The sequence below is a fragment of the Ruminococcus sp. AM43-6 genome (genome assembly GCF_003461785.1).
Classification (GTDB): Bacteria; Bacillota; Clostridia; order Oscillospirales; family Ruminococcaceae; genus Hominimerdicola; species Hominimerdicola aceti.
This window is the reverse complement of sequence record NZ_QTXU01000001.1, coordinates 57,672-288,357: the sequence shown is the minus strand read 5'-3', so window position 1 is coordinate 288,357 and position 230,686 is coordinate 57,672. Positions and strand designations below refer to the sequence as shown.

Sequence of the window (230,686 nt, the reverse complement as noted above, 5' to 3'; positions counted from 1 at the left end):
TATTATTGAGAACAGAAGAATCAAACATACGAACGTAAGTATCATAATCAAATACCTTAAGTCCCTTAAAGCTATAGTTACAAGCACTAGAGCCTGAATGCTGTGACTTGCCTGTTACTGAGTCGATACCATTAAGTGTAATAGCACTGCCTGAGTCTGAAACAAAATAGCAGTTGTATTTTCTGTCACCTGTAGTCGTATCAATTATAGTTGAACGATTTCTAACAACTATTACAGGTGACCATTCTGCTCCAAGATTAAGACCATTCTGAAGTCTTATAACGATATCACCCGAAGAATCAGAAACATCAACGAGGATCCTTGAACCATTGCCATAATCTTTGAACGAAAGATCTTTTGCCCATGTACAGCTTGATGTTATTCTCAATTTGTAGCGGCTTGTAACTGGAGTCTTAGCTCCTGTTCCTGTAAGGTCTATTAGCTCAGTAAGCGTGTAGTCAACATTATTCCAATAGCTTGGATCGCTTGCAAAGGTATTGAAAGTTTTAGTGTTTTTGCCATTATAGAAATCCTGATATTGATCAGAGATCGTTGTCACATTAGTATCATTGCTCATGAAGAAATCTTCCGGATAATATACATAGGCATCAGCAGATACAGGTATCTGTGGCTTTGCGTCACGACCTGCTTTGCTAAGAACAGCTCCTTCATGAATATTTGAAGCCTGGCAGACAATCTTATCTTTACCCGTGATAGTGCCGGTAACATAAACAGAGCCTGTTACCTTAAGTGACTTTGTGACATTAAGATCACCCTCGACATAGAGAGAGCCATTGATCGTCTGACCATTTGCACCAAATGTTGCATCGCCATTATAAGCACCTGCGCCCTTATAAACGTAGAAGTTACCATACTGTGTATAGTCATTTCCGCCAATGTTAGCTTCACAACAGAACAAATCGACATCAAAACCTGAAGAACCAACGTCCATATGGTTTGAAGTAGAGAGCTTCTGACCGATATTAACATAGTTATATCCGTCTGCTCTTGCCATTGTGGAGTTAATGTGGAATTCATTTGAAACATCAAGGTTTTCAGAAATTGTAACAGTTGAACCCTGCTTTTCATCTACAAGACTAGGCTTGAGCATGATAAGAGGCTGAGTTGAAACCTCCAAAGAACCATACATAAGATAAGAACCATAGATACTGGTATTGTTTGTAAATCTATAAATCTTACCAGTGGTATTATTGATACCAGCCATATCACCGATAACGTTAAGGTTATCGTAACCTGCGCCGCCGTTACCAACAAGCTCGATAGTATTTGTATACTCGGCAGGCTTTGGAACTGGGTGCGTGGAAATATGAGCTGCTACCTTCTCAGTTTTTCCCAGATAAGTAGTTTCACAGGTAACAACGATATTTGCAACACTTGTACCCTCCTGTGCTACAGTTATCTTTGTGGTACCGATATTATCGCTTTTACCGTCACCGCCGTTGTAACTTACAGTAGTAGTAGTACCCTTACCGCTGTTAGCGCTTGCAAGTTTTTTAAGGTTATCCATAACCTGTTTCTGCTGAGCCTTTGCAGTAGGGTCATTGGTAGGAGCAGTATCAGTTTGTATCTGATTAATAAAGCTTTCAAGAGTAGATGAAGCTGTCAGATAAGCCTGTTTACTCTTATAGTTATCATTTGTTTTTGTCCTGTTTACCGAAACAAAAGAAACAGTTGCAGTCAAAAGTATTGACAGCATGAGCATGACAGCAACCGCTGTGAAAAGCACGACTCCGGGTTTGTTTCTTTGTTTCCTCTTCGGAGTATTCTTCATATTAACCACCTTTCTTAGTTTTATTATCACTTATGCTATACTTTTTTTTCATTTTACACAGGTTGATTACTTATATAAAATTTTTAATCATTATATAGCACTAATTGGCAGGATAAGAAATATTCCTTATCCTACCAAATAGTTTTCTCTTAGCTGGCAGAAGGATCAGCAAGCTTCTTCAGAACGTACATATTCAGTGTCATAGAGCCTGAGATCTCGCTCTCATTGACATTCTCAATGTTAACATTCTCGATCACCATGCTCTTTTCATTGTTTGTCGTCAGGTTATCAGCAAAATTCTTGAAACCTGAAAGTGAGCTTTTGAACTGAATGTTAAGGCTATAGTAACCTATTGTCTGTCCAGCAGCTGCATTAGGATCTTCTGCAGCTGCATTTGCATCTGCATTAGCGTCTGCGGCTGATGAATCAGTTGTGCTTGCATTATTGTATTCATCTACCTTAGTGTCAAAATCAGTAGCTGTTGCTGTTGACTCATAAGCAAAAGGTGAAAGAACTGTGCTGCCGTATGATGAAATAGTCATATTGGAGTTTTTGATCTTTACATCATCAACATTAAAAAGCTCACGAACCTTATCAGTAGCCTTGTATGCTACCTGATAATCATAGAAGTTAGCTGCGACCTGTGACGTGCTTGTATAAAGTGTCTGAATCTCAGCGGCAAGGTTCTTATCCTTGTCTACCTGATCTTCAAGCTCGCTGAGCTGTACCTTTGCTGATTCCAGATCACTGCTTGCCTGACTGCACTCATCAATGGCAGGCTTAATAAAAAGCATAAAACCTGCAACAATTATAAGCAGTACGAATACTACTATCAAAATCATTTTATCACGATAATTCAACTTCATAATTATTCACCCTCGCCCTCTTCTTTAAGATAAAGTGTCAGCGAATCAAGCGTTACGCCTGAGCTGCCTTCTTCACCGATCGAATATCCGTTGTATCCTACATCTTCCTGGAAGAGTCCTGTACCTACAAGGGCATCGATTGCTGTTTTTACATCTGACTGATCATCAAGCTCAACCTTAGTAAGTGTTACTGTACCAGCTTCAAGGTTATATGTAAAGCCTTCATACTTGAAAGAACCAAGAGCTTCCTTGATATCGTCAAACATCTCACTTGACACGACCGGAAGTGTTTCAAGAGCTGCATTTGCTGATGTAACATAGTTTGAATAATCCTGCATGATCTTCATCTTATTGTGAAGTATCTGGTTCTGGGCGATCTTCTCATTGCAAACAGCTATCTTATCATTAGTCTTGTCTATATCTTTCTCGATAGAACTCTTCCTGAGATTAATAACAAGTGTTGCACCTGCGATAAGCACTGCAGCTGCCGCAGCGAAGATACCGCCTGTCATGAGCAGCGAACCCATTCCGCTGTTGCCGCCCTTACCTGTGGACTGATCGACTTCGAGGAGGTTGATCTTCTCTGTTGCCTTGTTTCTCTTATAGAGAGCACCGATAGCATTAGCGAATACTGTAAACTCGAAGTTCTCGAAACCTGTGATCTGAGCAGGCACACCGAGAACGGAAGCCTTTATATCAAGACCGTCAAGAGCGTCAACGAGTTTGATGTAGTCCTCGATAAAGCCATAGAGGATAACATTTTCAAGTCCTGAACCGCCTCTTGCCTTATTGAACTGCTCCATTCTGAAGATGTTCTCGTTAAGAGCTTCAGTGATATAATCGTCAGAATCATAATCATCTTCTGAGATAGGAACGTATCTGGCGAATGCCATCTGTCCATTCTCAAAAAGTGTAAGACCAAGGAAGTTCTTATCGATCTGGCAAACCAACAGTGGCATTTTCTCCATGTTGGACTTGTCAGCAAGAACGATTCTTGCGATAGAGTTACATCCGATGTTAACAGATCTGAGGTTCATGCCCATAATGTTATAAAGCTTTCTGTAGCTTTCAACTATCGTACTAGGGCAAGCTGTTGCAAGTACCTTCACTGCGCCAGGATTATCCTCGCCTGCTTCACCTACTACTGTATATGAGATAGAATACTCATCTGTGATACCCATTTCCTGGCTCATATGGTTCTGTACCATAAGCAGGAACTCATTACCCTTTGCCTTTGGAACTACAAGCTCCTTGAATACGATGTTGCTCGATGAAAAAGTAACGATAGCGTCCTTATCCATCATATCCTCAGCCTTGAGCTGAGTGAGCAGTAACTCAGACAGACCTGAAAGGTTGATGACCTCACCATTAAGGATCATATCCTCAGGAACGTCTACCTGCAAAGATCTCTCGATCCTTATCTTGTTAGAGGAGTTATCACCTTTAACAATGTTGATTTGTCTATCAGAAATATCAAATGATAGCATTTATTCCTTCACCTCTTAAATTATTTTTCAAAACAAATATCTTCCCTCTCCATTTTAAAGAAGAGGAGATATTTAAAATTAACGAACATAAAATGCAGACCCTTAGTTTTCCAGACCTGACAATGAACCGTAGAGCAGTGGGAAGATACCCGCAAGGCAAAGACCGATCGCAACACCCATGAATACGATGAGCAATGGTTCCATAAGTCCTACAAGTCTTGTAACGGCTGCGTCTGCTTCTTCCTCATAGTAGTCAGCAGTTTTCTCAAGGATCTCATCGAGAGCACCTGATTCCTCACCGACATAGATGATGGAAGTAAACATTCCTTCAAATATCTCTGTTTTTGCAAGTGACGCTGAAAGCGGTGCGCCCTGCTTAACTTCATCAACTACCTGAATGAACATCTTATCAACATAAGCGTTTCCAAGTATTCTTGACGAACGTTCAAGACACTCTACCATTGGGATACCGCTTGAATAAAGTGATGAAAGAGTTCTTGCGAAACGACCCTCATAGATCTTTACCATAAGCTTTCCGGCGGCAGGCATTTTTATCTTGATATAGTCAAATTTAAGTCTGACTGACGGTACTTTCAAGGCGTATATCCAACCGAATATCAAAACAACGACCACGATAAGAATGATATACCATTTTGCCTTGAAAAAGTCACTGAATGAGAAAAGAGCCTTAGAAAGTGCAGGCATCTGATCCTCTGACATAAGACCTGCAAATATAGGCATGATGAACGTAAACATACCGATTACCATGACGATACAAAGAACGCCAAGTATGATAGGATAAGTCATCGCACTCTTTACCTTATTGTTCAACTTGTTTGAGTTTGCATAATAATCGCTCAGACGCTGCATTGTCATATCAAGCGTACCTGAGGTCTCACCTGCGTCTACCATTGAAATGAAAAAGTCCGGAAAGCTTCCTCTTCTTGTATCGAGGGCCTCGGTAAAGCTCTGACCTTTCTGAACATCGTCATAAACGCTTCTCCAAACATCCTTTGCACCCTTATTCTCCTCTTCTTTATAGAGAATGTCGAGCGCTTTAACAATGGTAAGACCCGATGTCATCATTGCCGCAAGCTGACGGCAGCAGAAAGCAAGTTCCTTAGTATTGAACTTGTGCACAGATTGTTTGCCTGCACCGCCCAATGCTTCTGTATAACTTATACAGAAAAGACCTTGTTCGTGGATCTTGTCCAGTACTTCCTGTGCATCCTCAGCCTCATAGATACCCTTTATGGTTTTTCCCGAGGTATCCTTAGCAACATAGGAAAATTTCTTCATAATATGTAGATACACCTCCACTTATTTATACATTTTGTGCATTCATAACAAAAAACTTTAAAAATACACAAAACGCATTTTTATAATTATAACATTATTTTCATCTTTTCGCAAGTGATTGAGTGCTTTTTAAGCGTTAATTTATTTACAAAATAATCTTCACAAATTTATCGAATTTGTACAAATAGAATAATTAAACTAACATTTTAAATAATATTTAACATTCAAAGCGAGTTCATACAGATTTCTGATAGTAAATACTCTTATTTATGTTCAAATAATACAAACTTATACTTTATTATCCGTCTTGCCCGTACTAAAAGATTTCATACTTTTGAGAATGACAGGATGCTTATGAACATACACTTTATAGGCTATCAGATAGAAACAATAGGACGCTGCAAGAAGAAGTCCTATGCCGATTATCACGCTTACAAGGTAGTTCATGCCCACGCCTTCATTCAGCCATATACACGGATAATAAAGCACCTTATAGAAGATATCTCCCTTGCCCTCCTGACTGAATGAATCCCTGAATATTGCAGGAATAAAATACACTAGAAGCATAAGAAGATACACTATTGTAATATTGACCCAGCTCCAATTTTCATATGCGGCATGGCGTTTGCCGTCGTCATAAAAAAGTCTTAGGAAAAATATAAGCATGACCGCAAAGCCTATAAATGAGTCTACATTACTATTTGTCATAAAGCTCTTGAAAGCAGATGTGCTTGACGGAAAGACCGTAACCAGAGCCGGTATCAGCACAATGCCTGCAAAGGCTGAAAACAGTGTAAGAACGATCATTATCCCAATTCTCGACAAAATGTACTTTAAAAATTTTATTGGTTCCATAACTACCTCCGTTTTATTCTTTCGCTTTATAAAGTCTTTATGCTTTACATCTCATCTTACACGATAAAGTTTTCAGACTTTACATCTTTCAATTATCTGACATAGTTTTATCAAAGAGTTTATCCACAAGCTCTCTTAGATATATATTTTCTGTACGCTCAAGTTTAGGGTCTGCGTTTCTGATAAGCTGTGCGGCTTCCTGTGCTTTTCTTAGTATATCCATATCCTGTGACATATCCGCTATCTTCAATGCAGGTAGGCCATGCTGTCTGCTTCCGAAAAAGTCACCGGGACCTCTGAGTTTAAGATCTTCCTCAGATATCTTAAAGCCGTCGTTAGTCTTGCCCAAAATTTTAAGCCTTTTCACGCTTTCCTCATTCACGTTGTCTGTAATGAGGATACAACTTGATTTATATTTACCTCTTCCCACACGACCACGAAGTTGGTGAAGCTGAGAAAGACCAAATCTGTCAGCATTTTCTATTACCATTATTGCCGCATTAGGCACGTCAACTCCTACCTCCACAACTGTTGTGGAAACGAGCAGGTCTATTTTATGCTCCTTGAAGTCGTTCATGACCTGTTCTTTCTGAGCGCCGCTCATTCTGCCATGAAGAAGTCCCACAGTGTAATCTTTAAACGTATCCTGAGAAAGCTTTTTAGCATAGGTCTTAACGTCCTGCAAGTCCATATCACTTTCCTCTATCATTGGACAGACTATATAACCCTGTCTGCCCTCGTCAAGATATTTTTTCACATAGTTAAAAGCACGCTCGCGAAGTTTTCCTGTAACGGCATAAGTTTCAACAGGCTGTCTGCCCTTAGGAAGCTCTTTCAGTACAGAAATATCAAGGTCGCCGTATATCATAAGGGCAAGAGTTCTAGGGATAGGCGTGGCTGACATAACAAGCTTATGGGGATTTTCACCCTTTGAAGCAAGTGCCGCACGCTGTTCAACGCCAAAGCGGTGCTGCTCGTCTGTTATGACAAGGGCAAGCTTTTTGAACTTCGTTGTCTGCTGAACAAGAGCGTGTGTTCCCACTGCAACAGCGTATTCACCGTTTTCAAGCCCCTCTTTCACAAGCTTTTTCTGTTTTGCGGTCATAGAGCCTGTGAGCAGTGCCACCTTTACGCCAAGCGGTTCGAGAAAGCCTTTGAGTGTCTCGTAATGCTGTTCTGCAAGTATCTCAGTAGGCGCCATAAGTGCGGTCTGACAGCCATTTTTATACACAAAATATGCCGCTCCTGCCGCAACTGCGGTCTTACCCGAGCCAACGTCGCCCTGAACAAGTCTGTTCATAGGCTGTTCTTTCTGCATATCTCTGATACAATCCTCTATGGCGGTTTGCTGGCTGTTTGTAAGGATAAAAGGCAGAGCGTTATAAAAGCTGTCCATATCCTGCGTTTTCAGCACAAAGCCGCTTTTTTCACGGCTTCGGCTTTTCATAAGCTGCATACCGAGCTGCAAAACAAGAAGCTCGTCAAAGACAAGGCGATTTTTCGCAAGCTCACAGGTGTGCATATCTTTTGGAAAATGTATATTCTCCAAAGCATATTCAAGAGAACAGAAATTATACCTTTGCATTATGCTTTTTGGCAGAGGCTCATAGATATTCTTATTAAAAACATTCAGGGCGAGCCTTACTGTTTTTCTGAGCATTTGCTGACTAAGACCCTCTGTGAGGTGATAGACAGGCTGAACTTTATCTTCAGTATCGGCAGAAAGTATCACAGGAGAATTTATCTCTTTTCGCACAAGGTTTCCTGTTATCCTGCCGCAGAGGTAATACTCTTTATCAACTTCAAGCTGTTTATACATATACTCGCTGTTATAGATAACTATTACAAGGTCGGTGACGTCGTCGGTAAAAATGACTTTGTACACTGACAGACCCTTTCTGATACGGGCTTCAGGGAGCTTTTTAACTACTCTGCCCTTTACTATGCAAGGCTCGTTAGTTGGTGCGTCGGCTATGGGGACAGGCGAGGTATAGTCGATATAACTTCTCGGATAATGACAAAGCAGGTCATAGACTGTTTTCACGCCTAATTTCTCATAACATTCGGCACGCTTTTCCCCAACGCCTTTTAGATACTCTATTGGTTTCTCAAGATCTTTTAACAAACCCTCACCACCTATCAGTTTTTACTCTACTTAATACGATTATATCATACATCACATAAAAGGTCAATGACTTTTATTCAAATCATACATATTTACGCCATTTTTCCTGCACGTTTTGCATTTTTGCACAAAAAAAGAACAGATGAAAAAATCATCTGTCCTTGATAAAAACTATATGTTATTATATTTTCTCTCCAAACTCAGAATACTCGATAGAAGCTCTGATGAAATCTCTGAACAGAGGGTGCGCTCTGTTTGGTCTTGACTTGAACTCTGGGTGGAACTGAACACCAACGAACCATGGGTGTACATTCTTCGGAAGCTCTACTATTTCAACAAGCTTTTCGTCAGGTGAAAGGCCTGCAAGCATAAGACCCTTATCTTCAAGAAGCTTTCTGTATTCATTATTGAATTCCCAGCGGTGACGATGACGCTCACGGATAAGATTCTGTGGTGCTGAATAGATCTCAGCACATCTTGAATTGTCTGCAAGCTTGCATGGATAAAGGCCAAGTCGCATCGTGCCGCCCTTATCTGTGATATCCTTCTGTGAATCCATGATATCTATAACAGGATATGGAGTGTCACCAAACTCGGAAGAATTTGCCCCTTCCAGTCCTGCAACGTGTCTTGCGAACTCAACAACAGACATCTGCATACCGAGGCAGATACCGAACATTGGTATCTTATGTTCTCTTGCATATTTGATAGCTTCGATCATACCCTCGATTCCTCTGTCACCAAAGCCGCCCGGTACGATTATGCCGTCGCAGCCGTGGAGCATTTCAGCTACAGTGTTCTCATTGAGATTTTCAGACTGTATCCACTTGATATCAACTTCTGCGCTGTTCTCAAAACCGCCATGACGGAGAGCTTCTGCTACGGAAAGATAAGCGTCCTCAAGCTCAACATACTTGCCAACAAGACCGATAGTTACTTTCTTGTTGCAGCTATGAACTCTGCCTATCATTTCCTGCCACTCTTTAAGGTCTGGCTGTCTGCACTCAAGCTTAAGATGATGACAAACAACATCTGCAAGGCCCTCTTTTTCAAGCCAGAGAGGCACTTCATAAAGTGATGGTGCTGTAAGATTCTGTATAACGTCCTCTGCTCTTACGTTGCAGAAAAGACCTATCTTCTGCTTCATATCCTCAGGTATCTCCATTTCAGAACGAAGAACAAGGATATTAGGCTGGATACCGATAGAAAGCAATTCCTTTACGGAATGCTGTGTAGGCTTTGATTTAAGCTCCTTTGAGCCTGAGATATAAGGCAGCAGACACACATGGATAAACACGGAATTTTCTCTTCCAAGCTCGATAGAAGCCTGTCTGATAGCCTCGAGGAATGGTGTGGACTCGATATCGCCAACTGTTCCGCCGATCTCTGTGATAACTATATCTGTGTCAGTTGATTTGCCTACTCTGTAAAGACGATCCTTTATCTCGTTGGTGATATGAGGAACGACCTGAACTGTGCCGCCAAGATAATCTCCTCTTCTCTCCTTATTAAGAACTGTCCAGTATATCTTACCTGTGGTAACATTTGAATTGATAGAAAGATTTTCGTCGATAAATCTCTCATAGTGACCAAGATCAAGGTCAGTTTCCGCACCATCGTCAGTTACGAAAACCTCACCATGCTGATAAGGTGACATTGTGCCTGGATCGACATTTATATACGGGTCAAATTTCTGAATGGTAACGCTGTAGCCCCTTGCTTTTAACAATCTTCCCAGTGACGCAGCGGTTATGCCCTTTCCAAGACCTGATACTACACCGCCTGTTACAAAGACATATTTTGTAGGCATATCATTTTTCCTCCATATATCAAAAATAAAACACAAAAAAATCAGGTGAGATCATGTGGACACAACTCACCTTTTCGCTCTTACTAATATCATAACAAATTTTTATACAAAAGGCAAGTGTTTTTTCTATTTTTCTCTGAATTTTTTATAAATTATCAAATAGCTGCAATAATCTCTTGTAAAATTGTTGTAAATTAAAGCGGTTTTATTTGATTTTATAAAAATTGATGTAATTTTAAAGTCAAATTCGTACGAAATTTATGTTGTAATTTGAGGTAAAATAGTATATACTATTATTGTATTATGCTTAAACGAGCTATAGACTTCCGGCTTGCTGACTTTAATCGGAAACGAGGTTTATTTTATGGACAACGACAACAAGAACACCTCCAACACTCAGGGAGATAAGGATTTACAGTCGCTAATATCCAATGCAATAGAAAACAGAAAGATACTTGATGCTTCAAACTCAAACGGACCTACGGGGGTCATACCTATCCCCTCAAAGGAACAGCAGAAAGCTGACCCGATACATGAGTCTGATCCAAAGCAGGATAAGACGCCAAAAATGAAAAAAGGCTGGAGCAAGAAGAAAAAGACGGGTATTGCTCTTGGAATAATATTTGTAGTATTCATTATTATAATTGCCATTATCGTAGGTTTGTTTTTCCACTACACAGGAATGCTTGACAGAACTAAAGACACTAAGATAAATTCAGGCAAAGCGCCTATAAATTCCAGCGAGCTTACAAGTGAGGCGGATACATTTGACGCAAAGGAAAAAGAGGACGAGCTTAAGGCTCAGCTACAAAAGCAATCCTCCAAGATATCCAGCGAGGACGTAACGAACATTCTGCTCATTGGCGAGGATATCCGTGATACAGAAGAGGAGAGCCGTGGAAATACTGATGTTATGATGATAATTTCCATAAACACCAAAAACAAGACTATTACAATGACCTCCCTTATGCGTGATATGTACATTTACATGGCGCAGTTTGACGAGGGCAACAGGCTCAACAGCGCTTACTGGCACGGTGGATGTGAGTATCTTGAACAGTGTATTGAGGATTATTTCGGCATCCAGATAGACAGATACGCAAGAGTGAATTTCTACTCATTTATAGATATAGTTGAGACTGTAGGTGGTATCGATATGGAAGTGTCAAAGGCTGAAGCCGAGGGCATGAAGAAGCCGATGGCCGAACAGAACAAATACCTTAAAAATAAGAAAGGCACTGACTATATAAGCGACGACATATTTGCGGGCAAGAGTGATGAGGATAAGGTAAAGCTTCATCTTAACGGAAATCAGGCACTTGCGTTTGCAAGGCTTAGATATGTAGGAAATTCCGACTATGAGCGTACCGAACGTCAAAGACGTGTTATCTCAGAGATCATAACCGAATCCAAGAAGCTCAGTCTTGTTCAGCTTGACAAGCTTCTGAACAAAGTCCTTCCTGAGATAAACACAGACCTTACTGATGGTGAGATCGCAAATCTGCTCCTCAATGCTTTTGACTATATGAAATATGATATCCAGCAGCTTAGAATACCTGCTGACGGCTATTTCACAAACGAAGTCATCTACAGCATGGACGTGCTTAATCCTGACTTTGCCGCAAACTCTGCGTTCATTCAGTATATAGTTTACGGCAGTTGCAAGAACATTGACGAAGCTATCAAACAGTATCAGGAAGAAAATGCTTACAACTACAGCTATGACACTGGGTATTACGGCTACTAACTGAATAATTGATATCCGCTTTCCTTTGGGGAGGGCGGATATTTTTTTGCTTCGTGCAAAAAAATATAAAAAAAATGGTTGACAAATACCCGTAAGGGGTATATAATATATATGCAGCAAAAATACCCCGTAAGGGTATTTGATATAGTAAGGAGGCAAAAAAACATGGGCAACAGAGATGATAAAGAACTGTCATGCGGCTGCTGTGATACTTGCAGGCACAAGCACACTCCCCGTGATGATAAGGAAATAAAACAGCTAAAGAATAGGCTAAGAAGAGTTTCGGGACAAATAAGCGGCATTATCAAAATGCTTGACGATAACCGCTACTGCGGAGATATACTCATTCAGGTTGCAGCGGTTGAAAGTGCAATGCAAAGCTTCGGCTATCTTATTTTGCAGGAACATATGAAGACCTGTATGACAGAGGAGATACAAAGTGGCAACACTGAAGTTGTCGATGAAGTATTAGAGCTTATGAAAAAGCTTAAATAGAAAGGCAAATATCTATGAAAAAGTTAAAATTCAATGTAACTGGCATGAGTTGTGCGGCGTGTCAGGCTCATGTGGAAAAGGCTGTGAGTAAGGTAGAGGGCGTAACGGACGTAAACGTGAACTTGCTTGCAAACAAAATGACGGTGGATCTTGACGAGGGCGTAACTAACGCTCAGGCGGTCATAAATGCTGTTGAAAGTGCAGGATATGGAGCAAGCGAGATAGGCGACAAAGAAAACAAAACTGCATCACCTGTTGCGGCGGCTCAGGACGAAAGTAAAAAGATGAAGAAACGTCTGTGGTGGTCTGTGGGATTTTTGATACCGCTGTTCTATATTTGCATGGGACACATGGCGAACATACCTATACCTCCTATTTTTGCAGGGCACAAAAACATGATGATATACGCACTCACTCAGCTTTTGCTCACAGTGCCTATCATTGCAATAAACTTTCACTATTTTTCAAACGGCTTCAAAAATCTTATCCGCCGCTCTCCTAACATGGACAGCCTTATAGCTCTTGGTGCGGCGGCTTCATTCATATACAGTGTTTACGGCACTTACAGAATGGCTTACTTTATTGGCAGGGGCGACCTTGGCTCGGCACATGAGTATATGATGAATCTATATTACGAGTCATGCGGCATGATACTCACACTTATCACTGTGGGAAAATATCTTGAGGCTCGCTCAAAAAACAAGACGGCTGACGCTGTGAACAAGCTTGTGCGCCTTGCGCCTAAGACGGCAGTTGTTATCCGTGACAGCGAGGAGGTTGAAGTTCCTGCGGAAAACGTAATGGTGGGAGATGTATTCCTGCTCAAAGCTGGCTGGTCTGTGCCATGTGACGGAGTTCTTATTGATGGAAACTGCACTGTTGACCAATCTGCACTTACAGGCGAGAGCATACCTGTAGACAAGGCAGTGGGTGACAGAGTTATGAGTGCAAGCGTATCGGCTGGCGGTTTTGCTAAGGTAAGATGTGAGAAGCAAGCTAAAGACTCAACACTTTCACAGATAATCGCACTCGTTGAGGACGCTTCTGCTTCAAAAGCGCCTGTAGCAAGGCTTGCAGACAAGATAAGCGCTGTGTTCGTGCCTATAGTTATAACGATAGCTCTTATTTCACTGATAGTATGGCTGCTGCTTGGCTATAGCTTCGCATTTGCTCTTAACATGGCAATATCAGTGCTTGTTATATCCTGCCCATGCTCATTGGGACTTGCAACGCCCACTGCAATAATGGTAGGAACGGGTAAAGCGGCACAGTTCGGTATCCTAATAAAATCCGCTGAAAGCCTTGAAACTGCTCACAGCATTGACACTGTTGTTCTTGACAAAACAGGAACTTGCACAGAGGGCAAGCCTGAACTTATTTCAGCGCAAGCGTTTGGTGATTTTGATGTTTCAGAGCTTAAAAAGCTTTGTGGCTCGGCAGAAAGCGGTTCATCACACCCACTTGCAAAGGCTGTTACAGGCCACTGCAAGACAAATGGCATTGAACTCTCCCCTGCTGAAAGCTACACAGAAACAGCAGGCGGTGGTATATCGGCTGTAGTTGAGGGCAGAAATGTTCTTATCGGTAACAAGCGGCTTATGGATAACAGTGGAGTTGACATATCGATGGTTGAGGAGACGTCTCATGCTCACGCTGACAATGGTGAGATACCACTTTATGTAGCGATCGACAACAATCTTGCAGGCATTCTGTTCATTGCAGACAAGATAAAAGAGACAAGTGCAGAAGCTATAGAGGGCTTCAAAAAGGCAGGCATTGAAACTGTAATGCTCACAGGTGACAACGAGAAAACAGCTAGAGCAATACAGAAAAAGCTTGGCATTTCACAGGTAAGATCACAGCTTATGCCTGAGGACAAGGCTACGATAATCAAAGAATTGCAGGAGCAGGGCAAAAAGATAGCCATGATAGGCGACGGAATAAACGACGCACCTGCCCTTACAACGGCAGATGTTGGAATAGCTATTGGTGCAGGACAGGATATTGCTATCGAGTCGGCTGATATCGTGCTAATGAAAAGCGATCTGAATGATGCTGTTACGGCTGTCAAGCTCAGCAGGAGCGTTATGAAGAACATCAAGGAAAATCTTTTCTGGGCGCTTATTTACAACTCGCTTGGTATTCCGCTGGCGGCAGGAGTATTCTACGGCTTGCTTGGCTGGAAGCTCAATCCTATGTTCGGTGCAGCGGCAATGAGTTTAAGCTCAGTTTGCGTTGTGACCAATGCGTTAAGGCTCAATCTTTTTAAAAGTGGCAGAGAAAACAAAGCCGCAAAGGCTGAAATAAATACTAAAACGGAGGACGGAAAAATGAAAAAGGTAATGAAGATCGACGGCATGATGTGTTCACACTGCACAGGCACAGTAACGAAGGTGCTTAATGCGATAGACGGCGTTACAGCAGATGTTTCCCTTGAGGACAAGTGCGCTTACATCACACTTGACAAGGACGTGGCTGACGAGGTGCTTTCTAAGGCGGTGACGGACGCAGGGTATAAGGTAAAGGGGATAAAGTAACGCAGATATTTTATCTCACGCATAGTAATTGCGTATATGTAAAAACGGTGGAGAGTGTTTGTCATTCTCCACCGTTTTATTATTTACGCTATTCCGTTTTGTCATCGGTTTTCTCTGCCGTATCCTCCTGAATTATCGGCATTTCTACTATCGCCTTGAACATATCTCCGTCTATTTCGATATTGAAGATACCACCGCAGGCTTCCGTGAAGCTCTTTGATATGGATAATCCCAAACCGCTTCCGCCGTCTGTTCGTGACTTATCCCCTCGCACAAATCTTTCAAGTATCTCTTCTTCCGTGAAGTTTATCGGCGTTGCCGAAATGTTCTTCTCGGCAAATACTATTCTGTCCGCTTTTTTGTACACATCAAGGAATATCCTTGTGCCGTCCATAGAGTAATTCAGAGCGTTGTCAACAATGTTTTGGAACACTCTGTAAAGCTTGTCGCCGTCGCCCATTACCATTGCGCTGTCGGCATTTATGTTTATCTTTACTATCTTGCCACTGTCAGCTATCTTGTCCTCTGCATCTGCGATGCACTGATTTAACAGCATCACAAAATCAAGCTTTGTTAGGTTTACATCAACGCCGCTTGTGGCTTTTGCTATGCTGAAAACGTCAGACACAATGCCTTTGAGCTTCTGCGCCTTTTTATCAAGTATCTTCACATAGCTCGAAGCTTCATCGTCAAGATCCATTTTCTTAAGCAGGTCGATATAGCTGATAATGGAAGTCAGCGGTGTTTTCAGGTCGTGTGAAACGTTTGTCACAAGCTCTATTTTCAAACGCTCAGACTGTATCTGCTGCTCCACCGACTCTCTCACCTTATCCTGAACTGAGTTGAGTTTTTCAGATTCAGCATAAACCGGCGAAGTTTTTCTTATCTTGCCCTCATAAGGCTTTTCTTCTCCAAGGCTGTCTATCTGTTTGCTGAGCTTTGAAAGCTGTGAGAAGTCACGGAGCATTGATATACACAGAACAATTTCTACCGCCAACAAAATTAACATCGTCAATCCACTAGACATCACAACAAAAATTCCAACGAATATAAGTATGAACTTCCAAGTAAGCTTTATTCCAAGCGGAAGTCCATGAAAATAGTGATACAGTGATGTTTCCTTATACTTGCGCCATAGGAACTTACATAATCTGCAAATAAGGCTTTCTTTGAATATGCTTCTTGTCTTTATCTTGCCAACAAACTCCATAAGCGAGCCGAAGCCTGCAAAATATGCCAATGCAAACAACGCTACAGCAAGTATATTTCTGAAAACGGAATTAGCCAAAGCATTGTCAAAAATATTTTTTGTGATGCTCACATAATAATTCCAGCAGGCGCCAAATACAAAAGCAAATGTAATAGCCAGTACCATTAGGATAAGGTAAACTTCCGTAGGCACTTTTTTTAGAAAATTGCCTTGCTTCCAGCGTTCAACGCTCTCAGGCTCTGCATTATATGCACAGATCAGGAGCAGATAACACACAAGCATAAATTCAATAACGCCAAGAACGAATACCAGAAGCTTTGCACGGTACATATCGTTCAAAGCCTCGGTGTACTCCTTTTCCATTGCCGTAAGCTTTTCAGCTTTCGGTGCAAAGAAAACTGTTATGCCTGAATCATCATTGTCTGTCGCTTTGTAGTCAGGCAGATCATAGAGATTTTCACAGTTTTCCCATGCGTTTCCGTAATCGTCCACAAAGTAATATACGCCGTTGTCAATGTCCTCGTCATCAACTCTGTCGGAATATTTCATTCCATTTCTAAGGTCAAGACCCTTTCTTGCATTGTATGATGAGTCAACATTATAAAAAACTATCGGGTCATAATTGCAGTAATTGTAGAAATATCTGCCGTAGTTATCATAATAGCTTCCGCCCACAGGCACAAGGTTGTCGGCATAAAATTCTTCTGTCACAACGTCAAGATACTCAGCAGTATTGTAATAGTAGTCAACTATTTGCCCTGATGAAGTTCTGTCGCTCATTATCTCGTTGTCACGGCGAAGTATATAGTTCTTGTGCGATGATTTAAAAGCTTTTATCTTATCCGTTTCACTGTCATAATTTTCTATATCTTTTATATTTGACAGATATCTTGTTTCGCCATTTTGAGTAATTCCCACATAGTAATCAAACTGACTGTCAACAAGCCGTATACCGTCTTCTGTCTTTTTGTATTTATAGCGGTTGTAATCAAGATAATTCAGATAGTCATTGAGCAAGTGTCTAGACTGGGTGTAATTCCGATCCTCATCAACATATCTGAGATAAGCCGAAGCTGTAACGCACAGTTCCTCATACATTTCATTGGAAGCCAGCTTATAGCTTTCTGATTTAAGATAAGACTTACTGCTGCTGTCAGCATGGCTGTTAGCATACAACACAAAAGACAAGCAAAAGCCGCCTGCAATAACACAGGCAACGATAAATGCAATAATTCTCGTCTTTTTTGCTGAGAATATCTTAAACCATTCTGCCTTCTCAAATTTTCTCGATTTTATAGCCAATTCCCCACACCACCTTCAAGTATTTCGGCTCTCTAGGGTTTATCTCAATTTTCTCTCTGATGTGACGAATATGTACCATTACCGTGTTTTCAACGGCATAAGCGTCCTCGTTCCACACTTTAGAATAGATCTCCTCGGCAGAAAATATCCTGCCTGCGTTTTTCATAAGAAGCTCAAGAATTTTAAGCTCCGTGGCGGTGAGCTTGACAGGTTCTCCGTCAACCTTTAAGCTTTTTGCCTTAGTGTCAAGCTCCAGACCGCCTATTTCTATAATATCCGTTTTGTTTGCCGTGTCGATAGCGCCAAGCTGCATATATCTTCTCAGGTTGCTTCTTACCCTTGCCACAAGCTCCATAGGGTTATAAGGCTTTGTTATGTAATCGTCAGCACCCATTGAAAGCCCAAGCACCTTATCTGTATCCTCAGATTTTGCAGAAAGCACAAGTATAGGGATATTCTCCGTTGCCCTTATTTTCATCATTGTAGAAAGTCCGTCCAGCTTAGGCATCATGACGTCAATGAGTATAAGCTGTATGCTGTTCTCAGTGAGCTTCTCCAAAGCCTCAAGACCGTCATAGGCTTTTATTACCTTATAGCCCTCCATTTCAAGCAGCTTTGCGATAGCTCCCACTATATCTTTATCATCATCTACAACAAGGATTACAGGCTCCTTTATCTCCATATCGGCACGATCCTTTCTTTTACGTTTATTATTATAAGCCACATTCTTTAAAAACAGCTCAACATAATTCTTAATTAAATCTTAATGTACTCTATGATTATATCACATTTTTTCTGACATTACAACAAAAAGACGGGCGAAATAAATTCCGTCCGTCTTTATATGGCAAGTTATATTACTTATTCTTTTCCAAATATGCGTGATACTGCTCGTTGAGAGTTTTAAGTTCTGAATCAACAGTACCCTTATACTGCTCTTTGAGCTGTGTCCATGTATACTGTGAGCCGTTCTCGTCTGTCTTCATAACTGAAGTATACAGATAAGGAATAACAGCTTCCTTAGTATCATTTGTTGCAGCGTCATTATCTGACAGAGTTGTGGAGATACCATAACCAGGGTCAAATATCTTAGTGAACTTGTCTGTAACAAGGTCAACGTAAGCTACGTTATACATATCTTCTGTCCAGTTAGGATTGTTTACAAAGAACTTCTCCTTCTCGATATCCTTATATGTATCCTGAGTATAAACTATCTTTGCACACTCAAGCCAGCACTTCATAGCGTCATTCTTTGTCGAACCCTTTACCCACATATACGCATTCATGTCGATAGTTGTATAAAGCGTATCAGAGTTAGGATCCTTTGGCATTGGAACTACGCCCCAATTGTCGCCGTCCTTTGGTGAATGTGTACCGGTAGAAGCCCATGGACCCATTGCATAGAAGAGGATATTCTTCTTGAATGCGTCGCCTGCCTGTCCTACCCAATCAGGATAGTACATACCATTCTTTGCGATATCATAGAGCAGGTCAGACGCTCTTACAAAGTCAGCGTCGTTAAGATTTGAAACATACTCGTCCTTATCAGCGTCATATGTGATAAGAGTCTTACCTGTTGACTGGAAGATAAATGGTGCGAACCAACCGTTTACGCCGTATCTTTCCTCGTCAGCAGCAGCGCCCTCAACATATTCTGACATCATGTCATACCATGCGTTCCAATCCCACTCGCCGTTCTGATAAAGCTCGTATGGATCATCAAGACCAGCAGCGTCTATCATAGACTTATCATATGTGATAACAGAACCTGGCAGGAAGTTGATAGGTGCAACAAAGTGCTTGCCGTTGAGAGTGAACTGCTCTGCAACGTCCTTGACATCGCTCCACATAGCACTGTCGAAATCAACGATATCATCAACAGGCTGGAACATTTCCTTGATACAGTTTGCAGGGAATGTCATAGACTGCTCATACCAGAACATATCCGGTGGATCGTTAGACATAAGTCTTGCTGCGAGCTTATCATACTTGTTCATTGATGATGTCTGAGAATACTTGATCTTACCGCCCTTTTCCTCAAAAAGAGTAAGGTCGGTTCTCTTTTCCGGCTCTTTCTTAGTTGGGTTTATGTCAAAATAAGAAAGCCACTCCAACTCCTTTTCCGAACCATCAGGGATAGTAGCAATATCGTCGGTGCTTGCTACCTTTACCTTATCAACATAAGAGCTGCTTGAATCGCCGCCTGATGAGCTGCCGCATGAAGCTACGCTCACTGCTGACAAGAGAGCCATTGCACCGGCAATAACACGCTTGGAATTTTTCATTATATATAACCTCCGTAACAGATCGTTTTCATTAGAAAACGTTTCCTTGATTCTTACAAAGCTATTATATCACTGAATGTAATCGTTGTCAATAAAGTTACAATCACTGTTACATTCTTTTAAATACTTTTGGTGATTTCAACAAATAACCATTCATTTTTTTGGTGATTAAGCCTACAGCATAAAAAAAGCGGAAACAACATTCAGCCGTTTCCGCTTCATATAAAATACGATATCTACGCTCTTACCAGCTTATTGATTCGTTTTGCTCTGGAATACTTCGCCACATAACGCCTTGTATCCTTACTGATAACACCGCTGAGAGCAAGCAACGCTATAAGGTTTGGCAGTGCCATAAGTCCATTGAAGATATCAGCGATCGTCCAAACGGCAGAAACCGTCATATATGGTCCGATAAATACAGCGAGGATATAGAGATATCTGTAGACCATGACCACCTTCATGTTGCTGTTAAAAAGATATTCCATACACCTTTCACCGTAATAGTTCCAGCCAAGGATAGTTGTGAAAGCAAAGAACACAAGACAGACCATAAGAATAAATGCAGGTATCATTGACGGCAGGAACGAGAAGCCGTTCTGGAAAGCGTGATTTGTGACCTCAACGCCCTCAAAAGGCTTGCCTGTTACTGGGTTGATAGCCTCGTAGCTTCCCATCATTACGATAGCAAGACCTGTCATAGTACATACAATGATAGTGTCGATAAATGTGCCACACATAGAAACAAGACCTTGTCTTACCGGCTCTTTTGTCTGAGCGGCTGCGGCTGCGATAGGTGCCGAACCAAGACCTGACTCATTTGAGAAAATTCCTCTGGCAACACCCTTTTGTATAGCAATGAACATTGTAGGAAGAGATCCGCCTGCGACAGCCTTGAAGCTGAATGCCTGTTCAAAAATAAGGGCAACAGCGTGAGGGAGCCTCTGAATGTTTATAACAATAAGTGAAAGACAAGCAACTATATAAACGACCGCCATAAAAGGCACAACTACCTGAGAAACACTTGAGATCCTCTTTATGCCTCCGATAATAACAAGTGCAGCAAAAATAGTTATCAAAAGTCCAGAGATTATAACAGCCCATGTATAGTCAGCGCCAAAAATATTCACTGTATGTTCCTTTTTAGGATCAAAAAAAGCCTGAACTGCCGATGAGATACCATTCACCTGAGAGAAAGTACCGATACCAAAAAGACCAACGCAAGCGCCAAAGAACGCAAATACCTTTGCAAGCCACTTCCACTTCTTACCCATGCCGTATTCTATGTAATAGAATGGTCCGCCGCAAACGTGTCCGTCAGCGTCCATACGTCGGTATTTGATAGCAAGAAAGCCCTCGGAAAATTTTGTTGCCATACCAAGGAGAGCAGCTATCCACATCCAGAGGAGCGCTCCAGGTCCGCCTGAAAGCACACCAATGGCTGTTGCAACACCGACGATATTTCCTGTACCTATGGTTGCGGAAAGTGCGGTGCATAGTGCTGCAAAGCTCGATATCTCGCCTTTGCCACCATTTTCGTTCTGAAACATAAATTTCAAAGCCTTTGGCAGGTGGAATATCTGAAGAAGCCTTAGCCTAAAGGTGAGGAATATTCCCACAGCCATAATGAGTACGATAAGCGGTATGCCCCAGACATAGCCATCTATCGTTTCAAGTATTTTTGTAAATTTCTCCATGCCCTAAAAAATCCTTTCTTACAGAAAATAGGCAGTTTCCACGGAAAAACTGCCTTATTTCTCCCCTATCTATTTTTACGAAAGTAATTAGTCGCCTGTGGACTCTCTTAAAATTATCCTGTGGTCAACAGTATAATAATGATTATCCTTAGTAGTCTTATTCATGTTTTCAATAAGCTTTGCCACAACAAGCTCGCCCATTTTTGAGCAAGGCTGTTCAACCGTTGAAAGTGTAGGGATTATCCACTCACACATGGATATATTGTCAAATCCCATTATGGCGACATCTTTGCCCACATCAATGCCCATATCTATTGCCTTGTGCATTGCAGAGATAGCAAGCAAGTCTGACACAGCGAAAATCGCCGTAGGCTTCTCAGCAAGTGCATTGAAATATTCAAACGCTCTGCCTCCGCAGTCATAGTCATAAGACTCTTTATAGATATATTCATTCTTTATCTCTATGCCATATTCTTTTAATGCTCTTATATAGCCGTTCTCTCTTGCAGTGGAGGAGATAGCCGCAGAGTTCGTTCCGATAAAGCCTATCCTTTTATGACCCTTTTTGATAAGAGCTGCGACAGCGTCAAACGCAGCCTGTTCATCGTCAACAGCGACAGTAAGCACATTTGCGCCCTCCACGCCCTCACAGCACAGAGCAACGTTATAATTCTCTGCGAGCTTATTAAGCGAAGCTGCGTCATACTGAGTGCCAAGAAGGATAACACCGTCAACAGTTCTGTTAAAAAGCATATTCATCTGCCTTGTTTCAGCGGTCGAGGTTGAATAGGAAACTGCTGTTATGATATCGTATCCGACTTTTCCTGCATATTCCTGCATACCCATGACTATCTTTGAATAAAGGGAATGTTCAGAGGTCGGCATAATTACAAGAATGACATTCGTTTCGCACTTTCTAAGATTTCTTCCCAGAAAATTCGGAGAATAGTTGAGCCTTGCAATAGTTTCATTGACTTTTTTTGTTGACTCATCTGATACGTTACAGCTTCCGTTGAGAACCCTTGACACTGTCGCCACTGAAACACCGGCTTCCTTGGCAACATCTTTTATTGTAATGCTCATAGATCTTATCCTTTCTGCGACAGCATACCGCTGAAATAGTCATACCATTATTAATTATAGCATATTTTGAACAATTCTCCAATATACATTCCTAACAAAATTGTAAACGTTTTTTAGGTTAATTTAATTAAGAAGCAGACTAAATGCTTGAAAAAGGAACAGTGATATGCTATAATATCTTAAACGAATGATTTTTGAAAGGAAAATACGCAATGCTCCACGGTTATTTTGATATACCCACATTTCACTATTTTGAAGAAAAAAACACCTGGTCTGGCAGCAATTACACCAATTTCAGCTACCGCATAGATCCTATCCTCGGCGATGAAAAAGAGCTTTATGTCAGAGTATGGTACGGCACAAAGTGCGTCACGGAGGTAACAGACTTTGTGGCAGAATATCACGAAGAATACTCTGAAAAGGGTCTTGAAAACGTTCTGGCAGACCTGACGAAAGAATTTGAGAAATTCAAACTCATCAGAAAAGAGCTTTAGCAACAAAAAGGCGAACACGGTTTCTCTGCATTAGCAGAAACGAACTGTGTTCGCTTTTATTTTTTGTTATCAATACCACTCGTTTTCCTGAGTATTATAAATGTCAGCAGAAGAGTCCGTCTGCATCGGCTGTGTCATAGCGTCAACCGCAGAAGAAGAATCCTTATTGTTCACAGGCTTCTCAGGTGAGATAAGCTGCTCAGACATAAGTCTTTTGCCACTTTCATCAACAAGACCAACATCAACAGCTGTCTGAACTATACCGTCAGCAATAGCTTGTCCATACTCGGTAAGGTGTTCGTCAAAAAGCTTATTGTCGACATCCTCGGTTATAAATCCAAGCTCCACAAGACAGCTTGGCATAACAGTGTCGGCATTTATGTAGTAGTTTACACCGGAATTGCCAACGTAGCCATACTGTACTCCTCTATTTTCAGATATACCTACCTTTTCAAGACCATCAAGTATATTCTGTGCAAGCTTTGTATCATATTCAGGCTCAGAATTGTTCACCCAAACCTCAACGCCCGAAATATCACCGTCATAGCTGTTTCGGTGAAGTGAAACATACATATCAGCCTTGGCGTTATTTGCCTTTGCACATCTTTCGTCAAGCTCAAGGAAAGAGTCATCATCTCTTATCATCACCACATTGACGCCGTATTTTTCAAGATATTTCCGCACCTCAAGTGCGACCTTTAAGTTATCGTCTTTTTCATATCTTTTTCCTGAGGCGTCAGTTGTGCCGCCGTCATAATCACCATGACCTGCGTCAACACACACTGTAAAGTCCATATTAGAATACTTCGCAGGCTCGTCTTTTTTATCCTCAGCAGAAGAAGCGTCCTCCTTCACAGCGACAGAAGATGTATTATTCAATACCTTGTTTGTTTTTTGCGTATCGTCTCCTTTGATCTTTGATACTACCAAGGCTGTCAGCTTTACCAGACCAGTCACAATGCCGATAAGTATTATCAAAGCAATAATAATTCTGTTCCAGTATATTTTTTTCTTTTTCACCCTTCTGACAGGCTTTCGTCCGTAGATCTGTTCAAACTCCTCATCTGAAAGTGTATTCATTAGATCAAAGCTCCTGTAAAAAATTTATCCATTCTAATTATACCACACGCTCAACGTTAATTCAAGACTGTTTGTTACCATGTTGTAAGAATTTCGTTACTTTTAACGATTTTGCATATCACAAGGCTATTAATATACGCTATCTGCACAATAAAAAAGGGCAAGCAAAGACTGACACACAGCCTTTGTTTACCCCATTAAGCTCTTATTTTATTCCACCAATGTTCTCTCGTCACAATATTCGCAAACAAGCGTCGTGCCGTCGCCTTTGAACCAATGTGGCAGATACTTTTCGTGGTGAGTGATACAGTTAGGATTTGAACAATCAATGTGCTTATGCACTCTGCCCTTCATAAGCGGCTGCGAAGCACCATCGCCGTTTATAACTGTAAGTATGAGTGCCATTCTGATATACATACCGTATTTTGCCTGCTTGAAATACATTGCTCTCGGGTCGTCGTCCACCTCGATAGCTATCTCGTCCACTCTTGGCAGAGGGTGAAGCACGATAAGGTCAGGCTTTCCCATTGAAAGCTTTCTTGTATCGAGTATGTAATTTCCGCTCTGAGCCAGATACTCCTCCTCAGAAGCAAAACGTTCTTTCTGTATTCTTGTCATATAAAGCACGTCAAGCTCACCGATAACCTCTTCAAGGTCGGTGACTTCTTTGTACTCCATACCTGCTGCCTCAAGGATATCCTTTACATACACAGGCAAAGCAAGCTCAGAAGTTGAAACTAATATGAACTTATTGTTTGGAAAACATACCATTGCTTTAATAAGGGAATGGACTGTTCTGCCGTTTTTAAGGTCACCGCAGAAGCCTATGGTCAGGTTATCAAGTCTGCCCTTTTCTTCTCTAAGTGTAAGCAGGTCTGTAAGTGTCTGTGTTGGGTGGAGGTGTCCACCGTCGCCTGCGTTGATAACAGGGCAATCAGCAGTGAGTGCCGCAGCCTTTACCGATCCAGCGGTAGGGTGACGCATTACCATGATATCGGCATAGCCGGAAACTATCTTTGTGGTATCCTTGATATTCTCTCCCTTTGCAACGGAAGAAGTGGCAGGATTGTCAAAGCCTATTATCGTTCCCCCAAGACGGAGCATAGCGGTCTGGAAAGACATCTGCGTTCTTGTTGACGGCTCATAGAAAAGAGTACCCATTATCTTGCCCTTGCAAGCCTCGCTGTAGTCGGCAGGATCCTGAACTATCTTATGACCGAGGTCAAGAAGTTTCAGCCACCAAGATACGGGATAGTCATTAAGATCAATAAGATCAAGTCTGTTTTTTTGCTCACTCACATCAAACACCCTCTCAAATATTCAGACATACATTATGCCGCACATTCCTTGTACGGCATTTTCTTTATTATATCACACCTGCTCCATTTTTTCAAGTACATAACCCATATTATTTGAGCAGGTCAAAATTTGTTTCATCTGCAAACTGGTCGCAGTCATACATAAATAATATCTGGTCATATGCACCCGTATCTGCCACGTCAGAAAGGGTCTTGCCCTCCTCTTTGAGCTTGTCAGGGTCTACCAAGGTTATCTCGCTGTAGTGTGGGGTAAGAAACGGCACAAGGGTATTGGCATAGCTTCCTTTGATGATAAGAAGCTTTGGTGCGTCCTCTGCAGTTGTCTTGACCGTTGCCTTAGTAAAGTTGTCACCTTGCAGGAAGATAGCCGTTTTATCTGCTGTTTTCAGTGCAGATCTAAAATAAACAGATTTTGAGGTAAGCACCTGATCTCCTCTGTAAAGCTCCACAGAATCCACAGTGGTCTTATACTTTGAACGGAAGATGTTCACTCTGTCTGCGCCTATGCTGTTATAGCAAAGTTCACTGTAAAGTCCCCCATAATAAGAATTTGAGGTATATTCTTGATCGTAATTGGACAGAACGACCGGCTCAAAGCCCAGCTCTTTTATGCCGTCTGCATAGGCAAAATACGCCCCGAAGGAAGTCCACTTTCTATCTGTACGATAGTAAACGTAATTATTTCTTGCAGAATACATAGGAAAAAACGTATCTATGGTGTCTATCCTGCTGTCTAAGTCATAATAGATATTATCTATCATTTCACGCTGGTCTGTGTTTGAAGTATAAGCAGGCAGCTTAGCAGAATAGATACCTGCGGCAGTCGGAGCTAACATAACATATACAGGTGTATCTGTGTTTTCTGAAAAATCATTTATCTGCGAGATATTTTTATCAAGCCTGTCCTTATCAAAATCTGTGATCTCTACAAGACGATCTTTAAGGATATAGATATTATCAAAATTTTTCTTACCAGTCATCACAAACATGGTCGTTCTGAGCGACTTCCAATTTGAGCTTAGAGGAAAATTACTGCTAACATAGGTCTGAACGTTATGTCTTATATCTGAACTGTCTGCCTTTTCACTTTCAGATCCATGTCTGCCCATCACGAGAGTATATGCCGCAAACATTATGACTATTACAAAAAATGCGCTTACTGCGATATAATCAGCAGCCTTTTTCATTAATGTTCACTCCTCCCATTTTATCTCACAAACAAATTCATAGACGAATTACCTCCGCCCACAAGAAACGCTGTACTGATAAGCAGAAATCCTATAGTGAGCATTGGCTCGATTATGTAAACTATATTAGTATTGAGCTGCATTATCCTGCGTTTGAGATATCTGCCGATACCTGTTGCAAAAAAGCCGCAGATTAGATACATCACAACTCTTGTTTTTATCACATACGATGCAAGAACATCTCCTGCAAAGCTTCCCCCGCCGAGCATTGCGGCAACATATCCGCAGGCTGAAGGAAGGCTGTCTATCGCAAGAAACGGCAGACCTATAAGAAACAGAACATTCATCACCGCACATCTTACCCCTGTCGGCACAGCCGCAAGAATATTTTTCAGGAGATATTCTATTCCAAGCATAACACAAATAAACGCTGCCCACAGCATTGTGTGTCTGCCGTAGCCATACCAAACCGAGCCTGCAAGCACAGACAGTATCAATGCCCAAAGGCAAACGCTGTCTTTATTTCTACATATAGGTCTGTAGAAATAATCTCTCACCCAACTATAAAAGGTGCAGGCAAATCTTTTTATAAGCTCATTAAAGCCTGCTGACATAAACGGCAGATCAAAGTTATCAGGAAGTTCAAAGCCGAGCATTGAACCAATACCCTGTGCAATATGCGAATAAGCTCTAAGCTCATAGTAGAACGCAAAGGAGAAAGCTATTATCCCAAGCCATGCACAAGCGGCGGAGAGCGAATCTGTACTTACTCCCCTTATGTGCTGCCACATCTCGTACATAGGATCCGACAGAAAAAGCTTCTCCGCAAAGCCTATAAGCATAAGCTTTATGCCCTCTGCAAGCTTTCCGGAGGTTATGACAGGTTTTCTAAGCTGTTCGCTCATATCCGAAAATCTGAGTATCGGTCCACAGCTAAAGCATGGGAAAAAGCATATATATTGAGATACCAAAAGAAAATTCTTCTCAGGCTCTATTTCTTTCCTATAGATATCCATGCAGTAGGAGATGCCATGGAGAGTGAAAACGCCCGCTCCCCACACAGGGAAAAGCTTTAGCATTGCGCCTTTGCCTGTGAATATAGACGTCACGTCATAGCTGCTGTGACCGCTTCTTATGAATACAAGAAGCACTGCCATATTTACTACCACCGATAATATGAGCCATAGCCTTTTAAGTCCTTTTTTGTCTGCAAAGCGGTGGATAAGCCTGCCGCAAAAGTATGATACGACAGCACTAACCGCCATTGGTATTATCCCCCATGTGGACACCCACAGACACAGCACAACTGTTCCAAGCAGGAACACGGCTTTTCTGAAACGCACCCCTGACAAAGCGTATACTCCCATAAAAACAGGAAGAAAGAAATATAAAAATTCAAGACTAATCAACGCTATTCTCCTTGTCTTTATTGTTTTCTGAGGTCAATTCCTCTATGAGTGCTTGCAAGCTTTCTTTATCGAGCATTGTGTTCACCACTTCAAGCAGTGCGTTTGCAGTGAGCTTTTTGGGCAGCGACAATTTTTCGCACACAAGCTGTCTGAGCCTGCTGCTATCGGGTCTGCCGCTTAGACCTAACTCGTAAAAGTCAAGCTTGGTCATGAGTTCTCTGTCTGCGACCTTTTCGCCTATAATGCCTGCTTTTTCAAAGGCTTCCCTGATAATATCCGCAGGAACGCCCTCGACCCCTAACAAGCCCTCTTTTGACGGCTCTGTCTTGCGCTTTTCTTTGCCGAATATCTCAGGAACATACACGTTCACGATATCGCCTTTGGGGACGATACCCTTTATATGCCCTCTTATGCGAAAGCCTGCTGTGTCAGAATCGGTAAGAATTGCTATTCCGCCATGCTGAGCATAGTATCTTATAAGCGCTGCCTTGTCAGGGTCTTTATAGATACGAAAGCCGTTAGTGACGATTATAACGCCGTCAACTATGGACGAAAGCTTTATCTTATCATATTTTCCCTCAACGATTATCGCCCTTGATATTTTAAGTTTCTCCATTTACTAACACCTTAACGCCATTGACCTTGCAAGCCCCTGCTCGAGAGTGAGCATATCTCCGTCTTTTCCCCGTGACCTTGTTTTGAGCATAAGGTCGGTTTCAGAAAGTATCTCAAGCGTTTTTCTTATACGCTCCGCAGAGATATTTCCGCACTCGGAATAGGCGTTTTTTACTGCAAACTCTCTGTTTTTCGCATAGGAAAAATCTTTAGCCACGTCTGCAACGCTCCTGCCAGAGGAACGTGCAAGCTTAGCCCTGTAGATATCCGCAAGGGAAAAGCCGATTATTCCTATGATAGCATACGGCTCATAATTCTGCACATCGAGTTCACGCAAACGTGTGAAGACCATTGCCGCATTGCCTCTGAGGATATTTATTGCAAGAGAATATCCGTCCGACTCGATACGTCTGATACAAAGCAAGTCGATATCCTCTCTTGTTACCTCCCTGCCCTCTGCATAAGCCGAAAGCTTTTCAAGCTCCTTGCTGATAAATGCAGTGTCGCACAAGCAGAGGTTTGCAAGATACTCTGCATTGCTTTTTGTTATGGTACAGCCGCTTTTTGCAAGATAGGTGGATATAGACTTTCCAAGGTCGGAAGCCCTTTTGTATTCAAAGTTGCAGACAGTGCCGTGCTTTTCGCAGAAATCTGCAAAGCGCTTGTTTTTGTCTGTAAGATACTTTTTGTTCTTGAAAAGGTCAACTCCTGTGGCATAGATTATCACTGTGGTGGTTTCGCCAAGAGAGCCTAGGATCTTTTTCAGGTCGTCCAGATCGTCCTTAGTCACTGCGTCTATATTAAGGTCGTTTATAGTCACCACCACACGTTCAGCCATAAAAGGCAGGGCATCGCAAGCGTCTGTAAGCATTGGAAAATCAAGATTTTTGCCGTCAAGCTTATGAAAGTTCATGACCTGGGCGTCAGCAGGGCAAAGCTTGTTCACAAGCCTTTTTGTAAAGCTTTCAAGTGCCGCTGTATCATGTCCGTAAAAATAATAAAGGCTGTCGATATCATTCTCTCTTATCGTTTTACCAAGAGCCGAAGCCGTAAGCAAAGCCATAGTCCGTCCTCCTTATCTGCGAATTTTTCATATCTATCATCAATGGGTATTCTTCATCTGTTGTGTCAAGGTTTCTGCCGTTTATGGTGACAGAACCTTTTTCTATAGTGACCACACTGCCCTCGGTGGTAATTTTATAGCCGTCCTCCAGTGCTTCTATCTTAACACCGTTCCAATCAAGCTGTGCGCCTGTCATGAACGGCAGTTCGCTGTCATTATCAGGCTCACCATTTATATAAAATCTGTCAGGTCGTATAGTCATCTGCTCGTTATATTTCGTTATAGTGTAATACTGTTCGCTTTCTATAAATGCGCCTTTTAGCTCTTTTATGCCGTAAAGCTCCAAAAAGCTTTCCAAACCGCTGTTGAGCTTACCATTACTGCCGATATCGAAAACCATACCTTTTGTTTTATCATACAGCACAGCCTGCACAGCATTTCCTTTTGGCATTACAACTATCTTTACCGAGCCTCCAAAAGCAAGAGAAAAATTATACACCGCTGTCCAACATACAAGCATTAGAGCAGTGCAAAAAGCCCCAAGCTTTACTGACTTTCTCAGAAACATGACCGCCACAGGCACAAGGCAGGTGACTAGCATTACAAGACCAAGTGGTCTTACTCCACGAGGAAGATAGGCAAAGCTGAATTTTGAAAACAGCCCAGCTAGAAACAGAACGACTTTCAGAAGATACTTTACCACCGTCAGCACAGGATAGGCTATTATTGACGCACCGCCTGTTACCGCAGTTATTACCGTCAGACCCAGAGCAAGGGTACAGACAGGCACCAGCAGGATATTTGATAGTGGTGCAACAAGAGATATCTCACTGAAAAACATTAGCTGAACAGGCATTGTACAAAGAAGTATCGTCACCGCTGTGACTATTTCACGCTCAATGTTGCCAAGAATATCCCTGCGCTTTACCATTGTCACCGCTTTCGGGCATACAACGCTTATAACAAACGCTGCTGTGAATGACAACAGAAACGAGCTGTCCGCCGCCGCATAGGGCGAAAGAGTGAGTATAACAACAGCGCAAAGGCAGAGAGTATTTGCTGGGTCTGGTCTGCGATAAAGGAGCGGTGCGGCAGTGACCAAGGTCAGCATAACAGCCGCCCTCACAACGGATACTGAAAATCCTGCAAAAACCGCAAACGCCCACACTGCAACAGTTTGGACGGCAAATATCACACGCTTATCCTTGCTTAGTTTCTGCATGAGCCAGCCTATCATGGCACTTATTATGACCACATGAGTTCCCGACACGGAAAATATATGACCTATGCCACTGCGATAGACCGTGAGCTTCGTTTGCTTTGAAAGCTCAGTTTTATCGCCACAAAGCATTGCAGCAGCAAAACCGCCCTCATCTCCGCCTATGATATCGTTTATCAACATGAACATCTTGTCACGATAGTGCATTATACTGCGTAAAATGGTGTTTCCACCGCCTGTGACTTCTATGCTTTCAGCGGTCGAGCCTTGGAGAAAAATGCCCTTAGGTCGGTTATACTGCTCCGACCTAAAATTGATGCTGTCTTTTATCCTGCTGACCTTTACTGTCGCCACGATATTGTCATAGTAATCATAGTCAAGGTCATCTGCATAAAATGTCAGCCTGCCTTTTACTCCCCCAACAGTACCATTGACACTTAGTCGACAGGTGTCAGAGCCTATATAGCTTATGTCGGTTATCTCGCCTTTAACTGTGACGGTCTTTCCGTCTAAAGCTGTCAGTTTATCATAGAAAATGTGAGTATAAGCGGTATTGACTCCCACCGCTATCAGGAACGAAACAAAGCAGAGAGCTATATGCTTTCGGTATCTCTTAAAAAGCGCAAAGGCTGTAATGGCTACACACGCTGACGCAAGTGCAAAAACTGCGTTGTTCCTGCCCCAGCCAATGGTACAGAGAAAAAGTCCTGCAAAATACGAAAAGCCGATATAACAGCTTTTTCTCACCATTGCCGCCGTCCCCCTTAAAACTAAGGGCGGATAAGAAATTTACCCGCCCGTTTTATTTCTTTAACCGGCTGGCCAAGCAAGTGGTCTGCCTGCAAGAAGATGAAAATGAATGTGGAAAACACTCTGTCCTGCCTGCTCGCCGCAGTTGGAAACAACTCTGAAACCGTCCTTAAGGTCGAGTTCTTTGGCAAGCTTTGCGATAACTTCATAGATATGTGCGATAACTGCACTGTTCTCAGGGGTTATCTCGTCAAGCTTTGAAATATGCTGCTTAGGGATAACAAGATAATGAATCGGAGCTGTAGGAGCAATGTCCTCAAAAACGTATGTCAGCTCGTCCTCGTATATTTTCTTTGAGGGTATTTCCCCGGAAATAATTTTACAAAAAAGACAATCTTCCATTTATCTCTCCGCCTTTCAAAAAGGGGTAGGCTGCACAGCATTTTGCACAGCCTTTGCCCATATTATTTTACAAATTCGCCAACTATTTCGTTTACCTTGTCAAGTGCCTCGTCGATCTTGAATCTGTCGCCGATACCAGCCATAGCAGAGTCAGGACGTCCGCCGCCCTTGCCGCCTGTGAGTGCTGCTACCTTGCCTGCTATCTTGCCTGCGTGTGCGCCCTTTGCAACTGCATTCTTGCCGCAAACTACAACAAGATTTGCCTTTTCACCGTCAACGCCTGCAACAACTGCAACTGCGTCAGCTTCTCTTGCTTTAAGCTCGTCACCCATTTTTCTGAGCATATCAGGTCTTGTGTTGGTGAGCATTGCAGTGACTACCTTAACACCGTTGACCTCATACGGATTATCGAACAGCGACTTTGTTTTGAGATTTGTTATCTCTGCCTGCAAAGCGTCTCTTTCCTTTTCAAGATCCTTGACTTCCTGCATGATAGTGTGGCATCTCTTTACGATGTCCAGTGGATTTGCAAGCTTAAGGCTTTCAGCCGCCTGCTGGATAGTTGCGGCTCTTTCCTCAACAAGCTCCAGAACGCCTCTGCCTGTTACGGCTTCGATACGTCTTACGCCTGAAGCTACAGAGCTTTCGGAGATTATCTTGAACAGACCTATTCTTGAAGTATTGTCAAGATGTGTACCGCCACAGAACTCGATAGAAGCTGTTTCGTCACCGTCACCCATTGTTACAACTCTTACAGTTTCACCGTATTTCTCACCGAACAGAGCCATAGCGCCAAGCTTCTGAGCTTCTGCGATAGGCATTTCTTCCATTTTTATATCAAGAGCTTCAAGAATATACTTGTTTACAAGTGCTTCGACCTTGAGCTTCTCCTCTGCTGTCATTGCGTTGAAGTGAGAGAAGTCAAATCTAAGTCTGTGAGCGTCAACGAGCTGACCTGCCTGATGAACGTGTTCACCGAGAACTTTTCTCAGTGCAGCCTGAAGCAGATGTGCACAGCTATGGTTTCTCATAACAGCATAACGTGTCTTTCTGTCAACAGTGAAGTGAGCCTTCTGACCTACAGCTATCTCGCCCTCTTCAACAACTGCCTTATGAGCGAACTTGCCTGCAACGACCTTCTGTGTGTCAACGACTCTGCACTTACCGCTTTCTGTAACGATAGTACCGATATCGCCCACCTGTCCGCCGCTCTCTGCATAGAATGGTGTCTGTGAAGATACGATATATACTTCATCGCCAGCCTTTGCGTTTTCGATAAGCTCATCATCGGTTGTGATGAATGATATCTCGCTGTCGCCCTCGAGCTTGTCATAGCCGATGAACTCTGTGTGGAAATCCTTGTCTATCTTATGGAATACAGTTTCATCAGCACCCATATACTTTGTTGCAGCATGAGCGTTCTTGGCTGTTTCTCTCTGCTTTGCATAGCACTCAGCAAAGCCCTCTTCATCACAGGTCATGCCCTTTTCTTCAAGGATCTCTCTTGTAAGGTCGATAGGGAAACCGTATGTGTCGGAAAGCTTGAAGCAGCTCTCACCGTCAAGCTCCGTCTTGCCGTCTTTCTGCATCTGTGCGATAAGATCGTCAAGTATCTTCATACCTCTGTCGATAGTGGCATTGAAGTTCTGCTCCTCAGTTGTGAGCACCTTTACGATATAGTCATACTTTTCTTCAAGCTCGTTATACTCACACTTGTTGCAGTCAACAACAGTTTTTACAAGGTCTTTGAGGAAAAGTCCGTTTATGCCGAGAAGCTTTCCGTGACGAACTGCTCTTCTGAGCAAACGTCTCATAACGTATCCTCTGCCCTCATTTGACGGCAAAATTCCGTCTGACGCCATGAATGTTACAGAACGGATATGGTCTGTGATAACTCTGATAGAAACGTCCTTTTTGTACTCCTTGCCGTACTCACAGCCTGCTATCTTACAAACATGATCTCTGATAGCCTTTACTGTATCAACGTCAAAGATAGAGTCAACGTCCTGCATGATAGAAGCAAGTCTTTCAAGACCCATACCTGTGTCGATATTTTTCTGCTTAAGCGGAGTATAAGTGCCGTCCTCATGTCTTTCAAACTGTGTGAACACAAGGTTCCAGAACTCCATGTATCTGTCGCAGTCGCAGCCGACCTTGCAATCAGGCTTGCCACAGCCATACTTTTCTCCTCTGTCGAAATAGATCTCTGAACATGGACCGCAAGGGCCGTCTGTTCCAGCCTCCCAGAAGTTGTCTTCCTTGCCCATTCTTACGATATGATCCATTGGAACGCCGGCGTCCTCATGCCATATCTTTTCAGCCTCGTCATCGTCCTCATAAACAGAGATATAAAGTCTGTCCTTAGGCAGTTTGAGTACCTGTGTAACATACTCCCAAGCCCATGCAATGGCTTCCTTCTTGAAGTAATCGCCGAATGAGAAGTTACCAAGCATTTCAAAATATGTGCCATGTCTTGCCGTCTTACCAACGTTTTCGATATCGCCAGTTCTGATACACTTCTGACAAGTTGTCATTCTTGTTCTCGGAGGTGTTTCCTGACCTGTGAAGTAAGGCTTCAGAGGTGCCATACCTGCAACGATAAGCAGCAGGCTGTTATCGTTCTGAGGTACGAGAGGATAGCTCTTGTGTCTTAAGCAGCCCTTGCTCTCAAAAAATTTCAGATAAGATTCACGCAGTTCATTAAGTCCTGTCCATTCCATAAATTCAGATCCTTCCAAATGAAATTATTCGCAAAATAAAAAAACGGCTCGTCCCTAAACATGGGACGAAACCGACAGTTCCGTGTTACCACCCAAATTGCCGAACTCATCGCCCGACCACTCGAAGCCCTTTAACGCAGAGCATACGTTGCTGTTTTCAGCACCGCTCAGGTTAGCCACCGAACTTGCCGCAAAGGCTTTCACCCACCGCCTTTTCTCTTTACCGACACTGTTTCGGATAATTCCGTCACCGCATTTTGCATATATTGATATTATAAAGCATAACCCGACGATTGTCAAGCACTTTTTTATTAATAAAATATCCATTGCTAAAAGCAGAGGGAAATGCTATAATGTTCAGGGTGATTTATATGTATGTTTGTCCGATATGCAAAAAACGGCTCAGAAAGCTTGACAACGTATGGCACTGTCAGAACGGTCACAGCTTTGATATTGCGAGAAAAGGATATGTAAATCTGCTTACCACAAAGGGCAGAAACCCTAAGAACGCAGGGGATAATGCGGAAATGGTAAAGGCGAGAACGGATTTCCTTGACCGTGACTATTATCTGCCGCTTGCGAAGAAAACGGCTGAGGTAATGGGCGGTCTGCTTGAAAATGTGAAACAGCCTTATATTATCGACAGTGGCTGCGGTGAGGGTTTTTACACTGTGAACTATGCCAAGGCACTGCCAAAGGCGAAGTTTTACGGCATTGACATATCAAAGGCGGCAGTTGCCCACTGCATGACGAGGATACATTGCGAAAATATCACAAATTGCGAATTTGCAGTGGCATCGTCATTTCAGCTTCCGTTTATAGACAAATTTGCAGACCTTATCGTATGCACATTTGCACCTGTTTCAAACGACGAATACGCAAGGGTGCTGAAAGACGGCGGAAAGCTTGTGGTAGTTTCTCCGTCCCCAAGACATCTGTTTGAGCTTAAAGAAGTGCTTTATGAGAAGCCTTACGAAAACAAGCCCAATGTATATGGACTTAATAAATTTGACGAGTCAGAGGAGATGATTTTTGAATACCCTGTGGTGCTTGAAAGTCATGAGGATATTTTCAATCTTTTTACAATGACTCCGTATTACTACAAAACATCTGCCGAAGCGGTGGAGAAGCTTAAAAAGGTGAACAGACTTGAGCTTACCTGTGGCTTTTCTATCAGGACATTTACGAAAAAGAGAGGTTTTTGATACATGAATAAAGATATTTTCTGCAAAGGATATACTTGGGGATTTTTCTCCAAGAGAGGTGATTTTCAAACGGAAGCGGCAGAAAAGTCAATGGAAAGGCTTGCTTCAAACGGCTTGAACTGGATATGTATCCCTGTAAACGCATTGCAGGAGAGCTTTGCAAGCACAAGAGTTTTCAGTGATTATGAGAGAACACAATCTGACGAGGATATTGCCTTTGCTATAAAAAAAGCAAAGTCACTGGGACTTAAAGTCTGCCTTAAACCTATGGTGGACTGCCTTGACCATTCATGGCGTGCAAGGATAGACTTTCCGCCTGAGAACCCTGAATATTGGGACAAGTGGTTCAAGTCATACACAGCTTTTATGCTCCACTATGCAAAGCTTGCAGAAAAGCTCGGCTGTGAAATGCTCTGCACAGGCTGTGAAATGGCAGGAATGGACAAGCAGTCCGACAGATGCAGAAAGCTTATCGCACAGGTGAGAGAGATCTACAGCGGTATCGTTATGCACAACATCAATCACGGCGACGAACAGCGTTTCGATTGGCTCAGCGACGTGGATATCATTGGCATCTCAGGCTACTACCCTGTTACAGACGGTGTGAACAGAAGCAAGAAACATATGCTCAGTCGCTGGAACGAAGTTGTCGGCTCTCTTGAAAAGGCTCACAAGCATTTCAACAAGCCTATAATGTTCGCTGAAATAGGCGTGCGAAACGAGGAGGGCTGCACACAGTACCCTTGGGATTTCCATGACAGACTCGACAAACCACTTGACGAGCAAGAGCAGGCAGATTTCTACGACACTGCAATGGAAGCAACTTGGGATCTGGATTGGTTCTGCGGCTATTTCTGGTGGGATTGGAAAGCTATCCTGCCGCCAATAGAGAAAGCCAAAGAGAACCGTGACTTCACAGTTTATGGCAAGCTTGGCGAAGAAGTGCTGAAAAAGTGGTACACAAAAGATTGATATGTACAAAAATACGGACTGTTTATCTCTGAGATAGACAGTCCGTTTATTTTTATATGCGTTCGCACGTTAATTATATTTTTTCATAATAAACAGTACAAATAATCGTACTTTTATCCAACCGCCGCAGGTATTTTTTCTTTTCCTCGTTTAACAATGACAGGGTATTCCTTAAAAATATGTCTGCGTATAAAATTATCCGCAAGCACACCAATGTAGGATAACCCAAACCACACAAAAGCAAATGGCAGGCATATCTGTCCGTCAAAATTCAGCGGCACTTCCTCATAGCTCCATATGCCCATGCCGAGATAGCGGTTGAGATACTCCCCTGCAAGAAATTCTATGGCAGTGATAAATACTGCCGACACTGCAAGCACAGACAGCAGGCTCACTCCTCGCCTGCGCTCGCCATTCATGATATGGATAACCAGCATTGAAGTTCCCCCAAGCACCCCCATTGTGATATGAGAATATCCCCTGTTAAGTATTTCCATAAAGCCATAGCATATTGCGCCCACTGAAAAAAGCGTAAGTATCTTATACATCTTTGCCGCCACATTCTCACCGCCCTGTTTTTTATCGCCCTAATATTAAAATGTACAGAAATCAGTGATTTAAAACCTTGAAGACAAAATAAATTTATGGCAATTTCAAGTTACAAAAAAACGGACAACCCACGCTGTCCGTTTTTTTGTACTAATATGATATTTTATACCTGCCAGCTGTTAAGATATTTCTCCTGCTCAGGTGTAAGCTTATCTATCTCAAGCTCCCAGAATTTAAGCTTTCTGTTTGCAACTTCCTTGTCTATTTCATCAGGAACATAAACTATCTTGTCTGTAAGCTCGTCTTTGTTTTTAACAAGATAAGCCGCAGAAAGGGCTTGGATAGCAAAGGACATATCCATTATCTCGGCAGGGTGACCGTCGCCTGCCGCAAGGTTTACAAGTCTGCCCTCGCCGATAACATAAAGCCAATTGCCGTTCGGAAGCTTATAACCGTCAATATTGTTTCTTGCAAGCTTGCTTTCAACAGACAGCTTTTTAAGTCCAGCCACGTCTACCTCGCAATCAAAGTGACCTGCGTTACAGAGTATAGCACCATCTTTCATGTTCATGAAAGCATTCTCAGTAATAACGTCCTTACAGCCTGTTACAGTAACAAAGAAGTCTCCCACCTTGGCGGCGTCAACCATTTTCATTACCTTGAAGCCGTCCATAACAGCCTCCATAGCCTTTATTGGGTCGACTTCGCAGACGATAACGCTTGCACCAAGACCCTTTGCTCTCATTGCAACGCCCTTGCCGCACCAGCCGTAGCCTGCAACAACAACGTTCTTGCCTGCAACGATAAGGTTAGTTGTTCTGTTTATTCCGTCCCATACAGACTGACCTGTGCCGTATCTGTTATCAAAAAGATACTTACACTTTGCGTTGTTTACAAGCATCATAGGGAATTTGAGCTGACCGTCCTTGTTCATTGCAATAAGACGGATAATGCCCGTAGTAGTTTCCTCGCAACCGCCGATAACGTTCGGTATCAGCTCCGGGTATTCATTGTGGATAAGGTTTACAAGGTCACCGCCGTCGTCGATAATGATGTTTGGACCTACCTTGACTACCTCGGATATATGTCTGTGATACTCCTCGTCAGTTGCACCGTGCCATGCAAAAACATTCAAGCCGTCATGCACAAGACCTGCGGCAACATCGTCCTGAGTAGACAGCGGATTGCTTCCTGTGATGTACATTTCAGCACCGCCTGCTGCAAGGACTTTGCAAAGATAAGCGGTCTTAGCTTCAAGGTGGATAGAAAGTGCAACTTTCAGCCCCTTAAAAGGCTGATCTCTCTTGAAATCTTCCTCGACGCTTCTGAGCAATGACATATTCTGTCTTACCCATTCTATCTTTCTTTTACCGCTTTCCCACAAGCTTTCATCTCTTATTTCGCTCATTTTATCAATTCCTTTCGGTTTATTATTCGATCCATATAATAATTATACCCTATTTCTCCCCATTTGGCAAGAGGTCAAAAGCAATTCATTATACTTCGCAAATTTACAGCACGTTCATAAAATTAAATTAAACAATTTCTTGACAAAAAAACAAGGTAAGCGTATAATAATATTATGTGTGCGAATAGTAAAAACGTGCATAAATCATGATTTTTAAGGAGTGTGTACAAATGGACGACGCCAGTCAGAATACGATCGCCCCTCGATTGCAGTGCGGCTCGCCCGTTTGTGGCAGCCTTTTTGTGATCTAAATATCAATTATAATTGAATAGGACGATCTGTGTTTTGGTAGATCCTTATATTTGTACAGAGTTGGTATAAGTACGATTATTTGTACTGCTGTGCTTATTACCGCTGCTGTTAGGGGGAAACATTATGTTTAACACAGTATTGGAGTTGCTCAAAAGCAGAAACTACAAGGCTATCCGTGAAATATTTATGGATATGAACGAAGCCGACGTGGCTGCTCTTTTGCAACAGTTTTATGACGATCACGAGGTCGAGAAATACGAGCTTCCGTTGCTGTTCCGTCTTTTGAACAAGGACGTTGCGGCTGACGTTTTCGCTTATATGGACAGCGATACACAAATGATGCTTATCAATGCCTTTACGGATAAGGAGCTTCAGGAGATCGTTGACGACCTTTATCTTGATGATACGGTAGATATTATCGAGGAAATGCCTGCAAATGTTGTTGCAAGGATAGTCAAGTCTGCTGACGCTGAAACGAGAAAGCAGATAAATCAGATACTCAAATATCCTAAAGACAGTGCAGGCTCTATTATGACCACCGAGTACGTTTATCTTCACAGAAGCTACACCGCCAAGGAAGCACTGGATTGGATAAGACACGTTGGTATGGTCAAGGAAACTGTAAATACACTTTATGTCACTGAGAACAGAAAGCTCGTGGGCGTACTTTCACTGCTTGATATCGTAACTGCTGATGATAACGATAAAATAGAGGACATAATGGAGGACAACGTTATTTCCGTTGATACTCTTGAGGATAAAGAGTATGTTGCTTCCATGTTCTCAAAATATGACTTTCTTTCTCTGCCTGTTGTTGACAGAGAAAACCGCATGGTTGGTATCGTCACATTCGACGACGCTATGGACGTTATCGAGGAGGAGACCACTGAGGACTTCTCGAAAATGGCTGCCGTTGCGCCAAGTGACGATTCCTATTTCAAGACATCTGTTTTCACTCATGCGAAAAACAGAATAGCATGGCTTTTGATACTTATGCTGTCGGCTACCCTTACGGGTGCTATCGTAAACAAATATCAGTCTGCTTTTGCGGCTGTGCCTGTTTTGGTATCGTTCCTGTCAATGCTTAGTGGCACAGGCGGAAACTGCGGTTCTCAGACCTCGACCCTTGTTATAAGAGGCATGGCACTTGGTGAGATAAGAATGAAAGACTTTTTCAAGGTCATGTGGAAAGAGTTCAGAGTCGCGCTTCTTTGCAGCGTTATCCTCGCTATAGTCAATGCTATAAGAATAGTTCTGGTGTATCACGGTGACACATCTGTGGATTGCTACAAGCTTGCGTTCACAGTAAGTATGGCTATCATGGCAACTGTTGTGCTTTCAAAGCTCATCGCCTGTATGCTCCCAATGGCTGCCAAGAAGCTTCATCTTGACCCTGCTATCATGGCTGCCCCGCTTATCACCACTATCGTTGACACTTGCTCGACGCTGATATTCTTCACATTGGCTACTATCGTATTTGATATAAAATAGAAAAAAAATATGGCGGTTATCTCCTTTCAGGCTATCTTCTGCAAAGGTGCGGCCGCCCGTTTTATGGATAAAAACAAATTGATTTTGATTTGAAAGGAAATAGTTATGGCTCAGAATTATGACGTAGTTGTTGTCGGTGCAGGTGCAGCCGGCGTATTCATGGCATACGAATTTGTCAAGCTTGACAAAAACATAAAAGTTTGCATTATTGATCAGGGCGGACCTGTCAGCAAGCGTAAGTGTCCTATAGATGGCAAAAAAGTTAAGTCCTGCATTCACTGCAAGGTATGTTCTATCATGCACGGCTTCGGCGGTGCAGGCGGAATGTCGGACGGCAAATATAACATCACAAATAATTTCGGCGGTGACCTTTACACATTTACCGGCAAGGAAAAGGCTATCGAGCTTATGCAGTATGTTGACAAGATAAACCTTGAAATGGGCGGTCAGGACGCTAAGCTTTACTCCACAACTTCTTCCGACATCAAGGCAATGGCTCTGAAATATGACCTCCACCTCCTTGACGCTCAGGTAAGGCACCTTGGCACTGACAGAAATATGCAGATACTTCAGAACATCTATGACTTTGTTAAAGACAAGATAGACATAAAATTTTATGAAAGTGTTCAGGGTATAACAGGCAAGGAGAACGACTTCACTGTTATCACAGACAAGGACGAGTATCACTGCTCAAACGCTGTTGTTGCGGCAGGCAGAAGCGGTTCAAAATGGATATCTGAGATATGCGACAACTTTGGTATCAAAAGGCGTTCAAACAGAGTTGATATCGGCGTTCGTGTTGAGATACCTGCGGCTGTTTTTGAGCATATCACAAGCAAGGTATACGAAAGCAAGATAGTTTACCGCACAAAGAAATACGGCGACCTTGTAAGAACATTCTGCATGAACCCATATGGTGAGGTAGTTACCGAGAATACAAACGGCATCATCACAGTAAACGGACACAGCTATGCTGACCCTGCGCTGAGAACTGAGAACACAAACTTCGCTCTGCTGGTATCCAACACATTCTCTGAGCCTTTCAAGGACTCAAACGCATACGGCGAGTCTATCGCAAGGCTGTCTAATATGCTTGGCGGTGGAGTGCTTGTTCAGCGTTTCGGCGACCTCGTTGCAGGCAGACGTACAAATGAACACCGCTTTGGTCAGACGTTCCTGAACCCTACTCTCAAAGCTACTCCGGGCGACCTGAGCCTTGTTATCCCAAAGCGACAGCTTGACGATATTATCGAAATGATATACGCTCTGGATAAGATAGCACCCGGTATGGCGAATATCGACACGCTTCTTTACGGCGTTGAGGTCAAGTTCTACAATTCAAGAGTTGACGTTGACGAGAACCTTGAAACTGCTGTCAAAGGTCTTTACGTCCTTGGCGACGGCTCAGGCGTTACGCACTCTCTGTCGCAGGCTTCTGCATCAGGAGTATTTGCCGCAAGGACTATTTCAGAAAAATTCAACTGATTTCATATATCACAAAAGCCGCACTGCCAAAAAAAGCAATGCGGCTTTATTTTTTTATGCCTTACTCTTCAAGAAGCTTTATATATCCCTCAATGATATCAACGCACTTGTCATAGCTCATGTCGCTGGTATCAAGACACAGATTGTAGTTTTTCGCATTTGTCCAATCCCTGCCTGTGTAGTAACGATAATAATCGCTTCTCTCCTTGTCTGTCTTTTCGATTATCTTGACAGCCTCTTTTTCAGAAACACCATACAGATCGACGATATTCTTGACCGCAGTTTCCATATCAGAATATATGAAAACCTTAAGTACGTCTTTTCTGTCACGGAGGATATAGTCAGCACATCTGCCAACTATTACCGCAGGCTCTCTGTCTGCAAGCTGCTTTATTATCTTAGCCTGATAATTGAAAAGATTTCTGTCAGAAGTAAAGTCGTGATCATCAGGGTCAAGAAGCTCACCCTTGTAAACTCCGCCCTTTCTCAGAAAAGAACCTTTCAGTTTTTCATCAACAAGCCCGAAAAAGCGTTCATTTATGCCGCTTTCGTCGCTTGCAAGCTTTATAAGCTCCTTATCATAATATTTTATACCCATATCCTCTGACAGCATTTTTCCTACAGTTCTTCCGCCACTGCCGATGCCCCTTGCAATGGTTATGATCCTTGCCATAAAGCTCAACTCCTATTCACCTAAATATGCTTTCTTGACCGACTCATCATTGATAAGATCAGACGCCTTGCCTGACAGAACTATCTTGCCCGTTTCAAGAACATAAGCTCTGTCTGAGATAGCAAGGGCTTTCTTTGCGTTCTGCTCAACAAGCAATACAGTTGTTCCGCTCTTTCTTATGTCCTCGATTATCTTAAATATGGTTGACACAAGGATCGGTGACAGACCCATTGACGGCTCGTCCATTACAACTATCTTAGGTCTTGACATAAGCGCCCTGCCCATTGCCAGCATCTGCTGCTCACCGCCTGAAAGAGTACCTGCTATCTGATTTTTTCTTTCTGCAAGTCTAGGGAAACGCTCGTATATATCCTGAATATCCTTCGGTATATTCTCCTTGTCCTTTCTTGTAAATGCTCCAAGTTTAAGGTTATCAAGCACTGTGAGGTTTTGGAATATTCTTCTTCCCTCAGGAACGTGTGCTATACCCATTTCCACGATCTTGTGGGCAGGAGTTTTTGTAAGCTCCACGCCGTTGAATTTGATAGAACCCGATTTTGCAGAGATAAGACCTGTAAGGGTGTGCAGAGTGGTGGTCTTTCCTGCTCCGTTTGCGCCGATAAGGGAAATGACCTCGCCCTCGTTTACCTCAAAGGAGATACCTTTCAAAGCGGCTATCATGCCATAATTGACGTGCAGATCATTGATTTCCAACATTGCCATTTTACTTACCCCCTTATTCGCCAAGATATGCGGTGATAACTTCAGGATTTTTAAGCACTTCCGCTGTCTTGCCCTCGCAGAGGAGCTGACCGAAGTTCAGCACTGACAGCTTTTCGCAGATACCTGAAACAAGGCTCATATCATGCTCGATAAGCAGCACCGTCATATCAAAATTATCTCTTACAAAGCGGATAGTATCCATAAGCTCCGCTGTTTCGTTTGGATTCATGCCGGCAGCAGGCTCGTCAAGAAGCAGCAGCTTCGGCTGTGTTGCAAGAGCTCTTGCGATCTCAAGCTTTCTCTGATCGCCGTATGGAAGTCCCGAAGCAAGCAGGCTCGCCTTATCATCAAGCTCGAAAACCTTCAGAAGCTCCATCGCCTTTGCGTCCATTGCCTTTTCAAGCTTGAAATATCTTGGAAGTCTGAACACGCCTTCAAGGGTGCTGTATTTATAATGATTATGAAGAGCGACCTTTACGTTATCAAGCACTGACATCTCTTTGAAAAGCCTGATATTTTGGAAGGTACGGGCAATGCCTTCACGGTTTATCTCAATAGTGCTTTTGCCTGTGATGTTCTTTCCGTCAAGAACGATTGTGCCGTCTGTTGGCTTATAAACGCCTGTGAGCATATTGAAGATAGTGGTCTTTCCTGCTCCGTTCGGCCCAATAAGACCATAGAGCTGACCTTTTTCTATTGTTATGCTGAATTCGTCAACTGCACGGAGTCCGCCGAATGAGATGCCGAGATTTTTTACTTCAAGAAGTGCCATATCACTCAGCCTCCTTTACTTTTTCACGCTTTAACAAAGCCTTGAACTTAGCAGTATTTGCACTGATAAAAGTCTTTGTTTTTTCATTTGAAGTTATTATCATCATAACGATAAGAACGATAGAATAGATAAGCATTCTGTAGCTGTTTATGCTTCTTAGCATTTCTGGAAGCAGAACAAGCACGATAGCTGCGATAACACTTCCTCTGATACTGCCTATACCACCCAGAACGACGAATACCAAGATAAGGATAGACAGGTTATAGTCGAACTTAGAAGCCTGGAGCGTATAGAAGTTATGAGAATAAAGCGCACCTGCACAGCCTGCAAGGAATGCAGTCAATGCAAAAGTAACAAGCTTATACTTTGTTATGTTAAGACCTACAGACTCGGCTGCGATAACATTATCTCTGATTGCCATTACTGCTCTTCCCGTTCTTGAATATACAAAGTTATAGGCAATGATAAGAGTGATAAGCAACATAACAGCGCCGATAATGAATGTAGAATCGTTAGGTGTGCCGCTGATACCCTGAGGGCCGTTCAGTATAAGCTTTCCGTCAGGCTCAAGGTTAAGATTTGAGAGACTTTTGAGAGAAACGTGAACGCCCTTTGAATCATAGCCAAGGTAAAGTGCTGCGAAAACGTTCTTTATGATCTCACCGAAAGCAAGTGTAACGATGGCGAGATAGTCGCCTTTAAGTCTGAGAACAGGTATTCCTATAAGTATGCCGAACACTGCGGCAATTATTCCGCCTATAAGTATAGCCAAAGGAAATCTGATCCACACATTTTCAATAGTTTCAGAAGTAACGATAGAGAATATCGCACTTGTATATGCGCCAACGCACATAAAGCCTGCCTGACCCAAGCTAAGCTCGCCAAGTATACCAACTGTCAGGTTAAGGGATACTGCAAGTATAGAGTATACACACAGAGGAACAAGAAGTCCTGTGAGCATACTTGAAATATATCCGCCGCTGCTGAGTATCTGCATTACCACAAAGGCAACTATTACCATTGCGTATGTGATAAAGCTTTTTCTGGTCTGCGGCTTAAAAAACTTTGTTTTTGCGCTAGCCCCTTCTTTTTTCACAAAAAACCAATCCTTTCAGATAAAACAGAACTGCAAAGCAAGTCTGCTCGAAAATTTTAAGTTGACTTTTATACCTTTTCGCTGATCTTCTTGCCGAGGATACCTGTAGGCTTGATGATAAGCACAAGTATAAGAACAGCAAAAACGATAGCGTCGGCAAGCTGCGGTGAGATATAGGCACGTCCAAGTATCTCGATAACACCGATAAGGATACCGCCGATCATAGCGCCCGGTATTGAGCCGATACCGCCAAATACCGCCGCAACGAACGCTTTGATACCAGGCATTGCGCCTGTGGTGTTCTGAAGCGTAGGATAAGCTGAGCAAAGCAGTGCGCCTGCAATTGCGGCAAGACCTGAGCCGATAGCGAATGTAAGAGAGATAGTGCGGTTGATGTTTACGCCCATGAGCTGAGCCGCACCTCTGTCCTCAGATACTGCAAGCATTGCACGTCCGCTCTTGGTTTTGTTGATGAACAATGAAAGACCAACTACAATGAGTATAGATACGATTATTGCAACTGATGTTTCTCCGGAAATAACTATCTGTCCGTCAAAAAGCTTGATGCTCGGCACGTTTACAACTGATGTAAAGTTTACAGGCTTTTCACCGAATATAAGCAGTGCGGTGTTCTGCAAAAAGTAGCTGACGCCTATGGCAGTGATAAGCACCGCAAGCGAAGTAGCTTGTCTGAGCGGCTTATACGCCACCTTTTCGATGACTATACCGAGAAGTGTGCAGGCAATAACTGCAAGAACTATGGATAGCCAAGAGTTCAGTCCCCATGTGGTCATGCAGGTGAATATAACATATCCGCCCACCATAATAACATCGCCGTGTGCGAAGTTAAGCATTTTGGCAATACCGTATACAAGCGTATAGCCCAAAGCTATAACTGCGTATATACTGCCGAGGCTTATTCCGTTGATGAGGTTATTAAGAAAACCCATATACAAACATTCCTTCCTTTTGGAATAGACAAAACACAAGATGTAATCACATATATTACATCTGTCCTTGTCATAAACACAATATACAATAAATTATAACATAACCCCGTAGTTTTTGCAACACATTTTAATGAAATAAATCAAAAAAAACCGACAATTTTTCGCAATTGCCGGTTTTTTCATATTAAGCGTACTTTTTGTACGCACTTCATTTCAGCTATTACTGAGCAGTAGAAGCGGCAATGTCATCAGCTGTCAGTGCAGAATATGCGCCGTTCTTGATGATAACAGCCTTAGGGTCCTTAGATACGGCACCGTCTTCGCCCCACTTCATGCCTGTACCTGTAAGTCCGTCATATGAGAAGTCCTTATCAGTGATAGCCTTTTTGAGCTTATCGCAGATATCAGAAGCAGACATATCAGCTGTGATGCCTTCCTTCTTCATGAGTTCTGCAAGTACCATTACACCGTCATAAGCGTCTGCAGCGAACTGGTTAGGTGTTTCGCCCTTGTAAGCGTCCTTATACTTCTTAACGAAGTTCTGAGTTGCCTGATCCTGAGCGTCGGCAGCAAATGGTGTAAGGAGCATTACGCCCTCGCAAAGTGAAGTATCAAAGTTCTTGATAGAAAGAAGTCCGTCAAGACCGTCGCAACCGAAGAATGTTGGGTTGTAGTTAGCTGACTTGCACTGTGTAAGGATAAGTGAAGCCTGCTGATAGTAGATAGGCAGGAACACGAGGTCTGCGCCTGCATTCTTAGCTGCGCTTATCTGAGCTGAGAAGTCAGTCTTGCTGTCCTTTGTGAATGACTGCTCTGCAACGATATCAAGACCCTTAGCCTCAGCCTCGGATTTGAATGTGTTGAAGATACCTGATGAATAAGCGTCAGAGCTGTCGTAAATTACAGCTATCTTTGTAGCAAGCTTATTTTCTGCGATATAGTCGGCAGAACCTTTACCTTGGTTAGGGTCTGTGAAGCAAACCTGGAAACAGTTATCGTTCTTGATAACGTCCTGAGCAGATGCAGAAGGTGTAAGCTGGAAGATGTTATCCTGCTTTGTCTTTTCAATAACTGCGAGGCAAGAACCTGTTGTTACTGTTCCGACCATTACCTGCATACCATTGTCTTTCAGTGCGTTATAAGCATTTACAGCCTTATCGCCTGAGTCAGCCTCATCGTCCTCGAAAACGTATGAGAGTTTTGTTCCGTTTATTCCGCCTGCGTCATTTACGTCCTTGACAGCAAGCTCGATAGCATTCTTAACAGCAACGCCGTACTGTGCAGCGTCACCTGTGAGCGGACCGCTGCAGCCGATAACGATAGTATCGCTGTTCTTCTTTGCACCGTTTCCGCAACCTGCAAAGCAAGAAACTGCAAGGGCAGCCGAAACTGTTAATGCAAGAATTCTCTTGACATTTTTCATAATAATCTCTCCTCTGATCACATATGTCACTGCATATGCTTTTTTTTAATAGTATTAATATAACACGCAGAAGCCCGATTTGTCAATATTAAATCTTACAAATTTAGCGTTATTTACAGTATGTTTATTGTTACAAAAAATATTAGCGTTCACAGAAAATTAATTTTGTGTATTTTCAATGAACGATTTGCAAGTTTTTTGATAATATCCTGCATACATACACCACTGACTTATAAGCTGCATATGATAAAACAGCCACACGAAACCTGTGGTATATGAGATTCAGACAACATAAGGAGTGAACTTATTTGGATATGTTTGACAGTTTGTCGTTAGGCAGGATACTTGCTGACGACACAGAGGATAACACACCTGCCTGCCCTTTTCCGAAAGGAAGATTTCCTGAGGACACGCCGCTGGCAATGGCATATGTGCCTTTTCAGATGTGGGAGAAGCCTTATGAGGCAGATGTAGGACTTTCAAGAGGAACTATCTTCCCGTCCATAGACAAACCTTTTATAGGAGAGGAGGCTGTAAAGAATGCCCATACTAAGTGAAAAGGAGAGGCTTCTTAGAAAGATACAGGCGTGCAGCTTTGCCCTTGTAGAGGCTAATCTTTACCTCGACAGCCACCCTACCTGCAGAGATGGTCTGGCATATTTTGCACGACACAAGGCAGAAAAAGAGAAGCTTATTGCTCAATACAATGAGAAATACGGACCATTGACGATCACGCAGAACAATTCGTCCAAGAAATGGGAATGGGTAACATCACCTTTTCCGTGGGAAAGGAGTGTTGACTAATGTGGCAATATGAAAAAAAGCTGCAATACCCCGTTAAGATCGCTAATCCTAATCCTGCTTTGGCTAAGGTCATTATCTCGCAGCTTGGTGGGGCGGACTTTAAAAAGTTGTATAATCATTTTTATCCAAAGACATGATTTCTCCAATAAAATTATCGTCACTTACGACATCATCTAGCTCTTGTTCGGTTCTATATAACATATACACAGCTTGATTTTTGTTTTCGTCATCATCAAACAGTATTTTTACTTCTTCATTATCCATTGGCTCAAATCCTTTTATCTTTAGTTTATCATGAATTCTAATGTAATATACTGTTATATCCTGACCGAATATTGTTAGTTCCAATTTTCCATTAAGACAGAAGGCGAATAGTTGTCCTTTACTTTCCTCTTTAATGAGGTCTCTATTATCAGACTTGGTAGCCACTATATTATTTATTGCAGCTTTTTCAATAAATGGTTTCTTTTCAACAAGAGAAGAATATAGCCAATTTACATAATATAATTCTTCCACTTCCGTCTCGATTGAAGGAATAAACTGAACACTTAACGCTTCTTCTAAAATTTCTAATTTTTTGTATAAATCTAGCCCTAATTGAACACCTTTAAACTTATCTTCATCAACACCGTTTGTGTAAATAAAAGGTTTACCATTGATAAGAAGGCGATTATTTATTAGAGCTTCATACAGCTTATAAGCGTTAACTACCTCTTTGACACTTTTTGCTTTCTTAATGCCAATGTATATATGAAGGGAAATATTGTACAACTCAACATTTGCATATTCTGTATCTATTTCCATATTAACGCACATTACCTCATTCTTATCAGAATTAGAATAAGTGCAACGTTCAACGTTATCACAACGTTGCATTTGCAAATGAACGTCAGCAGAAATGCTTTCATCTTGACTGTCCGACAACTTCAAGCATATTTCAGGCAAACTTTTAGGTTCGAGAACTCCTATTGGTTTTACAATATTATCGTTACAGATATTTCTAAATATATATTTTAAATCTATTTCTTTATCTTTGTATACTGTTTTAGTGTTTTGAACATTAAGCGGGGTTTGGGTCATACGGGCAATTTTTAAAATATCTTCTCCGTTCTTGAAATATTTATTATATTTGTCAAAGAAAGCACGGTTCTCATTTTGAAAAATTGTTATAGTATTCTCTGTCTTACAAAAATCAATAGCTAAGTGTTCTGAATCGATAGCCCTATACCCTATTCCCTTGGGCAACTCATCGTTGAAAACCTCTAATAATTCTTTCGGAATTACGCTCTCCGCCGTTCCTTTTTCTATACTATCCTTGAGTTGTTTTATAAGCATATTAAGCATCCTCCTCTATCGTATCAAGCACTCTGATTTTTGAAACGAGATCTATACAATCTTCATCAGAACAATTTTCATCATTTTTTAATTGCATAATCCATTTTATGAATTCAGTACGATTTTTTTCTCTATCAATTATCAAATACTTAATATCTGAATATTCAAATTTAAAACATATATTATGTGTATCTTTGGTGCCGTTGCCAGTTTCTGCTTCTGCTAATTTTTCAATAGCCTTATTATATTTATAAAGAGTTTCTTTACAAGACAAAATTCCTTTATTAATCAAGAATGATGGCATATCACTTTGACTAAGATCTGGTACAAAACGCCACTCTTGTTCGTCGTGAAAATTTTTTATTTCTGCATTTTGGGTTCCTGCCAAGGGCTTCATATACATAATGTTTTTTACAAACTGGTCCAAAATGATTTCCAAATCTGTATCTTGTTGCTTAATGTAGTCAAGTGCTGTATTTAATGCATTAGAAAATGAATTGAAGAAATCGGAATTCTCGTTTATATAGTGTACAGGCTGTACAGATTGTCTTAAGCAAAATTCTTTAGAAAATGCTATTGCAAAGCACCCATAACCATTAAACTTTCCGTAGCCTCTAGCGTGAGGCGAAATTTTATGAAGATTTATGTCGCAAAAACAAATCATTGGCGTCTCAAAAGATTGCAAATTAGGAACCTTCAAATACTGAGCATCCTCAGAAACATATCTTGGAACAATTCTTTTTTCTTTAAGTTTTTTATATAAGTATTCAATTTTTGGCATAAAATTAAATAAAGTATTTGCGCTCTGCATATACTTTACACCATTTTTCTTTCGTTCGTCTATGTCTAAATTTTCCTTAATAATATCTTCTTCCATATTAACACCGCCTGCATTTTTTATCATATTATAACACTATATGTCTATATTTGCAAGTGGTTAAACACAAAGACAGCCGACAAGGAATAATCCCTGTCGGCTGTTTTACTACCTATTTGATTTTTATCTTCTGCCCCACATAAATGAGGTTAGCGTTCTTGATACCATTGTCCTTGACAAGCTTCGCCACAGTGGTCTTGTAACGCTGTGCGATAGTAGAGAGCGTATTGCCACGCTTCACAGTATAAGTCACTGTCTTCTTGGTGGAGCTTGCAGACGGCTTGCTAGTCGGGCTGACAGCCTGCTTTCTAAAGCCGTTCAGCCCTGCCGCCTTGATCTTCGCAGGATAGTCCACATAGCAGATATCCATATCAACATTGCCGCTGATACCGCTGACTCTACCAGTAGAACTGTACTGCCACATACCATAAGTGCCGCTAAAGTTGCAGCGTGAACCGTACTCAGCGACCCAAAGAGCATATCTCTTAGCGACGTAGGCAGATATGTACTGCTGTAAAGGCGAACGGCTGATATACAGTCCTGCCCAATACCCTGCGTGTTCAAGTGCGTTGCAGAATGTCTTGACAAGACTGTCGCAAAATGCTCTGCCTTTTCTGAACTGACTCGACTCCTCAAGGTCGAAGTATATCGGGTACTCAAACTGCTTGCCCTTGATAATGCTCAGACAAGTTTCTGCCTCTTCCTTGGCGTCTGCCTCTGACATTGCATAAGAGTACCAGTATACACCGACCTTTAGCCCTGCCGCCTTTGCACGCTTGTAGTTCTGCTCAAAAAATGGGTCTTTCTGATGTGCATACCAGCCGAAGCCTGCACGAATGATAACAAACTCAACTCCGCTTTTTTTGACTTTGCCAAAGTCAATGTTCCCCTGGAACTGTGAAACGTCAATGCCCTTAAATGTTTTTCCCATATTATTTCTCCTCCTTAGCCTTTAAAACATCTATTGCCTTTATGAGTACCTGCGGTATCGGTACGCCCATAAGCCCTGCATTTTCGATTATGGACAGCGTTTCGTTCACAACGAACGCTATGCACACGCAGTCTTTTATGTACCCTGTGCCGAGCATAAGGTCGAGCCGACACGCCACAAGCAGTATGAGCAGTATCATACCCTTGCGGCACAGCCCTTTGAAGCCCGCCCTGCTTTCAAGTGCTCCGCTTTTAGACTTGCCTGAGCGGTGGAATACGCCTGCCACTATTATGCCTGTTGCATAGTCTATCACCATAAAAATGATAAGCGTAGTCATGGCGCTTGTCCACCCTCCAAAAAGAGCGGCAATACCGCCCCCGATAGTTCCGATAGCGGCTAAGACCGCTGTTTTTATGTTTGTCATATCTTACTCCTTTATCTCAAATGCAAATCTGCTTAACAGATATTTCTTATTATTGAGCAGTATAGTTTGCGTAGGTACAGCATAGTCACTGTTATTATAGCTATCTGATATACCCTGTATATGAGAAAGTATATGATACACATTTGTAAAACCTTTGTTTAAATCAGTAGAAACTACAGGAGCAAGTGAAGTCACCGATTTCTGCTGACAAAAATATCTATAAGGAGTAGATTTAATAGTAGCCCCATCAGTGAATACTGTATATAAGCGAATATTATTATCAGCACAACTTGTGGCCATTCCTATTTCGGTTTCTCCTGTTTCATAGTTAGTTACTTCACCAATTATTATATTTATACCAGGTCTACTAGTGGTATTACTGTCTATACCCATAGCAACTAGGTCATTTTGTTTGTAAATGACCCAACGTCTAGGATCTCCAGTACGAGGTGCAGTACTTACACAAGGACAAGTTAATGCTTGTGTCCTCAAGTCACACCAGCCAAAGTTACTATTTGTATCAGAAAATTGCCCTCTTAAAAACAGCTCATCTGTTACCCAAAGCTGAAAGGTGGCATTTTGTGTATCAATACTCGCATTATCGCCCTCGAACACAACTTTCTTAAAGTCATAGACCTCGATAAGCTTCTTGACTAATCCTCTTAGTCCGTCTGTTCCCTCATATATTTTCATCTTCGACCGCCTCCGCTATGCCTGTTATACCTATGTTTCCGTATGCTTCTCCCACTGACACTCCCACAAGGCTCTGTCCGCTCACCATATCGGGTATAGTGTCGATAATATCCATATTGCCGTTGAAGTCCTCGATGCTGAACCTGTCCGACCTGTCGGGCTTTTTAAGTCCGAGATTTTCCGTGAAACTAGCCAACTATACTTCCCCCTTCCGCATTTTTGCCGACTATGAGATAGTATACCTTGAAAGCGTATGTGCCGCCCTGGTCAGAGTTGTGTTCAAGGTATGCCTCCCAGTCGATGTCCCTGCCGTTGCTTGCGACTTTGTATTGAAAGCTCTGCGACTTGAAGTGCTTTTTGTTCCAGTCGCACACCATAAACACCGCAGGGTTCGTGACCCCCGAGGGTATCATTCCTGTGCGTGTATTGTATGACCACTGGGAACCGTTGTCGGCGTTGACCTTCATATTCACCGTGAAAGACCCCCACCGCATATACAGTGGGTAGAGCCTGTTCACAAGGCTTACTATCTGTGCCGCTGTCTTTGCACGAAACACCGCTGTACCGCCGTCTAAAAGCTCGTCCGTCTGCTCTCCTGAGTATCTCAGCTCGTATTCGTCCTCGCCGACTATTTCTTCAAGTGCTGCCACCCTCGCCGTAAGCTGCTGGATAAGCTCCTCAGTGGTGGGCGTTGTCTGATCTGTGTCTGCTGTATCGGCAGTATTCTCCGCCTGCGTATCAGCCACAGTTGTTATCTCATTTTCGTTCATTATCTCGCCTCCTAAAGCTGTTCTTCCACCGACAGACCCACCGCAGAAATATCGGCTGAAAGTCCGCCGTCAAAATTGAATCCTATGTTAGTTATTGGTATATCATAGCTTTCGCCGCTTTCGCTGACGTATGTTATCACGTCACCAACGTCAAATCGTGGGTCGCCAAGGCGGTGAAAAAGCTCCGTTGTATACCACGAAAAGCCGCCTATCCTATGCCACAATGACCGCAGCAGCGACATTGTCATATATGGATTTTCAAACTCCAGCACACGCCCTGCCGAGCCTGTGGTATTGCCCAGCCGCAAAGTTTCGCTGTCGCTGACCTTGCAGACAATGCCTGCGAGGATATTCGGACGTTCTCCCAGTGTTGGCAGGTCGATAGTGTTGTTGTCCAGTATCTTCACGCTCGAGCCGTACCATTTGCGGACGTATCTGCCGTATCGGTCAACAAAACCGAACTCGCCTTGTGCCGAAGCTATGTAACTGAGCATCTGCCGCATTGTGGTGTCTTTTGGTATGCTCGATATTTTGAAGTCGAAGTTTGCGGTCTTTAATCTGATATGACCCTTGCCGTAGAGCCTTGCACCGCCCTTTACACGGAGCTTTGCAGGGATGGTGTAGTCGTTGCCGTTTTGAAGTCCCAACTGCTTGCAAATATCGTCCTCGATAGCTTTGCTCCATGCAGGCAGGGTGACAGTGGGCTTGTAGACCTTGTCAGAAAAATACAACCTATCTGCAAAAGTAACCTCAGTATTTCCGCCCGACTTTTTCGACTTCACGCAGGTGAACCGCCCCAGGGGGATTCTTTCGCCGTCAAGCACCTCTCCAAGCTTGCTCACCTGCTCCACTGTCAGCTTTGAGAGTTCAGCGTAGGTGTAGGCTTCTAGGGTGGAGTAGGTGGTTTCGCTGGTAAAGTCCGCAAGGTACAAGGAAAGGTCATACTCGCTGCCGAGAAAACGTGTTTCAGCATCGTTTATCTGTAACGTCCAAGACTGCGAACATACTGCGCCCAGCTCGATGTCGTCTGAAAGTGATGTTGCCTGCATGGAGCTGTCAGCTGACATAATGCTGTCACCTGATATAACGCCCTCTGCATTCTCTATCCACAGCCGCCAAGTACGGCAATAACTCTCAATACGCTGTGCCACAAGCTCACTTGTTTGGTACAATTCGACTGCCTCCTTTACTGCATTATCAAGTCCACCGCAACGCCTTTGCAGAACTGCTTGTTCTCGTCCCAGCCGAAAACTTCATAAGTTGGGTCGCCTGCGTAAACGTCAAAGGTGCTTTCCTGAAATGTTTCATCAAGGAGCGTGATACTGAAAAACGGACTGTCAACGTTGGAGATATACTCATTGAGCTTTGCCGTCTCCTCGCCTGTGAGATGATACCATTTCAGCGTGACAGTTTTCTTTATGGCTCTTATATCGCCCACCATTCTGCAGTTAGCCGTTCGCCCTGCATTGTTCGACCATATCTTGTTATTTGTAAAACTGACTTCCGCAGGTGTGGCGACCCTTTCGCTACCGAATATAAGTCCTCTGCTTTTCATTTTCTGCACCTCCTATGCCCTTATTGGTGACCTGCCGTTGCGCTTGATATAGTCGTTGATATCATCAATAACTATCTGTGTGATAGTCCTGCCATTGAGCGTAAGCGGTATGGTAACGCTTATCTTCTGGTTTCCGCCTGCTCCGCCGTAAGACACAAGAGCCTGCAAAACAGCCTGTGTGATAGTATCCAGCGGTGCCTCGATATTCGTGCCACGCTTCTGATCGCCCAGAACTGCAAGGAATTCAGAGTTCGGCGGTATTACTGCACCTTGGGCAAGTTTGGGTATTTCGGGGATAGTTATAGGGTCATATCCCCACATCTCATCAAAAGGCGTAAAACCAGCAATCTCAATATCACGAATGTCATTTAAAATGCCATTCAGAAATTCCAACGGAGCAGCAATGACCTTATTGATTCCCCCTATAAGACCATTAACTACTGTTGTGAAAACTCCTGCTATTCCCTCTTTTATTCCGTCAAATATTTTTCCACCTGTGCTAAATACATCTTTGACAGCCTGCCAAGCTTTAGAGAATATATCCTTAAACCAATCAGCAACCTTTTTGAATGGTGCTTTTATGGCTACCCATAAATTTCTGAAAAACTCTGCCGTAGTAGCAAATGCTTTCCTAATTCCGTCATAAGCTGACGAAAAAATATTTCCAAACCACGACCCGACTGACGAAAATACAGCTCTTATGCCCTGCCACACATCTGAAAACCAGTTTACTGTACCTGACCATACTGAAACTATGCCATTCCACGCACTTTCAAAGATATTAGTAAACCATTCAGTGACAGAGCTGAATATATCTTTTATCCCCTGCCATATGTCAGAGAAAAATGTGGCATAGCCGAGAAAAGTTTCTTTTATACTTTCACAAAACGACGGTATTGTTTCTGTGAAGAAGTTTGTTATTGAGTTCCAAACCGAAACAACAGCGTCAAAGATAGGAAAGAAAAAATCATCAAGATTTTCTTGACCTATGGCGTCACGGATCATTGTTCCTATTTCCCATCCTGCGACAGCTGCACCGACAACTGACATAAATTTTGTTGCGAATGTAGTGCCTCCCTCTGCCGCCGAAGCTGTTATAGGTTTATCCAAAGCTTTCAGCTTGTCTTGAAAAACAGTACCAAGCCCAGATAATGATTTGCCCCATTTTTCTATCAGATCTTTTCCTTTAGCCGCAAGATAAATAGCGGTCATCGCCTTTGCTAAGTCAACAAGAACCTCGATACTCTTTTCATCTACGCTTTCACATATAGTTCTGAAAGCCTTGCCTAAACCCTTGAGAATGGTAAGCGAAGCACCTGCCGACCATTTTGCTATTGGCTGCAAAAATTCGTCCCATAGCTTTTCTTTAAGCACGGGAGCTGCCGTCTCCCAAACGTTTCTTAACCCCTCTAAAACATCAGCTAGAGTAGTTAAAAATGTAGGTATAGCGTCCTCAATGGTCCAGCTCGCCATAGGGAGCAAAACATTATCAAAGAGCCATGACAGACCACTTCCTATATCATCATTGATTGGAGCAATGGCTTTTGTTAATTCATTAAAGCCCGTAAGAATAGGTGTAAAATCCACCTCATCAGCCCATTCTGATATCTTTTTGCTTATATCGTTGGTGTGCCTGAACATAGCCTCGTAGGCATTGGCTATGTTTTGAACTATGCTTGTGCCAATGTTATTTTCATTCCAGGCTGCACGCAGATTTTTAGCAATACTTCCTATCGTATTATTTATGTTTGTCCATATTTCCAACAAGTCCTCGCTTATTCGCTGACCTGTTCCATTAGACCACACCTCGGCAAATGATTTTCCGACATCAGATAACAAACCGCCTATCTCTGTCCATTTGGACTTCATTGATTTAACAAGCTCATTGCCGCATTTATCCCAAGCTTTTTGCAATGGCTCAAACATAGTTTCAAATTTCTTTTTAAGACTGTCCGTCAAAGCAGATACATCACTTTCTGCCTTTCCCGTATCCACCTCAACGCTAGTCCCGGAAGGCTGCATTATCTCCCCAGCTCCGCTGATCCCAGTGCTGTCTGACTTGCTCTCATCATTCAGCTTGTTCATTTGGTCAAAGCTTGCAAGAGATCCTTCCTGTGCCTCTTGAGTCTGTTGTGCATTGTCGGCTATATCGCTGTAATTATCCGCCGCCTGAGAGGTGCTTTTCACTATGCTTTGAGCCTCGTCTGCACTGTTGCTTAGTTCAAAACCGAACGCCTCTGAGAGCGCCTGCGCCGCACCCTGTGCCAAAGATATGAGCTGTGAAAGCAGACTGTTTATCGCCTTGACAGCAGGCAGAAGAACGTTCATCAGCACAGTGCCGATAGTTGCTCCGAACTCTTTCCATTGCTCAGAGAGTATTCTAGTTTGGTTTGCCCAGCTGTCAGACGTCTTTGCAAAGTCGCCCTGCGCAAGAGCCGTCTGTGACATAACGTAGTTGTATCTCAGCTGGACTTTTTCAGCCTGCGACATATCGGCAGTTGACTTCGTTATACCCTTTGAAAGCGCGTACGCCTGCAAGTTGGCGTCCGTCATAACGATACCGAACTGTTTGAGGGTCTCAGTTTCGCCTGTAAAAATTGATTTCAGAGCCGTGCTTGCCACGTCCTGACCAACGTTATAAAACGAAGCCATATCCGCCGACAGCCCTGTAAGAGCCACAGCCATATCGCTTGCACTGTCATTGGCAAGCCCCATTCCTGCCGCCATTGCCATGAAGTTTGAACCTGTTTGTTTGGCAGTAAGCTTTGAAATGCCATAGGTCTTAACAGCCGTGTCAGCGAAGTCCTCCATTTTCTGCTTGGACTCTCCGAAAGCCGTATCAACAACATTTTGCACTTCCGCAAGGTCTGAGGCTGTTTCTATGGATTGCCTGCCGAAGTCCACAAGCTTCTTGACGGAGAATGCTGCCGTCACAGCCATTGCAAGGCTTTTAAGCTTTGGCTTGATATCCCCCACCATATCGGAAAGGCTTTTCAAGCCCTTTTCAAAGCCCTCGCTGTTTATGTTGGTGTCAAAATTCAAGCACCCGTCAGCCATTGTCATTCACCTCCCGTCAGTTGTTTCAGAAACTCTTTGTCCTCGTTTTCAGCCCTCTGCTCTTCTGCTGAGAGCTTTCGTTTAAGGTCTATCATATTGCGGTGGTTTCTGTAAAACTCCTGCTCGTATTTTTCAAGCTTTTTGCCCTTGTTAAGCTTTTGCCGTATGCCTATAACAGACGAAAAAAGCCCCTCGCCTATCTCGTTGAAATAGCCAAGAAAAGTCCACCAATGAAGATATTTTACCGTCCTCGTTTCAAAACCTGCCGCCTTGTTCACCGCAGGAAAAATAATGCTCTCGTCCTGCTCCCAATCAATAGTCTTTGCAGGCTGAACGCTTTCCTGCGGAACATCTCCGCCGCCTACAAACCAATAAGCCTTGTTGACAGCTTCCTGCAAATGCTCTCGTGGGATATCCTCAGCGTAAAGGCATTTAAGGCACACATAGCACTTTTCACGCTCGTCAAGTTCAGGGTCTGCAAAGGCTGAATAGATCCGCAGGATTACCCGAAAATCTGAGCGTATGGCATATTCTCTGCCGTCTATTTCAAGGGCTGTTGGCAAACTGCCTATCATTTCAGCAGCTCCCTGAGCAGAGCCTTTTTGTCCTCGTCAGAAAGCTCCGCCACGTTGACCGCAGGCTGAGCAACAACGGGAGCTATGTACTTCTCCGCCTTTTCTTCGAGCTTTATCTGAGTTGCCGTCTGTGCTGACTTTATCTCCTGCACCACCACCGCAAGAAGTGCTTCAAGGAAGTTCACAAGCACAGGCTTGCCGTTTGAAGCCATAGAGAACACGTTCACGCTTCCGAGCGCCGCCGTACACACATCGCTTCCAAATATGTCATTGACCATTTCTCTTGCACGCTGGTCATACTCTTTGAGGAGCTGAGTTCTGTCCTCGTTCTTCTCACGTTCTGACACTTCTTCTGCGATATTGTCAGCCTTGCTCATAGCGTCCTGTATCCTAGTGATGATACCAACGTCTGACACGTTTATCCTTATAACTCTGTTCTCGTCGCCGTTTATAGCGTACTCTTTGTAATTGCCGCTGTTAAAATCTATTGACTGCATTGACATTTTTATCATCCTTTCTGTATTATGGCAAACAAAAAGCACTCCGCTCTTGACGAAGTGCTTTCATATGTTTGTCATATAGTTTATTCTTCCGTAGCCTTTGCAAACGTTGGCACGCCTGCCGCAAAGGTGACAGAGCCTTTCACTCTGTTTCCTGCAAAGGTGCAGTTGAACGGGATATTTACGCCACCCTGCGGTCCGCCATAAGACTGCGGCTTGACTATGACATCTTCCGTCCATGCGTCATACGCACCTGTGGTCTTGTCAACGATGACTTCAAGCACGCTTGTCTTGCAGGCGTCGCCCGTAAGACGATTCATCATGATATCCTTGAGCTTTTCGTAAAGTGCGTCACCGGGCTTTGCATAGAATGTGTCAAGGTCGAACTCAGGCTCATAGCCGTTGTCCTCAACTGTGGTTTCATCAAGGATATTCTTCTTTGTGGAAGTGTCAGGGTTGAGTGCCACACTTGCGTCCTCAACGTCCTTGCCGAGAAGATACCAGCTTGGTGATGAGGCGACCGCTGCGAATGTAGTGTCAAGATAATGCAGAAGATGACTTCTGTTGAGCTTTCCGCTCTTGTATGAATAATCAGGCATATGTTTTCCTCCTTTTATATCTGATACTGTGCCGCTATCTGTAACTGATACTGCACAGTATCGTTTGTGTTTTCATTTGGTATTGCGTATATCATTCCGTTTGCACAGGTGAGCTTTTCAAGAACGCCTGTCCTTTCCTCGTCCTCTGTCGTGGTAGTGAACGTGGTATCTCGGTGCTTGTCTGCATAGCTTTCAAGCCACATCTGCAATTCAAGCAGTACGCCGCTGTTTGACATTCTGTCAAAGTCGTTCATAGACTGATACACAGCATAGAGAATGAAGTTATGATGTCTTGTCTGACCGCCCAAAATATCAGAACTTATAAGGCTGTCGCCTGTCGAGGACAAGCCGTAATTTGTTGGCGTATCGTCGGTAAAGTCGATATGGATATCGTTGCAGACCTCCGATATTTTCGGAAACTGCTGCAAAATATCTTTCACAAGCTTGATTATGTTCATTTCACTTTGCCTCCCATTATCGCCGCCGCTCCTCTGAGTATCTGCTTTTTCTTGTCGGCTTTCATTCGCTCAAACCAAAGCTTGCCTGCAAGTGGCTCTTTAAAAGTGCTGTAAACAAGGTCTTTGTCCGTCAGCACTTTCTTTTCTCCATGCCGGGCGTAAGACGAGCCTGTAACAGAGGATACCATAAGCTTGCCGTAATACTGATAGCGTGCGTAAGGTGCAAGATACTGTATCTTGCCGCTGCCTATTTTTGTGCCTCTCGTGGCAGACTTTCTCAGATTAGTGCTGAGGGTAGGTGTATACTTCACCATATGCCTTATGCACTCGGCGTCAATGAACTTTTGAGCCTTATCAAAACGTTCTGAATACTTGCCTGCAAAGGATTTATCCCAAGTGATAGCCCTGCTGTCCATAGGCTGACCTATCTTCATTTCACGCTCACCTCCATATGTGGCAGACCGCCGAACATATAATCATCAATGCTCATTACCGTAACAAAGTCATACTTTGCACGGAACATTTTCATGCTCTCAGATATGCTCTGCGGCGTTTGATTATCGAACTCAAACTCGCATTTTCCTCTCACAAGCATATCCTTTGCAGGGGTTTTCGGCACATTATCGTCATAGAAATACACCCTTGTGCTGTCTGAGGTCTGCATACCGCTTTTCACGATGCTTCCCGACTTATTCTCACACCAGTAAACTTTCTCTGCATACTTCCGCACAAATCCCTCTGTCTGTTTATCAAAAAGATACACCGTGCAATCGCTGTTCGCAAGCATTTACCTCACCCCTCTGTAAAGCAGCCCTGTTCCGCTGAGCCATTTGTACACGATATCGTGAACGGCTCTGTCAGCGTTCTGCCTGCGGATATCTGAGCTTTCATATGACTTTGACCAGCCCCCAACGCTTTCGGAAGATACCCCCTGAGTGCCGCCCTCCTGCTCTGCCTTGAAAATATTCTCGGCAAGTTCACAGCAGCACATTTTCACTTCTTCGGGGATATCGTTCTCGTCAACGTTGTCAAGGGTATATTGCTTCATAAGACTTGTGGCTTGCATTGCATAGAAGTTAAAAGCGGCAGATATGTCAGGCTCTCTGCCGCAAAGATAAACGCCTATATAATAGCTCTCGCTTGCATATGCTTTCATACTGCCGCACCTCTTTACTTCTTGAATCTTGCAAGCACTACCTTTGACTGATCTGAGATAGCCACAGTGTAATGCTTGTCAGCAGATATAACTGTGCAGCGCTTTGTGCTTCTTCTCTCTGGTTCAACGTTGGTGTCACGCTTGAGGTAGATAGTCAGAGCTGATGTTTCGTCATCTGTTTCAGTATCAGCGTTGAGCTTGATGATAGGACATATGTAGAAAGTGCCAGCCTTAACAGCGGCGTTCTTTACAACATAGTCACCCACCTTTGGAGTGTAGCCATCTGCACAAGGCGTTACTGAGCCGAGCTTTATCTGTGATGCAGTCGGTGAAGCTGTGCTGTCCGCAACGACTTCCTTTGCACCCTCTGCATCGCTGTCAACTCTCACATACTGTTCCGGGATAGCCTCGTTAAGTGAAACTTTCTTTGACGGAACGATACGGCAGTTCGCTATTTTGCCTATCTCGCCTGTCATTACCACATTGCCGTCATACTTATCTGCTGAAATGAAGTTCGGATCCTTTCTAAGCTGTGAGTTCTGATGAGGGTTAATAAACATAGCCTTTTCGGTGTTCAGCTCCTCATTGAACTTGTCAACAGCGTCAACAATGCCGCTGTAAGAGATAACAGAAGCCGAGCCGTCATAGATGAGCTGGGCTTTCATGAGTGCGTCCATGCTGTCTGCGTCCACCTTAGAAGCGATAGACATTGCAAGCTGTGAAGTCGCCTGACCTACAGGGTTGCCATAGCCGCTGAGAACCGCTTCATCAGTTATCTCCACCGCTTTCATGGCTTTCTTCACCTTAGCCTGAGTGGAGTCTGTTTCAAGCTTGACAGTTTCGGCTTCAACGCCCTCTGCAACATCAACTGCGTCGCCGATATACTTATACTGCGGCACTGTGATAGTGTCGCCAGGCACGCCAACGAGCGTTCTGTCTATCTTCGCAAAGGGAGATACAGTTATCTTAGACTCTATCTTTGCGTCGATCATATCACTCATTACCTCAGGATCGATAAGGTCGGTGATCTTTGTCTGCTCTGCGAAATACTGCATAGAAATTCTAATGCCATTTGTCATTTTCATAATATCCTATCCTTTCAACTGTTCGTATTTTTCGGGGTCTGTTCGTTTAAGTTCCAGCCTCTGCATATACCCCATTTTTGCAAAGGTTTCCTTGCTTACTTCACCTGCGGCAGGCGTCCCTGTGGGAGCAACCGGGTTCTTGATAGGCTCGGAGCTTTCAAAAAGATAATCGTTATCTTTCTTCACGTTCTCGATAGCCGTCTTGATATCCTCAGCCTGATTTTTGGAAGCTTTGAGAGTTTCCACATCAAGCAAAGCTTTAAGAGCCTTGACGTTTCTTGCCTTGCTTGCCGAGATAGCGTTATCAAGGGTAGCGTCAAACTCCATATCAGATATCTTCGCCTGATACTCGGTATCTTTCTTAGCAAGGTCAGCAGTGAGCTGTGCGACTTTGCCGTTTAGCTCCTTGACGTCCACGCCCTCAAATTCTTTGAGAGAGTTCTGTGCGGTATCAAGGCTGTCCTTATAGTTATCACGCTCCACCTCAAGGCGGCTTTTCACCTTTTCAAACTCAGCCACAGTCTTATAATTCTCTGCCACCTGTTTTGTGATGTCCTGTTTCTTGTCCTCAGGGATAACGATACCCAGAGCGGCAAGGATCTCAAAAATGTTTTTCATATGTTTGTCCTTTCTACATAGCTTATATACCGCTCTGTCTGCGGTGTGAAAGTCTGACAGTTTAACGTCATATCAAGGACGAAATGGTATGAAAAAAGCACCCGTTAAGGTGCTTAGTTCCGATATTTGGGTATAAAAATACCGCCCGACATTAGTCAAGCGGTAAAATTATCATTTGAAATACTCTGTAAGTTCAACTTCTGAATCAATGTACACAGCGTCAATATAATAACTGTTGTGTACGATTATCTTCTTTCCATTTAATGTGTATATCTGCGTTTGTGAGCCGTCAACATCTGTCAGCATATCGGACCGTTCAATGCCTGGGATATGCTTTTCCAATGCTGCACATTGCTTATCAAAAATTTCTTTGTCCGCAGCCGTGCAAATATTGTATTCATATTTTTTCATTGCTTATCATCCAATCCATACCTTTTATCTACTGATCTTCGTGTTTTTACAGCGGTCTTCAAAGTGTCTGCTACAGCTTCTTCTCTGCTCATGTTTTTTCGTGCCATTTTATCTGACACCAAGTCTTCAAAAGAAATGATAGGGTCGGTCTGGTCAAGGGTTTTACGAGCTTTTTGATCTTTCATTAACTCTCTTGCCTGAAAGCGATACTTGTTACGCAGTTCACAAGCTTGCCTTGCCTGTTCTTCAATAGATTTGCTTTTGTCGATAAGCTGAGGGATATTTTTGTTATGGTGTCTGTACCACTTTCGCACGTCTATATCCGACATCTTACCTTTCATATCAATTATATCACTATAATCTTTTTGCGTCAAGTCTATCTTGGTTTTTCCCACCCCCATATTCCCCAGTCCGTCGGCGTTCACACGCTCTCTCTGCTGAGGCAGACCCATTGCCTTTGAAAACCTTGTATACTCCTGGGAAGTGCCACGATATCGGCAGCGTGCGTTGATGATATCTTCCTCATCAGCACCTGCCTCTTCAAGAAGATGTATTTTCTGCCGCTGGGCTCTCATTGCAGTTTCAAGCTTTCTTTGTCGCTGTAAAGCCTCATACTTTGTGTACTCTTTATCACCGTATTTAACAGGCTTGTTCTCCTCTGCGTTCATCTGTGCAAGTTCCTCGTCTGTGTAGGAACGCTCAGATATGCCGGGGATAAAGGGGTAATAATCGTGATAGCAATTCGCTCCGCACAGACCTGTCACAGTACCAAGACCGCAGATAGTTTCAAGCTCTTTTTTGCTGTAGACCTTGCCCTGCCATTCTTGATGAGAAGGTCTTGCCCCGCTGTGCCAAGTGACTTCAAAATAGTCTGTGCCAAGCTCTTTGGCGTTGTCCTCATTCATTTTTGCGGTTAGTTGTGAAAGCCCTGTCATCACCGAACGCCTTGCGGCTACGTCTGCCCTGTTGCTCCAGCCTGTGGCATAGTCCACAGTACGCAGACCTGAGTTCGTCATATCCGAAATGACTTTCTTTATGACCGTGTTATAATCGAACGCTCCGCTTGCTATGCCCATTATGGCGTTGTCAAGGCTCTGTTGATAGAAGTCAGCCGCCTGCGTGAATTTAAGCTTGCCGTCAGGCTGTTTTACTGCAAATCCGAGTGACTGAGATATGTTTTTAAGCTCCCCCGAAGTCTGCTCCGATACAGCCGACAGCATCCTTTGCAAGCCCTCATTTTCTTCAAGAGGTATCCGTGCCTTGCCTTTGGTCTTGTATATGCTATCGTCCCATTCATAGCCTTTTTGCAGGATATCATTGTACAGCTCTTTTATCTCAGCTTTGGAGAGGTCAAGGTTATCGGCTATGGCTTTCTTTATCTCACGCTTGCTCATTCCAAGCTCGTGAAGCCTGTATATCTGCCAATCCGCCGAACGTGTTATCTCGCCGTTTATCTTTATCCTGCGGACGATGTCCTCCATTATCTGCATTTCAAGGTCACGCAGGGGGTTGTCAAGAGCCATTGAAACTCGCTCTATCTCGCTTGCTTTGAGCATTATTCTATCACCTCTGCGGTGCTGTCGGAGGTCATTTTCTTAGCCGTTTCCTCGTCCTCGCCATACCATTTCATTCGGTATTCCCACAGTGGCATAATGCCCATAGAAACGTCCTGACGGTCGCTTGCACGCTTTGTTTCATCATCAGCAAGGATACTGTCCTCAAAGTTCACAGACAGCTCATAACCGCTTTGAGTAAGCCTATTATAGAACGCCAGCGAATAGCACAGGTCTTCAAGGCAGACACGAAGGTTATTCTGTATCGCCGTGACAGTATCGAACTTTCTCTGCTTTGAGGACTTTATCTCCGTTGCCGTCTTGTCAACTGTCTGAGGGTTTGAGATATCCCCATAGGACAGCCCCACAGCAAACTCTATCTCACGCTTGTATTCTTCAAGTCCTGCAATAAAATCAGCCTGTCTTAACTGCGGTGAGAACTCGTGATAAAAGTCACCGCTCGTGCCAGCCGACACATTTACCCCTCTGAAAAGCCGTTCATTGAGCTTAGGCATTTCTGCACGCTTCTTACCTGTGAACGGGTCTGTCACAGGTCTTAGCACAGCCTCGTCAACGTCTATTGCACGCTCTCCTGATTCAAACTCCCAATCGAGCCTGCCGAATTGGATATCAGCTTTTCTTATGACTTTTTCTGCCCCTGCGAACACTGATACGCCTGAATGTGAACCATCAACTGTATTGTCGATAGGGTTGACATAATAACCGAAAGAGGGTCGCAGCATAAGGGGATAGGCTATCTGAGGGATAAGCTCTGCCCACTCTGATACAGCCGTGAGAGGTATCTCAGCACCAAGAGTCACGCCGTCATTGGAGCGAAAAGCCCTGTTTGTGATAGTCAGCCCTTTTTCATAGTCCAGAGCGTGATATTCAAGCCTTATGCGGTAATCATTATCGCCCATGCGTTTTATCTCAGGGAAAATGACCTTTATAAGTCTGCCGTTCACGTCATACTCCACAGGAATGAACTGCGACTGCGGAACATACTGCACCTTATCAGCACCCAGCGGCTTTATTATCATTGCTCCTGTTGCAAGACCTCTTTGCAGATTTTTATTGAGGTTTTCAAGGGCGTTTTTCATTATGGCATCAAGCTTATCGTTGGAAACTTTCAGGGTCATTTCATTGATAGCCGTGTTTGCAAACTCCCTCACAACAGCGTGTTCAAGCCGCAGAGAGTGAACTCCCTTGGGTGCTGCATTACCTGCATACATTCTATCCCACTTGTCGATAGCTCTTATCATACTGTCCGTCACGGCGATATCAATACCGTAAACGTCCTTTATATCTGACTTTGAAAGCATTCTGCTTATCCACTCCCTTATTTTTGAAATAATGCCCATAGCTTACTGACCCCGCCTTTTCCATACTCTTTCCATTGCATACCGAACGGCGTCGATAACGTGGTCATTGCCGTCGGGATATCCGCTTATAACGTTGCCCTCTTTATCTCTGTCATATTCGCAGTTGATGAACTCCTCGCAAGCCACAGGACAACGCTTGTTATCTATAACAATACTTCGCAGAGATTGCAGCCACTTATATGAATACTCCCTGCTGTTAGGACCTTTCTCTGCGCCTCTCGCAAGCAAGCCGTATGCTCTGTAATCCTCAACAGACTTATTCTCTGCACTATCACAGGTGATAAGGTCGTTTGCTGTGATACCAAGCTCAAGCAAATGTTTTGCGGTATCAATATTCTTTGTTTTGTTACAGGTGTACTCCTGCCATATGAACAGCGTGTGCTGAGCAGGGGCATAATGTACTCTGACAAAAGCGTAAAGGTCGGGATACCAGCCCCAGTCAACGCCGTTATAGATGTTATCGAACTGTGCTATCTCGCTGTCGGTTATCTCTCTTATGAGGACGTTATCGAAAACATTGCCACCAGTACCATTTGCAACGCCCATATACTCGTTCTCATAGGCAGTGGGATTGGTTTCTTTGAGAAATTCGGCATCATCAAGAAAAGGCTTGCCAAGCCACTTTTTCGGCACAGTTAGATAGGTGCTTTCGGTAACGAGTCTGTCCGTTCTCGGCACTTTGATGTACTTGTTCGCCCAGTTCTGAGCCGACTTTGGAGGGTTGAAAGACTTGAACTTATATGCTCTCTCGCCACCTCTTATAACAGACTGTTCTATCGTTCGCACAGCTTCTTCACCGCCGAACTGGTCAAGCTCCTCAAACCACACGATGCCGATATAGCCAAAAGGTGGCTTGATAGACTTTATCTTGTGCGGGTCATCAGCACCACGAAAGTATATTTTCTGCCCTGTTGAAATGCGTGTGATCTCAAGGGGCGACTTTGTGCAGGCAAACTCATCATCAAGACCAAGTGCAGATATTGCCCAAAGTATCTGAGAATAAACGCTGTCTTTAAGAGTATTCGCCACAGCACGCAGAACACAGACGTGCATATTCTCGTTCTTCATCAGCAGGTCGATAACGTTCAGACCGCAGAATGAAGATTTAGTCGAACCACGTCCGCCGGGGAAAACATACTCGGAATGTTCCTGCTCTGCAATATCGAACAGGACAGGCGAGAACGCAGGAGCGACAAGGCTCGCAGGGATACCGCTGTACACCTTATCGGGCATAGAAACAGGCTCAAGCTTTTGTTTTTCAAGCCTGAGCCTTGCGTTATCGTATTTTATCTTATGTTTGAGCATATCGTCATCACGGATAATGTCACGCAGCTCTTTCACCGCCGCAACGTCCCCTTGCTTAGCCCTTGCCATAAGAGCCGCATTCACAAGAAGCATATTATTTATGAAGTCAGGGTCAAGGCTGTTAAGGTCAATGCCCTGCTCAACGAGAAACTCATAGTCCGCTCTGGTATTGGCAGGCTGTTCAAGCAGAAAGTCCATTACCTGCTTCATAGTCTTTTTACGCCTGCGGACTTCGCCTGATTTTTTACCGCCTTTTGCACCGTTTTTTCGAGCTTCACTCGAGCTTGGAACTATTAAATTCTGTTCATTCGGCATTCACCTCACCTCGGTTTTTTTGTTCTTTAGGGTATGAAAAAAGCCCCGACAAGCGGAGCTTTAAGTTATTTTACAAGCATAAAAATAGCCAATCTCTATTCTTTGACATTAACAAAAAAATGTCGTTCGCAAATCAAATTATCAGGAGTTAATTCAACATCATCTGTATCTGACTCAGACTCTTTTGCAAAAGCTAATATTCCATATTCGCCACTCTTGTTTATTGTTTTGTAGTCCATTCTTACTTTTGTATGACCAAAAATAATTTGTCCCTTACCAAAAGACCATTCATTCGACACTCTTTTTTGGCTAGCTTTTCGTGACTCAAGAAATTCTTTGGATGGAGGGATTATAAAACTATCAATGTGAAGAGCCTCAATGCCTTCGCTGACTTTTCTTACTAAAACATATCTAATATCGTATTTCTTATTTACAACGGCACTCGTAATAAAGTCAATGTAAAATTCACCAACAGCACCTTTTTTTATCATTATCTCATCAAATTGATTGGTAATATTATATCTATCGCCAGAAATATCTGCAGCTATAATTGGTACAATATTAATTCTCTCATTAATCATCGCCATCACCCTTGTTGTTTATCTCAAATGTCAAAGCCTTTGAAATCTTATCCAAATCAGTTTTATTACGAACATCATCTTGTGATTGTATCTTTATAGAGTTATTGCTAAGACCATATTTGACTAGTTGCTCCTTAGTTTCTGCTGTATTATTCAATATTTTGTTCATAAGTATTTGATTTTGAGTATCCAACTCATTTTGTTTATCAAAGTTATAAAAACTTAACCCAAGTGAAAAAACAGTAGCAACAAGAGCAACTAATCCAAGTATAATTCCAACCCAACTATTTATAATTGATAATTCTATATTTTTATCATAAATTAAACTAAAAGCTACCAACAATATAAGTGAAGTGGTTATTGCATATATAAACCATGACCAAAAATGTTTTCTAACATATACAATCAGCTTTTCAAGACCTGTTGCTTTTTTTACTCTTTCTTCATCCAATGATACTCACCCCCCACAAAATATAGGATAACAAATTAATTATATATCCTTGCAAATAACTTGTCAAGTTAATATTTAATTACAAAATTGATTACTCTATTGTAATATATGTATTAATCACAACGCAAAAGACGCCCCGATAAAGGACGTCCTGCGGAAAATCAATTAAGGAGTATCTAAAATGGTGGAGCAGACTTCGAGCGGCTAACTCTCGGTCTGCAAATCGAAAGCCGCAGTATGGGGAATACGGCTTTCAGACCCTGCCCGAACGCCCACCCTTACGAGCAGGCATTGGCAATGTAAAATTCAAGGAGTGCCTTTATTTTCTGTCGGAAGCACGCCGACTTGGTGCAGACTTCAAGTATATCCCTCTGGGTCTGCATTCGCCGTTTTTCCTCTTATGGTAGATGAAAAACTTGGCATCAAAAAACGAAACCTCGGCTATTCTACCCGATGACGCACAGCCAAAGTGTGCAGGTTTTTAAGTTATACGCCACCGATGTTTTACGTCCTCGGTCTACGGACTGTATAACAGGCTTGGTGTTCCGTGTGGGGTTTGCACCCACTCTGACTTTGCGGAACATACGGAGCTTTCGCCCCGTCGGACTTTTTTATGGAGGTCCGCAAAGAAACTTTTGCCGTTATGGCATATTATCATTATACTCTCTTGACAGGGGTGATACAAGGGCTTTTTCGGGTGTCTGATAAAATTTCTTGAACATTTTTATCGCATTTGGACCAAGCACCTTGCGAGTATAATTTGCCTCACGGTCAAGAGCCTCAGCTGTTCGTTCCCATGACATTCCGTTTATGTATTTGTTGATTATCAACGCCGCAAGTCTGCTGTCAGGCATACTGTCCGTGATACACAATACATTGTATGACATCTGTTCGTAACTTTTGCAAAGCTTTTCAAGCTCCGTCTTATAATCCGCTATCATCACAACGCTGTCTTCTATCTTTCTTGACGTGCCGCCTGTAAAGCTGGGCGGTATATCGGAGCTTTGCGGCGATGTACTCTCAGCCCTTGCATAGCATTTTTCTATGGCACGCCTTATCGCCGATATACGCTTGTCTATATCCACCAGCTTGTTCAAATATTCTTCTGCTGTCAACCTTTATCCCTCCTCGATCATTCTTCCGCAAACAGGACAGAACTCAAAACGGATTTCCTTGCCGTCTGCACCAAGCTTTTCGCTCCACTCTGTCACTCCATTGCAGTATTCACAGCCTGCATATTCAGGTAAGTTTACGCCGTTATGTTTCGCAAACCCCTCGTCGCAGAGTATAAGCTCCAGTGCCTGCAATGCGTATTCAAGCTTTTCGGCAGGGTCGCTTGCCTTGTTTATCTTCCAGACCGTTGTCTGCCCTCTGCGGATATTCTCCTGCATTATGCAGGCTTGTCTGAAGAACCTGCCGTTTCGCTCTTTGCTGTGAAGATACTCCCGCTTGTATTCTGCCTGCTTGTCCTCGCATATCTCTTTCGACCACCCCTCGTGCCTGTTCTTGTAGCCAAGTCTTGATAACTGCGAGAAATACTTATATTCCTCAGCAGGATACTCGTCATAGATGAGCCTGCCGTCTATCGCCATGTCTTCATATCTTGCGAACTCTTCTTGTGACATTCTTTTGAAATCTATTTTAATGATTATCCCCCCTCTGTGAAGGGTTGTGAAGGGTTTGCACCCTTTTTTAAGAACTCTTTCTTTATATATATTCTTTTTATTTTCTAATACGAAAGGTTAGAAAAGCCCTTCAACCCTACACAACCCTACACACTTACAATTACTTACACATTATCAAGTGACAGTCCATTGAAGTATATACCGCCCCTTGTTCTTACTTTCTCAAAGCGTTTTGCAAGCTCCATACCGAACTTTGTTGAACTCATACGATATTCATTGTTCTGCTCAGCCCAGTTAAGATATGCCGCAAAAAGCTGACTTGACTTAACGCTCAGACCCTTGCCCACAGTACACTTATCCTCAACAAATGCAGAGATAACGTCCATTTCACGGCGGTACTCCCTCACTTCTTCAAGGACGGCACGAGGCATTTTAAGTCCCTCTTTCTGCCATAGCAGACAGCCCTCGACTGCCCAGCGGAATATGCCCGTAAGCTCCGCCGACAGCTTGTATTTCAGCCTGCGGTCTATCTTTTCTTCGGGTATCTGCACGGTGAAGGGTATCATATGTATCCTTCGCCATATGCCCGTATCCGTTCCTCTGATGACAGGCTTATGATTTGTCGCCATCCAAAGCTTGAACTCAGGCTTGAACTCGAACTCGTCGCCGTAAAGCTTTCTTGCCGTAACAGTATCATCGCCTGTAAGCTGTTTGAGCAGACCCTCGTTGATACGAACACCCTCGTTAGGCTCAACGCTTGTCACGAGCCTTGCACCTTTGAGCCTTGCGATATCGCTGTTTATGGCGGTGCTCTGATTACTGCGCACCATAATAGTTTCAGGCTGGATATTTGCCGCATAGTCCCCGAAAATATCCCTTATGATATCAATGAAAGTTGACTTGCCGTTTCGTCCTGTTCCATAAAGAAAGAACGCACATTGCTCGGTGGTCGAGCCAGTCAGGGAATATCCCACAGCTTTCTGAACGTATCTGATAAGGTCTTTATCCTTTCTAAAAATATCATCAAGAAAGGCAAGCCAGCGAGGACAATCGGCATTCTCTGAATACTCAACGGCTGTCATTTTCGTCAGATATGTCATAGGGTCGTGAGGAGATATACCGCCGCTTCGCAGGTCGATAACTCCACCCGGGGTATTGAGAACAGTTTTAAATCTGTCCATCTGAGCCGGCAGAACAGGAACATGGTGCATGACCTCGCTTAGCATTGCGTTCTTTGATTTGTTAGAACGGCAGGACTTCATATGCTTTTCAAAGGCTTTCGCCATATCCGTTCCCTCGTCTGCGTCAAGCTGAGCGTACACCTTTGCCTCTGCCGCCATACAAGCCACAGCCTTATCAGCAAGGCGTTTTACTGTACCTGTCATATCGGTACACCACTTTCTGCCGTCATACCAAAGCCAGCGTTTATCTGTATAACAGTATCTTACCTGCTCGCCAAAAAGGTCAACAAAGCGTTCTGCGTTGCCTGTATCGTCAAATGAATAAAGTCTTGGCTTTGCTTCTTCCTGCTCCACAGCGCCCACAGAAACAGGCTCAGAGGGTGACTTGAAATTAAGAGAAAATCCCCCTGCGAACTTTGGCGAATAGGTCTTGTCGCAATCTGCAATGGCTTTCTGAATGGTGAGTGCTCCGTAGGTCGAACCGCTTTGCGCCCTGTCCCACTTTTCCCTCATAAGACCTGAGGAGCGGAATATCATATCCATCTTCTCTGCGTCACAGCCTGTCCAGAAGGCAAGCATTGAGCAGAACGCCATATCAGCTTCACTCTGCGAGGTATATCCTGCGGTTCTTCCGCTGTAGAGGGAAACAAACTTTCCGCCGTTTTTTGCACCTGCCGCCGCTTTGATTATCTGGTCTGCGGTGTCAAGTCTGACAGCAGGAACAGCCTTTGCCACAGGCTCGTGACCGCCGCCTATATACTTTTCGTGCAATGGCTTTATGCTGTCGGAACACTCTGCGATGCCATCATATTCTGAGCAGGAGTTGCCTGTCATAACGAAAAATCTGCCGTCCTCATACATCTCAACTGAGCCTTTACGTCTGCCACGCTTCGGGAGCTTTCCTCTGCATATGATATGTATGCCCTTGCCTGATTGAGATATCTCAGTATAGCTTTGCAGGGTGGAGATAAATTCAGATATGATGTTGCCGTTCTCTCCCCTTTGGTATGCCTCAAGCTCCTCCTCTTTGCCGTCAATGTCAACACCGAAATATGGACAGCCACCGAACATAAATCCTATGCCCGAATGTTTTTCTGAGGCTCTCACAGCCGTATCGAAATCGCACCAAGTAGAGGGGTTATTTGACATAGCCCCTCCGCCTGTAAGTGCGTTTATTGGCACTTTCTTTATCTTCCCTCTCTTTTCATCAGGCACAGCGTCCCAGCATATCCAGTTTGGCAGGGCTTTAAGCTCCTGCGGTATTTGTTCGTACATATATCCAACTCCTAACGTAAATTTTGAAAAGTCAAAGCCTTTCACTTATCCCCGAAAAACGTTCAAAAAGTTGCATTAAAAATGCAACAATTGCAGAAATGTTGCCAAATTAAAATATAAATCATTTGTTTGTACAAAATATTATCTGCGTTTTTATGCAAAAGCACTACGACTTTTCGCTTTTCTCAGAAATCAGAACGGCACGCCGTCATCTGTAAGCACGTCTTCAAAATCTTCAAGCGAACCTATGGCGCTGTCAGCCTGCGTATTTGTCTTAGGCGTTGCAAAGCCCGTCTGCTTAGTCGCAAAGCTGTCCGCCGTTGGCGCAGAGGATTTAAACTTATGCTTGCACTCAGGATACTTTGTAGGGTTGACAAAATTAATGCGTTCCTGCTCCTTGCCGTTCCATTCCTCGTGCGTGAGATCTACCCTTATGCACTTGTTCAGCAGGTCGGTGCAGTATGCTTTAAGGCTGTCATACTCCTTGCCGTCAGGAAGCTTAGCCGCCTTGCCCATTGCCATAAGCTGAGCAAAGTTGTAGCCCTCCACCTGCATATCGTTCTCGTTAGGCTCGTGCTTTTTCCATATGGTGTGAAACAGGCAGGAGTTGCCGTATTTCTGTCCCTGCACGTCATTTCTGATGACGAGAGTGAAGTTAAGACCCACCGAGCCTTTCTTTGTCGTGCGTTCCTCGATAGCGGTTATGATGCACTCGTAATCGCCCTCAGGCTTTAATCCGTTCTGAAATGCCTCTGATTGATTTGACTTAAATCCCATTTTTTATTCCTCCGTTAGTAAATTTACTGCGTCCTCTGCTGATCGGCATATGCCTGCCAATGCTCCGCACTCACGCATTTTTGTTATGAAATTCTTCTGCTCAGGACGAACTCGTCCTGACTTTGTTTTGACTTCGATAAAGACAGCTCTGCCGTCCTTATGCCTTACGCCGAACAGGTCTGAAAAACCTTTCGGCACACCTGTAGTGAAATATCTGCCGTCAACAGTTTTCCCCTCGCCTACGTTCACACGAAAGACAGTGCAGTAGGGCGACACCGCACAGCGTATCTCGTTTTGTATCCTGTGTTCTTCCGTCAACCTATAAGCCCCCTTTGCCTTGCCTGATAATATGCCCAGCCTGATTTGTAGCCGTGACTTTTCGCATACTGCAAAAGTTCGGGATAGGTATGACAATCGGCAGGACTTGAAAAGTCAAGCTTAAATCCCTCCACCTTTATAAGACCCACGCTGCTGTCAGTTTCAAGCTTTCTCTCGGCCGCAGGAAATACATATCCGCAATGAGGACAGCATACTTTCACCCCCGCAGGAGGAGCAGAGAAAGTATAGAAACATTCGGGGCATTGTTTCACCTTGTCGCTCTGCTCCTGCTTTTTATGCTGAGCTTTTGGCTTTTTCTCCAAGCTCCACTCCCTGTCATCGTCAGGCATACCAAACCTTGCATAGTTGCCAACGTGGTCGATTATGACGGCTCTTTTATCGGGACGATAACGCATACATCTCATAGCCTGCTGAATGTAAAGAGTAAGGCTCTTGGTGGGTCGCAGGAGTATGGCACACTCGCAGTCAGGAACGTCAAAGCCCTCGGAGATAAGGTCGACGTTGCACAGCACAGTTATATCTCCCCTGCGGAAAGCTGAGATAATGCTGTCACGCTCTGCCTTTGGGGTCGAGCCGTCAATGTGTGCCGCCTTTATGCCGTTGTCATTAAATACCTCTGCCGTTCGCTGAGAATGTCTGACGGAAGCACAGTAGCAGACTGCTTTTTTGCCATTTGCTAACTGTTTGTAATACTTTATGACATCACCGAAAACAGTATTTTTTACCATAGCTTTCTCTATCTCCGCCGCCATATATTCACCGTGAGAAACGTGAAGCCCTGTAAGGTCGGCAACGTCAGGAGCATAGTAGTCATAAGGTGCAAGACAGTTGTTATCAATAAGCCATTTTGCGGATACCCCTATGATAAGCTTGTCGTTCACGTCACCAAGCCCGTCACCATTAAGGCGAACAGGGGTCGCTGTAACGCCCACTCTCGGCACGTCCGAAAAGTATTCGTATATGCGTTTGTAGGACTGAGCAAGGCTGTGGTGATTTTCGTCAGTTATGATAAGTGCAGGTCTGGCAAGCTTTTTAAGCCGTCTTGTAATAGTCTGCACCATGCCAACCTCGCAAAGTTTCATATCAACGCCCCAGCGAATAAACGTCTTTTTTATCTGCTCCACAAGCTCACGTCTATGGACGAGAAAAAGCACACGCTTGCCGTTAAAGGTCGTTCGCCTTGCCATTTCAGCCACAATGCAGGACTTTCCTCCGCCGCAGGGCAGGACTATGCAGGGTGCTTTATACCCTGCTCTCCACGCCTTTCTTACCTGCTCCACCAGCTCATTCTGATACGTTCGCAGTTTCATTGGACTTCGCCGCCTTTACCCTTTTCAGAACGCATTTCATGCAAAGCTGTTTGCCGTAATTCTTCATCGAGCCGTCTATTATCTGCTGAACAGTACGCCTGCCGTCTGACATTATCGTCTTTCCGCACTCTGAGCAGATATGTTCGTCTGCAAGGTGATAGTATGTCCTCAGCGCTTCATCAACAAGTTTCAGATCGTTGCTTATGTACATACTGTCGAACAGCCCAATAGGACTTTTGCAGGTGTCAGTGCCGTCCGTCTGAGTGGCGAAAAGATACTTGCCGTCAACCACAACAGTTTTAAGCACAGTTGTGAACATACCCTCGACAGTTATCTTCTCATCAAGCAGCTTGCCGATAGTTTTAGCTTTCTGTCTGCCGTCCTCGCCTGTATCAAGGTGATTTAGAAAATACACGATAACATCTTCGGGAAGCATTTCAACGCTTCTCACAAGCTCCCAAAAATTCTTTGCAATGTCGGTGAACTTCTGATAGCCCGTTTCCTTTGCACGGCGCATAAACTCGTTCACCATAAGATACTGACTATCGTCAACGGCTATTGACTTTGTCGTCTGAGCTTTCATAAAGCGTTCTATCTCGCCGTAATTGTCGGTATGTATCGTTGACTTAAACTGCGTGCGGAACGGAAGCTGTTTTCCGTTCACGTTCACAAGAGCAAGTTCGTCCTCTTTGAAATTTCTCAGGGAAGCAGATTTGCCGCTTCCCGAAAAGCCTAATACAAGTATCGCAAGTCCCATTCTCTTTTCCTCCTTATCTTATGGTCAGTCCCGGTCTGCGGACAACTGCCGCATATGGTATCTTCCTGCCTGCCTCGATAGCCACCTTGACAGCCGTCTTGCTTATGTCAGGATCTTTGTATTTCAGCAGGCTGTCATCATTGACCTTTGCCCACTCCACAAAGGCTTTAGGGTCTGTTATCTCTGTGCTTTCCCTGCCCTTTGTAATGCTTATCTTAGCCATAACGCCCTCTATTTTGTTAAGGTTGACCCTCTGCATACTGTTCATAAGATAAGCTTTAAGGCTCTCTGCCTGCTTGACCTTCTGCTCACGTCTTGCTTTGAGGGCTTTCTCCTCTGCTTCAAGCATTTTCGCCTCGCTGTTCAGCACCTTAACATAAGCCGCAACGTTCTCTGCCTTGTCTGTAAATTCAGCCTCAACGCATTCAAGGGTATCAAACCACACCTTTTCAGCCTCAGCCTTTTCCTCTGCCGTAAGCTCGGCATTTTCCGTCATATCCTCAAGGCTGTCAAAAAGCCTCTGAAAATCGTTTGTAAGCTCATAAAGTTTCATTTTTATACCTCCAGTTTTGAATTGATTATATCCGCAAGCTGTCTTGCTTTCTGTGTGAAAAGTCCGTAATTGTCGCTGTCATTATGCTCGTTCACAAAGCCCACGAGCCTTGTTACGCTGTCAACAGCGGTGGAAAGATAAGCCTTGAATATGGCTTTATCGTCCTGCGTTGACGTGATCTCTGTCTTCCCCGCAAGCTTTTTCTCATACTCCGCCTTAGTTCTGTCAAGCTCCTCACGAAGCTGTGAAAGCTTTTCCTGCTTGTCCTTTTCAGCCTGCTCAGCTTTTTGCAAAAGCTCTCTGCGGTCTTTCAGGCTGTCTTCTTCAAGCTTTGAATATTTTTCCGACCAGTCAAGGTCAACACGCCGCATAGCGTCTTTAAGGTTTGCCACCTCTTTGCTGTCCGTTTCCACAGCCACCTCGATAGGACGGCTCTCAAGGTCCTTTATCTCGGCTTCAAGCTCAGCAATTCTATCCTTGAATTTCTGTGACTTCGTTTCGTGTTCTTCCTCACGGTATCTCATTTCTTCGTGAAGTGCGTCATTTTGCTTTTTCACGCTGTCGATTTTCGCTTTAAGCTCCTTGACAGTTGTATTCTCTATATCTGTGGTTTCGGTAATGGTTTCTCTTTGCTCATCAGACAGGGTTGAAAGAAGTGTCAGCTTTTTTATTCCAATTTGTCCACTCGAGTGGACAAAATCTTCTGGAAGATTTTCAGCAACAGATATGTAATTATACACATTCGTTCTTTTAAACCCTGTTTCCTGCTCGCAATACTCTCCAAAATCTGAGTACCCAAGCTCCTTGTAAAGCCTGCTGTCTCTCATTTCCTTAAAGCCCATACACATATCGTAAAGGCTCTGCTGTGCAAGCTGAGCTGAGGTCTTTATCCTGCGGTCAAGCTCAACCGCCTTGATATATTCTGCCGATAGTTCGTTCATGCTGTTTTACGCTCCTTTCGTTTCTCAGCGAACACCCTGTCAAGATACCGCTGATACTTCTGTTCAAAGTCCTTTATCTCCTGCGGTTTGTCCTCACCGCCGTTTTGTACCACGTTGTTTCTATATCCTCTGCACTGCACGATACCGCCATATTGGCTAACCTCCACAGTATAGTAAGGCTTGTCAGGCTCAGAAACTTTTCTCAGAAACATTATGCTGAGTTTCCCCATAGCATGGCGTTCTGCATATCCACCCACACAATGGGAAAGTATCCTGCCCTCATCCTCTATTTCCTGCAAGCTATGTGGCTGTCTGATAAGCAAACCGTCTCCCGAAAATTCAAGGCAGACACGCTCTGCAAGCCTTTTTGTGAAGTTCTGCAAAACAAGCTCGTCATGCTCATAGTTGATGATCTGAGTGAGCCTGTTGTGCATTGTCCAGAAATCGTGTGGCAATGCTATCATTGTATCGTGAATGTTATACTCCAGTGTTTCGCACTGCTCCAGATAGTCGCTGTAATCAAGAGGTGTCATTTTCTGCTCGTGTATGTATCGTGCCACCCTTTGCGGTGTAAGACCTGTTATCCTCACAAGACGTTCAAGAGTGCCGTGTTCGTTCTTAAAGACCTTTGCTATATTCAGTAAATCTTCCGGTCTGAGTTTTGGATATTCCTCACGATAGTCAAGATACTGCTCCCACAGCTGTTCGCTGCCTTTGAGTGTCTTGAACTCCGTCTTGTTCAGTCCGAGCATTTTCAGCAGGTCATTACTTTTCCAGTTCACACGCTGAGAGAGCAGGAACTTTTCCTGATATCCCCACCAACCTGTGTATCTCACGCTTGTTACGTCATAGTCTTGCTTCATAAGATACTCAAGATTAGGGTGCTTGCAATATGCGTGAAGATAGCTCATCAGCATATTACCGTGATAATGCTGATACTGACTGTACCGCATATCCGATTTGTCTATGGCTTTGACGTTCAGCACCGAATAGGAATTATCGTAGTTATATCCCATACAGCACTTGCAAAAGACAGGCTCACGGAAGTCATTACGCACAGACCAGTTTATGCCGTTATCACTGCCGTATCTCACCGATCCGTCACGGGCAAACACATACCGCTGTCTTTCCACAAGGTCACCCTTTGAGTATCTGTGAAAGCAACGTGCGAAAAGCTCAGCACCCCTTGTGAGGAACACCACATAATTCTTAGCACCCTTGCCTTTCATCTCATCCATAAGCTCTTTATCCACCGCAGGAAAGCAGTAGATAAGAGCCTCTTTTCTTGTCTTTTTCATACTGTCACCTTAGAAATCAAGCAAGCCGTCAAGTGACAGGCTGACAGGCGGTTTTGCTGTTTCTTCGCTGTCCGAGCCGTCGCCCAGGTCGATAGTCATATTGAAATGAACGTCCGCACCCTTAAAGTAAAATCTTACAGCTCTGCGGTAGATCTCGATATCCGAAATACTTCCCCCTGCACCCTTGACAGCGTTTTCCGCACACTCAGCGAAAGTCCTGTCCGTCTGCAGAACCGCCTGAGCGAATTCCTCGTTCTGCTCACAGAAAGTGCTGAGAGCCTCAAGAGTAGGCTTTGCAACCGCCTGTGCATACTTGCCAAGCTTAGCGACAGACAGCTCCTGCGACAGCTTGTCCTGAGCTTTCTTTGCGTTAATGTTCATTGCCGTCACCGCCTTTTCGCACGCTACTCATCAACGCACTGGCACAGCAGATGTCCTTGTATGTCTCGCCAAGGTCAAAAGCCTTCTTCTCATGTGGCTCCATTTCCTGACGCAGTGCCAAAAGGGTCGACATAGCACTTGCGAGCACTTGACATATATCCGATTTTGTGCTATCATCAATTTGAAAAGTGTTTTCTTTTTTTCGTTGAGCTTGTGCCTGTTGCCGCAGGTGCAGGCTCGTTTCTTATGTACTCTGTAAAATATGCACCACACACCAAATCTTTTCCATTAAGCGGACAACCTTTGCAACTAACAGTAAATTCTGTACAGTAGTTTACCGCCTTTTCAAACTCCTCTTTCGTTATCATCGGTATCCTCCTCTTTCTCAAAACGTTTCTCCCAGTGCCTATCCACCACGCTCAGCACAAGATACATCACTACATCTATCCCTGCAAGCACAGCTACTGTTATTAGCAGTATTCCTACAATGTCATTACCACTTTCCTTTCATTTCAACTTCGACCTTGACTATGGGTCTGCCTGCTTCTCTCACCGCACGCTCCAGTTCCTCACGAACTGTGTCTTCGGCGGTTTCTTTTATGTTTCGATACAGCCCATAGATCACCAGTGCAACCAGTGACACACACAGTGCTACGGCTGACACATATCTGATGATCTCTAACGTTGCTATCAGGTTGTTCATTTTCTCACGTCCTTTCATTTTTACGTCCTGTGTTTTAAGCTATCCACTCAGGGTGTTCAGTCCTCGCCGTTTCACAAAGCTTATCCCAGAGCGACGGGTCACGCCCGACCATATCCTGCAGCGCTCCTGCAAGCTTGCGACCTATACTGTCCGCAGCCGCCTGTCGCTCCTGCTCCGTGCAATCGTCCCAAAGCTTGTAACTCTTGCCGCCGTCGAACGAAACGTGCCTTATGACCTTTAAAGGCGGATATTTCGGCATTTTTATCACCTCCTACTCAATTCTATTGGATATCGGGGTTGTACTATGCTAGACAAGCTCCTCGATAACGGCGATATTCTCGCCCTCTGAGCGGTCAACAAGGTCCATAGCCTCGCCTGCCGTCTTTGCCGTGACTGTTACCAGCCTTACGCCGCTGAACTTGTCTGTCAGCTTAATTTTGTAGTGTTTCATTTTTGTACCTACTTGAAAAATCTAACTTCTTGTGGTATAATGTAGAAAATAAAATAAAAGGAGCTGACCATAAATGATAAAAGTCATTCGAAGCAAGCAAATCGAATATCCTAGTGTCAACTTAAATTTTAAAGTTGATATGCCAAGAAATTGTCCTCATTGTGGTGTTGTTTTAGAGCCTAAAGCTCTATCAAGCCATTTTGTTGAAATGGCAGACTTGGATGACCACCATTATAAAATATATGTCCATTGGCTATGCCCAAGTTGTGCAAAAGCATTTTGCTCAGAATATGAATACATTGGTCCTCAATATCGCACTGAATGTGATGAAGCTACACTTATTCAAACTGATCCTAAGTTCTGCTCATCTCCAACATTTGACGCCGAGATTGAAAAAGTTTCTGAGGATTTTGTTAAAATATACACACAGTCGCATAAGGCGGAGCAACTTGGTTTCGATAAAATATGTGGAATGGGTTATCGAAAAGCGTTAGAATTCCTAGTAAAAGATTTTGCGATTAATCTTCACCCAAAAGAAGTAGAAAAAATCAAAAAGCAAACGTTAGCTCAATGTATCGAAAACTTCATAGACAGTCCAAAGATAAAAACCCTTTCAAAAGCTTCTGCTTGGATCGGTAATGACGAAACCCATTATTGCCGCCAACACGAAGATTACAATATAGAGCATTTAAAAGCTTTTATCAATGCCATTGTTTCATACATAAACTCAGAGCTTGAACTAAAAAAAGCTGAACAACTTGTAAGAAAATCTGATTAACCCTTTTCGCAGAGCAATTTTCCGTCAAGAGTCCAATACTGAATGACCTCTCTACAGGGGTCATTTTCTGTTCCTGCGCCTTTCAAGGCTCTTGTTACGATCACCTGCTCAACCCTGGCACTGTCACATCCTCTTGGAGTAGCAGTAATTTTCTTTTCCACGTTCCTCTCACCCCCTCTTTAATCACTTGTTGCATTATGCAACTCACTGAGTAAAAAAATATTTGCCGAACTCTCCAGCATCAATGTGGAGCAAGTGTGACAGTTTCTCAGCCTCGTCCAAGTCAAACGGACGAACATTGTTTATTTTCTGATTAGCTGTAGGTTGAGCTATGTTTAAACAATGTGCAACGTCAGCTTGGGTCAGTTCAAGCTCCTTCATTCTACCCTTGATCTTGTTCGTGTTTACCATATGCCAGCCTCCTTTCTTGTTGCATTATGCAACTTACTGCATTATCATAATAGCACATAACTTTTCACTTGTCAATAGCATTTTGCAACATTTTTTTATTTTTTCAAAAAAGCTATTGCATTATGCAATTTAATGTGATATAATCATTATAACGAAAGCAGGTGAGCAAGATTTGAATACCATAGAAATTGGAAATAGAATAAAAGCTGCAAGAGAAAAAAAAGGACTTACACAAGAAGAACTTGGTATCCGTCTTGGATTGAATAAATCAACTATCCAAAGATATGAGGCAGGAAAAATTCTCAGAATAAAATTACCTGTTCTTGAATCAATCGCTATTGAGTTGAATGTTAATCCTGAATATCTTGCATTAAAAACTGATGATCCTAGCCCTAAACATTCTTCTCATATTATAGACTCCAACGCAACCATACTCCCGCAAGACAACGTACATATAATACCTATATATGAGAGCGTGTCGGCTGGGTTTGGTGCTTATGCTGACGATTATGTTGTAGGCTATATGCCGCTTTATATCGTCAGCGAGGAAGAAGCTAAGAATACAATGTGCATTGTCGTTTCGGGGGACAGTATGTATCCGAAGATAGAGAACGGCGACAAGATACAAGTATTAAGGCAGGATTGGGCTGAGGACGGACAGGTAGTTGTTGCCCTTATCGACGGCGAAAACGGCGTTGTGAAGAAAATCAAGTATTCTGATGACAAGATAACCCTTGTATCATTCAATCCCGAATATCAGCCGAGAGAGTTTGTCGGTGCAGAAAGAGACCGCATAAGAATACTCGGCATTGTAAAAACAGTTATAAAATCCTTATAATAAAAAAATCCCCGCCAGCACCGCAAATACTGACAGGGATAGCACACAGAATTTTCTCCTGCATGATTACAAATACATTATATCACCAATTTAAGACAATGTAAATGATTTCATAAATTGTTTACAAATGTCGATTTATAGGGAGGAAAAAAAAATGACTTGTCCAAATTGTAAAGGCGAAAACGCACCAGGCGTAGCAGTATGTGAATATTGCGGTCACGAACTGCCGCAGCCGCAGAAAATTGATAACCACGTTGAGCATAACAGCAATATCGTTCAGCACATCACATACGTTACAAACGTCCAGCAGGTCGCACCGCAAGCTCCTGTTGAGCAGATAAGCCCTAAGAGTAAAAGCACAGCTGAAATACTTTGCCTGCTGACCTTTTTAGGCTTGGGCGGTTTGAACAGATTTTATGTAGGCAAAGCTGGCACAGGTTTGCTGTACTTCTTTACTTTCGGAGGTTTCTTTATTGGAGCACTAGTTGATATGATAAATTTGTTTCAGGGAAACTTCACTGACGCTCAGGGCAGAGTGTTAAAATAAAATCCCCTGCAAGTATTGTAAATACTGACATGACAAAAAACTCGCCCCCAAGTGCTACCAACACTCAGAGGCGAGCAGAGCGGATACTACCAATATCAGCTCGATCCAAATTCACACCAATAGACCAATAAAGGGCGAATTCTGCCCTTTTATTATACTGCATATTATTAAATATGTCAAGAAAATAGGAGGAAAAATCAATGAAGATCGCAGCGGCTTACGTTCGTGTTTCCACCGAAGAACAGACCGAGCTGTCCCCTGACAGCCAGGTCAAGCTCATTCGTGAATACGCCAAGAAAAACGGCTATATCGTGCCGAAAGAATTTATCTTCCACGATGACGGCATTTCGGGACGTTCCACTGCCAAGCGGCAGGGCTTTAATCAGATGATCGGCACAGCCAAACTCAAGCCGAAGCCATTTGACGCTATCCTGCTGTGGAAATTCAGCCGTTTCGCCCGTAATCGTGAGGACAGTATCGTCTATAAATCAATGCTCCGCAAACTTGGTATCGACGTCATTTCTATCTCCGAGAATGTAGGTGACGACAAAATGTCCGTGCTTATCGAGGCTATGATAGAGGCAATGGACGAGTATTACAGCATTAACCTTGCCGAAGAAGTCAAGCGTGGTATGACGGAAAAGTTCGGGCGAGGTCTGAAAGTTTCGGGACCACCGCTGGGCTATGATATGAAGAACGGCGAATTTGTGGTCAACGAGCAGGGGGCTGAGATAGTCCGCCGCATATTTGATATGTACGTCAACCAAGATATGGGCTACCTCAATATCGCCCGTGAGCTGAACGCTGAGGGCATACGCACCCTGCATGGCAATGATTTTGAGACCCGCACTATCGCTTACATCATCAGAAATCCCGTCTATATCGGTATGCAGCGTTGGACGCCCGGCGGAGGTGGCTCAAAGGGTCACTACCGCTCTGCTGTAGCCGAGAATGTTGTTATTACTCAAGCTCACCACCCTGCCATTATCGACAAGGAGATTTTTGAAAAGGCTCAGCAGAAAGCCGCAAAGGCTCGCAGACCATACGAACGCAGTGGATCCACCAAGCACGAGTATATGCTCAGAGGCTTGCTGAAATGCAGTTCCTGCGGCTCAAACCTCACAATGGGGTCGGTCAAGAGCAGCACTCTGCAATGCTATCAGTACGCTCACGGGCGGTGTAAGGAGTCCCATGCTATTACTATCGGTAAGATAGACAAGGCGGTCATAGAGGACATACAGGGGCTTGTGGACGGCACAGCGACCGATTACAAGCTTGTTGACCAGTCCCCTGCCAAGCCGAAGAAAGAAACGTCCAAGTTTGAGACACAGCTTGAACGAGAGCGAATGAAGCTCGAACGAGTGAAGGCGGCATATGCAGACGGCATTGACACGCTGGAGGAATACAAACGCAATAAGTCGGAAGTCCTCGCCAACATTGCAGAGCTGGAAAGCAAGCTCCGCCAAGCCCAGCCGTCCAAGCCACAGCCCACCGCCGACCGCCTGCCTGATCTGAAAGTCAGAGCACAGGAAGTTCTCAAGGTCATAACCTCGCCTAATGCCACACCTATGGAAAAGAACAACGCTTTACGGAGTATTGTTGACAAAGTTGTCTTTGACCGCAAAACGTCTAGCATTGAAATGTATTACCTGTGCTGAAACGGCATATTTAGGTGGTTTTAGAGTTGGTATAACTTTTTGAAGTCTGGTGGCCCTGACGGCGAACTTGGTGCAGCGCTTCGCTATCTCAATCAGCGTTACTCAGCCCCCTGTCGTGAGGTGCAGGCGATACTCAACGATATCGGCACAGAAGAACTTGCCCACATCGAAATGATCGGCACTATTATCTATCAGCTGACCCGTGACCTCTCCCTCAAGGAGATAAAAGACAGTGGCTTTGACACCTATTTTGTTGACCACACTACAGGCGTTTACCCTATAGCCGCCTCTGGTGTACCATTTTCTGCGGAAATCTTCCAAAGTACAGGTGACGCTATAGCTGATATACACGAAGACCTTGCTGCTGAGCAAAAAGCCCGCCTGACCTACGACAACATTCTCAGGCTTGCTGACGATCCCGATGTCCGTGACCCTATCAAGTTTCTTCGTGAACGTGAGATAGTCCACTACCAGCGCTTCGGCGAAGGACTAAGACTTATTCAGGATATGCTTGACAGCAAAAATTTCTACGCTTTCAATCCTAGCTTTGACAAATAATAAAAAAAGCGGGCTGTTGTTATCAGTCCGCTTTTTTGTACATATATCAAAAATCTTCCTTGTCCATCTGCTTGCCGCTCCTGCTGACCTTTTTATTAAGTATCAGCGAAAAAGCCAGCGTTGCGGCTATGAGTGCTATCATCACAAGCACTGATTTTATTGTCAAATGCTTCAACTGTGCTCCAATATATGTCTGCACAAGCATTTCAGGCATCACTCCCATTATCGAGCCAAGAAGATATGGTCTGTAAGGCATTCGCAGTGCGCCGTGTATCATTGAAACAAGGTCGCCCGGCACAACTACCACTGCCCTTGAAATGTAGGAGGCGAACAGATTATTGTCATGCCCATAATTTACAAGCTTTCGTGCCTTAGGATATTTCATCTCAATAACACGCATGATATCGCCACCCGATATCCTTCCCACAAGATAAGGAACAGTAAAACAAACCGATAGTCCTATTACGTTCAACAAAATGCCCACCCAGAACGGATATATTGCACCCACGCACACAAAAATAGCCGCAAGCGGGAATACCACCGACAAGGACTTCAATCCATAAAACCCCAGAATAACAAATGCGGCAAGCCACAAATTGTCCGGGCAATAACTGAGTATCTCAGAAAACTCATGGTCTTTCAGAAAAAGAGCACAGCAAATTATTATGATAATAGTTAAAGCAAAGGGTACATATCTTCCATATTTTCGCACAAACCTATCCATAACTCCTCGCTCCTCCCCGATTCTTTAGGGTATTATACCATATTTGAATGTTCAATTAATTATCAATCAATGAAAACTGTGTTACAACTTTCGCTGTCAAAACAAATTTATACTTTATCGTTCGTCAAATTGACCAACCATTCTCATTTTTGCACAATATCCCACTATCACTATAATTTTTATAAGTAGAATTATGTCGTCTTATGTCGTCTTATGTCGTGAAGTGTTCTTAAACAAGTCGATTTCTGTTTTAATTTATGTATATCTGATTAATAGGTTAAATTTGTACAATATTGCTATTGACCAACGTACCAATTAATGTTATAATTAATTATAAGAATTATTTGGGAGGTATTTTTATGAGATACACAGTATACAACAAAGCAATGAAACGTCCAGTTTTTCAAACAAATGACCTTGAAGAAGCCATTGACTATACACGCCGCCACCCAAGAAAGTCAAGACGACACTGCATATATGATGACAAACTAAAAACTTTTGATATAAAAAAAATAAGACTTGCCGCAGGAATATAAAACGCACAGGGTGTAGAACTCTGTGCGTTTTTAATGTATTTATGAATAAACAAGTCTTACAGTCACTCTGCTGTAACCGCTCCATGTGCAGGTGAACAGGGTCAGATCCCAGTCGCTGCCACCACCTTTTATGAGCGATGGCGAATCCCAGCCGCTCAGCAGTTCGCTGTTTGTGACAGTATAGTTAAATTCTCTGCCGTAAACATCGGTGAAAATGACCTCATCACCTGAGCTGAGCTTATCCAGCTTATCAAAAAAGCCTGTGTAATTGTGAGCGCAGATTATAAGATCATTGTCTACACGTCTGCCGCTGTACTGACAAGCTGCAGTATTCATTGCAGCATAGCTCCAGCCACGAGTCACAGGAAACTCCTGCCCCAGTGTCGGGAATGAAATCAAGCCTATATATGAGTTGCCGTCAAGCACGATATCCTTATCCGGGTCATCTATCTCGCTGTCCGTGGATCGACTATCGTCAAAAATGTCAAAGGGTGAACTGCTGTCGCTATCCTCTGCACTGTCTGAGATCTGCGTTTTCAGGTCACTCAGCACAGCCTCCATCCTTTTATTACTTTGCTTTTCATGAAAATAGTTGTAATAATTAAGGGATAATGCCGCCGCTATCAGCATTATCCCCATTATTATCAACAAAAGTCCTAGCTTTTTTTTAGTCACTATTTTTCTCCTGTTGTAAAGGCGAGCCTATGTGGTTTCGCCTTTATTTCTCTTTTCTGCTTACTCTCCAGCCTGCTGCGATAAGGATAACTCCACCGCCTATAAGTACAGGCACCGGCCAGTTGAGCGAACCAGTCTGTGGTATATTGTCAGGCGTTGAGCTTGATGAATCAGAGCCTGACGAGCTGCTGTCAGGTGTGCTTGAACTACTATCTGTATTACTCGAACTGTCTGACTTATATGTGTTCTCTATAAGAAACAGCTTGTCATTGTTTTTGGTAACAACTGTGTAGTTGGCAGGAATATCTATCTCCTTAACTGACCACTCAGCTGCAGTATCGTCTTTCCAGAAATACTCCCAATTGTTGTCAGCACTAAGAGTAACAGTATCAAAAAGTTTGCCATCACGATAGATCTCCACCTTGATATTATCAGGTATGAGCTTTTTCTGACCATCAGGAACTATCCACGACTTCCTTACACCATAATCACTGTCCCCTGCCGGGATCTCTTCGTATGTGAACTTGGTGTAAACTGTTATCTGACCCTCAGCAACGATATCCTTATCTATCTCGATAAGTGACGGGGAAGGTGTAAACTTAGCTGTTGTGTTTTCAAAACTCTTGCCTGAAACAAGATACAGACCCACAGAATCAGCAGAAAGCTTTACTTCACCGTTTGCGTCCGTCTTGCCTGTTGAAACAGGTGTAATGTTATCCGTTTTTGCGTAGTTGTCGAGCGTATCAGCGACAGCCTGCATTTTTGAAGCGTCAGTAAAATCAGACATATCTATAGGATAATCGCTGAACTCACCGGTAAGGACAAAGTCAGCTTCCTTACGCTCACCGACCTTATATATACTCCACTCGGCATTACTAACAGTCGTTGTATCATTTTTGCACACTATATCCACATTGATATTATCTGCTGCAGAAGCTGAGATCGTCATGCTTCCCAAGGCTGAAACAGCCATTGCCGCTGTACACAAAACAGCCTTTGCAAGCTGAGAAAATTTAAGTTTCATCTTTGCTACTCTCCTTATCAGGTAGATTTTCAACATTATCGTCACTCTCTGGCTTATCTAGCATTGCCACAAGCTCATCATGAGAGATTTTTTTGCGTTTTGAATCCACAAACCACCACACAAGCAGTACCACAAACAATGGTATTGCTACAAAAGGCACGACCACAAGAGAATCGAGCTGAACAGCGTCTGCCGTTATTTTTGAAACACTCTTTGTATCGTCCGCAGTTTCAACTCTCTTTGCACGAACAAGAAGCCTGTGAGAATTGACTCCGTATGGTGTACAGGTAGTCAACGTAACATGATCCTCACCCGGAATAATGTTCAGCTTATCCATTTCATTAGGCAGAACTATATAAACAGCCTCGACCTCATATGTATAGACCTCTTTCAACACTGTTATAGTGAACTCATCGCCCTCCGCAAGCTTATCAAGGTCGCTGAAAAGCTTTGCTGACGGCAGACCTCTATGTGCTGAAATGACCGAATGAGTGTCCGCTCCGCCAACAGGCAGGCTCGAACCTTGCAGATGTCCCACAGCGACATTTAACACGCCGTCACTTGTGCCATGATAAATAGGCAGCTCCACCCTTATAGTAGGAATGGAAATATAGCCCATAACACCCGTCCCCGTGATATCTAGGATATCCTCATAGCCCTTGACCTGATCATAATCCACAAAAGGTCGGGCAAGTTTTGCTATCTCTTCATTATATTTTCTGGCACGGCTGAGTATCTCTTCATTCTCCTTGTCAGAAAGGTCATTTGCCGCTTTCTGATAAGTCGCCACCGCACGGCTTTGCGTTTTGGAGTTCCACCAATCGCTTATTGTTGGATATAACATCACGGAGAGCCCCACAAGCAATAACAAGACCAATAAAATTGTAGTTGATTTACCGCTTTTCTTCCTCATGGAGTCCTCCCTGATGCCTGCCGACCGAGATCGGCAGGACAAAGGTAAAAATAAATTCAAAAATTAGTCGTTCTTAGCTCTCTTCTTAGCAATGAGAAGCACACCTGCGCCCAGTACGATAGCTCCGCCTACACCGTAGAAGATCTGAGTACCGATACCGCCGGTTGTTGGAAGTGAGCCGCCCTTCTGGTTTATGATCTTAACTGTTGAACCGCTTGTGCCTGAATCAGTGCCGTCGAGCATACGAATGGACTGAAGCGTATTAGCAGGATCATATGTTGTGTCAAACTTGAACTCATATGGATCAGCTCTGTTATACTGAGCAGGAGCTTCTATCTCAACAAGCTTGTAAGTTGTCTGATCATCAATGCCCTTGATAGTAAACTTACCTGTTGCGTCTGTTTCGATATAATCAACAGAGCCTGCCTCACTGCCGATCTCAAGTCTGTAAACATTGTCAGCTATCTTGACAAGTCTGATAGCATCGCCATGAACATTTCTAAGCTGGAACTTAGCACCTGCAAGAGGCGCGCCCTTTTCGTCTACCTTGTTACCAACAAGTGAGAATGTCCAGTCATAAACTGTGACCTTAGGTGTTTCACCGTTCTCCTTACCTGTTTTGTCCTGAGGGTTATTTGAATATGTCAGGTAAGCTGTGTTAGGGTTATTGTTCACGCTGTCAGGAGCAGTAACTGCTACCTTAGCTTTTTCATTGAGCTTAGCAGAATAATAAGTCTCGATCTTTGCAACTGTAGGATAGTTCTTTACAAGCTCCTTAATATCGAAAGTAACATAGAAAGACTCCTTATAGTCGGTCGTACTGCTGTCGTCGCCAACTGTTGTGTTAGGGCCTACTGTAACAGAAGTGATCTCCTGACCGTCAGCGTCATAATACTTGTATGTAAGATTATCATTGAATGTAAAGCCCTCGCTGAGCTGGTCACGAACAGTATAAGTATACTTGTCATAAGCTGATACATCTTTTGGTATAGTTGTTGTGATCTTGAATTCTACATCGTCACCAATTGCGTTGTCGCCAACATCGCCCCATGAGTCATTCTCATTATGCTTGATCTGCTTTGTAAGTGTTGGCTTTGTCCTCTTTGGAGTAACGTCTGTTGTGCCTGAAACGTTAAGGATAAGAGCTGAGTTAGCCTTATCAACACCATTATTTTCTGTTGCATCGACAACGAGATAATAGCCAGCACTTGGAACATTGATAGTGTACTCACCGTTAGCTTCATGAGCAGTTACAGACTTACTGTCGATGATGCAGCCAGAAGCGGCTTTTGCAAACTTGGCAGTATCTTCCTTTGTCCAATGATCTGCGTCTGAGATTATCTTTGCAACGTCTACCGCACTCTCGGCACTGTCAAACTGTGACATATAAGTGCTAAGACCAGGAGTTTTCAGGCTGGTAAGCAGAGCATCGCCATTAATGCCTTTGCCCCACTTGATAGTATTTGTTGCAGATGCCTGGTCAAAGATCTGATAAGCCTTATATACTCTGTTTGTATCAGAATCCTTGATAACAATGTTATTAACGCCAGCATCAGTAGTAGCAAATACCCCGAATGCTGATGTTGCAGCAATAGCTGAAACTGACATAACGGTTGCAGCAGCAAGAGCTGCGAATTTCTTCATCTTCATAATTAATTATCCTTTCATATTTGTTTATTTACAGCGTTTTTTTTGCGACGCTTTGTAACTAAAAGTATTGCTGCGGCAACAGTGACTGTTCCGCCTGCTGCCACGAATGGGATAACACCCATGCCGCCTGTTTCAGGAAGCTCTCCTAAGGTTTCCTCAGAGTTGTTATAGACCTGAACATACTGATCACCGTTCTTTGTCATATCAATACAATTCTCATTTTCTGAGCCATTGTATCTGTAGTAAGCTTTGTATGATGACGTGCTTATCGGCTGACCGTTCACGTCTATCTCCTCAAACCAATAATAATACTTGTTTCCTTTGACATTATTTTCTTCAAGAGAAACGGCAGTTGACCAGTTGTTATCCGCCGTGAGCGTTATCTGCTTCCACAAGAATATTTCACTGCTTGGTATCGCATCTTTATTAGGAACAGGTGTAACGTTCGTCTTCTCAGGTGTGCCAAGATCCTCAGCTGTCACTTCATAAGAGCAGCTACTATCATCATCGGCCTTTGCTGTAAGCTCAACAGTAACATCAGAAGAAATACTGTTCAGATCCAAAGTAAATTTAGTCTTATCCCATGATGAGTTATCAATACCAGACAAACTTATATACTTACTTGTACCTGTCCATGACGGAACGTTCTGCTGCTTGTCAGTATCCCAAACGTCCTCACCTCTGTGGAAATCAGCAAGAACGTCGCCTGATGCATTGATAAGTCTTACTCTTGAATATTTGATATCGCCATTTTCGAGCCATGCATTATTAAGGATGAAACTGAACTTAGCCGAGCCATACATGGTATACTCAGAGGCAAAGCTTCCGTTCTGAGCCATTTCTGCGCCGTTGCTTGTAAGGATCTTGAATTTAACATTCTGTCCCTTATCCATTGTACCTGTAAACTTGTTATATTTTTCAGGCACGTCAGCCTTATTTGTTGACCTATAGATATTAAATGTTACCTTATCATTGGTATGGGTATTGCTATCGCCGTCAGACCATGCCTTTTGCAGGCGAACATCCATATTTTCTACCTTCTGAGGGGTCTTGGTATTGACGATCGTATCAAAGCCCGTGGCACTGCCGTTATTTGAATAAGTATATGTAACGCCAAAGCCGTCAGGTATATTCTTTTCAAGAACATAGTAATACTTGTCCTTGTCAAGACCGTCAAGAGTTACCGTCCAATTCTTAGACTTTTCCAGAGAAACAGTTTTTATAAGTTTGCAATCTGTTGGTATTCCGTTATCTCCATTCACTCTTGAGGTTGAATTTGGTGCAACAGAGGACTCATAAACATCTGCCTCGATCTTGTCGATACCAGCAGGAAGCTCACTGTCAGCAAGCTTGTTTCCAAGCTCATCACGCCATTCCTTCGTAATGTTAAGTCCCTTGACGTTCGTAACTGTAACATCAGTGTTTTTGCTCATTGCCGTTGCACTGTATACAGCCTCATATCCTGTTGCAAGATCGATCTCTTTGATATAATAGTAAAGCTGCTTGTAATCATTGCCGACCTTTGTATATCCAGGAAGCTTTGTCCACTCATGTTTCCAATTGTTAGCTTCGTTAAGAGTTACCTCATCACTGCCCCACTGAATATCATCTGGAACACCGCTTAAAACCTTAGTTGTAGACGAGCCAAGAAGGAACTTTACGCTCTCTGCCGAATGATTTCCGTTTCCATCGCTCCAAACCTTGCTTGCAGTTATCTTAAACTCTTTCAGCAGATTTGTTACTCTGAACATATCTCCGTTCTTCACGAATTGATATCCGTCCTCACCGACTTCACTTGGAACTACAGCCGGACGCACTTTAAAGGCAAAATAAATAGGAGTTTCATCAAGAAGATAACCCTCTGGACTTTGCTTTTCTATAAGCTTATAAAGATGCCCCTCAGTATCTCCTGTGCCTGCGGCAGGTTCAAGATCAAGGTTGTATGAACCGTCAGCATTTACATTAAATGTCTGCGCCTTATCCTGTGCCGAATTTCCCCAGATAACTGATCTTCTGTCTTTCGCAGCATTTTCTTTGAAATCTACTGCCGGGAGCCAATCGTATGTGCCATTTTCCAGCTTAGTGTATCTGTAGATCTCAAAAGAAGCTTTGAGCATAATACTATAGTCTCCGCTGTCTACCTTCATAAGCTTAAATGGCTCAACAGTTGTTGATGATGCCTTTGACTGATTTATCAGCTCAAACTCAGAATCATTATCTTCACTGTCATTTACAGCTGAACCGTTTGTGTCAAATGAAATATTATTGAACACATGAACTTTATAGCCATCGTTCTCAGCGTCCTCATCATTTGCAGGACTTCCTGTATAAACGTATACTATTTTCAGGTGACGCTGATCCGGAACGTTTATTTCAAGTTTCTTTACAAAATCTCGTGTCTTTGCTGTCAGTGCGGAACACTTTACAGCCGAAAGCATTTTTTCATTGCTGACTTCAGTGTTTGAAAAGCCGCTGCTATCCCTGTATTCATATTCGACTCTGAAAACACCGCCCGCCTTCTCAGAAGAAACCTCTTCCACAGGAACGGATATGCTTTTGCCAAAATCTGACCACTCGCCGCTCTTATTGGCAAATGCCTTTACTTCCTTGAAGCTGTTGCCGTCCATATAGCCATAAGCCACATAGTAACTCTTTATATTTCCGTTTTCGTAGCCCTCAGGCAAAGTCAGATCAATAGTACCCTTAGCGCCAACAATACTTTCACTTGGAATAAAGTTAGCGACAAACTTGCCCTTTTCATTGGTAATAACGTCTGCACTGCAGGAAACTGTGCTGTCAACTACCTCCGGATCAGAAATAACATAGCTGAACTCGTTTGTGGAAAGCTCTGAGCCTGTATCTGCGTCAAATACCTTGATAGACTTCAGATCCATATCAACAGCGGAATTGCCATTTATGCTTACCGTTTTTGTCTGAATGTTACCCTGAGCGTCCTTTGTCTTAACTACAGCCGTGCCTCCGCACTTGATAAAATCGTTGAGAGTTATCATTCCGTTTGTTGAGCATTTGAGCTTTTTAGGGTTAACATCAATGGTATAAGTTATTTCACAGCCGGTGGACTTCGGAGAAGATGTTTTCTTCAAGTTCTTTTCCTTAACTGTCTGCGTCTGGCTTCTCTCCGGATATTTTCCAGCTTTATCCTGAACCGTGTTTTTGAACGCTGCAGTACCATTCTTGTAAACACCATTCTTAACATCATCAACCTTTACAAGTGTACTGTAGTAAGCTGTCCAAGCGTCCTGCTGATTCCATACAGTCTTGAAAGTTACTGTATTGGCTGTCTTATCATAGAAATATTCAAACTGACTTGTTTGTGCAAAATCATACTTATCAGAACTATTTCCAAATGAATACCTGAGATAATCCTTGTTCTCGTAGAATATCATTCCCGCCGGAAGCGTGTCCACGATCTCGACATTATCGTTACGCTTATAAGTGCCGTCCTTGTTGATATCAAGCCGCCAATCAAACCTGTAATACTCAACGCCATTTACAGTAACAACAGGCAGGCTGTTAAGATCATGCACTGTGTCGCCTGCTACACTGCTTGCAGCGTCATACTTTTCATAAGGCGCTTTGGAGCTGTCACCTATAGTAAACCTAGTCTTATCTGCACTAGGTCCGAAAGTTTCGCCCTTATAAGCAGCCTTATTATTTACATCTATAATAGTACCTGCATCAAGACCTGTTACATCTACGGTACTGCTATACTGTATCTGCACAAGGTTTATATTGTCAAATTCTTCACTATCATTGAACTTTATCTCAAACGAAGTGTTGTCGGCATTAGGTACTACAGTGTAATTTGAACTGTTAAGAGTTTCATAGCTTCCTTTTCCATTTCTCTGAACATACATAATAATGGAATCAGGGTCAAGAACGCTCTTTATTGACTTGCCGTCATTTGACGCAGCGTTCATTATATCGCTTATAGTCTTGCCCCTGAAGGAACCGTTTGTCTGCTTGACCTCTACCTGCCACTTATATGTAACCTTGCTCCCGTTCTGAGAAATGTCAAGAACTGTTTTTGACTTCTCGTTTACAGGCTTATAATAAACCGTCTTGTCAGAATGGAAGCCGTCAATACCTGCAGTATTTTTCACTGAATAATATCCACTGCTGTCAGGGTCGCCAAGATCATAATCAGCGACCTTTGTTTCATAAGAAATAACTACCTCGTTATTGTCACCTATGCTGTCAGGCAAAACAAGCTCACCGTCACTTGCAACCGTTGCATCAATAGTATCGTTTCCTATTTTAATGCTGACCTTCTGTCCTGCTTTAAGCATATTGTCAGTTATTGTCTTACCTTTAAGGTTGGAATTTTTGTCATTACATTTAACAGTTACTTCCCATTTGATTATACCTAATGTTTTATTATCTATCCAGCCACTTTTTGATATCTGATACTTATTATAAACAGTTTCACTTGATGTGATATCAGACCATGGATTGCTTTTATCAGGTCTTTGCATTTTAACTGTATTTGTAGTTTCCGCCTTGTCAGGATCGATAGCTGTCACATACTCAATGGTGATTTGGGACGCTGTTATTTTATCGTCAAACGTAAGCGTGTTTCCGTCAAGTGTGTACTTTACATCTGAGCCATCGTCAGCTTTAAGTGTAAAGCTTCCAGGCTTTGCATCAGGAAATGCTTCATCATAAAGGTGATAGCCCTTTAGGTCTGCACCGCTAGGGTTGCTTACAACAATTTCCCATGTGACTTCGTTATTGTCGTAGTCAACATTCTTGCCAGTTTTTGAGATCTTATCCTTCTTTGACTCAGAATAAATAGTTTTATCTGCTTTTACTCCATTTCCGTCTTTGTCATATGTAGTGGATTTGTTTTCCACCTTACCTGACATAACGAAATTCGGGTCGCTTGTAGGATATGGGGTCGTGTAGCTTATGGTAACATTTTCTTCACTGAATCCATCGCTGAAAACAAACTTTCCGCTTGCAGCGTCATAGCTTCCCGCACCCTCAGGTGAAACAACAAAACTGCCGTCTACAGCGTCCTTAAAAAGCTTGTCCTCGATCCTGTCAAGAGGCTTCTTTGCAGGATTGTTCACTGTGATAGTCCACTTAACTCCGTCTGCAGTTTCGCTTGCGCCCTTTACGGCAGACATAGTGAGCGGAGTGAAACCGCCTATTTCAACCGTCTGACCGCCTATCTCAACAGTGGTCTTATCGCCTGTATCTGTATCCTTACGCTTTACATTGCCCTCAAAACTTGCCTTACCGCTTATAGCGTCCTTCTCATTTTTCTGTTTATATCGCTCGTCAAACTCAATAAAAAGATACTTCTTTCCATCTATCTCGTCGACTCTGTACTTACCTGAAATTCCATGTCCTTCATCGAAGTGAGTATCCTCGACATCGCCCCAGGTTCCGTCTGACGGTATACCGCCCTCGGGCAGGCTAACATTATCATCGATAGGGAAATAAATATACCTATTGGTCATTTCGCCCTTATCAAAATCAAATTCCACATTGAATTCGATTTTTTTAGATTGGTCTTTTCCTGAACCGACCGCATCATAGGATTTTATCGTGACGCTATTCGCATCCTTATAAGAATAGCTTCCACCGTTATAGGAAACATCTCCACCTGCCACGGAAGTACCCTCAGTGGCACTTATTGCAGGCATAACAAGACTTGCCAGCACTGACACTGTCATAACTACAGACAGCACCACACCGAACAAGCGGCTGCGTTTTTTCCTTTCATTTTCTTTTAGATATTGCCGAACTTTACCGTTAAAATTCTGCAAAACGGATCACTCCCTCCGAAATTATACACTATTTATAATAAACGCTAGTCCACTGTGCCTATCCTTTTAAAAGGATATATCCTCAGTGAGACCTTTCCAAGCACTGCTTCCTCAGCAATACAGCCTATCCTCTTTGTACGGCTGTCAACAGATGTAGATCTGTGGTCGCCCATAACGAATATTCTCTCGTCAGGCACCTGATAAGGCAGCTCGATATCACATTCTCCCAGAGCTTTGCCGTCAACATACGGCTCATTCAAGGTTTTTCCGTTGACGATAACAGTACCGTCATCCTTGATATCCACCACATCTCCTGCTGTAGCGATAACACGTTTCAACAGTATTTTATTATTATAATAAAACGCAACTATATCGCCCTTCTGAAAGCTTCCACGCTTTCTGCACACCACCAGCTCGTCGTCATGCAAGGTCGGCGTCATACTTGTACCCGTTACTCTCAAAACAGGCAAAAATAACATTGATATGATCACTGCTGCTGCTGCCACAACAAGAAGCGACGCCACGGTGCTGCGGAGTATCCTAAGATATTCCCGCCTTTCATGATGCTTTTTTACCACCCGCTCGAGTGTCTGGACATCAGGAAGCTCAGGTTTTTTTAACACCTCGTTCTTGCTATCTGCCGCCATGATCTTCCTCCACTACCGGCTGCTCAACAACCAGCTTGTGACCTGTCAGTGCAGCTACCTGCCGCTCCAGCCTGTCAAGTCGGTCAGTGATACTTTTTTTATCTTCGAGCTTTTGAAGAAGCTTTTCATTCTCTGCGTTAAGCTTATCATATTCTTTTCGCAGATAAAGCATTAACTCGAGCAGCTCATTTTTCGACAATTTTTCAAGTGCCTTATCCTTCAAAAGCCTCACCTCCGACGCAGTATGCCTATATATTTACAAGTATTATATCACTTGATTTTCCATTTGTCAATCCCACAATATATCATATTTGTATTTTATTACATATAAATATACTGATAGTTTACACAATATTGATTTATCATTTTCATAGTGCCGGCAGATGATAAAACAGCATATTTATTAGCCTTGAACATGAAACAATATGAAACCTGCGTTTTTACGCTAATTGCAACTTTCCCCCAAAAAATCTTTCCTATTTTGATTATAGCAGCCTGCATAGTCAATATTTTAACATTGTATACTAATACTGTATTTATTAATATTTTGTAAACTTTGATAAATAACTTTCTATCATTAGCCAAATATTAATTCAGCCCCAGATCGATCCTTATTTAACAGCAAATGCTAGCTGCAAAGCAAATGAACTTTACACATCCACGTTGGCAAGCTTTTGAACTTTACACGTTAAACAAAGCAAGAAAAATCGGCAAATTTCATGTATTCACCGATCTATCATCAATTTTGCTTTCTCACAACAGCATATTCATCATCGAGCCTGTAATAAGGACAGCTATATTCGCTGTCGCTCATTGATCTGTATGCTTCGTCCTCGTCAAGATCGACCATGCAGCAGTAACATTCACAATCCTCATCAAAAACGTAATTCACACAGCTTTCGCAACGGCTGACTATTTTCTTTGCCTTTGTCATAACAGCCTCCTATTTAAGCACCTTTTTAAGTATACTATTTATAAATACAAGTGCGTCCTTCATTTTTTTCATATCACTATCTGAAACACTGGAAAATTTACCGAGTATATCATCAAGTATCTCGTTTTTCATCTTTTCCATAAAGCGCATAGCTTCGTCAGTGAGCCTGATGTTGATAACTCTGCGATTATCGGGGTTTTGCATTCTGATAACAAAGCCCTTGTCAACAAGCTGTGCCACAGCCCTTGTTGCCTGCTCATTAGAAGTGTTTATCTTGCTTGCAAGCTGTGACATTGTGAGCGTTCCCTCAATACATAGTGACAGCATTATTATCTGCTGAGTTCTTGTTATATCATACTTTTTCTTATCAAACGTATCAAATACCAATTTTCTGCTGAGAGGGTATATCTCATACATTGACATGATACATTCACGACGTACATTGTCTACCATTTTTACTTCCTCCACATAAAGCTAATTACAACATATTTTCGTTGATTTTTCCACACACAGTAATTATAACATACACTTCTCATTTGTCAATAGCAGAATTATATCAATATTTGATTTTGTTAAGTTATTCTTTTAGGGGTTTTGTTTATGAAGATAGATTATATGCGCATGACAAGTTTTAGAATTTTACCAATTTACAAAAAGTTCAGTCGAAATTTCTGTAAATTATAGCTGCCAGCTTAACACAAGACGGTAAGAATGTGGTATAATAGTTAATGAAGTAAAAATAGATTATGGAGGTTTAAAGTATATGTTGTGTACTGAGTGTAAAAAAGAGCAAGAAAAACGTATTCCTAACGAGAAAAAAGAAAATGCACAGCCCGCCGAGAAAGTGTGCAGCGACGTACATACAACACTGAAATCAAAGCGTTCAGCCGCTTTGATACTTTTGACTGGTGCTACGCTTATGCTTATAATTGTGTTCATTCTTTTTTGGCTTATCATGTTGCCGAATCTGCCACAAGACAACAGCGTCCTTGCGAATAACTGTGCAAATATATGCCAGACCGCTAAGGAATATATCGGGATCTGATCTTCAAGACGATCTGCTCCTGCCTTCGGGCGGGAGTTTTTTTTGTTTTATGGCGATTTTACAAGGTTTTTACAGCACCTGCATTGACATCATATTCGTTTGGCGGTATAATAATACAGTATGATATAAGATGCCTTTCTTACGATAGGAGTTAGGAGAAATAAGAATATGAATAACAAGGTCTACGATAACAGAGAGTTATCATGGCTTAAATTTAATGAGAGAGTTCTTGAAGAAGCTCAGGACAGTGCTACACCGCTTCTTGAAAGATTGCTTTTTCAGTCGATATTTGCAAGCAATCTTGACGAGTTTTTTAGGGTGCGTGTGGGTTCACTTTATGATTCCTCGCTTGTGGACGACGATCATAAAGACAACAAGTCCAAAATGCGTCCATCTGAACAGCTTTCTGCAATATTTGAGCGTGTTCATGAGCTTATACCAATAAAAGATAAGACATACAAAGCTATCTGCGAGGAACTGGAGCTTAAAAATATAGTACATAAAAACATAAAGGCTCTTACTGAACAGGATAAGAAATTTCTTGAAGCTTATTATGCCTATGAGGTCAAGCCGTTTCTTAACGCCTTTATTATCGATAAAAGACACCCTTTCCCGTTTCTTGCAAATCAAAGTATTTATGCAGTCGCAAAACTCGCTTCAAAATCCGCCGTCACAGTTGGTATAGTTAGCTGTAACGAGAAATTCCAGCGTGTGATCTTTCTTCCTGATGACGAGGGGTGTATAAGCTATATCCTTGTGGAGGAGCTTATTCTCCATTATGCTGACAAGGCATTTGAGGGCTATAAAATAGAAGAAAAGGCTCTTATGAGAGTAACGCGAAATGCCGATATCGACGTTGACGAGGGCTTTGACTCGGAACTTGATTTCAGACAAAATATGTCTGAGCTTATCAACAAGCGTAAACGCCTTTGTCCTGTGAGATTACAGCTTTCAAAGCAAATATCCGACACTGTGCTGAACGAACTGCTTTCAAGGTTGGAGCTTTCAGAAAAGCAAGTCTTTGTGGAAAAAACTCCCCTTGATATGTCCTATGTGTTCGCTGTGTTTGACAAGGTGGCAGACAGAAAAGAACTTTTCTTCCCGAAGCAGGAGCCTCAGCCCTCTGCTATGATAGACCCGTCAAGGTCAATGATAGAGCAGATAGACGAAAAGGATCTTTTTCTGCACTATCCTTATGAGTCCATAAAGCCTTTTATCAGGCTTCTTGACGAGGCGGCAAAGGACGAAAGCGTTACATCTATTAAGATGACTTTGTATCGTGTGGCGAAAAATTCAAAGGTTATAAAAGCCTTGTGCAACGCCGCAGAAAATGGTAAAGACGTGCTTGTGCTTGTGGAGCTGAGGGCACGTTTTGATGAGGAAAACAATATAGGGTGGTCAAAGCTTCTCGAGGAGTCAGGCTGTCATGTAATGTATGGTCCGCAGGGACTTAAAGTCCATTCAAAGCTTTGTCTTATTACAAGAAAAGTTGGCGACAGCGTAAAATACACTGTTCAGGTGGGTACAGGAAACTATAACGAAAAGACCGCAGGGCTTTACACAGACCTTTGCCTTATGACATCAAACAACGACATTGCTCAGGATGCTTGCGAGGTGTTCAGAACGCTGTCAATGGGCGAGCTTGTGGAAAGCTCAAAGTCACTTATGGTCGCTCCCCACTGTCTGCAAAATAAGGTAGTGGAGCTTATGGATAATGAGATAAGCATTGCAAGAGCAGGCGGTGAGGGATATGTTGCCGCAAAGCTCAATTCTCTTACTGATAAGGTGCTTATGGACAAGATAATAGAATGTTCTCAGGCAGGCGTGAAGGTAGAGCTTGTTATAAGAGGTATATCCTGCCTTGTGGCAGGCGTGGAGGGCGTTACCGACAATGTGCAGATACGCTCAATAGTGGGCAGATATCTTGAACACGCAAGGATATATATTTTCGGCACAGGTGTTCGCAAAAAGGTATACATATCAAGCGCAGACTATATGACAAGAAACACCACAAGGCGAGTTGAGGTCGCCGCACCTATCCTCAGCGAAGAAGTAAAAAAACGTGTCCTCGATATTTTTGACACCCAGATGCAGGACAACGTAAAAGCAAGGATAATGCAGCCTGACGGAAAATATGTCCGTGCAGAGCGTGGAGATATCGCCATTGACGCACAAAGCAGATTTTACGCTGAAGCATACGCTAATGCACCAAAGCCTGCTCCTGTTAATGATTCAAAGGCTGTCGAGCCTGAAAAGAAGAAAAAGGGCTTTTTAGGCTGGCTTAAAAGGATTTTCAGAAGAAAAAAGAAATGATATAAAATGCGGTCATAGTGATGTGACTGCATTTTTTTGTATCAGAACAAAATATAACGGGCGACCCAAGGTCGCCCCTACACAAATAACGCATTTTCATTATCATGTAGGGGCGAACAGCGTTCGCCCGTTTATTTTAGCTGAATTTAAGAAAGGATAAAATTTATTACTTATTAGCAACAAAAGCGTTGTTGATAGCTGAAACAAGACCCTTGATAGAAGATACGATGATATCTGAGTGTCTGCCGACGCCCCAATACATCTTATCACCGCAGGAAATTCCAACATACGAAACAGCCTCAGATGTTGACTTTCTTTCAAGAGCGTGCTCTGTGTATGTTTCCACGGTAAAATCAAAGTTCAAAGCCTGCTTGATAGCATTTGCCACAGCGTCAAGACGTCCGTTGCCCTCTGCTGTGTGATCGTCTGTTACGCCGTTTACTGAAGCTGTGATAGCGGCGCAGATAGTGCCGTTCTGCTTCTGAACATAGTGTGCTTCAGGAATATCAACAGGTGCGCACTTGTTGAGGTACTCGTCCTTGAATATCTTGTAGACCTCATCAGGCATAAGCTCCTTGTGCTTGTGGTCTGAAACAGCCTTTACCTTGTAGCCAAAGTCCTCTCTCATCTTCTTTGGAAGATCGTAGCCGAACTGATTTTGGAGGATAAAGCCTATTCCGCCCTTGCCTGACTGTGAGTTTATTCTGATAACGTCACCGTCATACTCTCTGCCAACGTCATGCGGATCGATAGGAAGATAAGGAACTGTCCACTTGTCACAGCTCTTTTCTTTTCTCCAGTTCATGCCCTTTGCGATAGCGTCCTGATGTGAGCCTGAGAATGCAGCGAATACAAGTGCGCCTGAATATGGGCTTCTGTCATAAACCTTCATTCTTGTAACTCTCTCGTATAGCTCTACCAGTGCAGGCATATCTGAGAAGTCCAGCTTAGGGTCAACTCCGTGAGTGTACATATTAAGTGCGATAGTAACGATATCGGCATTGCCTGTTCTCTCACCATTACCGAAGCAAGTACCCTCTATTCTGTCAGCACCTGCAAGCAGACCCATTTCGCAGTCTGCCACTGCACAACCTCTGTCATTGTGTGGGTGAAGTGAAATAATAACGTTCTCTCTGTTGTGAAGAGTGTCGCACATATACTCTACCTGCTGAGCATAAACATGAGGCATTGACATTTCAACTGTTACAGGCAGGTTGATGATGACCTTGTTATCAGGTGTAGGCTGCCAGATGTCGATAACAGCGTTGCAGATATCTCTTGCAAACTCAGGCTCTGTGCCTGTGAAGCTCTCAGGAGAATACTCGAATACGATATTGCCCTTAGCGTGCTTCTTATACTCGTTACAGAGCTTTGCACCGTCTGTAGCTATCTTGATTATCTCTTCCTTAGACTTTCGGAAAACCTGCTCTCTCTGTGCAACAGATGTTGAGTTATAAAGATGAACAACAGCGTTCTTTGCGCCGTCGATAGCTTCAAACGTTTTCTTTATGATATGCTCTCTTGACTGTGTAAGTACCTGAATAGTAACATCATCAGGTATCATGTTCTTCTCAATAAGTGTGCGGCAGAACTCATACTCTGTTTCAGAGGCGGCAGGGAAACCTATCTCTATCTCCTTGAAGCCAATCTCAACGAGCTTTGTGAAAAACTCCAGCTTTTCTTCAAGGCTCATAGGAATGATAAGAGCCTGATTTCCGTCTCTCAGGTCAACAGAACACCATGCAGGAGCATGGTCAACATACTCTTTTTCAGCCCACTTCATGCACTTTACAGGAGGCATATAATAGCCTCTCTCATACTTTTCTACGTTTTTCATGTCAGTTCCTCCTTATAAATATAAAGCCGATAATTATTTTGATAGTGATGTGGAAAAGGGCATAAAAAAATCGCCGCTCCTACCAATAAGGAGAGACGAGCTTTGCCGTGTTACCACTCTCATTCATATACGGTTCACACCGCATATCTCAGCCGCATCTATCAATGCGTATCTCTATAACGGGAGAACCCGTGAGCGGCTAATAAGATTTCACCGTTCAAGCTCGGGGACGAGTTATCACAAATTCCGCATACCGTCTTGCACCCACCGACGGCTCTCTGTAATGTCAGAACTTTGCTTTTGTTCCTGTCAACGCCTTTGTCATATTGTTTTTATTATACCCATACTTCCCGCTTTTGTCAATAGGGCATTTGTCGATTTAACAATTTGTTAATATTCGATGCTAAATCGTTTTTCCTAACATTAAATGTAGGGGCTGGCGTCCCCTGCAAAATAATCTTAAAATATTCTTATTACACTTTTCAAATGCTTAAAAGTATCTTAATTAGCCTTTCTGTCGGTTGACAAAGAATAAGCAATGGTCTATAATAATAGATGCTGGCTGAGGGGGTGACCCCTCATACTTTTGTACAAAAGGGGATCTGTAACATGATATTTGAAAGCATAAAAAAACTTGTAACATATGGTCTGGAAAGCGGACTTATTGAGGAAAGCGACAGAGTTTATACTACAAACAGGCTTCTTGAAGCCCTTGACCTTGAGGAATATGACGAACCTGCGGAGGAGTTTTCTGACGTTGATCTTGAAAGCACTCTCAAAGAGCTTCTCGATTACGCTGTGGAAAAGGGCCTTACGGAAAATTCCATTGTATACAGAGATCTTTTCGACACAAAACTCATGGGGCTTCTTACTCCAAGACCGTCAGAGGTAGACACAAAGTTCTGGGGACTTTACAATCACCAGTCTGCAAAGGTCGCAACTGACTATTTCTACAAGCTTTCGCAGGATACGGACTACATAAGAAGATACAGGGTAAAGAAAGATATGCGCTGGATAGCTCCAACAGAGTACGGCGACCTTGATATAACTATCAATCTTTCCAAGCCTGAAAAAGACCCGAAAGCCATTGCGGCGGCAAAGCTTGCAAAGCAATCGGGATATCCTAAGTGCCTGCTGTGCTATGAGAACGTGGGATATGCAGGACGAGTGAACTCCCCTGCAAGACAGAACCATCGTGTTATATCCCTTAAAATAAACGGCACAGACTGGGGACTTCAGTATTCCCCATATGTTTATTACAACGAGCATTGTATCCTTTTCAATAAGAAGCATACTCCTATGGTAATAGACCGCTCGGCATTTGAGAAGCTTTTTGACTTTGTTAGACAGTTTCCGCACTATTTCATAGGTTCAAACGCTGACCTGCCTATCGTTGGCGGATCTATCCTTTCGCACGAACATTTTCAGGGCGGTCATTATACTTTTGCAATGGCGAAAGCCCCTGTTGAAGAAAAGATAGTTTTCAAGGGCTTTGAGAACGTTGACGCAGGTATCGTTAAATGGCCTATGTCAGTTATCAGAATAAACAGCGAGGATAAAAACGCTCTCGTTGACCTTGCTGACAAGATACTCAAAGCTTGGAGAGGCTACACCGACGAAGAAGCGTTCATTTACGCTGAAACTGAAGGCGAGCCACACAACACTATCACACCTATCGCAAGAATGAGGGACGGCAGATATGAGCTTGACCTTGTGCTTAGAAACAACATCACCACTGAGGAATATCCTCTTGGCGTTTATCATCCGCATCAGGAGCTTCACCATATAAAGAAAGAGAATATCGGTCTTATCGAAGTAATGGGGCTTGCAGTGCTTCCGTCAAGACTTAAAGGCGAAATGGAGAAGCTTGCTCAGGTTCTGGTCACAGAGGGAACAGAGGGTGTACGCCGTGACGAGATGATCGAAAAGCACGCTGACTGGGCTGAGGAGATATCAAAGAAAAACAATATAACAGCCGAGAACGTTCACGAGGTCTTGCAGAAAGAAATAGGCATCGTGTTCGCAAAGGTGCTTGAACATGCAGGCGTTTATAAGAGAAACAAAGACGGAAAAGCTGCATTTGAAAGATTTATAGACTATGTGAACAACAAGTAATAAAGAAAGAGGTGAACGCCCGTATCTCGCAGAAGAGATCCTGCAAGGGTGCGGGCATTTTTATGCTCAGATTTACAAGACAGCATATAAAGGAAACAGCAATAATTCTGGCAATAGTCATTTTTATAGGCACACTGTGGTTTTTAGGCTACAAAAGGCATATAAGAGATACGATCAATCAGGCTTATGACGTGACGCCTATATCCGCCATACAGTTACAGCTTGCGTCGTCATCAAAGGCTGATAAGCTTATGATAGTGGCTCACCCTGATGACGAAGTGCTTTGGGGCGGAGGACATCTTTATGATAAAGGCTATCTTGTTGTGTGTGTAACAAACGGAAGAAATAAGGTGCGTTCTCAGGAGTTCAAGGACGTGGTGAAAGCCTCGGGCAACGAGTGTATAATGCTTGAATATCCTGATAAAGTCAGGGGCAAGCGTGACGATTGGGCGCTTGTTAAGGACGGTATCGAATCTGACCTTGAAAAGATAATGACCTGCAAGGATTGGAAGCTTATAGCTGTGCATAATCAAAAAGGCGAATATGGTCATATCCACCATGTAAACGTGCATAATTACGTCACTGAGATATACGATAAAAACGATATCCAGTGCGACCTTTACTGCTTTGGCAAGTATTACAAGGCTAGCCGTCTGAAGGTGGTGGGCAACACTTTGCCAAAGATATCAAAAGAAAGATACGAGTTCAAGAAAAAGCTTGCGGATATGTATACCTCTCAAGATAAAACTGTAGACAAGCTGTGGCATATGGCTTATTATGAGGATTGGACGCTGTATAAACGCTACAGTGAACACCCTGAAATGAAAAAACAAACTGCAACTGCGCTGGGAGTGGCTGTGAATGAAGCTCAGTAAGAAAAATATAATACATCTGTGTGTGCTTACAGGGATATATCTTCTGTTTGTCCTTGCGCTCACAAGGTTTAAATACGCCTATGGCTCTGAGCTTGATTGGGGCGGACAGCACTATGCTATCCCTGATTATTTCAGAAAGCTCTTTTACAAAACAGGGGACTTTTTTCCCTCCTTTGCTCCGAACATAGGTTGTGGTGAGAACATCTATAATCTGTCATATTATGGACTTTATTCGCCTATAATACTTTTTTCTTATCTTCTGCCCTTTGTGAAAATGTCAACCTATATACAAATAGTATCCATAATAGGCATTATAGCAAGCCTGTGGATATTCTATATATGGATGCGGCAGAAATTCACAGACAACACAGCGTTTGCACTGAGCTTTGTGTTTCTCTTTTCAGCGCCCCTTATCTTCCACAGTCACAGGCACATAATGTTCGTGAATTATATGCCGTTCCTGCTTTTGGGTTTTATGGCTATCGAGGATTATTTCGAGGGCAAGAGAAAATACATGGTGACGCTTTGGGCATTTTTGATGCTCATGACAAGCTATTTCTTTGCAGTGTCGGGTCTTGCGGCAATGGCAGTGTATGGCGTTTACCGCTGGCTGAAAATAAATGAAAAGCCAACTTTCAAGAAGTTCTGCAAAGACGGAACAGCATTCGCTTTCAGGCTTATCCTGGCAGTGATAATGGCTTGCGTGCTTATCCTGCCTACACTGCACTGTATGCTCTCAGGCAGAGAGGCAGGCAACAGCCATGTTGATCTCAAGTCGTTCATACCAGGTGTAAACTTGAAATTCCTGCTCTATTATCACTACTCAATGGGACTTTGCCTTTTCACAGTGCTTAGCATAATATCGGCGGTGTTCTCAAAACAACGTTGCAGAAGATTTCTTGGGATCGTTATGATGGTAATAGCCACCTGCCCTATAATAGTCTATATGTTAAACGGCACACTGTATGTTGACCCGAAAGTTCTTATACCTTTCCTTCCTCTTGGTATGCTTCTTTTCGGACACACCTATTTTGATATAATAAGAGGAAAGCTAAAGCTTAAACCACTTGCAGTGATAACCCTTTTAGTTGCATTGGCAGGAGTTTTCTGGTTCAAGACCACCAAAAAAGTGGAGTTTTATATTATCCTTGACTTTGTTGTGCTTATGTCGAGCCTGTTTGTATACAGACGTTGCAAAAAAGAGTTCATACTTAATATAGGAATGTCCCTTTGCCTCGTGGTATCCACAGTGTATGCAAACTTTGCAGACAAGCTTGTGCCTTTAAGTGAGCTTGAATATGACAACAGCAGTGATATGAACGCACTTGCAGACTATGTCGGCTCGCAGGAAGAAATATCGAGGACTTCAAACTGCGTTGACGAAGTGAACACAGTGAACATGATATATAATGCAGATTATTACACCATGTCAATATATTCCTCACTGCACAATAAAGATTACAACAAATTTTATTACAGCGAAATATACAACGAAAATTCATACCGCAACACTTCCCTGACCACTCAGACACGAAGCCTTATTGCTGATATGTATTTTTCAAACAGATATCTTATCACTGACGACCCGGTAAAGGCAGTGTCAGGCTACAAGAAGATAAAAGAGAGCGGAAGCCTTTCACTTTATGAAAACAATGACGTTCTGCCTTTCGGATATGCTACCAATGCTCTTATCGGCAGAAAAGAATATAATTCCCTGAATTATCCTTACTCAGTGGAAGCTCTTTTCAATAATATAATAGTTGAGGATAAGACGGAAAAGTCATTTTCATCTGATATCAAAAAGGTACGCTCCATCAACTTTACAGAGTGCGACCAGATAAAGCGTGAATGGGGAAAATACACCATTGACGCCAAAAAGCCTTTCACTCAGGAGATAACGCTTCCCGAAACGCTCACGAACAATGAGATAATGTTTGTATCTTTCAATGTGAACAACGATATAAAGGGAGGCAGAAAGGACGCTTGGGTGTCCATAAACGGCAATAAAAACAAGCTCACTGCCCCTGATTGGAAATATTACAATAATAACAGACGTTTTGAATATGTCATAACCACAGGTCAGGACTATAGTGCAGACAGCGTTAAGGTGAAATTCTCTGACGGCAAGTATGAGATAACCAACGTTCGCTGTTATGTCATCGACAAAGACAGCCTTGTGCGTGACGTTGACCCGTTTATCATAGACAAGAAGACCTCTCACGGAGATGTGATAAACGGCACTATAGACGTTAAAAATGACGGCTATTTCACCATTTCCATTCCGTATACCGACGGCTTCACCGCTGAGATCGACGGCAAAGAGGTGCAGTGTGAAAAGACCGACACTGCATTCCTTGGCTTCAAGATACCAAAAGGCAGCCACAGCATAAAGATAACCTTTACTGCGCCGTTGCTCCACAAGGGCATAGCACTTTCAGCGGCAGGCTTGCTGATATTCATAATATGCGTTATTATTGACAGAAGAAAATCAAAAGCATCAAAGTAAAAAAATAAAAGCGACAGAAATCTGAATCTGTCGCTTTTTTTGTCGTATGTTTGGGTTTGTCTATTCACTTATTACATAAAATATGATAAAATAACAGAGTGATTGTGTGACTTTTGTCAAAGGTTCTGTCTGAATCCCTCACCAATGGTAACATTTTCGTATGCAAGCTCACGCATTTTCAGCATTACGTCATGTGGAGTTTCTCTCATTCCGCCCGTTGCCCAATCTATTATTATTCCGCAATAACCATGAGAATAAAAATCGGCAAAGAATTTCGCCTTATCGGAACGCTTTCTGGTTATAGCAACAGCGTGATAGAAAAATCTGATGAACAGCTTGTGCATACTTCTGAAAAGATAATGCTCGAATATCTTTTCGTTGCTTTTTAGCGTGTTTGAGTAAAAGCGCTTGTCTTTGAGCATATTTACGAGAAATCCTTCAAGACGCTCATACCAGTTGTCGTAGTTTACGCCTTTGGTGATGTCAGCGAAAAGCTCGTGAAGATAGATATAGCTCAAAAGCTCATATTTATCCTGAAAATGGTAATAAAAAGACTGGCGGTTAAGACCGCACTCTCCTGTTATATCGGATATGGATATTTTATCAAAGGGTTTTTGCTCGCAGAGTTTTTTCAGTGAATCACACAAAGCACTTTTGGTTATCGCAGAGCTTGACATTTAACTACATTCCTTTCAGATTCATAACGACAAAAGGCCTTTTTTGAGGAAAAATCAGACTAAACTGAATTAATGTCAAAAAAGCAGACAATTTGCGCTAACTTTTATTATATCATAAATTTATGAAATTTCAATAACTTTTTATAAATATTTTATCATTATCATATTTTTCACAGGGGGAAACGGCATGAAAGACAATATCATCACAGAATTTATAAATGGTCAAAGCTGTAGAGCGTATGAAGCCCTGGGGGCAGTAAAAATAGAGAACGGCATAAGATTTTCCACCTATGCGCCCCATGCAAGGAAGGTAGAGCTTTGCCTGAATGGAGATATTATCCCTATGGAATGTGATGAACGTGGGGTATGGAGCGTTGAACGCCCTGCAAAAGAGGGTGACATTTATCAGTATGTTATCACAACGCCTACTCTTGAAAAGCACTACCGCTCAGACCCTTTTGCGGTATACAGCGAGGTAAGGCCGAAAAATGCGTCTGTGGTGTATGATATTGACAGCTATAGCTGGAATGACCAAGAATGGCTCTCAAAGCGTGACAAATGCTATGAAAAGCCTATGAACATATATGAGGTACATTTCGGCTCGTGGCGCATAAAAGAGGGAAAAGAAGAAACCGACCGCTTTTACACCTATGAAGAAATGATAGACCTGCTCATACCTTATGTAAAGGAAATGGGCTATACCCATATCGAGCTTCTGCCACTGACGGAATATCCTTATGACGGCTCATGGGGCTATCAGGTGTCGGGATATTTCTCCGCAACCAGCCGTTACGGCGACCCCAGAGGGCTTATGAAGTTCATAGACGCTTGTCATGCGGAAAATATCGGCATTATTCTGGACTTTGTACCCGTACATTTTGTCCGTGATTTCTATGCCCTGCACATCTATGACGGAAGCTTCCTCTTTGAAAGCGACAACGAGTATGACAGATACTCCGAGTGGGGTACTGCCCTGTTTGACTACACAAAGCCTCATGTGCTCAGCTTTGTAAAATCCTCAGTTAATTTCTGGATAGAAAAATATCATGTTGACGGATTGAGATATGACGCAGTTGCAAACCTTATCTATCGTCACGGCCACACTGATGACGCCGTGAACGACAGCGGTATATGGTTCTTGAAGAACACTAATTACACCATTCAGAAAATGCACCCTGACGTTATGCTTTTCGCAGAAGATTCCACAAACTACACAAAGGTCACTGCCCCTGTTGAGTTCGGCGGTCTTGGCTTTGACTATAAATGGGATCTGGGCTTCATGAACGATACCATCAATTATATAAAGACTCCGCCTTTTGAACGCAGAAATCATCACAATAAAATGACTTTCTCCATGAGTTATTTCTATAATGACCTTTTCATTCTTCCGTATTCTCACGACGAGGTAGTTCACGGCAAGAAAACCATGGTGGATAAGGTGTTCGGCAGTCAGCAGGAGCAGTTTGCTACCATAAGAGCACTGTATACTTTCCAGTTCACACACCCAGGCAAGAAGCTCAACTTCATGGGCAACGAGCTTGGCGAATATCTTGAATGGCGTGATGAAAAAGAGCTTGGCTGGAATTTGCTCACATATCCTATACACGATTCATTACACGAGTATGTGAAAGCACTCCACAAGCTTTATCTTGAACAGCCTGCACTGTATAAGTCCGACTATAATTCCACATCATTCCGCTGGATAGACGCAGACAACAAAAATCAGTGCATTTATGCCTACCGCAGAAGCGACCCTTCCGGCAAAACGCTTTATATGGTGTTCAATTTTTCCGGAAGCTATCAGAACTATAGCCTGAAGGTCGAGCAAAACGGAGCCTACAAAGAGCTTCTCAACTCTGACCGTGATATTTATAGTGGATCAAACTGCATAAACAGCGGTCTTTATACCACAAACTATAAGCTGCCACTCAGACTCGCACCTCTCAGCAGCGTTATAATTACCACAGAATGAGAAAAAAATATTAAAAATCATTAAATACTATTGCAAAATGGCGAAATATGCGTTATAATATGAGTGTATGTAATATACAACATTTACACCAAAATCATTTGAGAGGAGTTATGTAAATAATGGTTTATTCTCACGAAGTTGAAACAATGTGCCCTATCGCTCAGGGCGTTGCTCACGGTGCAGCTCCAATTCCAGAAGAAGCAAAGTGGGTAAAAGCTAAGGAAATCAAGGATATCTCAGGCTTTACACACGGTATCGGCTGGTGTGCTCCACAGCAGGGCTGCTGCAAGCTGACACTTAACGTAAAAGAGGGCGTTATCCAGGAATGTCTCGTTGAAACTATCGGCTGCTCAGGTATGACACATTCTGCTGCTATGGCATCAGAGATCCTTCCAGGCAGAACAGTTCTCGAGGCTCTTAACACAGACCTCGTTTGCGACGCTATCAACACAGCTATGAGAGAGCTTTTCCTCCAGATCGTTTACGGTCGTTCACAGAGTGCATTCTCTGAGGGCGGTCTTGTAGTAGGCGCTGGTCTTGAGGACCTTGGTAAGGGACTTCGTTCACAGGTAGGTACTATGTATGGTACACTTGCAAAGGGTCCTAGATACCTTGAAATGACAGACGGCTATGTTACAGGTCTTGCACTTAACGAAGATGACGAGATCATCGGCTACAAGTTTGTAAACTTCGGCAAGATGATGGATTTCATCAAGGCTGGCGACGATGCTAACACTGCTTTTGAGAAAGCACAGGGTCAGTACGGAAGAGTAGCTGACGCTGTTAAGATCGTTGACCCAAGAAAAGAATAAGGAGGATTTGTTACAATGGCTTTATTTGAATCATATGAGAGAAGAGAAAAGCAGATCCTTGCTGTTATCAATCAGTACGGTATCAACACTATCGAAGAGTGTGCTGACGTATGCAAGGCTAAGGGTCTTGACATTTATAAGCTCGTTGAGGGCATTCAGCCTATCTGCTTTGAGAACGCTAAGTGGGCTTACACAGTAGGCTGCGCTATCGCTATCAAGAAGGGCTGCACAAGAGCTGCTGACGCTGCTGCTGCTATCGGCGAGGGACTTCAGGCTTTCTGTATCCCTGGCTCTGTAGCTGACCAGAGAAAGGTTGGTCTTGGTCACGGTAACCTCGGCAAGATGCTTCTTGAAGAGGATACAGAGTGCTTCGCATTCCTCGCAGGCCACGAATCATTCGCTGCCGCTGAGGGTGCTATAGGTATCGCTGAGAAGGCTAACAAGGTTAGAACAAAGCCTCTGAGAGTTATTCTTAACGGTCTTGGCAAGGACGCTGCACAGATCATCGCTAGAATCAACGGCTTCACATATGTTGAAACAGAAATGGATTACTACACAGGCGAAGTTAAGGAAGTATTCCGTAAGGCATACTCTGACGGTCTGAGAGCTAAGGTAAACTGCTACGGTGCTAACGATGTTACCGAGGGCGTTGCTATCATGTGGAAAGAGAACGTAGACGTTTCTATCACAGGTAACTCAACAAACCCAACAAGATTCCAGCACCCAGTTGCAGGTACATACAAGAAGGAAAGACTTGAGAAGGGCAAGAAATACTTCTCAGTTGCTTCAGGCGGAGGAACAGGTAGAACTCTGCACCCAGATAACATGGCTGCTGGTCCTGCTTCTTACGGTATGACAGATACAATGGGAAGAATGCACAGCGACGCTCAGTTTGCTGGTTCTTCTTCAGTTCCTGCACACGTTGAGATGATGGGTCTTATCGGCATGGGCAACAACCCTATGGTTGGTGCTACAGTTGCTTGCGCAGTTGCAGTTGAAGAGGCTATGAAGTAAGGTTTTAAGCCACTTCACAAGTCTTGTAATGCGAACAACGATAAGACTTCGTGTTCAAAAGAATATCAGTAAGGCGTTAGATTTTGTTCTAACGCCTTATTTTTACGCACAAAAAGACCTCCCCATGCTGTAAGAAAGGTCTGACGACCAAACTAAAGCGCAGGAAGGTCAATATCACAAATACAAGTTAAAAACTGCATAACGGCCATATTAAAAGAACTTTGCAATATCCTCAACAGCTCTCCTTTTAGGTCTGGCAGGGGCTTCTGCAGGATAGCCAACGGCTATAACCGATACTACGATCTCGCTTTCAGGTATTTCAAGCACCTCACGGAGCTTTTCTCCGTCCCTGATGCCCATTACAAGCGAGCCTAAGCCAAGCTCAGCCGCTTTGAGAAGAAGTATCTCATTGTGCAGACCAAGATCGTAAAATCCCCAGCCATTGCCAACTTCATTATCAGGATCACCCTCTTTGTCAAAACCTGCTTTTGTATGTACAAAAGTCGTTACAAGAAGCGCCGCATTTTCAGACCTTTCTCTGTTAAATCCAGGCAAGCACTCCTCTCTTACCCTCTTTGTCATCTCGTCACTGAGAACGCAGTAATACCTTGCAGTTTCAGAGTTTTTCCACGATGGTGCTTCTGTTGCGGCAGCTATAAGCGTTTCTATCTGCTCTTTTGTTACCTTTTTACTGCCGTCATATTTTCTTATGCTTCTTCTGCTTTCAATAAGCTTCTGAAATTCCATTTATATCTCTCCTTGTCAAAATGTGAGGCTCACGCCTGTTTCAGATACAATTATAACATATCACTTCCACCATTTCAAGTAGCAAAAGCCCTTGAAATGTTCATATTATTGTGATACAATAACGTAAAGACAATATGGGGGTGCAGACTATGAGCTTTGTAAAATTCGAGAACGTTTATAAAAGATACAAAATGGGCGAGATAACCATAAATGCCGCAGACGGTGTTTCATTTGAGATAGAAAAAGGCGAATTTGCCGTTATAGTAGGCGCAAGCGGTGCAGGAAAAACTACTATACTTAATATGCTCGGCGGCATGGATACCTGCGACGAGGGCAAGATCCTTGTTGACGGCAAGGACATTGCAACTTTTAATAAAAAGCAGCTCACAACATATCGCAGATATGACATAGGCTTTGTTTTTCAATTCTATAACCTTGTGAATAATCTTACTGCTAAGGAAAATGTAGAGCTTGCCACACAGATATGCGCACATGCCTCACAGCCTGAAGAAGTGCTGAAAAAAGTGGGACTCGAGGACAGAATGAACAACTTCCCCTCCCAGCTTTCAGGCGGCGAGCAGCAGCGTGTTTCTATCGCACGAGCATTGGCAAAAAATCCTAAGCTTCTTCTTTGCGACGAACCAACGGGTGCTCTTGATTACAACACAGGTAAAAATATCCTCAGACTTTTGCAGAATACCTGCCGAAATGACGGTGTGACAGTTATAGTCATCACCCACAACTCTGCTATCGCACCAATGGCTGACAGAGTTATAACCGTCAAAAACAGCAAAGTGGACAAAGTTGAGATAAACAAAGACCCTGTTGACGTTTCTACTATCGAATGGTAACGGAGAAATATATGAAAATTCTTTCACCTATCAAATACGAATATGGCAATCTGAAAATAGGCGGAGGCGGCTTTGTGACAGGTATCACTTTCCACCCCACCGACAGCAAAACGCTTTATATACGCACCGACATCGGCGGTGTTTATCGCTATGACTTTGATAAACAAACTTGGACGTATCTGGCAGACAAAGTTACCGCAGACGACCCTGCACAAACCTATCCCCTTGCAATAGCCCTTGACGAAAACGACCCCAATAAGCTGTTTTTCACCTGCGGAGATAAACGCTCAAATTATCTCTGCATATCTGATAACAAGGGAGAAAATATAATACAAAAGCCACTGCCATGCAGCGTTCACGGAAACGAAGTTGGCAGAGCCACAGGAAACAGACTAATTTACAAAAACGGCAGGCTGTATTTCGGCTCTCAGACCGCAGGAATTATCTATTCTGAGGATATGGGCGAAAGCTGGCAAAGCATAGACCTGTTTGGTGAGAAAAACATCTCGCTTATATGGACAGACAGTGAGGGCAAACTTTTTATCGCAGGCTGTTCAGGTGAAGCAAACTCCCCTGACGGTGTAACAAGAGGTCACACTCTGTATTGCTCCACAGACGGCTTGAAAAGCTTCGTTCCCCTCACCGCCCCCGACCCTGTGAAATACGAAAACTCCTCCTATTATGGCTTCGTGCCACAGCGTATCACCAGCGACAGCAGATATATATACATCACTTTTGCTTCAAGCGGAAAAGTATTCTACGGTGGCATGGGTGCTTATGCCTGCGACACAGGCTCGCTTTCAAGCGGCAAGGTATACAGATACCGCATCGAAAATGGCGTGCCTGTTTTTGACAAAGACATCACCCCCGAGGACCATATCCCATGCGGCTACAGCGGAATATGTTCCAACGGCAAAATGCTTTTGCTATCAACTGTCTGCCGGAAAAATGGCGGAGATATGATCTATACAAGCACCGACAACGGTGAAAGCTGGAAGATAATAATGAATGGTCTTGAATATAGCCGCTTCGATTGGAATATCCCATACATGAAACCACGATACAACGGCGGCGGAAACTGTGTCCACTGGATAAGCGACATAAAGCTTTCACCTTTTGACAGCGACACAGCCTTGTTCATCACAGGAACAGGTCTGTTCATGATAACAGGTCTTGCAAGCGGAGATGTGCTTGTCAAACCATTCTGCGAGGGCATCGAGGAAACTGTTCACCTTAATGTATACACCACTCCCCATGGCAGGAATCGCATTATAGATATCATTGGCGACCTTGGCGGCTTTGCCTTTGAAGATTATGACAGTGAGTGCGAAAATTCCTTTGCAAACGAAAAAGGAGACCGCTACATCACCTGCCTAAACGCAGACTTCACACTCCAAAGACCAGAATACATAGTCGCAACTCCCCGTGGCAACTGGACGGGCAAAACAAAAGGCGGTCTGATCTTATCCAAAGATTGCGGTTCAACGTGGGAAAGACTTCCCATGCCCCGTGGGCTTTCTGAGTTTATAGACAAAAAGCTTGACAACATCGAAAAGCCTAATGTAGACTCAGGTTGGACAGCGATATCTGCCGACGGCAAACGAATAATGTGGGCTGTTGCAGGCGGCAGAGGCTTTTCTAACAAGGCTGTCTGCTATACCGACGATGAGGGAAAAACATGGCAAAAGTCCATTTTTATGGACAGCAGTGGAAACTCAGCAGATGAACACAACGTAAAAATTTTCTCAGACTATTACAACAGCGATCTTTTCTTCGCCATAGCAGAAAGAGAAAATCTGGGGCTTTACATCAGCCGTGACAAAGGTGCAACTTTCAGAGAAGTGTCCATAAAAATGGACATAAAGTGTCCGCGATACGCTCACTATCAGCTTTCAAGACAGCCTGATAAGAGCGGAGTATTCTGGCTTGCAAATGGCATAAAGGGACTTTACCGCTTTGAGATAAAAAGTGACAGCGTGGGTATAAGCGATATTCTCCCTGAGGACAGGATAAACTGCATAGGCTTTGGAAAAGGGCTTGAAGAAACTCCTGCAATGTATGTCACGGGAAATATCAGCGGCGCATACGGCTTTTATATTTCTGATGATCTGGGCGAAAGCTTCGCACGTATAAATACCGATAGACAGCAATACGGCGTTATACACTCAATATGCGGAGATATGCGTGAACACGGTGTTTTCTGCCTTGCCACAGGCTCTCACGGACTTATGTTCGGCAGGCAAAAAAACCTTGCAAAGCCGTGAAAAATGTGGTATAATCAAAATAACATAATTGAAAGGAAGTTCAATATGACCTACAAGGAAGAATTTATAAAATTTATGGTAGACAGCGGAGTTCTCACGTTTGGCGACTTCACTCTCAAAAGCGGCAGAAAAGCTCCATATTTCATCAACTGCGGAAACTATAAAACCGGTGAACAGCTCGCAAAGCTGGGCGGCTTTTATGCTGACTGCATAGCTGACAACAAGATACCTGTTGAAACACTTTTCGGGCCTGCATATAAGGGTATCCCTCTTGCTGTTTCAGCCGTTATCGCGCTTGCAACAAAGTATGGCATTGACGTTTCTTACTGCTTTGACAGAAAGGAAGCTAAGGATCACGGCGAGGGCGGAATGTTCGTTGGAAAGAAGCTTGCAGACGGAGAAAAGGTAATAATCATCGACGATGTTATGACATCTGGCAAGGCTCTCAGAGAGTCAATGCCAAAGCTCAAAAGTGCTGCAGACGTAAACGTAACAGGCATGGTGATAACAGTTGACAGAATGGAAAAGGCTCTTGACACCGACCTTTCAGCTGTTGAACAGGCTTATAAGGACTTCGGCGTAAAGGTATATTCTATCGTAAACATCAACGATATCATCAAGGCTATTCAGGACGGTGTTGTTGAGGGTAAAGAGTATCTTGACAAAATGCTGGAATACCGTGCTGCATACGGAGTTGACCACGAATAATAAGCCTGCTTTGAGAAAAATTTAAGGTTATTTTAAAGTTACAAATTGAAATAATTTGTAACAATATTGTAGTGAAATGTAACTTGTCTGTTCTTGAAGTTACAGCCCTTAAAGGCTATAATATGTAATGTAGAACAGAGAAAGAAAAAGAATGTAAACACTAAGATCAAACTCTTAGCTCGTTTCATCCTCTCCAAAATTTTTACACAAGCAAAGGGCAGCCAATGGGTTGCCTTTTTGTTTTGTCGAAATGAGCAGGATAAATGTAAAAAAAGTGTTAAGCGCTTGACAAGTGACGTATATAATGGTATAATAATAAAGCTGATTTGTTCAGCATATTGATAAATACTACATAGAACTACTGTCTAAACTGAAATGATGGGCTTCTATGAGTCATAATTTTAGTTTGGAAGGAGGAAGTCAAATGAGAGAAGGAATTCACCCAAAGTATGAGGAAACAACAATTACTTGCGCATGCGGTAATGTTATCCATACTCGTTCTACAAAGAAGGATATCAAGGTTGAAATTTGTTCTAAGTGCCACCCATTCTACACAGGTAAGCAGAAGCTCGTAGATACAGGCGGACGTGTTGACAGATTCAAGAAGAGATTTAATCTTGACTAATTTTCAAAGGGAACGGATAATTCCGTTCCTTTTTTCTTTTATATGAGGAAACCAAATGGAATATACAACAATCTATGAGGAAGCTCAGGCGAGCTTTACGGAGAAAAAGTCCGAATTTATCGGGCATATCGCACCTGTCAGCACCGCTGATGAGGCTGTCGCATTTATAAACAGGATAAAAGCCGAAAACCGCAAGGCTAGGCACAACGTCTATGCCTATGTGGTGAGAGAGGGAAACGTTTCACGATACAGCGACGACGGCGAGCCACAGGGTACAGGCGGAGTGCCTGTGCTTGATATAATAAACAAATCCGGGCTTACAGACGTTTGTGTGGTGGTGACACGATATTTCGGTGGAATACTTTTGGGGGCAAGCGGTCTTACAAGAGCCTATTCTCAGGGTTGTTCAATGGCGGTGAACGCTGCAAGAAAAATGAAAATGTGTGAGTGTTCAAGAATATCCTTTTCCTGCGACTATACACTTTATGGCAAGGTCAGCTATGCGCTGCCTGAATATGGCGTGATAATGGAAAAAGAGGACTTTGCCGATTCTGTAGATCTTGCGTTTCTTGTGAAGTCTGAATTTTCAGACAAGCTGAAAAAACAGCTTACGGATATATCCTGCGGCAAGCTTGAATTGTCAGAAGAAACAAATCTTCTTGCTGATTTCGCATGAAATTTGTGCGATTATACAAAAACATTCAGCCTTTATGTAAAAATAAAGGCTTTTTTGAACTATTATAGTATATATTATATAGAGTAAGTATGTTTTATATACTGTAAGGGGGAATTTTTGTGCTGCCGAGAGAACAAACCGAGTTGTTTGAAAAACAATTTCTGAGCGAAAACGCCTGCTTGTCTGTTGATTCAAAAGGGCGTAAAAAGCCTTGCGAACCTTGTCCGCTGAGGACGTGTTTCCAGCGTGACCGTGACAGGATACTTCACTGCAACTCTTTCAGACGGCTGAAGCATAAAACTCAAGTCTATCTGTCCCCTGCAGGCGACCATTATAGAACACGACTTACTCATACCCTTGAGGTAAGTCAGATCGCACGGACTATCTCACGGGCTTTGCGGCTCAACGAAGATCTCACCGAAGCTATCGCACTGGGTCATGACCTTGGACATACGCCTTTTGGTCATGCAGGAGAAAGGGCTCTCAACGAGCTTAGCCCTGACGGCTTTCACCACTATGAGCAAAGCCTGCGTGTAGTGGATATTTTGGAAAAAGACGGCAAGGGTCTTGACCTCACAGAAGAAGTCCGTGACGGAATATTAAAGCACACTAACATGATAGCCGACACGAAAGAGGGCTATGTTGTGAGATTTGCAGACGTTATCGCCTATATAAATCACGATATCGACGATTCCGTTCGTGCAGGCATTATGACCGAGGAGGATATTCCTAAAAACATCACAAAGGTTCTTGGCGGATCCAAATCTGAGAGAATAACAACTCTTGTGACCTCGCTTATTAAAGGCGGAGCCGAAAGCCTGCATATGGACGACGAAGTGAGTGACGCCTACACCGCACTGCACAGATTTATGTTCGACTTTGTGTACACAAATCCAAAGTGCAAATCAGAAGAAGTCAAGGCTAAAGACATGATAGCAAAGCTCTATGACTACTATGTTCATCATATAGAAAAGCTGCCTGCCTTTTATATGAATCTCGCCTATCAGTTCGGAATTGACCGTGCTATCTGCGATTACATATCAGGCATGACAGACGGCTTTGCTATTGAGACCTTTAAAAATCTGTTTATCCCATTGGGGTGGACAAAGTATTAGCGCATACCCAAGGAGGAAGAAATTTGCCGCTGCCTATAGATTTTATAGAAAGACTTAAAGCTGCCAACCCTATCGCAGAGGTCATGAGCAGCTACGTCACCCTCAAAAGAACAGGCAGAGATTATGTTTGCCTCTGCCCTTTTCACAACGAAAAAACCCCGTCCTGCCATATTCACCCTGACAAAGAGTATTTTCACTGCTTTGGCTGCGGAGCAGGCGGAGATGTTATCACTTTTACAATGAAGTACAATAATCTGGACTATTGGGAAGCTGTCAAGCTCCTTGCAGAACGTGGCGGAGTGCCACTTCCGGAGGATAACGGCTATGACAGCAAGCGCACCGATACCAGAAAGCGCTTCTACGAAATGAATAAAACAGCCGCAAGGTTTTTCTATCATCAGCTAAAGACACCACAGGGCAAGGAATGTCTTGACTATCTTATAAACAAACGTAAGCTCAGTATTGAAACCATAAAGAAATATGGAATGGGCTTTGCTCCAAACAGTTGGTCTGCCTTGAAAAGCTATATGCTCTCTGAGGGCTTCACCGAGGAAGAATTGGAGCAAGGCTCGCTTATCTCACGTTCGCAGAAGAATACCCGAAATACGTTCGATTTCTTCGTAAATCGTGCAATGTTCCCTTTTATCGACCTTGCAGGTCATATAGTGGGCTTCGGCGGAAGAGCGCTCACACCTGACGATAAGAGAAAATACCTTAACTCAAAAGATACCCTTGTATATTCAAAAAACAGATTTCTTTTCTCCATGAACTTCGCCAAAAACGCCGCAGTGAAAGACAAGACCATTCTTCTGTGCGAGGGTAATCTTGACGTTATTTCCCTTAATCAGGCAGGCTTTGAAAATGCCGTAGCTTCCTGCGGAACTGCGCTCACACCTGAGCAGGCGAAGATAATATCCAACTATGCAGACAACGTTGTCATATGCTATGACGCAGATGGCGCAGGTCAGAAAGCCACAACGAGAGCAATAAAAATTCTCGGTGAAACCGGTCTTAAGACCACCGTTATCAAAATGAACGGTGCAAAAGACCCTGATGAGTACATAAACAAATTCGGAGCAGACCACTTTCGCCATTTGCTGAAAAAATCAGACGGTGCAATAGAGTTTGAGCTAGACAAATGCAAAGACGGCATTGATATGGACACTGATATAGGCAGGATAGATTATCTCAAAAAAGCCTATAAAGTCCTTGCGGATATAAGCTCCCCTACTGAGCGTGAGATATACGCAAAAAAGGTGGCGGCTGAACAGAATGTGAGCATCACAACTGTCAATGCAGAACTTAATGCTATACTTAAAAACCGTCGCTATCAGTATAGCAAAAAGGAATGGACTCGCACTATAACCTTCGCTGACAAGCGTGACACCATAAACCCCGAAGCCAATGAACACAGACGAGAATCCGCCGCCGAAGCGGGTATCATATATTATCTCTACAATAATCATGACGCCTGCGGAGATGTTCTCAAAAGGCTTCCGCCCGACAAATTCGTTACCAGCTTCAATAGGCGTGTTTACGAAAGCCTGACGAGCAAGATAACCGATTTGCAGGATTGCTCTGTATCATCTTTTAATGGTGAATTTTCACCCGAGGAAGTGGGTAAGATAACGGAGATACTGGAAAAATACAGCGAACTGGGCATTGACGCCAAGGTCGCTGAGGATTATATAAATGTGCTTTTAAACTACAAGCCGAAGGAGAAACAGGAGGATATATCCGACGATGACTTCTTCAAAAAGTTTGAAGAAATGCGCAAAAAGAATTAGCAAAGATCAACCGATGTAAAAATTGAGATTGGAGTGTTTGAAATGACAGACAAGAAACAGATACTTGATAACCTTATGGAACACGGCAAAACTACAGGCAAGCTCACTACAAAAGAGATAACTGACGCTCTTGAAAAGCTCGACTATGACGTTGAGCAAATGGACAGCTTCTATGATAGCTGTGCCGCAAATAACATTGAGATAATTGATGATATCATCACCGACGACAGCCTTGACATGGTAAACCCGGAAGACGATCTGGATCAGGACGGCGTTGATATTTCCCTTTCAACTGACGGGATCGCTATCGACGACCCGGTTAAGATCTACCTTAAGGAAATAGGCAGAGTGCCGCTTCTTACCTCAGAGGAGGAGATACAGCTTGCAGAAAAGATGTCTAGCGGCAATGAAAAGGACGCTAAAAAAGCAAGAAAAAGACTTGCAGAAGCAAACCTCAGACTTGTTGTTTCTATCGCAAAGAAATATGTGGGCAGAGGAATGAGCTTCCTTGACCTTATTCAGGAAGGCAACATGGGTCTTATCAAAGCCGTTGAAAAATTCGACTATACAAAGGGCTTCAAATTCTCCACATATGCCACATGGTGGATAAGACAGGCTATAACAAGAGCGATCGCCGATCAGGCAAGAACTATCAGAATACCTGTACACATGGTAGAAACTATCACAAAGGTAAAGAAAGTATCCTCACAGCTTCTCCACAAGAACGGTCATGATCCGTCACCTGAGGAAATAGCAAAAGAACTTGATATGAGCGTTGAAAGAGTAAGAGAGATAATGCGTATCGCTCAGGACCCTGTTTCTCTTGAAACACCTATCGGTGAGGAGGAGGACTCACATCTTGGCGACTTTATCCCTGATGATGACGCTCCGGCTCCGGCAGAAGCCGCTTCACTTGTGCTTCTTAAAGAGCAGATAAATCAGGTGCTTTCCACTCTTACAGATAGAGAAGAGAAGGTGCTCAGACTGCGTTTCGGTCTTGAGGACGGACGTTCAAGAACTCTTGAAGAAGTAGGTCAGCAGTTCAACGTTACCCGTGAGAGAATACGTCAGATAGAGGCAAAGGCTCTCAGAAAGCTCCGTCACCCTAACAGGAGCAACAAGGTAAGAGATTATCTTGACTAAGTTTCGGAGGAAATAAATGTTTATAACACTTGAGGCGGATTACGCAGTAAGAATAGTATCCGTTCTATGCCGCGAAAAAGACAAAATGGACGCAAAGACCATTTCCAATGACGCCTGCGTTACACTTCGATTTGCGCTGAAGATACTGAGAAAGCTTGTTGCGGCTGATATAGTGAAGTCATATAAAGGCACGCAGGGGGGCTATATCATAAATAAAGACCCTGCACAGCTTACCTTGAAAGACGTTCTTGAAGCCATAGAGGGTACATATTATTTTTCAAGATGTCTTTCCCCAGACTGCACCTGCAACAGAGGTGCAGACGGTATCTGCTGTTATCAGAAGGCTTTTAACGAGATATCTGAAATGGTAAGGAACAAGCTTGACACATATACATTTGCGGAGCTTATCGCAAATTCTGAGGAATTTAACCGAGAGGATACTGCTAATGAAACGCAGCAAGAAATTCAAGCTTGACAAGGAAGCTATAAACAAAATAGACAGCGAGTATGACAATCGTGACCTTTCAAACTACACAAATTACGAGGTCTACGAGGAAGAAAAGCCGCGTCACAGATTTCTGAAAAAGCTCGTAAAACGGCTGATAATACTGTGTGCAGTTGTGCTTGTGATAAACCTTGCGGTGCTTTTGTATACTGGCAGACTGTGGTTCAATGAGCCGAAAAAGCGTGACTATCCAATAAGAGGACCTGTTGTAACAGAGTCAATGGGCGAGATACGCTGGAAGAGTTTTGCTAAGCAGAATATCCAGACCGCCTATATAAGAGCCACCAAAGGCACTACCTTTGAGGACGGTGCGTTCCGTGACAACTGGAACGGCTCAAAGGACACTGATATATCAGTTGGAGCATATCATGTGCTTGAGCTTGATACTGACGGCACTGAGCAGGCAGAGCATTTCATAAATGCTGTGGGCGAGGATCTAAGCGGCAGGCTTATCCCTGCAGTGGAGGTAAGACTGAGAGGACTTTACAGACTTTTGCCCCCTGACTATTACGAAGCCGCAGATAACCTTGCAGACTTCTGCGACAGGATAGAAAAGCAATACGGCGTAAGACCTGTCATATACTGCACAGAACGGACGTACAAAAACATCGTTGCTTCAGACAGCAGATTTAACAAGGACAAGATATGGTATGAGAGCCTGTTTTCAAAGCCTGACGAGGATATGGATTGGACGTTTTGGACTTATACCAACCGTGTAAAATTCTCATTCTATGAAAGCGGCGAATATCTCCACATGACGGTATTTAATGGCAGCGAAGATGATTTCAAAAAGCTTATAATATAAAAAAGCGTGTATGTTTTTTTGCATACACGCTTTTTCTATCACATAAAATAAAAACAGGACAAACACTTTCATGTCCGTCCTGTCTGTTTCATAATATTACTACAAATATGTAATTACTTAGCTTCACCCTTGAGCTCTGCCATACAAGCTGCACAAATTGTCTTGCCCTTGTATTCAACGCACTCTTCACCGCTTCCGCAGAAGATACAAGTTCTCTGGAACTTCTTCAGAATGATCTTGTCATCATCTGTATAGATCTCGATAGCGTCCTTAACAGCAAGGTCGTAGGTTCTTCTGAGCTCGATAGGAAGAACTATTCTTCCAAGCTCGTCAACTTTTCTTACAATTCCTGTAGATTTCATAAAATCAATCCCCTTTAAATTAATTTGAAACACAAAAATAGTATTTCATTTAACATAAATCTTATGATAAACATATTATAACAAACATAATTACATTTGTCAAGCGTTATCACCAAAATTTCACACTTATTGTCAAAGTTTTTTATATATTAACTTGATATGAATACTAACTGAAAGGAGTGTTAATTATATTAAGCGTAATAATTGTGATATTGTCCCTATCCGCCTTGTTATGCGGTTTTCTTAAAGGCGACATGACAGCAGTATCAGTGGCTTCTCTTGAAGGCTGTAACAAAGCGGTGGAGCTTGTCATATACTTGAGTGGCTCGATGTGTCTTTGGGGCGGACTTATGAAGATATGTGAAAAGGCTGGCATAACAGCGGTCATTGCCCGTATGCTATCCCCTGTCACAAGGCTACTATTCAGAGATGCCGCACACTGCCCCGAGGTCATGAATGCCGTGACAATGAACCTGACCGCAAACCTTTTAGGATTAGGCAATGCCGCCACACCCTCAGGCATAGCCACAGTGAAAGCCATGCAGAAGCTTCCGCCTGCGGCACGAAAGAAGTGCATTTCTATGCTTGTGGTGCTTAACACGGCTTCCATTCAGCTTATCCCCTCCACCATTGCGGCAATGCGCCTTGAACACGGTGCAGTATCCCCCTTTGACGTAACGCCTGCTATCATTTTCTCCTCCCTTATCTCCGTGACCGCAGGCTGTCTTATGGTCTATGCCCTCAACCTCAGAAAGGACGAACGCCATGAATTTCGGTGACCTTTTCGTGCCTGCGCTTATGGTTTTTATACTTTGCTATGGGCTTGTGAAAAAGGTGGATATAGTGAATGTGTTCTGCGAGGGTGCGACTGAAAACCTCAAAATCGCCGTGGGGCTGATACCAATGCTCATTCTGCTTATGACAGCAGTGGGAATGTTCACATCATCAGGTGCGGCTGATATTATAGCAAAACTGCTCCGACCTGTGACCACTTTTCTAGGCTTTCCGGAAGAGTGCATACCCCTTGCCATAGTCAGACCCATTTCAGGGAGCGGCGCACTCGCCTGCCTTGAAACCATTCTTTCAAGCGTTTCCCCTGACAGCTACAGCGGACGTGTGGCAAGCGTTTTAATGGGGTCAACGGAAACGACATTCTACACCATAGCAGTATATTTTTCAGCCATAAAGCAAAAAGCTTATCCCTCGGTATTTGCGGCGGCGTGCCTTTCAGACCTTATGGGATTTGTATTCTCTGCACTTGCAGTTAGGCTGTTTTTCTCATAAAACGCAGGAATAAATTTCACATATCGGTACATAATAGACCTATCACAAATATACGGAGGTCTTACCAATGAAAGATATGTTTTGTTTCCAGTGTCAGCAGACTGCACACAACACAGGCTGTGACGGAAAAGTAGGCGTATGCGGCAAAAAAGCCGACACAGCATTTTATCAGGACGAGCTTATCGGTGCACTTATCGCCCTTGCAAACGCAGCAGAAAATGGCTCGTCAACTGAAAAAACAGATATGCTCATACTCAAAGGGCTTTTTACGACTATCACGAACGTGAACTTCAATAATGTCACCATAAAACAGCTCACAGAGGAGATACACATTGAGCGAAACCGCATCAACTCTCAGAAGTTTGATGACTACGACATGAAAAAACTGTGGAACGATCATGAGGATATCCGCTCGCTGAAATCACTTATCCTCTTCGGAATAAAGGGTATGGCGGCGTATGCTTATCACGCACAGGCACTTGGCAAAACTGACAGCGAGGTGACAAGCTTTTTCTACAAGGCTCTGCGTGCCATAGGCAGTGAGAACGACCCTGAAAAGCTGTTGGGGCTGGTGCTTGAAACAGGCAATGTGAACCTGAAATGTATGGCACTTCTCGATGCCGCAAACACTGACGCATATGGCGACCCTGTCCCTACAGAAGTTCCACTAACCATTGAAAAAGGACCTTTTATCGTCGTGAGCGGTCATGACCTGCACGATATGAAACTTCTCCTTGAGCAGACCAAAGATAAAGGAGTGAATATCTACACTCATAGTGAAATGCTCCCTGCCCATGGTTATCCAAAGCTCAAAGCCTATCCGCAGCTAAAGGGCAATTTCGGCACAGGCTGGCAAAATCAGCAGTCGGAATTTCACAATATCCCTGCACCGATACTTTTCACAACAAACTGCATAATGCCTGTCCGTCAAAGCTACTGCGACAGAGTTTTCACCACCTCTATCGTGTCATATCCTGAGCTTGTGCACATTGGCGACGACAAGGATTTTACGCCTGTTATAGAAAAAGCCATTGAGTGCGGCGGCTATGACGAGGACAGAGAAATGACAGGCATGAACGGCGGTCACACAGTAACAACAGGCTTTGCACACAACGCAGTGCTGTCAAATGCCGAAAAGATAATAAGCCTTGTGAAAGAGGGCAGGATAAAGCACTTCTTCCTCATAGGCGGCTGTGACGGTGCGTCACCGAGCAGAAGTTACTATTCAGACTTCGCAAGGCTCACACCGCCTGACAGCCTTATCCTCACTCTTGCCTGCGGAAAATACCGCATAAACGATATGGATCTTGGCACTATCGATGGCATACCAAGGATACTTGACTGCGGACAGTGCAATGACGCATACTCAGCAATAAAGATAGCCCTTGCACTTGCCGAGGCGTTCGACTGCGGAGTGAACGATCTGCCGCTGACGCTTGTGCTTTCATGGTATGAGCAAAAGGCAGTGTGCATACTTCTCACCCTGCTTTCATTGGGCATAAAGAACATCTACCTCGGACCGACCCTCCCTGCATTCGTTTCAAAGGGAGTGCTTGACGTTTTGGTGGATAAGTTCCAGCTTACACCTATCAGCACCCCTGAAGAAGATATAAAGAAAATACTCGGCTAAATTTTCGCAGGAGCGTGATTTTTACGTTCCTGCTGAGAGTGCTGAAAAAAACAAGCAAGCGGGACGTCGAGGGCGCCGTCCCCTACAAATGACGTAGCTATTTTATGTAGGGGCGACCTTTGGTCGCTCGCTAACTATCGGGCTTTTCAACAAATTGGCAGGAACGTGATTTTTACGTTCCTGCCAATTTGTCGTAAAAAAAATCTTCTTCATTTCTTGTATAGGAGAATAAAATATGATATAATCATATTAAAGAAAAAACAAAAAATCGGAGGTACATAAAATGTCTGAAATAAAATGTCCCCACTGCGGAGAAGTATTCAAAGTTGATGAACAGGGCTATGCGGCTATCGTGGCACAGGTAAAAACTGCGGAATTTGATAAAGAGCTTGACAAGCGTGTGGCTGATGAAAAAGACAAGGCTTTAAAGCTTGCTAAGCTTGATTTTGACAGCAAGTATACAAAGGCTGTCAATGATAAGGATATGGAGATACAAAAGCTCAAGGCGGCTGCGGCTAACGGTGAGAGTGAAAAGACACTTGCAGTCACAAAGGCTCAGGAGAGCACAAGAGCCGAATATGAAAAAACGCTTGAACAGCTAAAGGAGCAGATAAGTCAAAACGAAAAGCTTATCGCACAGCTTACCGCTCAGACCAAATCCATGACCACAGAAAAAGAACTTGCCATATCAATGGCTGTGGAGAAAGCAAGATCGCAATTCAACAGCGAAAAGGATAAGCTCAGGCAGGAGATATCCCAGCGTGATATGCAGATACAGCAGCTCAATTCTGAGCATACTCTGCAAATGCAAAAGTCAGAAAATGAATATAAAGCGGAGATAACACGTCTTGAAACGGATATCAAAAATAAGGATACTGAAAAGGCTTTGGAGCTTACCACTGCACTTTCAAAAGTGGAAAGTGAGAAAAATTCCACTATTGCAGAGCTTAATGCACAGATAAAAAGCAAGGACGAAGCTATCGCATACTACAAAGACCTAAAAAGCCGTCTGTCTACAAAAATGGTGGGCGAGAGCCTTGAACAGCACTGCATGAACGAGTTCAACAAGATAAGAGCTACCGCTTTCAGAAACGCTTATTTTGACAAGGATAACGACGCAAGCTCAGGAAGCAAGGGCGACTTTATCTACCGTGAATGTGATGAAAACGGTGTGGAGATAATATCCATAATGTTTGAAATGAAAAACGAGCAGGACACCACCTCCACCAAGAAAAAGAACGAGCATTTCTTCAAAGAGCTTGACAAGGACAGACATCAGAAAAATTGCGAATACGCTGTACTTGTTTCACTTTTGGAAAGCGACAGCGAGCTTTATAACGCAGGCATCACAGATGTTTCATATGCTTATGATAAAATGTATGTAGTCAGACCTCAGTGCTTTATACCGATAATCACCATACTGAGAAATGCCGCCATGAATACCCTTTCCTATAAGGAAGAGCTTGAAAAGGTGCGCAACGAGAATATCGACATCACAATGTTTGAGCAAAACATCAACACTTTCAAGGAGGGCTTTGCCCGAAACTATGAACTTGCAAGCAGACGTTTTGGCGAAGCTATCACAGAAATAGACAAGTCTATAGCACATCTCACAAAGATAAAAGAAAATCTTATTTCATCAGAAAACAATCTGCGCCTTGCAAACAAAAAGGCTGACGCTCTCACTATCAAGAGCCTTACCAAAAATAACCCTACCATGCAGAAAAAATTTGCCGAGCTTAAAGGAGAATAATTGCTGAATATGAAAGGAGTGGCAAAGCCATGAAAAAAGATATCAGAAAAGACATTTTCACAATTATCGCCGTGACTGTCGCCGCCTTTCTCATGGCGCTAAACACAAAGACCTTTGTAAACACAGGCGGTCTTTACCCAGGCGGAATGACAGGAATGTCCATACTCATACAGCGTGCAGTGAAACAGCTTGCAGGCATAATGCTTCCGTTCAGCATCATAAACATAACTCTGAACATAATCCCCGTGTATATCGGTTTCAGATTTATCGGCAAAAAGTTCACGGCTTTTTCCTGCGTGATGATACTGCTCAACAGCTTTTTCACCGACCTTATCCCAAACCACATAATCACCCAGGACGTGCTTCTCATAAGCATCTTCGGAGGAATGATAAACGGCGTTGCCATTAGCCTCTGCCTTAATCGTGGTGCAACATCAGGTGGAACGGACTTTATATCCATTTATCTTTCAGAAAAAAGCAATATGGACACATTCAATGTTATACTTGGCTTTAATGCGGTCATATTGTGCGTTGCAGGCTTTATGTTCGGCTGGGACAAAGCACTGTATTCTATCATCTTTCAATATGCTTCAACAACCGTTTTGCATATGCTCTACAAAAAATTCCAGCAAAGCACCTTGCTTATCGTAACAAACAAACCCAAAGAGATAGCAGACGCTATTTATGCAGTGAGCCAGCATGGTGCGACCATACTCGACGGTGAAGGATCCTATGAACACTGCGAAAGACAGATCGTCTATTCAGTAGTATCAGCGGCACAGACCAAAAAGGTCATACACGCTGTAAAAGAAGCCGATCCGAAAGCCTTCATAAACGAAGTAAAAACACAAAAACTCTCAGGAAGATTTTATCTTCCAAAAGAGAGCTGATATAGAAGCGGACTGAAAAAAGGTCCGCTTTTTATTAAAAAAAATCTTGTTCAACCCTTGTACTTTGCGAAAAAATATGATATACTATTAATATATATAAAATCATCTGTATTTGTTTTGTTTTTTTCATTACATTTACAGAAATTATCGAAAGGGTGTGAACTATGCTTGACAGTATCGCTTATGTTATAAACGCTATTTGGGGCGTTTTTACATCAATAGGTCTTAATGACATTGTCGATATTGCTATTCTCTCCTTTCTGATATTCCACGGCATAAAGCTTATTCGCGAAACAAGGGCGCAGCAGCTCACAAAAGGTATCCTTATACTCATAGGCTGCTACCTGCTTGCAGTATTCTTTAATTTGCAAACTATCAGATTTTTGCTGAAGATCTGCTTCCAGTGGGGCTTCCTTGCTCTTATCATAATGTTTCAGCCTGAACTCAGACGTGTTCTTGAAAAGGTTGGACGAACAAGTCTGGGTGGCTTTAATTTCTTTAGCTCAAGTGACTCTGACGACAACACCGAACATTGGAAAAAAGCTATTGACGCTATATGTGATTCTGCCGCAAGTCTTTCTTCCACCAAAACAGGTGCGCTTATAATCTGTGAGAGAAAGACAAAGCTTGGGGAACAGATAGCTACAGGAACGATACTCAACTGCATACCATCAACAGCGATATTCGGAAACATATTCTTTCCGAATACACCGCTCCATGATGGTGCTGTAATAATCAGAGACGGAATAATACTTGCGGCAGGCTGTTTCTTGCCAAGACCGCAGAAAGACGAACTTATAAACAAACAACTCGGTTCAAGACACCGTGCAGCTATCGGAATGAGCGAAAACTCTGACGCAATAGTCGTCGTGGTATCTGAGGAAACAGGCAACATCTCAGTTGCCGAAAACGGAGAGCTTACCAGAGGATATTCAAAGGACTCTCTGAAAAGACTTCTGGACAATCGTCTTTTGCCTGAAAAGGACGCTAATTCCATTAGAGAAAATTCTTTTGCAGGAAGGGTGATTTCAAAATGGAAAAAGTAAAAAAGGCTAAAAAGGAAAATCGCCATGGTGCAGACTTTGGTCTGAGAATACTTTCCATAATCATTGCTGTAATAATATGGTTCGCCCTTTCTATCACTCAGTATCCTACAATAAACAAGACTATAACAAACGTTCCTGTTGTGTTCTCGCTTGACGGAACGCAGGCAAAAGAAAAAGGACTTTCCGCACTCAACTATAAGGATATCTCCGTAGACGTTGAGATAAAGGGCATGAACTATGAGATAGGCAGCTATACTGCCGCAGATCTTGTGGCAACTGTCAATCTTGATGACGTAACAAAAGAGGGTACCTACGACCTTGACATTGATGTCAAGTCATCACATTCCACCGACAAGGTAACTGTAGTTTCTGTCAACCCTGACACTGTTTCTGTGGAGTTTGACAGACTTACCACAAAGACTATCCCACTCACCGCAGAAGCCCCGCTCATAAGCGCTGAGGAGGGCTATATCCTTAAAGAAACTACCACATCACCAAGCGAGATAACAGTTGAAGGTCCGAAAAATGACCTTGACAACATAAGCAAAGCGGTGGCACAGATCTCAAAATCAAAGAAAATATCCGAGGACACGACTATCAACACACAGGATATCGTATTCTATGACGATGACGACAACGTTGTTGATCCATCTAAAATAGAAGTCAAGGATACAAAGTCTGTTGACGTGAATTTTGTTATCTACAAGAAAAAGACAGCAAAGCTAAAGGTAGATATCTCTAATTGTACGGATAATTTTGATGTCAGCTCACTGCCACTGAAGCTTTCCGAGGAAGAGATATCTGTGGTATCGCCAAATCTTGACGACTCAGATACAGAAACGCTCACTATCGGCTCCATAAAACTTTCAGAGATAAACCTTGCAAAAGTGTTCAGCTTCAAGATCCCTCTCAACTCAGGTGAGATCAATATGAATGGCGATGAAAACGTTCGTGTATCCTTTGACTCAGAGGGATACACCTCGAAGGAGTTCACCATAACATCAGACCATATCATCGCAACGGGCAAGCCGTCAGGCAAGTCCACTGAGATAGAAACAAAAAAGCTCACAAACGTCAAGGTCTACGGTCCTGAAGATGTGATAAACAATCTTAAAGACAGCGACTTATACGCTGAGGTCAATCTCAGCGACATAATTGACTCTGGTTCTTATGCTCGAGAGGCTATAATCTATTCACCGACCTACAACAACGTTTGGGGTTTCGGCAAAAACGAGATACAGATAGTTGTTTCAGACTAATAAAAATTTATCGGGACGATCTATTCGTCCCGATTTTTCGGTAAAAACGCAGGAGGATATATGCCAATAATAGTAAATCAAATAAGTTCCCCACTTAACGCAACAGAGCAGGAAGTTATCTCCACCGCTCTGAAAAAGCTAGGCAGTGCCTCAAAGCACACCATAGACTGCGAGATACACAAAAGTTCTCTTGATGCACGAAAGCGCAACGACATTCACTTTGTCCACTCAGTTTTCGTGACACTTGACAGTGCCGACCTTGAAAAGAAGCTTTGTGAGAAGAACACTTTCCTAACCTATGTTGAACGCAGTGTTTACAAGCCTGTCATATCCACAGAAAAAGCAGAGGGCAAAGTTGTCATTGCAGGTTTTGGCCCGGCAGGAATGTTCGCAGGACTTGCCCTTGCCGAGCAGGGTTATAGACCGATTATTTTAGAGCGTGGCAGCTCAATGGAAAAACGTACTGCATCGGTACAGAAATTCTGGCTTACAGGCGAGCTTGACACCAATTGCAACGTGCAATTCGGTGAAGGTGGTGCAGGCACATTTTCTGACGGCAAGCTCACCACACGAATAAAAGACCCTCTTTGCAGATATGTTCTTGAACGCTTCGTGGATTTCGGTGCGCCGAAAGAGATTCTCACAAAAGCTAAACCGCATATAGGCACTGACAATCTGCGAAATATCGTCACGGCTATCCGAAAAAGGATAATAGAGCTTGGGGGCGAGGTAAGATTTGACACTGCCCTCACTGATATGGCTATCGCTAACGGCAAAGTGCAGAATATATCAGCAGGTGACAAAAACGAAAAAGTGTCTGCCCTTATACTTGCTATCGGTCATTCCGCAAGGGATACTTTTGAGCTTTTGCAGTGCAAAAACATCTTCCTAGAGCCTAAGCCGTTCTCTGTTGGCGCAAGAATAGAACATAAGCAGGCGGCTGTTGACGAAAGCTTATACGGTGACCATGCAGGCAATCCACTGCTTCCAAAGGGTGAATATCAGCTTTCATGGCGTGATAAAAACGGCAGATGTGTTTACACTTTTTGTATGTGTCCAGGCGGTACAGTTGTGCCGTCAGCTTCCGAAAGCGGAGGCACTGTCACAAATGGCATGAGCGAGTTTGCCCGTGACGGTGAAAACGCAAACGCTGCAGTTGTCGTGGCTGTTACCCCTGACGACTTTGGTCACGGAGCGCTTGACGGAGTGGCTTTCGCACGGTCTATAGAGCAAAAAGCTTATACTCTCACAGGCTCATATAAAGGCGCAGGCACGACAGTTGGCGGATTTCTTGATGGCAAGCCTGAAATAGCAGGCACAGTTTCACCCACCTACGCACTTGGCTGTAAGGCGACAGAGCTTCGTGATGTATTTCCTAAATTCGTGACTGATATGCTGGAGGGCGGCTTGCAGAATTTCTCACGAAAAATGAAATGCTTCGGCGATAAAGGTGCAATGCTCACCGCACCTGAAACCCGTACAAGCTCCCCTGTTCGCATTACACGAAACGCAGATATGGTATCTCTCTCAGTGGAAAATCTCTATCCCTGTGGCGAGGGTGCAGGCTATGCAGGAGGCATAATGTCCGCTGCCGTTGACGGTCTTAAAGCCGCAATGCAGATAATGTCAAGACAAGCACCATGCGATAAATAACAATATAAAAATCGTTTGTTGTACAAAAATTCGTACAGCAAACGATTTTCTATTGTAGGGGCGAACACTGTTCGCCCGTTTACCTACACTCGTTTATATAAGCCGAAATATCACACAAAAAGGGACGGAAAAACCGTCCCTTAAATTATGTCTGAAATTAAAGCTCAACTGGCTCAAATCTGATACGGATATTAGGAAGCTTCTTGATCTCTGTGTAGCTGTTCATAAGTCCGTCCTCAATAGACAGATCATTCTCACCGCTTGCAGGAGGAGCAAAAAGTCTGAGAGTCAGATCAGCCTCACCCTCCAGCGGCTTCTCAAAAAAAGCTGCCATAAGGTCGATCGTCTTTGCCTCAGGTGACTTATAGAACCACTTGCCGTTTATCTCCATCATGATGTTTGAATCATCATCAAATGTAACCTCGCAGAAGTGTGGATTCTTTTCAAAGTGGAGAGGGATCTCAAGACCCTCAGCGTCCTCAGAACCGCCCCAACGAAGCGTGCATGGCAGTGTAACCTCGTCGCCTCTTGTCATTGCAGGCTTGAAGAAATCATCGTGGATAATTTCCTTATATGTCTTCATAACAGGCTGCTCGATGCCGCAGTCAGCATAGTTAGGGTCCTGAATCTCAAGACCAAGACGTCCTCTGTCTCTGAACTGATAGAATGTGAAGCCTGAGAACCAGTCCTCGCCATCAGCCTTGAGCATATCGCAGAATTCCTTTACCATTGCTGCCTGATCGTATGGACCTGTAACGTCGCCGTCAGCGTTGAACTCGCTCATTACCATTGGCTTTGTAACGCCGCCGTTTATCTCCTTGAATCTCTCAAAAGAACGCTTTGTCATATTGTATATGTCCTTGACCTTGCTTCTGCTGTGGCTTGTGCCGCCTCTTTCAGCAACGTCATAAGGCCAACCCCAGTGAAGAGCCATGTACTTGTCAACAGACCAGATGTCTGTCTCCTTGACAGCCTGTGAAAACTCTGCTTCCTTTTCGATCTCTTTCTTGTTAAGATCTTCAATGCCACCGATACAAAGAATAGTAGAAACGTTTGGTGCATATTCCTTAAGTATCTTATTGAAACGGCAGTAGAAATCAGCAACTTCCTGATAAGTGCATCTCTTGTTGAATGAGAACCAGTTGCCTGTAGCTTCATGGTTTATTCTAAGAAGAAGTCTGCCGAAAGGTCTAAGGTCATTAGCGATAGCGATAAGCTGTTCGTCTGAAACGTGTGGGTCAACTGTGAGTGTGAGTGTAACGTCCTGTCCATGACGTCTTACATCTCTCATGAAGGTAAAAGGCTCGCCCTCTGTGTTGCCCTCAAGACCGCCCTTGTATGTGAAATAATCATCATATGGATAATCCCATGCAAAAGAAACATCTTCGTCTTTCATTACCTCAGAAATTCTTCCAGGGAACTCCTTATCCAGCGGATAGTAGCAGTACATAAGGCTTATGCTTCTGTGTGGTCTGCCCATTTTGTTGAGAATGTAATCCTGATTTACATACTCTCCACGCTCAGAGCCATCGCCCAAATCAACAGCACATTTTGCCTTACCCATATGCAATGAGTAGATCTTGTATTCGCTCATAAATTTTCCTCCTATTTTAAAGACAGGACTTTCCTGCCTATTCTGTTACTAAAAAAATTCGTTAATATCGTCCAACACCCTTGCAAGCTCAACTCTCGGCTCAACGCACATAAAATCCAGACACTGCCGAATTTTTTTCACACATGGACTTGGTTTTAAGTTTACCACAATAAGCTCATAAAGTCAAGAACTGTGGCTCGGCTAACGTTATTAATGTAATTTACAATATAAGAGTCATGTCTAATATAATAAAATTTATGTTTCATATTCTTATATTAAGTATAAAATCTTCTGATTTTAAGCCTTGGTTCATACGAAATCAATGTTAAAATCTTTATGTTCTAAAGAGTAGTATAGCAGAGCTTAATACAAATTTATAGTGAAATAAACAAATAAATAATGAATTTTCAGTGAATATAAAAAAGCGAACAGGCATCCACCCATTCGCTTTAATTGATATGATTAATTTACATCTCCGAGCTTGTGTCTGCACTGTCGACCGCACTCTCAGAAACCTCAGAACTATCCGCACTGCCTGCAAAAGCATTGCTGTTTTTATTCTCTCCGTAGGTAGACATATACACCTTTGTGAATTGTATGTCCTCCCTAGGCTTCAGCGTCTCAGAGTCAGCCACATCAGCACCGCATATCTCGTCATAAATATCCAAGCCATCATATACCTGACCGAAAACAGTATACTGCTGAGAGAAATTCAGCACACCGCCATATTTCTCAAAAGCATCGGTAATATCCTCAGGGATATTGTTGCTGTCTGCAAGCTTGCTGTCAAGCTCCGCCTGCTCCTCTTCAGTGAGATCATAATTGTCAACAAACAAAAGATAGCTGTTTGAAACCTTCTTCTTGCTGAACAAGTGACCTTGCTCCTGCGTGTATGCACAAAGCGCACCTTTTAAAGGCCACAGGTTTTTTGAATACTCCGCCTCGATAGTGGTAGTGTCAGTGTCAGAAGTTGTCTGACCGTCAGCCTGCTTTGTTCCGCCTATAAAATACACACCGTCCTGCACCATGCTCACATAAGTGCCGTCATAATAGCCCTTTTCCACAAGTCCAGTGAAAAACTTGCAATAGTTCGGTGCTTCATCAGGGAAAAGCACAGCCTTGAAAGTTCCCTTGTTTGTTTCAAAAACCACCACAGGGCTGTCATCGGCAGGTTCGTCCATCTGTATCACCTTTGCATCAGTATAGTCTATATCGTTCTTGCTGCTGCCAGTGCAGGCGTAAAAGAGAACAAAGATTATAACAAAGCAAATTGCTATAAGTGAAAACTGAAAATACGTCTGAAACTGTTTTCTGCGGTATGGACCCAGATCCTGTTTATTTTTGCTCATTTAACGCTCCTTTACTTTTTCTTTATCTTTGTGCCATGTCTTGTTTCCTCAACGATATAGCCAAGCTCGCCTATCTTATCTCTCAGCTCGTCAGCCTTAGCAAAGTCCTTTGCCTTTCTTGCAGCCTTACGCTCCTCAACAAGCACCTTGACCTCCTCAGGGATATCCTCTTCATCGTCAGCACTGAGCTTCTTTGCAGCTTCTATCAGACCAAGTGAAAGCACCTTGTCAAAATCTTCGATAAGGGCAAGCTTTGTTTCATTGTTAGTGTCAGCTTTAAGAACGTCATACAGAACAGTGATAGCATTTGAAGTGTTTATATCGTCATCAAGTGCCGCCTTGAAGCTGCCCTTGAACTTCTCAAAATCCTCAAGCTCCACCACCTCGTCAGGCTTCTTGTCAGCCATAAGCTGTGCTATCCTTGCGGTCAGCTTGTTGTATGCTGTCTTTGCATTGTCAAGGTTTTCGTATGTGAAAACAAGTGACTTTCTGTAGTGTGACTGCAAGCAGAAAAATCTGTATACCAGTGGGTCATAGCCCTTTGACTCCAGCAGTGAAACAGTAAGGAACTCGCCCTTAGACTTTGACATCTTTCCGCTGTTTGTGTTAAGGTGCAGGATATGGAACCAGTAGTTGCACCACTTGTGACCAAGATAAGCCTCAGACTGTGCTATCTCGTTTGTGTGGTGTGGGAAAGCGTTGTCGATACCGCCGCAGTGAATGTCAAGTCTTTCGCCAAGGTGCTTCATAGAGATACATGAACACTCGATATGCCAGCCAGGGTAACCCACGCCCCAAGGTGAATCCCATTTAAGCTCCTGATCATCGAACTTAGACTTTGTGAACCACAGTACAAAGTCAGCCTTGTTGCGCTTGTTTGTGTCCTCCTCAACGCCCTCACGAACGCCGACCTCAAGATCTTCCTCATTAAAGTTGTGGAAAACATAATACTCTTTCAGCTTTGAAGTATCAAAATAGATATTTCCACCTGCCTCATAAGCATAGCCCTTGTCCATAAGAGCAGATATCACCTTGATAAAATCACCAATACAGCCAGTTGCAGGCTCAACAACGTCAGGCCTTTTGATATTTAGCTTCTTGCAGTCCTCAAAGAAAGCGTCAGTGTAGAATTTTGCGATCTCCATAACAGTCTTATGCTCACGCTTTGCGCCCTTGAGCATTTTATCATCGCCTGTATCGCCGTCAGAAGTAAGATGACCAACGTCAGTGATGTTCATCACTCTCTTTACGTCATAACCGTCATAGCGGAGATACTTTTCCAAAACGTCCTCCATTATATAGCTTCTCAGATTGCCGATATGGGCATAGTGATAAACTGTAGGACCGCAGGTATACATTGACACCTTGCCCGGCTCGTTTGGTACAAATTTTTCGATCTTGTGAGTAAGCGTGTTATAAATGTTCATTTATTTTTACCTCTTTCCTTATACCTTATATTTTACTGCTCTTTCTTTCCGATCTTTTCAAGCTCAGCCACTCTCTTTTCCAGCTTAGCTATCTGTATTCTTGTCTGGCAAAGCTCCTGAGCCACAGGATCAGGGATATGAACCTGATCTAGGTCGCAGGTGCGCTTGCCGTTCTGCTTAACTATCCTTGCAGGCACACCCACAGCCGTTGAGTTTGCAGGCACAGGCTCAAGAACTACCGCATTTGCGGCTATCTTTGCATTGTCCCCCACAGTGAATGGTCCAAGCACCTTTGCACCGCACCCTACCATAACATTGTTTCCAAGGGTCGGGTGTCTTTTACCGTGGTCTTTACCTGTTCCGCCAAGGGTACAGCCCTGATACAGCAGGCAGTAATCGCCTATCTCAGCGGTCTCACCTATAACAACACCCGAGCCGTGGTCGATAAGCAGACCCTTGCCTATCTTAGCACCTGGGTGTATCTCGATACCTGTCAACATTCTTGCAAACTGCGAAATACATCTTGCGATGACCTTGTGCTTGTGAACATAGAACCAGTGCGACACCCTGTAAAAAGCCACAGCGTGAAGCCCCGAATATGTGAGGATCTCCAGCGTACTAGTTGCCGCAGGATCTCTGTCCTTTATAGTCTGAATATCATGCTTTATATTTTCCAAAATCGTCATATCTATCTCTCCCTTTCTAAGAAAAAACCTCCGGAATGGCGTTTCACCACTCCGGAGGCAGATTATGATCTACGGTTCCACTCCGATTTCCTATACAAAATTTTGTACAGCTCAATATCTTTAACGCAGACCCTACGGAGAGGAATACTAAGCTTTCACCGTTGTTCGCTCCCTGCTGTCAGCCGCACTTCACTGAAAGTCCTTGAAGCCTTGCACCAAACGGCTCCTCTCTGAAAATTACCTCACAGCTACTCTTGCTGATACGCATTTATATATTAAGTTATCATATGCCGCAACACGTCGGCAAGTCACATCATTTGCCCGAATCTATATACTTCCAGTATCCCTTGAGATAAACTGCGCCAGAAATTACTGTCAGCACAACAGCTATCCATATGAGTATCTCGTTTACAAGGAATATCGGTGTTCCCCAAGTGAAATCAGGGCTTCCTTTTTCCGCAGGATTAACGATCTGCAAAACCATTATAGCAATAAGTGCCACCATTGTGAAAGCCGTTTTCAGCTTACCCCATATTCCTGCAGCGACCACAACGCCCTCGCTTGCCACAACAAGTCTAAGACCCGTTACCATAAACTCTCTCGCAAGTATCAGTACCACTGCAACAGGGTCTATCCAACGTTCAAATGTGAAGCAGATAAGCGCCGTCATAACAAGAAGCTTGTCTGCAAGCGGGTCAAGAAACTTTCCGAATGTTGTAACAAGATTGTGCTTTCTTGCTATCTTACCGTCAAACCAGTCTGTAATTGAAGCCGCAGCGAACACGATAAGCGCAAACACCATGTGATGCGGTATCCTGAAAAGCAGCACGAACAGCAGGAAAAACGGTATCAATATTACTCTAAGCACTGTAAGTTTATTTGGCAGGTTCATATCAAGTTCCTTTCATCTACATTTTTGAGCCGATAAGGTCATAATCCATAGTATCGTCAATTTTTACCTTGACATACTCGCCGACCCTGACTTTATCCTCGCTCAGGAAGAATATCTTTCCGTCTATCTCAGGTGCGTCCGCCTGACTTCTGCCGTAGTAACACTCAGCATATCTGTCAAAGCCTTCGCAAACCACCTCGACTTCGCTGTCGAGAGCAGCCTCATTAAGGTTGTCGGAAATAATCATCTGTTCTTCCATTATTATCTCCGCTCTGCGCTCTCTGTCCTTTAAAGGCACCTGATCTTCAAACTTCTCCGCAGGCGTACCCTCCTCAGGCGAGTAAGCAAAACAGCCGAGCCTTTCAAAGCGAATTTCCTTTACAAACTCGCAAAGCTCTTCAAACTGTTCCTCAGTTTCCCCTGGGAAGCCTGTGATAAGAGTTGTCCTCAGCGTAACGTTCGGTATCTTTTCTCTTATCTTCTTTATAAGCGCCGTAAGGGTCTCTCTGTCCCCATGGCGGTTCATTCTTTTAAGTATGGTCTTGTCGCAGTGCTGTATAGGCATATCAAGATACTTTACAAGCTTGTCCTCTTTAGCGATAACGTCCAGCAATTCGTCCGTTATCCTCTCAGGATAGCAATAAAGCGTTCTTATCCACTTGAAGCCGTCTATCTCACAAAGTGCCGTGAGCAATTCAGGGAGCATAGACTTGCCGTATATATCCTCGCCATAGCGTGTTGTATCCTGCGCCACAACTACAAGCTCCGTCACGCCGTTCTCAGCCAGCCATCTGGCTTCCTTGACGATATCCTCCATGCGTCTGCTTCTGTATTTTCCTCTTATAGACGGGATAGCGCAGTAAGTGCAGTTGTTGCTGCAACCCTCGGCTATCTTTATATAAGCATAGAAAGGCTCAGTAGAAATAATTCTTCCGCCCTCCATGGAAAGCTCAGTTTTTGCGCCATAAGAACAGACCGCCTGCTTATCCAGCAGTATCTCTCTTATGATATCGCAAATTTTTCCGTTAGAGCCAATTCCCACAACAGCGTCAAGCTCAGGGATCTCCTTTTTCATTTCGTCACGGTATCTTTCAGCAAGACAGCCTGTAGCTATTACCGCCTTTATCCTGCCCTCCTGCTTGAGAGTACAGAACTCAAGTATAGTATCAATAGCCTCCTGTTTAGCCGACTCGATAAATCCACAGGTATTTATAATGACCACATCAGAAAGGGCTGCGTCAGAAACTATCTGAAAACCCTCTTTGCGCAGATCATAGAGCATATGCTCAGCGTCCACCTGATTTTTAGGACATCCGAGAGAAACCATTCCCACTCTAGTTGCCATGAAAAAATCTCCAATCCTACACCGCCAACGGACGGCATAAAGTATCACAATAATCTATCTTATTATCTCACTTTTACACAGTTTTGTCAAGCCCTTTTAGTCACTATTGTATGACAAAAATCAAAATATTTATGAATTTTCCACAAAGTCCGCAGCCTACAGTCAACCCGTCCTGATTTAGTAAAAATATGTTGAAGTCAGGCAGAAAGTGTGGTATAATATAGCCATGTCGGCTTCTTCCGCTAGGGAGGGGGTGAAACGGCTTGAATTTTATTATATCCTTTGTACTTTCTGTCTTGGCAAGCGTAGTTGGTTACTACATAAGCAAGTGGATCGACAGAAAGTAAGTCCGGCATGATCCCAAAAGAAAACCCCGAAAGTTGCAGCTTTCGGGGTTTTCGCTTTTCAGCGTGAAACGACTGAAAATTATATCCTTTGTGGTTACCTATATTATACACCACGCAATTTATTTTGTCAAGCACTTTTGTGCCGTCAGTTTTTCTTCTCAGGGTAAGTAACAGTTATCTCTGCCCCTGCTTCCTGCGACCAAACAACATAATCAAGCTTTCCTTCATCAATAAAAACAGTGAAATATGTATCCTTAAGCTCATCAGGAAGCTGTTCCTTTATCTTTTCTATGAACTTATCCGTTTCTGTGGAAATGTAGTTCATGTACTCAAACTTGTAGCTCTTGTCTTTTGAAAGCTCCTTGACCGCCTTTTCTGCCGCCTCATATACCGCCTGAGCGTTAGCCTCTGCCTTTTCCGAGTTTTCGTCAGTGATTATGCCGTCAGCGTAAGCCTGTGCCTTTGAGCCTGCAAAGCAAACTTTCCAATCATTGTCCTTGTCAAGCACCATAAGAATATACTGCGATGACGTGACCTCTCCCTCGGAACTGTCATAAGCTATGGTCACATAAAGCTCCGCCGCCTTTGAATACTCCTCCGAGATGTTCACCTTGTCAATAAAGCCGCACTTATCCTTGTCAAAGCTATATCTTACTCCGCTTATCTGCTCGTCCTCACCGTATTCATTGTCGCCGCCCATGTTCTTTTTCATATATTCATAGTCAGCGGCATAATCGTCTGTCATAAGCTTTACCATTGATTGGTCAAACTCAGCGTTTGCGGCTTTAAGATACATTGCCGCAACGTCCTTTGCCTCTTCAAGCGGGTCAGCGGCTTCTTCGCTTTCCGTATCAGTTCCCTGCGTTGTCACAGCGTTCTCACTGCCCTGAACATTTTCCGCAGGATGAGAATTTTCCGTGCCGCCAAAGTCGAATGAACAGCCTGTCATAATTCCCGCACTCAGTATAGCCGCCGCAAAAATGATCTTTTTCATTCTTTGCTCCTTTATTCGTCGCCGTACTCCTGTTTTATGTCAGCAAGCACCTCTTTTATTATGTCGTATGAATACCCCAAACGTACAAGGGCGTTTTTTACCTTTATGTCACCCTTTTCTCCGTCAAGATATCTGAGATACTTTCGCTCCACAAGCTCATACAGCCGCTCGTATGTACCCTCGCTGTATTCCTCCAGAGCTTCCTCTATTATAGGCTTCGTAAGCCCTTTCTGTCTCATCTGCTGATAAGCACGGTAATATCCGTATTTACGCACTTCCACATAAGTCCTCGCAAGCCCCTGAGCATACCGCCTGTCATTGACCGTCCCAAGCTCCAGCATCTTATCCATTACAGCGTCGCATATCTCCTCACTGTAATTCTTCTCAAGCTTCTTATAAAGCTCCACATAGGAATAGTCCCTGTAATCAAGGAGATACAAAGCTCTTTCCTTAGCCTTTCTGAACTCGTTGTCAAAAACTATCTTCTCCCAAGCAGACTCAGGCATATCAAGCCCTGCTCTCAGACCATAGGCAGACACTATCTCATAGTTGAGAAAAGCCGTTTCGCCCTCCTCAAACTCTATCATGTATGTGCTGCCCTTGTATTTTGAAACGCCCGTTATTTTAAGCATTTATCAGTCACCAAGCTCGCTTATGTCAACAGGAGCGAACTCCTCGAAGTCCTCCTCAGGCTTTGCCACAACAGACTTGTCGCTTGCCGCCTTGCGTATCTTCTTCTCAGGCTTGTCAGCAGCCATATCCTCATTTGCACTCTGAGCCGCCGCACCTGCGTTAGCCTTTTCTTCAAGCTTCTTTGCCTTTTTATCCTTCTGTGCTGCAAGCACAAGCTCCGCCTGATGTTCCTTTATCTTGGCTTCTATCTCGCCCATGATATCAGGATTGTTCAGCAGGAACTCCTTAGCGTTGTCACGTCCCTGACCAAGCTTCATATCGTTGTAGCTAAACCAAGCTCCGCCCTTCTTCACCACATCAAGATCGACCGCCATGTCAAGCACCTCGCCCACACGGGAGATACCCTTGCCGTACATTATATCGAACTCGCACTCCTTGAACGGCGGTGCTACCTTGTTCTTTACCACCTTGCACTTTGTTCTGTTACCAATGACCTCAGAGCCGTTCTTTATCTGCTCTCCACGTCTGACCTCTATTCTTACAGAAGCGTAGAACTTCAAAGCACGTCCACCAGGAGTAGTTTCAGGGTTTCCGTACATAACACCTATCTTCTCACGGACCTGATTGATAAATATAGCCGTTGTATTGGACTTTGCGATAACAGATGTGAGCTTTCTCATAGCCTGAGACATAAGTCTTGCAAGCTGACCAACGTGAGTGTCGCCCATTTCGCCGTCTATCTCAGATTTTGTTACCATAGCCGCAACCGAGTCGATAACGATACAGTCGATAGCACCGGAACGAGCCAGAGCCTCGGCTATCTCCAAAGCCTGCTCACCGCTGTCAGGCTGAGAAACAAGCATATTGTCGATATCAACACCAAGCTGACCTGCATAAACAGGGTCAAGAGCATGCTCAACGTCGATAAAAGCTACCTCGCCGCCCATTTTCTGCGTTTCTGCGATAACATGAAGTGCGACCGTTGTCTTACCTGATGACTCAGGCCCGTATATCTCGATGATCCTTCCTCTCGGCACTCCTCCAATACCAAGCGCCATATCAAGAGTCATAGAGCCTGTCGGTATAGCCTCGATATCCATAGCCTTAGCCTCGCCAAGCTTCATGATCGCACCCTTGCCGAACTGCTTTTCAATATATGCTATTGCTGTGTCAAGAGCCTTTTTCTTTTCCTCTGCGTCAGTTATTTTTACTACCGTCTTAACGGCTTCTTTTTTCTTCTTGTCTATCGCCATTTTATATGACCTCCCTATCTTATCGGTGTTTTATCCGTATCTATATCATATCACACTAACTGTCCGTTTGTCTGTACAGTAACCGCAATTTATCTATCTGTACAAATTTTCGTACTATTTCTCATAAAAGCCCGAAACACAGCGGTAAACACCGCACAAGTCTTTCCTGCATCTCACGTTCTTAAAGCCGTGCTGTATCATCAGCCGCATTACTTCGTCCTCCTGACCGATACCGATCTCAAAGAGCATAACGCCGCCGCTTTTAAGCTTTTTCTTCCACTTGCGAACTATCTCACGATAAAAGTCCAAGCCGTCCTCACCGCCGAAAAGAGCCTCCGCAGGCTCAAAAGTGACCTCACGCTGTAAAGCGTCCATGTCCTCTGTTGTGAGATAAGGGGGATTGCACACTATAAGGTCAGCCTCAGGCATATCCTCCACAAGCTTTTCGTCTGTAACGTCGCCCATGACTATCTCAGTCCCCGAGCCGTTCAGACTTATATTCTCACGAAGATACTCTGCCGCCTTTTCAGACTTCTCCACACACACTGCCCGACCGCAGTCAAGCTTCCTTTCAAGGGCGATACCAATGCACCCCGAGCCTGAACAAAGGTCTATAACAGTGATATCCTTCTTGCCTGCAAACATCTTCAAAGCCGTGTCAACAATAGTTTCCGTGTCCTGACGTGGTATCAGCACGCCCTCGCCCACCTTGAAAGGCAGACCATAAAACTCCCACTGTCCAAGGAGATACTGCAAAGGATAGCCCTCGCATCGGCGTGTAACAATGTCGCTTATACGCTTTTCCTGCTCAGGAGTGATATCCTCCCCCTCAGCCACATCTTCAAACACCCATGTGACCTCGCAAGCAGCGTTCTCACCCAGACCGCTTTCTTCAAGCAGTCCCACACATTTATCAAACAGTTTCTTTTTTACCATTTGTCATCTTCCTTATTTTCAGGTATACAAGCTTTCAGTGCTGCGATCGCACATTCTATCTGACTTTCATCAGGCTCGCTTGTAGTTATCCTCTGTATCCACAGACCCGGTGCAGAGATTATCTTAGTGAAAATATTGTCATATTTTCCCGCAAGCCTTATAAGCTCGTAAGCAATACCCGTAACGATAGGCAGAAGCGCTATCTTTATAACAACTCTCAGCAAAATGCTTGCCCATGATACTCTGAATATTGTGTTTACAAAAATGCTTATGAACAGCACAAGGAAAATAAAGCTCGTTCCACAGCGAGGGTGAAAACGTGTGTATTTCTTCACATTCTCAACCGTCAGCTCTTCTTCATGCTCATAGCAAGCGATAGTCTTGTGTTCAGCACCGTGATACTCATATGTACGCCTTATATCCTTAGTAAGAGCAGTCAAAGCCGTGTAGCCTATGAATATAGCTATCTTCAAAATACCCTCAATAAGGTTTTTGCCAAATGCCGACAGGTCAATGAACTTGCTTATGAATTTAGACACCAGCGACGGCAGATACATAAACAGCAATATCGCCAGACCCACACCCAGCACCATAGATATCGCCGTGATGATAGGGCCGAGCTTGTCCCCCAGCTTATCGTCAAGCCACTGTTCAAACTTGGTCTGCTCCTCCTCATCGTCCTCCGTCATCTGCTTCTCAGCCGACCTTGTAAGGCACTTGTAGCCGTCTATAAGAGAAGTAAGGAAGCTGAAAATGCCCCTCACAAAAGGCGTTTTCCTGTACCAAGGCGTATCTTTTCCGCCTTTTATCGCCCACTCCTCCAGGTCTATGGTGCCGTCAGGCAGGCGGCAAGCCATAGCCGCCTTGTTGATGCCACGCATCATAACGCCCTCAATAACAGCCTGTCCACCGATCTTTGACTTGAATTTTTCCTTGCTTTGTGCTTTACTGCTCATTTTCTTTCCTTTCAAGGCGGTGTGTGCGTCTACTGCACGTTGTCGTTGTTTTCGATAGGCTCAGAAGAAATAAGCTCCACGTCTACAGTTGCCTGATTGTCAGGCTTTTTCTTCTGCTCGATACAAGGGAGCGTTATCATCACAGTTGTACCTACTCCCTGCTCACTGTTTATCTCCAGCGTACCGCCATGCCGCTGAATGATCTCGTCTGCCACCGCAAGACCTATTCCCGAACCACGTCTTGTGTGGTTTGCCTTAAAGAATTTCGTCTTGACCTTTGGCAGGTCTTCCTTTGATATTCCCATGCCCGTATCGGAAATGGAAATACATACCTCATTGTCCTCCTCATAAGCCTCCACCGATACAGTGTCGCCCTTGTTGGAGTATTTGATAGCGTTGTCCACAATATTTATGAATACCTGACGAAGCCTGTTCTTGTCGCCGTAAACAAACGGCAGCATTTTCGGCTCGTAGTAATTGAGTGTTATACCAAGCGCCTTGGCCCTCTCCTGATAGATAAGCACAGTTTCCCCAAGCTCCGCAAGAATATCTATAGTATCCATAATAAGCGTGAGTCTGTTGTCCTGTATCCTCGAGAAGTCAAGAAGCTCCTCAACCATTTGCGAAAGCCTCTCCGTCTCACTTGTGATGACCCTCATACCCTTCTTGAAGGTTTCCTTGTCCTCATACATACTGGTAACAGTTTCCGTCCAGCCCCTTATAGCGGTAAGCGGAGTTCTCAGCTCATGAGATACAGAAGATATGAACTCGTTCTTCATCTGTTCTGTATTAGAAAGCTCCTGCGCCATGTAGTTGATAGAGTCGCAAAGCTCGCCAAGCTCGTCATTTCGTTTCTTTTCAAGACGTTCGCTGAAATCTCCCGTAGCATACCGCCTTGTTATGCTGTTTATGCTTCTTATAGGCAAAACAATAGATTTGATAAAAAACATTCCCGAGAAAAACATGAGCATTATGACAGCCACAACGATAGCCGTGATTATCATAGACATAATAAAGATCTGATGGTCAATATTTTTCATGGAAGACAACATTCTCAGTGCTTCATATTCGCTTCCCTTCGGGGATATAACTGACGTTATCGCCATGACCTTTTCCCCTGTTGACAGCTCATATATCTGTGTGCCTATTCCCGTGTCGGACTTTTTTGCGTCCTCATAATCGGTCATGTTGTCATTCTCCGAGGGAGAGAAGCCTGATGATGTAACATCGACCTCGCCGTCGGTCTTGATAGCCATAAGCTCTATCTTGTCTTTCTCGTCATAGCTTTCCACAAGGGAGCGTATCTGAGAATTATAGTTAGTCTGCTCGTCACCTGAAGCGTTCACTACCGCCGTGGTGACTATCTTCATTTTAGATGTAAGATACTGCCTTGTGGAGCTGTAGTAATAATTTCTCACCACCACGATAAGCAGTATTTCAAGCACCACAAGTATTCCCACGACCACCCCGAGATTGTTCCTCAGCCAGTGCTGTGTGATACTGAGTCTGCCGCTTTTTCTTTTTTTTCCGCTCAACTGATAAAAACTCCGTTCATCATGTTTTCACAGCTCAGTTAGAGCCGCCTGCCCACTTGTAGCCAAAGCCCCATATAGTAAGGATATACTTAGGATTAGAAGGCTCGTCCTCTATCTTCATTCTTATTCTTCTGATATTCACGTCCACTATCTTATCGTCGCCGTAATAGCTCTCGCCCCATATGTGATTGAGTATACTTGAACGGTCAAGTGCAGTATTCTGATTTTTGAAGAAATACTCCATTATCTGATACTCCACCTGTGTAAGGTCTATCTGCTCGCCGTTCTTGAAAACAGTCCTGCTCTTAAGATTAAGGGTAAATGGACCTGAAACTATCTGTGAAGCCTCCTCAGGCTTAGAGCCTGAACGATTTACACGTCTGCAAACAGCGTCAACTCTTGCAATAAGTTCAGAGATAGAGAACGGCTTTGTGATATAATCGTCAGCACCGCTCATAAGGCATGATATCTTATCCATTTCCTGTGATTTTGCCGAAAGCATGATAATGCCGATAGTGTTGCTTTTCTCTCTTATCTTCTTGCACACCTGCATTCCGTCGATGCCGGGCATCATAATATCAAGCAGAGCAACGTCAAAACCGCCGTCCTTTTCGTCATAAGCTTTGAGAGCGTCCTCACCGCAGTTTACGTCAACTACCTCGTAACCGCTTCTTACAAGGTTTATGACCACAAATTCTCTAATTGAATCTTCGTCCTCGCAAACCAAAACTCTTTTCATTACATTTACTCCTCTCCAAGATCAGTTTATTATGTAAAAATTATTCTGAATTTCGTCAATAGTCGGTATGAGCTTTTCACGCCTGTCAAGAGGAAGCTTCACAAAATAATCAAGCTGACCCTTGCTATCGATAAGCTCATATCCGTCAGAGATATGATCCTCCGAATCATTCTTTGAAGACACAGCGATACGCATTATCTCCTCGTTGCTCTCGTTTATATCTCCTGTATATTTATAGAAAACAAGCTCGTTTGTGTCGCTGTCCTTTTTCACCGTAACTGAACTGTTCCAGCGTTTTGGGAACGTTACAAAATATCCGTCAGATATGGCATAATAGCCTGTGTATTTTGTTTTCAAATCATAAAAATCCTCGTAAACGCTCCATGTAGTCATATAGAGCATTTCGTCTGCCACAGCGTTTTCATAACCCACCATAGGCGAAGTTGACGGTATCTCCACATCACCGTCGCCGTCCATGTCCTCACTGTAGTAGCCCGCTGGTCTTGTGCATAAAGGCAGCAGCTTTTCACTTCTAAGCTGCATAGGATTTTGAAGTCCCGAATATCTGTAGTATATTATCTCCGTCTGCAATTTTCCGTCAGCAGTCAGTCCGTCAATAAAAATAGCACGCCTGCCGCTGTCAAGCATTCCCGTCTTTGATGACACATAAGAAGTCACATTATCGCACATATCAACGTTCTCGCCGCGGGTTATCTCATTGTTTTTCATGTTGAGCATAGAAGCCTTTGCCGTCACCGCACCTGTATCATTATTGGTGCTTCTCTGAATGGTGATAAGCTCTATATAACCATCATTGTTTATATCCAAAGGCTCCAGCACCGAATAAGTATCAAGCGCCACACGCTTGAAATCTCCGTCGGTATAGCTGTATATCTCCATAGTCTTTTCATCATTAGTAAGATTTTGATATCCCACAAAAACGTCCGTCTGGTTATTGCTTCCCATAGGCGAGATAATGACCTGATCTATGTCCGTGCCTGCGCCTGCAAGCTCTTTCACAGAATACCACTTGCCGTCCTCGTCCTTGTCGAGAATGTTCACCCTCAAGCCGTCCTCCTCAGATCCGTTTGAAGTGTACTCATAGAAGACCATAGCCTCGTCCGTAGGCTCATCGTCGATATTTGCGATAACATAAGCCGAGCGGTATTCACCGTTTTTAGGATATTTCAGAGTTATATTGCTGCCCACGCTCTCGATAAGCGCCTGATGTATCTCGCTTTGCTCAGAGGTAAGCTTCGGGGCGTTTATAAGTCCCTCAACAGAAAAATTCAGTGCCGAACAGCCTGTCATAGTAAGACAAGAAAGACAAACAGCAGCCAATTTAAGATTTTTCAAGCGATCCCTCCTGATACACCAAACAAAAAAATAGAACCGGGCATATACCCGATTCTATTATATCATATACACAAAAATATTTCAAGCCTTTTTCTGCCCATTAGGAACAGGTAAAAATTATTTTGCTTATCTTTCGTCCAATGGGATATACTTCTTCTCACCTGAGATAGCCTTGTATGCAGGACGGATTATCCTCTTGCCTGTTACAAGCTCTTCAAATCTGTGTGCGCACCAGCCTGCCATTCTTGAAACGGCAAACATAGGAGTATAAAGATCCTCAGGAATACCCAGCATACTGTAAACAAAGCCCGAGTACATATCAACATTAGCGCACATCGCCTTGTCACTGCCCTTGATCTTCTTGAACAGCTCAGGAGTAAGTCTTTCCACCGCTTCAAGAAGCTTGTATTCTCTCTCAAACTCAGTGTTCTCAGCCATTTTCTTGGCATTCTCTCTGAGTATGACAGCTCTAGGGTCAGACAATGTGTAAACAGCGTGACCCATGCCATAAACAAGACCAGTGTGGTCAAAAGCTTCCTTGTTGAGTATCTTTGTAAGGAAATCAGCGATCTCGCCCTCGTCCTCCCAGTTCTGAACGTTGTCCTTTATGCACTGGTGCATTGCCGCCACCTTAAGGTTAGCACCGCCGTGACGTGGACCTTTCAGTGAACCGATAGCCGCAGAGTATGCAGAATAAGGATCCGTTCCGGAAGATGTAAGCACACGGCAGGCAAAAGTCGAGTTATTTCCTCCGCCATGCTCAGCGTGGAGCATAAGTAACAGATCAAGAATCTTAGCCTCTTCCTCAGTGAACTGTCTGTCCGGACGCAGTGCCGACAGTATCATCTCCGCAGTAGAATGTGTAGGTATCAGAGGGTGCATGAACAAGCTTTCACCGTCATAACAGCGTTTCTTTACCTGATAAGCCGAAACCATGATGTTAGGCAATTTAGAGATTATAGAGATAGCCGTAGCCATTTCATACTCAGGAGAACGGTTCTCAGGATTATCGTCATAAGAGTAAAGAGCCAGAATTGCTCTCGCCATCTTATTCATGATGTTCTTTGACGGAGCTTTAAGTATCATGTCCTCAAAGAAGTTGTCAGGGAGAGGTCTGTTTTCAGCCATCATTTCTCTGAACGCATCAAGCTCCACCCTGTTAGGCAGATCGCCCATGAGCAGCAGATACACTATCTCCTCATAACCAAAACGGTTCTCCTTCTGAGCGTTGGACACCAGATCATTTATGTTGTATCCACGGAAGATAAGCTGACCTTGAATAGGAGATTTCTCACCCTCGTTTACCACATATCCGTGTACGTTACAGATATTAGTAAGACCAGCCATAACACCTGTACCGTCAGAGTTTCTAAGTCCTCTTTTTACCACATATCTGTCATAAAGCTTAGGGTCAATAGTATTGTTTGCTATAAACTGTTCGCATAAAAGCGACCTTGCTGCATTATTTATCATTGAATAGATCATCTCACTTTCAAGTAGATTATAAATATAAGTTATATTATACACCTTTTTCAGATTTTTGTCAAGTATTAAGATAACCTGTCAAATTAAAACCGCATATCTCCGCCATTTAAAAATTTGCAGTACAAAAATTCGCCCTGTATGAATATTTGCTCCACTGCATGAATATAATATAGTACCCCAAAAAAGAAAGGACAAACCATATGAAAGACTTGATACAGATAATGGCAGTATTTGCTGTTATCCTTACAATAATACCGACCATAGTATTTCTTCGTCCAAACGAGTCCGCATCGAAACCTGCATTTGCAGAAAAAGAAAAAATAGCCGTATATTTCACCGAAAGCGGCAAGACCGAAGACTTCACCCTTGAAGAATATATGATAGGCTCAGTGCTTGCACAAATGCCTGCGGACTTTGACGAAGAAGCCCTGAAAGCGCAAGCCGTCCTCGCCCATACCTACATATGCCGCCGACAGCTCTCCGAAGCCCAGTCGCCTACTCCCGCCTTAAAAGGCGCACTCATCAGCGATGACAGCACCCTCTACCAAAGCTTTTTCACCCTGAAAGCCGCCAAAGAATACTACGGCAGCGACTATGAAAAGGCATACAAAAAGGTAAAGTCAGCCGTGCAGTCAGTGGAAAACGAAATTCTCACCTATGAAGACGAACCCATAATCGTCGCCTTTCACGCTGCTTCAAACGGTCATACCCAATCCGCCAAAAACGCATGGGGAGAGGATATCCCATATCTTCTGTCAGTAGACAGCTCCGCTGACAAAGACCTTGTCACCACAGAATGTACCCAGGCACTCACCGCCAAGGAATTTCAAGACAAGCTTCTTGACCGCTTCCCCGATATTAATTTTACTCCCCTCGCCAATGCTGATAGTTGGCTCAAAACAAAAACAGACGGCATAGGCTATGTAACGAACCTGACCGTCTGCGGCTATGATATCCAGCCAAACACCTTCTGCGATATCCTTGATATCTCCTCGCCATGTTTCGAGTTCACCTTTGCCAACACAAAATTCATTTTCACCTCTCACGGCTTCGGACACCTCGTAGGAATGAGCCAGTACGGTGCAAACGCCATGGCAGAAAAAGGCTCAGACTACAGAGCCATTTTGACCCACTATTTCACAGATACAAAGCTGCAAAAATCTACTGAGCTGGCACAACTGCAATAAACACAAGGTCGCTGTCGCCGTCATTGATAAAGCTATGCTCATGACCCTCAGGGCAGTAATGGAAATCTCCTGCCGACAGTCTTTCCTCACCGCCGTCATAAAGCATTTTGCCGCTGCCCTCAAGAACATATATCATCTCGCAGTTGCCCTCGTGTCTGTGCAGACCGATAGAAGCCCCCGGCACAAGCCTGCCTTTCATCATTTTGTTCTTGCCGTCAGAAAAAGCCCTGCTTGCAAAGCTTTTCTCGCCGCCCTTGAAATTCGTCGCAAGGCTCTCTTTAATATCATCAAAAACTATACGCATAAAAACACCTCCGCAGTTTATAGATCAATTATACCACCACTTCGATAAAAATGCAACAAAAAAAGACCCGTCCCGAAAGACAGGTCTTTAATTATTCTAAGTAAGAATTATCTGAATTACAGATTACTTTCTCTTCTTAGTAGCAACTACAGCAGCACCAGCAAGTGCAACACCTACAGCAGCAAGAGCAGCAGCACCTGTGCTTGGGTTTGTGTTAGATGCGTTGTTAGCAGCCTTAGAAGATGTAGCAGCAGAGTTAGTCTTAGAGTCTGAAGAATCTACGAGAACACCCTTTGACTCGTCAGAATCTGTTGAATCAGCTGTTGACTCAGAAGGATCTGTTGGCTCAGCATCACTCTTGTTGAGAACTACAACCTTCTTAACAGCCATCTTAACAGCAGGATCTTCGCCGTCTGTACCAGCGAGGTCTGTAGCAATGTCAAAGAACATATTCTTTGCGTCCATTTCAAGAGCTGCAGGGAACTTAACGATAAATGTGTATGTGCCGTCAGCGTTTACTGTAACAGCAGGGTTGTTATCAGAAGCTTCCCAATAACCAATACCGTTCTCAATACCATTTGTGAAGCATGGATAAGCTGTGAAAGCGTCAGTTACATTTGAGATATCAACTGTAACAGCAATAGCGTCAGCACCTGCAAATACGCTCCAATCATCAACAAGGTTGAAAGCAGCCTTGTGAGCATCGTCACACCATGGGTGCTTGATGTTGATTCTTACCTTACCGCCGTCAGATGTAGACTGGCCTTCACCGTTAAGTGTAACCTCAGTCTGCTTCTTGTATTCGCTAAGGTCAACAGTGTTTCCGCCCTGTGCCTTGTCAGACTCTACAACAAGGATAGGATTGCCGTCCTTGTCAAGAAGTGTGAACGCATTGAATGTGAAGTCCTTTGTAGACCAGTTCTGGAGCCATACCTGAGCATATGTATCTGTATCAGCAAATACAGGATCTGTTCCCTTCAGAACAAAATCATAAGAACCGTCAGCAGCCTTAACGCCTGTTACGTCCTTAGCACCCTCCTGGAATGACCACTCTTTTGAAGCCCAACCAGTTGACTCAGAGTTGTAACCAAGTCCACCGCCTATCCAGTCTCCAGCCTCGATCTTTGCAGCTGAGTCTGCACCAACTGTTACATTAACATCAATACCGCAAACATCTGAAAGCTTAACGTTTGTTCCTGTAAGAACACCTGTCTTTGTAACAACACCGTCATCGTCCTTCTCATCAATGAGAGAAACAGTACCTCCAGTGAGGTCTGCCTTAACAGTAGCTGTTTCATCAGCAAATGCTGCGAGTGACATCATTGATGCAGCGAGAGCAGCAGCTGACATACCAGCGAGAATCTTAGAGATTTTCATTTGTTTTTCCTCCATCTTTGTTAATAATTTTTAGATACATATTGAGCGATATCTCCTCAACATACATCTTGCCTATATTGTAACACACATTTACAAGTATTTCAATAAACGTTTTTCACAAATTAATCATATATCTTTAGCCATTTTTCACAAATTTGCATATTATTTTTGCTATATATAGCCAAATATGTTATCGTAATATGTACAAGCATTCTATGTAATGTTAATATTTTTATATTTATTCAGATTTTGTTGTAATCGTATTCAGTCTTTCACGCTCTCTTTTTGAAAAGATACAACCGCAATAATCCTGCCTGTAAAGCCCGTATTCCGCTGAAAGCTGAATGGAACGCTTGTAGCCCTCACGCTTCTTGAAATCCGCAGGAAGTGCCTTTACATCATATATCTCCACAAGCTCCTCCGATATCTCGTTGAGCTTCTGAGCATTCTTGTATGGTGAAATAGACAGCGTTGTGGTGAAATAATCCATGCCAAGCTCCCTGGCAAGCTGAGCCGTCCGTTCAAGCCTGAGCCTGTAACATCGAAAGCATCTCTCCCCGCCCTCAGGTATATCCTCAAAGCCCTTAACAGCCTGAAAAAACTCACCCTCGTCATACCCACGCTCCACGAACGTAACAGGATTTTTCATAGGCATTTGTGCAATAAGCCTTTGAAGCTCCGCCACACGCTTATCGTACTCCTCACGGGGATAAATGTTCGGATTGTAGTAAAACACAGTTATCTTAAAATACTGCGACAGATATTCAAGCACATAAGACGAACACGGCGCACAACAGCTATGCAAAAGCAAAGTCGGCACTTCGCCCTTTTCCTCGTGTTTTTTTATAATGCCCTCCAGCATTTTCTGATAATTTACTTTCTGCATTCCTGCCGCTCCCTTTTCGCAAAAAAATCGTACCTGACACACTTCCGTAGGGGCCGGCGTCCTCGACAGCTCATTCCCATTGTCTTTGCACCCCTACAGTATCATACTATATTATATAGTATAGCACATTTCCGAAAATTCCGCAACAGGTCAGATCTTCACCTTGAACTTATTTGCACAGTTAGGGCATTTCACAGTATGTTCACCCTTTACCTTTGGAAGCCTTAACGTCTTTTTGCATACACCGCACTTTATATAAACATGGGTCTTTCTGTCAGCGAACTTTCTCTTCCAGAATGAAAATTTCCTGCCAATTCCCCCGAAAGCCCTCTCAAACTTCATGTTCTCCTCATATCGCTTCTGACAGTTTCTCGACATCGCCCTAACCACCGCCAGCACCAGCACAGCGTATACCATAAGCTGTAAAATAAGCGACTTTACAAACAAATTCGCCGCACTAAGCACCACAGCCACACCGCAAATGCCATAAAAAAGCTTGTCTATACCATATCTGCCCTGAAAAAATCTCGCTACCTTATACATAAATCCGTTCATAAGCTTTTACCTCTTTTCTTTTTTATATTATAAATAGTACACCCGAAATTTAAACTGACTATTAACTTTTATCAAATTTCACCTACCTTTCACAAAACTTTCAGCGTTCACCCTCAAACCGTGAACGGCATATACTGAAGTGTATTCGTAAAAGCGTATACGGACAAGTACAGCATAAAGGAGCAACAAAAATGAAAAAGAGTCTTATAGCCATGACTTCCATAACCTATGCAATGAAAGCAAAAAACTTGCTGAACGGTTTAAAATACTATTGTGAGATACAGAGAACGCCCAAAAACCTCGGAACAGGCTGCGGCTACTCCATAGCCGTCACCGCACCCACAGAAGAAATAACCGCCATACTTGAAAAAGAGCGCATACCATTCAGAAACGTGATATTCGAGCAAAAGAGGTGAGAAAAATAGACACCCGAAGCATAATAAACTTTGATAACTCAGCCACCACCTACCCCAAGCCCCCTACCGTAGCAAAAGCCGTCGCTCAGGCAGTAGAACGCTATGGTGGCAACCCGGGCAGAAGCGGTCACAAGCTTTCCATGCGAGTGTCTGAAAAGATATTCACCGTTAGACAGCAGGCGGCAGAAATGTTTGAAGCACAGACCGAAAACGTGGCTTTCACCGCCAACTGTACCCATGCCCTTAACATGGCGATAAAAGGTGTCATGCAGTACGGTGGTCATATGATAATCTCAGACCACGAGCATAACGCAGTAGCAAGACCCGTCTATGCCCTTTCAAAAACAAGAGGCGTGAAATATTCTATTGCCCGAACAGGGGAAACAGACAGCGAAACAGTAGAAAACTTCCGCCGCCTTATAACCCCCGAAACTAAGTGTATTTGCTGTACAGTGGCTTCAAACGTCACAGGCAGTCTCATGCCATACCGTGAATTAGCCGCCCTCTGCAAAGCCCACGGCATATGCTTTATAGCCGACGGTGCACAAGCCTGCGGGCTTTTGGAGCTTTCTCTCTCAGACGGCTTCAACTTTCTCTGTGCCGCAGGTCACAAAGCCCTCTACGGACCAACAGGCACAGGGCTTCTTATCTCAGACGGCGAGTATTCTCTGTCTACCATAATCGAGGGCGGCACAGGTGCGACCTCCGCACTCCTTGAACAGACCCCTTTCCTCCCCGAAAAGCTTGAAAGCGGCACCATTAACACAGTGGGCATAATAGGTCTTGGCGAGGGACTAATGTTCGTCCGCCAAAAGACCCCTGCCGTAATAAAAGCCCACGAAGAAAAACTCTGCAAACAGCTCTACGAACAGCTTTCAGACATAGACAAAATAAAGTTCTATGAAGTAGACCAAAAGAAAGTCCCCATACTTTCATTTAACATCGGTGATATTCCTTCCGCTGAGATCGCCTCCTATCTCAGCGAAAAAGGCTTCGCCCTCCGTGGAGGACTTCAGTGTGCCGCCGTCACCCATACCACCCTCGGCACAATAGAGCAAGGAACAGTGCGTTTCTCACCCTCTGCATTCAGTACCCCTCAGCAGGTAACAGCACTTTCACGAACAATAAAAATATTTGCCGCAAATAACTAAGCATAAGTGGCAGGTCTGATGTAAAATATCACGTCCTGCCGCTCATTCTATTGCAAAAAGCACCTTTAGGTGCTATAATAAAGCATGAGCAAACAATTTTTCACGAAAGAAAGTGGTATTATGTGGTTCGTGTTTGCGCTTCTCTCCGCTGTTTTCGCAGCGCTCACCTCTGTCCTTGCAAAGGTCGGCATTGAAGGAGTAAACTCAAATCTTGCCACCGCTCTGCGTACCTGCGTTGTGCTTGCTATGGCATGGCTCATGGTGTTCATCACCCACACACAAAGCGGCATAGGCTCTATTGGCAGAAAAAGCTGGGTGTTCCTTATCCTTTCAGGACTTGCAACAGGCGCTTCGTGGCTGTGCTATTATAAGGCTATCCAAATGGGCAGCGTTTCAAAGGTCGCCCCCATAGACAAGCTCAGCGTTGTCATAACCCTTATCCTTGCAGTGATATTTCTCCATGAGGACTTCACAGTAAAATCAGCCATAGGTGCGGCTCTTATCACCGCAGGCACAATATTAATGGTACTATAAGGAGAACGCCATGATAATAAGAACAGTTACCGAGAAGGACGCTCCCGAACTTCTTGAAATATACCGTCCCTACGTTGAAGACACCGCCATAACATTCGAGTATGACGTCCCAACAGTTGAGGAGTTTTCCGCCCGAATCCGCCGCATATCCGCAAATTATCCCTACATAGCCGCAGTAGAAAACGGCAAAATAGCAGGCTACGCCTATGCAGGCGTATTCAAAAACAGAGCCGCCTATGATTGGTCGGTTGAAGTCACAGTTTATGTAAAAAAAGGGCTTCACCGCAAAGGCATAGGTGCAAAACTCTACTCCGCCCTTGAAAAGCTCCTTGCGGCACAGCATATAACAAACCTCTACGCCTGCGTCGCATATCCCGAAAAAGAAGACGAGTATCTCACCTTTGACAGCGTGAAGTTCCATGAAAAAATGGGCTATACTATAATAGGTACGTTCCATAGATGTGCCTTTAAGTTCAACAAGTGCTATCATATGGTTTGGCTTGAAAAAATACTCACCCAGACCGATATCACCCCTCTGCCCGTTATCCCATTTTCCAAACTCGATAAAGCCTTAATTAACAAAATAGTTCTTGAATAAAGGCAGAAAATATGATAAAATAATACCATTCTGTCTGTTAAGGAGCGTAAAAATGGATCTTCAGGAATTAAGAAATGAAATTAACGATATAGACAACCAGCTTCAGGAGCTTTTTAATAAGCGTATGCAGATAAGCTTCAAGGTGGCTGAGTATAAGATAGCAAACAATATGCCTGTTTTTCAGAGCAAGCGTGAAAACGAGATACTTGACCATGTAACAGAAAGCTCACCAAAGGGCTTGGAAAGTGCGTCAAGAGTGTTCTTCCAAAACATCATGGATATTTCAAAGTGCCGTCAGTATCAGGAGTTTTTTGCAGACTCAGATAAGATAGAGTACAAAAAGTTGGACTTGACAGGTCATAAAAAAGTCGCCGTACCGGGTACCACAGGCTCATATTCACATATAGCCTGCAAGCAGATATTCAGCGACTTTGAGCCAATGTTCTTTGAAGATTTTGAGGACGTTTTTTCATCAGTTGAAAACGGCTCAGCGGATTTTGGCATACTTCCCATAGCAAATTCCACCGCAGGCTCAGTTGGTCAGACCTACGAGCTTATGAAAAAGCATGACTTCAAGATATGCGCAGCAACTAAGGTAAAGATCTCCCACTGCCTTGCCGTAAAAAAAGGCACACGCTTTGAGGATATCAAAATAGTCTATTCCCACGAGCAGGCGCTCAGCCAGTGTTCTGAGTTTCTTTCTCAGAACGGACTTAAAAGCCATAAATACGCAAATACTGCCCTTGCGGCGTGCTACATAAAAGAAAGCAATGAACCGTATGCCGCTATCTGCTCAGAAGCCTGCGCACAGCAGAACGGTCTTGAGATACTCAGGCATAATATAGCAAACGCCGCCGAGAATTACACAAAATTTATTCTCATTTCAAAGGAGACTCTCTGCTCGGAAAATGCTGACATCGTGTCAGTGTCCTTGGCACTGCCACATACCTCATCTGCACTTTACAGACTTCTCACAAAATTCTCCGTGGCAGGCCTTAACCTTTCCATGATAGAGAGCCGCCCTATCGCAAACACCGATTTTGACGTTGTTTTCTATCTCGATTTTGAAGGAGCAATAACCTCTCCGGACGTTGCAAAGCTCATGAGCGAGCTTAATTCAGAGCTTTCATATTTCAAATTTTTAGGCAACTACGAGGAAATATAACAGTACGATTTTTAGGACAGGAGGAACAAAAATGCGTATAGGACACGGCTATGACGTCCACAGACTGACCGAGGGCAGAAAGCTCATTCTCGGCGGCGTGGATATACCATATGAAAAGGGACTTTTAGGACATTCCGATGCAGACGTCCTTGCCCACGCCATAATGGATTCCATACTTGGTGCATTGGCACTGGGCGATATCGGCAAGCTTTTTCCCGATAATGACCCCGACTATGAGGGTGCAGACAGTATGAAGCTCATGGAAAAAGTCATAAGCGTTATGACCGAAAAAGGCTGGAAAATAGGCAATATAGACTCCACCATCTGCGCACAGAAGCCGAAGCTTGCCACCTATATCACCTCCATGCGGGAGCGTATAGCAGAAGCCTGCGGCTGCGATATTTCACAAATATCAGTTAAAGCCACCACCGAAGAAAAGCTAGGCTTCACAGGCGAGGAACTAGGCATATCCGCCACAGCGGTCTGCCTGCTTGAAAAAATTTGATACAAAACCAAAAGGACTGCTGTCTTAAACCACAGCAGTCCTTTTTATTGCTACTTTGCCTTATGCGCAACTCCGTCATTGTTAATGTTATATCCGTCAACAGTAGTGTTTATGAGCATCATGCCATAATCATTGAAATAATATCGCTTTCCGCCTATCTTCTTCCAACCTGTCACAACAGTGCCGTTCTTGTTGTTGTAGAACTTCTGCCCACGCCAGCTTACCCAGCCGGACTTTAGATAGCCGTCCTCACCGAAGTTGTAATACTTGTCGTCAATGTACACAGGACCTCTCAACGCAACACCATTCTGCAGGAAATATTTCTTTCCTGCAATAGTCGTCCATTCATTCTGCAAAACATGATCGCTGTCAAAATAAAACTCCGTTCCGTCTATTTCTCTCCAGCCTGAAACTGCCTTGCCATCGCCGTCAAAATAATAGGTCTTGTCACCGGCTGTTACCCACTTGTCTTTCTGAGCGCCGTTCTTGTCAATGTAGTAAAGCCCTGAATCATCACTGAACAGCCCCTTTGAAAGCTTGCCGTCATTGTCAAAATGATACAGCTTGTCTTCAATAGTGTGCCAACCTGTAAATGCAGCCTCGTCCTCACCAATGTAGTAAATATTTCCCTTTGAAGTAACAAACTCCGACTTAGCCCAAGAGCCGTCCTCTTTCTTGAACTTCCATTCAGCGTCTATCTTAACGATCCCGTCCGCAAGCACGCCCTCGTTTGAGAAGGTGTATTTTTTGTCCTCGCCCTCCTCAAATTCGCCAACAGCCGCCGCTCCTGTCAGACCAAAATAATATCTCTTTCCGTCAATGGTCTTCCAGCCCGTAGCTTTCTTACCCGTCTCCTCATCGAAGTAGAAGTAATAGCCGTTTATTTTATGAAATCCAGTGCAAAGAGTGTGATCAGAGTAGAAATAATACTGATAGAACACCGCCCCGCCGAACTTTTCATAAACCTTTCTGTCATAAGCATTGAATGTCTTTTCACCGAATTTGTCCGCAAGCTCCTCAAGTTTTTGGGTCTCTTTTTCGTCAGGCTTCTCGTCCTTTTTGTAATCGTCCTTCTCAAACTTCACAAGCTTTGAAACATTGGATTTGAACTCTTTTATTTTCTTTTTCTCATCATCAGTGTACTGATCCGTATTCGTCCAGCCTGTCGCTGCCACATGGGTCTTTTTATCAAAATAGTAAGTATCTTCGTCAATATCCTCCCAGCCGTCAGCCACAACACCGCCTCTGCCGAAGTAATAAACATTTCCGCCTATCTCGTTCCAACCGGAGAGGAGGCGATTTTTCTTATCAAAGTAATAATACTTGTCCTTGATCTTGGTAAAGCCCTTTCCTGCCGAGCCGTCGCCCTTGAAATAATACTTCTCAGGCGGTTCTTCATACCAGCCCTTAGTCATTTTACCGTCACCGGCAAAATGATATCTGTTCTTGTCAATTGTTATCCAGCCCTTGACCATTTCACAGCTATCATTGAAATAATAGCTCTCACCGTCTATCTCCGCAAAGCCCTGAGCGCAAGCCCCTGTAGCTTCATCAGAATAATAATACTTCTTTTCAAGCTCCATCCAGCCCTTGTGAACAGCACCGCTCTCAGAAAAATAATACTTCTTTCCGTCAATGTCCTGCCAGCCTGTGGCCATGTGACCGTCGTCATCATCAAAATAGTATATCTTGCCCTCTATCTCAACAAAGCCCTTAGCCATCTCACCGCTCTTGAGAAAATAATACTGAACATTGTTTATCTTTGCCCAGCCTGTCACACGCTTGCCGCTCTCGTCATAGTAATAACCGCCGTCGCTGTCAAAACCCGTGTCAGGGAAGCCGTGATCGTCAAAGTAGTATTCACCGCCGTTTATCTCGCAAAGACCCGTCCTGAAAATGCCAGACTCCTCAGAGAAATAGTATTCCTCTCCCTTTATTTTCAATTTTCCACGCTGAACAACGCCGTCCTTGACATAGTAAGTGTCCCCACGATACTTATGCCAGCCGTCAGCCATAGCGTTTCCCTTGTCGTCAAAAAGATAGCAGGTGTTGTCTATTATCTGATAGCCAAGCGCCTTTTCGCCCGTCTCCTTGACAATATAATAAGTCGAGCCGTCATGGGTGTGCCAGCCCGAAGCATAATAAGCGCCGTAGTATAAATATCCCCCAAAGCCTGCTCCCATAACGATAGTGCAAGCTGCAGCCGCAGCGATCATTTTTTTCTTATCGCTTTTCAGCACCTCATTATATCTGTTGCAAAAATCATTGCCCTCATTGCTGTTTATACTCATAAAGATCCTTCCCGAATTTACACAGTTCTAGTTAGTACAATTATATCACAACAAAATAATAATTTCAATACCGCCGCCCCAATTTTCACACCCCTCACACATAAAAAGCTGCACAGTCCAAATAACTGTACAGCTCATAAAACAAATACCCAAGATAAATGGGCTGTCAAGGACTCCAGCCCCTACAATTTCTCATGACCGCAATTTATCTGTAGTGGCGAACAACATTCGCCCGTCCACCCTACAACATCTCAGCTACGCCACGACCCCCACGCCACAAGCTTTCTCGCCCTCCCCTTTGTCTATTCTGACAGATAAATTACTCATTTCTTACATCACAATACTTGCGTTCATACAGATAATATGTTATAATATATAATGTATATTTGTAAATCTTAAAGGAGGTTTATTTATGGATCAGCTTATAAAATTACTGAAAAACAACGCCCGTATCACAAACAGCGAGCTTGCCGTTCTTCTTGATAAAACAGAAGAGCAGGTTGCAGCGGATATCGCCAAGCTTGAAGCAGACGGCGTAATAAAGGGCTATTCCGCTATCGTTGACGAAAGTGCCTATGACGCTAATTCAGTTTTCGCTCTTATAGAACTTAAAGTCACCCCGCAGTCACAGTCAGGCTTTGACGAGATAGCAAACCAGATCGCAAGCTATGAGCAGGTGGAGTCCGTCCGCCTTATGTCAGGTGCTTATGATATAATCGTTGCCGTGAACGGTGCAAACATCAGGGATATCTCACAGTTTGTTTCCCAAAGACTTGCAACTATCGACGCTGTCCAGTCCACCGCCACACACTTCGTGCTAAAGGTCTATAAAGACAACGGCATCATGATAAGCTCAGATGATAAAGACGAAAGAGGTTTGATCTCCCCATGATAGATTATAATAAAGTGCTTTGCCCTGCCATAAAGGAAATGAAGCCCTCAGGTATCAGAAAATTTTTCGATATCGCACAGCAGCTAGAGGGCGTTATCTCCCTTGGCGTTGGCGAGCCTGACTTCAAAACTCCGTGGCTCATACGTCAGGAAGCTATCTCAACTTTGGAAAAAGGCAAGACCTGCTATACCGCAAACGCGGGACTTATAGCACTCCGTGAAGAAATAGCCAAGTATTTTCAGCGTACTATCCACACAAGCTATGACCCTAATAAGGAAATAATCGTCACTGTTGGCGGCTCTGAAGCTATCGACCTTACCATAAGATGCCTTATCCAACCCGGTGATGAAGTCCTTATAGTCGAACCGTCCTTTGTCTGTTATCGTCCTATCGTTTCCCTATGCGGCGGCGTTCCAGTGGTCATAGAAACAAAGGAAGAAAACGAGTTCCGACTTACAGCAGACGAGCTTCGTGAAAAAATAACCGACAAAACCAAGCTTCTTGTCCTGCCCTATCCTAATAACCCAACAGGTGCGATAATGCGCCGTGAAGATCTCGAAGCTATCGCAAAGGTGCTTAAAGATACCAATATCATGATAGCCTCAGACGAGATATATTCCGAGCTTACATATTCAGGCAAGCATTGCTCTATCGCAGAAATAGAGGGTATGCGTGAGCGTACTATCGTCATAAACGGCTTTTCCAAAAGCTTTGCAATGACAGGCTGGCGGCTTGGCTTCCTTGGCGGACCAAAAGAGATAGTGTCCCAAATGCTCAAGCTTCATCAGTATGCTATCATGTCCTCCCCTACTGTCAGCCAGTATGCCGCTATCGTTGCCATGCACAGTTGTCAGAAGGATATAGATGCCATGCGTAACGAGTATAATATCCGCCGTCGCTTTGTGGTGGATTCTTTCAATAAGCTTGGTCTTAAATGCTTTGCACCACAAGGCGCATTCTATGTTTTCCCTTGTATCAAAAGCACAGGCATGACAAGCACCGACTTCTGCGAAAAACTTGTGTACACCAAAAAGGTAGCCGTCGTGCCGGGAGATGCTTTCGGCGAGTGCGGAGAGGGCTATGTGCGTGTCTCCTACGCCTATTCCCTTAACCACCTGAGAGAGGCTATCAAACGTATCGGAGAATTTTTAGAGGATATCAAAAATGGTAACGTGCAGTAATTTAAAAATAAAAGCCTACGGAAAAATAAATCTTGCATTGGATATCGTTGGTAAACGTGATGACGGCTACCATATGCTAAATACTGTCATGCAGTCAGTGTCCTGCTTCGACCTCTTGGACTTCACCCTCTCTGAGGGCGAGGGCATAGAGCTTACCTGCAAACTTGACAGCTTTCCAAAGGGCGAGGATAATATCATCACAAAAGCCTACCATGCCTTTGCCGACTTCACCCATATTGACTTCGGCTGTAAAATAACAGTGAATGTGGAGAAAAGCCTCCCATCACAAGCAGGCATGGGCGGAGGAAGTGCAGACGCCGCCGCTACCCTTAGAGCCTTGGACTTCATGTTCGATACAAGGCTCACCGATGAACAGCTCTGCTCCATAGGCGTGGCTCTGGGTGCAGACGTGCCTTTCTGTATTACAGGCGGCACAAGGCTCTGTCAGGGCGTTGGCGAAATAATGAGCAACCTGCCCTCACCCGACTGCGCTTTCGTCATAATAAAACCAGACGTGGGTATCTCCACCCCCGAAGCTTTCAAAAAGTATGACAGCATTTCAAACCCAAAACGCTGTAATATGGACGTCCTGCTGAGATATATCGGCGGCGGAAAGCTTTTCGGCATATGCTCAAACCTTTTCAATGTGCTGGAATATGCCGCCGACCGTGAGGAGATAGCTCATGCAGTGCATGAGCTTAAAAACAGCGGAGCTCTCTCCGCACTTATGACAGGAAGCGGCTCAGCCGTTTTTGGAGTTTTTCCCGATATCGCTTCCGCACAAACAGCCGCAGAAAAGCTGTCAGGCTGGAGCTATAAGTGCGTTTGTCAGCCTGTAAAACAGGGCTGGGAATTTGTATATTAATGAGGTGAAATAATTGAGCAGAAATAAATGCAGAATTTGCGGATACCGCTTTAAAAGCGATGATGAGATAATTTGTCCTGAGTGCTTCACAGCCCGTGACGAGGATATAAGCTGTAACAGCCTTTCAGATGACCTGCACTCTCATGATCTCCGTGCCGATAACGAGCAGGACGGCTGGTTCGGTCAGTCTGAAAATGACACCTTCAAGGAAGAAAAGAACGATTTCGTTTCCGAGGAACGTAAAGAGGAAGCAAGGGACGAGAATTTCCAAAGCACCTATACCCCACCTAAAAACCCGACCCCTCCCCCAAGCTATTCAAATTCAAGAGCCGAAAAGCTTGCCGCCCTCAATAACTACAGCCAACAGCGTACAAGCTATAACCGTCCAAACAACAGCTCCTATAGCTTCAACGCCACGAACATAAACCACTCTAACAAAAAGAATGGCGGCAAAGGCTGCGTCACAGCCGTTGTTATCATCATTATCCTCATGTCCGTTATCCCCACACTTTTTAGCTTTTTTTCAAGCAAGCTCATCTCCGACAGATATGACGACTATGACTATGACTACGATTATGACGATACCTATAGTGAAGCCGAAGATGACTATACCGACCATTCCAACCTCTATGTAGCGCAAGACGCTGAGGACGGTACCTACAGCGTTCAATATCAAGGCTATACTCTCACCGAACGCAAAGTAAGCGACCTGACCGATGAGGAAAGAAACTCCCTTTCAGGCGGTATTATAAGCGGTGACACAGTATGGGAAATAGACCTCGACCTTGATGTTAATATCAGCGATAGCAACAGACAGGTAAAATTCACCTTTGCCTACAACACCGCCTATGACGAAAACGATAATTCGTTTTTCTCAAACAACTTCTTCCCCGGTGAAAGCGACTACGAAGACGATATGACCTATACGATCAAGTTCCTTGTCCCAGCCGATTCAAAGCGCACCACGTTCACAGCCTGCTTCCAGAACGACGATTTGATAACAGATTCATTCCAGTTCAATATCCCGCTTGACGAAAACACAGACTCATCAGGCGACCTATCCTCTGACTCCTACACCAAAATAAGCGGAGTTGACACAGCGGCATGAACGATATCCTTAAAAGCTGTACCCTCTGCCCAAGAGAGTGCAAAGTGAACCGATACGAGCATAAGGGCTTCTGCGGTGAAACTGCCAAAGTAAGGATAGCCCGAGCCGAGCTTCATATGTGGGAAGAACCTTGTATCAGCGGCACAGAAGGCTCAGGCACAGTATTTTTCTCAGGCTGCTGTCTGAAATGCTGTTTCTGCCAAAACTACGAAATATCCGCTCAGAGCAAAGGCTTTGAGCTTACCGAACAAGAACTTGCAGACACTTTTCTGCGGCTTCAATCAATGGGCGCAAACAACATAAACCTCGTCAATCCCACCCATTTCGTTCCGCAAATAATCAATGCGCTCGACCTCTGTAAAGATAAGCTCACTATCCCCGTGGTCTATAACAGCGGCGGTTATGAAAAGCCCCAAACGCTGGAGCTTCTTCGTGGCTATGTGCAGATATTTCTACCCGACCTTAAATATTTTGATCCTACACTTTCGGATAAATATTCCAAAGCCGCAGACTATTTTGAAAACGCCGCTGCTTCAATACATAAAATGGCGGAGCTTTCAGGCAAGCCAACCTTTGACGAAAAGGGCATAATGCAGAGCGGTACGATAGTCCGCCACCTTGTCCTCCCTACCCACCGTAAAGACTCCATAAAGCTTATGGAGTGGCTAGGCAAAAATTTTTCCAAAAACGAGATAATGATAAGTCTTATGAGCCAGTTCACCCCCGTGTATAAAGCCTTTGACTACAAAGAGCTTTGCCGTAAGACATCAACTTTCGAGTATAACACCGTCATTGACGCCGTGAACAAATACGGTTTCGAGGGTTTTGTCCAAAGCCGCACATCCGCCGCCAAAGATTTTATCCCCAAATTTTATGACGAAAAATACTACTGATATCCAATTTTATCGGACTGTCATGCTAACATAGACAGCCAGATATTTTTGTAATAAAATTGTTATACATTCCCTATTGACATTTTGAACAAAAAAGTTTATAATGTTAATGTAAGTTTGGTAAAACAAACTTGAATGGGGTAACTTATGGGGTAAACATTAGTCACCAACCGTCATAAAGGCAGCAAAATTGCCGCCTGCATATAAGTTATCGAAAAGAGGTCATGCAAATGTCAAAGGCTTTCGGTTCAAGATATTCCATTGAAAATTCCGAGGAAGCAAAGGAGTATTTTGAGTTTGTAAAGGACCTGCTTGACAGCGATGTTGTAAACGAAATGAAAAATTTTCGTCATCACTATAGTACGACTTGCTATCAGCACTGCATCAATGTATCCTACTATAACTATCTCGTTTGCAGAAAATTGGGACTAAATTCAAGATCCGCAGCAAGAGCAGGTCTGCTTCACGATCTGTTTCTTTATGATTGGCGGGATCGTGAGAAGAAAAAAGGCGAAATGCCTCACGGAATGACCCACCCAAAGGTCGCACTCAACAATGCGAAACAGCATTTTGAGATAGGCAAGCGTGAGGAGGATATGATAGTCAAGCATATGTGGCCGCTGACCCTGAAATTCCCTAAATACGCTGAATCTTACGTTATCGTGTGTATCGACAAATACACCGCAATGTTGGAAATAGGCTCTTATTTGGGTCAGAAAATGAAAGAAAAAGCGAAAGCAATGCGAACAAAACAGCATTAAACCAAAGCGGACAGGCACATACCTGTCCGCTTTCAGTTTGTTGACAAATTCCTAAATAAATGTACAATTGATCGTACAATTATATAAACACAAAAAGACCGCCCCTAAGATAAGGGACGGTCTTTCCCGTTTATCAGGCAAAATAAACGGATATTGGTGTTTAGTGAATGTCGTTGTAAAGTGCAATGTAATCCTTGGCGGACTTTGTCCAACTGAAATCCTGCTTGAGCGCAGTGTTCACAAGCCTGCCCCACTTCATCTTGTCATCATAGTATGCCCTGGCTCTAACAACAGCGTCAAGCATATCATGTGCATTGTAAGACTTGAAAGTAAAACCGTTTCCACTCTTGTCGCCTGCATCATGGATACTATCTCTCAAACCGCCTGTCTCTCTTACGATAGGTATAGTACCATATCTCAGAGCGATCATCTGAGCCAAACCGCAAGGCTCGCTCTGCGACGGCATAAGGAACATATCCGCACCAGCGTATATCTTCTTTGACAGCTCAGGCACAAAACCAATGGTCAGACCCACTCTGTCAGGATAACGATAATGCATTTCGCTGAAAAAGTCCTCGTATATCTTCTCGCCCGAACCAAGAATAGCAAACTTGCAGCCAAGTCTGATGATGTCCTCAAACACATACTTGATAAGGTCAAGACCCTTGTGTGAAACAAATCTCGTTACGATACCGATAACAGGCTCTTTTCCATGTGCCATGCCAAGCTCGCTGAGCAAAGCGTGCTTGCAAACAGCCTTGCCCGTCTTGTCATTCAAACTATAATTCTTAGCAATAACAGGATCAGTTGCAGGATCATAGATCTTCTGATCTATTCCGTTGAGTATTCCGCAAAGCTTGTATTGCTTGTTCACAAGCTCCCTGTCAAGGCCATGTGAATACCATGGATCAAGTATCTCCCAAGCATAGCTTGGCGAAACTGTCGTCACCTTGTCAGCCGTTTCAATAGCAGCCTTCATAAAGTTCACATCACCGTCATATGAAAGCAGATCCGTATGATAAAGCGGAATGCCCATAATATCGTTGATAAGTTCTAAGCCATATTGTCCCTGATACTGAATATTGTGTATGGTAAATACCGTCTTGATATCCTCATAACCCTGCTGATAGCGGTAGAAAATATCATAATAAACAGGAACAAGCGCCGTCTGCCAGTCGTTGGCGTTTATAACATTTGGCTTAAAATCGATGTATCTCAGCAGTTCGAGAACTGCCCTTGAGAAGAATATAAATCTCTCAGCATCATCATAAAAGCCATACAGACCGTTTCTCTGGAAGTAATACTCATTATCCAAAAGATAATAAGTCACTCCGTTCACAACGCCTGTAAAAACGCCGCAGTATTGATTTCTCCATGCCACCGGCACAGTGAAATTCGTAACATATGTCAGCTTGTCCTTAAGCTCCTGCCTGATAGAGCTGTAATAAGGTATCACGACTCTGCAATCGTGACCCTCGGCATTGATAGCCGCAGGCAGTGAGCCTGCAACATCAGCCAATCCACCTGAAGCAATAAAAGGCAAAGCCTCACTTGCAGTATAAAGTATGTTCATATCCGAACCCTCTTTCCTAAGTCATTGCGACCTTTTTATACAGAAGCTCCCTTTCCTACATACATAGGATACTGTGGCGAGCTTGTAAGGATATGGTTTTCACAGATAGAAACGTTCTTGTCTGTGATAAGATAGTTAAGCTCAGCATTGTCACCAACAACAGTGCCCTGCATAAGGATACAGTTCTTGACCTTTGCACCCTTGCCTACCTTAACGCCTCTGAACAGTACAGAGTTCTCTACCTCGCCCTCTATGATACAGCCGTCAGCAATAAGAGAATTTGATACCTTGCTGTCCAGATCGTACTTAACAGGAGCGTTGTCGCTTACCTTTGTGTAGATAGAACGCTTTGGAACGAACAGCTTGCGTGCATTCTCAGGTTCAAGCAGAGCCATGTTTGACTTAAAGTAGCTTTCAGGGCTGTTGAGCTTGCTGAAATAGTTATCGTACTCGTAGATCTTTATCTTAAGCTCTCTGCACTTCTCCTGAAGAATATTTCTCTCAAAGCTTACATTTCCTCTAGCCATTGCGTCATTAACAGTTTCAATAAGGAAATCCATTGACATAACGAACACATTAAGGCTCGTTGTGCAAGTGCCGCTGATGTCAGGATTGATAAGAACAGAAGTTACATTCTTGTCAGCGTCAACGTTGAATACAGTTGAAGTCTTTATATCATCAGAGCTGTAAACGCCGGTGTGTGCAACAGCAGTAATATCAGCACCGCTCTCGATGTGAGCCGCAACGATAGGCTTGTAGTCAATGTTTGTGACAACGTCACAGTCTGAAAGGATAACATATTTAGCTCTTGAGTGCTTGATAAAGCTCATCGCACCATAAAGAGCCTCGATCCTGCCTCTGTAAAGAGTGCTTTCAACGTTGCCGAATGGAGGCAGAATGTAAAGTCCGCCCTTCTTTCTTGCCAGATCCCACTCTCTTGCAGAGCCGAGGTGATCCAGAAGTGACTGATAGTTAGATTTTGTTATAACACCGACCTCGCTTATGCCGCTGTTTACCATGTTAGACAGTGGGAAGTCGATAAGGCGGTATCTTCCGCCGAACATTACAGAACCCATAGTTCTGTTCTTTGTCATGTCGCCAAGAGTCGTGTCGTGCATATTAGCGAAAACAAGACCCAGTACGTTACCCATATTTACATCCATGTTTACTCGGTCCTTTCTTAGATATTCTCGTAAATTATTGCCTTTGGTGCAACAACACTGCCGTCAGAAACGGTCAGATTATTGCCCACTACAGCAACGCCCCATGAGTCCTTGTCCTCGATAGTTTCAGGTCTTGCACCGATCTGAGCGTTCTCACCGATAACAGTGTTCTCGCCAACGATAGCATACTCGACCTTTGCACCCTTCTTGACAACTGCGCCAGGCATAAGGATAGAATCCAGTATCTCAGCGCCCTCCTCAACAGTAACGCCGTCAGAGATCATTGAAAACTCTACAGAGCCGTCGATAACGCAGCCCTCTGTTACCATAGAGTTCTGTACCTGAGCGTTCTTGCCTATGCTCTGAGGTGGCATAACAGGGTTTCTTGAGTATATCTTCCAGCTTGTATCATAAAGATCGATAGGAATGTTAGGATTGATAAGGTCCATATTAGCTTCCCAAAGAGAATCTATAGTTCCAACGTCCTTCCAGTAGCCGTCAAAACGATAAGCCACAAGCTTCTCGCCTGCTTCTCTCATGTCAGGGATAATGTTCTTGCCGAAGTCCTTTGAAGCTTCCTTGTCGTTCTCATTAGCGATAAGATAAGCTTTCAGCTTCTTCCAAGTGAATATGTAGATACCCATTGAAGCAAGAGTTGAACGAGGGTTCTTTGGCTTCTCCTCGAAGTCTATGATGTTGTCGTCCTCGTCGGTTATCATGATACCGAAACGTGAAGCCTCTTCCTTTGGAACGTCCAGAACAGCGATAGTAGCGTCAGCGTTCTTAGCCTTGTGATATTCAAGCATCTTGTTGTAATCCATTTTGTAGATATGGTCGCCTGAAAGAACAACAACATACTCAGGGTCATATCTGTCTACAAAAGCGATATTCTGATAAATAGCGTTTGCAGTACCCGAATACCAGTCAGCGCCTGAAGCTGTCTGATAAGGAGGAAGCACATGAACGCCTCCGTGTATTCTGTCAAGATCCCAAGGCTGACCGTTTCCAATGTACTCATTGAGTACCAATGGCTGATACTGTGTCAGCACGCCCACTGTGTCGATACCTGAATTGATACAGTTCGAGAGAGGGAAATCAATGATACGATACTTAGCACCGAAAGGTACTGCCGGTTTTGCAACGCTCTGTGTCAGGGCATACAATCTGCTTCCCTGACCGCCTGCCAGCAGCATTGCAACACATTCTTTTTTGTTGAACATAATTAATTCACCCACCAATTTTTATTAAGTCTATATTACTCAGCCTTTTTAGCTGTGGACTTCTTAGTTGTTTTCGCCTTAGCGGCTTTCTTGACAGCAGTTTTCTTAGCCGCCGTCTTTGTCTTTTTCTTATTCTCTGCCTTTTTCTCAGGCACAGGTCTTTCCTCTTTCTTCACCGTGAAATACATACAAGAGAACGCAGGAATGTCGATGCAGACTGACTGGTCAAAGCCGTGCATCTTAACATCTACCGCCTTGACAGTACCGTTCGTGCAAGGGGATCCGTCAACAGAAGACGAGTTGAACACCTCTGTATAGCTGCCCCAGTAAGGAACGCCAAAGCAGTATGACTTTCTTTCCACAGGAACGAAGTTGCACACAACGATGACCTCTCCGCCGTTTTTGTCAAAACGTCTGAAGATGATGATACTCTGCTTGAAATCGTCATTTGATATCCAGCTGAAGCCCTCCCAAGAGAAATCTCTCTCCCAGAACTGAGGGTGGTCAAGATAGAAATGATTGAGGTTCTTGGAGTAGTTCAGATAATTGCGGTGGTTCTCATATTCGTCCACCATGAACCATTCCAGACCATTCTCGTAATCCCACTCTCTGAACTGAGCAAAATCAGCACCCATGAACAGAAGCTTCTTACCTGGGTGAGCCATCATATAAGCCATGAACAGCTTGCACTGCTTGAACTTATTGTCGATATCTCCACCATACATTTTATTTACCAATGAAGCCTTACCATGCACCACCTCGTCATGAGAGATAGGCAAAATAAAGTTTTCAGAGAAAGCATAGAAGAATGAGAACGTGAGCATATCATGATGAAAAGCTCTGTCAATAGGGTCAAGAGCCATATATTTGAGCATATCGTTCATCCAGCCCATGTTCCACTTGAAGTTGAAGCCAAGACCGCCGTCGCTCGCAGGCTTTGTTACCATAGGCCATGAAGTTGACTCTTCGGCTATCATAAGGGTATTAGGGTTTCTTCCGAACACAGCGGTATTAAGATCCTTGAAGAACTGAACAGCTTCAAGATTTTCCTTGCCACCGAACTTGTTAGGCGTCCACTCTCCGTCACGTCTGTCATAGTCAAGATAAAGCATAGACGCAACAGCGTCAACTCTCAGACCGTCAACGTGATATTTTTCTATCCAGTAAAGAGCGTTCGAGATAAGGAATGACTTTACCTCGCCCTTTGAATAATCGAAAACTCTCGTTCCCCAAGTGAGGTGATCTGCCTTTTTCGGGTCAGAGTATTCATATGACGGACCTCCGTCAAACTCGAACAGTCCTGCCTCATCTCTAGGAAAATGTGCAGGCACCCAATCAAGGATAACGCCTATTCCAGCCAAATGGAAAAGGTCTATCATTTTCATGAAGTCATAAGGCGTTCCGAAACGTGAAGTCGGCGCAAAATAGCCGATACCCTGATAGCCCCAAGAGCCGTCAAAAGGATATTCCGCCAACGGCATAAGCTCGATATGAGTATAGCCCATTTCCTTTATATAAGGGATTATAGTATCTGCAAATCTAACATATGAAAAATATTTTCCGTCAGGGCAAGCCTTCCATGAATTGAGGTGTACCTCATAGATATTCATAGGACAATTGTAGATATCCTTAGACTTCTTCTCGGTCATCCACTTTTTATCGCTCCAAAGATAATCGTCTATATCGAAAACCTTTGAGCCTGTGTTCGGAGCGACCTCCATGTGTGTGCCGTACGGATCAGCCTTATAATGGGTCTTGCCGTCACAGCCGTGGATACAGTATTTATATGTATCATAAGTCTGAAGCCCTGTAACAAAAGCCTCCCACACCTCTGAGTCGTCTATCTTCTCCATTGGAGTGGCATTTTCGTCCCAGTCATTGAAATCTCCCACAACAGAAATGCCCTCAGCGTGTGCTGCCCAGACTCTGAAATAATATCCTTCTACGCCGTCTTTCTCTCCCTTATGGCAGCCAAGAAACTTATATGTTTCGCAGTTTGTGCCATTGTGGAAAAGATAGAGCGGCAGTTCATAATCCTTTGGAATAATATCTATCACAATTCAGCCTCCCTTGTCTTTTTGTGAAAACCGCTGAATAATTTCGGTGTTTCATATTTATATTTTAATCTTTTTTGAACAAATTTGCAATAGTTTTAGTAGTTATTCTCGTATTCGCACATATTTCAACAGATGTTTTTATATATTTTGCACAATAGATTTTATATAATAACATAGAAAAAGTAAAGTCAAAGTATACAAAAGTAAAAATCACAGGCAAAAATCGGCCAAGTCATTTACATTCATTTTTCATTCTTGTCACGAAGGAAAATTTTTGCGGCAATAATAGTTATATCGTCACGCCTGCCTCCTGTTCGCTGAGCAAGCGCCTTTGCGCCAAGCGCCGTGACTATCTCCTGAGCGTTCATTCCGTTACAACGGAGTATCTCTCGTGCTGTAGCGTCCTCGACACCGTCTGAGGTCATAAGCAGAACGTCCCCGTCAAAGAGCTTAAGCTCGCTCACATCAGGAGTACACTCCGCAAGTATACCAGCAGGAAAAGCCTGTCCGCCGATAGCTTTAAGACCGCCGTCACGGAAAAGAAAGCTTTGCGCCGCACCCGATTTCAGAAACTGCACCGTTCCGCCATTAAGCTCCAGCCGCATTATATCAAGGGTCGCAAAAGATTCCTCCCAGCCCTTAACTCTGAGCATGGAATTTATAAGCCTATGGGCTGTCTGCATAGACATTCCCGATCGTATGAGCCTTGTAACAAGACTTACGGAAAACAATGAATCCAGTCTTGCTCTTTTTCCTGTTCCCATGCCGTCTGAAAGGACGATATACTTTTCGTTGACGCTTGAATCGAAGACTTCAAAGCTGTCCCCCGAATATTCTCCGCTTGACGAAGCTGAAAAGCTTTTTATATCAACTGTGAATTTCGGTATTTCCGCAAAGGACATTCTGGTTATATTATCCACCTTGACTATCACAGGCATATCAAGATCATAATCTATCATTTCTGAAAGCGTTGCTGTGAGCCTTACAAGGTCGCCCCTGAACTGTGCCGTAATGAAAACGTCCACACGCTGACAAAGGTTTTCGTCTATGTAAACGCAGGCTTTCACATTTGGATAGCCCAGGTTTGAGAAATGCTCCCTTACTCTTGCTGAAAGCTGAGGATCAACGCTCCTCACCTGACCTGCCCTGAAAGAAAGGTCGGATAAGATATCCTCCATGGAGGAAAGCTGTTCGCTTAAAAACTCACGCATTTCACGAACTCTCATGCTGTCGGCACGTTCTGCCACAAAGTCGGTATACAATTCATTGAAGCTTTTGCAAAGAAGCGACTTCCTCACACAGCCGCCCAAATGCTTTTCAACATCTTCAAGGCTGAGGTTATTATATGTACAAACTATGCTTTCAAGCTTTGAAAAGCTGTCATCAAGCTGTACACAACGCTTACTGCACACTGAGTACATATCGCAATCGGTACAAACAACAGTTCGTACACGCTTTGACAGTGTAGCTTCCTTTGAGCGTTTATCTATCGCCGCAGTGACCATTGTAAGCTGACCTCTGATACCGCCCAGAGTTCTCGAAGCCATATTGAGCTTTGAAGAAGTGGTCTGCCCTACAAGGTCAACGGAATTTTTCACTCCAACCACTTTTTTTGCCACCCTTTTTATCACAGGAACAGGCAGGGCGATAAAAAGCACAGAGCCTATAAGCAAATCAGCAAACATTGAAAATGTATCACCGTTCACACCCATTGCCACAAGGCTCACAAGTGAAACTGCAAGGAAAACAAGCACTATCACAAGAGAGCCGAATTGCAGAAAAGCTCCGCAAATAAGACCTGATGTGGCAAGCAAAAGTGTATTTCTCGCAAGTGACGGAGTACAAAGGAGCACACCGCAGGTTGTCAATGCGCCAACAACTGCACCGCCTATATTTCTATACTTTCTCACTGCCATAAGCATACACAAAGTGCCTGCTATCCTGCCCAGATTCACCACATGGAGCGGTGCGGCAGTGATGGTCGAGATAAACATAATATAAAGTATAGCTGTGAAAACTCCGTTTATTCCTGTGAGGTCAAAAACACCGCTTCGGTTTCTTTGACGTTTTACGGTCAGTGCAATAAAAACCACACAGCCACACATGAGCGAGCTTATCATTCGCAGTGAAGCCGTATATGTATCCGATGGCATTGCCACCGACATTACACAGCTGAAAAGAAGCATTGCTCCTGTTGTGAGGAGCGACACAAAAACGGGGTCGTCCTTATGGTCAGCAGAGGGCATCACAAGCCTTACCGCCCCTATAACAAGTATCGCACAAAGCTGAACGATACCCTCTGAAAATGTCCCGCTTACAAAATATGCAAGTGCAGAGCCTAAAAAAGCAGGTATCACATTAGTTCCCGAAAGCACTGCCACCGCCACGTTCATCGACGAGGGGAAGCCCAAGATCTTTCCGAAGCTTGCCGCAAACGCTGCTGCCGCCGATAAAACAGCCATAAGTACATTCGTTTTGCCCGAGGTATGAAATTTTGCCGTATGCCGTATTTTTTCCATTGCTTATCACGTCCTATGTTTCCAAAATGTAATAATCACATTTTAGCAGGACTATCAAGCGAAAGGTGTCGCAATATGGGCTTGAAATTGAAATACTGACCAAATTTACGGACAGATCTCATAACTTTCAACGTCATGAAAATCTGCTGTTGAAATTCGGGATAGTTGCCGAGCAACGGGTGAACGAAATGGGACGTCGCATTTCTGCTTGCAGAAACTGTGCGACTTCCCTATAAGTAGCGAAGTCTAATTGTACAAAAATATGTACAATTAGATAAGCTTTCTAAGGGTTTCGGAAAAGGTTATGAATTGTTCCATGGAAAGAGCTTCAGGACGGACGGAGGCAGGCAGGTCGCTTTGCTCTATCGCCTGATTTACTATAGATTTATCTATGCCCATTGATGATGATACGGAATTTGAGAGGGTCTTTCTTCGCTGTGAAAATGCTCCCCTAGCGACTTTAAAAAAGAACTTTTCGTCCGTCACGCCCTCAGGGGTCTTATCACGGATATCGAATCGCACCACGCAGCTGTCAACGTTAGGCGAGGGCATGAAGCTTCCTCGTGATACGTTGAAAAGCAGTTTCGGTACAGAAAAATAATTTATTGCCACTGTGACTGCTCCCATATCTCTTGTACCCATAGGGGCACAAAGACGTGTGCCTGCTTCTTTCTGCACCATGACAGTAACAGACTTTATGGGCAGGCGTTCTTCAAGAAGCATCATTAATATGGGCGAGGTTATGTAATAAGGCAGATTTGCACAAACGGCAACATCCATGCCCTGAAATTCCTCGGCAATAAGCTTATGGAGGTCAGTTTCCATGACGTCGGCGTTTATTATCTTCACATTGTCATATTCTGCAAGAGTTTCTGCAAGAACCGGCATAAGCCTGTCGTCAATTTCGATAGCCACCACCTTGTCGGCACGCTTGGCAAGCTCGTTTGTGAGAACGCCTATGCCTGTGCCTATCTCGATTATGCCGAAGCCTTTTTTTGCATTGCCCATTTCGGCTATCTTGGGACAAACGGAGGGATTCACCAAGAAATTCTGACCGAGAGCCTTGGAGAAAGTGAAATTATGTCTTGCGAGAACATCTTTTATCACACTTATATTAGAAAGATTATCCATTTATTAATACACCTCAGATTAACTGATAAATCGACAAAAAATTAACAAAATAATTATATCATATTAACAAAAGAATGTCAACTGATTTGGAAAAGAATAATAGTCCAATGAAGTAATGAAAGACCCAGCGGAGCGATTTTGTGGCAAGATAAACTATCCCGAATATCTGTAGGGGCTTGGCGAAATTTCTGTTCGTAAGCTCACAGAAATACGACCGCCCGTTTCGGGGGAGTTGCGAGGTTTGGATTTTTCACGAAGTTGAGTGGGGGAACGAAACGGGCGAACGCTGTTCGCCCCTACCATGCGTTGTGGGGTTGTCATGGTTTGTGGGATAAACAATAATGCGAAACGTTGAGGGGGCGGGACGTCGGATTTCTGCAAAGCAGAAATTACGCCGCTCCCCTACAGGGTTTATGAAACGCAGTAAATTGTGCGGATAACGCAGGGTTTGACGGGCGACCAAGACGGGTGAACAGTGTTCGCCCCTACAAATTTGTTGCCGTGGGGGTCGTGTTTCAGTCGTTTTATATTCAATTTTCAAGCTTCAAACAAGGTGCAGGAAGTGCTTTTCTGTGCGATCAGAACCTCTCATCGTGTTCACCTAACTCACGCCCTCAGAATGTTTCCTCATACTCTGCTACCTTGCAGGATATTCGATTTGGGATAATATCCTTATACTTATCCCGAAAATCATCACTTTTGTTGCATAAAAAATGCAACAATTGCAGAAATGTTGCCAAATTAAAAGATAAATCATTTGTTTGCACAAATTACGATGTGATAAATTGTGCAGTATCACATATAAGATCGTAAGGGTTTATTATTTTTATTGCCCGGGAAATAATATATGCGGAGGTGATAAAAATGAAAAACAACTCTTTTGCTCATGGGCAGGAATTGCCGCTGGGGCTGTCTATGGCTCTTGCTCAGGTGCCTGCGGCATATGCTTACTTTGCTAAGCTGGATCCGCTTCAAAGACAGCAGATAATCGACTCGGCACACTGTATTCGCTCCAAAGAGGAAATGCGTGATCTCGTCAACAGCTTGTCAAACGGTCAGATCACTGATACAAGTATTTTCTGAACAAAAAGTTAATGTAGACAAATTTCACAATAAATCAAAGATTAATTGATATAAATTTTATATAAATATGTGTTGAAATTTATCTATAAATATTGTACAATATTATTGTAAGGCTTTGTATGCTGTTATGGAGAAAATCAGTAAAAAAAGCTTTCGCAGACAGTTTTGCTCCGCTTTACTGTCTGGTAATATTGTGCAGTATTTTTTGTATGTATTCAGGAGAGATGTATGACTGAAATGTGCTGTTTTTCATCAATTACATATTCTTTTATGGGTAGGTCTTTAAGTATAATTGCGTCCTGCCTTGATTTTTTGCACTCTAACAATCTAATTATGCACTGACTAAAACTGCAACGCCATTGTTGCAGTTTTTTATTTGTAATTTTTTGTTTTACTTGGAGGTATAAATTTATGAAAAAAGTTGCGGTAATAATGGGTTCTGACAGCGATTTTCCTGTTGTCAGCAAGGCTGTTGCTGAACTTAAAGCTTATGGTGTTCCTTACGAATGCCACGTTATGTCTGCTCACAGAACGCCTGCGCTTGCAAGCGATTTTGCTGACAAGGCTAAGGAAAACGGCTTTGGAGTTATAATCTGCGCTGCCGGAATGGCGGCTCATCTTGCGGGAGTTATTGCAGGTCACACAACGCTTCCTGTTATCGGTATCCCTTGCAAGGGTGCTAACTTCGACGGCATGGACGCTCTGCTTGCTACAGTCCAGATGCCAAGCGGTATCCCTGTTGCCACGGTCGCAGTTGACGGCGCTAAGAACGCTGCTATACTTGCTATTCAGATGCTGGCTCTTTCTGACGAGGGTCTGGCTGAGAAGCTTGAAAAGGCTAAGCGGGATATGATAGACGGCGTTGTGGCTAAGGACAAGGCTTTACAGGACAAGCTTGCTGCGCTTTGATTTTTTGATACAGACATATAGCTCGGCTGTATGTTATATTTGATATATCGGGGAAGTTCTGCTGTCGGCGGGCGAACGATGTTCGCCCCTACATATTAAAACGGCAGTGGATATGTTTTCGGTGTATCATATAAATAATGTAAATAAATTTATGGAGGAATAAATCTATGGAAAACATTGTAAAGACAGAACAGCTCTATGAGGGCAAGGCTAAGAAGGTATTCGCTACTAACGACCCTGATCTTGTTATCGTTGATTACAAGGACGACGCTACTGCTTTCAACGGCGAGAAGAAAGGCACTATCGTTGGCAAGGGTGCTATCAATAACAAAATGACAAACTATATGTTCAAGCTTCTTGAAAAAGAGGGTATCCCTACTCATCTTGTTGAAGAGATCTCTGACAGAGAGACTATCGTTAAGAAGGTCGAGATCGTTCCGCTGGAAGTTATCGTAAGAAACGTTGCAGCAGGAAGCTTCTCAAAGAAGCTCGGTATTGAGGAAGGCACAAAGCTCAAGCAGCCTACACTTGAGTTCAGCTACAAGTGCGACGAGCTTGGCGACCCATTCATCAACAAGTATTATGCTCTTGGTCTTGGTCTTGCTACTGAGGAAGAGATTGAGGATATCACAAAGTATGCTTTCAAGGTAAATGAGTTCATGCTTGGCTTCTTCAAGAACATCGGCATTGACCTTATCGACTTCAAGATCGAGTTCGGCAGATTCCACGGAAAGATACTTCTTGCTGACGAGATCTCACCTGATACTTGCCGTTTCTGGGATTCTAAGACACATGAGAAGCTCGACAAGGACAGATTCAGAAGAGACATGGGCGGCGTTGAAGAGGCTTACCATGAGATGATAAAGAGAGTAATGGGAGAATAATATCTATGGGCGGTTTTTTCGGAGCTGTTTCAGCTAATGACTGTATTCAGGACGTTTTCTTCGGGACCGACTATCATTCACACTTAGGCACAAGGCGGGGCGGAATGACTTCATTCTCCCCTGAGCTTGGCTTTCAGAGAAATATTCACAGCATTGAAAACTCACCATTTCGTACTAAATTTGAAAAAGACGTTGACAAAATGAGAGGAAACATCTGTATCGGCTGCATAAGCGACACAGATCCTCAGCCGATAATGGTACGCTCGAAGTTAGGACTTTACGCAGTGTGCTCTATCGGTGTAATACAAAATGCCGCTAAACTGGCTGACGAACTGCTTGAAAAGGGCTGCGCAAACTTTGAAACAATGAGCAGCGGCGCTATCAATTCCGCAGGGCTTATCGGTGCGCTGATCGCACAGAAGGACAGCTTTGTTGACGGCATAAGATACGCACAGGACAAGATAGAAGGCACGATGTCACTTGCAATAATGACAGACAAGTCGATGATCGTTGCCAGAGATAAGGACGGACGGCTTCCTATTATAATAGGACAGCGTTCTGACGGATATTGCTTTTCTTTTGAATCATTTGCATATCAGAAGCTTGGATACTCCACCTGTCATGAACTAAAGGCGGGAGAGATAACTGAGATAACCAAGGACGGCTACAATATCCTCAGCGAAGGTACAGACAAGAAAAAGATCTGCACTTTCCTTTGGACTTATTACGGCTACCCTACCGCTTGCTATGAGGGCGTGAACGTTGAACTTATGCGAACACGCAACGGTGAGATAATGGCAGAGAACGATATGAAAAACGGCAGGCTCCCTGACGTTGATTTCGTTTGCGGAATACCTGATTCGGGCGTTCCTCACGCTATAGGATATGCAAACAAAAGCGGCATACCTTTTGCAAGACCGTTCATCAAATACACTCCTACATGGCCTAGAAGCTTTATGCCAACAAGCCAGTCTATGAGAAACAGAGTTGCGAAGATGAAGCTTATACCTGTTCACGAACTTATCGAGGGCAAGAAGCTTCTGTTCGTTGACGACAGTATCGTCAGAGGAACTCAGATGAGGGAAACTGTTGAGTTTCTTTATGAGAACGGTGCAAAGGAAGTCCACATGAGATCAGCCTGTCCTCCTATCATGTATGGCTGCAAGTATCTAAACTTTTCACGCAGCACCTCGGAGCTTGAACTTATCGCAAGACAGATCATTGATGAGAACGAGGGTATCGAGGGAGTTAAATACATTGAAGAATACAGCGATTCAAGCACTGAGCGTGGCAAGCTCCTCAGGGACGAGATATGCAGAAGACTTAAGCTTACCTCTGTTGAATTCCAGTCGCTTGAAGGCACTGTAAAGGCTGTGGGTCTGCCAAGCTGTGAGCTTTGCACCTACTGCTGGAACGGAAGGGAATGATTTAATTGGTAACAGGTATCCATGAAGAATGCGGCGTTTTCGGCATTTATACTAACAAGACAAGCGATGTTGCGGCTCAGACTTATGTATCTCTTTACGCATTACAGCACAGAGGTCAGGAAAGCTGCGGTATCGTTGTAAACGACGACGGCGTGTTCAGCTATCACAAGGACGTGGGTCTTGTCAATCAGGTTTTTGATAAGGAAACTCTCGAACGGCTCGGCAAGGGCAACATTGCTATAGGTCATGTGAGATATTCGACTACAGGCAACTGCAATGCTTCAAACGCTCAGCCGCTTGTTGTTCGTCACATAAAGGGTCCTATGGCTATCGCTCACAACGGAAATCTTACTAACGCAAGAGAACTTAGAGAGCAATATGAAAACAAGGGCATGATATTCCACAGCACAAATGATACTGAGGTCATATCATACGCTATAACCGAGGAACGTCTTAGAGCACCGTCTATACAGTCGGCTCTTGAAAAGGCAATGTACAGGATAAAGGGTGCGTATTCGCTGCTCGTTATGTCGCCGACAAAGCTTATTGCGGCGAGAGATCCTGACGGCTTCAGACCCCTTTGCCTCGGAAAGATAGACGACGGCTATGTGGTAGCGTCGGAGACCTGTGCTTTTGACAGCATCGGCGCTGAATACATAAGAGATCTTAAACCAGGTGAAATGATAGTTATTGACAAAAACGGTGTGAACTCTATCACGACTCACTGTGGTAAAAAGGGTACTATATGCGTATTTGAATATGTATATTTTGCCAGACCTGACTCTGTTATCGAGGGGTCGAGCGTTCACATGGCAAGGCTCAGGGCAGGAAAATATCTTTGGAGAGAACACCCTGTTGACGCTGATATCGTCATAGGCGTGCCTGACTCGGGACTTGACGCTGCGCTGGGATTTTCTCAGGAAAGCGGCATACCATATGGCATTGGATTTATCAAGAACAGATACATAGGCAGGACGTTCATTCAGCCTAGCCAGACAGAGAGGACGAACTCCGTCAAGATAAAGCTCAACGCTATTTCAAGCACTGTTAAGGGCAAGAGGGTCGTTATGATAGACGACAGTATCGTCAGAGGAACGACTTCGGGACGAATCGTCAAGCTGCTGAGGGACGCAGGTGCAAAGGAAGTTCACGTTCGTATCTCCTCCCCTGCATTCATTGCACCATGCTATTTCGGAACGGATATAGACAGCAAGGAAAATCTTATCGCCTGCAAGATGACCAATGAAGAAATATGCGAATATATCGGTGCAGACAGCTTGGGATATCTCAGTGTTGAAAGCGTTAAAAAGCTTGCGGGAAATTCAAAGTGTGATTTCTGCGTAGGCTGCTTTACAGAGAAATACCCTATCGAAGTTCCTAAGGATATGCCTAAGGACAAATTTGAATCGAAGATATCGGAAAAGAAGTAAATAACTGAAAGGATATTTTATCATGAATACAAACAGTTTTTCAAACAGCTACAAGGAAGCAGGCGTTGACGTAACGGCTGGCTACAAGGCAGTTGAGCTTATGAAGCAGCACGTTGCAAGAACCATGACGAGCGGTGTTCTCAGCGGCATCGGCGGCTTCGGCGGTCTGTTTGAGCTTGACATGACAGGTATCACAAAGCCTGTTCTCGTTTCAGGCACAGACGGCGTTGGCACAAAGCTCAAGATAGCTTTTCTTATGGACAAGCATAACACAGTTGGTATCGACTGCGTGGCAATGTGCGTAAACGACATTATCTGCTGCGGTGCAAAGCCACAGTTTTTCCTTGACTACATCGCTGTCGGCAAGAACTATCCTGAGAAGATAGCTCAGATAGTTTCAGGTGTTGCTGAGGGCTGTGTACAGTCAGGCTGTGCGCTTATCGGCGGCGAAACGGCTGAAATGCCTGGTTTCTACCCTGTTGACGAATATGACCTTGCAGGCTTCTCTGTTGGCGTTGTTGACAAGGACAAGATACTTGACCCAAGCACTCAGAATGCCGGAGATGTTATGATAGCAATCAAGTCAAGCGGTGTTCACTCAAACGGCTTCTCACTGGTAAGAAAGGTATTCAGCGTTGACGAAAAGACTCTTTCTGTTCACTATGACGAGCTTGGCAAGACACTTGGCGAGACACTTCTCACACCTACAAAGATATATGTAAAGGCTGTTATGAGCCTGCTTGACTCTGTTAAGGTAAAGGCTATATCACACATCACAGGCGGCGGATTCTATGAGAACATTCCACGTTCACTTCCAAGCGGTCTTTCTGTTAAGATAGCAAGAAGCGACGTTCAGGTGCTTCCTATTTTCGACGTTATCGCAAAGACAGGAAACATTCCTGAGAGAGATATGTTCAACACATTCAACATGGGTGTTGGTATGACAGTTGTTGTTGACAAGGCTGACGCTGACAAGGCTATCGAAGCTATCAAGGCGGCAGGCGAAGAAGCTTACGTTCTGGGCGAGCTTGTTGACTCTGACATGGGCGTTATCATCTGCTAAGGGTAAAGAGATATGAAGAAGATATGCGTTCTTGTTTCGGGTGGCGGAACAAACCTACAGGCGCTTATTGACGCTGAAAAAAGCGGCATTATAAAAAACGGCAAGATAACCTGCGTTATATCCTCGAAGGAGGGTGCTTATGCTCTGGAGAGGGCGAAAAATGCAGGTATCGGCACTGTCGTTATTCCGAGAAAGGAATATGCTGACAGCAAGAGTTACAGCGAGGCTATTCTGGCGGAGCTTAACAGACAAGGTGCTGACCTTATCGTGCTAGCCGGATTTATGGTCATTCTTGACGAATGCGTCACAAAGGCTTATCCTTACAGGATAATAAACGTTCACCCTGCACTGATACCGTCATTCTGCGGCGAGGGCTTTTACGGACTTAGAGTTCACGAAAAGGCTCTTGAATATGGTGTAAAGGTATCGGGTGCGACTATACATTTTGTAAACGAAAAGGCTGACGCCGGTGCTATTATTTTGCAGGGTGCTGTAGATGTTGCAAATGACGAAACGCCTGAAAGCTTACAGAAGAAGATAATGGAAAACGTTGAATGGAAGCTTTTGCCTAAGGCGGTTTCGCTGTTCTGCGAGGACAGGATAAGCATTAAGGACGGCAAGGCTTACGTTGACCTTAAAGACTGAGAAAAATTATGGAGGACAAGATATGAAGACCCTTAATATTTATGACGAGCTTAAAAGCAATTCATATCCGGGCAGAGGAATAGTTATAGGCAAGTCTGCTGACGGAAAGAGTGCAGTAACGGCTTATTTTATCATGGGCAGAAGTGTTAATTCCAGAAACAGAGTTTTCACGGAAACTGAGGACGGCATCAAGACAGAAGCTGCTGACCCTAGCAAGCTTTCTGACCCACACCTTATTATATACTCACCTGTTCGTGTGCTTGGAAACAAGACTATCGTTACAAACGGCGATCAGACGGACACTATTTACGAGCTTATGGACAAGCAGCAGACTTTTGAGCAGTCACTGAGGACGAGAGAGTATGAGGACGACGCTCCAAACTACACTCCTCGTATTTCAGGTATCATGCACGTTGAGAACGGCGCATATAATTATGCTATGAGCATACTCAAGTCCGCTGACGGCAACCCTGACTGCTGCGAGAGATTTACTTACACATACACTGACCCTCTTGACGGCGTGGGTCATTTTATCCACACTTACATGGGTGACGGCAATCCTCTGCCAAGCTTTGAGGGCGAGCCTAAGAAGGTGGAGATACCTAACGATATCGAGGAGTTTACCGCAAAGCTTTGGAAAGCACTCAACGAGGACAACAAGGTATCGCTGTTTGTAAGATACATTGATATCGCAAGCGGCAAGGCTGTTTCTAAGATCGTTAATAAGTACAGCAAGTAATATCTGCGGAGTGAATAGGTTAAATAAACGGAGGTAAAAATTATGGCAAATGAAATGCTTTTAAAATACGGATGCAACCCTAATCAAAAGCCGTCAAGAGTGTTCATGGAGGAGGGAAAGGATCTTCCTATCGAGGTGCTCAACGGCAAGCCGGGTTACATCAATCTGCTTGACGCATTTAACGGCTGGCAGTTGGTAAGAGAGCTTAAAAAGGCAACAGGTATGTGTGCGGCAACTTCTTTCAAGCACGTTTCACCTGCGGGCGCTGCTATCGGCAAGCCTTTGAGCGAGGTCGAAAAGAAGATATATTTTGTTGACGATCTGGGCGAGCTTACTCCACTTGCAAGCGCTTATGCGAGAGCAAGAGGTGCTGACAGAATGTCATCATACGGCGATTTTATCGCACTTTCTGACGAGTGCGACGCTTGCACTGCAAAGATGATCCAGAGAGAGGTTTCTGACGGTATCATTGCACCCGGCTACACTGACGAGGCTCTTGAGATACTCAAGTCAAAGAGAAAGGGTACATACAACATCATCAAGATAGACGAGAACTATGTTCCTGCACCTATTGAGAGAAAGCAGGTTTTCGGCGTAACTTTTGAACAGGGTCGAAACGAGCTGAAAATAGACAACGATATGCTCACAAATATCGTGACAGACAACAAGGAGATCCCTGAGGACAAGAAAACTGATCTTGTTATCTCACTTATCACACTTAAATACACACAGTCTAACAGCGTTTGCTATGTAAAGGACGGTCAGGCTATCGGTATAGGTGCAGGTCAGCAGTCAAGAATACACTGCACAAGACTGGCAGGAAACAAGGCTGACATCTGGTGGCTCAGACAACATCCAAAGGTTCTGGGACTTCAGTTCGTTGACAACATAAGACGTCCTGACAGAGATAACGCTATCGACGTTTACATTTCTGACGAGCATGATGATGTACTGGCTGAGGGTGTATGGCAGAACACATTCAAGGTAAAGCCTGAGGTGCTCACTGAAGCTGAGAAGAAGGAGTGGCTTGCAAAGAACACAGGCGTTTGCCTTGGTTCTGACGCTTTCTTCCCATTCGGCGACAACATCGAGAGAGCTAAAAAGAGCGGCGTGGCTTACATTGCCGAGCCAGGCGGATCTATCAGGGACGATCATGTTATCATGACTTGCAACAAGTACAACATGGCAATGGCATTCACCGGAATAAGATTATTCCACCACTAATTTCTGTGCATTAATGCAAAACAATAAAGGTCAAGAAGAAAAGGAGAAATTTATTATGAAAAAGTTACTTGCATCACTCATGGCACTGTCAATGGTATTTGCAGTTACAGGCTGCTCAGAGTCAAGCGATTCAAGCAGTGAGTCAAAGGTTGAGGCTAAAACAACTACTACAACTACAGCCGCACCTGCTGTCGAGTCTAAGGCTGACACAACAACTACAACTGCAGCACCTGAGGAGTCAGCTGCTGACACAACAACGTCTGCTAACGACACAACAAGCACCGGTGACGAGGCTAAGGGAACTTATAAGGATAATGTTTACACAAGCGATCTGTATACTTTCAAGATCGACTCAAAGAAGTGGGCAATGCAGGAGTCCGCTGGTGTTGACGTAATGTTCACATACGCTGACGCAGGCGATGATGCTGAGCTTGAGTCTGCTTCTATCAACGTTATCTCAATGTCAAACGATCTGCTCAATGGTCTTACAGCAAGCGATTATGCTGACCAGATCAAGCAAACATATAATTCCATGGACGGCTACACTGTTACAAACGACAAGGAAGATAAGTTTGCAGGCAAGGACGCTTACATTGTTGACGTAACAGGCGAGATCGGCTCACAGAAGGTACTGCTCAATCAGATAATCACTTCTGACAACGGCAACCTTGTTGTTATCACATATGGTGCAAGCGAGAACGCTTACAGCAAGCTTTCTGACGAGTTCAAGACAGTTCTTGACAGCTTTGAGCTTAAGTAATAGTATACGAAGTAAATAAATGACGATACCGCACAGCATAGGTGTGCGGTATTGTTATAATTGGAAAAACACACTGAGGAGGTCTGAAAATGGACATATTAGTTGTTGGCGGAGGCGGACGTGAACACGCTATCGTTATGAAGCTTGCGGAGTCCCCTAAGGTAGGAAAGCTTTACTGCACACCCGGAAACGGTGGCATTTCACGCTATGCAGAATGTTTTGATGTTGCGGCAACGGATATCGAGGGCGTTGTGGCTCTGGCAAAGAAGCTTAAAGTAGACATGGTGGCTGTTGCACCTGACGATCCGCTTGTACTTGGAATGGTAGACGCTTTGCAGGCTGAGGGTTTCAAGACCTTTGGTCCTAAGAAAAATGCGGCTATAATCGAGGGTTCAAAGGTCTTTTCTAAGGATCTTATGAAGAAATACAATATTCCTACAGCCAAATACGAGGTGTTCACAAACAGTGAGGACGCTATAAAATATGTCAAGGAACAGAACACATACCCTGCTGTTATAAAGGCTGACGGACTTGCACTTGGCAAGGGCGTTATTCTGGCGGAGAGTGAGAAAGAGGCTGTGGAGGCTATACACTCCATGATAGACGACAAGCAGTTCGGTGAGAGCAGTTCCACTATCGTTGTGGAGGAATATCTCACAGGTCCTGAGGTTTCTGTGCTTTCATTCACTGACGGCAAGACTGTTGTTCCTATGATCTCTTCAATGGATCACAAGAGAGCGTTGGACGGCGACAAGGGTCTGAACACAGGCGGAATGGGTACTGTTGCACCTAACCCTTACTACACTGAGGACATTGCCAAGGAGTGCATGGAGAAGATCTTCCTGCCGACTATCAATGCAATGAACGCTGAGGGCAGGACTTTTGAGGGCTGTTTGTATTTCGGACTTATGCTCACCCCTAATGGTCCAAAGGTAATTGAATACAACTGCCGTTTCGGCGACCCTGAAACGCAGGTCGTTCTTCCTATGCTGGAGGGTGATCTTTGTGAGATATTTGAGGCTATTTATGAACACAGGCTGGCTGATGTCAAGATAGGCTGGAAGTCGGGTTACTGCACTTGTGTTGTTATGGCGAGCGGAGGATATCCTGTTAAGTACAAAAAGGGTATCGAGATGTTCGGTATGGACGACAAGGGTCAGGTAGACGGAGCGTTTATTTATCACGCAGGTACTAAGTACGAGGACGGCAAATTCTACACAAACGGCGGCCGTGTTCTGGGCGTTACCTGCAATGCTTACACGCTTCAGGGCGCACTGGACAAGTCTTACGAGGCTGTTTCCAAGATAAAGTTCGAGGGAGAGCATTTCAGAAAAGACATTGGTCAGAAAGCACTGAAAGCACTTCCTAAAGATTCTCTTGATCTTGAATACAAGCAGGACATGGAGGACTACATCGAAGAAAACGGCGTTTATCTAAGACAGTAGGATATATAAAACGGGCGGATAGATTCCGTCCGTTTTTTTGTACAGATAATACATTTATAAATACAAAGACCCCTCGGACATTTCTGTCCAAGGGGGTCTTTGCTATGTGTGGGAAGTAAAAATTACTCGTCTGCTTTTTCAATAGCCGCAGTTTCGTAAATATACTTAACTGAGCTTTCAACGCCATCGGCTGCGCCTGAGAATGTTGTTGAATCCTCGGCTGCTGTCTTGAGAGCGTCAAGTCTGTCGATAAGTCCCTTGAGGTCATTGTTGTAGATGTCAAGGAGCTTGCCGATGCCCTCGTCCTTATACTTAGCCATGCCGTCTTTAAGTGTCTTTGCACCGCTTTCAAGCTTCTTAACACCAGATGAAAGCTGTGAGCTGCCGTCTTTGAGCTGACCGATACCGCTGAACAGCTCTGCACTGCCGCTTGAAAGTGTTGTTGTACCCTGTGCAAGCTCTACAAGTGATGAATAGAGTGTTGCAGTACCGTCTTTTAGCTGCTTACTGCCGTTGTCAAGCTGACCAAGACCGCTGTCAAGAGTTTTTGCGCCGTTTGAAAGCTTTGATACGCCTGAGTTCAGGCTGTCAACACCCTTATCAAGCTTGCTTGCGCCTACCTGTGCTGAGCTTACGCCTGCGGAGAGGTTCTTTGTGCCTGCGGAGAGTGTAGCTGCACCATTGTTAAGCTCCTTGCTGGACTTAGCAAGTGTGCCGATACCTGTTTTAAGTGCAGAAGCACCCTCGTTTACTGTTTTAAGTCCTGTATTCAAATTATCAACGCCTGCGACAAGACCTTTCTTCTTATCGTTAAGACCATTGTATATCTGAGTTACACCGTCAACAAGCTGTTTGCCCTCGGTTGCCATTGTGCCGACACCTGTTGAAACATCGCCAAGGCCGCTCTGTGCGCCCTGCTGATACTGGATAGAGCCATTTACGGCTGCTATCATATTGCTTATGCTCGTGTACTCTGCTGAGCCTTCTTCGTAATTGCCGAGAAGCTGCTCAAGTCCTGCGAGTACCTGCTGGTCGTATGCGATAGACTGTGTAAGTGCGTTATCTACCTTTGTTATGCCATTTGAAAGAAGTTCAACGCTTGCAGGGAGTTTCTGCACCTTTTCATAGAGTGTAGAAACGCCTGCATTAAGTGTTGCAACGCCTTTTTTCAGTGCAGTTGAACCGTCATAGGTCTGCTTTGTGCCTGCGGCAAGGTTTTTAGAACCTGTCTGGAGGTCGCCTACGCCTGTAACAAGCTTATTTGTGCCTGCGGCAAGGTTTGCAGCACCGTTATTTACCTGCTGTGCGCCTGAGGATACCTGTGAAAGTCCGCTTGAAAGTGATGATGAGCCGTTCTTCAAGGTTGACATACCACTGTTTACCTGATCAAAACCACCGAGTAGGGCTGTTGAACCACTATGAGCTGTGGAGATACCTCTCATAAGCTCACCTGTGGAAGAATCAAGGGTCTTTGCTCCGTCACGGAGCTTTGTTGCACCGCTGTTAAGTGTCTTTGCACCATCGTCAAGTGACTTAGAGCCTGAATAAAGCTTGTCGATACCTGTGATAAGTGTTCCTGAGGAATCGGACAGCTTCTTAATGCCTGCGTAAAGCTCTGCTGTGCCGTCTACAAGCTCGTCTGTAGCATCAGAAAGCTCATCAAGCTTATCCTGAAGATCGTCAGCATCACCGATATCGCTAAGGTCAAGCTTTGAGAAGATGTCAGATGTTGCGACTGTGAGAGAGGTCGTTGACTCGAAGTCCTTTACGTCTGCTGTGAACTCAACGTACTCCGGTATCTCGATATCTTCGTTATTCTGAAGGTCAAGGCTCTTTGTAAGGCCAGGCATTGCAACGCCTATGAGTATCTGTCTGCTTCCGTCTGAAATGAGCTTGCCGTTTGTTACTTCAACGTTTGAATAAACGTTAGTATCAAGGATAGCTGTTGTTGCCATAAGGTATGGAACATAGATATCTGTTTTCTTGCCGTTTATCTTGACAGTTTTCTTATCGTTGTTCGTATAGTCATATCTTACTGTAAGCTTACCGCTCTTGCCTGCGAGGTCCTCAGGCTTTATCTCCTTGCCGTCAAGGGTATATGTTACCTTTACATCAACCGGGAGTGACTTATCGGTATAGCCCTTATAGTAGATATCTCCGCCATCGGTATCCCATGTGAGCTTATCACCATTGGCTGTAAAGCCCTCGTCTGTTTTAACATTCTCGATATCTTTCAGGTCGGAAACGTCCTCCAGCTTCTTTACGCCCTGTGGGTTTTTCAGCCAGCTGGAAACGACTGTTTTTGTCTTGTTGCCAGAAGCGTCAGTGATAACATAAACTGTTTCTTCCTTAGCCTGCTTTTCTGTATCGCTGTCAGACTTATCAGCTTTCTTTGTATCTTTTGTATCTTTTTTATCTGATTCGCTCTTTGTTGTTGAGGCAGTGCTGTCGGCAGCTGAGGAGCTGTCTGACTGAGCTGCTGCATAAAGACCTGTGCAGCCTGCGGAAAGAAGTACGGCAAGTATGCCTGCAAGAACTCTTGAATACTTTTTCATAACTATATCTCCTTTACGAATTAGTTTATTTCAGGAAGCTTATAAAGCTTATTTTCTTTTTTCTTCATGCCCATTGTTGTATTGATTATTACCTTATCGAACAGCATAAGCATTGAAGGAAGTATGCAGATAACAGTTATCATACTGATTATTGCACCTCTTGACATGAGCGTACAAAGCTGTGAGATCATATCTACGCTTGAATATACGCCAACGCCGAATGTTGAAGCGAAGAAGCCAAGTGCGCTGACCATGATAGACTTCATTGAAGTGGTGAGTGCGATAGTGACAGCTTCATGCTTATCCTTGCCTGCGTTACGCTCGGTCTTATATCTTGTTGTCATAAGGATAGCATAGTCAACTGTTGCACCAAGCTGGATAGTACCGATTACTACCGACGCTATGAACGGTATGGTGGTATTCGTAAAGCACGGAACACCCATGTTTACTGTGATAGCAAATTCGATAACGGCTACCAGAATGATAGGCAGTGAAACTGAACGCAGTGCAATAAGAATGATGATAAAGATAGCGGCGATAGAAACTATATTTACTACCTTGAAGTCATGATCTGTTATGTCGATAAGGTCTTTTGTTGCCGCCGCCTCACCGATCAGCATTCCGTCCTTATCGTAGGATTTAAGTATCTTGCTAAGCTCATCTATCTGGGCATTCTCTTCATCAGAAGCTACCTTATATTCAGAACCTATTAGCATAAGCTGCCATTTGTCGCTTTTGAGTATTTTTGTTACTGAATCAGGAACTATCTCACGAGGGATAGACGGACCGATAAGAGTATCCAGTGACATTGAGAAGCTTACACCATCAACCTTGCCCATTTCGTCGAGCATAGAGTTTACTTCCTTTGGCTTCATATCAGCGTCAACCAGGAGCATATGGGTCGTTGCCATGTTGTATTCCTCATCTAGCTTTGTGTTTGCGATAACACTGTTGAGATCCTTTGGAAGAGTATCTGTCAGGTTATAGTAGACATTGGTGTTTATCTGACCATATACAGCAGGGATAAGTACAACTATAAAGAGTACGATAAATGCTGCATGGTGCTTGATAATGAACTTTGAAGGCTTTTCAAGGCTTGGAACAAGGTCTTTGTGCATTGTTTTTTCAAGTGCCTTATCGAAGACAAGTATCATTGACGGGAGAACTGTTATGCAGCAGATAACGCCGATAACAACGCCCTTTGCCATTACGATACCCATGTCCATGCCAAGCTCGTAGCTCATGAAGCAAAGTGCAAGGAAGCCTGCAACTGTTGTTATGGAGCTTGAAACGACTGAGGTGATAGTTTTGCCGATGGCGACTGCCATAGCCTCTTTGTTGTCACCAGGGTGCTTTTCTTTCTCCTCTTTGTAGCTGTGCCACAGGAAGATCGAGTAGTCTATCGTTACCGCAAGCTGAAGCACGGCTGCAAGAGCCTCGGTGATGAACGATATTTCGCCTTGTATGAAGTTCGTTCCCATGTTGTAGATTATCGCCATGCCCACGCTGAGCATAAAGAACAGTGGGATAAGGAACGAATCCATTGTAAGTGCAAGTATGATACTTGTAAGTATTACTGCGATAACAACGTACATCGGAGCTTCCTGCATTGTCAGATCCTTGATATCCTCAACGACTGACGACATACCGCTTACGAAACACTGTTCGCCGGCGATGCTTCTTATCTCCTTGACAGCTTCAAGTGAGCCGTCAGCGGAGGTCGCTTCGTCAAAAAAGACAGCCATCATTGTGGAGTTATCTGTATTGAAGAAATCGTAAATATCATCAGGAAGAACTTCCTTTGGAAGTGAAACGTCTGCCAAGGTGTCATACCAGAGAACATCGCAAACGTGGTCTACCTTTTCGATCTTCTCCTTGACCTTTTCAACGTCCTTATCATCCATGCCGTCAAGCATTACCAGCGAAAAGCCACCCTTGCCGAACTCGTCAAGCATTATATCCTGACCTTTCATGGTTTCAATGTCTGACGGGAGGTATGAAAGAATATCATAGTTTATTCTTGTGCTGACAAATCCGAATATTGACGGTATCAGCAGCAGAACGCTGACTATGAGTATCGGTACTCGGAGCTTTACAACTCCTCTGCCAAATTTCTGCATCAAATGTCATTCCCTTCACATAGTTTTTGACCTTTCGGCCTTTTAACAATTCATAGTATACATCAAAAATGACCAACAGTCAATAGTAAAATGACCATTAGTCATTCTTTTTGTAGAGTTGCACAAAATGACCAACGGTCATAAGTGACTATTGGTCATTTTGCTCAGTTGACTTTGAGACGGTTTTGTATTATAATAGATTTAGGGTCAACCACAGTAAACCTGTGTATGTGTGACATACAAATTGTATATATTATAATAAGGAAGGACGTGTTAAAATGGGCAAGCTTGATACCAATAAAAAGGTAAAGGAGGACTCTCTGCTTAACACGGCTTTTAGTCTTTTTACCACCAAGGGAGTGAGCAAGACCTCTATTTCAGACATCGTGAACAACGCTGGTGTGGCGAAAGGAACGTTTTATCTTTATTTCAAGGACAAATATGACATAAGAAACAAGCTTGTTTCTCACAAGTCGTCACAGCTTTTCAGAAACGCTATCGAGGCATTAAATGCGAGCGGCAAGAAGCTCACCTTTAACGAACGAATTATTTTTATTGTTGACAACATCATCAACCAGCTAAACGAGAACAAGTCGCTTTTGACTTTTATTGCAAAGAATCTTAGCTGGGGCGTTTTCAAGCACGCTCTTACGTCGCCTATAAAGAACGATGACATCGACTTCCGCAACATTTATGACGCTATGCTTGCTGACGCTCCATATAATATTGTTCAGCCTGAGGTCATGATATTCATGATAGTTGAGCTTGTAAGCTCTACCTGCTACTCGTCCATACTTTACAACGAGCCTGTGGACATTGGCGAGCTTAAGCCTTATCTTTACATATGTATAAATAACATTATCGACACTCATGCAGGCACTGTAAAAGCATAAGAAAAGACACGTTTACGAGATCGTAAGCGTGTCTTTTTTGTGTACAAAAAAACGGACGGAAGATATCCGTCCGTTTAGTGCTTTTATTACTTTGCCTTAACAGCATCTCTTGCCTTTGCAACGATATTGTCTGCGCAAAGACCATACTCTTTAAGAAGATCAACTGCCGGGCCTGAATGACCGAACTCGTCATTAACGCCGATCTTAACAAGCTTTGCAGGGTGTCTTGCTGCAAGAACGTCAGCAACTGCTGAGCCAAGTCCGCCGATAACGCTATGCTCCTCAACTGTAAGAAGAAGTCCTGTGTTCTTTGCGGCTTCAACGATGATATCCTCGTCGATTGGCTTGATAGTGTGGATATTGATAACTGTTGCTTCGATACCCTCGGCTGCCAGTGTTTTTGCGGCCTCGATAGCTTCATAAACCATAAGGCCTGTTGCAACGATAGCTATATCCTTGCCGTCACGGAGCTTAACGCCCTTGCCAAGCTCAAACTTATATGTTTCTGGGTCGTTGAAAACAGGTGTGGCAAGTCTGCCAAAACGGAGATAAACCGGACCTTCATGGAGGATAGCGGCTTCAACGGCAGCCTTTGCTTCAACGTCGTCGGCAGGGTTTATTACCACCATGCCAGGGATAGTTCTCATAAGAGCGATATCCTCGTTGCACTGATGTGTTGCACCGTCTTCGCCTACAGAGATACCTGCGTGTGTTGCACCTATCTTCACGTTGAGGTGAGGATAGCCAATAGAGTTTCTAACCTGCTCAAATGCTCTGCCTGCGGCGAACATTGCAAATGTAGAAGCAAATGGTATCTTGCCTGTTGCAGCCATACCTGCTGCAACGCCCATCATATTTGACTCGGCGATACCGCAGTCAAAAAATCTGTCAGGGAATTTCTTCTTGAATATACCTGTTTTTGTTGCAGCAGCAAGGTCTGCGTCAAAAACATAGAGGTTCTCGTACTTATCGCCAAGCTCTGCAAGAGCCTCGCCGTAGCTTTCTCTTGTAGCTTTCTTCTTCAATTCTGCCATTGCTTAACCCTCCAGACTTTTAAGCTGTTCGTTTATTTCTGCCACAGCCTGCTCATACTGCTCCTTGTTAGGTGCTGAACCATGCCATGAAACGTTGTTTTCCATAAATGAAACGCCCTTGCCCTTGATACTCTTCATTACGATAACGCAAGGCTGACCGCATACTGTTTCTGCCTCGTTGAATGCCTTTTCGAGAGAGTCAAAATCGTGAGCGTCGGCTGTGATAACATGCCAGCCAAATGCTGCAAACTTGTCAACGATAGGATATGGCGACATTACGTCCTCTATCTTTCCGTCGATCTGAAGTCCGTTATTATCCACAACAGCAACGAGGTTATCAAGCTTATAATGAGCGGCGAACATTGCAGCCTCCCATACCTGACCCTCTTCGATCTCACCGTCCCCAAGGATAGTATACACCTTATAGGTATCGCTTGTGAGCTTTCCTGAAAGTGCCATACCGCAGGCAACAGAGATGCCCTGTCCAAGGGATCCAGAGGACATATCCACGCCAGGGATAGAGATACAAGGGTGACCCTGAAGCATTGCACCGATATGTCTGAGGGACTTCAGCTCCTCCTTTGGAAAAAAGCCTTTTTCTGCAAGAGTTGCATAGAGTGCAGGTGCTGTGTGACCCTTTGAAAGCACGAGTCTATCTCTCTCCGGCTCTTCCGGCTTATCAGGATATACGTTCATCTTGGCAAAATAGAGATAAGTGAGCAGATCTGCGATAGAGAGCGATCCGCCCGGATGACCCGACTTTGCGTTGAATACTCCCTCGAGTATTCCAAGACGAACCTTGCAGGCTGTGATCTCAAGCTGTTTCTTTAATGTTTCGTCCATACTTTTGACCTCCAAAAAAATATTATTTCTTCAGTTTTTCAAAAATTTCATCTATGACTGCGGCAATAAAATCCTCCTCGCAGGACTGCTCAAAGACCTTATCCGCAACCTTTTTGACCTCCTCTGCCGCATTTGACGGGCAATATGCCACGTCAGCCGCTTGAAGAAGTTCAATATCATTATTATAGTCGCCTGCTGCCACGAAAGTAAAATCCTCCATGCCACAAGCTTTTCTCAGCTCCTCAAGAGCCGTACCTTTTGATATATTCTGTGGAAGTATCTCATAATACTCGATACTTGAACGCACAAAATCTACACCTTTGTAGCCTTTTTTTGCCACATAGTTTATAAGCTCGTCCATACGCTCAGGCTCAACTGCAAAAAGCACCTTATACCAGTTCTTGTCAGGTATCTCGTCAACGGCACACTGAACGGGAATGAGCTTACAGATCTCGTTATGGCGCTTTTCCATAGGGGTCATGCTTGGCACATAGACCTCGTTGACAGTAAGCACTTCACAGCCAACATAAGGATTATCGGCAAGTATCTCCTTGACGATATCCGCCGCAAAGCTTGGCAGAAAGACGTTATATATCTGCTCTTTTGTATGGATATCGTAGACCATTCCACCGTTTGACATTATGATAGGACAATTCACATTCACCATGTCAAAATACTGTCTAGCCGCCTGAATGGCTCTGCCTGTAGCGATAGAGAATCTGCCACCAGCCTCTTCAAAACGCTTGACAGCGGCGAGAGTTTTCGGGGTAGGTATCTTGCTTGCGGGGAGAAAAGTTCCGTCCATATCCGTTATAAGCAGGACTTTTGATATATCTTCAAACATAAAATCACTTCCGTGGGTCAATTCCCTGCTCTGAGTTTTTTCAACACCGCCTGAAAATAGTCGGGCAATTCGCTGTCAAACTCCATATATTCCTTGGTCGCAGGGTGTATAAAACCAATTTTCTTTGCGTGGAGGCACTGCCCCTCGATTCCCTTTACAGCTTTGCCGTAAACATCGTCGCCGTAGACAGGGTGACCGATATAGGCGGAATGTACTCTTATCTGGTGGGTTCGGCCTGTTTCAAGGCGGAATTTCACCAGCGAATACTGACCTAACTCCTCCAGCACCTCATAATGGGTAACTGCGTGCTTGGAGTTTTGCTCTGTCACGCACATTTTCTTTCTGTCATATTTGCTTCTGCCGATAGGTGCGTCAACTGTGCCGGTAGGGGTCTTTAGGCGGCCGCCTGTGAGTACAGCTTCATACTCTCTTGTAAAGCTATGCTCTTTTATCTGAGCCGCAAGAAAGTTATGTGCGCTGTCGGTCTTGGCAACGATCAGCAGACCGCTTGTATTTTTGTCAATCCTATGGACTATCCCGGGGCGAATGACGCCATTTATCGAAGAAAGCCTGCCCTGACAATGATAAAGCAATGCGTTCACCAAAGTGCCATCGGGATTGCCTGCGGCAGGGTGCACCACCATGCCTTTAGGTTTATTCACCACAAGCAGCTCGCTGTCCTCATAGACTATTTCCACGGGGATATCCTGTGGCTTAACGTCAAGCTCCACAGGGTCGGGAATAATTATCTCAACCTTATCGCCGTTTCGGAGCTTATAATTCTTAGATACATTTTTGCCGCCAACTGTGACGCCACCGTCCTCGATAAGTTTCTGCACAGCGGAACGTGTAAGACCTGTATCCTGCGCTGACAAAAATCTGTCGATACGCTCGCCTGTTTGCTCGGCAGTGGCAATAAAATCAAGCTTTGTCATTTTCGTCTTTGACCTTTATATCGTCACGGATCGGCTTTTTCTTTTCGTCCAAAAAGCAGAAGCAGATAACGAACAAAATTCCGCCGATAACGATACAGATATCCGCAAAGTTGAAGATAGGGAAATTGATAGGCTCGAACTTGATATAGTCCACAACTTCTTTTACCCTTATTCTGTCGATAAGGTTGCCGATACCGCCTGCAAGCACCATAGCCAGCGACACAAGCTCCAGCTTTGAGCCTTTGCGTATCTTATACATATAGATCACCGCCACGATCAGTACGACAACAGGCAGACCGATAAGAAACCAAGTCTTTCCTGACATCATGCTCCATGCTGCTCCTGAGTTTCTTATATGGGTCAGGCTGAACACCTTAAAGCTGCCGAACTTTATGACCTCCACAGGCTGACCGTTCAACGGCAGGTTATTTGTCACGGCAAGCTTTATGAGCTGGTCGGCAGCAACGAGAACTGCCATGATAACAAGCGAAATTACAAACATCTATTCCCTACTCCATTTATGAACAGTAAGGCTCTGCGGAAAACAGAGCCTTTGAATTAGTTATTTTTTCCAAATTTAAGCTCAGCAGGAGCTGTCTTTGGTATAACAGGGTCGAAAGAACCAGTGTTAAGTATCTTCTCAACGTGCTCACTGTCAGTAACAGGTGCGGACTCAGTTTCAACAGTTTTCTCCGATTCGGCTGTTTCCTCTGCCTGCTCCTCTGCAGCTTCCTGAGTTTCCTCGACTGATTCTTCTTCCTCATACTCCTCTGCTGTATCCTCGGCAGGCTCGGACGCAGGAATTTCCATAATAAGTCTTATCTGCTTATTATAAAGCTGAGTAAGGTCAGCCTTGAACTGAGTTACCTCAGCCTTGAGGTTCTCAAACTTAGCAAGCTCCTCGTCATAAGCGGCTCTTACTTCATTTATCTTCTTTTCTGTTATCTCGGTATTAGTTCTGATAAGCTCAGCGCACTTTTCCTTATGCTCCTTAACTATTCTCTCACACTCAGAAGCACTCTGCTCTGCAAGTCTTACCTGCTCTGTTTTGGCAGATTCGATCATATCGTGAGCCTGAGTTTTGGCCTCAGTAAGTATCTTATTTGACTCTTTCTGAGCCACGACAAGAGCCTGCTGGATAGCTTCCTCGTCCTCTCTGTACTCGTTTATCTTCTCAACAAGCTTGATTATCTTAGCTTCGGTATCCTGATTTGCCTTTACGACTTCGGCATAATCCTCGGCTACCTGCTCAAGAAATTCTTTTACGTCTTCTTTTGAATAGCCGTTTTTCTCGGTATCAAAAGTTTTTCCTTTAATATTATTTGGATTTAACATACTAGGACCTCCGTGATCTTTACACAAATTTATTTAAAGTTATATGTATTCTGTCTTTTTTAGTTGTGCCGTCAACTGAAAGCAGCTTGAATTTTCCGTATCCTCTCACTGAAAATGTACAGCCCTCTTCAAGAAGTATTTTCGGTGAATTTTTCGGCATATGGTCTATTTCGATGCCCACGTTTTTTATAAGCTGTGCTGACTTTTCTCGTGATATCCTTGCGGCAAGACTTAGGATACAATCTGCACGCATGGAAGCCACAGTACCGCTTATTTCCTGAATTTTCTGCTCAATATGTATACTGCCGTCATAGCCTTCACTAAGCTTCACTCCTGCTCTCCCGACTTTCGTCAGAGCACTTGTCACCTCGCCTGCAACAGATGAACGCAGGAACACCGCTGACTTTCCCTCTCCCACAAGAATGTCGCCAACGCTGTCTCTTTTTATTCTTAGTCCCATAAGCGAGCCTAGGATATCTCTGTGAGTTATTTTATCCTCTTTGCGATACAGCAGTGTAATTGCGGTGATAGGAAAATCCTCACTTTCCGCCTCGCCATACTCAGGATAGACGCACAGCACACGCCTTGCGGCGTTTTCATATCCGCCCCAAAGCCTATAATTCTCATATTTCACAGACGCCATGAGTTTTTCGCACAGCAGACACTGCCTTTCATCGAGAAACGCAGAAAACTTTGTTATATACTTTTCATCAGCCGCCATTATCCAATCGGACACTCTGTCTAACAGACGGATATCGTCCTCAGACAGATCGGGCAAAAACTGATATTTAGCACGAGCCATTTTTAGAAGCTGTAGCCGTTATTTTCAAGCTCGCTCATAAGGTCAACTCCTGAGAAGCCAACGTTTCTAGGCATGATAGCGAAAGTTTTCTGAGCCATCATCTTGATGTCTGCACCATTTGCATACGCAACGCCTGAGATAAAGTCAAGTATTCTCTTTGCGTCCTCGCTCTTGACAGTTTCCAGGTTTAGAAGAACTGTCTTTCCCTCATTTATATCGCCGCCGATAGACTTGACCTCTGAAAAATCGTTTGGTCTTGCAAGAACTATCTGCAAAGTCGTGGTTTGCTCCATTCTTACCGGACGTGCGTTATTGCCATATGCACCTGTGTTCTTTGGTGCTTCGTTGTATTCTGTTTTATTCTCATACATCGGTTGCTGATACATTGCGTCCTCCTGCTCAAGTTCATCTTCGCCTACAAAGAGATTTTTTAATTTCTGCATTGCACCCATTTTCAATCCTCCAAATATTTTCTAGCTCCGAAAAGCTTTGTTCCGATCCTCACCAAATTTGAGCCATGCTTTATGGCAAGCTCATAGTCCCCAGACATTCCCATTGAGAGAATATCCATAGACACGTTCGGTATATCCTGCTCTTTCACCCTCAGGAAAATACCGTGCATTTTCTCAAAAACGTCCTCCCCTGAGCCAACAGGAGGGATAGCCATAAGACCCTTAACAGAAACGTTAGGCAGCTGCGCGGTCTGTCTTACAAGCTCCTCAGCCATTTCAGCGGAAACACCGCTTTTAGTAGCCTCGTCGCCTATATTTATTTCCACAAGGACGTTCATAGTTTTATTATTCTTCACTGCCAGTCTGCTTATCTCATGAGCAAGCTTCAGGTTATCGACAGACTGTATCAGAGTAACATCATTGATTATATATTTCACCTTATTGGTCTGCAAATGTCCGATAAACTGCACTTCTGCGCTTTTATCGTAAGCTTCCTTCTTGGAAAGAAACTCCTGCACCCTATTTTCGCCCAACAGCTTAAAGCCCTGAGCCACAGCGAAATTCACCTTTTCAGGCGGCACTGTCTTTGTGACAGCCATTATCCTGACTTCTTCGTCAGACTTACGCCATTTTGCTTTGGCGTTCTCTACATTATAACATATTTCCTTACAGTTTTCAAGAACCTCCGGAAAATAATTATCCTGAGGTGACAGCGTTGCTGTCTGATCTACTTTGCTGCACATCTTCATCTGATACCACCTCTAACAAAATTTGATCGTAAAGCAGCAGATAATCCTCGTTTGAGGTATTTTCAGAGAGCACATAATCATCGCCCTCGTAAATAACATTGATCTTCTTAAAGGTAACATCCTTGCCGAGTATCACATAAACGCCCTTCTGATCGCCCTGAAAACGTATCGCACTTCTTGGAACTTTAAGACCCTGATACTCGTCGAAGATAAGCTCCGCAGACTGCACTCTTGACTCAACAAGGGCTTCGTCAAGTCTGTCACAGGAAAGCACGACGACCACTTTGTTCTCATCGTCCTCACAAGGCTTAACAGACTCCACCTGAACGTCATATATGTTTTTTGTGGTACTGAGCGTCATTCTAAGCCATGCGCCCTCTGTTATCCTTTTATCGTTTTCCATGATCCCTGCTATCCTGCATGAATAGTCGGAAAACATTTTGCCAATGGCGTTCGGTGCGTCCTTACTAGGCTGGTCGATGACCTTTTGGATATCCTTGTCAGTGAGCTGGGAAGCGTTCTCCATAGTAAGCTCGCTCTCATAGCCGTCTGCATAGGAAACAAAATAGCCTGTTTCGTCAGCAGTGATCGTTTTTCCTGAGCCTGAGGTCTGTTCCTCCAGCTCCTTGACTTTCGCCTGAAGCTGGCTTATCCTTTCGTCATAGCTCTGCTCGGTCTTTGTGACGATATTATAAATATTCATCACAAGGGACATATCCTCTCTTGTTTTTGCAAACTCAGAGAAATTATCCTGAGAAGAATATGAGAGAAGCTCCTTATATTCCTTATCTATCTTGCTTTTAAGCGTTTCAGGCTGAACATAATTCGTTGTACCCGGATTTTGTGCTCTTTCAAGGGCGGCTATCTCGCTTTCAAGTATCTTTATCTTGTTTTTCGCTGTAACAGCGTCCTCAGAAGAATAAACTGACGCTATGGTATTGCCAACAGATATTTTACTGCCGTCGGAATAGGTATAATCCAAAACTCCGCCGCCGTCATAGGTGACAACCTTTTCATCTCTGATTACAACGCCCTTAAAAGCAATATCCTCATTGATAGTAACAAGCACCGCTTCCTCGGTGTCATGACGCTCTGTGAGTGCACTGTATATCTGACTGCCGATAGTTGTGATTATCAGCACAGAAAGCAGACCGGTAAGTATTTTAACGGTCAGAGAATTCATTTTTACTGCCCTCTTAAATATCTGAATTGCCTGCGGCGTCAAGAACGTTGATATATCTTGACGGAACGATAGTTGAGATAGCATGCTTATAAACTATGTTCTGCTTGCCCTCGCAATCGAGAACTACAACATAGTTGTCAAAGCCCTTTACAACGCCTTTGAACTGGTAGCCGTTCATAAGGATAAAAGTAGACGCTATCTTGTCTTTTCTGATCTGGTTGAGTATAACGTCCTGAAGATTAAGATTCTTATTCATAAATAACACTCCTAAAAATTTTTACAGCAATGTATTGCTTTTTTTACTATAAAATCTTTCAAATTATATTATATCACATAATTTCCGATTTGGCTATAATATTTTTGATATTTTCTATAATTTTTTGAAAACTATCAAATTTATCTGTTTCCACCCACTTAATTCCGTCAACTCGTCTAAACCAAGTAAGCTGTCTTTTGGCATAATGACGGCTTTCCTGTTTGATTTTGTCGAGGCATTCACAAAGCTCAGCTTTGCCTTCAAAATACGGCACGAGCTCTTTATAGCCTATCGCCTGATAAGCTGTAGCAGGGGTAAAGCTGTCATAAAAAACTCTGCACTCCTCTATAAGCCCGTTTTCCACCATTACATCAACACGGTGGTTTATACGGTCATAGAGATACTGTCTGTCGGAAGCTGTAAGACCGATAATGCAGGCGTTATATGGCGACTTCTCACGGCGGCTGTTCACCTTATGCTGTGAAAGCGGTATACCTGTAGTTTCAAAGACTTCAAGTCCTCGTATGACCCTTGGCAGGTTGTTTTCATGGACTTTCTCCGCAGTTTCGGGATCGACCTCTCTGAGCCTTTCCCACAAAGCGTGACCGCCCAGCGTCTTGGCTTCCTCCTCAAGACGTTTTCTGACTGAGCCGTCCGTTTCGGTATCGTCAAAGATTACGTTATTCACAAGTGAGCTTATATATAGTCCTGTTCCCCCGCAGAGAATAGGAACTTTGCCACGGCTGTGTATCTCCCTGATACGCTCACCTGCGAGCTTCACATAATCTGCCACGGAAAAAGCCTGCTCAGGCTCGAGAAAATCTACAAGATAATGTGGCACACCCTGCATTTCCTCTTTGGTAGGCTTTGCAGTGGCGATGCTCAGGCCCTTATATATCTGCATAGAGTCTGCGGAAACTATCTCACCGTCATATATCTTTGCAAGCTCCACTGCGCAGGCGGTCTTTCCACTGGCGGTAGGCCCTGCAATGACAAGGAGAGGTATTTTATTTTCCATAGCTTTCGCCTCCTGCATTTTTTATAGAACTCGTCTGAACTGCTTTTCGATGTCTCTTTTGGTGAGGGTTATCATAACAGGTCTGCCATGAGGGCAATATCTGATATTTTCCTGACCATAAACGGCGTTCACGAGCGCCTGCAATTCTATTCCGCTGTTGGTATCGTTCGCCTTTATTGCCGCTTTGCAGGCGATAGAATGGTAGAGGTCGTCAAAAAGCTCTATTTGCGGATTGAGTTTATTCTCGATAAAATTCTTTGCAAGTTCGCTGATTATATCCGCAGGGTTATCGTCACCAAGAATGATAGGCACGCCCTTTACTGCAACAGTTGGCGCAACGTCAGGCTCTATCTCAAAGCCAAGCTGTGACACCTTATCGAGGTTTGCGGTGAGAGCGTCATACTCGTCATAGGAAAGCAACACCATGATAGGCTCCAGGAACATTTGCGTTTCAAGCTGTTCGGCGTCGCTTTTTATCCTCTCGAAAATATATCTCTCATGGGCGGCATGCTTATCCATAAGTATCATTTCGTCGCCCACCTGTGCCACAACATAGGTCTTGAAAAGCTCACCCACCACAACCGGCTTCGGCTTTTCAGGCTCTTTCTCCTCCACGATAACGGAAACAGGCTTTTTCTTTGTGAAGCTTTGAGCGTCGATAAACTTGAAAGCTTCTCCGCTCTGCTCCTCCGGCTCTTCGGGGAGAGGCATCTCGCTTATCGCCTTGTTTATCTCCTCCACCGTCACCTTATGAGGTTTCGGCTCGGGACCTGAAATGGCTGTTACGGCTGTTTCTTTCTTTGCAGGCTGTTCAAGGCTTGCAAGGAACATATCGTCACTGCCGCTGAGCTTTTCTTTCTCTTCCTCAGTTATGCTCCTGCTCTCCACAGTTTTAAGCGTTGGTGCAGGCTTTTGATAGCAGTACGAATTTTCGTACTGTTTCTCTGCCTGCGGCTTTGGGGCAGGTATCTCAGCCTTTGAGGCAGCAGGCTTTTGACTATTATCCTCCATGGCGAATTTAAGCTGAACGCTGTTATCTTTTTTTGGTATATCAAAAAGCTCTCTGTCGGTGAAATTCCGTTTATTTTCAAGGTGCATCTCATTAGGTCTGTCATTCTTCATAAGGGAATTTTTCACCGCAAAGAACACAGCCTCGTGCATAAGCTTTTCGTCTGAAAAACGCACTTCTATTTTAGTAGGGTGGACGTTCACATCTATGGTATTTGGTGGAATATCTATATAAAGCACGCAAGCCGGGAATTTTCCTGTCATAAGCAGATTTCTGTAGGCTTCTTCAAGTGCTGCCGCACAAGCCCTTGATTTCACATATCTTTTGTTCACAAAGAAATTCTGAAAACGTCTGTTAGGCTTTGCAGACAGTGGCTTGACGGTGAAGCCTGTTATGTGCATACCCTGCCATGTATAGTCAACTTCAAGCATGGAGTTTGCAAAATCCCTGCCGTAGACTGAATAAACTGCGGAATATATCTTGCCGTCCCCTGCTGTCAATATCTCAACTTTATTATCCCTGATGAACTTGAATGATATCTCAGGGTGTGAAAGGGTAAGCTTTGTAACAAGGTCTGCGGCAAAATTGCCCTCTGAAACGTCCTTTTTCAGAAACTTTAGTCTTGCAGGAACGTTGTAGAAAATATCCCTCACAACGAAAGTTGTGCCGTCAGGACAGCCGCACTCCTCGCAGGTCTTTTCCACTGCGCCCTCGATAACATAATGCGTGCCGTAATCCTCCTCGGGACGTTTCGTAAGCACGTCTACCTTGGATACGGCACAGATAGAAGCAAGTGCTTCACCTCTGAAGCCGAGGGTCATAATGCTGTCAAGGTCATTTTTTACTGATATCTTACTTGTTGCATGACGAAGAAAGGCTATAGGCAGATCATCTTTTGAGATACCCTTGCCGTTATCCGTCACTCTTATATAGGTGCGGCCACCGTTTTTTATCTCAACTGTTATGACGTTCGCACCTGCGTCTATTGCGTTTTCAAGAAGCTCTTTTATTATTGAAGCAGGTCTGTCTATTACCTCGCCTGCCGCAATAAGCTCGGAAACTTCCTTGCTCAGAACTTTTATTTCTGACATTTTTCTATCCTTTTCTATGGCTCTTTCCAAAAGCCGCCTGTATGAAAATTCTCCTTATTGAACAGTTTTTTACAGCTGCCGCCTACACATATCTCAGCAAGTCTTTCACAAAATCTCTAAGCTCGCTGTCGGTCATTTCGTCTATGTTAGTCTTTCTCAGCCTGTCGGTAACGATGCTGTCGCTTATTTTGTCAAAGGATATCTGATCGCTTTCTATCTGCTGAGCGGCAAGTCTTGCCTTTTTGTTTTCCGCTTCAAGCTGTTCGAGAAGCTCTTTGGCTCTGTTTATTATCTTGTTCGGCAGTCCCGCAAGCTTTGCAACTTCTATGCCGTAGCTTTCGTCAACTCCGCCCGGAACTATCTTTCTAAGGAACTTGATACTATCCCCCTGACGCTTTACTGCAACAGAGAAATTTCTCACGCCGTCAAGCTCTTTTTCAAGGCTGATAAGCTCATGATAGTGTGTTGCAAACAGGGTCTTACAGCCCATTGATCTGTTGGTGGAGATATACTCCGACACTGCCCTTGCAATGGAGATTCCGTCAAATGTGGAAGTACCTCTGCCCACCTCGTCGAGGATAACAAGGCTGTTCTTGGTGGCGTGCTTTACGATATCTGCAACCTCGCTCATTTCCACCATGAAGGTAGACTGTCCTGCGGTAAGGTCATCAGAAGCGCCTATTCTTGTGAAAATCTGGTCGACCACAGATATTTTTGCATAGTCCGCAGGCACAAAACAGCCTATCTGCGCCATAAGGGTGATAAGAGCCACCTGACGCATATAAGTTGATTTACCTGACATATTCGGACCTGTGATGACAGTCATTCTGTTGCTTGTAAGATCAAGATATGTGTCGTTAGGCACGAACACCTCGTCTTTCTGCATAAGCTCAACAACGGGGTGTCTGCCGTTTTTGATATCAATAATGCCGTCAATGGCTATCTCAGGCTTTGTATAGTTATTGTTCACCGCCGCAGTTGCAAACGAGCAAAGCACGTCTATCTGCGCCACTGCCGTGGCAGTTTCCTGCACAAGTCTGAGCTGTGTGGCTGCAAAATCTCTTATCTCCGCAAATATTTCCTGCTCAAGAGTAGCTATCTTATCGCTTGCACCGAGGATAGTGTTCTCTGCGACTTTAAGCTCGTCCGTGATAAAACGCTCGCAGTTGGCAAGGGTCTGTTTTCTTATATAGTTGTCAGGCACAAGGTCATAGTAAGACTTTGTTACCTCGATATAATATCCGAAAACTCGGTTATAGCCTATTTTAAGATTTTTGATACCCGTTTTTTCTCTTTCACGCTCTGCGATATCATCAATTATACCCTTGCCTCCTGAGATTATATTTCTCAGTCCGTCAAGCTGTTCATTGAAGCCGTCTTTGATAACGTTGCCGTCCTTGACATTAACAGGCGGTTCGTCAACAATGGCGTTCTCAACAAGGTTTGAGATAGCTTCAAGGGTGGATATTTTATTGTTGCAGTTTGCAAGAAGCTTTGAATCAAAACCTTTGAGAAGCTCCTTTATCTCAGGGAGTTTAAGTGCTGTCAGCGACAGTGATTTAAGATCTCTAGGGGTAGCGGTCTTATACATGACCCTTGTCATAAGTCTTTCAAGGTCATAGACTCCTCCCAGTATCTCTTTTAGCTCTCCAAGTTCAACAGGCTTCATTGTGAGCTGTTCAACAGCGTCAAGTCTGTCGATTATCTTTGCAGGATTCACGAGGGGCTGTTCCAGGAAGGACTTGAGCATACGCTTGCCCATTGAAGTTTTGGTATGGTCAAGCACCCACAGGAGAGAGCCTTTTTTCTCTTTATTTCTGAGAGTTTCTGTAAGCTCCAGATTTCTTCTTGCAGTGAAGCCGATAGTCATGATAGGGTCAGCGTCATGCTTTATTATCTCGGAAAATCTGCCCACCAGTGCTTTCTGTGTATCGTGTATGTATGCAAAAAGTCCGCACACTGCAAAGGCTGCAACTGTATCAGGCTTAACGCCGATAGACTCAAGGCTGTTTGTGGAAAACTGCTTGAGCACTTCTTCTGTATGTATCTCAGGGGAAAAATCGTTCTCCTCCAAAAGCTGAACGCTGGTCTTGAGCTTTTCTCTTATGAAGCTTGAAAGCTCTTTATTTGAAAGAAAAGCGTCATTTATAAGAATCTCCGCAGGTGAAAATCTCGACAGCTCATTTATAGCCGAGCTTGTCATTTCCTTGCCCTCAAATTCAAACAGATGCACCTCGCCTGTGGAAATATCCGCAAGGCACAATGCGCTTTCCTTGGCTCTCATATAAAATGCACAGATATAGTTGTTGGACGTTTCATCAAGCATACTGCTTTCGATGAGCGTACCAGGGGTGACTACTCTTATGACCTCTCTCGGCACTATGCCCTTGCACATGGCAGGATCCATGGTCTGCTCGCAGATAGCCACGTTGTAGCCTTTTTCAATAAGCTTTTTCAGATAAACGTCGCAGGCGTGGTGAGGCACACCGCACATAGGCGCTCTTTCCTCAAGTCCGCAGTCACGACCTGTCAAAGTAAGTTCAAGCTCTCTTGACGCAATGATAGCGTCATCAAAGAACATTTCATAAAAATCTCCCAGTCTGTAGAACAGTATATGGTTTTTATATTTGTTCTTTACTTCAAAATACTGCTTCATCATAGGTGACAGCTTTGAAAAATCTATATCTTTGGTTGCCACTCAAACTCACTCCGTTTCATATATTTATCCACGCACATATCCCATTATGATATTCGTTCAACACACATTGTTGCGCCATATCCCTATAGAAATTATCCGCCCCAGTCTGAAGTGGTCTTCAGATTCGGGCAGACGGGGGATAAGCTCCCCCTGACTGTTATTCGTTTTTTTGATACTGTCTTAGTGACAGCCGCCGCATGATGCGCAGCTTCCTGAACAGCTATGAGGAGCTTCCTCCGGGCAAGTCATTGGGTCTTCGCCGTTTGCAGCCATTGAGATGATATAGTTTACTGAGCCGAGAAGCTTATCCATAACTTCTTTAGCTTCGTTAAATGCGATCATCTTAGGCATAGCCATGATCTCGTCATAAAGCTCTCTGATCTGAGTGTCAAGTGCTGTCATCTTCTCGCCGTCCTTATCAGGCTTCTGCATCTCAACGCTGAGCTGTGAACGGAGCTGATTGAACTCGCCTATTTTGTTCTGTATCTCAACATCTGTATCATTGATAGAACAAGCCTCCATATATGCCTTGTATCTCTCGTCTTCCTGAATAGCCTGTCCAAGCTTTCTTGTCATTTCAATTACATCCATGGTAATTCTCCTTTAAATATTATTCAGCTTTCGCTGTTATTTATCTTCAACAAGCTCGCCTCTCAAAGCCCAGTTCATTGCCTTTGTTATGCGAACCTGAATGAATTTACCGATATATTTTTTATCCGCTTTCACCTCGACGATTATATCCTCGTCGTTCTTACCTGTGAGATAGTCAGGACCTGTTCTGCCCTCGCCTGTTGGCAGCACGGTTACAGTTCTTCCCACAAATCTTGAAAGCCACGCTGTTGACACCTCTCTCTGCTCCAAAAGCAGTTCTCTCAGCCACAGACCCTTCTGCTTATCTGAGATGTGATCCTCCATTTCGGCAGCCTTTGTGCCGCTTCGTCTTGAATACACAAAAGAATAGATATTATCGTACTTTACCTTTTTGATAAGCTCCTTAGTTTCGCAGAACTCCTCGTAAGTTTCGCCGGGGAATCCGACGATAAGGTCAGTGGTAAAGGAAAACTCAGGGTCTTTGCTTCTGGCATAGTCGATTATTTTCAGATAATCCGCCGTGGTATAGCGGCGATTCATAAGCTTTAGTATCCTGTCTGAGCCTGCCTGTACAGGAAGATGCAAATGCTTGCACACCTTTTTGCACTCAAGTATAGCGTCAATAAGCTCATGGCTTGCGTCTTTTGGGTGGCTTGACATAAATCTTATGCGGAAGTCCCCCTCTATCTTGTCAAGCTCTCTCAAAAGCTCAGGAAAACCATAACTGTATGAATTAACGTTCTGACCAAGCAGGGTTATCTCCTTGTAGCCGTTTTTCACAAGTGCTTTTACCTCTGCGATAACGGACTCAGGCTTTCTGCTGCGCTCTCTGCCTCTGACGTAAGGCACTATGCAATAGGTGCAGAAATTGTTGCAGCCATACATGATAGGCACGAACGCTCTTATCTTATCGTCACGAAGCTGCAAGAAATCCTCGTTTATGTCAACATGATTTTCTGACAGATTGAAAATCCTGTCATGCTTTGATACTATCTCCCACAGCATATTATACATATCGTTGTATGCAAAAGTTCCGAAAACAAGATCCACCTGACGATAGGTCTTTTTTATCTTCTCGGCAACGTGCTTCTGCTGAGCCATACAGCCGCAGATACCTATAATAAGCTCGGGATTGTTTTCTTTGAGATGTTTAAGGTCGCCAAGCTTGCCGAACACTTTGTCCTCGGCATTTTCTCTTACCGCACAGGTATTATACAGTATAAGCTGAGCCTCGTTCACATCGGACGTGAACTCATAGCCCACCTTTGAGAGCATACCTTTTATCTTCTCACCGTCGCTGACGTTCTGCTGACATCCGTATGAATGGATAAGGGCAAGTGGCTTGTGACCGCAAGTTCTTTCGTATTCACCAGACCATTGGAGCAGCTTCTGCGGAGCGGTTTCCTCATTTATTATTTCCGAAAAATTCTCAGTCATTGATATCCTCATTTCATTTCGTACATTCCCTTTAATTATAAATCTTTTCAGGCTTCTTGTCAAGCGTTTTGGGAGCGAAGAGCCAAACAGGTCGCTTTGCAAAACAAAAAGGGGCAGAAAACTCCGCCCCCATAGATCACATATTATCCCTGAGCTTCGCCCTGACCCTCTGTATCATTTTCTTCCTTGCAGTGGGGTTCTTCAAGTCCTCTTGGGAAAAATTCTACTGTCGGGAATGCTATCTTTTCAAACATCTCGCATGGGCTGTCACTGTTTGTGGAACACTCCTTGCCAGGTACGCAGTAATCATATACAGGCACCATTATAGGCACAGGTCTTGACAACTGAATGATAGCGAAAAGTCCGATAGTGATAAGAACGTTCTTTTCCTCACTTGGTGCAGGCTCTGCGACAAGCTTTGCGTCAAGACACATTGGCGCTGCTACGCTCACAGAAGCGCAAGGCATTGCCGCTGTGCAGCAACAGCATGAGCAGCCGCTTGTAGGCGAAGTTGTGACGATCTGGTTCGGCTCGCAGGTAGAAAATCTCTGTGTTCCTCCGTCACTGCCGAAAAGTATCACTTTCTTTGTGAAAGTCGATGTGCCGTAGACAACTGTTGGAGCTGCGCCTGCCGCTTCATATGCTTCTATCTGCGCCCTGAATGTGTAAGTAACGTCAACTGCGTAAAAGCCGTGGTTAAATGCCACCGGTGATATTGCAAAGCTTACGTCTGTCACGTCGATACAAGTGCTTTTGATATACGCCGCAGCGTTTATCACGGTCTGGTCTGCCTCGCTGAATGTAAACGCAAGATCCTCCAGACAATCCTGTGACGAGCATGAATCAAACACACGCATTGCTTCGATACACATTGCTTCCTTGAAAGGTTTGCCGTTAAAATCGCTCATAGTAAGTCCTCCTATAAATCAAATCATGGAAGTTTTTTTACTTCGCTATATTCTATTCGGCAAAAGGCTTTTGTGTGCTTAAATTTCTGAAAATCCTCTCATAAAGCAAAAAAAAGCCCTGCGCATGGAAGCAGAGCCTTTATATACTCACGATCAGGTGTTCTTGTCTACCTGATGAAATTTCTTCAGATTGCCTATTTTTTCGTTTCTCTCGTCAAGGACCTTTTCCACGTCAGACCACTCAAGTCCCTGATTTGCTGCAAGCACCATAACGTGATAGAGAAGATCGTTTATCTCGTTTTTCAGTTCGTCATTGTCACCGTTTTTAGCAGCGATAACTGTTTCTGTAGCCTCTTCGCCCACCTTTTTGCAAATCTTGTCTACGCCCTTGTCAAAAAGATAAGCTGTGTAGCTGTTCTCCTGCGCCTTGCCTGCTTCATAGTCAGCTTTACGCTGTTTTATTACCTCGAAAATTTCCTGATAAACTGTCATTTTATTCTTCCTCCGTATTATATATCTCGTTGAAAAAGCAGCTATATGAGCCTGTATGGCAGGCTGCGCCTGTCTGCTTTACGTTAAGGAGCAGGGTATCGTTATCGCAGTCCGCATAGATAGAAACTACCTTTTGCAGATGACCGCTTGTTGCACCCTTGTTCCAATATTCCTGTCTTGATCTGCTCCAATACCATGTATAGCCTGTTTCAAGCGTTTTTTTCAGGCTCTCCTTATTCATATAAGCAAGCATAAGCACAGTTTTTGTATCCACATCAAATGCGATAGCAGGTGTAAGCTCGCTTTTTACAAAGTATTTATCCAGATCGTTTATATCAACTTTTATTGGGTTCATTATTTGTCCTTTCTGTTGCCGTCTTGGTCGAAATTATCTTTGAGTGCTCGTTCTGTTGGTACTATCGTCCAGCACAAAACTACCACCTGTATCACTTCAGCTATGCACATTATCACAGTCGCATTGCCGCTGCTCATAAAGAAATATGGAACACAGACCAATGCCGAAATTATCGTCATGACCGCTCCGACCTTTACCCACAGACGTCCGCAATAATTGTGGGCAAAATCCCACGTTTCCTGATTTTTCATTGACATAGCAGTGCGATAGCCCACCAAGCTGTTGATATCTTTCGGTGTATGCTTATACATCAGATAGCCGCACAATATCATAAGCACTGGTATAAACAAAGTAAATACGATATTGAAAACAATCATTATGCTCACCTCACGATAATTCCCTTGCTCCTGCAATCGTCCTTTACCTGTCCAACTGTCAGCTCTTTGAAATGGAAAAGGCTTGCCGCAAGAGCCGCCGAGCAATCAGTTTCAAGAAAAGCGTCAGCAAAGTCTGAAAGCTTTCCTGCTCCGCCGCTTGCGATAACAGGTATCTTTACAGCACTGCACACAGCTTTCAGCATAGGCAGATCAAAGCCGCCTCTTACACCGTCTGTGTCGATAGAGTTAAGGCATATCTCACCTGCACCAAGCTGTTCGCACTTTTTCACCCAGTCGATAAGATCCATTCGCATATCCACTCTGCCGCCGTTGATGTAGACCGTCCACTTGTTGTCGCCGACCTTCTTTGCGTCAACGCCAACGCAGATGCACTGACAGCCGAAAATATCTGCGCCGTCTTTTATAAGCTGAGGATTCTGCACTGCCTGAGAGTTCACAGAAACCTTGTCTGCGCCTGCACGGAGAGTATCTCTTATATCGTCAACAGTTTTGATACCGCCTCCAACAGTGAGCGGTACAAATACCTTTTTTGCTGTTTCACGAACAACGTCAAGCATAACTCCTCTGCCCTCGTGGGAGGCTGTTATGTCATAGAAAACTATCTCGTCTGCACCCTGAAGATTGTATTCATATGCACATTCCACAGGGTCGCCGACTTCTTTTATGCCCTCAAAATTTACGCCCTTTACTACCTTTCCGTCACGCACATCAAGGCATGGTATAATTCTTTTTGCAAGCATATTATTTTACCTCCTGTGACATTTTCGCAAAGTTTTCAAGTATTTTAAGGCCGGTCTTTCCGCTCTTCTCAGGGTGAAACTGACAGCCGAAGATATATCTTCCGTCTGATACCACCGCAGGGACTTTCGAGCCGTATTCGCAGTAGGCATACAGATTTTTATTATCGCAGAAAGCCTTGTATGAGTGTACGAAATAAACATACTCGTCATCACCCAGGCCGTCAAAAAGCGGACAGTCATGGTTATACACAAGCTTGTTCCAGCCCATGTGTGGGATAACGAGGTCAGGCTCGTTTATCTTGTCAACATAGCCGCCGATAAGGCCAAGACCTTTGCATTCCTCAAACTCATAGCTTTTCTCGAAAAGAAGCTGCATTCCAAGGCATATGCCAAGGAAAGGCTTTATTTTAGCCTGCTCCTTGATAGTGTCGATAAGACCGCTAAGACCGAGCATATTCATTGCCCATGGGAACGCTCCCACGCCGGGGAGGATAATTGCGTCGGCTTTTTCGATATCTTCTTTTTTGTCTGTGAGCTTGTTCTCAAAACCAAGATAGTCCAGAGCGTTTTTTACAGAGAATATATTGCCTGCACCGTAGTCGATTATTGCTATCATTTAAAGCACTCCTTTGGTGGATAAAACTCCTGTTCCTGTTATTTTTACAGCGTCCTTCAAAGCGTGAGCCACTGCTTTGTACATTGCTTCTGCAATATGGTGGTCGTTCTTGCCGTACTCCTCACGGATATGCAGTGTTATGCCCGAGTTGAATGCAAAGGCTCTGAAAAATTCCTCCGTCAGGCAGGTGTCATACTGTCCTATCCTGTCGTCATGGAATTCAGCATTGAACGCAAGAAAAGGTCTGCCGCTTATATCCAGTGAGCAGAATGCCAGCGCTTCGTCCATTGGCACGAAAGCCGAGCCATATCTTGCAATGCCTGCTTTGTCGCCCAATGCTTCCGCAAAGGCTTTGCCCAAGCATATGCCAACGTCCTCAACTGTGTGGTGTCCGTCAACATAAAGGTCGCCTGTGCACTCAACGTCCATGTCTATTCCGCTGTGTACTCCAAGGGCTGTGAGCATATGGTCAAAGAAGCCTATGCCTGTGTTTACGCTGACCTTGCCCTCGCCGTCAAGCTTCACGAACACCTCTATATCAGTTTCCTTAGTTTTTCTTTTTATCTCCGCTGTACGCATTTTCATCACCTTTACCGCTTAAAATCTTACCTTTATTGCATTTGCGTGAGCCGTCAGACCCTCTTTTTCTGCAATAAGAACGATATCGTCCTTTGCTTCTCTGAGAGCGTCCTCGGTATAGTATGTAAAGCTTGAACGCTTCTCAAAGCTGTTTACTGACAGCGGCGAGAAGAATCTAGCTGTGCCGCTTGTTGGAAGAACGTGGTTAGGGCCTGCATAGTAGTCGCCAAGAGGCTCTGAAGCATACTGACCAAGGAATATTGAACCTGCATTATCAAGTCTGCCAAGATACTCCATAGGGTTCTCGAAAAGCACTTCAAGGTGCTCAGGAGCAAATCTGTTTGCAAGGTCGCAAGCTTCGTCCTTTGTATTGCAGATAAGGATAGCACCGTAATTTTCAAGAGAGCTTTCGATTATCTCTTTTCTTGAAAGGCTCTGCACCTGTCTGTTTATCTCTTCGATAGTTCTGTCTGCAATGCTCTCGCTTGTTGTAACAAGGATAGCGGAAGCAAGCTTGTCATGCTCAGCCTGTGACATAAGGTCAGCGGCAATGAACTTAGGGTTAGCCTTTTCGTCAGCCATAACAAGTATCTCGCTCGGGCCTGCCACCATGTCGATATCAACAACGCCATAAAGAAGCTTCTTTGCTGTTGCAACATAGATATTTCCAGGGCCTACTATCTTATCAACCTTTGGTATCTCCTCTGTGCCGTAGGCAAGGGCAGCGATAGCCTGTGCACCGCCGCTCATGAACACTCTGTCAACTCCGCAGAGAGCTGCTGCCACAAGAATATCCTTATTTGGTGTGCCGTCTTTGAGAGGAGGTGTCACCATGATTATCTCCTTAACGCCTGCTATCTTTGCAGGAACTGCATTCATAAGCACACTTGACGGATAAGCTGCTGTGCCGCCCGGAACATAAAGACCAACTCTGTTAAGTCCTCTTACCTTCTGACCGAGAATACAGCCGTTATCCTTAGCGTTTATAAAGCTCTGTGACTTCTGTCTTTGGTGAAAATCTGTGATGTTCGCAACTGCGTTGAGCATTGCGTCAACAAAGTCCTGATCTGCCTCTGTGAGAGCGTCATTTATAACATCTCTTGGAACTTCATAATACTCCGGGAGCTTGCCGTCAAACTTTTCTGTATAAGCCTTTACAGCGTTGTCGCCACCCTCTCTGACAGTTTCGATTATTTCATTAACAACGGCTGTGACCTTCTTATTTGTTTCGCCACTTCTCTTTTCAAGCTGCTTGAAAAACTCTACCTCGTCTTTGCCGTTGACAAAAATCTTCTTTATTTCAGCCATTTCAATACTGTCCTTTCCGTTTATATAAACTACTTGTCGATATTTTCTTCAACAAGCTTTACAAAATTCTCGATCTCCTGCTGGCGCATTTTCATGCTTACCATATTTACGATAAGCCTTGCAGAGATAGGGCAAACGTCCTCGATGACTTCAAGACCGTTTTCTTTAAGTGTCGTGCCTGTTTCAACGATATCAACGATACCGTCTGCAAGCTCAAGGAGCGGTGCAAGCTCAACTGAGCCTTCTATCTTGATGATGTCAACGTCCATTCCCTTTGCTTCAAAAAATCTTCTTGTGATGTTAGGGTATTTTGTTGCAACCGTCTTGACATCAAATCCGCCGTAGAACTTTGAGCCTTTCTTTGTGGCAAGTGCAAATTTACATCTGCCGAAGCCGATATCAACAAGCTCAAAGAACTTGCCCTGCATTTCCATGATAGTGTCCTTGCCAACAACGCCCATATCGCACACGCCATGCTCAACGTATGTGATAACGTCGTTTGCCTTTGCAAGCACAACTTCAAGGTTTCCGTCAGGTACAGGAAGAATAAGCTTTCTTCCCTTTTCTCTTATTGCGGTACAGTCATAGCCTATCTTTTCTAAAAGACCGACTGTATCCTTTTCAAGTCTGCCCTTTGTAAGAGCTATCCTAAGGGGTCTGTTCATTTTAACTTATCCTCCAAACTATATATCAAGCTCTGTTATCTCGCTGCCAACTGCCACAAGCTTCTTTATTCCCTTTGATTTTGCGTAAGCCTTTGTTTCATCTAGGGTGTTGAAAAGCGAGTTTTCAACTGTCAGACCCTCTCTTACGAGCGTCTGAGCATATTCCATGGCTTCCACCACGTAGCCCTTTTCGCCAAACACAACTGCGTCAGGAGTTCTGAGCTTTGGTGCGCCGCCAAGCTTTTCGATATGTCTTGCAACAGAGTCAACGCTTATGCCGAAGCCCACCGCCGGGCAATCGTTGCCGAACTCTGCTAGCAGTCTGTCATATCTTCCGCCTTTAAGCACCGACTGACCGACCTCTGAAAGATAGCCCTTGAACACAATGCCTGTATAGTAATCCGCATGGCTCACGATGCCAAGGTCAACAGATATCTTGCCCTCATAGCCAAGGCTTGAAAGTCTGGTGTAGACCTCTTTAAGGTTATAAAGTATGCCTGTTATCTTATCGTCAGTATAAATATCCGCAGCCTTGTCGAACACCTCAACACCTCCGAAAAGTCTTGGGAGCTGTCTGAGCGCGTTAGTCACCTGATTGTCGCCCACTTCGTCAAGAATATCGTTAAGTGCAGGATAGTTCTTTGCAGAGATAAGAAGTCTAATCTCCTCTCTTACTGCATCGTCAACGTCAAGCTGAGCCACAAGCTCCTTGAAATATCCGATATGACCTATCTCAAGTCTGAAATTCTCCTTATCAAAGCTTGAAAGGGCTTCAACAGCAGTGCATAGCACCTCGTAATCTGCTCTCTTGGAATTTTCTCCGCCAATAAGCTCGATACCTGCCTGAACTACCTCGTCTGAACGTCCTTTGAGCAGGGAGTTATTTTCAAAAATGCTCTGATTGTAGTATAGTCTAAGGGGAAGCTTTGCTCCCTTTAGTCTTGTGGAAGCAAGTCTTGCTATGGGTATCGTGGAATCAGGACGCATAACGATAAGTCTGCCCTTTGAATCTGTAAGCTTATAAAGGCTCTCCTGCTGGAAGTTTCTCGAGCTTCCCATAAACAGATCGTAAAACTCTATTCCCGGTGTTACCACCTCGCTGTAGCCAAAGCCCTCAAACAGCTTTGACAGCCTGTCCTCCACCATTCTTCGTGCCAGACAGCCCTCAAACAGCAGATCTCTCGTACCCTCAGGGGTTATAAGATCATATCTTTTCATACACTTTCCCTTCCTGTATATAAATTATAGATTGTACTTCTTATGTTGACGCTTGAATAAATATCCGCATAAACACACATTTAAGTGAATTGTAGGAGGACGGCGTCCTCCACGTCCCGCTTTCTATGCTGTTATGTAACGTATTCGCTTACTTTATCGTAGTAAAGTGATAGCATAGTATCAACACAAATAATTTTATCACACCCGCCCTTGTTTGTCAATAGTGTTACAAGGGCAAAGCATGAAATTGTGCATAGTAACTATCAGAACAACGATATCTGGTTAGATTTAGGCATATCGCCGAAAGCTCCGTTTTTCTCCAGAGTTTCGATAACAGATTTGGACACTCCGCTCTGCTGCTGGAACTCCTCGATAGAGATAAACTCGCCGTTCTGCGCCTTTTCGTAAATGCTTATCGCCGCAGACTCGCCCACTCCGTTAAGTGAACAGAACGGAAGCCTTATCTTGCCGTCCTCTATCTGATAGATAGTTGCGTGAGACTTTTTGATGTTTACAGGCAAAAAGTCATATCCACGGCTGAGCATTTCATTCACAAGCATGAGAATTTCAAGCACACCGCTGTCCTTGCCTGACACCTCGTCTTTTGGTTTATTCTTTATTTCTTCTATCTTGCTTCTGACGATATATTTTCCCTTGAGAGCAATCTCTGCATCAAAATCCTCGCCCTTAACCGTAAAATAAGTTGCATAGAACGCAAGCGGCTCATGGACCTTGAACCAACAAAGTCTGATAGCTGCCGTAACATATGCCGCCGCATGGGCTTTCGGGAACATATATTTTATCTTCAAACAACTGTCGATATACCACTCCGGAACGTCATGCTGACGCATATTCTCTTTCATTTCCTCTGTGAGCAGTTTCGGAGCTTTACCCTTACGGGTTATCTCCATTATCTTAAATGACAGCTTTGGCTCAACGCCATGATAAAGCAGATATGTCATGATACTGTCACGAGTACCGATAACATTTGAAATATCGCAGGTTCCGTTTTTGATAAGCTCCTGTGCGTTGCCGAGCCATACGTCAGTGCCGTGTGAAAGTCCTGATATCTGCAAAAGGTCAGAGAAGTTTTTCGGCTGACAGTCAAGAAGCATTTGTCTTACGAACGGCGTACCCATTTCAGGTATACCGAGCGTTCCCGTCTGACACATTATATCCTCCTCCGTCACTCCAAGTGACTCAGGGGAAGTGAACAGCGAATATACCGCAGGGTCAGACATGGGGCAATCCAATATATCTCGTCCTGTGAACATTTCCAGATACTTATACATTGTCGGGTTATCGTGACCAAGCTCGTCAAGCTTCAAGATAGTATCGTGGAGAGAATGGAAGTCGAAGTGGGTAGTTACCATGTCAGAGTCCACTTTTTCCGCAGGGTGCTGAACTGGTGTGAAGTCATATACCTCATAGTCGCTTGGGATAACGACCATTCCACCCGGGTGCTGAGAGGTCGTTCTCTTTATGCCGCAGCAGCCAAGCTTTAGACGCTCTATCTCGGCCTTTGGAACTGTTTTTCCACGCTCGTCAAGATATTTCATAACGTATCCGAAAGCGGTCTTTTCCTGTATCATGCCGATAGTACCGGCTTTGAACACATGGTCCTCACCGAAAAGAACTTCCGTATATTTATGCGCCTTTGCCTGATAGTCACCTGAGAAGTTAAGGTCGATATCAGGGGCTTTATCGCCGTCAAAGCCAAGGAACGTTTCAAATGGGATATCGTGTCCGTCACGGTGCATATTCTCTCCGCACACAGGACAGTTTTTCGGTGGCAGGTCAAAGCCTGAGCCTACCGAGCCGTCTGTAATGAACTCGCTGTGGTGGCAGTTAAGACAGACATAGTGTGGCACAAGAGGATTTACCTCAGAGATACCTGACATGGAGGCAACGAAGGACGAACCTACCGAGCCTCTTGAACCTACCTGATAGCCATTCTCGTTAGAGTTGGCAACAAGTTTCTGAGATATCATGTAAAGCACTGCAAATCCGTGCTTGATAATAGAGTCAAGCTCTCTTTTAAGTCTTTTGAAAACAAGGTCTGGAATGTGTCCCTCAAAATATTTTGATACGTCAACGTCCTCTCCCTCAGGAACTTCTATAGTTTCAGGGTCGCAATCACCGTAGATGGAACAGCATTTCTTCCAGCATATATACTGAAGCTGATAAACCGAGCCTTCGATAAAAGGCGTATAAGTACCGTTCGGGAACGCTTTCAGGTCAGGGTCTACCATATCAGCCACGTTGTTTGTATTCGTGACAACGACCTCAAACGCCTTTTCCTCGCCAAGATAGCTCAGCTCGTCAAGCATTTGGTTTGTGGTCTTAAGGTACAAAGGAGGCTGAGTATCGGCGTCAGGGAAGCCCATTGAAGCCTGTATCACCGACCTGAACTGTGCGTCGGTCTTGTCCATAAAATGCACGTCGCCTGTTGCGCATACGGGTATGCCCAAGTCCTCCCCAAGTTTTACAATAAAGCGGTTTATATCCTTTATATCCTCCGCTGTGTGGATCCTGTCATAAGGAGGCTTTTCGGTGGTGAGCATAAATTTGTTGTTTCCGTCAGGCTGTATCTCCAGATAGTCGTAAAAGCTTGCTATCTGCTTGATCTCCTCATAGTTTCTGCCCTCTAGATAAGCCTGAATGACCTCGCCACGCTCGCAGGCACTACCGAGGATAAGACCCTCACGATGTCTTACAAGCTCAGATTTTGGTATTCTCGGACGTCTTTTGAAATATTTAAGATTGGAGTCTGATATAAGCCTATACAGATTTTTCAGACCCGTGTTATTTCTTACGATAATAATTTGGTGATAAGTCGGCTTTGCAAGCACCTGATTTTCATTTGCAAGCAAGCTGTTGAGCATATCCACTGTTATAAGAATCAGAGGATACTGCTCCATGAGCATTTTCGACAGACTTATGAATATCCCTGCAAGCACCTCTGCGTCATCACAGCCACGGTGGTGCTGAAAATCCCCAAGTCCGAAATGCTCCGCCACATAGTTGAGTTTATGCTTTTCAAGCTCCGGAAGCATTATCTGCGACATTGGCACAGTGTCTATAGAAGAATATTTTATCTCAATGCCCTGTCTTTTTGCACAGGCGGATATAAAGCCCGTATCGAACTGAGAATTGTGCGCCACAAGAACAGGGTCGTCACCGATAAACTCCTTGAATTTAAGGAGAGCTTCCCTTTCGCTTGCACCGTCCTTTACCATATCGTCAGTGATGTGGGTGAGGTTTGAGATAAACTCAGGGATAGGTCTTTCAGGGTTCACGAAAATATCGAGCTTGTCCACAACTTCAAGATCTCTCAGCTTGACAGCGCCTATCTCGATGATCCTATCTTCATTAGGATTTGTACCCGTAGTTTCAAGGTCAAAGCAGATTATCTCGTCTGTAAGCTCACGCTTGTCCGTTCCACGGAATATCTTTTCGTCATTATTGACCTCGTATGACTCTATGCCGTAAAGCACCTTGAAGTCACCGCCGCCCTTGCGTATGCCGATACAGGTATTTCCAGCGTCAGGATAGCCCTGAACAACACCATGGTCTGTTATGGCAAGTGCTTTGTGTCCCCACGAATAGGCTCTTTCCACAAGCTTGCCCGCAGGAGTAAGAGCGTCCATCATAGACATATTGGTATGGCAATGAAGCTCCACACGCTTATGCTCGCAGGTATCCTTTTCCTTTTCACGCTTTACGACCATAATGCTGTCAGGCTTGATGTTTATAGAGTGGTCAAAATCGTCTTCCTCTATCTCACCTGCCACAAGTATGGTCTTGCCTGCCTTAAGGTGTTCCAGCATTGCCTCAAGCACTGCCCTTTTCAAGCCTTTCATGTTTCTGAAATTCTTGTTTGAGCCTATGAACTTTATAGAGTTTGAGGAAGTATAGTCGGTAAAATTCAGGTGTGCTATAAGCATACCCGACTTTGTTTCCTTTGTTTCCACAGGTCCGAAAATATCGCCCCAGACTACCACACGTCCACGGTAATCCGCAGGGATATCTTTCATCTGCATCACCTGCTCGTTTCCTGATATTGGCGCACCCATAAGCACAAGAGCGTCATCGCACAGAAGCGAGAACCTTGTGAAGTCTACATTTGCAGTTCGGAAATCCACAGAAGCACCGCTTGCAGTATTAGTGGTAACAGCCGCCTTTTTCTCAGGCTGTGCAGGGTCTATTTTCGGCACAGGGAGGGAGTTCAAAAACTCCTCCTGCTCACGCTGATGCTCTTCCATATCAGTTTCAAGCACACCTGTGAGCCTTATATCCGCCCTTACGGAAAAAAGCTCCATGGTGAGCGCAGGAAAAGCCGTTTCTATGCCCGCCTTTTTCAGCAACGCTTCGCCTCCGTGTTTTATATCCACGGTGAAAATGCCGTTTTCATAAACAGCCTCAGCGTTGTCAAAAAAGCCGTTCACAAGAGGAAATCTGCTTTTAAGAAACTTGCAAAGCTCAGGAAAATACTCCGCACAAAGCATATCAGGGGTATATTTGAGCTGCAAAATAAACTTTCCTGCTCCGAGAGCCGCCCTCATTTTCATTTCAAATTCCACTGTGCTGTCAAAAGGCACCAGCTTGTCAAAAGCCGCCTGACAGGTAAAAGTGCCGTTTTCTTCGTTATAGCCCAGCCTTAATATCCTGCCCTTTTCTATCACAGAGGGTATAAGCTCCTTATAGTTCTCAAAGAAGCTTTCAATGGTGTATGTATTCATTTATGGTATATCCTTTTAAAGTTTTTCTATTTCCGCCAGAAGCGCAGGCAAAGCCTCCTCCTCTGATACCTTTCTGAGCTTTTCGCCGTGACTGAATATCACCGCACAGCCATCACCGCCTGCAATGCCGATATCAGCGTTGCCCGACTCGCCTATGCCGTTCACAACACAGCCCATAACGGCTATCTTGATATCCTTGTCTATATCCTTGGTGGCTTCCTCAACCTTTTTTGCAAGACCTATAAGGTCTATCCTAGTTCTTCCGCAGGTAGGGCAGGAAACTATCCTTACTCCGCCACTTTTGCCGATAGCCTTTAAAATATCCTTTGCGGCGTATATCTCTTTTACAGGCTCGTCGGTAAGTGAAACTCTTATAGTTTCGCCAATGCCGTCGCACAGAAGCGAACCTATACCGATAGATGATTTTATAAGACCCATTCTCTCGGTACCTGCCTCAGTTACTCCAAGGTGCAGAGGATAATTACAGGTCTGTGCACACAGTCTGTATGCCTTTATCATAGTCGGCACGTCTGATGACTTTATAGAAATAACGATATCCTCAAAGTCGCACTGCTCCAAAATTCTCACATGACCCATTGCACTTTCCACTAGGGCTTCAGCAGTTGGTGCACCGTATTTTGCAAGAAGTTCCTTTTCCAGAGAGCCGCCGTTCACACCTATCCTGATAGGGATATTTCTTTCACGACAAGCTTTAACCACCGCTTTTACCCTATCCATAGAGCCGATATTTCCGGGATTTATCCTTATCTTGTCGATACCTGCTTCCGCCGCCGCAATGGCAAGGCGATAGTCAAAGTGGATATCCGCCACAAGAGGGATAGAGATCTTCTCTTTGATAGCAGGGATAAGCTTAACGGCTTCCATGTTCGGTATAGCCGCCCTGACTATTTCACAGCCAGCCTTTTCAAGCTCCACAGCCTGCTTAACAGAGCCTTCTATGTCCGTAGACGGCACATTGAGCATTGATTGGATATATATTTTTTTGCCGTCAAGGACAAGTCCCCCCACCTTGACAGGTCTTACGTTTCTCTTATTTTCACCTGACATAAACAGTTCCTCCTTTAAACAAGCTTGATGATATCGCTCACTGTCACCACTACCATAAGAAGCAACAGAGCCGCCATACCGATAGCGTGTACCATTCCCTCATGCTCAGGCTTGACAGGCTTACGGCGTACCGCTTCGATAATAAGAAACAAAAGTCTTCCGCCGTCAAGTGCAGGCAATGGCAAGAGATTGAAAATGCCGATATTTATGGTCATGAACGCACCCAGCGACAGCATTGTGTCAATAAGTGACGACCAGTCTATTTTACCTGACTGGCTGTCCCTTTCGCTGTCGATAACATTGTCGATAGTATCAACTATACCAACAGGACCGCTGAGGTCTTTTATGGAATACTTTCCTCTTATAAGGTCGGCAAAGGAGATATAGATAAGTCTGCCGTCAGTACAGCCCTGCTTAAAAGACTGAGTTATCACAGAGCCGACGGTCACAGCTTTTGGTGCGACCTTGAAATCGATGTGCATGGTATTATCGTTTGTAGCAAAGGCGACATCTTTAAGCTCCACCTTTTTTCCGTCACGCTTCACCACCATATCGAACTTGCCGTCCTCATCGTTGCCAAACTGATAGGACATATCCATAGTAGTGAAGATCCTCATGCCGTTGACCTCAATTATCTCGTCACCTATCTGCAAGCCGGTCGATTGGGACATAGCGTTATCCTCAAACCACGATATAGTGGTGGTTGCGATGCCGTCAGACTTTGCGGTGCTGATACAAAGGATAATATATCCAAGCACAAGATTCATTATAACGCCTGCCACCACGATAAGCATTCTTTTTGGCAGGCTTTTATTACAAAACGCACCGCCGTCCTCGCTTCCGTTATCCTCGCCCTCCATGGCACAATAGCCGCCTATGGGAAACACACGCCAAGCGTAAAGGGTATCGCCCTTTTTCTTTTTGATAATGGCAGGACCCATGCCAATAGCGAACTCGTTGACCTTTACTCCGCTGGCTTTCGCCGCAATAAAGTGACCAAGCTCGTGTATTATTATGATAGCTTCAAAGATCAATATTGCAAATAATATACTCATTTTTTTTACCTCGCATGAACACTCTGTGCGTTTGATTTACTGATGTTGTTGTAATTTATTTTCTGTAGGGGAGCGGCGCAATTTCTGCTTTGCATAAATCCGACGTCCCGACCCCTCCGACATTTCGTCTACAATCTCATTTGTGTTATCCACATAATGTTTTCTACATAAGCTCTGGATAATTCAAACCTCGCTCCTCCGAGCGGGCTGTCGCATTTCTGTGAGCTTGCGAACAGAAATTTCGCCAAGCCCCTACAAATATTCGGGATAGTTTATCTTGCCGCAAAATCGCTTTGCTCGATGCTTTATTTTACTTTTTTCTGGTGATTTGCTTGGTCGGCTTTGCCATTCCTCACTCCTCACTCCTCACTCCTCACTTAAAAGCCGCTCCTCACTAAGCTTTGATAAGCTCCTTCGCTCTCTCCCTAGCCTTTCTATCCGCTTCCAGCACATCTTCCACGCACTTTATCTCTTCCCGTGGTGTATTCTCGCAGACATTCATTACTATCCTGCCAATGTCAAGAAAATCTATCCTGCCGTCAAGAAAAGCCGCAACGGCTTCCTCATTCGCTCCATTCACTGCCGCAGGAAGATTTCCACCGATAGTGACAGCCTTTATACAAGCCCTAAGACAATCGAACGTATCATAGTCAGGCTTCTCGAAAGTGAGCTTTCCATAGTCTGTAAGGGACAGCTTTTTCACATCACATTCCACCCTCTCAGGGTAAAGCAGAGCATACTGTATGGGTATTTTCATATCAGGCACGCCAAGCTGTGCGATAACAGAATTATCCTCATACTCCACCGCTGAATGTACAACGCTCTGTCTATGGACAACTATCTCGATCTGCTCAGGTCTGAGCTTGAAAAGCCACATTGCTTCGATAAATTCAAGACCCTTGTTCATAAGCGTAGCAGAGTCAATGGTTATCTTTCTGCCCATTGACCAATTAGGGTGATTAAGAGCCTGCTCAACTGTCACGCCCTCTAGGTCAGACTTTGTTTTGCCAAAGAATGGTCCTCCCGAAGCAGTAAGGATTATCCCTTTGAGCTTGTTGCCCTCGTTTCCCTGCAGGCACTGAAAGATAGCCGAATGTTCGCTGTCAACAGGATATATCTTCACTCCCTTTTCAGCAGCCGCCTTTATAACAAGCTCACCGCCTGCCACAAGTGTTTCCTTATTTGCAAGGGCAACGTCAGTGCCTTTTTCGATAGCCGTAAGGGTTGGCACAAGACCCACCATGCCAACGACTGAGTTGAGCATGATATCGACCCCGTCCATTCTTGCTATCTCTTTAAGTCCCTCCATGCCTGTGGATATTTTTATGCCAGTGCCACTGAGAAGCTTTTCGAGCTCTGTCTTTTTGTCCTCACAGTAGATACACACACGCTCAGGCATAAGCTCCTTAGCCTGAGCCGCAAGCTTTTCAACGTCAGAATTTGCCGCAAGCGCCTTTACTTTAATATTATGCTTTGCAGCCACTTCTAATGCCTGCGTGCCTATAGAACCCGTTGAACCGAGTATGGTCATTGTTTTCATTTATTGTCCCTCATCATATAAAATAAATTCAGGCAATTCCGCATAAAGATGGTTTGCAAGCGGTGTTGCCTTAATAACGCTTAAAAGGGGTAAGCCTAAGCCTGCCCCTAAAAGTCATAATTTTCTATTTAAGTATAAGCCCCTGTGTGAACATATAGTACATAAAAGGTGCAACGAGCAGAACGCTGTCAAAGCGATCCATTATTCCACCGTGACCCGGCATTATGTTGCCATAGTCCTTTATACCTGTCTGTCTTTTTATCACCGAAGCTGTAAGGTCACCCACAAGTCCGATAAGAGCCGCAAGCATACCTGCGATTAGAACGCCTAGATAGTGGATAGGCTCGCCTTTAAGTACGAACTGATAGAACAGGCTTATTATAAGCATAAGAATACCATTTGAGATAACGCCGCCTATAAGACCCTCCACAGTTTTCTTAGGGCTTATCTCAGGGCAAAGCTTTGTTTTGCCGAAGAAAGTTCCTGCAAAATAAGCACCGCTGTCAGCCAGCCAAGCCGCTGCAAGAGTAAGAACTATCATAAACACGCCCTTGCCGCCCAAGCCTGCCATTGTGACCAAAGTTGAGAATGAATACGGCAGAAGTATGCCCACGCCCAGCATGAAGAAAAACTCTGTATACTGGAATTTTGTATGCTCTTTAAGATAAAGCAGACACATTGCTATAACAAAAAGCCCCATGTAAAGCTTGTAGCTGAAAAAGTACAGCCAGCCATGTCTGTAGAACACAGGCATGAAAGCGTCCACAAAGGCAAACGCACAGCAGGCAATGGTCTGATACTTATGCTCTGTCATTTTTGTCGCCCTGAATATCTCATATATTGCAAGTGCAGAAATTGCGCCCACCGCAATGTTGAACAGGAACGTTCCGTGTGCGATAAGCAGTATCACTGCGATAACAATGGCAACTGCCGCAGATTTAATACGGGTAGACATTTTTTACACCCCTCCAAATCTTCTGTTTCTTTCGCTGTATGCGATAACAGCCTTGTCAAGGTCGCTGCCTTTGAAGTCAGGCCATAGGATATTTGTGTAATAAAACTCCGCGTAAGCCGCCTGCCATATCATAAAGTTTGACAATCTTTGCTCTCCGCTAGGTCTTATAACAAGGTCAACAGGAGGTATCTCCTCAGTGTAGAGATTTCTCTCTATCATATCCATTGTGATATCCTCAGGCTCCAGCTTGCCTTCTTTCACCTGCTGAGCCAATGTCTTAGCCGCATGGCAAATCTCGTCCCTGCCGCCGTAGTTGATAGCAAGCACAAGGGTCATAGAGTCAAAGTTCTTTGAGTCCTCCTCAACGGAAGCCATTTTCCTTTGCAGATTTTCGCTGAGCCTTGTTCTGTCGCCTATAAAGCGCACCCTGATATTCTCCTCGATAAAGTCCCTGACCTCGTCAAGATACTTTTCAAAAAGATCCATAATTGCGTCTACCTCGTCCTTAGGCCTTTTCCAGTTCTCGGTAGAAAACGCATAGTAAGTTATATACTGTATTCCAAGCGCCTTGGCGTGTCTTGTTATGGCACGAAAGGTTTTTGCGCCCTCTCTGTGTCCGAACTTTCGGGGCATACCCCTCTTTTTCGCCCATCTGCCGTTGCCGTCCATGATAACGCCCACATGAACAGGCACAGACACGTTCTCTCCAAGGCTTATCTTCTCATTATTCGCCATGGCTTAGATAGAGAGTATCTCTTTTTCCTTTTCGGCAACGTGACCGTCAACTTCCTTAACGAACCTGTCAGTAAGCTTCTGGATCTCGTCCTCGCAGTCCTTAAGATCGTCCTCAGTGATCTCGTTGTTCTTCTTCATTGCCTTGAACTTTTCCATGGCGTCACGTCTGATAGAACGGATAGCGACCTTGCACTCCTCGCCCATTTTCTTGATGTCCTTAACAAGCTCCTTACGTCTGTCCTCAGTGAGCTGTGGGAAAGTAAGTCTTATAACAGTGCCGTCATTCTGTGGATTGATGCCGATATCAGAAGCCTGGATAGCCTTTTCGATAGGCTTGAGAGTTGACTTATCCCATGGCTGTATAACAAGCACTCTTGCCTCAGCAACAGAAACTGCTGCCATCTGTGTAACAGGTGTCATTGCGCCATAGTATTCTACCTGGACTTTGTTGAGTACGGACGGATTAGCTCTGCCTGCTCTGATGCCTGCAAAGTCCGAAAGCATAACGTTTATGGATTTCTCCATTTTTGTCTTAGCATTTTCCTTGATCTGTTTCATATTCAAACGATCCTTTCTTGATTTCTTTATTATTTTACGAGAGTGCCTATATTTTCGCCCATGCAAGCGTCATAGATATTGTCTGGTCTTGCAAGATCGAATACGAGTATCGGGATATTGTTGTCCTTACACATTGCCGCAGCGGTCGAGTCCATTACCTGCAGACCCTTTGCAAGGATATCAGCAAATGTAAGTGTGTCATACTTAACAGCGTCTGGATACTTGTGAGGATCCTTGTCATAAACACCGTCTACCATGGTAGCCTTAAAGAATATGTCAGCCTCTATTTCAGCCGCTCTCAGTGCAGCAGCCGTATCAGTTGAGAAGAATGGGTTACCGGTGCCGCAGCCGAAGATAACTACCCTGCCCTTTTCAAAATGACGCATAGCCTTGTTTCTGATGTAAGGCTCAGCCACCTGTGGCATGGATATAGCCGTCTGTACTCTCACTTCAAGACCGCAGTTCTCAAGGCCGTCTGCAACAGCAAGTGCGTTCATAGCAGTTGCCAGCATACCGATATGGTCGGCTCTTGTTCTGTCCATAGCGCCGCT

216 protein-coding genes, 1 pseudogene and 1 other annotated feature (2 of these 218 only partly in view) are annotated in these 230,686 nt (G+C 43.9%); of the genes and pseudogenes, 68 read left to right on the top strand and 149 right to left on the bottom strand.

The window, feature by feature from the left end; genetic code table 11:
- From DW938_RS01355 to DW938_RS01325, 7 genes are all read right to left on the bottom strand, one after another.
- On the bottom strand, nt 1-1,792 hold the 5' portion of the coding sequence (locus DW938_RS01355) for a hypothetical protein (RefSeq protein WP_118123670.1). Its footprint begins 413 nt before the window's first position; the window shows 1,792 of its 2,205 coding nt (coding positions 1-1,792); the start codon lies at nt 1,790-1,792; its stop codon lies beyond the left edge, outside the window.
- Nucleotides 1,793-1,941: 149 nt separating this feature from the next.
- The gene (gene gspM, locus DW938_RS01350; RefSeq protein WP_118123669.1) at nt 1,942-2,658 is read right to left on the bottom strand and encodes a type II secretion system protein GspM; all 717 of its coding nucleotides are present in this window, start codon (nt 2,656-2,658) and stop codon (nt 1,942-1,944) included.
- A gap of 2 nt (nt 2,659-2,660) precedes the next feature.
- Complete coding sequence (pilM, locus tag DW938_RS01345) at nt 2,661-4,145, bottom strand: pilus assembly protein PilM (RefSeq protein ID WP_118059761.1); 1,485 nt, start codon at nt 4,143-4,145, stop codon at nt 2,661-2,663.
- A gap of 102 nt (nt 4,146-4,247) precedes the next feature.
- The gene (locus DW938_RS01340) at nt 4,248-5,444 is read right to left on the bottom strand and encodes a type II secretion system F family protein (RefSeq protein WP_117876523.1); all 1,197 of its coding nucleotides are present in this window, start codon (nt 5,442-5,444) and stop codon (nt 4,248-4,250) included.
- A gap of 288 nt (nt 5,445-5,732) precedes the next feature.
- Nucleotides 5,733-6,299: a hypothetical protein gene (locus tag DW938_RS01335; protein WP_118123668.1), complete on the bottom strand. Its 567-nt coding sequence runs from the start codon at nt 6,297-6,299 to the stop codon at nt 5,733-5,735.
- 88 nt (nt 6,300-6,387) lie between these two features.
- Nucleotides 6,388-8,424, bottom strand: a complete 2,037-nt coding sequence (recG, locus tag DW938_RS01330; RefSeq protein WP_118123667.1) for an ATP-dependent DNA helicase RecG — start codon at nt 8,422-8,424, stop codon at nt 6,388-6,390.
- Between the two features lie 181 nt (nt 8,425-8,605).
- Nucleotides 8,606-10,234 (bottom strand): CTP synthase, encoded by a 1,629-nt coding sequence (locus tag DW938_RS01325; RefSeq protein ID WP_118123666.1) that lies wholly within the window; start codon nt 10,232-10,234, stop codon nt 8,606-8,608.
- Nucleotides 10,235-10,598: 364 nt separating this feature from the next.
- On the opposite strand from DW938_RS01325, the gene DW938_RS01320 reads away from it, so the two are divergent.
- The 3 genes from DW938_RS01320 (at nt 10,599) to DW938_RS01310 (ending at nt 15,013) form a co-directional block, all read left to right on the top strand.
- Nucleotides 10,599-11,981, top strand: coding sequence for an LCP family protein (locus DW938_RS01320; protein ID WP_117939073.1), 1,383 nt, complete (start codon nt 10,599-10,601; stop codon nt 11,979-11,981).
- 165 nt (nt 11,982-12,146) lie between these two features.
- Nucleotides 12,147-12,476, top strand: coding sequence for a metal-sensing transcriptional repressor (locus tag DW938_RS01315; RefSeq protein WP_117891644.1), 330 nt, complete (start codon nt 12,147-12,149; stop codon nt 12,474-12,476).
- Between the two features lie 14 nt (nt 12,477-12,490).
- Nucleotides 12,491-15,013 (top strand): heavy metal translocating P-type ATPase, encoded by a 2,523-nt coding sequence (locus DW938_RS01310; RefSeq protein ID WP_118123665.1) that lies wholly within the window; start codon nt 12,491-12,493, stop codon nt 15,011-15,013.
- A gap of 88 nt (nt 15,014-15,101) precedes the next feature.
- Here the strand turns inward: DW938_RS01310 and DW938_RS01305 are convergent, their stop codons facing one another.
- From DW938_RS01305 to DW938_RS01285, 5 genes are all read right to left on the bottom strand, one after another.
- Complete coding sequence (locus DW938_RS01305) at nt 15,102-17,525, bottom strand: HAMP domain-containing sensor histidine kinase (RefSeq protein WP_118123664.1); 2,424 nt, start codon at nt 17,523-17,525, stop codon at nt 15,102-15,104.
- On the bottom strand, nt 17,500-18,207 hold the full coding sequence (locus DW938_RS01300; RefSeq protein WP_117876516.1) for a response regulator transcription factor: 708 nt from the start codon (nt 18,205-18,207) through the stop codon (nt 17,500-17,502). Before DW938_RS01300 ends, DW938_RS01305 begins: the two co-directional genes overlap by 26 nt.
- 175 nt (nt 18,208-18,382) lie before the next feature.
- The gene (locus DW938_RS01295; RefSeq protein WP_118123663.1) at nt 18,383-19,810 is read right to left on the bottom strand and encodes an ABC transporter substrate-binding protein; all 1,428 of its coding nucleotides are present in this window, start codon (nt 19,808-19,810) and stop codon (nt 18,383-18,385) included.
- Between the two features lie 236 nt (nt 19,811-20,046).
- The gene (locus DW938_RS01290; protein WP_022286786.1) at nt 20,047-21,507 is read right to left on the bottom strand and encodes a sodium:alanine symporter family protein; all 1,461 of its coding nucleotides are present in this window, start codon (nt 21,505-21,507) and stop codon (nt 20,047-20,049) included.
- 87 nt (nt 21,508-21,594) lie between these two features.
- Nucleotides 21,595-22,590 (bottom strand): LacI family DNA-binding transcriptional regulator, encoded by a 996-nt coding sequence (locus DW938_RS01285; protein ID WP_118123662.1) that lies wholly within the window; start codon nt 22,588-22,590, stop codon nt 21,595-21,597.
- 194 nt (nt 22,591-22,784) lie between these two features.
- On the opposite strand from DW938_RS01285, the gene DW938_RS01280 reads away from it, so the two are divergent.
- The gene (locus DW938_RS01280; RefSeq protein WP_242988917.1) at nt 22,785-23,084 is read left to right on the top strand and encodes a hypothetical protein; all 300 of its coding nucleotides are present in this window, start codon (nt 22,785-22,787) and stop codon (nt 23,082-23,084) included.
- Between the two features lie 69 nt (nt 23,085-23,153).
- Here the strand turns inward: DW938_RS01280 and DW938_RS01275 are convergent, their stop codons facing one another.
- From DW938_RS01275 to DW938_RS14965, 10 genes are all read right to left on the bottom strand, one after another.
- On the bottom strand, nt 23,154-24,164 hold the full coding sequence (locus tag DW938_RS01275; RefSeq protein WP_118123661.1) for an N-acetylmuramoyl-L-alanine amidase: 1,011 nt from the start codon (nt 24,162-24,164) through the stop codon (nt 23,154-23,156).
- Nucleotides 24,165-24,374: 210 nt separating this feature from the next.
- A complete protein-coding gene (gene pyrB / locus DW938_RS01270) occupies nt 24,375-25,463 on the bottom strand; it encodes an aspartate carbamoyltransferase (protein ID WP_242992327.1) in 1,089 nt (362 codons plus the stop codon).
- Between the two features lie 109 nt (nt 25,464-25,572).
- Nucleotides 25,573-26,670 (bottom strand): DHHW family protein, encoded by a 1,098-nt coding sequence (locus DW938_RS01265; protein ID WP_118123659.1) that lies wholly within the window; start codon nt 26,668-26,670, stop codon nt 25,573-25,575.
- Nucleotides 26,671-26,690: 20 nt separating this feature from the next.
- Nucleotides 26,691-28,079 (bottom strand): MBOAT family O-acyltransferase, encoded by a 1,389-nt coding sequence (locus DW938_RS01260; protein ID WP_118123658.1) that lies wholly within the window; start codon nt 28,077-28,079, stop codon nt 26,691-26,693.
- Nucleotides 28,072-28,695: a DUF4093 domain-containing protein gene (locus DW938_RS01255; RefSeq protein ID WP_118123657.1), complete on the bottom strand. Its 624-nt coding sequence runs from the start codon at nt 28,693-28,695 to the stop codon at nt 28,072-28,074. The genes DW938_RS01260 and DW938_RS01255 overlap by 8 nt, the downstream gene beginning before the upstream one ends.
- Before the next feature lie 3 nt (nt 28,696-28,698).
- Nucleotides 28,699-29,757: a DNA polymerase III subunit delta gene (gene holA / locus DW938_RS01250; protein ID WP_117958109.1), complete on the bottom strand. Its 1,059-nt coding sequence runs from the start codon at nt 29,755-29,757 to the stop codon at nt 28,699-28,701.
- On the bottom strand, nt 29,726-31,726 hold the full coding sequence (locus DW938_RS01245; RefSeq protein ID WP_117958108.1) for a ComEC/Rec2 family competence protein: 2,001 nt from the start codon (nt 31,724-31,726) through the stop codon (nt 29,726-29,728). The genes holA and DW938_RS01245 overlap by 32 nt, the downstream gene beginning before the upstream one ends.
- 60 nt (nt 31,727-31,786) lie before the next feature.
- A complete protein-coding gene (locus DW938_RS01240) occupies nt 31,787-32,128 on the bottom strand; it encodes a histidine triad nucleotide-binding protein (RefSeq protein ID WP_117958107.1) in 342 nt (113 codons plus the stop codon).
- A gap of 62 nt (nt 32,129-32,190) precedes the next feature.
- Nucleotides 32,191-34,848, bottom strand: coding sequence for an alanine--tRNA ligase (alaS, locus tag DW938_RS01235; protein ID WP_117923100.1), 2,658 nt, complete (start codon nt 34,846-34,848; stop codon nt 32,191-32,193).
- Between the two features lie 54 nt (nt 34,849-34,902).
- The gene (locus DW938_RS14965) at nt 34,903-35,052 is read right to left on the bottom strand and encodes a hypothetical protein (RefSeq protein WP_181979654.1); all 150 of its coding nucleotides are present in this window, start codon (nt 35,050-35,052) and stop codon (nt 34,903-34,905) included.
- A gap of 149 nt (nt 35,053-35,201) precedes the next feature.
- Here DW938_RS14965 and DW938_RS01230 point away from each other — a divergent pair, with 149 nt between their 5' ends.
- Nucleotides 35,202-36,053, top strand: a complete 852-nt coding sequence (locus DW938_RS01230; protein WP_242992326.1) for a putative RNA methyltransferase — start codon at nt 35,202-35,204, stop codon at nt 36,051-36,053.
- A 3-nt stretch (nt 36,054-36,056) separates the two neighbouring features.
- Nucleotides 36,057-37,025: a hypothetical protein gene (locus DW938_RS01225; protein ID WP_118123656.1), complete on the top strand. Its 969-nt coding sequence runs from the start codon at nt 36,057-36,059 to the stop codon at nt 37,023-37,025.
- Nucleotides 37,026-37,138: 113 nt separating this feature from the next.
- Here the strand turns inward: DW938_RS01225 and DW938_RS01220 are convergent, their stop codons facing one another.
- Complete coding sequence (locus tag DW938_RS01220) at nt 37,139-37,585, bottom strand: putative ABC transporter permease (RefSeq protein ID WP_242992325.1); 447 nt, start codon at nt 37,583-37,585, stop codon at nt 37,139-37,141.
- 152 nt (nt 37,586-37,737) lie between these two features.
- Complete coding sequence (locus DW938_RS01215) at nt 37,738-38,982, bottom strand: adenosylhomocysteinase (protein WP_118123655.1); 1,245 nt, start codon at nt 38,980-38,982, stop codon at nt 37,738-37,740.
- A gap of 435 nt (nt 38,983-39,417) precedes the next feature.
- On the opposite strand from DW938_RS01215, the gene mgtE reads away from it, so the two are divergent.
- Together mgtE and DW938_RS01205 are read left to right on the top strand one after the other, a co-directional pair.
- Nucleotides 39,418-40,785: a magnesium transporter gene (mgtE, locus tag DW938_RS01210; RefSeq protein WP_118123654.1), complete on the top strand. Its 1,368-nt coding sequence runs from the start codon at nt 39,418-39,420 to the stop codon at nt 40,783-40,785.
- Nucleotides 40,786-40,890: 105 nt separating this feature from the next.
- Entirely contained in the window at nt 40,891-42,270 is a 1,380-nt protein-coding gene (locus DW938_RS01205; RefSeq protein ID WP_022286769.1) for an NAD(P)/FAD-dependent oxidoreductase, read from the top strand.
- 61 nt (nt 42,271-42,331) lie between these two features.
- On the opposite strand, the gene DW938_RS01200 is transcribed toward DW938_RS01205, so the two are convergent.
- From DW938_RS01200 to DW938_RS01175, 6 genes are all read right to left on the bottom strand, one after another.
- Entirely contained in the window at nt 42,332-42,943 is a 612-nt protein-coding gene (locus tag DW938_RS01200) for a cytidylate kinase-like family protein (RefSeq protein ID WP_118123653.1), read from the bottom strand.
- 12 nt (nt 42,944-42,955) lie between these two features.
- Complete coding sequence (locus tag DW938_RS01195) at nt 42,956-43,666, bottom strand: ABC transporter ATP-binding protein (protein WP_022286767.1); 711 nt, start codon at nt 43,664-43,666, stop codon at nt 42,956-42,958.
- A 13-nt stretch (nt 43,667-43,679) separates the two neighbouring features.
- Entirely contained in the window at nt 43,680-44,438 is a 759-nt protein-coding gene (locus tag DW938_RS01190) for an ABC transporter ATP-binding protein (RefSeq protein WP_118123652.1), read from the bottom strand.
- 1 nt (nt 44,439) lies between these two features.
- The gene (locus tag DW938_RS01185) at nt 44,440-45,459 is read right to left on the bottom strand and encodes a branched-chain amino acid ABC transporter permease (protein ID WP_181984344.1); all 1,020 of its coding nucleotides are present in this window, start codon (nt 45,457-45,459) and stop codon (nt 44,440-44,442) included.
- Nucleotides 45,460-45,602: 143 nt separating this feature from the next.
- On the bottom strand, nt 45,603-46,484 hold the full coding sequence (locus DW938_RS01180) for a branched-chain amino acid ABC transporter permease (protein ID WP_022286764.1): 882 nt from the start codon (nt 46,482-46,484) through the stop codon (nt 45,603-45,605).
- A 220-nt stretch (nt 46,485-46,704) separates the two neighbouring features.
- Nucleotides 46,705-47,907, bottom strand: coding sequence for an ABC transporter substrate-binding protein (locus DW938_RS01175; protein ID WP_118123650.1), 1,203 nt, complete (start codon nt 47,905-47,907; stop codon nt 46,705-46,707).
- 314 nt (nt 47,908-48,221) lie between these two features.
- Between DW938_RS01175 and DW938_RS01170 the strand changes: the two genes are divergently transcribed.
- From DW938_RS01170 to DW938_RS01160, 3 genes and pseudogenes are all read left to right on the top strand, one after another.
- On the top strand, nt 48,222-48,464 hold the full coding sequence (locus DW938_RS01170) for a spore coat associated protein CotJA (protein ID WP_117897079.1): 243 nt from the start codon (nt 48,222-48,224) through the stop codon (nt 48,462-48,464).
- Nucleotides 48,448-48,711: a spore coat protein CotJB gene (locus DW938_RS01165; RefSeq protein WP_041337262.1), complete on the top strand. Its 264-nt coding sequence runs from the start codon at nt 48,448-48,450 to the stop codon at nt 48,709-48,711. Before DW938_RS01170 ends, DW938_RS01165 begins: the two co-directional genes overlap by 17 nt.
- Nucleotides 48,711-48,809 (top strand): annotated as a pseudogene (locus DW938_RS01160) (manganese catalase family protein); the annotation flags it as partial. The gene DW938_RS01165 and the pseudogene DW938_RS01160, both read left to right, overlap by 1 nt.
- 1 nt (nt 48,810) lies before the next feature.
- On the opposite strand, the gene DW938_RS01155 reads toward DW938_RS01160, so the two are convergent.
- From DW938_RS01155 to DW938_RS14710, 41 genes are all read right to left on the bottom strand, one after another.
- On the bottom strand, nt 48,811-50,046 hold the full coding sequence (locus tag DW938_RS01155) for an abortive infection system toxin AbiGii family protein (RefSeq protein WP_181984338.1): 1,236 nt from the start codon (nt 50,044-50,046) through the stop codon (nt 48,811-48,813).
- Between the two features lies 1 nt (nt 50,047).
- Nucleotides 50,048-50,923 (bottom strand): abortive infection system antitoxin AbiGi family protein, encoded by an 876-nt coding sequence (locus DW938_RS01150; RefSeq protein ID WP_181984337.1) that lies wholly within the window; start codon nt 50,921-50,923, stop codon nt 50,048-50,050.
- Nucleotides 50,924-51,035: 112 nt separating this feature from the next.
- Complete coding sequence (locus DW938_RS01145; RefSeq protein WP_118123646.1) at nt 51,036-51,854, bottom strand: GH25 family lysozyme; 819 nt, start codon at nt 51,852-51,854, stop codon at nt 51,036-51,038.
- A gap of 1 nt (nt 51,855) precedes the next feature.
- Nucleotides 51,856-52,278: a phage holin family protein gene (locus DW938_RS01140; RefSeq protein ID WP_118123645.1), complete on the bottom strand. Its 423-nt coding sequence runs from the start codon at nt 52,276-52,278 to the stop codon at nt 51,856-51,858.
- 3 nt (nt 52,279-52,281) lie between these two features.
- Nucleotides 52,282-52,971, bottom strand: coding sequence for a hypothetical protein (locus DW938_RS01135; protein ID WP_118123644.1), 690 nt, complete (start codon nt 52,969-52,971; stop codon nt 52,282-52,284).
- Nucleotides 52,958-53,167, bottom strand: coding sequence for a hypothetical protein (locus tag DW938_RS01130; RefSeq protein WP_118123643.1), 210 nt, complete (start codon nt 53,165-53,167; stop codon nt 52,958-52,960). The genes DW938_RS01135 and DW938_RS01130 overlap by 14 nt, the downstream gene beginning before the upstream one ends.
- Nucleotides 53,160-53,741: a hypothetical protein gene (locus tag DW938_RS01125; RefSeq protein WP_118123642.1), complete on the bottom strand. Its 582-nt coding sequence runs from the start codon at nt 53,739-53,741 to the stop codon at nt 53,160-53,162. Before DW938_RS01125 ends, DW938_RS01130 begins: the two co-directional genes overlap by 8 nt.
- An 11-nt stretch (nt 53,742-53,752) precedes the next feature.
- Nucleotides 53,753-54,913: a hypothetical protein gene (locus tag DW938_RS01120; RefSeq protein WP_118123641.1), complete on the bottom strand. Its 1,161-nt coding sequence runs from the start codon at nt 54,911-54,913 to the stop codon at nt 53,753-53,755.
- 14 nt (nt 54,914-54,927) lie between these two features.
- Nucleotides 54,928-55,296, bottom strand: coding sequence for a hypothetical protein (locus tag DW938_RS01115; RefSeq protein ID WP_117927078.1), 369 nt, complete (start codon nt 55,294-55,296; stop codon nt 54,928-54,930).
- Nucleotides 55,297-55,308: 12 nt separating this feature from the next.
- The gene (locus DW938_RS01110; RefSeq protein WP_118123640.1) at nt 55,309-58,353 is read right to left on the bottom strand and encodes a hypothetical protein; all 3,045 of its coding nucleotides are present in this window, start codon (nt 58,351-58,353) and stop codon (nt 55,309-55,311) included.
- A gap of 2 nt (nt 58,354-58,355) precedes the next feature.
- Complete coding sequence (locus DW938_RS01105; protein WP_118123639.1) at nt 58,356-58,928, bottom strand: Gp15 family bacteriophage protein; 573 nt, start codon at nt 58,926-58,928, stop codon at nt 58,356-58,358.
- Nucleotides 58,925-59,431: a hypothetical protein gene (locus DW938_RS01100; protein ID WP_118123638.1), complete on the bottom strand. Its 507-nt coding sequence runs from the start codon at nt 59,429-59,431 to the stop codon at nt 58,925-58,927. The genes DW938_RS01105 and DW938_RS01100 overlap by 4 nt, the downstream gene beginning before the upstream one ends.
- 80 nt (nt 59,432-59,511) lie before the next feature.
- Entirely contained in the window at nt 59,512-60,027 is a 516-nt protein-coding gene (locus DW938_RS01095; RefSeq protein WP_118123637.1) for a hypothetical protein, read from the bottom strand.
- Nucleotides 60,028-60,041: 14 nt separating this feature from the next.
- The gene (locus DW938_RS01090) at nt 60,042-60,485 is read right to left on the bottom strand and encodes a hypothetical protein (protein WP_118123636.1); all 444 of its coding nucleotides are present in this window, start codon (nt 60,483-60,485) and stop codon (nt 60,042-60,044) included.
- Complete coding sequence (locus tag DW938_RS01085; protein WP_118123635.1) at nt 60,482-60,919, bottom strand: minor capsid protein; 438 nt, start codon at nt 60,917-60,919, stop codon at nt 60,482-60,484. Before DW938_RS01085 ends, DW938_RS01090 begins: the two co-directional genes overlap by 4 nt.
- Entirely contained in the window at nt 60,916-61,272 is a 357-nt protein-coding gene (locus DW938_RS01080; RefSeq protein WP_118123634.1) for a DUF6751 family protein, read from the bottom strand. Before DW938_RS01080 ends, DW938_RS01085 begins: the two co-directional genes overlap by 4 nt.
- The gene (locus DW938_RS01075) at nt 61,273-61,641 is read right to left on the bottom strand and encodes a hypothetical protein (RefSeq protein ID WP_118123633.1); all 369 of its coding nucleotides are present in this window, start codon (nt 61,639-61,641) and stop codon (nt 61,273-61,275) included.
- Nucleotides 61,642-61,655: 14 nt separating this feature from the next.
- Nucleotides 61,656-62,726 carry a N4-gp56 family major capsid protein gene (locus tag DW938_RS15060; protein ID WP_242992324.1) on the bottom strand — a complete coding sequence of 357 codons (1,071 nt, stop codon included), beginning with the start codon at nt 62,724-62,726 and terminating at the stop codon, nt 61,656-61,658.
- A 6-nt stretch (nt 62,727-62,732) separates the two neighbouring features.
- The gene (locus tag DW938_RS01065) at nt 62,733-63,344 is read right to left on the bottom strand and encodes a phage scaffolding protein (RefSeq protein ID WP_022288094.1); all 612 of its coding nucleotides are present in this window, start codon (nt 63,342-63,344) and stop codon (nt 62,733-62,735) included.
- A 171-nt stretch (nt 63,345-63,515) separates the two neighbouring features.
- Complete coding sequence (locus DW938_RS01060) at nt 63,516-63,755, bottom strand: hypothetical protein (protein WP_118123632.1); 240 nt, start codon at nt 63,753-63,755, stop codon at nt 63,516-63,518.
- The gene (locus tag DW938_RS01055; protein ID WP_118123631.1) at nt 63,752-65,311 is read right to left on the bottom strand and encodes a phage minor capsid protein; all 1,560 of its coding nucleotides are present in this window, start codon (nt 65,309-65,311) and stop codon (nt 63,752-63,754) included. The genes DW938_RS01060 and DW938_RS01055 overlap by 4 nt, the downstream gene beginning before the upstream one ends.
- Nucleotides 65,311-66,669 carry a phage capsid protein gene (locus DW938_RS01050; protein ID WP_242992323.1) on the bottom strand — a complete coding sequence of 453 codons (1,359 nt, stop codon included), beginning with the start codon at nt 66,667-66,669 and terminating at the stop codon, nt 65,311-65,313. The genes DW938_RS01055 and DW938_RS01050 overlap by 1 nt, the downstream gene beginning before the upstream one ends.
- Before the next feature lie 3 nt (nt 66,670-66,672).
- Entirely contained in the window at nt 66,673-68,310 is a 1,638-nt protein-coding gene (locus DW938_RS01045; protein WP_118123630.1) for a PBSX family phage terminase large subunit, read from the bottom strand.
- Nucleotides 68,311-68,405: 95 nt separating this feature from the next.
- Nucleotides 68,406-68,891, bottom strand: coding sequence for a hypothetical protein (locus DW938_RS01040; protein WP_118123629.1), 486 nt, complete (start codon nt 68,889-68,891; stop codon nt 68,406-68,408).
- A complete protein-coding gene (locus DW938_RS01035) occupies nt 68,884-69,342 on the bottom strand; it encodes a hypothetical protein (protein WP_118123628.1) in 459 nt (152 codons plus the stop codon). Before DW938_RS01035 ends, DW938_RS01040 begins: the two co-directional genes overlap by 8 nt.
- 641 nt (nt 69,343-69,983) lie before the next feature.
- Entirely contained in the window at nt 69,984-70,457 is a 474-nt protein-coding gene (locus DW938_RS01030) for a hypothetical protein (protein WP_118123627.1), read from the bottom strand.
- A 3-nt stretch (nt 70,458-70,460) separates the two neighbouring features.
- On the bottom strand, nt 70,461-70,967 hold the full coding sequence (locus DW938_RS01025; RefSeq protein WP_118123626.1) for a hypothetical protein: 507 nt from the start codon (nt 70,965-70,967) through the stop codon (nt 70,461-70,463).
- Between the two features lie 164 nt (nt 70,968-71,131).
- Nucleotides 71,132-73,423 carry a phage/plasmid primase, P4 family gene (locus DW938_RS01020; RefSeq protein ID WP_118123625.1) on the bottom strand — a complete coding sequence of 764 codons (2,292 nt, stop codon included), beginning with the start codon at nt 73,421-73,423 and terminating at the stop codon, nt 71,132-71,134.
- A gap of 192 nt (nt 73,424-73,615) precedes the next feature.
- Nucleotides 73,616-74,200, bottom strand: a complete 585-nt coding sequence (locus DW938_RS01015; RefSeq protein ID WP_118123624.1) for a DUF669 domain-containing protein — start codon at nt 74,198-74,200, stop codon at nt 73,616-73,618.
- Nucleotides 74,201-74,203: 3 nt separating this feature from the next.
- Nucleotides 74,204-74,518, bottom strand: coding sequence for a VRR-NUC domain-containing protein (locus tag DW938_RS01010; RefSeq protein WP_118123623.1), 315 nt, complete (start codon nt 74,516-74,518; stop codon nt 74,204-74,206).
- Nucleotides 74,515-75,849: a DEAD/DEAH box helicase family protein gene (locus DW938_RS01005; protein ID WP_118123622.1), complete on the bottom strand. Its 1,335-nt coding sequence runs from the start codon at nt 75,847-75,849 to the stop codon at nt 74,515-74,517. Before DW938_RS01005 ends, DW938_RS01010 begins: the two co-directional genes overlap by 4 nt.
- On the bottom strand, nt 75,824-76,606 hold the full coding sequence (locus DW938_RS01000; RefSeq protein WP_207660684.1) for an AAA family ATPase: 783 nt from the start codon (nt 76,604-76,606) through the stop codon (nt 75,824-75,826). Before DW938_RS01000 ends, DW938_RS01005 begins: the two co-directional genes overlap by 26 nt.
- 13 nt (nt 76,607-76,619) lie before the next feature.
- Nucleotides 76,620-77,159, bottom strand: coding sequence for a siphovirus Gp157 family protein (locus DW938_RS00995; RefSeq protein WP_118123621.1), 540 nt, complete (start codon nt 77,157-77,159; stop codon nt 76,620-76,622).
- 2 nt (nt 77,160-77,161) lie between these two features.
- Nucleotides 77,162-78,100: a hypothetical protein gene (locus DW938_RS00990; protein WP_118123620.1), complete on the bottom strand. Its 939-nt coding sequence runs from the start codon at nt 78,098-78,100 to the stop codon at nt 77,162-77,164.
- On the bottom strand, nt 78,097-79,398 hold the full coding sequence (locus DW938_RS00985; protein ID WP_118123619.1) for a PcfJ domain-containing protein: 1,302 nt from the start codon (nt 79,396-79,398) through the stop codon (nt 78,097-78,099). The genes DW938_RS00990 and DW938_RS00985 overlap by 4 nt, the downstream gene beginning before the upstream one ends.
- A gap of 9 nt (nt 79,399-79,407) precedes the next feature.
- The gene (locus tag DW938_RS00980) at nt 79,408-79,779 is read right to left on the bottom strand and encodes a hypothetical protein (protein WP_118123618.1); all 372 of its coding nucleotides are present in this window, start codon (nt 79,777-79,779) and stop codon (nt 79,408-79,410) included.
- Nucleotides 79,769-79,912, bottom strand: coding sequence for a hypothetical protein (locus tag DW938_RS14715; protein ID WP_181984336.1), 144 nt, complete (start codon nt 79,910-79,912; stop codon nt 79,769-79,771). The genes DW938_RS00980 and DW938_RS14715 overlap by 11 nt, the downstream gene beginning before the upstream one ends.
- 43 nt (nt 79,913-79,955) lie before the next feature.
- Complete coding sequence (locus DW938_RS00975; RefSeq protein WP_118123617.1) at nt 79,956-80,147, bottom strand: hypothetical protein; 192 nt, start codon at nt 80,145-80,147, stop codon at nt 79,956-79,958.
- 125 nt (nt 80,148-80,272) lie between these two features.
- Nucleotides 80,273-80,482 (bottom strand): hypothetical protein, encoded by a 210-nt coding sequence (locus DW938_RS00970; protein ID WP_147342350.1) that lies wholly within the window; start codon nt 80,480-80,482, stop codon nt 80,273-80,275.
- Between the two features lie 34 nt (nt 80,483-80,516).
- Nucleotides 80,517-80,741 carry a hypothetical protein gene (locus tag DW938_RS00965; RefSeq protein ID WP_022288316.1) on the bottom strand — a complete coding sequence of 75 codons (225 nt, stop codon included), beginning with the start codon at nt 80,739-80,741 and terminating at the stop codon, nt 80,517-80,519.
- Between the two features lie 48 nt (nt 80,742-80,789).
- Nucleotides 80,790-80,933, bottom strand: coding sequence for a hypothetical protein (locus DW938_RS14710; RefSeq protein ID WP_181982472.1), 144 nt, complete (start codon nt 80,931-80,933; stop codon nt 80,790-80,792).
- 73 nt (nt 80,934-81,006) lie between these two features.
- Here DW938_RS14710 and DW938_RS00960 point away from each other — a divergent pair, with 73 nt between their 5' ends.
- On the top strand, nt 81,007-81,711 hold the full coding sequence (locus DW938_RS00960; protein ID WP_022288314.1) for a DUF4145 domain-containing protein: 705 nt from the start codon (nt 81,007-81,009) through the stop codon (nt 81,709-81,711).
- Here DW938_RS00960 and DW938_RS00955 read toward each other — a convergent pair.
- Entirely contained in the window at nt 81,708-81,872 is a 165-nt protein-coding gene (locus DW938_RS00955; protein ID WP_118123615.1) for a carboxypeptidase, read from the bottom strand. The genes DW938_RS00960 and DW938_RS00955 overlap by 4 nt on opposite strands.
- A 43-nt stretch (nt 81,873-81,915) precedes the next feature.
- A complete protein-coding gene (locus tag DW938_RS00950) occupies nt 81,916-82,122 on the bottom strand; it encodes a helix-turn-helix transcriptional regulator (RefSeq protein WP_022288312.1) in 207 nt (68 codons plus the stop codon).
- A gap of 172 nt (nt 82,123-82,294) precedes the next feature.
- Between DW938_RS00950 and DW938_RS00945 the strand changes: the two genes are divergently transcribed.
- The 4 genes from DW938_RS00945 to DW938_RS00930 all read left to right on the top strand — a co-directional run bounded on the left by DW938_RS00945 (nt 82,295) and on the right by DW938_RS00930 (nt 85,723).
- On the top strand, nt 82,295-82,960 hold the full coding sequence (locus DW938_RS00945; RefSeq protein ID WP_118123614.1) for an XRE family transcriptional regulator: 666 nt from the start codon (nt 82,295-82,297) through the stop codon (nt 82,958-82,960).
- Nucleotides 82,961-83,114: 154 nt separating this feature from the next.
- The gene (locus DW938_RS00940) at nt 83,115-83,507 is read left to right on the top strand and encodes a zinc ribbon domain-containing protein (protein WP_181984335.1); all 393 of its coding nucleotides are present in this window, start codon (nt 83,115-83,117) and stop codon (nt 83,505-83,507) included.
- 200 nt (nt 83,508-83,707) lie between these two features.
- Nucleotides 83,708-85,165, top strand: coding sequence for a recombinase family protein (locus DW938_RS00935; RefSeq protein WP_118123612.1), 1,458 nt, complete (start codon nt 83,708-83,710; stop codon nt 85,163-85,165).
- A gap of 39 nt (nt 85,166-85,204) precedes the next feature.
- A complete protein-coding gene (locus DW938_RS00930; RefSeq protein WP_022288308.1) occupies nt 85,205-85,723 on the top strand; it encodes a manganese catalase family protein in 519 nt (172 codons plus the stop codon).
- Between the two features lie 46 nt (nt 85,724-85,769).
- Here DW938_RS00930 and DW938_RS00925 read toward each other — a convergent pair whose 3' ends face one another.
- Nucleotides 85,770-86,447: a VTT domain-containing protein gene (locus DW938_RS00925; protein ID WP_117876498.1), complete on the bottom strand. Its 678-nt coding sequence runs from the start codon at nt 86,445-86,447 to the stop codon at nt 85,770-85,772.
- 359 nt (nt 86,448-86,806) lie between these two features.
- Between DW938_RS00925 and DW938_RS14705 the strand changes: the two genes are divergently transcribed.
- Nucleotides 86,807-86,983 (top strand): hypothetical protein, encoded by a 177-nt coding sequence (locus tag DW938_RS14705; protein ID WP_171028869.1) that lies wholly within the window; start codon nt 86,807-86,809, stop codon nt 86,981-86,983.
- Nucleotides 86,984-87,022: 39 nt separating this feature from the next.
- Here the strand turns inward: DW938_RS14705 and DW938_RS00920 are convergent, their stop codons facing one another.
- The 9 genes from DW938_RS00920 to DW938_RS00875 form a co-directional block, all read right to left on the bottom strand.
- Nucleotides 87,023-87,658 carry a sortase gene (locus DW938_RS00920; RefSeq protein WP_117891671.1) on the bottom strand — a complete coding sequence of 212 codons (636 nt, stop codon included), beginning with the start codon at nt 87,656-87,658 and terminating at the stop codon, nt 87,023-87,025.
- Between the two features lie 43 nt (nt 87,659-87,701).
- Entirely contained in the window at nt 87,702-88,682 is a 981-nt protein-coding gene (locus DW938_RS00915) for a Cna B-type domain-containing protein (protein ID WP_181984334.1), read from the bottom strand.
- A complete protein-coding gene (locus DW938_RS00910) occupies nt 88,672-89,595 on the bottom strand; it encodes a class C sortase (RefSeq protein ID WP_046440730.1) in 924 nt (307 codons plus the stop codon). The genes DW938_RS00915 and DW938_RS00910 overlap by 11 nt, the downstream gene beginning before the upstream one ends.
- A 63-nt stretch (nt 89,596-89,658) precedes the next feature.
- Nucleotides 89,659-91,245, bottom strand: a complete 1,587-nt coding sequence (locus DW938_RS00905) for an isopeptide-forming domain-containing fimbrial protein (RefSeq protein WP_118123610.1) — start codon at nt 91,243-91,245, stop codon at nt 89,659-89,661.
- Nucleotides 91,246-91,259: 14 nt separating this feature from the next.
- On the bottom strand, nt 91,260-97,040 hold the full coding sequence (locus tag DW938_RS00900; protein ID WP_147342349.1) for a Cna B-type domain-containing protein: 5,781 nt from the start codon (nt 97,038-97,040) through the stop codon (nt 91,260-91,262).
- Nucleotides 97,041-97,084: 44 nt separating this feature from the next.
- Entirely contained in the window at nt 97,085-97,687 is a 603-nt protein-coding gene (gene lepB / locus DW938_RS00895) for a signal peptidase I (RefSeq protein WP_118123608.1), read from the bottom strand.
- Nucleotides 97,674-97,910: a hypothetical protein gene (locus tag DW938_RS00890; protein WP_117863975.1), complete on the bottom strand. Its 237-nt coding sequence runs from the start codon at nt 97,908-97,910 to the stop codon at nt 97,674-97,676. Before DW938_RS00890 ends, lepB begins: the two co-directional genes overlap by 14 nt.
- Nucleotides 97,911-98,426: 516 nt before the next feature.
- Nucleotides 98,427-98,621, bottom strand: coding sequence for a DUF6472 family protein (locus DW938_RS00880; RefSeq protein ID WP_022288298.1), 195 nt, complete (start codon nt 98,619-98,621; stop codon nt 98,427-98,429).
- Between the two features lie 9 nt (nt 98,622-98,630).
- Nucleotides 98,631-99,074 carry a MarR family transcriptional regulator gene (locus DW938_RS00875; RefSeq protein ID WP_022288297.1) on the bottom strand — a complete coding sequence of 148 codons (444 nt, stop codon included), beginning with the start codon at nt 99,072-99,074 and terminating at the stop codon, nt 98,631-98,633.
- A gap of 310 nt (nt 99,075-99,384) precedes the next feature.
- Here DW938_RS00875 and DW938_RS00870 point away from each other — a divergent pair, with 310 nt between their 5' ends.
- Both DW938_RS00870 and ppk1 read left to right on the top strand, forming a co-directional pair.
- A complete protein-coding gene (locus DW938_RS00870) occupies nt 99,385-99,666 on the top strand; it encodes a hypothetical protein (RefSeq protein ID WP_117876490.1) in 282 nt (93 codons plus the stop codon).
- 168 nt (nt 99,667-99,834) lie between these two features.
- Nucleotides 99,835-101,979: a polyphosphate kinase 1 gene (gene ppk1 / locus DW938_RS00865; RefSeq protein ID WP_118123606.1), complete on the top strand. Its 2,145-nt coding sequence runs from the start codon at nt 99,835-99,837 to the stop codon at nt 101,977-101,979.
- A 166-nt stretch (nt 101,980-102,145) separates the two neighbouring features.
- Here the strand turns inward: ppk1 and DW938_RS00860 are convergent, their stop codons facing one another.
- On the bottom strand, nt 102,146-103,816 hold the full coding sequence (locus DW938_RS00860; protein ID WP_118123605.1) for a 2-isopropylmalate synthase: 1,671 nt from the start codon (nt 103,814-103,816) through the stop codon (nt 102,146-102,148).
- Nucleotides 103,817-103,904: 88 nt separating this feature from the next.
- Nucleotides 103,905-104,138 (bottom strand) — a binding site (T-box leader).
- Nucleotides 104,139-104,425: 287 nt separating this feature from the next.
- Here DW938_RS00860 and galT point away from each other — a divergent pair.
- The 3 genes from galT to DW938_RS00845 all read left to right on the top strand — a co-directional run bounded on the left by galT (nt 104,426) and on the right by DW938_RS00845 (nt 109,312).
- A complete protein-coding gene (galT, locus tag DW938_RS00855) occupies nt 104,426-105,931 on the top strand; it encodes a UDP-glucose--hexose-1-phosphate uridylyltransferase (RefSeq protein WP_118123604.1) in 1,506 nt (501 codons plus the stop codon).
- 62 nt (nt 105,932-105,993) lie between these two features.
- On the top strand, nt 105,994-106,806 hold the full coding sequence (locus tag DW938_RS00850; protein ID WP_147342348.1) for a PIG-L family deacetylase: 813 nt from the start codon (nt 105,994-105,996) through the stop codon (nt 106,804-106,806).
- Complete coding sequence (locus tag DW938_RS00845; protein WP_118123602.1) at nt 106,793-109,312, top strand: YfhO family protein; 2,520 nt, start codon at nt 106,793-106,795, stop codon at nt 109,310-109,312. Before DW938_RS00850 ends, DW938_RS00845 begins: the two co-directional genes overlap by 14 nt.
- 116 nt (nt 109,313-109,428) lie before the next feature.
- On the opposite strand, the gene DW938_RS00840 is transcribed toward DW938_RS00845, so the two are convergent.
- A complete protein-coding gene (locus DW938_RS00840; RefSeq protein ID WP_022288290.1) occupies nt 109,429-109,989 on the bottom strand; it encodes a TetR/AcrR family transcriptional regulator C-terminal domain-containing protein in 561 nt (186 codons plus the stop codon).
- 187 nt (nt 109,990-110,176) lie between these two features.
- Between DW938_RS00840 and glgB (DW938_RS00835) the strand changes: the two genes are divergently transcribed.
- The 3 genes from glgB (DW938_RS00835) to DW938_RS00825 all read left to right on the top strand — a co-directional run bounded on the left by glgB (DW938_RS00835) (nt 110,177) and on the right by DW938_RS00825 (nt 113,787).
- Nucleotides 110,177-111,961, top strand: a complete 1,785-nt coding sequence (gene glgB / locus DW938_RS00835) for a 1,4-alpha-glucan branching protein GlgB (protein WP_118123601.1) — start codon at nt 110,177-110,179, stop codon at nt 111,959-111,961.
- A 119-nt stretch (nt 111,962-112,080) separates the two neighbouring features.
- A complete protein-coding gene (locus DW938_RS00830; RefSeq protein ID WP_022288288.1) occupies nt 112,081-112,773 on the top strand; it encodes a hypothetical protein in 693 nt (230 codons plus the stop codon).
- A gap of 15 nt (nt 112,774-112,788) precedes the next feature.
- Nucleotides 112,789-113,787 (top strand): GGGtGRT protein, encoded by a 999-nt coding sequence (locus tag DW938_RS00825; RefSeq protein ID WP_022288287.1) that lies wholly within the window; start codon nt 112,789-112,791, stop codon nt 113,785-113,787.
- A 210-nt stretch (nt 113,788-113,997) separates the two neighbouring features.
- On the opposite strand, the gene DW938_RS00820 is transcribed toward DW938_RS00825, so the two are convergent.
- On the bottom strand, nt 113,998-114,534 hold the full coding sequence (locus DW938_RS00820) for a nitroreductase family protein (RefSeq protein WP_118123600.1): 537 nt from the start codon (nt 114,532-114,534) through the stop codon (nt 113,998-114,000).
- Between the two features lie 149 nt (nt 114,535-114,683).
- Between DW938_RS00820 and DW938_RS00815 the strand changes: the two genes are divergently transcribed.
- From DW938_RS00815 to DW938_RS00770, 10 genes are all read left to right on the top strand, one after another.
- Complete coding sequence (locus DW938_RS00815) at nt 114,684-115,385, top strand: ABC transporter ATP-binding protein (protein ID WP_181984333.1); 702 nt, start codon at nt 114,684-114,686, stop codon at nt 115,383-115,385.
- An 11-nt stretch (nt 115,386-115,396) separates the two neighbouring features.
- Nucleotides 115,397-117,649, top strand: a complete 2,253-nt coding sequence (locus DW938_RS00810) for a sialidase family protein (RefSeq protein WP_118123598.1) — start codon at nt 115,397-115,399, stop codon at nt 117,647-117,649.
- A gap of 45 nt (nt 117,650-117,694) precedes the next feature.
- On the top strand, nt 117,695-118,357 hold the full coding sequence (pyrE, locus tag DW938_RS00805; RefSeq protein WP_041337243.1) for an orotate phosphoribosyltransferase: 663 nt from the start codon (nt 117,695-117,697) through the stop codon (nt 118,355-118,357).
- Between the two features lie 424 nt (nt 118,358-118,781).
- Nucleotides 118,782-118,982 (top strand): 50S ribosomal protein L31, encoded by a 201-nt coding sequence (gene rpmE / locus DW938_RS00800; protein ID WP_022288282.1) that lies wholly within the window; start codon nt 118,782-118,784, stop codon nt 118,980-118,982.
- Nucleotides 118,983-119,037: 55 nt separating this feature from the next.
- Nucleotides 119,038-119,658, top strand: coding sequence for a YigZ family protein (locus DW938_RS00795; protein WP_118123597.1), 621 nt, complete (start codon nt 119,038-119,040; stop codon nt 119,656-119,658).
- A gap of 119 nt (nt 119,659-119,777) precedes the next feature.
- Nucleotides 119,778-120,773 carry a deoxyguanosinetriphosphate triphosphohydrolase gene (locus tag DW938_RS00790; RefSeq protein ID WP_118123596.1) on the top strand — a complete coding sequence of 332 codons (996 nt, stop codon included), beginning with the start codon at nt 119,778-119,780 and terminating at the stop codon, nt 120,771-120,773.
- A 23-nt stretch (nt 120,774-120,796) separates the two neighbouring features.
- Nucleotides 120,797-122,560, top strand: a complete 1,764-nt coding sequence (dnaG, locus tag DW938_RS00785; protein ID WP_181982685.1) for a DNA primase — start codon at nt 120,797-120,799, stop codon at nt 122,558-122,560.
- A 42-nt stretch (nt 122,561-122,602) separates the two neighbouring features.
- Nucleotides 122,603-123,703 (top strand): RNA polymerase sigma factor RpoD, encoded by a 1,101-nt coding sequence (gene rpoD, locus DW938_RS00780; protein WP_118123595.1) that lies wholly within the window; start codon nt 122,603-122,605, stop codon nt 123,701-123,703.
- 16 nt (nt 123,704-123,719) lie between these two features.
- Nucleotides 123,720-124,178 (top strand): Rrf2 family transcriptional regulator, encoded by a 459-nt coding sequence (locus DW938_RS00775; protein ID WP_022288277.1) that lies wholly within the window; start codon nt 123,720-123,722, stop codon nt 124,176-124,178.
- Entirely contained in the window at nt 124,150-125,013 is an 864-nt protein-coding gene (locus DW938_RS00770; protein ID WP_118123594.1) for a GH25 family lysozyme, read from the top strand. The genes DW938_RS00775 and DW938_RS00770 overlap by 29 nt, the downstream gene beginning before the upstream one ends.
- 113 nt (nt 125,014-125,126) lie before the next feature.
- Here the strand turns inward: DW938_RS00770 and DW938_RS00765 are convergent, their stop codons facing one another.
- Nucleotides 125,127-125,375 carry an AbrB/MazE/SpoVT family DNA-binding domain-containing protein gene (locus DW938_RS00765; protein WP_022288275.1) on the bottom strand — a complete coding sequence of 83 codons (249 nt, stop codon included), beginning with the start codon at nt 125,373-125,375 and terminating at the stop codon, nt 125,127-125,129.
- 254 nt (nt 125,376-125,629) lie between these two features.
- On the opposite strand from DW938_RS00765, the gene DW938_RS00760 reads away from it, so the two are divergent.
- From DW938_RS00760 to DW938_RS00725, 8 genes are all read left to right on the top strand, one after another.
- Nucleotides 125,630-126,154, top strand: a complete 525-nt coding sequence (locus DW938_RS00760) for a nucleoside recognition domain-containing protein (RefSeq protein WP_117863266.1) — start codon at nt 125,630-125,632, stop codon at nt 126,152-126,154.
- Complete coding sequence (locus tag DW938_RS00755) at nt 126,141-126,659, top strand: nucleoside recognition domain-containing protein (protein WP_117876476.1); 519 nt, start codon at nt 126,141-126,143, stop codon at nt 126,657-126,659. The genes DW938_RS00760 and DW938_RS00755 overlap by 14 nt, the downstream gene beginning before the upstream one ends.
- A gap of 67 nt (nt 126,660-126,726) precedes the next feature.
- Entirely contained in the window at nt 126,727-128,289 is a 1,563-nt protein-coding gene (hcp, locus tag DW938_RS00750) for a hydroxylamine reductase (RefSeq protein WP_118123593.1), read from the top strand.
- A 283-nt stretch (nt 128,290-128,572) separates the two neighbouring features.
- Nucleotides 128,573-130,042, top strand: coding sequence for a DUF2130 domain-containing protein (locus DW938_RS00745; RefSeq protein ID WP_118123592.1), 1,470 nt, complete (start codon nt 128,573-128,575; stop codon nt 130,040-130,042).
- A 29-nt stretch (nt 130,043-130,071) separates the two neighbouring features.
- Nucleotides 130,072-130,932: a YitT family protein gene (locus DW938_RS00740; protein ID WP_117863264.1), complete on the top strand. Its 861-nt coding sequence runs from the start codon at nt 130,072-130,074 to the stop codon at nt 130,930-130,932.
- Between the two features lie 164 nt (nt 130,933-131,096).
- Nucleotides 131,097-131,978, top strand: coding sequence for a diadenylate cyclase CdaA (gene cdaA, locus DW938_RS00735; protein WP_117876473.1), 882 nt, complete (start codon nt 131,097-131,099; stop codon nt 131,976-131,978).
- Nucleotides 131,966-133,237 carry a CdaR family protein gene (locus tag DW938_RS00730; RefSeq protein WP_046440777.1) on the top strand — a complete coding sequence of 424 codons (1,272 nt, stop codon included), beginning with the start codon at nt 131,966-131,968 and terminating at the stop codon, nt 133,235-133,237. The genes cdaA and DW938_RS00730 overlap by 13 nt, the downstream gene beginning before the upstream one ends.
- Before the next feature lie 60 nt (nt 133,238-133,297).
- Nucleotides 133,298-134,890 carry an FAD-dependent protein gene (locus DW938_RS00725; protein WP_118123591.1) on the top strand — a complete coding sequence of 531 codons (1,593 nt, stop codon included), beginning with the start codon at nt 133,298-133,300 and terminating at the stop codon, nt 134,888-134,890.
- A gap of 157 nt (nt 134,891-135,047) precedes the next feature.
- Here the strand turns inward: DW938_RS00725 and DW938_RS00720 are convergent, their stop codons facing one another.
- The 15 genes from DW938_RS00720 to DW938_RS00650 all read right to left on the bottom strand — a co-directional run bounded on the left by DW938_RS00720 (nt 135,048) and on the right by DW938_RS00650 (nt 152,405).
- Nucleotides 135,048-136,484: a hypothetical protein gene (locus DW938_RS00720; RefSeq protein WP_118123590.1), complete on the bottom strand. Its 1,437-nt coding sequence runs from the start codon at nt 136,482-136,484 to the stop codon at nt 135,048-135,050.
- A 467-nt stretch (nt 136,485-136,951) separates the two neighbouring features.
- Nucleotides 136,952-137,833: a peptidylprolyl isomerase gene (locus DW938_RS00715; protein ID WP_118123589.1), complete on the bottom strand. Its 882-nt coding sequence runs from the start codon at nt 137,831-137,833 to the stop codon at nt 136,952-136,954.
- A gap of 11 nt (nt 137,834-137,844) precedes the next feature.
- Nucleotides 137,845-139,260 (bottom strand): cysteine--tRNA ligase, encoded by a 1,416-nt coding sequence (cysS, locus tag DW938_RS00710; protein ID WP_118123588.1) that lies wholly within the window; start codon nt 139,258-139,260, stop codon nt 137,845-137,847.
- Between the two features lie 32 nt (nt 139,261-139,292).
- Complete coding sequence (gene cysE, locus DW938_RS00705) at nt 139,293-140,009, bottom strand: serine O-acetyltransferase (protein WP_325206966.1); 717 nt, start codon at nt 140,007-140,009, stop codon at nt 139,293-139,295.
- A 250-nt stretch (nt 140,010-140,259) separates the two neighbouring features.
- Nucleotides 140,260-140,838, bottom strand: a complete 579-nt coding sequence (gene pgsA / locus DW938_RS00700; RefSeq protein ID WP_041337225.1) for a CDP-diacylglycerol--glycerol-3-phosphate 3-phosphatidyltransferase — start codon at nt 140,836-140,838, stop codon at nt 140,260-140,262.
- Between the two features lie 16 nt (nt 140,839-140,854).
- Nucleotides 140,855-142,183, bottom strand: a complete 1,329-nt coding sequence (gene rimO / locus DW938_RS00695) for a 30S ribosomal protein S12 methylthiotransferase RimO (RefSeq protein WP_118123587.1) — start codon at nt 142,181-142,183, stop codon at nt 140,855-140,857.
- A gap of 492 nt (nt 142,184-142,675) precedes the next feature.
- Entirely contained in the window at nt 142,676-143,524 is an 849-nt protein-coding gene (locus tag DW938_RS00690; protein ID WP_118123586.1) for a hypothetical protein, read from the bottom strand.
- An 11-nt stretch (nt 143,525-143,535) separates the two neighbouring features.
- Nucleotides 143,536-144,156, bottom strand: a complete 621-nt coding sequence (locus tag DW938_RS00685) for a regulatory protein RecX (protein WP_117863259.1) — start codon at nt 144,154-144,156, stop codon at nt 143,536-143,538.
- A gap of 3 nt (nt 144,157-144,159) precedes the next feature.
- The gene (recA, locus tag DW938_RS00680; RefSeq protein ID WP_117903631.1) at nt 144,160-145,410 is read right to left on the bottom strand and encodes a recombinase RecA; all 1,251 of its coding nucleotides are present in this window, start codon (nt 145,408-145,410) and stop codon (nt 144,160-144,162) included.
- A 114-nt stretch (nt 145,411-145,524) separates the two neighbouring features.
- Nucleotides 145,525-146,346 (bottom strand): peptide chain release factor N(5)-glutamine methyltransferase, encoded by an 822-nt coding sequence (prmC, locus tag DW938_RS00675; RefSeq protein ID WP_118123585.1) that lies wholly within the window; start codon nt 146,344-146,346, stop codon nt 145,525-145,527.
- Complete coding sequence (locus DW938_RS00670) at nt 146,340-147,302, bottom strand: DUF1385 domain-containing protein (protein WP_118123584.1); 963 nt, start codon at nt 147,300-147,302, stop codon at nt 146,340-146,342. The genes prmC and DW938_RS00670 overlap by 7 nt, the downstream gene beginning before the upstream one ends.
- 29 nt (nt 147,303-147,331) lie before the next feature.
- Nucleotides 147,332-148,837, bottom strand: coding sequence for a HAMP domain-containing sensor histidine kinase (locus DW938_RS00665; protein ID WP_117863256.1), 1,506 nt, complete (start codon nt 148,835-148,837; stop codon nt 147,332-147,334).
- Nucleotides 148,838-148,871: 34 nt separating this feature from the next.
- Nucleotides 148,872-149,576 carry a response regulator transcription factor gene (locus tag DW938_RS00660; RefSeq protein ID WP_022287063.1) on the bottom strand — a complete coding sequence of 235 codons (705 nt, stop codon included), beginning with the start codon at nt 149,574-149,576 and terminating at the stop codon, nt 148,872-148,874.
- A 21-nt stretch (nt 149,577-149,597) separates the two neighbouring features.
- Nucleotides 149,598-150,932, bottom strand: a complete 1,335-nt coding sequence (locus tag DW938_RS00655) for a hypothetical protein (RefSeq protein ID WP_242992322.1) — start codon at nt 150,930-150,932, stop codon at nt 149,598-149,600.
- A gap of 126 nt (nt 150,933-151,058) precedes the next feature.
- On the bottom strand, nt 151,059-152,405 hold the full coding sequence (locus DW938_RS00650; protein WP_118123583.1) for a citrate/2-methylcitrate synthase: 1,347 nt from the start codon (nt 152,403-152,405) through the stop codon (nt 151,059-151,061).
- A 212-nt stretch (nt 152,406-152,617) separates the two neighbouring features.
- Here DW938_RS00650 and spoIID point away from each other — a divergent pair, with 212 nt between their 5' ends.
- Entirely contained in the window at nt 152,618-153,604 is a 987-nt protein-coding gene (spoIID, locus tag DW938_RS00645) for a stage II sporulation protein D (protein ID WP_118123582.1), read from the top strand.
- Here spoIID and DW938_RS00640 read toward each other — a convergent pair.
- From DW938_RS00640 to DW938_RS00625, 4 genes are all read right to left on the bottom strand, one after another.
- Complete coding sequence (locus DW938_RS00640) at nt 153,579-153,908, bottom strand: cupin domain-containing protein (protein WP_117893270.1); 330 nt, start codon at nt 153,906-153,908, stop codon at nt 153,579-153,581. The two genes, spoIID and DW938_RS00640, sit on opposite strands and share 26 nt — an antisense overlap.
- A gap of 123 nt (nt 153,909-154,031) precedes the next feature.
- Nucleotides 154,032-155,285, bottom strand: coding sequence for an NPXTG-anchored protein (locus DW938_RS00635; protein ID WP_118123581.1), 1,254 nt, complete (start codon nt 155,283-155,285; stop codon nt 154,032-154,034).
- A 238-nt stretch (nt 155,286-155,523) separates the two neighbouring features.
- A complete protein-coding gene (locus DW938_RS00630) occupies nt 155,524-156,171 on the bottom strand; it encodes an epoxyqueuosine reductase QueH (protein WP_118123580.1) in 648 nt (215 codons plus the stop codon).
- A 150-nt stretch (nt 156,172-156,321) separates the two neighbouring features.
- Nucleotides 156,322-156,726, bottom strand: coding sequence for a hypothetical protein (locus tag DW938_RS00625; protein ID WP_118123579.1), 405 nt, complete (start codon nt 156,724-156,726; stop codon nt 156,322-156,324).
- A gap of 191 nt (nt 156,727-156,917) precedes the next feature.
- Here DW938_RS00625 and DW938_RS00620 point away from each other — a divergent pair, with 191 nt between their 5' ends.
- The 6 genes from DW938_RS00620 to ispF all read left to right on the top strand — a co-directional run bounded on the left by DW938_RS00620 (nt 156,918) and on the right by ispF (nt 161,095).
- Nucleotides 156,918-157,142, top strand: coding sequence for a DUF3343 domain-containing protein (locus DW938_RS00620; protein ID WP_118123578.1), 225 nt, complete (start codon nt 156,918-156,920; stop codon nt 157,140-157,142).
- The gene (locus DW938_RS00615) at nt 157,139-158,293 is read left to right on the top strand and encodes an aminotransferase class V-fold PLP-dependent enzyme (RefSeq protein WP_242992321.1); all 1,155 of its coding nucleotides are present in this window, start codon (nt 157,139-157,141) and stop codon (nt 158,291-158,293) included. The genes DW938_RS00620 and DW938_RS00615 overlap by 4 nt, the downstream gene beginning before the upstream one ends.
- A gap of 120 nt (nt 158,294-158,413) precedes the next feature.
- A complete protein-coding gene (locus DW938_RS00610) occupies nt 158,414-158,827 on the top strand; it encodes an EamA family transporter (RefSeq protein WP_181984343.1) in 414 nt (137 codons plus the stop codon).
- Nucleotides 158,828-158,837: 10 nt separating this feature from the next.
- A complete protein-coding gene (locus DW938_RS00605; protein WP_118123577.1) occupies nt 158,838-159,425 on the top strand; it encodes a GNAT family N-acetyltransferase in 588 nt (195 codons plus the stop codon).
- 52 nt (nt 159,426-159,477) lie between these two features.
- Nucleotides 159,478-160,590, top strand: coding sequence for a bifunctional chorismate mutase/prephenate dehydratase (locus DW938_RS00600; RefSeq protein WP_118123576.1), 1,113 nt, complete (start codon nt 159,478-159,480; stop codon nt 160,588-160,590).
- Between the two features lie 31 nt (nt 160,591-160,621).
- Nucleotides 160,622-161,095, top strand: a complete 474-nt coding sequence (gene ispF / locus DW938_RS00595) for a 2-C-methyl-D-erythritol 2,4-cyclodiphosphate synthase (protein ID WP_118123575.1) — start codon at nt 160,622-160,624, stop codon at nt 161,093-161,095.
- 50 nt (nt 161,096-161,145) lie between these two features.
- Here ispF and DW938_RS00590 read toward each other — a convergent pair whose 3' ends face one another.
- On the bottom strand, nt 161,146-163,386 hold the full coding sequence (locus tag DW938_RS00590) for a cell wall-binding protein (protein WP_118123574.1): 2,241 nt from the start codon (nt 163,384-163,386) through the stop codon (nt 161,146-161,148).
- A 412-nt stretch (nt 163,387-163,798) separates the two neighbouring features.
- On the opposite strand from DW938_RS00590, the gene DW938_RS00585 reads away from it, so the two are divergent.
- The 6 genes from DW938_RS00585 to DW938_RS00560 all read left to right on the top strand — a co-directional run bounded on the left by DW938_RS00585 (nt 163,799) and on the right by DW938_RS00560 (nt 169,086).
- A complete protein-coding gene (locus DW938_RS00585; protein WP_118123573.1) occupies nt 163,799-164,278 on the top strand; it encodes an Lrp/AsnC family transcriptional regulator in 480 nt (159 codons plus the stop codon).
- Complete coding sequence (locus DW938_RS00580; RefSeq protein WP_022287946.1) at nt 164,275-165,459, top strand: aminotransferase class I/II-fold pyridoxal phosphate-dependent enzyme; 1,185 nt, start codon at nt 164,275-164,277, stop codon at nt 165,457-165,459. The genes DW938_RS00585 and DW938_RS00580 overlap by 4 nt, the downstream gene beginning before the upstream one ends.
- A complete protein-coding gene (ispE, locus tag DW938_RS00575) occupies nt 165,443-166,324 on the top strand; it encodes a 4-(cytidine 5'-diphospho)-2-C-methyl-D-erythritol kinase (RefSeq protein WP_118123572.1) in 882 nt (293 codons plus the stop codon). The genes DW938_RS00580 and ispE overlap by 17 nt, the downstream gene beginning before the upstream one ends.
- Nucleotides 166,325-166,337: 13 nt before the next feature.
- Entirely contained in the window at nt 166,338-167,432 is a 1,095-nt protein-coding gene (locus tag DW938_RS00570; protein WP_118123571.1) for a hypothetical protein, read from the top strand.
- Entirely contained in the window at nt 167,429-168,325 is an 897-nt protein-coding gene (locus DW938_RS00565) for a radical SAM protein (RefSeq protein WP_118123570.1), read from the top strand. Before DW938_RS00570 ends, DW938_RS00565 begins: the two co-directional genes overlap by 4 nt.
- 230 nt (nt 168,326-168,555) lie before the next feature.
- Nucleotides 168,556-169,086: an HDIG domain-containing metalloprotein gene (locus DW938_RS00560; RefSeq protein WP_022287950.1), complete on the top strand. Its 531-nt coding sequence runs from the start codon at nt 168,556-168,558 to the stop codon at nt 169,084-169,086.
- 160 nt (nt 169,087-169,246) lie between these two features.
- Here DW938_RS00560 and DW938_RS00555 read toward each other — a convergent pair whose 3' ends face one another.
- From DW938_RS00555 to rsmA, 6 genes are all read right to left on the bottom strand, one after another.
- A complete protein-coding gene (locus DW938_RS00555; protein ID WP_117927006.1) occupies nt 169,247-170,659 on the bottom strand; it encodes a glycogen/starch synthase in 1,413 nt (470 codons plus the stop codon).
- A gap of 35 nt (nt 170,660-170,694) precedes the next feature.
- Complete coding sequence (gene glgD, locus DW938_RS00550) at nt 170,695-171,822, bottom strand: glucose-1-phosphate adenylyltransferase subunit GlgD (RefSeq protein WP_022287952.1); 1,128 nt, start codon at nt 171,820-171,822, stop codon at nt 170,695-170,697.
- Nucleotides 171,823-171,839: 17 nt separating this feature from the next.
- A complete protein-coding gene (locus DW938_RS00545) occupies nt 171,840-173,042 on the bottom strand; it encodes a glucose-1-phosphate adenylyltransferase (RefSeq protein WP_022287953.1) in 1,203 nt (400 codons plus the stop codon).
- Between the two features lie 35 nt (nt 173,043-173,077).
- Entirely contained in the window at nt 173,078-175,096 is a 2,019-nt protein-coding gene (gene glgB, locus DW938_RS00540) for a 1,4-alpha-glucan branching protein GlgB (RefSeq protein WP_181984342.1), read from the bottom strand.
- 245 nt (nt 175,097-175,341) lie between these two features.
- Nucleotides 175,342-177,618, bottom strand: coding sequence for a SpoIIE family protein phosphatase (locus DW938_RS00535; protein WP_118123568.1), 2,277 nt, complete (start codon nt 177,616-177,618; stop codon nt 175,342-175,344).
- A gap of 270 nt (nt 177,619-177,888) precedes the next feature.
- Nucleotides 177,889-178,749: a 16S rRNA (adenine(1518)-N(6)/adenine(1519)-N(6))-dimethyltransferase RsmA gene (gene rsmA / locus DW938_RS00530; RefSeq protein WP_022287956.1), complete on the bottom strand. Its 861-nt coding sequence runs from the start codon at nt 178,747-178,749 to the stop codon at nt 177,889-177,891.
- Between the two features lie 864 nt (nt 178,750-179,613).
- Here rsmA and DW938_RS00525 point away from each other — a divergent pair.
- From DW938_RS00525 to purD, 11 genes are all read left to right on the top strand, one after another.
- Nucleotides 179,614-179,832: a hypothetical protein gene (locus DW938_RS00525; protein WP_181979657.1), complete on the top strand. Its 219-nt coding sequence runs from the start codon at nt 179,614-179,616 to the stop codon at nt 179,830-179,832.
- Nucleotides 179,833-180,243: 411 nt separating this feature from the next.
- On the top strand, nt 180,244-180,741 hold the full coding sequence (gene purE / locus DW938_RS00520; protein WP_118123567.1) for a 5-(carboxyamino)imidazole ribonucleotide mutase: 498 nt from the start codon (nt 180,244-180,246) through the stop codon (nt 180,739-180,741).
- 167 nt (nt 180,742-180,908) lie between these two features.
- Nucleotides 180,909-181,625: a phosphoribosylaminoimidazolesuccinocarboxamide synthase gene (gene purC / locus DW938_RS00515; protein ID WP_022287346.1), complete on the top strand. Its 717-nt coding sequence runs from the start codon at nt 180,909-180,911 to the stop codon at nt 181,623-181,625.
- A gap of 5 nt (nt 181,626-181,630) precedes the next feature.
- The gene (locus tag DW938_RS00510; protein WP_041337198.1) at nt 181,631-183,052 is read left to right on the top strand and encodes an amidophosphoribosyltransferase; all 1,422 of its coding nucleotides are present in this window, start codon (nt 181,631-181,633) and stop codon (nt 183,050-183,052) included.
- A gap of 5 nt (nt 183,053-183,057) precedes the next feature.
- A complete protein-coding gene (gene purF, locus DW938_RS00505) occupies nt 183,058-184,482 on the top strand; it encodes an amidophosphoribosyltransferase (protein ID WP_118123566.1) in 1,425 nt (474 codons plus the stop codon).
- A gap of 22 nt (nt 184,483-184,504) precedes the next feature.
- Complete coding sequence (gene purM, locus DW938_RS00500) at nt 184,505-185,545, top strand: phosphoribosylformylglycinamidine cyclo-ligase (protein WP_118123565.1); 1,041 nt, start codon at nt 184,505-184,507, stop codon at nt 185,543-185,545.
- A 12-nt stretch (nt 185,546-185,557) separates the two neighbouring features.
- Complete coding sequence (gene purN, locus DW938_RS00495; RefSeq protein ID WP_118123564.1) at nt 185,558-186,190, top strand: phosphoribosylglycinamide formyltransferase; 633 nt, start codon at nt 185,558-185,560, stop codon at nt 186,188-186,190.
- A 22-nt stretch (nt 186,191-186,212) separates the two neighbouring features.
- Nucleotides 186,213-186,929, top strand: a complete 717-nt coding sequence (locus tag DW938_RS00490) for an IMP cyclohydrolase (protein ID WP_118123563.1) — start codon at nt 186,213-186,215, stop codon at nt 186,927-186,929.
- A gap of 42 nt (nt 186,930-186,971) precedes the next feature.
- Entirely contained in the window at nt 186,972-188,153 is a 1,182-nt protein-coding gene (locus DW938_RS00485; RefSeq protein ID WP_118123562.1) for a phosphoribosylaminoimidazolecarboxamide formyltransferase, read from the top strand.
- Nucleotides 188,154-188,208: 55 nt separating this feature from the next.
- Complete coding sequence (locus DW938_RS00480) at nt 188,209-188,913, top strand: PsbP-related protein (protein ID WP_181983439.1); 705 nt, start codon at nt 188,209-188,211, stop codon at nt 188,911-188,913.
- An 89-nt stretch (nt 188,914-189,002) separates the two neighbouring features.
- Entirely contained in the window at nt 189,003-190,358 is a 1,356-nt protein-coding gene (gene purD / locus DW938_RS00475; RefSeq protein WP_117863237.1) for a phosphoribosylamine--glycine ligase, read from the top strand.
- 122 nt (nt 190,359-190,480) lie between these two features.
- Here the strand turns inward: purD and DW938_RS00470 are convergent, their stop codons facing one another.
- Together DW938_RS00470 and DW938_RS00465 are read right to left on the bottom strand one after the other, a co-directional pair.
- Entirely contained in the window at nt 190,481-192,913 is a 2,433-nt protein-coding gene (locus DW938_RS00470; protein WP_118123560.1) for a hypothetical protein, read from the bottom strand.
- Nucleotides 192,914-192,933: 20 nt separating this feature from the next.
- Nucleotides 192,934-195,033 carry an MMPL family transporter gene (locus tag DW938_RS00465; RefSeq protein ID WP_118123559.1) on the bottom strand — a complete coding sequence of 700 codons (2,100 nt, stop codon included), beginning with the start codon at nt 195,031-195,033 and terminating at the stop codon, nt 192,934-192,936.
- Nucleotides 195,034-195,311: 278 nt separating this feature from the next.
- On the opposite strand from DW938_RS00465, the gene DW938_RS00460 reads away from it, so the two are divergent.
- Nucleotides 195,312-195,926, top strand: a complete 615-nt coding sequence (locus DW938_RS00460; RefSeq protein ID WP_118123558.1) for a TetR/AcrR family transcriptional regulator — start codon at nt 195,312-195,314, stop codon at nt 195,924-195,926.
- An 86-nt stretch (nt 195,927-196,012) separates the two neighbouring features.
- Here the strand turns inward: DW938_RS00460 and DW938_RS00455 are convergent, their stop codons facing one another.
- The 34 genes from DW938_RS00455 to pyrH all read right to left on the bottom strand — a co-directional run.
- Nucleotides 196,013-196,960: a transketolase family protein gene (locus DW938_RS00455; RefSeq protein ID WP_117896659.1), complete on the bottom strand. Its 948-nt coding sequence runs from the start codon at nt 196,958-196,960 to the stop codon at nt 196,013-196,015.
- Between the two features lie 3 nt (nt 196,961-196,963).
- Complete coding sequence (locus tag DW938_RS00450) at nt 196,964-197,803, bottom strand: transketolase (RefSeq protein ID WP_022287361.1); 840 nt, start codon at nt 197,801-197,803, stop codon at nt 196,964-196,966.
- A 22-nt stretch (nt 197,804-197,825) separates the two neighbouring features.
- Nucleotides 197,826-198,647: a Cof-type HAD-IIB family hydrolase gene (locus tag DW938_RS00445; RefSeq protein WP_041337186.1), complete on the bottom strand. Its 822-nt coding sequence runs from the start codon at nt 198,645-198,647 to the stop codon at nt 197,826-197,828.
- A 17-nt stretch (nt 198,648-198,664) separates the two neighbouring features.
- Nucleotides 198,665-199,582, bottom strand: coding sequence for an RluA family pseudouridine synthase (locus DW938_RS00440; protein WP_118123557.1), 918 nt, complete (start codon nt 199,580-199,582; stop codon nt 198,665-198,667).
- A complete protein-coding gene (gene lspA / locus DW938_RS00435; RefSeq protein WP_046440859.1) occupies nt 199,569-200,084 on the bottom strand; it encodes a signal peptidase II in 516 nt (171 codons plus the stop codon). Before lspA ends, DW938_RS00440 begins: the two co-directional genes overlap by 14 nt.
- A 56-nt stretch (nt 200,085-200,140) precedes the next feature.
- Nucleotides 200,141-200,917 carry a DivIVA domain-containing protein gene (locus DW938_RS00430; protein WP_118123556.1) on the bottom strand — a complete coding sequence of 259 codons (777 nt, stop codon included), beginning with the start codon at nt 200,915-200,917 and terminating at the stop codon, nt 200,141-200,143.
- A 19-nt stretch (nt 200,918-200,936) separates the two neighbouring features.
- The gene (locus DW938_RS00425; protein WP_118123555.1) at nt 200,937-201,719 is read right to left on the bottom strand and encodes a YlmH/Sll1252 family protein; all 783 of its coding nucleotides are present in this window, start codon (nt 201,717-201,719) and stop codon (nt 200,937-200,939) included.
- 2 nt (nt 201,720-201,721) lie between these two features.
- Complete coding sequence (locus DW938_RS15055; protein WP_242989556.1) at nt 201,722-202,171, bottom strand: cell division protein SepF; 450 nt, start codon at nt 202,169-202,171, stop codon at nt 201,722-201,724.
- A gap of 2 nt (nt 202,172-202,173) precedes the next feature.
- On the bottom strand, nt 202,174-202,920 hold the full coding sequence (locus tag DW938_RS00415; protein ID WP_242992320.1) for a YggS family pyridoxal phosphate-dependent enzyme: 747 nt from the start codon (nt 202,918-202,920) through the stop codon (nt 202,174-202,176).
- On the bottom strand, nt 202,868-204,103 hold the full coding sequence (locus DW938_RS00410) for an HlyD family efflux transporter periplasmic adaptor subunit (RefSeq protein ID WP_118123554.1): 1,236 nt from the start codon (nt 204,101-204,103) through the stop codon (nt 202,868-202,870). The genes DW938_RS00415 and DW938_RS00410 overlap by 53 nt, the downstream gene beginning before the upstream one ends.
- Nucleotides 204,104-204,116: 13 nt before the next feature.
- A complete protein-coding gene (hfq, locus tag DW938_RS00405) occupies nt 204,117-204,359 on the bottom strand; it encodes an RNA chaperone Hfq (RefSeq protein WP_118123553.1) in 243 nt (80 codons plus the stop codon).
- Between the two features lie 73 nt (nt 204,360-204,432).
- Nucleotides 204,433-205,377, bottom strand: a complete 945-nt coding sequence (miaA, locus tag DW938_RS00400; RefSeq protein ID WP_118123552.1) for a tRNA (adenosine(37)-N6)-dimethylallyltransferase MiaA — start codon at nt 205,375-205,377, stop codon at nt 204,433-204,435.
- 21 nt (nt 205,378-205,398) lie between these two features.
- Nucleotides 205,399-207,477 (bottom strand): DNA mismatch repair endonuclease MutL, encoded by a 2,079-nt coding sequence (gene mutL / locus DW938_RS00395; RefSeq protein WP_118123714.1) that lies wholly within the window; start codon nt 207,475-207,477, stop codon nt 205,399-205,401.
- A gap of 82 nt (nt 207,478-207,559) precedes the next feature.
- Nucleotides 207,560-210,175: a DNA mismatch repair protein MutS gene (mutS, locus tag DW938_RS00390; RefSeq protein WP_118123551.1), complete on the bottom strand. Its 2,616-nt coding sequence runs from the start codon at nt 210,173-210,175 to the stop codon at nt 207,560-207,562.
- A gap of 180 nt (nt 210,176-210,355) precedes the next feature.
- Nucleotides 210,356-210,766 carry a YlbF family regulator gene (locus DW938_RS00385; RefSeq protein ID WP_022287374.1) on the bottom strand — a complete coding sequence of 137 codons (411 nt, stop codon included), beginning with the start codon at nt 210,764-210,766 and terminating at the stop codon, nt 210,356-210,358.
- Nucleotides 210,767-210,802: 36 nt separating this feature from the next.
- Nucleotides 210,803-212,203, bottom strand: a complete 1,401-nt coding sequence (gene miaB, locus DW938_RS00380; RefSeq protein WP_118123550.1) for a tRNA (N6-isopentenyl adenosine(37)-C2)-methylthiotransferase MiaB — start codon at nt 212,201-212,203, stop codon at nt 210,803-210,805.
- Between the two features lie 143 nt (nt 212,204-212,346).
- Nucleotides 212,347-213,111: a hypothetical protein gene (locus DW938_RS00375; protein WP_118123549.1), complete on the bottom strand. Its 765-nt coding sequence runs from the start codon at nt 213,109-213,111 to the stop codon at nt 212,347-212,349.
- Between the two features lie 153 nt (nt 213,112-213,264).
- Nucleotides 213,265-213,603, bottom strand: a complete 339-nt coding sequence (gene hisE, locus DW938_RS00370; RefSeq protein WP_022287377.1) for a phosphoribosyl-ATP diphosphatase — start codon at nt 213,601-213,603, stop codon at nt 213,265-213,267.
- A 1-nt stretch (nt 213,604) separates the two neighbouring features.
- A complete protein-coding gene (gene hisI / locus DW938_RS00365; RefSeq protein WP_117863226.1) occupies nt 213,605-213,958 on the bottom strand; it encodes a phosphoribosyl-AMP cyclohydrolase in 354 nt (117 codons plus the stop codon).
- Nucleotides 213,958-214,335 carry an SdpI family protein gene (locus DW938_RS00360; protein WP_118123548.1) on the bottom strand — a complete coding sequence of 126 codons (378 nt, stop codon included), beginning with the start codon at nt 214,333-214,335 and terminating at the stop codon, nt 213,958-213,960. Before DW938_RS00360 ends, hisI begins: the two co-directional genes overlap by 1 nt.
- A 5-nt stretch (nt 214,336-214,340) precedes the next feature.
- Nucleotides 214,341-215,096 carry an imidazole glycerol phosphate synthase subunit HisF gene (hisF, locus tag DW938_RS00355; RefSeq protein ID WP_117856588.1) on the bottom strand — a complete coding sequence of 252 codons (756 nt, stop codon included), beginning with the start codon at nt 215,094-215,096 and terminating at the stop codon, nt 214,341-214,343.
- 1 nt (nt 215,097) lies between these two features.
- Nucleotides 215,098-215,712: an imidazole glycerol phosphate synthase subunit HisH gene (gene hisH / locus DW938_RS00350; protein ID WP_041337171.1), complete on the bottom strand. Its 615-nt coding sequence runs from the start codon at nt 215,710-215,712 to the stop codon at nt 215,098-215,100.
- Nucleotides 215,713-216,291, bottom strand: coding sequence for an imidazoleglycerol-phosphate dehydratase HisB (gene hisB / locus DW938_RS00345; RefSeq protein ID WP_022287382.1), 579 nt, complete (start codon nt 216,289-216,291; stop codon nt 215,713-215,715).
- An 18-nt stretch (nt 216,292-216,309) separates the two neighbouring features.
- On the bottom strand, nt 216,310-217,599 hold the full coding sequence (gene hisD, locus DW938_RS00340; RefSeq protein ID WP_022287383.1) for a histidinol dehydrogenase: 1,290 nt from the start codon (nt 217,597-217,599) through the stop codon (nt 216,310-216,312).
- Nucleotides 217,600-217,628: 29 nt separating this feature from the next.
- Nucleotides 217,629-218,264 (bottom strand): ATP phosphoribosyltransferase, encoded by a 636-nt coding sequence (gene hisG, locus DW938_RS00335; protein WP_022287384.1) that lies wholly within the window; start codon nt 218,262-218,264, stop codon nt 217,629-217,631.
- 18 nt (nt 218,265-218,282) lie between these two features.
- The gene (gene hisZ, locus DW938_RS00330; RefSeq protein ID WP_118123547.1) at nt 218,283-219,482 is read right to left on the bottom strand and encodes an ATP phosphoribosyltransferase regulatory subunit; all 1,200 of its coding nucleotides are present in this window, start codon (nt 219,480-219,482) and stop codon (nt 218,283-218,285) included.
- A 263-nt stretch (nt 219,483-219,745) separates the two neighbouring features.
- Nucleotides 219,746-224,224, bottom strand: coding sequence for a PolC-type DNA polymerase III (locus DW938_RS00325; RefSeq protein ID WP_118123546.1), 4,479 nt, complete (start codon nt 224,222-224,224; stop codon nt 219,746-219,748).
- A gap of 15 nt (nt 224,225-224,239) precedes the next feature.
- Complete coding sequence (gene ispG, locus DW938_RS00320; RefSeq protein WP_117876416.1) at nt 224,240-225,292, bottom strand: flavodoxin-dependent (E)-4-hydroxy-3-methylbut-2-enyl-diphosphate synthase; 1,053 nt, start codon at nt 225,290-225,292, stop codon at nt 224,240-224,242.
- A gap of 14 nt (nt 225,293-225,306) precedes the next feature.
- On the bottom strand, nt 225,307-226,347 hold the full coding sequence (locus tag DW938_RS00315; protein WP_118123545.1) for a site-2 protease family protein: 1,041 nt from the start codon (nt 226,345-226,347) through the stop codon (nt 225,307-225,309).
- A gap of 394 nt (nt 226,348-226,741) precedes the next feature.
- The gene (locus tag DW938_RS00310) at nt 226,742-227,887 is read right to left on the bottom strand and encodes a 1-deoxy-D-xylulose-5-phosphate reductoisomerase (RefSeq protein ID WP_118123544.1); all 1,146 of its coding nucleotides are present in this window, start codon (nt 227,885-227,887) and stop codon (nt 226,742-226,744) included.
- A gap of 124 nt (nt 227,888-228,011) precedes the next feature.
- Nucleotides 228,012-228,842, bottom strand: coding sequence for a phosphatidate cytidylyltransferase (locus tag DW938_RS00305; protein WP_041337163.1), 831 nt, complete (start codon nt 228,840-228,842; stop codon nt 228,012-228,014).
- 3 nt (nt 228,843-228,845) lie between these two features.
- On the bottom strand, nt 228,846-229,577 hold the full coding sequence (locus DW938_RS00300) for an isoprenyl transferase (protein ID WP_118123543.1): 732 nt from the start codon (nt 229,575-229,577) through the stop codon (nt 228,846-228,848).
- A 3-nt stretch (nt 229,578-229,580) separates the two neighbouring features.
- Complete coding sequence (gene frr / locus DW938_RS00295) at nt 229,581-230,135, bottom strand: ribosome recycling factor (protein WP_046439999.1); 555 nt, start codon at nt 230,133-230,135, stop codon at nt 229,581-229,583.
- Between the two features lie 29 nt (nt 230,136-230,164).
- A protein-coding gene (pyrH, locus tag DW938_RS00290) for a UMP kinase (protein WP_022287393.1) crosses the window boundary here: on the bottom strand, nt 230,165-230,686 show its 3' portion. The gene runs 183 nt beyond the window's last position; only the last 522 of its 705 coding nucleotides appear in the window; its start codon lies beyond the right edge, outside the window; its stop codon occupies nt 230,165-230,167.

Coding starts and splice junctions, on each gene's coding strand:
- DW938_RS00650 (WP_118123583.1), bottom strand. CDS start 152,405: ATGATAAATAATGCAGCAAGGTCGCTTTTATGCGAACAGTTTATAGCA.
- DW938_RS00860 (WP_118123605.1), bottom strand. CDS start 103,816: ATGAAAAACGTAGAAAAGTATGAGAGAGGCTATTATATGCCTCCTGTA.
- DW938_RS01230 (WP_242992326.1), top strand. CDS start 35,202: ATGTTCAGGGTGATTTATATGTATGTTTGTCCGATATGCAAAAAACGG.
- hisZ (WP_118123547.1), bottom strand. CDS start 219,482: ATGAAAAGATATGATCTTATAACCCCTGAGGGTACGAGAGATCTGCTG.
- DW938_RS00565 (WP_118123570.1), top strand. CDS start 167,429: ATGAACGATATCCTTAAAAGCTGTACCCTCTGCCCAAGAGAGTGCAAA.
- gspM (WP_118123669.1), bottom strand. CDS start 2,658: ATGAAGTTGAATTATCGTGATAAAATGATTTTGATAGTAGTATTCGTA.
- DW938_RS00430 (WP_118123556.1), bottom strand. CDS start 200,917: ATGTTAAATCCAAATAATATTAAAGGAAAAACTTTTGATACCGAGAAA.
- DW938_RS01140 (WP_118123645.1), bottom strand. CDS start 52,278: ATGACAAACATAAAAACAGCGGTCTTAGCCGCTATCGGAACTATCGGG.
- DW938_RS01225 (WP_118123656.1), top strand. CDS start 36,057: ATGAATAAAGATATTTTCTGCAAAGGATATACTTGGGGATTTTTCTCC.
- DW938_RS00720 (WP_118123590.1), bottom strand. CDS start 136,484: ATGAGCGAATACAAGATCTACTCATTGCATATGGGTAAGGCAAAATGT.
- ppk1 (WP_118123606.1), top strand. CDS start 99,835: ATGAATAACAAGGTCTACGATAACAGAGAGTTATCATGGCTTAAATTT.
- DW938_RS01215 (WP_118123655.1), bottom strand. CDS start 38,982: ATGAGCGAAATAAGAGATGAAAGCTTGTGGGAAAGCGGTAAAAGAAAG.
- DW938_RS00410 (WP_118123554.1), bottom strand. CDS start 204,103: ATGAATTCTCTGACCGTTAAAATACTTACCGGTCTGCTTTCTGTGCTG.
- DW938_RS01285 (WP_118123662.1), bottom strand. CDS start 22,590: ATGAGCATTACAATAAAAGATGTTGCCAAGGAAGCCGGTGTTTCAGTG.
- DW938_RS00600 (WP_118123576.1), top strand. CDS start 159,478: ATGGATCTTCAGGAATTAAGAAATGAAATTAACGATATAGACAACCAG.
- DW938_RS14715 (WP_181984336.1), bottom strand. CDS start 79,912: ATGTCGACCCTTTTGGCACTGCGTCAGGAAATGGAGCCACATGAGAAG.
- DW938_RS00910 (WP_046440730.1), bottom strand. CDS start 89,595: ATGAGGAAGAAAAGCGGTAAATCAACTACAATTTTATTGGTCTTGTTA.
- DW938_RS00915 (WP_181984334.1), bottom strand. CDS start 88,682: ATGAAACTTAAATTTTCTCAGCTTGCAAAGGCTGTTTTGTGTACAGCG.
- DW938_RS00965 (WP_022288316.1), bottom strand. CDS start 80,741: ATGCCGAAATATCCGCCTTTAAAGGTCATAAGGCACGTTTCGTTCGAC.
- DW938_RS01005 (WP_118123622.1), bottom strand. CDS start 75,849: ATGAAACTGCGAACGTATCAGAATGAGCTGGTGGAGCAGGTAAGAAAG.
- recA (WP_117903631.1), bottom strand. CDS start 145,410: ATGGCGATAGACAAGAAGAAAAAAGAAGCCGTTAAGACGGTAGTAAAA.
- DW938_RS00590 (WP_118123574.1), bottom strand. CDS start 163,386: ATGAGTATAAACAGCAATGAGGGCAATGATTTTTGCAACAGATATAAT.
- DW938_RS01165 (WP_041337262.1), top strand. CDS start 48,448: ATGCCCATACTAAGTGAAAAGGAGAGGCTTCTTAGAAAGATACAGGCG.
- DW938_RS01020 (WP_118123625.1), bottom strand. CDS start 73,423: ATGTACGAACAAATACCGCAGGAGCTTAAAGCCCTGCCAAACTGGATA.
- DW938_RS00485 (WP_118123562.1), top strand. CDS start 186,972: ATGGCAAATGAAATGCTTTTAAAATACGGATGCAACCCTAATCAAAAG.
- DW938_RS00935 (WP_118123612.1), top strand. CDS start 83,708: ATGAAGATCGCAGCGGCTTACGTTCGTGTTTCCACCGAAGAACAGACC.
- DW938_RS00740 (WP_117863264.1), top strand. CDS start 130,072: ATGAAAAAAGATATCAGAAAAGACATTTTCACAATTATCGCCGTGACT.
- DW938_RS00925 (WP_117876498.1), bottom strand. CDS start 86,447: ATGGATAGGTTTGTGCGAAAATATGGAAGATATGTACCCTTTGCTTTA.
- pyrE (WP_041337243.1), top strand. CDS start 117,695: ATGACCTACAAGGAAGAATTTATAAAATTTATGGTAGACAGCGGAGTT.
- hisD (WP_022287383.1), bottom strand. CDS start 217,599: ATGGCTGAAATAAAGAAGATTTTTGTCAACGGCAAAGACGAGGTAGAG.
- DW938_RS00940 (WP_181984335.1), top strand. CDS start 83,115: ATGACTTGTCCAAATTGTAAAGGCGAAAACGCACCAGGCGTAGCAGTA.
- DW938_RS00310 (WP_118123544.1), bottom strand. CDS start 227,887: ATGAAAACAATGACCATACTCGGTTCAACGGGTTCTATAGGCACGCAG.
- galT (WP_118123604.1), top strand. CDS start 104,426: ATGATATTTGAAAGCATAAAAAAACTTGTAACATATGGTCTGGAAAGC.
- DW938_RS01340 (WP_117876523.1), bottom strand. CDS start 5,444: ATGAAGAAATTTTCCTATGTTGCTAAGGATACCTCGGGAAAAACCATA.
- holA (WP_117958109.1), bottom strand. CDS start 29,757: ATGGCTTTGCTTACGGCTTCGGCTCTTGGTAAAACGATAAGAGAGAAT.
- DW938_RS00535 (WP_118123568.1), bottom strand. CDS start 177,618: ATGGAAAAAATACGGCATACGGCAAAATTTCATACCTCGGGCAAAACG.
- DW938_RS01060 (WP_118123632.1), bottom strand. CDS start 63,755: ATGAAAAAATATGAATACAATATTTGCACGGCTGCGGACAAAGAAATT.
- DW938_RS00730 (WP_046440777.1), top strand. CDS start 131,966: ATGGAAAAAGTAAAAAAGGCTAAAAAGGAAAATCGCCATGGTGCAGAC.
- DW938_RS00630 (WP_118123580.1), bottom strand. CDS start 156,171: ATGCAGAAAGTAAATTATCAGAAAATGCTGGAGGGCATTATAAAAAAA.
- DW938_RS00815 (WP_181984333.1), top strand. CDS start 114,684: ATGAGCTTTGTAAAATTCGAGAACGTTTATAAAAGATACAAAATGGGC.
- DW938_RS00555 (WP_117927006.1), bottom strand. CDS start 170,659: ATGAACATACTTTATACTGCAAGTGAGGCTTTGCCTTTTATTGCTTCA.
- DW938_RS00685 (WP_117863259.1), bottom strand. CDS start 144,156: ATGCTTAAAATAACGGGCGTTTCAAAATACAAGGGCAGCACATACATG.
- hisB (WP_022287382.1), bottom strand. CDS start 216,291: ATGCGTACAGCGGAGATAAAAAGAAAAACTAAGGAAACTGATATAGAG.
- glgB (WP_118123601.1), top strand. CDS start 110,177: ATGAAAGACAATATCATCACAGAATTTATAAATGGTCAAAGCTGTAGA.
- DW938_RS00465 (WP_118123559.1), bottom strand. CDS start 195,033: ATGCAGAAATTTGGCAGAGGAGTTGTAAAGCTCCGAGTACCGATACTC.
- DW938_RS01075 (WP_118123633.1), bottom strand. CDS start 61,641: ATGAAAGCATATGCAAGCGAGAGCTATTATATAGGCGTTTATCTTTGC.
- purD (WP_117863237.1), top strand. CDS start 189,003: ATGGACATATTAGTTGTTGGCGGAGGCGGACGTGAACACGCTATCGTT.
- DW938_RS00455 (WP_117896659.1), bottom strand. CDS start 196,960: ATGGCAGAATTGAAGAAGAAAGCTACAAGAGAAAGCTACGGCGAGGCT.
- DW938_RS00425 (WP_118123555.1), bottom strand. CDS start 201,719: ATGGCTCGTGCTAAATATCAGTTTTTGCCCGATCTGTCTGAGGACGAT.
- DW938_RS00605 (WP_118123577.1), top strand. CDS start 158,838: ATGATAATAAGAACAGTTACCGAGAAGGACGCTCCCGAACTTCTTGAA.
- alaS (WP_117923100.1), bottom strand. CDS start 34,848: ATGGAATGGACAGGACTTAATGAACTGCGTGAATCTTATCTGAAATTT.
- DW938_RS00315 (WP_118123545.1), bottom strand. CDS start 226,347: ATGAGTATATTATTTGCAATATTGATCTTTGAAGCTATCATAATAATA.
- DW938_RS01265 (WP_118123659.1), bottom strand. CDS start 26,670: ATGAAAAAGGCTGCTGATTATATCGCAGTAAGCGCATTTTTTGTAATA.
- DW938_RS01240 (WP_117958107.1), bottom strand. CDS start 32,128: ATGGAAGATTGTCTTTTTTGTAAAATTATTTCCGGGGAAATACCCTCA.
- DW938_RS01110 (WP_118123640.1), bottom strand. CDS start 58,353: ATGGCTGACGGGTGCTTGAATTTTGACACCAACATAAACAGCGAGGGC.
- ispE (WP_118123572.1), top strand. CDS start 165,443: ATGGTAACGTGCAGTAATTTAAAAATAAAAGCCTACGGAAAAATAAAT.
- DW938_RS01095 (WP_118123637.1), bottom strand. CDS start 60,027: ATGCCTGATTATTCATACAAGAGCGGAAAGCTCAACAGAAGTCATCTT.
- DW938_RS00470 (WP_118123560.1), bottom strand. CDS start 192,913: ATGAAAAAGTATTCAAGAGTTCTTGCAGGCATACTTGCCGTACTTCTT.
- DW938_RS14710 (WP_181982472.1), bottom strand. CDS start 80,933: ATGAAACACTACAAAATTAAGCTGACAGACAAGTTCAGCGGCGTAAGG.
- DW938_RS00880 (WP_022288298.1), bottom strand. CDS start 98,621: ATGACAAAGGCAAAGAAAATAGTCAGCCGTTGCGAAAGCTGTGTGAAT.
- DW938_RS01015 (WP_118123624.1), bottom strand. CDS start 74,200: ATGGGATTTAAGTCAAATCAATCAGAGGCATTTCAGAACGGATTAAAG.
- DW938_RS00745 (WP_118123592.1), top strand. CDS start 128,573: ATGTCTGAAATAAAATGTCCCCACTGCGGAGAAGTATTCAAAGTTGAT.
- DW938_RS00690 (WP_118123586.1), bottom strand. CDS start 143,524: ATGAAAAAGATCATTTTTGCGGCGGCTATACTGAGTGCGGGAATTATG.
- DW938_RS01000 (WP_207660684.1), bottom strand. CDS start 76,606: ATGGGACTTGCGATACTTGTATTAGGCTTTTCGGGAAGCGGCAAATCT.
- mgtE (WP_118123654.1), top strand. CDS start 39,418: ATGTTTAACACAGTATTGGAGTTGCTCAAAAGCAGAAACTACAAGGCT.
- DW938_RS00640 (WP_117893270.1), bottom strand. CDS start 153,908: ATGCGTATAGTTTTTGATGATATTAAAGAGAGCCTTGCGACGAATTTC.
- DW938_RS01025 (WP_118123626.1), bottom strand. CDS start 70,967: ATGTCACAAGAAGAGTTCGCAAGATATGAAGACATGGCGATAGACGGC.
- lepB (WP_118123608.1), bottom strand. CDS start 97,687: ATGGCGGCAGATAGCAAGAACGAGGTGTTAAAAAAACCTGAGCTTCCT.
- DW938_RS01050 (WP_242992323.1), bottom strand. CDS start 66,669: ATGGGCATTATTTCAAAAATAAGGGAGTGGATAAGCAGAATGCTTTCA.
- DW938_RS00950 (WP_022288312.1), bottom strand. CDS start 82,122: ATGGTAAACACGAACAAGATCAAGGGTAGAATGAAGGAGCTTGAACTG.
- DW938_RS00620 (WP_118123578.1), top strand. CDS start 156,918: ATGAAAAAGAGTCTTATAGCCATGACTTCCATAACCTATGCAATGAAA.
- cysS (WP_118123588.1), bottom strand. CDS start 139,260: ATGAACATTTATAACACGCTTACTCACAAGATCGAAAAATTTGTACCA.
- hisH (WP_041337171.1), bottom strand. CDS start 215,712: ATGATAGCAATAATCGACTACGGTGCAGGCAATATATTCTCTGTAAAA.
- DW938_RS00845 (WP_118123602.1), top strand. CDS start 106,793: ATGAAGCTCAGTAAGAAAAATATAATACATCTGTGTGTGCTTACAGGG.
- DW938_RS00490 (WP_118123563.1), top strand. CDS start 186,213: ATGAAGACCCTTAATATTTATGACGAGCTTAAAAGCAATTCATATCCG.
- DW938_RS00765 (WP_022288275.1), bottom strand. CDS start 125,375: ATGAAATCTACAGGAATTGTAAGAAAAGTTGACGAGCTTGGAAGAATA.
- prmC (WP_118123585.1), bottom strand. CDS start 146,346: ATGGTAAAAAAGAAACTGTTTGATAAATGTGTGGGACTGCTTGAAGAA.
- hcp (WP_118123593.1), top strand. CDS start 126,727: ATGAAAGATATGTTTTGTTTCCAGTGTCAGCAGACTGCACACAACACA.
- DW938_RS00995 (WP_118123621.1), bottom strand. CDS start 77,159: ATGAAACTTTATGAGCTTACAAACGATTTTCAGAGGCTTTTTGACAGC.
- DW938_RS00635 (WP_118123581.1), bottom strand. CDS start 155,285: ATGAAAATCTCTAAGATTCTCGCTGGTATGTCAGCTGCTGCTCTCGCT.
- DW938_RS00625 (WP_118123579.1), bottom strand. CDS start 156,726: ATGAACGGATTTATGTATAAGGTAGCGAGATTTTTTCAGGGCAGATAT.
- DW938_RS01065 (WP_022288094.1), bottom strand. CDS start 63,344: ATGAAAAACATTTTTGAGATCCTTGCCGCTCTGGGTATCGTTATCCCT.
- DW938_RS01195 (WP_022286767.1), bottom strand. CDS start 43,666: ATGGCAATGTTGGAAATCAATGATCTGCACGTCAATTATGGCATGATA.
- DW938_RS00545 (WP_022287953.1), bottom strand. CDS start 173,042: ATGTTCAACAAAAAAGAATGTGTTGCAATGCTGCTGGCAGGCGGTCAG.
- DW938_RS01080 (WP_118123634.1), bottom strand. CDS start 61,272: ATGCTTGCGAACAGCGATTGCACGGTGTATCTTTTTGATAAACAGACA.
- frr (WP_046439999.1), bottom strand. CDS start 230,135: ATGAAACAGATCAAGGAAAATGCTAAGACAAAAATGGAGAAATCCATA.
- DW938_RS00300 (WP_118123543.1), bottom strand. CDS start 229,577: ATGGCGAATAATGAGAAGATAAGCCTTGGAGAGAACGTGTCTGTGCCT.
- pilM (WP_118059761.1), bottom strand. CDS start 4,145: ATGCTATCATTTGATATTTCTGATAGACAAATCAACATTGTTAAAGGT.
- purM (WP_118123565.1), top strand. CDS start 184,505: ATGAATACAAACAGTTTTTCAAACAGCTACAAGGAAGCAGGCGTTGAC.
- rsmA (WP_022287956.1), bottom strand. CDS start 178,749: ATGGATAATCTTTCTAATATAAGTGTGATAAAAGATGTTCTCGCAAGA.
- DW938_RS01245 (WP_117958108.1), bottom strand. CDS start 31,726: ATGGTGAGAAAAAGCTGTTATATCGGCTTTTCGTATTTTGCAGGACTT.
- DW938_RS01045 (WP_118123630.1), bottom strand. CDS start 68,310: ATGCCGAATGAACAGAATTTAATAGTTCCAAGCTCGAGTGAAGCTCGA.
- DW938_RS00770 (WP_118123594.1), top strand. CDS start 124,150: ATGAAACGCAGCAAGAAATTCAAGCTTGACAAGGAAGCTATAAACAAA.
- DW938_RS01100 (WP_118123638.1), bottom strand. CDS start 59,431: ATGTCAATGCAGTCAATAGATTTTAACAGCGGCAATTACAAAGAGTAC.
- DW938_RS00460 (WP_118123558.1), top strand. CDS start 195,312: ATGGGCAAGCTTGATACCAATAAAAAGGTAAAGGAGGACTCTCTGCTT.
- DW938_RS00480 (WP_181983439.1), top strand. CDS start 188,209: ATGAAAAAGTTACTTGCATCACTCATGGCACTGTCAATGGTATTTGCA.
- DW938_RS01150 (WP_181984337.1), bottom strand. CDS start 50,923: ATGGAAGAAGATATTATTAAGGAAAATTTAGACATAGACGAACGAAAG.
- DW938_RS01315 (WP_117891644.1), top strand. CDS start 12,147: ATGGGCAACAGAGATGATAAAGAACTGTCATGCGGCTGCTGTGATACT.
- DW938_RS01185 (WP_181984344.1), bottom strand. CDS start 45,459: ATGGTAATAGTTGCCTTTGTGGTAATGCAGATACTCAGCAGCGGCGGA.
- DW938_RS01180 (WP_022286764.1), bottom strand. CDS start 46,484: ATGGGTTTTCTTAATAACCTCATCAACGGAATAAGCCTCGGCAGTATA.
- DW938_RS01200 (WP_118123653.1), bottom strand. CDS start 42,943: ATGGCAAGGATCATAACCATTGCAAGGGGCATCGGCAGTGGCGGAAGA.
- glgD (WP_022287952.1), bottom strand. CDS start 171,822: ATGGATGTAAATATGGGTAACGTACTGGGTCTTGTTTTCGCTAATATG.
- DW938_RS00450 (WP_022287361.1), bottom strand. CDS start 197,803: ATGGACGAAACATTAAAGAAACAGCTTGAGATCACAGCCTGCAAGGTT.
- DW938_RS00385 (WP_022287374.1), bottom strand. CDS start 210,766: ATGGATGTAATTGAAATGACAAGAAAGCTTGGACAGGCTATTCAGGAA.
- DW938_RS15055 (WP_242989556.1), bottom strand. CDS start 202,171: ATGGGTGCAATGCAGAAATTAAAAAATCTCTTTGTAGGCGAAGATGAA.
- DW938_RS00440 (WP_118123557.1), bottom strand. CDS start 199,582: ATGACAAAGCTTGATTTTATTGCCACTGCCGAGCAAACAGGCGAGCGT.
- DW938_RS01205 (WP_022286769.1), top strand. CDS start 40,891: ATGGCTCAGAATTATGACGTAGTTGTTGTCGGTGCAGGTGCAGCCGGC.
- DW938_RS01105 (WP_118123639.1), bottom strand. CDS start 58,928: ATGATAGGCAGTTTGCCAACAGCCCTTGAAATAGACGGCAGAGAATAT.
- ispG (WP_117876416.1), bottom strand. CDS start 225,292: ATGTCAGGTGAAAATAAGAGAAACGTAAGACCTGTCAAGGTGGGGGGA.
- miaB (WP_118123550.1), bottom strand. CDS start 212,203: ATGACTGAGAATTTTTCGGAAATAATAAATGAGGAAACCGCTCCGCAG.
- DW938_RS00760 (WP_117863266.1), top strand. CDS start 125,630: ATGACAGCAGTATCAGTGGCTTCTCTTGAAGGCTGTAACAAAGCGGTG.
- rpoD (WP_118123595.1), top strand. CDS start 122,603: ATGACAGACAAGAAACAGATACTTGATAACCTTATGGAACACGGCAAA.
- DW938_RS00325 (WP_118123546.1), bottom strand. CDS start 224,224: ATGAATACATACACCATTGAAAGCTTCTTTGAGAACTATAAGGAGCTT.
- ispF (WP_118123575.1), top strand. CDS start 160,622: ATGCGTATAGGACACGGCTATGACGTCCACAGACTGACCGAGGGCAGA.
- cdaA (WP_117876473.1), top strand. CDS start 131,097: ATGCTTGACAGTATCGCTTATGTTATAAACGCTATTTGGGGCGTTTTT.
- DW938_RS01135 (WP_118123644.1), bottom strand. CDS start 52,971: ATGAAAATATATGAGGGAACAGACGGACTAAGAGGATTAGTCAAGAAG.
- lspA (WP_046440859.1), bottom strand. CDS start 200,084: ATGTTTGTAATTTCGCTTGTTATCATGGCAGTTCTCGTTGCTGCCGAC.
- DW938_RS00755 (WP_117876476.1), top strand. CDS start 126,141: ATGAATTTCGGTGACCTTTTCGTGCCTGCGCTTATGGTTTTTATACTT.
- DW938_RS01295 (WP_118123663.1), bottom strand. CDS start 19,810: ATGAAAAATTCCAAGCGTGTTATTGCCGGTGCAATGGCTCTCTTGTCA.
- DW938_RS00870 (WP_117876490.1), top strand. CDS start 99,385: ATGTTGTGTACTGAGTGTAAAAAAGAGCAAGAAAAACGTATTCCTAAC.
- rimO (WP_118123587.1), bottom strand. CDS start 142,183: ATGGCAACTAGAGTGGGAATGGTTTCTCTCGGATGTCCTAAAAATCAG.
- DW938_RS01090 (WP_118123636.1), bottom strand. CDS start 60,485: ATGAACATAATCAAGCTTGTGAAAGATATTTTGCAGCAGTTTCCGAAA.
- DW938_RS01275 (WP_118123661.1), bottom strand. CDS start 24,164: ATGAATACACTTTCAGATGAGGAGTTTGAACAGATCTACGGACGAAAG.
- DW938_RS00825 (WP_022288287.1), top strand. CDS start 112,789: ATGGCTTTATTTGAATCATATGAGAGAAGAGAAAAGCAGATCCTTGCT.
- DW938_RS00415 (WP_242992320.1), bottom strand. CDS start 202,920: ATGAAGATGTGCAGCAAAGTAGATCAGACAGCAACGCTGTCACCTCAG.
- DW938_RS00820 (WP_118123600.1), bottom strand. CDS start 114,534: ATGGAATTTCAGAAGCTTATTGAAAGCAGAAGAAGCATAAGAAAATAT.
- DW938_RS01125 (WP_118123642.1), bottom strand. CDS start 53,741: ATGAACGAAAATGAGATAACAACTGTGGCTGATACGCAGGCGGAGAAT.
- DW938_RS00585 (WP_118123573.1), top strand. CDS start 163,799: ATGGATCAGCTTATAAAATTACTGAAAAACAACGCCCGTATCACAAAC.
- DW938_RS00375 (WP_118123549.1), bottom strand. CDS start 213,111: ATGAGCGATTTTAACGGCAAACCTTTCAAGGAAGCAATGTGTATCGAA.
- DW938_RS00525 (WP_181979657.1), top strand. CDS start 179,614: ATGAAAAACAACTCTTTTGCTCATGGGCAGGAATTGCCGCTGGGGCTG.
- DW938_RS01300 (WP_117876516.1), bottom strand. CDS start 18,207: ATGGAGATAAAGGAGCCTGTAATCCTTGTTGTAGATGATGATAAAGAT.
- DW938_RS00610 (WP_181984343.1), top strand. CDS start 158,414: ATGTGGTTCGTGTTTGCGCTTCTCTCCGCTGTTTTCGCAGCGCTCACC.
- DW938_RS00725 (WP_118123591.1), top strand. CDS start 133,298: ATGCCAATAATAGTAAATCAAATAAGTTCCCCACTTAACGCAACAGAG.
- DW938_RS01335 (WP_118123668.1), bottom strand. CDS start 6,299: ATGGAACCAATAAAATTTTTAAAGTACATTTTGTCGAGAATTGGGATA.
- hisI (WP_117863226.1), bottom strand. CDS start 213,958: ATGAACCCAATAAAAGTTGATATAAACGATCTGGATAAATACTTTGTA.
- DW938_RS01055 (WP_118123631.1), bottom strand. CDS start 65,311: ATGCTCAAAGCAAGCGAGATAGAGCGAGTTTCAATGGCTCTTGACAAC.
- hisG (WP_022287384.1), bottom strand. CDS start 218,264: ATGAACAGACCCCTTAGGATAGCTCTTACAAAGGGCAGACTTGAAAAG.
- DW938_RS00795 (WP_118123597.1), top strand. CDS start 119,038: ATGGAATATACAACAATCTATGAGGAAGCTCAGGCGAGCTTTACGGAG.
- hisF (WP_117856588.1), bottom strand. CDS start 215,096: ATGCTTGCAAAAAGAATTATACCATGCCTTGATGTGCGTGACGGAAAG.
- DW938_RS01290 (WP_022286786.1), bottom strand. CDS start 21,507: ATGGAGAAATTTACAAAAATACTTGAAACGATAGATGGCTATGTCTGG.
- DW938_RS01175 (WP_118123650.1), bottom strand. CDS start 47,907: ATGAAAAATGTCAAGAGAATTCTTGCATTAACAGTTTCGGCTGCCCTT.
- DW938_RS00660 (WP_022287063.1), bottom strand. CDS start 149,576: ATGAAAAGAGTTTTGGTTTGCGAGGACGAAGATTCAATTAGAGAATTT.
- DW938_RS00985 (WP_118123619.1), bottom strand. CDS start 79,398: ATGAAAAAGACAAGAAAAGAGGCTCTTATCTACTGCTTTCCTGCGGTG.
- DW938_RS00670 (WP_118123584.1), bottom strand. CDS start 147,302: ATGAGCAGTAAAGCACAAAGCAAGGAAAAATTCAAGTCAAAGATCGGT.
- purE (WP_118123567.1), top strand. CDS start 180,244: ATGAAAAAAGTTGCGGTAATAATGGGTTCTGACAGCGATTTTCCTGTT.
- DW938_RS00810 (WP_118123598.1), top strand. CDS start 115,397: ATGAAAATTCTTTCACCTATCAAATACGAATATGGCAATCTGAAAATA.
- hisE (WP_022287377.1), bottom strand. CDS start 213,603: ATGACAGTTTATCAGGAAATTTTCGAGGTAATAAAACAGCGTAAAGCT.
- DW938_RS00840 (WP_022288290.1), bottom strand. CDS start 109,989: ATGTCAAGCTCTGCGATAACCAAAAGTGCTTTGTGTGATTCACTGAAA.
- DW938_RS00560 (WP_022287950.1), top strand. CDS start 168,556: ATGTCAAAGGCTTTCGGTTCAAGATATTCCATTGAAAATTCCGAGGAA.
- DW938_RS00960 (WP_022288314.1), top strand. CDS start 81,007: ATGATAAAAGTCATTCGAAGCAAGCAAATCGAATATCCTAGTGTCAAC.
- DW938_RS01190 (WP_118123652.1), bottom strand. CDS start 44,438: ATGGCACTTCTTGAAGTAAAAAATCTCGGCATCTCATTCGGCGGACTC.
- DW938_RS00305 (WP_041337163.1), bottom strand. CDS start 228,842: ATGTCTACCCGTATTAAATCTGCGGCAGTTGCCATTGTTATCGCAGTG.
- DW938_RS01145 (WP_118123646.1), bottom strand. CDS start 51,854: ATGGGAAAAACATTTAAGGGCATTGACGTTTCACAGTTCCAGGGGAAC.
- DW938_RS00980 (WP_118123618.1), bottom strand. CDS start 79,779: ATGAACATTAACGCAAAGAAAGCTCAGGACAAGCTGTCGCAGGAGCTG.
- purC (WP_022287346.1), top strand. CDS start 180,909: ATGGAAAACATTGTAAAGACAGAACAGCTCTATGAGGGCAAGGCTAAG.
- DW938_RS15060 (WP_242992324.1), bottom strand. CDS start 62,726: ATGAAAATGACAAATGGCATTAGAATTTCTATGCAGTATTTCGCAGAG.
- DW938_RS00970 (WP_147342350.1), bottom strand. CDS start 80,482: ATGAACAACCTGATAGCAACGTTAGAGATCATCAGATATGTGTCAGCC.
- DW938_RS01170 (WP_117897079.1), top strand. CDS start 48,222: ATGTTTGACAGTTTGTCGTTAGGCAGGATACTTGCTGACGACACAGAG.
- DW938_RS00510 (WP_041337198.1), top strand. CDS start 181,631: ATGGGCGGTTTTTTCGGAGCTGTTTCAGCTAATGACTGTATTCAGGAC.
- spoIID (WP_118123582.1), top strand. CDS start 152,618: ATGAAAGACTTGATACAGATAATGGCAGTATTTGCTGTTATCCTTACA.
- DW938_RS01255 (WP_118123657.1), bottom strand. CDS start 28,695: ATGGAGAAACTTAAAATATCAAGGGCGATAATCGTTGAGGGAAAATAT.
- DW938_RS00715 (WP_118123589.1), bottom strand. CDS start 137,833: ATGAGCAAAAATAAACAGGATCTGGGTCCATACCGCAGAAAACAGTTT.
- DW938_RS00580 (WP_022287946.1), top strand. CDS start 164,275: ATGATAGATTATAATAAAGTGCTTTGCCCTGCCATAAAGGAAATGAAG.
- DW938_RS01040 (WP_118123629.1), bottom strand. CDS start 68,891: ATGATTAATGAGAGAATTAATATTGTACCAATTATAGCTGCAGATATT.
- DW938_RS00445 (WP_041337186.1), bottom strand. CDS start 198,647: ATGTTTGAAGATATATCAAAAGTCCTGCTTATAACGGATATGGACGGA.
- DW938_RS14705 (WP_171028869.1), top strand. CDS start 86,807: ATGAGATACACAGTATACAACAAAGCAATGAAACGTCCAGTTTTTCAA.
- hfq (WP_118123553.1), bottom strand. CDS start 204,359: ATGAATAAGAATCTTAATCTTCAGGACGTTATACTCAACCAGATCAGA.
- DW938_RS01320 (WP_117939073.1), top strand. CDS start 10,599: ATGGACAACGACAACAAGAACACCTCCAACACTCAGGGAGATAAGGAT.
- pgsA (WP_041337225.1), bottom strand. CDS start 140,838: ATGAACCTGCCAAATAAACTTACAGTGCTTAGAGTAATATTGATACCG.
- DW938_RS00905 (WP_118123610.1), bottom strand. CDS start 91,245: ATGAAGATGAAGAAATTCGCAGCTCTTGCTGCTGCAACCGTTATGTCA.
- miaA (WP_118123552.1), bottom strand. CDS start 205,377: ATGGAAAATAAAATACCTCTCCTTGTCATTGCAGGGCCTACCGCCAGT.
- DW938_RS01115 (WP_117927078.1), bottom strand. CDS start 55,296: ATGAAAAGCAGAGGACTTATATTCGGTAGCGAAAGGGTCGCCACACCT.
- DW938_RS00875 (WP_022288297.1), bottom strand. CDS start 99,074: ATGGTAGACAATGTACGTCGTGAATGTATCATGTCAATGTATGAGATA.
- DW938_RS01310 (WP_118123665.1), top strand. CDS start 12,491: ATGAAAAAGTTAAAATTCAATGTAACTGGCATGAGTTGTGCGGCGTGT.
- DW938_RS00360 (WP_118123548.1), bottom strand. CDS start 214,335: ATGATTGTTTTCAATATCGTATTTACTTTGTTTATACCAGTGCTTATG.
- mutL (WP_118123714.1), bottom strand. CDS start 207,477: ATGTCAGAAATAAAAGTTCTGAGCAAGGAAGTTTCCGAGCTTATTGCG.
- DW938_RS01155 (WP_181984338.1), bottom strand. CDS start 50,046: ATGCTTATAAAACAACTCAAGGATAGTATAGAAAAAGGAACGGCGGAG.
- DW938_RS00830 (WP_022288288.1), top strand. CDS start 112,081: ATGGTTTATTCTCACGAAGTTGAAACAATGTGCCCTATCGCTCAGGGC.
- DW938_RS01085 (WP_118123635.1), bottom strand. CDS start 60,919: ATGAAGATAGGTCAGCCTATGGACAGCAGGGCTATCACTTGGGATAAA.
- purN (WP_118123564.1), top strand. CDS start 185,558: ATGAAGAAGATATGCGTTCTTGTTTCGGGTGGCGGAACAAACCTACAG.
- rpmE (WP_022288282.1), top strand. CDS start 118,782: ATGAGAGAAGGAATTCACCCAAAGTATGAGGAAACAACAATTACTTGC.
- DW938_RS00975 (WP_118123617.1), bottom strand. CDS start 80,147: ATGATAACGAAAGAGGAGTTTGAAAAGGCGGTAAACTACTGTACAGAA.
- DW938_RS00990 (WP_118123620.1), bottom strand. CDS start 78,100: ATGAACGAACTATCGGCAGAATATATCAAGGCGGTTGAGCTTGACCGC.
- DW938_RS01325 (WP_118123666.1), bottom strand. CDS start 10,234: ATGCCTACAAAATATGTCTTTGTAACAGGCGGTGTAGTATCAGGTCTT.
- DW938_RS00775 (WP_022288277.1), top strand. CDS start 123,720: ATGTTTATAACACTTGAGGCGGATTACGCAGTAAGAATAGTATCCGTT.
- DW938_RS00850 (WP_147342348.1), top strand. CDS start 105,994: ATGCTCAGATTTACAAGACAGCATATAAAGGAAACAGCAATAATTCTG.